This window comes from Micromonospora sp. NPDC000442, assembly GCF_042898635.1.
Lineage (GTDB): Bacteria > Actinomycetota > Actinomycetes > Mycobacteriales > Micromonosporaceae > Micromonospora.
Map to the genome: position 1 here is coordinate 54306 of NZ_JBIAYZ010000009.1, position 226313 is coordinate 280618.

210 protein-coding genes, 6 pseudogenes and 1 riboswitch (2 of these 217 cut by a window edge) are annotated in these 226313 nt (G+C 71.7%); of the genes and pseudogenes, 92 read left to right on the plus strand and 124 right to left on the minus strand.

The genetic code is table 11. From position 1 onward, the window contains the following. Positions 1-192, plus strand: the end of a protein-coding gene (locus ACFY2A_RS16370) for a DMT family transporter (RefSeq protein WP_387172378.1). Its footprint begins 795 nt before the window's first position; 192 of the gene's 987 nt are visible here — the last part of the coding sequence; its start codon lies off the left edge, out of view; it ends in the stop codon at positions 190-192. Between the two features lie 98 nt (positions 193-290). Here ACFY2A_RS16370 and ACFY2A_RS16375 read toward each other — a convergent pair whose 3' ends face one another. Next, positions 291-1241, minus strand: a complete 951-nt coding sequence (locus tag ACFY2A_RS16375) for a cellulose binding domain-containing protein (protein ID WP_387172758.1) — start codon at positions 1239-1241, stop codon at positions 291-293. 63 nt (positions 1242-1304) lie between these two features. Then, positions 1305-2063 (minus strand): annotated as a pseudogene (locus tag ACFY2A_RS16380) (cellulose-binding protein); the annotation flags it as partial. Between the two features lie 234 nt (positions 2064-2297). Here ACFY2A_RS16380 and ACFY2A_RS16385 point away from each other — a divergent pair. Together ACFY2A_RS16385 and ACFY2A_RS16390 are read left to right on the plus strand one after the other, a co-directional pair. Further along, on the plus strand, positions 2298-3308 hold the full coding sequence (locus ACFY2A_RS16385) for an inositol monophosphatase family protein (RefSeq protein WP_387172380.1): 1011 nt from the start codon (positions 2298-2300) through the stop codon (positions 3306-3308). Between the two features lie 116 nt (positions 3309-3424). Further along, on the plus strand, positions 3425-4537 hold the full coding sequence (locus ACFY2A_RS16390; RefSeq protein ID WP_387172382.1) for a hypothetical protein: 1113 nt from the start codon (positions 3425-3427) through the stop codon (positions 4535-4537). Positions 4538-4633: 96 nt separating this feature from the next. On the opposite strand, the gene ACFY2A_RS16395 is transcribed toward ACFY2A_RS16390, so the two are convergent. The 5 genes from ACFY2A_RS16395 to glgX form a co-directional block, all read right to left on the minus strand. Beyond that, positions 4634-5398, minus strand: coding sequence for a DUF6082 family protein (locus ACFY2A_RS16395; protein ID WP_387172384.1), 765 nt, complete (start codon positions 5396-5398; stop codon positions 4634-4636). A gap of 136 nt (positions 5399-5534) precedes the next feature. Then, positions 5535-5738 carry a DUF397 domain-containing protein gene (locus ACFY2A_RS16400; RefSeq protein ID WP_387172387.1) on the minus strand — a complete coding sequence of 68 codons (204 nt, stop codon included), beginning with the start codon at positions 5736-5738 and terminating at the stop codon, positions 5535-5537. 349 nt (positions 5739-6087) lie between these two features. Next, entirely contained in the window at positions 6088-7815 is a 1728-nt protein-coding gene (gene treZ, locus ACFY2A_RS16405) for a malto-oligosyltrehalose trehalohydrolase (protein WP_387172389.1), read from the minus strand. 16 nt (positions 7816-7831) lie between these two features. Next, positions 7832-10117 carry a malto-oligosyltrehalose synthase gene (gene treY / locus ACFY2A_RS16410; protein ID WP_387172391.1) on the minus strand — a complete coding sequence of 762 codons (2286 nt, stop codon included), beginning with the start codon at positions 10115-10117 and terminating at the stop codon, positions 7832-7834. Position 10118: 1 nt separating this feature from the next. Then, positions 10119-12236, minus strand: coding sequence for a glycogen debranching protein GlgX (glgX, locus tag ACFY2A_RS16415; protein WP_387172392.1), 2118 nt, complete (start codon positions 12234-12236; stop codon positions 10119-10121). A 360-nt stretch (positions 12237-12596) separates the two neighbouring features. On the opposite strand from glgX, the gene ACFY2A_RS16420 reads away from it, so the two are divergent. Beyond that, a complete protein-coding gene (locus tag ACFY2A_RS16420; RefSeq protein WP_387172760.1) occupies positions 12597-14000 on the plus strand; it encodes a glycosyltransferase family 4 protein in 1404 nt (467 codons plus the stop codon). A 114-nt stretch (positions 14001-14114) separates the two neighbouring features. Here the strand turns inward: ACFY2A_RS16420 and ACFY2A_RS16425 are convergent, their stop codons facing one another. Further along, on the minus strand, positions 14115-14600 hold the full coding sequence (locus ACFY2A_RS16425; protein WP_363919605.1) for a DinB family protein: 486 nt from the start codon (positions 14598-14600) through the stop codon (positions 14115-14117). A gap of 128 nt (positions 14601-14728) precedes the next feature. After that, complete coding sequence (locus ACFY2A_RS16430; RefSeq protein WP_363919607.1) at positions 14729-15175, minus strand: hypothetical protein; 447 nt, start codon at positions 15173-15175, stop codon at positions 14729-14731. A 99-nt stretch (positions 15176-15274) separates the two neighbouring features. Here ACFY2A_RS16430 and ACFY2A_RS16435 point away from each other — a divergent pair, with 99 nt between their 5' ends. Continuing rightward, a complete protein-coding gene (locus ACFY2A_RS16435) occupies positions 15275-15844 on the plus strand; it encodes a hypothetical protein (protein ID WP_387172762.1) in 570 nt (189 codons plus the stop codon). Between the two features lie 154 nt (positions 15845-15998). Here the strand turns inward: ACFY2A_RS16435 and ACFY2A_RS16440 are convergent, their stop codons facing one another. From ACFY2A_RS16440 to ACFY2A_RS16480, 9 genes are all read right to left on the minus strand, one after another. Then, positions 15999-17282 (minus strand): citrate synthase, encoded by a 1284-nt coding sequence (locus ACFY2A_RS16440; protein WP_363919609.1) that lies wholly within the window; start codon positions 17280-17282, stop codon positions 15999-16001. A 251-nt stretch (positions 17283-17533) separates the two neighbouring features. After that, complete coding sequence (locus tag ACFY2A_RS16445; RefSeq protein ID WP_387172764.1) at positions 17534-19537, minus strand: sulfatase-like hydrolase/transferase; 2004 nt, start codon at positions 19535-19537, stop codon at positions 17534-17536. A gap of 119 nt (positions 19538-19656) precedes the next feature. Beyond that, a complete protein-coding gene (locus ACFY2A_RS16450; protein ID WP_387172395.1) occupies positions 19657-21132 on the minus strand; it encodes a class I SAM-dependent methyltransferase in 1476 nt (491 codons plus the stop codon). Positions 21133-21141: 9 nt separating this feature from the next. Continuing rightward, positions 21142-21291: a hypothetical protein gene (locus ACFY2A_RS16455; RefSeq protein ID WP_363919615.1), complete on the minus strand. Its 150-nt coding sequence runs from the start codon at positions 21289-21291 to the stop codon at positions 21142-21144. Positions 21292-21566: 275 nt separating this feature from the next. Further along, positions 21567-22790 carry a glycosyltransferase gene (locus ACFY2A_RS16460; protein ID WP_387172397.1) on the minus strand — a complete coding sequence of 408 codons (1224 nt, stop codon included), beginning with the start codon at positions 22788-22790 and terminating at the stop codon, positions 21567-21569. Positions 22791-22795: 5 nt separating this feature from the next. Continuing rightward, a complete protein-coding gene (locus ACFY2A_RS16465) occupies positions 22796-24979 on the minus strand; it encodes an ArnT family glycosyltransferase (RefSeq protein WP_387172767.1) in 2184 nt (727 codons plus the stop codon). Between the two features lie 180 nt (positions 24980-25159). Further along, a complete protein-coding gene (locus tag ACFY2A_RS16470; RefSeq protein WP_387172400.1) occupies positions 25160-26617 on the minus strand; it encodes an ATP-binding protein in 1458 nt (485 codons plus the stop codon). After that, the gene (locus tag ACFY2A_RS16475; RefSeq protein WP_363919617.1) at positions 26614-27360 is read right to left on the minus strand and encodes a response regulator transcription factor; all 747 of its coding nucleotides are present in this window, start codon (positions 27358-27360) and stop codon (positions 26614-26616) included. Before ACFY2A_RS16475 ends, ACFY2A_RS16470 begins: the two co-directional genes overlap by 4 nt. A gap of 91 nt (positions 27361-27451) precedes the next feature. Further along, complete coding sequence (locus tag ACFY2A_RS16480) at positions 27452-27676, minus strand: hypothetical protein (RefSeq protein WP_099846198.1); 225 nt, start codon at positions 27674-27676, stop codon at positions 27452-27454. A gap of 164 nt (positions 27677-27840) precedes the next feature. Between ACFY2A_RS16480 and ACFY2A_RS16485 the strand changes: the two genes are divergently transcribed. The 3 genes from ACFY2A_RS16485 to ACFY2A_RS16495 all read left to right on the plus strand — a co-directional run bounded on the left by ACFY2A_RS16485 (position 27841) and on the right by ACFY2A_RS16495 (position 30464). Continuing rightward, on the plus strand, positions 27841-28791 hold the full coding sequence (locus tag ACFY2A_RS16485; RefSeq protein WP_387172402.1) for a serine/threonine-protein kinase: 951 nt from the start codon (positions 27841-27843) through the stop codon (positions 28789-28791). Between the two features lie 60 nt (positions 28792-28851). After that, a complete protein-coding gene (locus tag ACFY2A_RS16490; protein ID WP_387172404.1) occupies positions 28852-29274 on the plus strand; it encodes an OsmC family protein in 423 nt (140 codons plus the stop codon). A 335-nt stretch (positions 29275-29609) separates the two neighbouring features. Beyond that, complete coding sequence (locus ACFY2A_RS16495) at positions 29610-30464, plus strand: hypothetical protein (protein WP_387172406.1); 855 nt, start codon at positions 29610-29612, stop codon at positions 30462-30464. Positions 30465-30507: 43 nt separating this feature from the next. Here ACFY2A_RS16495 and ACFY2A_RS16500 read toward each other — a convergent pair whose 3' ends face one another. The 3 genes from ACFY2A_RS16500 to ACFY2A_RS16510 form a co-directional block, all read right to left on the minus strand. Further along, the gene (locus ACFY2A_RS16500) at positions 30508-30954 is read right to left on the minus strand and encodes a response regulator (RefSeq protein WP_387172408.1); all 447 of its coding nucleotides are present in this window, start codon (positions 30952-30954) and stop codon (positions 30508-30510) included. A 220-nt stretch (positions 30955-31174) separates the two neighbouring features. After that, positions 31175-32221: a B12-binding domain-containing protein gene (locus ACFY2A_RS16505; RefSeq protein WP_387172411.1), complete on the minus strand. Its 1047-nt coding sequence runs from the start codon at positions 32219-32221 to the stop codon at positions 31175-31177. Continuing rightward, positions 32218-33972, minus strand: coding sequence for a PP2C family protein-serine/threonine phosphatase (locus ACFY2A_RS16510; protein WP_387172413.1), 1755 nt, complete (start codon positions 33970-33972; stop codon positions 32218-32220). Before ACFY2A_RS16510 ends, ACFY2A_RS16505 begins: the two co-directional genes overlap by 4 nt. 251 nt (positions 33973-34223) lie before the next feature. On the opposite strand from ACFY2A_RS16510, the gene ACFY2A_RS16515 reads away from it, so the two are divergent. Both ACFY2A_RS16515 and ACFY2A_RS16520 read left to right on the plus strand, forming a co-directional pair. Further along, positions 34224-34550, plus strand: a complete 327-nt coding sequence (locus ACFY2A_RS16515; RefSeq protein WP_387172769.1) for an STAS domain-containing protein — start codon at positions 34224-34226, stop codon at positions 34548-34550. Positions 34551-34614: 64 nt separating this feature from the next. Next, positions 34615-34962, plus strand: coding sequence for an STAS domain-containing protein (locus ACFY2A_RS16520; protein ID WP_363919629.1), 348 nt, complete (start codon positions 34615-34617; stop codon positions 34960-34962). 67 nt (positions 34963-35029) lie between these two features. Here the strand turns inward: ACFY2A_RS16520 and ACFY2A_RS16525 are convergent, their stop codons facing one another. Beyond that, positions 35030-35332 (minus strand): hypothetical protein, encoded by a 303-nt coding sequence (locus ACFY2A_RS16525; protein ID WP_363919631.1) that lies wholly within the window; start codon positions 35330-35332, stop codon positions 35030-35032. Between the two features lie 212 nt (positions 35333-35544). Here ACFY2A_RS16525 and ACFY2A_RS16530 point away from each other — a divergent pair, with 212 nt between their 5' ends. Further along, positions 35545-36525: a DUF2267 domain-containing protein gene (locus ACFY2A_RS16530; protein ID WP_387172416.1), complete on the plus strand. Its 981-nt coding sequence runs from the start codon at positions 35545-35547 to the stop codon at positions 36523-36525. Between the two features lie 73 nt (positions 36526-36598). Here ACFY2A_RS16530 and ACFY2A_RS16535 read toward each other — a convergent pair whose 3' ends face one another. From ACFY2A_RS16535 to ACFY2A_RS16555, 5 genes are all read right to left on the minus strand, one after another. Then, positions 36599-37900, minus strand: coding sequence for an NAD(P)/FAD-dependent oxidoreductase (locus ACFY2A_RS16535; protein WP_387172418.1), 1302 nt, complete (start codon positions 37898-37900; stop codon positions 36599-36601). A 126-nt stretch (positions 37901-38026) separates the two neighbouring features. Further along, the gene (locus ACFY2A_RS16540) at positions 38027-38308 is read right to left on the minus strand and encodes a DUF6510 family protein (RefSeq protein WP_387172420.1); all 282 of its coding nucleotides are present in this window, start codon (positions 38306-38308) and stop codon (positions 38027-38029) included. 13 nt (positions 38309-38321) lie between these two features. Next, positions 38322-39044, minus strand: a complete 723-nt coding sequence (locus ACFY2A_RS16545; RefSeq protein ID WP_387172422.1) for a ferredoxin reductase — start codon at positions 39042-39044, stop codon at positions 38322-38324. An 8-nt stretch (positions 39045-39052) separates the two neighbouring features. Next, positions 39053-39652, minus strand: a complete 600-nt coding sequence (locus tag ACFY2A_RS16550; RefSeq protein ID WP_387172424.1) for a sulfite oxidase-like oxidoreductase — start codon at positions 39650-39652, stop codon at positions 39053-39055. Between the two features lie 79 nt (positions 39653-39731). Continuing rightward, positions 39732-40745, minus strand: a complete 1014-nt coding sequence (locus tag ACFY2A_RS16555; protein WP_363919643.1) for a TerC/Alx family metal homeostasis membrane protein — start codon at positions 40743-40745, stop codon at positions 39732-39734. A 243-nt stretch (positions 40746-40988) separates the two neighbouring features. Here ACFY2A_RS16555 and ACFY2A_RS16560 point away from each other — a divergent pair, with 243 nt between their 5' ends. Further along, on the plus strand, positions 40989-42155 hold the full coding sequence (locus ACFY2A_RS16560; protein ID WP_387172426.1) for a CaiB/BaiF CoA transferase family protein: 1167 nt from the start codon (positions 40989-40991) through the stop codon (positions 42153-42155). A gap of 73 nt (positions 42156-42228) precedes the next feature. Here ACFY2A_RS16560 and ACFY2A_RS16565 read toward each other — a convergent pair whose 3' ends face one another. After that, positions 42229-42639, minus strand: a complete 411-nt coding sequence (locus ACFY2A_RS16565; protein WP_387172428.1) for a DUF2267 domain-containing protein — start codon at positions 42637-42639, stop codon at positions 42229-42231. 145 nt (positions 42640-42784) lie between these two features. Between ACFY2A_RS16565 and ACFY2A_RS16570 the strand changes: the two genes are divergently transcribed. After that, a complete protein-coding gene (locus tag ACFY2A_RS16570; protein WP_363919649.1) occupies positions 42785-43057 on the plus strand; it encodes a DUF2795 domain-containing protein in 273 nt (90 codons plus the stop codon). Between the two features lie 246 nt (positions 43058-43303). On the opposite strand, the gene ACFY2A_RS16575 is transcribed toward ACFY2A_RS16570, so the two are convergent. Next, complete coding sequence (locus tag ACFY2A_RS16575; protein WP_387172431.1) at positions 43304-43966, minus strand: hypothetical protein; 663 nt, start codon at positions 43964-43966, stop codon at positions 43304-43306. Positions 43967-44196: 230 nt separating this feature from the next. Continuing rightward, positions 44197-44739 (minus strand): TetR/AcrR family transcriptional regulator, encoded by a 543-nt coding sequence (locus tag ACFY2A_RS16580; RefSeq protein WP_387172433.1) that lies wholly within the window; start codon positions 44737-44739, stop codon positions 44197-44199. 63 nt (positions 44740-44802) lie between these two features. Here ACFY2A_RS16580 and ACFY2A_RS16585 point away from each other — a divergent pair, with 63 nt between their 5' ends. Beyond that, positions 44803-45921, plus strand: a complete 1119-nt coding sequence (locus ACFY2A_RS16585) for an alpha/beta hydrolase (protein WP_387172435.1) — start codon at positions 44803-44805, stop codon at positions 45919-45921. A 74-nt stretch (positions 45922-45995) separates the two neighbouring features. Here the strand turns inward: ACFY2A_RS16585 and ACFY2A_RS16590 are convergent, their stop codons facing one another. Both ACFY2A_RS16590 and ACFY2A_RS16595 read right to left on the minus strand, forming a co-directional pair. After that, positions 45996-46949 carry a pirin family protein gene (locus ACFY2A_RS16590; protein ID WP_387172771.1) on the minus strand — a complete coding sequence of 318 codons (954 nt, stop codon included), beginning with the start codon at positions 46947-46949 and terminating at the stop codon, positions 45996-45998. An 86-nt stretch (positions 46950-47035) separates the two neighbouring features. Then, positions 47036-47920 (minus strand): hypothetical protein, encoded by an 885-nt coding sequence (locus ACFY2A_RS16595; RefSeq protein ID WP_387172437.1) that lies wholly within the window; start codon positions 47918-47920, stop codon positions 47036-47038. A gap of 262 nt (positions 47921-48182) precedes the next feature. On the opposite strand from ACFY2A_RS16595, the pseudogene gdhA reads away from it, so the two are divergent. Next, positions 48183-49521, plus strand: a pseudogene (gdhA, locus tag ACFY2A_RS16600) (NADP-specific glutamate dehydrogenase). Between the two features lie 87 nt (positions 49522-49608). Here the strand turns inward: gdhA and ACFY2A_RS16605 are convergent. From ACFY2A_RS16605 to ACFY2A_RS16615, 3 genes are all read right to left on the minus strand, one after another. Beyond that, positions 49609-50241, minus strand: a complete 633-nt coding sequence (locus ACFY2A_RS16605; RefSeq protein ID WP_387172439.1) for a hypothetical protein — start codon at positions 50239-50241, stop codon at positions 49609-49611. A gap of 13 nt (positions 50242-50254) precedes the next feature. Continuing rightward, positions 50255-52039 carry a DUF4012 domain-containing protein gene (locus ACFY2A_RS16610; protein ID WP_387172441.1) on the minus strand — a complete coding sequence of 595 codons (1785 nt, stop codon included), beginning with the start codon at positions 52037-52039 and terminating at the stop codon, positions 50255-50257. A gap of 88 nt (positions 52040-52127) precedes the next feature. Beyond that, complete coding sequence (locus tag ACFY2A_RS16615) at positions 52128-53375, minus strand: glycosyltransferase family 4 protein (protein ID WP_387172442.1); 1248 nt, start codon at positions 53373-53375, stop codon at positions 52128-52130. Between the two features lie 162 nt (positions 53376-53537). Between ACFY2A_RS16615 and ACFY2A_RS16620 the strand changes: the two genes are divergently transcribed. Continuing rightward, positions 53538-54092 carry a low molecular weight phosphatase family protein gene (locus ACFY2A_RS16620; RefSeq protein WP_387172444.1) on the plus strand — a complete coding sequence of 185 codons (555 nt, stop codon included), beginning with the start codon at positions 53538-53540 and terminating at the stop codon, positions 54090-54092. Here ACFY2A_RS16620 and ACFY2A_RS16625 read toward each other — a convergent pair. Continuing rightward, positions 54073-55539, minus strand: a complete 1467-nt coding sequence (locus ACFY2A_RS16625; RefSeq protein WP_387172446.1) for a polysaccharide biosynthesis tyrosine autokinase — start codon at positions 55537-55539, stop codon at positions 54073-54075. The genes ACFY2A_RS16620 and ACFY2A_RS16625 overlap by 20 nt on opposite strands. Positions 55540-55907: 368 nt before the next feature. On the opposite strand from ACFY2A_RS16625, the gene nhaA reads away from it, so the two are divergent. After that, complete coding sequence (nhaA, locus tag ACFY2A_RS16630; protein WP_387172448.1) at positions 55908-57239, plus strand: Na+/H+ antiporter NhaA; 1332 nt, start codon at positions 55908-55910, stop codon at positions 57237-57239. 18 nt (positions 57240-57257) lie between these two features. On the opposite strand, the gene ACFY2A_RS16635 is transcribed toward nhaA, so the two are convergent. From ACFY2A_RS16635 to ACFY2A_RS16675, 9 genes are all read right to left on the minus strand, one after another. Next, the gene (locus tag ACFY2A_RS16635; RefSeq protein WP_387172450.1) at positions 57258-57542 is read right to left on the minus strand and encodes a hypothetical protein; all 285 of its coding nucleotides are present in this window, start codon (positions 57540-57542) and stop codon (positions 57258-57260) included. A 2-nt stretch (positions 57543-57544) separates the two neighbouring features. Then, positions 57545-57895 (minus strand): DUF1622 domain-containing protein, encoded by a 351-nt coding sequence (locus ACFY2A_RS16640; RefSeq protein ID WP_387172452.1) that lies wholly within the window; start codon positions 57893-57895, stop codon positions 57545-57547. 95 nt (positions 57896-57990) lie between these two features. After that, the gene (locus ACFY2A_RS16645) at positions 57991-58578 is read right to left on the minus strand and encodes a TMEM165/GDT1 family protein (protein ID WP_387172454.1); all 588 of its coding nucleotides are present in this window, start codon (positions 58576-58578) and stop codon (positions 57991-57993) included. A gap of 267 nt (positions 58579-58845) precedes the next feature. Then, positions 58846-59811 carry an L-histidine N(alpha)-methyltransferase gene (egtD, locus tag ACFY2A_RS16650; RefSeq protein ID WP_387172456.1) on the minus strand — a complete coding sequence of 322 codons (966 nt, stop codon included), beginning with the start codon at positions 59809-59811 and terminating at the stop codon, positions 58846-58848. 75 nt (positions 59812-59886) lie between these two features. Next, positions 59887-60633 (minus strand): ergothioneine biosynthesis protein EgtC, encoded by a 747-nt coding sequence (gene egtC, locus ACFY2A_RS16655; RefSeq protein ID WP_387172458.1) that lies wholly within the window; start codon positions 60631-60633, stop codon positions 59887-59889. 22 nt (positions 60634-60655) lie between these two features. Continuing rightward, positions 60656-61990, minus strand: coding sequence for an ergothioneine biosynthesis protein EgtB (egtB, locus tag ACFY2A_RS16660; protein WP_387172460.1), 1335 nt, complete (start codon positions 61988-61990; stop codon positions 60656-60658). After that, complete coding sequence (gene egtA, locus ACFY2A_RS16665; RefSeq protein WP_387172462.1) at positions 61987-63222, minus strand: ergothioneine biosynthesis glutamate--cysteine ligase EgtA; 1236 nt, start codon at positions 63220-63222, stop codon at positions 61987-61989. The genes egtB and egtA overlap by 4 nt, the downstream gene beginning before the upstream one ends. 289 nt (positions 63223-63511) lie before the next feature. Then, positions 63512-64267 (minus strand): hypothetical protein, encoded by a 756-nt coding sequence (locus ACFY2A_RS16670; protein ID WP_387172464.1) that lies wholly within the window; start codon positions 64265-64267, stop codon positions 63512-63514. 1 nt (position 64268) lies between these two features. Then, a complete protein-coding gene (locus tag ACFY2A_RS16675; RefSeq protein ID WP_363919693.1) occupies positions 64269-64898 on the minus strand; it encodes an RNA polymerase sigma factor in 630 nt (209 codons plus the stop codon). Between the two features lie 505 nt (positions 64899-65403). On the opposite strand from ACFY2A_RS16675, the gene ACFY2A_RS16680 reads away from it, so the two are divergent. Both ACFY2A_RS16680 and ACFY2A_RS16685 read left to right on the plus strand, forming a co-directional pair. Continuing rightward, the gene (locus ACFY2A_RS16680; RefSeq protein WP_387172466.1) at positions 65404-66771 is read left to right on the plus strand and encodes a protein kinase; all 1368 of its coding nucleotides are present in this window, start codon (positions 65404-65406) and stop codon (positions 66769-66771) included. 105 nt (positions 66772-66876) lie between these two features. Beyond that, complete coding sequence (locus tag ACFY2A_RS16685; RefSeq protein ID WP_363919697.1) at positions 66877-68139, plus strand: nucleotide sugar dehydrogenase; 1263 nt, start codon at positions 66877-66879, stop codon at positions 68137-68139. Here ACFY2A_RS16685 and ACFY2A_RS16690 read toward each other — a convergent pair whose 3' ends face one another. The 5 genes from ACFY2A_RS16690 to ACFY2A_RS16710 form a co-directional block, all read right to left on the minus strand. Next, positions 68140-70617 carry an ABC transporter permease gene (locus ACFY2A_RS16690; RefSeq protein WP_387172469.1) on the minus strand — a complete coding sequence of 826 codons (2478 nt, stop codon included), beginning with the start codon at positions 70615-70617 and terminating at the stop codon, positions 68140-68142. Position 70618: 1 nt separating this feature from the next. Next, positions 70619-71395 (minus strand): ABC transporter ATP-binding protein, encoded by a 777-nt coding sequence (locus ACFY2A_RS16695; protein ID WP_387172773.1) that lies wholly within the window; start codon positions 71393-71395, stop codon positions 70619-70621. 136 nt (positions 71396-71531) lie between these two features. Then, complete coding sequence (locus ACFY2A_RS16700) at positions 71532-72215, minus strand: response regulator transcription factor (RefSeq protein WP_363919703.1); 684 nt, start codon at positions 72213-72215, stop codon at positions 71532-71534. Next, entirely contained in the window at positions 72212-73420 is a 1209-nt protein-coding gene (locus tag ACFY2A_RS16705) for a sensor histidine kinase (protein ID WP_387172471.1), read from the minus strand. The genes ACFY2A_RS16700 and ACFY2A_RS16705 overlap by 4 nt, the downstream gene beginning before the upstream one ends. A gap of 71 nt (positions 73421-73491) precedes the next feature. Further along, complete coding sequence (locus ACFY2A_RS16710; RefSeq protein WP_387172473.1) at positions 73492-73743, minus strand: hypothetical protein; 252 nt, start codon at positions 73741-73743, stop codon at positions 73492-73494. Between the two features lie 139 nt (positions 73744-73882). Between ACFY2A_RS16710 and ACFY2A_RS16715 the strand changes: the two genes are divergently transcribed. Both ACFY2A_RS16715 and ACFY2A_RS16720 read left to right on the plus strand, forming a co-directional pair. Next, on the plus strand, positions 73883-75340 hold the full coding sequence (locus tag ACFY2A_RS16715; protein WP_363919709.1) for a hypothetical protein: 1458 nt from the start codon (positions 73883-73885) through the stop codon (positions 75338-75340). A 135-nt stretch (positions 75341-75475) separates the two neighbouring features. Further along, positions 75476-75697 carry a DUF2188 domain-containing protein gene (locus tag ACFY2A_RS16720; RefSeq protein ID WP_363919711.1) on the plus strand — a complete coding sequence of 74 codons (222 nt, stop codon included), beginning with the start codon at positions 75476-75478 and terminating at the stop codon, positions 75695-75697. 176 nt (positions 75698-75873) lie between these two features. Here ACFY2A_RS16720 and ACFY2A_RS16725 read toward each other — a convergent pair whose 3' ends face one another. From ACFY2A_RS16725 to ACFY2A_RS16735, 3 genes are all read right to left on the minus strand, one after another. Further along, a complete protein-coding gene (locus ACFY2A_RS16725; RefSeq protein ID WP_387172476.1) occupies positions 75874-76695 on the minus strand; it encodes a MerR family transcriptional regulator in 822 nt (273 codons plus the stop codon). Positions 76696-76763: 68 nt separating this feature from the next. Next, positions 76764-78374 (minus strand): asparagine synthetase B family protein, encoded by a 1611-nt coding sequence (locus tag ACFY2A_RS16730; protein WP_387172478.1) that lies wholly within the window; start codon positions 78372-78374, stop codon positions 76764-76766. Positions 78375-78376: 2 nt separating this feature from the next. Continuing rightward, positions 78377-79333 (minus strand): DUF5715 family protein, encoded by a 957-nt coding sequence (locus ACFY2A_RS16735; RefSeq protein WP_387172480.1) that lies wholly within the window; start codon positions 79331-79333, stop codon positions 78377-78379. A 232-nt stretch (positions 79334-79565) separates the two neighbouring features. On the opposite strand from ACFY2A_RS16735, the gene ACFY2A_RS16740 reads away from it, so the two are divergent. After that, positions 79566-80420, plus strand: a complete 855-nt coding sequence (locus tag ACFY2A_RS16740) for an alpha/beta fold hydrolase (RefSeq protein WP_387172482.1) — start codon at positions 79566-79568, stop codon at positions 80418-80420. Between the two features lie 41 nt (positions 80421-80461). On the opposite strand, the gene ACFY2A_RS16745 is transcribed toward ACFY2A_RS16740, so the two are convergent. Genes ACFY2A_RS16745 through ACFY2A_RS16755 form a run of 3 tightly spaced genes read right to left on the minus strand, consistent with a single transcriptional unit; the run spans position 80462 to position 82871 of the window. Then, on the minus strand, positions 80462-81055 hold the full coding sequence (locus ACFY2A_RS16745) for a TetR/AcrR family transcriptional regulator (RefSeq protein ID WP_387172484.1): 594 nt from the start codon (positions 81053-81055) through the stop codon (positions 80462-80464). 56 nt (positions 81056-81111) lie between these two features. Then, the gene (locus ACFY2A_RS16750) at positions 81112-81717 is read right to left on the minus strand and encodes a response regulator transcription factor (RefSeq protein WP_363919723.1); all 606 of its coding nucleotides are present in this window, start codon (positions 81715-81717) and stop codon (positions 81112-81114) included. Further along, complete coding sequence (locus ACFY2A_RS16755; RefSeq protein WP_387172487.1) at positions 81714-82871, minus strand: sensor histidine kinase; 1158 nt, start codon at positions 82869-82871, stop codon at positions 81714-81716. Before ACFY2A_RS16755 ends, ACFY2A_RS16750 begins: the two co-directional genes overlap by 4 nt. A gap of 134 nt (positions 82872-83005) precedes the next feature. Here ACFY2A_RS16755 and ACFY2A_RS16760 point away from each other — a divergent pair, with 134 nt between their 5' ends. Then, positions 83006-83902 carry a hypothetical protein gene (locus ACFY2A_RS16760; protein ID WP_387172489.1) on the plus strand — a complete coding sequence of 299 codons (897 nt, stop codon included), beginning with the start codon at positions 83006-83008 and terminating at the stop codon, positions 83900-83902. Between the two features lie 99 nt (positions 83903-84001). Beyond that, a complete protein-coding gene (locus tag ACFY2A_RS16765) occupies positions 84002-85744 on the plus strand; it encodes a DEAD/DEAH box helicase (protein WP_387172491.1) in 1743 nt (580 codons plus the stop codon). An 11-nt stretch (positions 85745-85755) separates the two neighbouring features. Here ACFY2A_RS16765 and lon read toward each other — a convergent pair whose 3' ends face one another. After that, positions 85756-88092 (minus strand): endopeptidase La, encoded by a 2337-nt coding sequence (gene lon, locus ACFY2A_RS16770; protein WP_387172493.1) that lies wholly within the window; start codon positions 88090-88092, stop codon positions 85756-85758. A 276-nt stretch (positions 88093-88368) separates the two neighbouring features. Here lon and ACFY2A_RS16775 point away from each other — a divergent pair, with 276 nt between their 5' ends. Continuing rightward, on the plus strand, positions 88369-88716 hold the full coding sequence (locus ACFY2A_RS16775) for an Lsr2 family protein (RefSeq protein ID WP_363919733.1): 348 nt from the start codon (positions 88369-88371) through the stop codon (positions 88714-88716). Positions 88717-88863: 147 nt separating this feature from the next. Here the strand turns inward: ACFY2A_RS16775 and ACFY2A_RS16780 are convergent, their stop codons facing one another. Together ACFY2A_RS16780 and ACFY2A_RS16785 are read right to left on the minus strand one after the other, a co-directional pair. Next, a complete protein-coding gene (locus ACFY2A_RS16780) occupies positions 88864-89970 on the minus strand; it encodes a hypothetical protein (RefSeq protein WP_387172496.1) in 1107 nt (368 codons plus the stop codon). Between the two features lie 455 nt (positions 89971-90425). Beyond that, a complete protein-coding gene (locus ACFY2A_RS16785; RefSeq protein WP_387172498.1) occupies positions 90426-91298 on the minus strand; it encodes a hypothetical protein in 873 nt (290 codons plus the stop codon). Between the two features lie 203 nt (positions 91299-91501). Here ACFY2A_RS16785 and ACFY2A_RS16790 point away from each other — a divergent pair, with 203 nt between their 5' ends. From ACFY2A_RS16790 to ACFY2A_RS16800, 3 genes are all read left to right on the plus strand, one after another. Then, positions 91502-92227, plus strand: coding sequence for a helical backbone metal receptor (locus tag ACFY2A_RS16790; RefSeq protein ID WP_387172500.1), 726 nt, complete (start codon positions 91502-91504; stop codon positions 92225-92227). Positions 92228-92401: 174 nt separating this feature from the next. After that, a complete protein-coding gene (locus ACFY2A_RS16795; RefSeq protein ID WP_387172775.1) occupies positions 92402-92962 on the plus strand; it encodes a hypothetical protein in 561 nt (186 codons plus the stop codon). 162 nt (positions 92963-93124) lie between these two features. Beyond that, the gene (locus ACFY2A_RS16800; RefSeq protein WP_387172502.1) at positions 93125-93505 is read left to right on the plus strand and encodes an FKBP-type peptidyl-prolyl cis-trans isomerase; all 381 of its coding nucleotides are present in this window, start codon (positions 93125-93127) and stop codon (positions 93503-93505) included. Between the two features lie 102 nt (positions 93506-93607). On the opposite strand, the gene ACFY2A_RS16805 is transcribed toward ACFY2A_RS16800, so the two are convergent. From ACFY2A_RS16805 to pdhA, 5 genes are all read right to left on the minus strand, one after another. Next, positions 93608-93955, minus strand: coding sequence for an anti-sigma factor antagonist (locus ACFY2A_RS16805; protein ID WP_363919745.1), 348 nt, complete (start codon positions 93953-93955; stop codon positions 93608-93610). A gap of 189 nt (positions 93956-94144) precedes the next feature. Then, positions 94145-95404, minus strand: a complete 1260-nt coding sequence (locus tag ACFY2A_RS16810; protein ID WP_387172504.1) for an Ig-like domain-containing protein — start codon at positions 95402-95404, stop codon at positions 94145-94147. Positions 95405-95745: 341 nt separating this feature from the next. Beyond that, positions 95746-97182 carry a dihydrolipoamide acetyltransferase family protein gene (locus ACFY2A_RS16815; protein ID WP_387172506.1) on the minus strand — a complete coding sequence of 479 codons (1437 nt, stop codon included), beginning with the start codon at positions 97180-97182 and terminating at the stop codon, positions 95746-95748. After that, positions 97179-98195, minus strand: a complete 1017-nt coding sequence (locus ACFY2A_RS16820) for an alpha-ketoacid dehydrogenase subunit beta (RefSeq protein ID WP_387172508.1) — start codon at positions 98193-98195, stop codon at positions 97179-97181. Before ACFY2A_RS16820 ends, ACFY2A_RS16815 begins: the two co-directional genes overlap by 4 nt. Then, positions 98195-99361, minus strand: a complete 1167-nt coding sequence (gene pdhA / locus ACFY2A_RS16825) for a pyruvate dehydrogenase (acetyl-transferring) E1 component subunit alpha (protein ID WP_387172510.1) — start codon at positions 99359-99361, stop codon at positions 98195-98197. Before pdhA ends, ACFY2A_RS16820 begins: the two co-directional genes overlap by 1 nt. Before the next feature lie 104 nt (positions 99362-99465). Between pdhA and ACFY2A_RS16830 the strand changes: the two genes are divergently transcribed. Further along, positions 99466-99972 carry an Lrp/AsnC family transcriptional regulator gene (locus ACFY2A_RS16830; RefSeq protein WP_387172513.1) on the plus strand — a complete coding sequence of 169 codons (507 nt, stop codon included), beginning with the start codon at positions 99466-99468 and terminating at the stop codon, positions 99970-99972. A 4-nt stretch (positions 99973-99976) separates the two neighbouring features. Here ACFY2A_RS16830 and ACFY2A_RS16835 read toward each other — a convergent pair whose 3' ends face one another. The 3 genes from ACFY2A_RS16835 to ACFY2A_RS16845 form a co-directional block, all read right to left on the minus strand. Further along, positions 99977-100948, minus strand: a complete 972-nt coding sequence (locus ACFY2A_RS16835; protein WP_363919757.1) for a DNA primase small subunit domain-containing protein — start codon at positions 100946-100948, stop codon at positions 99977-99979. A gap of 128 nt (positions 100949-101076) precedes the next feature. Continuing rightward, a complete protein-coding gene (locus ACFY2A_RS16840; protein WP_363920235.1) occupies positions 101077-101307 on the minus strand; it encodes a hypothetical protein in 231 nt (76 codons plus the stop codon). Positions 101308-101512: 205 nt separating this feature from the next. After that, positions 101513-102382, minus strand: a complete 870-nt coding sequence (locus ACFY2A_RS16845; protein ID WP_387172515.1) for a metallophosphoesterase family protein — start codon at positions 102380-102382, stop codon at positions 101513-101515. 132 nt (positions 102383-102514) lie between these two features. Further along, positions 102515-102605: riboswitch (ZMP/ZTP riboswitch) on the plus strand. 18 nt (positions 102606-102623) lie between these two features. Here ACFY2A_RS16845 and ACFY2A_RS16850 point away from each other — a divergent pair. Beyond that, positions 102624-104060 carry a glycine hydroxymethyltransferase gene (locus ACFY2A_RS16850; RefSeq protein ID WP_363919761.1) on the plus strand — a complete coding sequence of 479 codons (1437 nt, stop codon included), beginning with the start codon at positions 102624-102626 and terminating at the stop codon, positions 104058-104060. Positions 104061-104169: 109 nt separating this feature from the next. Here ACFY2A_RS16850 and ACFY2A_RS16855 read toward each other — a convergent pair whose 3' ends face one another. Then, positions 104170-104430, minus strand: a complete 261-nt coding sequence (locus ACFY2A_RS16855; RefSeq protein WP_091088513.1) for a hypothetical protein — start codon at positions 104428-104430, stop codon at positions 104170-104172. Between the two features lie 84 nt (positions 104431-104514). Next, positions 104515-105612, minus strand: a complete 1098-nt coding sequence (locus tag ACFY2A_RS16860; RefSeq protein ID WP_387172518.1) for an alpha-hydroxy acid oxidase — start codon at positions 105610-105612, stop codon at positions 104515-104517. Between the two features lie 136 nt (positions 105613-105748). Here ACFY2A_RS16860 and ACFY2A_RS16865 point away from each other — a divergent pair, with 136 nt between their 5' ends. Next, positions 105749-106159 carry an MmcQ/YjbR family DNA-binding protein gene (locus ACFY2A_RS16865; RefSeq protein ID WP_363919765.1) on the plus strand — a complete coding sequence of 137 codons (411 nt, stop codon included), beginning with the start codon at positions 105749-105751 and terminating at the stop codon, positions 106157-106159. Here the strand turns inward: ACFY2A_RS16865 and ACFY2A_RS16870 are convergent. Then, entirely contained in the window at positions 106053-107279 is a 1227-nt protein-coding gene (locus tag ACFY2A_RS16870; protein ID WP_387172521.1) for an MFS transporter, read from the minus strand. The two genes, ACFY2A_RS16865 and ACFY2A_RS16870, sit on opposite strands and share 107 nt — an antisense overlap. Before the next feature lie 87 nt (positions 107280-107366). Between ACFY2A_RS16870 and ACFY2A_RS16875 the strand changes: the two genes are divergently transcribed. Both ACFY2A_RS16875 and ACFY2A_RS16880 read left to right on the plus strand, forming a co-directional pair. After that, the gene (locus tag ACFY2A_RS16875; RefSeq protein WP_387172523.1) at positions 107367-107987 is read left to right on the plus strand and encodes a CGNR zinc finger domain-containing protein; all 621 of its coding nucleotides are present in this window, start codon (positions 107367-107369) and stop codon (positions 107985-107987) included. A gap of 126 nt (positions 107988-108113) precedes the next feature. Continuing rightward, complete coding sequence (locus tag ACFY2A_RS16880; protein ID WP_387172525.1) at positions 108114-109043, plus strand: sialidase family protein; 930 nt, start codon at positions 108114-108116, stop codon at positions 109041-109043. Positions 109044-109423: 380 nt separating this feature from the next. On the opposite strand, the gene ACFY2A_RS16885 is transcribed toward ACFY2A_RS16880, so the two are convergent. The 9 genes from ACFY2A_RS16885 to ACFY2A_RS16925 are packed head-to-tail and all read right to left on the minus strand — an operon-like array spanning position 109424 to position 117647. Further along, on the minus strand, positions 109424-109804 hold the full coding sequence (locus ACFY2A_RS16885; protein WP_387172527.1) for an antibiotic biosynthesis monooxygenase family protein: 381 nt from the start codon (positions 109802-109804) through the stop codon (positions 109424-109426). Continuing rightward, positions 109804-111051, minus strand: a complete 1248-nt coding sequence (locus ACFY2A_RS16890) for a beta-ketoacyl synthase N-terminal-like domain-containing protein (RefSeq protein WP_387172529.1) — start codon at positions 111049-111051, stop codon at positions 109804-109806. Before ACFY2A_RS16890 ends, ACFY2A_RS16885 begins: the two co-directional genes overlap by 1 nt. Positions 111052-111088: 37 nt before the next feature. Next, a complete protein-coding gene (locus ACFY2A_RS16895; RefSeq protein WP_387172532.1) occupies positions 111089-112363 on the minus strand; it encodes a beta-ketoacyl-[acyl-carrier-protein] synthase family protein in 1275 nt (424 codons plus the stop codon). Further along, complete coding sequence (locus ACFY2A_RS16900; protein ID WP_164450155.1) at positions 112360-112758, minus strand: cupin domain-containing protein; 399 nt, start codon at positions 112756-112758, stop codon at positions 112360-112362. Before ACFY2A_RS16900 ends, ACFY2A_RS16895 begins: the two co-directional genes overlap by 4 nt. Continuing rightward, the gene (locus ACFY2A_RS16905; protein ID WP_387172535.1) at positions 112751-113542 is read right to left on the minus strand and encodes an SRPBCC family protein; all 792 of its coding nucleotides are present in this window, start codon (positions 113540-113542) and stop codon (positions 112751-112753) included. Before ACFY2A_RS16905 ends, ACFY2A_RS16900 begins: the two co-directional genes overlap by 8 nt. Further along, complete coding sequence (locus ACFY2A_RS16910; protein WP_387172537.1) at positions 113539-114918, minus strand: acetyl/propionyl/methylcrotonyl-CoA carboxylase subunit alpha; 1380 nt, start codon at positions 114916-114918, stop codon at positions 113539-113541. The genes ACFY2A_RS16905 and ACFY2A_RS16910 overlap by 4 nt, the downstream gene beginning before the upstream one ends. 13 nt (positions 114919-114931) lie before the next feature. Then, positions 114932-115633, minus strand: a complete 702-nt coding sequence (gene accB / locus ACFY2A_RS16915) for an acetyl-CoA carboxylase biotin carboxyl carrier protein (RefSeq protein ID WP_387172539.1) — start codon at positions 115631-115633, stop codon at positions 114932-114934. Next, entirely contained in the window at positions 115630-117324 is a 1695-nt protein-coding gene (locus ACFY2A_RS16920) for an acetyl-CoA carboxylase carboxyltransferase subunit alpha (RefSeq protein WP_387172541.1), read from the minus strand. The genes accB and ACFY2A_RS16920 overlap by 4 nt, the downstream gene beginning before the upstream one ends. Then, positions 117321-117647: a TcmI family type II polyketide cyclase gene (locus ACFY2A_RS16925; RefSeq protein WP_387172543.1), complete on the minus strand. Its 327-nt coding sequence runs from the start codon at positions 117645-117647 to the stop codon at positions 117321-117323. Before ACFY2A_RS16925 ends, ACFY2A_RS16920 begins: the two co-directional genes overlap by 4 nt. Positions 117648-118044: 397 nt before the next feature. Between ACFY2A_RS16925 and ACFY2A_RS16930 the strand changes: the two genes are divergently transcribed. From ACFY2A_RS16930 to ACFY2A_RS16960, 7 genes and pseudogenes are all read left to right on the plus strand, one after another. Then, on the plus strand, positions 118045-118893 hold the full coding sequence (locus tag ACFY2A_RS16930) for a BTAD domain-containing putative transcriptional regulator (protein ID WP_387172545.1): 849 nt from the start codon (positions 118045-118047) through the stop codon (positions 118891-118893). Between the two features lie 92 nt (positions 118894-118985). Beyond that, positions 118986-119333, plus strand: coding sequence for a TcmI family type II polyketide cyclase (locus ACFY2A_RS16935; RefSeq protein ID WP_155220223.1), 348 nt, complete (start codon positions 118986-118988; stop codon positions 119331-119333). Between the two features lie 13 nt (positions 119334-119346). Then, entirely contained in the window at positions 119347-120696 is a 1350-nt protein-coding gene (locus ACFY2A_RS16940) for an NAD(P)/FAD-dependent oxidoreductase (protein WP_363919793.1), read from the plus strand. A 223-nt stretch (positions 120697-120919) separates the two neighbouring features. Then, on the plus strand, positions 120920-121621 hold the full coding sequence (locus tag ACFY2A_RS16945; RefSeq protein WP_387172548.1) for a helix-hairpin-helix domain-containing protein: 702 nt from the start codon (positions 120920-120922) through the stop codon (positions 121619-121621). A 208-nt stretch (positions 121622-121829) separates the two neighbouring features. Beyond that, positions 121830-121949, plus strand: a pseudogene (locus ACFY2A_RS16950) (hypothetical protein); the annotation flags it as partial. A gap of 47 nt (positions 121950-121996) precedes the next feature. Further along, positions 121997-122635: a low temperature requirement protein A gene (locus ACFY2A_RS16955; RefSeq protein WP_387172551.1), complete on the plus strand. Its 639-nt coding sequence runs from the start codon at positions 121997-121999 to the stop codon at positions 122633-122635. Positions 122636-122721: 86 nt separating this feature from the next. Next, the gene (locus ACFY2A_RS16960; protein WP_204006432.1) at positions 122722-122928 is read left to right on the plus strand and encodes a hypothetical protein; all 207 of its coding nucleotides are present in this window, start codon (positions 122722-122724) and stop codon (positions 122926-122928) included. An 85-nt stretch (positions 122929-123013) separates the two neighbouring features. On the opposite strand, the gene ACFY2A_RS16965 is transcribed toward ACFY2A_RS16960, so the two are convergent. The 5 genes from ACFY2A_RS16965 to ACFY2A_RS16985 form a co-directional block, all read right to left on the minus strand. After that, positions 123014-124585 carry a hypothetical protein gene (locus ACFY2A_RS16965; protein ID WP_387172553.1) on the minus strand — a complete coding sequence of 524 codons (1572 nt, stop codon included), beginning with the start codon at positions 124583-124585 and terminating at the stop codon, positions 123014-123016. A 181-nt stretch (positions 124586-124766) separates the two neighbouring features. Next, entirely contained in the window at positions 124767-126857 is a 2091-nt protein-coding gene (locus ACFY2A_RS16970; RefSeq protein WP_387172555.1) for an amino acid transporter, read from the minus strand. 68 nt (positions 126858-126925) lie between these two features. Then, the gene (locus tag ACFY2A_RS16975; RefSeq protein WP_387172557.1) at positions 126926-127321 is read right to left on the minus strand and encodes a hypothetical protein; all 396 of its coding nucleotides are present in this window, start codon (positions 127319-127321) and stop codon (positions 126926-126928) included. Positions 127322-127629: 308 nt separating this feature from the next. Then, positions 127630-128418, minus strand: a complete 789-nt coding sequence (locus ACFY2A_RS16980; RefSeq protein WP_363919805.1) for a DUF5995 family protein — start codon at positions 128416-128418, stop codon at positions 127630-127632. A gap of 106 nt (positions 128419-128524) precedes the next feature. Next, entirely contained in the window at positions 128525-131398 is a 2874-nt protein-coding gene (locus tag ACFY2A_RS16985) for a helix-turn-helix transcriptional regulator (protein WP_387172559.1), read from the minus strand. A gap of 193 nt (positions 131399-131591) precedes the next feature. On the opposite strand from ACFY2A_RS16985, the pseudogene ACFY2A_RS16990 reads away from it, so the two are divergent. Continuing rightward, positions 131592-132788: pseudogene (locus ACFY2A_RS16990) on the plus strand (AAA family ATPase); the annotation flags it as partial. 711 nt (positions 132789-133499) lie between these two features. Here the strand turns inward: ACFY2A_RS16990 and ACFY2A_RS16995 are convergent. Next, complete coding sequence (locus ACFY2A_RS16995; RefSeq protein WP_387172777.1) at positions 133500-134066, minus strand: dienelactone hydrolase family protein; 567 nt, start codon at positions 134064-134066, stop codon at positions 133500-133502. Positions 134067-134256: 190 nt separating this feature from the next. Beyond that, positions 134257-134700: pseudogene (gene paaI / locus ACFY2A_RS17000) on the minus strand (hydroxyphenylacetyl-CoA thioesterase PaaI); the annotation flags it as partial. 197 nt (positions 134701-134897) lie between these two features. Between paaI and ACFY2A_RS17005 the strand changes: the two are divergent. Together ACFY2A_RS17005 and ACFY2A_RS17010 are read left to right on the plus strand one after the other, a co-directional pair. After that, a complete protein-coding gene (locus ACFY2A_RS17005; RefSeq protein WP_387172561.1) occupies positions 134898-135656 on the plus strand; it encodes a class I SAM-dependent methyltransferase in 759 nt (252 codons plus the stop codon). An 83-nt stretch (positions 135657-135739) separates the two neighbouring features. Beyond that, positions 135740-136450, plus strand: a complete 711-nt coding sequence (locus ACFY2A_RS17010; protein WP_387172563.1) for an MBL fold metallo-hydrolase — start codon at positions 135740-135742, stop codon at positions 136448-136450. Between the two features lie 18 nt (positions 136451-136468). On the opposite strand, the gene ACFY2A_RS17015 is transcribed toward ACFY2A_RS17010, so the two are convergent. Further along, a complete protein-coding gene (locus ACFY2A_RS17015; RefSeq protein WP_363919813.1) occupies positions 136469-136804 on the minus strand; it encodes a hypothetical protein in 336 nt (111 codons plus the stop codon). A 99-nt stretch (positions 136805-136903) separates the two neighbouring features. On the opposite strand from ACFY2A_RS17015, the gene ACFY2A_RS17020 reads away from it, so the two are divergent. Continuing rightward, on the plus strand, positions 136904-137554 hold the full coding sequence (locus ACFY2A_RS17020) for a hypothetical protein (protein ID WP_387172566.1): 651 nt from the start codon (positions 136904-136906) through the stop codon (positions 137552-137554). On the opposite strand, the gene ACFY2A_RS17025 is transcribed toward ACFY2A_RS17020, so the two are convergent. Continuing rightward, on the minus strand, positions 137534-138799 hold the full coding sequence (locus ACFY2A_RS17025) for an MFS transporter (protein ID WP_387172568.1): 1266 nt from the start codon (positions 138797-138799) through the stop codon (positions 137534-137536). The genes ACFY2A_RS17020 and ACFY2A_RS17025 overlap by 21 nt on opposite strands. Before the next feature lie 154 nt (positions 138800-138953). Between ACFY2A_RS17025 and ACFY2A_RS17030 the strand changes: the two genes are divergently transcribed. Then, a complete protein-coding gene (locus tag ACFY2A_RS17030; RefSeq protein WP_387172570.1) occupies positions 138954-139937 on the plus strand; it encodes a LacI family DNA-binding transcriptional regulator in 984 nt (327 codons plus the stop codon). 4 nt (positions 139938-139941) lie between these two features. Here ACFY2A_RS17030 and ACFY2A_RS17035 read toward each other — a convergent pair whose 3' ends face one another. Then, positions 139942-140583, minus strand: coding sequence for a TetR/AcrR family transcriptional regulator (locus ACFY2A_RS17035; protein ID WP_387172572.1), 642 nt, complete (start codon positions 140581-140583; stop codon positions 139942-139944). Between the two features lie 67 nt (positions 140584-140650). Between ACFY2A_RS17035 and ACFY2A_RS17040 the strand changes: the two genes are divergently transcribed. From ACFY2A_RS17040 to ACFY2A_RS17120, 17 genes are all read left to right on the plus strand, one after another. Continuing rightward, entirely contained in the window at positions 140651-141808 is a 1158-nt protein-coding gene (locus tag ACFY2A_RS17040; protein WP_387172573.1) for an FAD-dependent oxidoreductase, read from the plus strand. A 179-nt stretch (positions 141809-141987) separates the two neighbouring features. Further along, entirely contained in the window at positions 141988-142794 is an 807-nt protein-coding gene (locus tag ACFY2A_RS17045) for an LppM family (lipo)protein (protein ID WP_387172575.1), read from the plus strand. An 82-nt stretch (positions 142795-142876) separates the two neighbouring features. Then, positions 142877-143212, plus strand: a complete 336-nt coding sequence (locus tag ACFY2A_RS17050) for a hypothetical protein (protein ID WP_164450182.1) — start codon at positions 142877-142879, stop codon at positions 143210-143212. 12 nt (positions 143213-143224) lie between these two features. Continuing rightward, on the plus strand, positions 143225-143833 hold the full coding sequence (locus tag ACFY2A_RS17055; RefSeq protein WP_387172577.1) for a glycine zipper family protein: 609 nt from the start codon (positions 143225-143227) through the stop codon (positions 143831-143833). After that, the gene (locus tag ACFY2A_RS17060) at positions 143830-144519 is read left to right on the plus strand and encodes a carboxypeptidase-like regulatory domain-containing protein (RefSeq protein WP_387172579.1); all 690 of its coding nucleotides are present in this window, start codon (positions 143830-143832) and stop codon (positions 144517-144519) included. The genes ACFY2A_RS17055 and ACFY2A_RS17060 overlap by 4 nt, the downstream gene beginning before the upstream one ends. Before the next feature lie 30 nt (positions 144520-144549). Further along, positions 144550-145791: a phage tail sheath family protein gene (locus ACFY2A_RS17065; protein WP_387172581.1), complete on the plus strand. Its 1242-nt coding sequence runs from the start codon at positions 144550-144552 to the stop codon at positions 145789-145791. Between the two features lies 1 nt (position 145792). Continuing rightward, entirely contained in the window at positions 145793-146272 is a 480-nt protein-coding gene (locus ACFY2A_RS17070; protein ID WP_093402636.1) for a phage tail protein, read from the plus strand. Positions 146273-147119: 847 nt separating this feature from the next. Further along, positions 147120-147755, plus strand: a complete 636-nt coding sequence (locus ACFY2A_RS17075; RefSeq protein WP_387172583.1) for a hypothetical protein — start codon at positions 147120-147122, stop codon at positions 147753-147755. Continuing rightward, positions 147755-148516 carry a hypothetical protein gene (locus ACFY2A_RS17080; protein ID WP_387172585.1) on the plus strand — a complete coding sequence of 254 codons (762 nt, stop codon included), beginning with the start codon at positions 147755-147757 and terminating at the stop codon, positions 148514-148516. Before ACFY2A_RS17075 ends, ACFY2A_RS17080 begins: the two co-directional genes overlap by 1 nt. Continuing rightward, positions 148513-150108, plus strand: a complete 1596-nt coding sequence (locus ACFY2A_RS17085; RefSeq protein ID WP_387172587.1) for a phage baseplate assembly protein V — start codon at positions 148513-148515, stop codon at positions 150106-150108. The genes ACFY2A_RS17080 and ACFY2A_RS17085 overlap by 4 nt, the downstream gene beginning before the upstream one ends. Next, entirely contained in the window at positions 150108-150446 is a 339-nt protein-coding gene (locus tag ACFY2A_RS17090; RefSeq protein WP_387172589.1) for a hypothetical protein, read from the plus strand. Before ACFY2A_RS17085 ends, ACFY2A_RS17090 begins: the two co-directional genes overlap by 1 nt. Continuing rightward, positions 150443-150910, plus strand: a complete 468-nt coding sequence (locus tag ACFY2A_RS17095) for a GPW/gp25 family protein (protein ID WP_387172591.1) — start codon at positions 150443-150445, stop codon at positions 150908-150910. The genes ACFY2A_RS17090 and ACFY2A_RS17095 overlap by 4 nt, the downstream gene beginning before the upstream one ends. Continuing rightward, on the plus strand, positions 150907-153504 hold the full coding sequence (locus ACFY2A_RS17100) for a putative baseplate assembly protein (protein ID WP_387172593.1): 2598 nt from the start codon (positions 150907-150909) through the stop codon (positions 153502-153504). Before ACFY2A_RS17095 ends, ACFY2A_RS17100 begins: the two co-directional genes overlap by 4 nt. Beyond that, positions 153485-154090, plus strand: a complete 606-nt coding sequence (locus tag ACFY2A_RS17105) for a phage tail protein (RefSeq protein WP_387172595.1) — start codon at positions 153485-153487, stop codon at positions 154088-154090. Before ACFY2A_RS17100 ends, ACFY2A_RS17105 begins: the two co-directional genes overlap by 20 nt. Beyond that, complete coding sequence (locus tag ACFY2A_RS17110) at positions 154087-155010, plus strand: hypothetical protein (protein WP_387172597.1); 924 nt, start codon at positions 154087-154089, stop codon at positions 155008-155010. The genes ACFY2A_RS17105 and ACFY2A_RS17110 overlap by 4 nt, the downstream gene beginning before the upstream one ends. Positions 155011-155086: 76 nt before the next feature. Continuing rightward, the gene (locus ACFY2A_RS17115) at positions 155087-155542 is read left to right on the plus strand and encodes a hypothetical protein (RefSeq protein ID WP_387172599.1); all 456 of its coding nucleotides are present in this window, start codon (positions 155087-155089) and stop codon (positions 155540-155542) included. 14 nt (positions 155543-155556) lie between these two features. Further along, positions 155557-156327, plus strand: coding sequence for a hypothetical protein (locus ACFY2A_RS17120; RefSeq protein WP_387172601.1), 771 nt, complete (start codon positions 155557-155559; stop codon positions 156325-156327). A 30-nt stretch (positions 156328-156357) separates the two neighbouring features. Here ACFY2A_RS17120 and ACFY2A_RS17125 read toward each other — a convergent pair whose 3' ends face one another. Continuing rightward, positions 156358-156969, minus strand: coding sequence for a TetR/AcrR family transcriptional regulator (locus ACFY2A_RS17125; protein WP_363919852.1), 612 nt, complete (start codon positions 156967-156969; stop codon positions 156358-156360). Between the two features lie 91 nt (positions 156970-157060). On the opposite strand from ACFY2A_RS17125, the gene ACFY2A_RS17130 reads away from it, so the two are divergent. The 3 genes from ACFY2A_RS17130 to yidC all read left to right on the plus strand — a co-directional run bounded on the left by ACFY2A_RS17130 (position 157061) and on the right by yidC (position 159506). Beyond that, on the plus strand, positions 157061-158107 hold the full coding sequence (locus tag ACFY2A_RS17130; protein ID WP_387172603.1) for an aldo/keto reductase: 1047 nt from the start codon (positions 157061-157063) through the stop codon (positions 158105-158107). A 91-nt stretch (positions 158108-158198) separates the two neighbouring features. Then, positions 158199-158483, plus strand: coding sequence for a DUF6412 domain-containing protein (locus ACFY2A_RS17135; protein WP_363919856.1), 285 nt, complete (start codon positions 158199-158201; stop codon positions 158481-158483). A 96-nt stretch (positions 158484-158579) separates the two neighbouring features. After that, positions 158580-159506, plus strand: a complete 927-nt coding sequence (yidC, locus tag ACFY2A_RS17140) for a membrane protein insertase YidC (protein WP_387172605.1) — start codon at positions 158580-158582, stop codon at positions 159504-159506. 93 nt (positions 159507-159599) lie between these two features. Here the strand turns inward: yidC and ACFY2A_RS17145 are convergent, their stop codons facing one another. From ACFY2A_RS17145 to ACFY2A_RS17160, 4 genes are read right to left on the minus strand one after another with little or no spacing between them, the layout of a single operon-like run. Continuing rightward, a complete protein-coding gene (locus ACFY2A_RS17145; protein WP_387172607.1) occupies positions 159600-161936 on the minus strand; it encodes a glycoside hydrolase family 3 N-terminal domain-containing protein in 2337 nt (778 codons plus the stop codon). Between the two features lie 35 nt (positions 161937-161971). After that, on the minus strand, positions 161972-162787 hold the full coding sequence (locus tag ACFY2A_RS17150; protein WP_387172609.1) for a carbohydrate ABC transporter permease: 816 nt from the start codon (positions 162785-162787) through the stop codon (positions 161972-161974). Positions 162788-162834: 47 nt separating this feature from the next. Then, entirely contained in the window at positions 162835-163833 is a 999-nt protein-coding gene (locus tag ACFY2A_RS17155; protein WP_093402620.1) for a carbohydrate ABC transporter permease, read from the minus strand. Then, positions 163830-165098, minus strand: coding sequence for an ABC transporter substrate-binding protein (locus tag ACFY2A_RS17160; RefSeq protein ID WP_387172612.1), 1269 nt, complete (start codon positions 165096-165098; stop codon positions 163830-163832). Before ACFY2A_RS17160 ends, ACFY2A_RS17155 begins: the two co-directional genes overlap by 4 nt. 202 nt (positions 165099-165300) lie before the next feature. Here ACFY2A_RS17160 and ACFY2A_RS17165 point away from each other — a divergent pair, with 202 nt between their 5' ends. After that, positions 165301-166293 carry a LacI family DNA-binding transcriptional regulator gene (locus ACFY2A_RS17165; RefSeq protein ID WP_387172614.1) on the plus strand — a complete coding sequence of 331 codons (993 nt, stop codon included), beginning with the start codon at positions 165301-165303 and terminating at the stop codon, positions 166291-166293. A 284-nt stretch (positions 166294-166577) separates the two neighbouring features. Here the strand turns inward: ACFY2A_RS17165 and ACFY2A_RS17170 are convergent, their stop codons facing one another. The 6 genes from ACFY2A_RS17170 to ACFY2A_RS17195 are packed head-to-tail and all read right to left on the minus strand — an operon-like array spanning position 166578 to position 172466. Continuing rightward, entirely contained in the window at positions 166578-167465 is an 888-nt protein-coding gene (locus ACFY2A_RS17170; protein WP_387172616.1) for a PmoA family protein, read from the minus strand. Beyond that, positions 167462-168094 carry a hypothetical protein gene (locus ACFY2A_RS17175; RefSeq protein WP_387172618.1) on the minus strand — a complete coding sequence of 211 codons (633 nt, stop codon included), beginning with the start codon at positions 168092-168094 and terminating at the stop codon, positions 167462-167464. The genes ACFY2A_RS17170 and ACFY2A_RS17175 overlap by 4 nt, the downstream gene beginning before the upstream one ends. After that, entirely contained in the window at positions 168078-168962 is an 885-nt protein-coding gene (locus ACFY2A_RS17180; RefSeq protein WP_387172620.1) for a carbohydrate ABC transporter permease, read from the minus strand. The genes ACFY2A_RS17175 and ACFY2A_RS17180 overlap by 17 nt, the downstream gene beginning before the upstream one ends. Then, entirely contained in the window at positions 168962-169945 is a 984-nt protein-coding gene (locus ACFY2A_RS17185; RefSeq protein ID WP_387172622.1) for a carbohydrate ABC transporter permease, read from the minus strand. The genes ACFY2A_RS17180 and ACFY2A_RS17185 overlap by 1 nt, the downstream gene beginning before the upstream one ends. Before the next feature lie 30 nt (positions 169946-169975). Further along, entirely contained in the window at positions 169976-171316 is a 1341-nt protein-coding gene (locus tag ACFY2A_RS17190; RefSeq protein ID WP_387172625.1) for an ABC transporter substrate-binding protein, read from the minus strand. A 19-nt stretch (positions 171317-171335) separates the two neighbouring features. Next, on the minus strand, positions 171336-172466 hold the full coding sequence (locus tag ACFY2A_RS17195; protein WP_387172627.1) for a LacI family DNA-binding transcriptional regulator: 1131 nt from the start codon (positions 172464-172466) through the stop codon (positions 171336-171338). A 236-nt stretch (positions 172467-172702) separates the two neighbouring features. On the opposite strand from ACFY2A_RS17195, the gene ACFY2A_RS17200 reads away from it, so the two are divergent. The 8 genes from ACFY2A_RS17200 (at position 172703) to ACFY2A_RS17235 (ending at position 185765) form a co-directional block, all read left to right on the plus strand. Beyond that, positions 172703-174031, plus strand: a complete 1329-nt coding sequence (locus ACFY2A_RS17200; RefSeq protein ID WP_387172629.1) for a Gfo/Idh/MocA family protein — start codon at positions 172703-172705, stop codon at positions 174029-174031. Between the two features lie 23 nt (positions 174032-174054). Then, the gene (gene uxaC, locus ACFY2A_RS17205) at positions 174055-175482 is read left to right on the plus strand and encodes a glucuronate isomerase (protein ID WP_387172631.1); all 1428 of its coding nucleotides are present in this window, start codon (positions 174055-174057) and stop codon (positions 175480-175482) included. Beyond that, on the plus strand, positions 175479-176780 hold the full coding sequence (locus tag ACFY2A_RS17210; protein WP_387172633.1) for an enolase C-terminal domain-like protein: 1302 nt from the start codon (positions 175479-175481) through the stop codon (positions 176778-176780). The genes uxaC and ACFY2A_RS17210 overlap by 4 nt, the downstream gene beginning before the upstream one ends. Further along, on the plus strand, positions 176771-178261 hold the full coding sequence (locus ACFY2A_RS17215) for a mannitol dehydrogenase family protein (protein ID WP_387172635.1): 1491 nt from the start codon (positions 176771-176773) through the stop codon (positions 178259-178261). Before ACFY2A_RS17210 ends, ACFY2A_RS17215 begins: the two co-directional genes overlap by 10 nt. Before the next feature lie 125 nt (positions 178262-178386). Further along, positions 178387-179541 (plus strand): Gfo/Idh/MocA family protein, encoded by a 1155-nt coding sequence (locus tag ACFY2A_RS17220; protein WP_387172779.1) that lies wholly within the window; start codon positions 178387-178389, stop codon positions 179539-179541. Positions 179542-179757: 216 nt separating this feature from the next. Beyond that, on the plus strand, positions 179758-181149 hold the full coding sequence (locus ACFY2A_RS17225) for a polysaccharide lyase family 1 protein (protein ID WP_387172637.1): 1392 nt from the start codon (positions 179758-179760) through the stop codon (positions 181147-181149). Between the two features lie 38 nt (positions 181150-181187). Beyond that, the gene (locus tag ACFY2A_RS17230) at positions 181188-182759 is read left to right on the plus strand and encodes a polysaccharide lyase family 1 protein (protein WP_387172639.1); all 1572 of its coding nucleotides are present in this window, start codon (positions 181188-181190) and stop codon (positions 182757-182759) included. Between the two features lie 189 nt (positions 182760-182948). Then, positions 182949-185765, plus strand: a complete 2817-nt coding sequence (locus ACFY2A_RS17235) for an AAA domain-containing protein (protein ID WP_387172641.1) — start codon at positions 182949-182951, stop codon at positions 185763-185765. Between the two features lie 56 nt (positions 185766-185821). Here the strand turns inward: ACFY2A_RS17235 and ACFY2A_RS17240 are convergent, their stop codons facing one another. Beyond that, complete coding sequence (locus ACFY2A_RS17240; protein ID WP_269740980.1) at positions 185822-186061, minus strand: winged helix-turn-helix domain-containing protein; 240 nt, start codon at positions 186059-186061, stop codon at positions 185822-185824. A gap of 304 nt (positions 186062-186365) precedes the next feature. Between ACFY2A_RS17240 and ACFY2A_RS17245 the strand changes: the two genes are divergently transcribed. Next, positions 186366-186644, plus strand: coding sequence for a DivIVA domain-containing protein (locus tag ACFY2A_RS17245; protein ID WP_387172643.1), 279 nt, complete (start codon positions 186366-186368; stop codon positions 186642-186644). Further along, positions 186641-187027: a hypothetical protein gene (locus ACFY2A_RS17250; RefSeq protein ID WP_387172645.1), complete on the plus strand. Its 387-nt coding sequence runs from the start codon at positions 186641-186643 to the stop codon at positions 187025-187027. The genes ACFY2A_RS17245 and ACFY2A_RS17250 overlap by 4 nt, the downstream gene beginning before the upstream one ends. Before the next feature lie 35 nt (positions 187028-187062). Here ACFY2A_RS17250 and ACFY2A_RS17255 read toward each other — a convergent pair whose 3' ends face one another. Continuing rightward, on the minus strand, positions 187063-188025 hold the full coding sequence (locus ACFY2A_RS17255) for a DUF559 domain-containing protein (protein WP_387172647.1): 963 nt from the start codon (positions 188023-188025) through the stop codon (positions 187063-187065). A gap of 230 nt (positions 188026-188255) precedes the next feature. Between ACFY2A_RS17255 and ACFY2A_RS17260 the strand changes: the two genes are divergently transcribed. Then, positions 188256-189059, plus strand: coding sequence for a phosphohydrolase (locus tag ACFY2A_RS17260; RefSeq protein WP_387172649.1), 804 nt, complete (start codon positions 188256-188258; stop codon positions 189057-189059). Between the two features lie 9 nt (positions 189060-189068). On the opposite strand, the gene ACFY2A_RS17265 is transcribed toward ACFY2A_RS17260, so the two are convergent. Next, entirely contained in the window at positions 189069-189617 is a 549-nt protein-coding gene (locus tag ACFY2A_RS17265) for a hypothetical protein (protein ID WP_363919943.1), read from the minus strand. A 195-nt stretch (positions 189618-189812) separates the two neighbouring features. Between ACFY2A_RS17265 and ACFY2A_RS17270 the strand changes: the two genes are divergently transcribed. Further along, a complete protein-coding gene (locus tag ACFY2A_RS17270; protein WP_387172651.1) occupies positions 189813-191030 on the plus strand; it encodes a MalY/PatB family protein in 1218 nt (405 codons plus the stop codon). On the opposite strand, the gene ACFY2A_RS17275 is transcribed toward ACFY2A_RS17270, so the two are convergent. Beyond that, the gene (locus tag ACFY2A_RS17275) at positions 191027-191833 is read right to left on the minus strand and encodes an NAD(P)H-binding protein (RefSeq protein ID WP_387172653.1); all 807 of its coding nucleotides are present in this window, start codon (positions 191831-191833) and stop codon (positions 191027-191029) included. The genes ACFY2A_RS17270 and ACFY2A_RS17275 overlap by 4 nt on opposite strands. 88 nt (positions 191834-191921) lie before the next feature. Here ACFY2A_RS17275 and ACFY2A_RS17280 point away from each other — a divergent pair, with 88 nt between their 5' ends. Continuing rightward, positions 191922-192344 (plus strand): winged helix-turn-helix transcriptional regulator, encoded by a 423-nt coding sequence (locus tag ACFY2A_RS17280; RefSeq protein ID WP_387172655.1) that lies wholly within the window; start codon positions 191922-191924, stop codon positions 192342-192344. Positions 192345-192407: 63 nt separating this feature from the next. On the opposite strand, the gene ACFY2A_RS17285 is transcribed toward ACFY2A_RS17280, so the two are convergent. Next, on the minus strand, positions 192408-192905 hold the full coding sequence (locus tag ACFY2A_RS17285; RefSeq protein ID WP_387172658.1) for an SRPBCC family protein: 498 nt from the start codon (positions 192903-192905) through the stop codon (positions 192408-192410). A gap of 25 nt (positions 192906-192930) precedes the next feature. Here ACFY2A_RS17285 and ACFY2A_RS17290 point away from each other — a divergent pair, with 25 nt between their 5' ends. After that, positions 192931-193290: an ArsR/SmtB family transcription factor gene (locus ACFY2A_RS17290; RefSeq protein ID WP_387172661.1), complete on the plus strand. Its 360-nt coding sequence runs from the start codon at positions 192931-192933 to the stop codon at positions 193288-193290. 75 nt (positions 193291-193365) lie between these two features. Continuing rightward, positions 193366-193878 (plus strand): hypothetical protein, encoded by a 513-nt coding sequence (locus ACFY2A_RS17295; RefSeq protein ID WP_387172663.1) that lies wholly within the window; start codon positions 193366-193368, stop codon positions 193876-193878. Between the two features lie 26 nt (positions 193879-193904). On the opposite strand, the gene ACFY2A_RS17300 is transcribed toward ACFY2A_RS17295, so the two are convergent. Both ACFY2A_RS17300 and ACFY2A_RS17305 read right to left on the minus strand, forming a co-directional pair. Continuing rightward, positions 193905-195131, minus strand: a complete 1227-nt coding sequence (locus tag ACFY2A_RS17300; protein ID WP_387172665.1) for an MFS transporter — start codon at positions 195129-195131, stop codon at positions 193905-193907. A gap of 143 nt (positions 195132-195274) precedes the next feature. Then, positions 195275-195664: a nuclear transport factor 2 family protein gene (locus ACFY2A_RS17305; protein WP_387172667.1), complete on the minus strand. Its 390-nt coding sequence runs from the start codon at positions 195662-195664 to the stop codon at positions 195275-195277. Between the two features lie 80 nt (positions 195665-195744). Between ACFY2A_RS17305 and ACFY2A_RS17310 the strand changes: the two genes are divergently transcribed. After that, positions 195745-196512, plus strand: coding sequence for a helix-turn-helix domain-containing protein (locus ACFY2A_RS17310; RefSeq protein WP_387172669.1), 768 nt, complete (start codon positions 195745-195747; stop codon positions 196510-196512). 87 nt (positions 196513-196599) lie between these two features. Here the strand turns inward: ACFY2A_RS17310 and ACFY2A_RS17315 are convergent, their stop codons facing one another. Beyond that, positions 196600-197259, minus strand: a complete 660-nt coding sequence (locus tag ACFY2A_RS17315; RefSeq protein ID WP_387172671.1) for a class I SAM-dependent methyltransferase — start codon at positions 197257-197259, stop codon at positions 196600-196602. A 91-nt stretch (positions 197260-197350) separates the two neighbouring features. After that, the gene (locus ACFY2A_RS17320; RefSeq protein WP_363919967.1) at positions 197351-197938 is read right to left on the minus strand and encodes a TetR/AcrR family transcriptional regulator; all 588 of its coding nucleotides are present in this window, start codon (positions 197936-197938) and stop codon (positions 197351-197353) included. Between the two features lie 154 nt (positions 197939-198092). Here ACFY2A_RS17320 and ACFY2A_RS17325 point away from each other — a divergent pair, with 154 nt between their 5' ends. Together ACFY2A_RS17325 and ACFY2A_RS17330 are read left to right on the plus strand one after the other, a co-directional pair. Continuing rightward, entirely contained in the window at positions 198093-199112 is a 1020-nt protein-coding gene (locus tag ACFY2A_RS17325) for an aldo/keto reductase (RefSeq protein WP_363919969.1), read from the plus strand. A 124-nt stretch (positions 199113-199236) separates the two neighbouring features. After that, the gene (locus ACFY2A_RS17330) at positions 199237-200082 is read left to right on the plus strand and encodes an LLM class flavin-dependent oxidoreductase (protein WP_387172674.1); all 846 of its coding nucleotides are present in this window, start codon (positions 199237-199239) and stop codon (positions 200080-200082) included. 29 nt (positions 200083-200111) lie between these two features. Here ACFY2A_RS17330 and ACFY2A_RS17335 read toward each other — a convergent pair whose 3' ends face one another. After that, on the minus strand, positions 200112-201230 hold the full coding sequence (locus ACFY2A_RS17335) for a Gfo/Idh/MocA family protein (RefSeq protein WP_387172676.1): 1119 nt from the start codon (positions 201228-201230) through the stop codon (positions 200112-200114). Then, a complete protein-coding gene (locus ACFY2A_RS17340; protein WP_387172678.1) occupies positions 201200-201910 on the minus strand; it encodes a ThuA domain-containing protein in 711 nt (236 codons plus the stop codon). The genes ACFY2A_RS17335 and ACFY2A_RS17340 overlap by 31 nt, the downstream gene beginning before the upstream one ends. A gap of 252 nt (positions 201911-202162) precedes the next feature. On the opposite strand from ACFY2A_RS17340, the gene ACFY2A_RS17345 reads away from it, so the two are divergent. Further along, a complete protein-coding gene (locus ACFY2A_RS17345; RefSeq protein ID WP_387172680.1) occupies positions 202163-203116 on the plus strand; it encodes a LysR family transcriptional regulator in 954 nt (317 codons plus the stop codon). On the opposite strand, the gene ACFY2A_RS17350 is transcribed toward ACFY2A_RS17345, so the two are convergent. The 11 genes and pseudogenes from ACFY2A_RS17350 to ACFY2A_RS17400 form a co-directional block, all read right to left on the minus strand. Continuing rightward, positions 203082-203564: a hypothetical protein gene (locus tag ACFY2A_RS17350; RefSeq protein ID WP_387172682.1), complete on the minus strand. Its 483-nt coding sequence runs from the start codon at positions 203562-203564 to the stop codon at positions 203082-203084. The genes ACFY2A_RS17345 and ACFY2A_RS17350 overlap by 35 nt on opposite strands. After that, positions 203564-204664, minus strand: coding sequence for a saccharopine dehydrogenase NADP-binding domain-containing protein (locus ACFY2A_RS17355; protein ID WP_387172684.1), 1101 nt, complete (start codon positions 204662-204664; stop codon positions 203564-203566). The genes ACFY2A_RS17350 and ACFY2A_RS17355 overlap by 1 nt, the downstream gene beginning before the upstream one ends. Further along, entirely contained in the window at positions 204661-205089 is a 429-nt protein-coding gene (locus ACFY2A_RS17360) for a class I SAM-dependent methyltransferase (RefSeq protein ID WP_387172686.1), read from the minus strand. Before ACFY2A_RS17360 ends, ACFY2A_RS17355 begins: the two co-directional genes overlap by 4 nt. A gap of 125 nt (positions 205090-205214) precedes the next feature. Further along, complete coding sequence (locus tag ACFY2A_RS17365; RefSeq protein ID WP_387172688.1) at positions 205215-205577, minus strand: LuxR family transcriptional regulator; 363 nt, start codon at positions 205575-205577, stop codon at positions 205215-205217. Between the two features lie 4 nt (positions 205578-205581). Further along, entirely contained in the window at positions 205582-206841 is a 1260-nt protein-coding gene (locus ACFY2A_RS17370) for a nitrate/nitrite transporter (RefSeq protein WP_387172691.1), read from the minus strand. 39 nt (positions 206842-206880) lie between these two features. Continuing rightward, positions 206881-207642, minus strand: coding sequence for a respiratory nitrate reductase subunit gamma (narI, locus tag ACFY2A_RS17375; RefSeq protein ID WP_387172693.1), 762 nt, complete (start codon positions 207640-207642; stop codon positions 206881-206883). Beyond that, entirely contained in the window at positions 207639-208262 is a 624-nt protein-coding gene (narJ, locus tag ACFY2A_RS17380; RefSeq protein WP_387172695.1) for a nitrate reductase molybdenum cofactor assembly chaperone, read from the minus strand. Before narJ ends, narI begins: the two co-directional genes overlap by 4 nt. Continuing rightward, complete coding sequence (gene narH / locus ACFY2A_RS17385; protein WP_387172698.1) at positions 208259-209989, minus strand: nitrate reductase subunit beta; 1731 nt, start codon at positions 209987-209989, stop codon at positions 208259-208261. The genes narJ and narH overlap by 4 nt, the downstream gene beginning before the upstream one ends. After that, complete coding sequence (locus ACFY2A_RS17390; protein ID WP_387172700.1) at positions 209989-213654, minus strand: nitrate reductase subunit alpha; 3666 nt, start codon at positions 213652-213654, stop codon at positions 209989-209991. The genes narH and ACFY2A_RS17390 overlap by 1 nt, the downstream gene beginning before the upstream one ends. 259 nt (positions 213655-213913) lie before the next feature. Beyond that, positions 213914-214338 (minus strand): annotated as a pseudogene (locus ACFY2A_RS17395) (hemerythrin domain-containing protein). A gap of 171 nt (positions 214339-214509) precedes the next feature. Next, the gene (locus tag ACFY2A_RS17400) at positions 214510-215322 is read right to left on the minus strand and encodes a DUF2249 domain-containing protein (RefSeq protein WP_387172702.1); all 813 of its coding nucleotides are present in this window, start codon (positions 215320-215322) and stop codon (positions 214510-214512) included. Between the two features lie 50 nt (positions 215323-215372). Here ACFY2A_RS17400 and ACFY2A_RS17405 point away from each other — a divergent pair, with 50 nt between their 5' ends. The 7 genes from ACFY2A_RS17405 (at position 215373) to ACFY2A_RS17435 (ending at position 225015) form a co-directional block, all read left to right on the plus strand. Continuing rightward, a complete protein-coding gene (locus ACFY2A_RS17405) occupies positions 215373-216074 on the plus strand; it encodes a metalloregulator ArsR/SmtB family transcription factor (protein ID WP_093402556.1) in 702 nt (233 codons plus the stop codon). Between the two features lie 5 nt (positions 216075-216079). Continuing rightward, entirely contained in the window at positions 216080-217216 is a 1137-nt protein-coding gene (locus tag ACFY2A_RS17410; RefSeq protein WP_387172704.1) for a hypothetical protein, read from the plus strand. Then, on the plus strand, positions 217213-218454 hold the full coding sequence (locus ACFY2A_RS17415; RefSeq protein ID WP_387172706.1) for a hypothetical protein: 1242 nt from the start codon (positions 217213-217215) through the stop codon (positions 218452-218454). Before ACFY2A_RS17410 ends, ACFY2A_RS17415 begins: the two co-directional genes overlap by 4 nt. Next, positions 218451-219818 (plus strand): multicopper oxidase domain-containing protein, encoded by a 1368-nt coding sequence (locus ACFY2A_RS17420; RefSeq protein WP_387172708.1) that lies wholly within the window; start codon positions 218451-218453, stop codon positions 219816-219818. The genes ACFY2A_RS17415 and ACFY2A_RS17420 overlap by 4 nt, the downstream gene beginning before the upstream one ends. 8 nt (positions 219819-219826) lie before the next feature. Further along, positions 219827-220588, plus strand: a complete 762-nt coding sequence (locus ACFY2A_RS17425) for a YwiC-like family protein (protein WP_387172781.1) — start codon at positions 219827-219829, stop codon at positions 220586-220588. A gap of 324 nt (positions 220589-220912) precedes the next feature. After that, on the plus strand, positions 220913-221677 hold the full coding sequence (locus ACFY2A_RS17430; protein WP_387172710.1) for a thioesterase II family protein: 765 nt from the start codon (positions 220913-220915) through the stop codon (positions 221675-221677). A gap of 242 nt (positions 221678-221919) precedes the next feature. Further along, positions 221920-225015 carry a BTAD domain-containing putative transcriptional regulator gene (locus tag ACFY2A_RS17435; protein ID WP_387172712.1) on the plus strand — a complete coding sequence of 1032 codons (3096 nt, stop codon included), beginning with the start codon at positions 221920-221922 and terminating at the stop codon, positions 225013-225015. Positions 225016-225048: 33 nt separating this feature from the next. Here the strand turns inward: ACFY2A_RS17435 and ACFY2A_RS17440 are convergent, their stop codons facing one another. Continuing rightward, on the minus strand, positions 225049-225993 hold the full coding sequence (locus ACFY2A_RS17440) for a hypothetical protein (RefSeq protein ID WP_387172714.1): 945 nt from the start codon (positions 225991-225993) through the stop codon (positions 225049-225051). Positions 225994-226177: 184 nt separating this feature from the next. Further along, positions 226178-226313, minus strand: partial view of a hypothetical protein gene (locus ACFY2A_RS17445; RefSeq protein WP_387172716.1) — the final stretch only. The gene runs 731 nt beyond the window's last position; the window shows 136 of its 867 coding nt (coding positions 732-867); its start codon lies off the right edge, out of view; the stop codon is at positions 226178-226180.

Consider the following 226313-nt stretch of genomic DNA (forward strand, 5'->3'; position numbering starts at 1 on the left):
GCGATCGGCTTCCTCACCTGGGGTTACGTGCTGTCCCGCTGGACGGCGGGGCGCACCACCGCCGCCACCTACCTGGTCCCGCCGGTCACCGTCCTGCTGTCCTGGACGCTGCTGGGCGAGGTGCCGGCTCCACTGGCCCTGCTGGGCGGCGCGCTCTGCCTGACCGGCGTGGTGTTCGCCACGCGCCGCTGACGGGGGTAGCGCCTCGCGCCGCTTGAGGGGCAGCCAACGGTCGGGCGGCGCACGCCGGCCAGGGCCGGCGTGCGCCGCTTCCGACCTGAATGAGCCGCTCAGCTACAGGCGGCACCGTTGAGGGTGAAGCCAGTGGGTGGGGCGTCGTTGCCGCCATGACTGGCCTGGAAGCCGATGGTGACGGAGGCTCCTGGCGGTATGGACGGGTTGTAGCTGACGTTCGTCGCAGTCACCTGACCGCTGGTTGGTGAGTACGTGGCACCCCAGCCAGAGGTGATCGTCTGCCCGGGGGCGAGGGTGAATCGCAGCGACCAGCCGTTGACGGCGCTGGTACCGGTGTTGGTGATGGTGATGTTGTCGACCAGGCCGTTGTTCCACGCGTTGACCGCGTTGGTCACCCGACACGCCCCCGTGGGCGGTTCGGTGGTCGGGCTCGGGGTGGGCGTCGGCGTCGGCGTCGGGGTGGGCGTCGGGGTGGGCGTCGGGGTGGGCGAGGCAGACCCTTCGGTCAGGACGATCGTGGAGATGCTCCGGGCGGGAACGCTCACCGTCGCCTGTCCCCCGCTGACGTTCACCGCCTGCGACTGGGCGCCCGAGGTTCGTGAGGTGACGATGTACTCGGCCGACGAGATGTGCTGCGGCACCTGGACGACGGCGTCGTTGACCGCGTTGTTCGACCGGTTGAGCAGCACCAGCACGACCTTGCCACGGCCACGGTAGGCGGTGACCTCCAGCCCGGAAGCCCGCGAACTCTTCGACAGGGCCACTCGACGGTCACCGGGACGGACGTACTTGGCGTACTGGGCGAACGCCTGGCCACGCTTGAGGACGGCGCCCTTGGTGGTCCCCCACTGCGCGTCACCGTCACCGATGAAGGAGTAGAAGCGGCGGCCGTACCACCAGATGTACGCGCTCCAGTTGGCCTCCATCGACCTGTGCACGGTCCGCATGATGTCGTCGAGGGTCTCGTTCCAGACCGCCGTGTTGCCCGGGTCTCCCCAGATGTTCGAACCGCTGCCGTCGGCCGCGTGCAGATTCCACTCGGTCATCCACTGGTTCTTGCCGTGTTGGGCGGCGAGCGGGTAGGGCGAGAGGTTTCCGCTGTTCTCGGCGTCGTACAGGTGGCCGCCGACGTAGCCGATGTTGTTGCGCGCGGTGGCGTCCTGCAAGGTGGGATCGGAATACTGGCGCGCGAACCGCAGGGATTCGCCGACCATCAGCTGGGTGTCCCTGACCCGGGCACCGTGATCGCGGACGAAGTTCCGCATCTCGGTACCGGTCCAGTCCATCGAGTCGTAGTCGGGGTGCCAGTCCGGCTCATTCTGGACCGAAGTCACGTCGATGGTGACACCCCGGCCCTTCATGAACTGCACGTAGCTGTTCAGGTGCTCCGCATAGTCGTCGTAATAGTCCGTCCGGAGTTTGCCGCCGTTGACCCTGCTGTTGTTCGTCTTGAAGTGGGCGGGCGCGGTCCACGGCGAGGCGAGGATCTTGACGTCGGATCCGTAGGACTTCGCCGTTTGCAGGCTGCTGGCGTACAGACCCCATTCGCTCGACACGGGCGACACCACGGTTCGCACGATCGACAGACCGAGCTGTCCCGGCCCCGTACCGACGAGGGTCTGGGTTTCGCCTGTCGTCCACGGGTCACCGGAACCACCGAAGATCGGAGTCGCGGCCCCGAACCCGTCGATCGTCTGGAAACTCGAAGCGGTGTTGACGGTGATGTCGGGTGTCGCGGCCAGCGAGGGTGGCGCGGTCAGGATTCCCGCCACGGTGACTAGCGAGGTCGCCGCCGCGAGCACGGTGATCGCGACGGCTCCGCGCCGCCGGCGTGACGATGGGATGTTGTCAGGATGGGCAAGCCGCATCGAGCTTCCTCTCTAACAGGAACATCTGATCCCGGCCGTTGCCCTCGGCTCAGGTCATCGCTGCCACTCCCACGCGGCGCATCGACGGTCATCTTGCCAGCACGTCCCAACGCACTGCAATCGTTTGCCGCCCGACCGCCACCGCTCCCCCGCCCGCCTCCCAACTCCGCCCGGCCACGCCAGTCGATCAAGAGCTTTGCGTCCTGGCCACACCGTTCCGGTGACGCAACCCTCTTGGTCGACAGGCTGGCGGCCCTCGCCGCCGAAGCACGGACGTCCGCCGCTCGGCTGCCGGGGCACCGAAGTGGAATGATGGGCCTATCGATCGAGGGCGGTGCCGAGCCGGTCGCGAGGAGTGTCGCGTCGATGAACCTTGACCCTTTGTGGGCCGACCTGACAACGGAGTTGTCGGGCGTCCTCGCGTCGTACCGCTCTCGGGTAGCCGAGTTGGACGTGCAGGAGAAAGCCGACCGCACCCTGCTCACCGAGGCCGACCTCGCGGTCGAAGACATGGTGATCAGCAAGATCCGGGCGGTGGACCCCGAGGCTCGCGTGCTGGCAGAGGAGTCGGGCAGCGGCTCCTGGCGGCCCGGTCGCGACGAGGAACCCGAGCGGATCTGGGTGATCGATCCGATCGACGGCACGGCCGAGTTCGTCGATCCGCGCAGCGTCGAGTTCTGTTCCGTGGTCTGCCTGCTGGAGCGGCGGGAGCCGGTTGCCGCGCTCGTCGTCGCGCCTGAACTGGGAGACGGCGGCACCCCGATCGTGGTGCTCGCCAGGCGGGCCGCCCGGACGATCACGGTCAATGGCAGACCGGCGGCGTACAACAGCGAGCCGGTTCGTGTCGCATCCCTGACCCGCAGCGCCCGATCGGAAGCCCCGCCGCACGAGATCGGCATGGCCGAGGCAGGCTACGCCCTGAAGACGCGGACGACGTCACAGACGCTGGACATGCTGCGTACCGCCCTGGACCTCACTGATCTCGCTACGGATACGCCGCGTTTCGACCTTTTCTACCGCCCTCGGCAGAAGGTCTGGGACGGCCTCGCGGGCTTGTGTCTCGGTGAGATCGTCGGTCTAATGTCCACAGACGTGAATGGGAAACGGCATTTGCCGGTGCCCATGGAAACGCTCGCCCAGCCTGAGCCGACTTTCGCCAGCACCGTCATGGGTCGCCCGGAGGCCGTCAAGTGGTTCGTGGAGCTAGCCCGGGACTCCCCCACCGGAACACCGAAGTCCTCGTAGACGTCACGTCGATCATCAGCGCGGAAGATTTCGTCGTTGCACAGAACCGCGCGACTCGGCCTGACGACCCGTTCGCCCGCCAAGCGTTTGTCGAACTGATCCAATCTCTGATTTTCATGGAACGGGTGTGGGTGGCGCATCCGGTACTCGCCCACCCTTCGGCCGTCGACTTCGGTGCCAGGCCGTACCTCCTCCGGGCGTTGGCCGACGCGGGACTGCTGCATCCTTTGCAACTGACCGACGATGAGATCGATCGGGTGCGCGAGGCCGAGGAAGCGGCGCTGCACGAGTTGCAGAGCTGGCGCGGCAACCAGGTCCTCGGCCAGTTCATCGGGCAAGCTGTCACCTGCGACGATGCCCTGCCTGACTCACGGAACTCGCTGTCGAAGCGCATCCACGGCTGGTGCGCCTTCCAGGCTGCCAACGTACGGGTCGCCGGTCATCACACGGATCGAATCACGACCTCCGACGGGGTCGAGGACGACCCTTTCGGGACCTGGGCACGAGCGGCCTCGATCGTGCTACGTGGCCCGCTGCGGCTGATGGCACCGCCTGGCGAGGAGGTCTACGTCGCGGCGACACTGGCGCGTGGGCTGAAGTATCAGGCGCGTGCGGACGCCACCAGCCTGTCCTATCAGGCCCATCCCGTCCGGCGCGACTTCCTGCTGACCTTCGACCTCTCCACCGAAGGTGCGACGGAAACAGTGGTGCTCGACGTCATCAAGGCCATCCGGGGGATCCACGAGTCCCTCGTAACCGCGGCAGACGACAGCGACACGCATCGCGTACAGCTTCTCGAACTCGAACTTCCGCTGTTGGGCGGCCGTCTCTGGCAGGCCGGCGAGACCGGCCGGCTCGGTGAACGCGACTGGATAGACCTGATCGTCGCCCGGATCGCCGATTACCGGGACAAGGCAGCCGACCTGCGGGCCGCCGTCGCCCGCTGCGTCACTGATGAGGATCATCTCCGCCTCGCACGCGACATCAACGGGGCGAAACGACAGCTCCTGGAACGGCTCGGCCTGCGCCGGGTAGTGCTCTCACCGGTCGAACAGGAGTTGGTCAACGGAGTGGCGTCGGTGACCGAGTCGGTGCCCGGCGTACCCAAGGTCGCCGGCATGTGGATCGGCGCACGGGCGCTCGGCAAACAGGTCTCCGCCACCGGCACCCCGGTGCAGCGTTTCCTCTACAAGGAGTTCTACCGCGCCTGGAAACGCGCCGGTCGCTGACCCAACCCCTCCTGCCCCACCCCACCCCCGACCGCCCGCACCCCACCCCCGCTTGTCGATCATGCAGTTGTGGCACCTCGCAATCCCAGCTGGGCCTCACCGGCGAGAACTGGCGAGCCACGCCACCCTGCGCCTGCGTGTCGCAGAGCGCAGCAAGACCCCGATACCGATACCGGCGACCACACCGATCGCGAGAGTACGACTGCGACCCTCAGCCGAAGGCGGGCGATGCGTCGGGATTGGCGCAGGAGCGGGCGCCGTCCCCGGGGAGGACTCCCTGGCCGTCAGCGCTGCCCGGTCGCATTCGTCGGAAAGAATGGCGACGAATTTCTTTCTCCGGCGCGAGCTGTAGTACGACTGACCGTTGACCTTCCACCACTCGCGCGCCACCGCCGACTCGAACAGCCGGCTCGCCACAACGTGCAGCGTCTCCTCCCGCATCTCCGCGAGATCCCACACCATCGCCCAGTGGCCGACGAACAGGTTGGCGTACACCTTGAGCGGGTTGTCCGGATCGGCGAGAGCCGCGGATCCGTCGACGTAGAGGTACGTGGGGTTGTCGAGGGCCAGTTTGACGATGTCGAACTGCCGCTGCCGAATCGAGTGAAGCTGGCTGATCCGATTCAGACTGCTCTGCATCAACAGGGAGGCCGAGACGCCCGCCAGCGCGAGTCCGGAGAGAACCGCTGAAGTGCCCCCGTACGCCTGGCCCATGTCGGAGAGGTGGCTCCACTGCACAGGCAGGTCCGCCATCCAGGTCATGGCCACCGGTGACAGCCCGATCAGCCCCACCGACAGGGCAACCAGAAGAGGAAACATCATTTTGCGAGCCCAGTGCTTCCACGCCGACAAGCTGGACATGCCACTCCCGATGATCTCCAGACCCGGCTCTCCCATACTTCAGGTTGGAGCAGCCGCGCAAGTTCATCGATGAAGCAGGCGTAAAGATATCCACAGTGTTCAAATGACTGCCCGACTGCACGTCGGTGTTACCGGATCACCAGTTCGCGCCGCCGCCAGCGTCGATGCGGAAGCCGAGAACGAAGGTCCGCCAAGCCGGACGGTCGAAGGCGAGCACCGACCCCGCCGTGTTCTTCGAGTCCCGCACGAGAACCTGGGCGCGAGCAAAGGCCACCTCAACACACTCCTGAGTCAGGGTGCTCCGACTGCTCTTGATCCACACGACTCCGGAATCAGCCATTAGCCGAACCTCCATAGATTTTACTTTTCGACTAGACCACCTACCTGCGAACGACATCGGAGGCGGTGGGAATCGCACCGACTGTGCGAGAAGTTCGGCTGTGAGCACCAGAATCCGTGCACGCGGCTGGTCAGTAGGTGAGGCCGACGAGTATGGCCAGACGCGCCACTCCGGCCGATGCCGGCCGCCCCATGAGCCGCTCGGCACGCTCGCCGGTCCTGTCCAGCAGGTGCGCGGCCTGCCGAGCCCCAACCCAGGCCGACGCAGCCAGGGCTACACTGCCACGAAAAGTGATCGATGCTGCCCAGCGACGGTGCGGCCGGAAAGGGTCCTTCGTCCTGCCGCGCCGTCAGAGCGCCACGATGGCGGCTGTTTCGGGTGGTAGTTCGATGCGGTCGCGCATCACTGTGACGCCGTTACCGGTGGCCAGTAGGACCCGTCGGGCCACCCCGGGCAGGGTCACCCGCTGGGGTTTGCCGGCCACGTTGGCCGCGACCAGGCAGCCACCTCGGCGCATCACCAGGAACTGGTCGCCGTGGCGTAGGTCGAGGGTGTGCAGGCGGGGGTCGGAGAGGTCCGGGCGGGACTTGCGGAGCGCGATCAGGCGACGGTAGAAGTCGTACATCTCGCGGTGTTCGGGCTTGTCCAGCTCGGCCCAGTCGAGCCGGGAGCGGAGGAAGGTCTGCGGGTCCTGCGGGTCCGGCACGTCGCCGGGAGGCCAGCCGTGGGCGGCGAACTCCGCACGACGACCGGAGACGACCGCGGCGGCCAGCTCCGGCTCGGGGTGCGACGTGAAGTACTGCCAGGGTGTGGCGGCGGCCCACTCCTCTCCCATGAACAACATCGGCGTGAAGGGTGCCGTCAGCAGCAGCACCGCCCCCACCCGCAGCAGCGCGGGCGAGAGCGAAGCCGAGAGGCGATCACCGACCGCACGGTTGCCGATCTGGTCGTGGTTTTGCAGGTACGCGACGAAGCGGTGGCCGGAGACCCGCTGCCGGTCCACCGGCCGCCCGTGGTGCCGTTGCCGGAACGACGACCAGGTGCCGGTGTGGAAGAAGCCGCCGGTGAGCACCTCCACCAGGCATTCCATGGTGCCGAAGTCGCCGTAGTAGCCCTGTCGTTCGCCGGTGAGCAGGGTGTGCAGGGCGTGGTGGGCGTCGTCGTTCCACTGGGCGTGCAGGCCGTGGCCGCCGGCCTCCCGGGGGGTGATCAGCCGGGAGTCGTTCAGGTCGGATTCGGCGATCAGGGACAGCGGGCGGCCCAGGTGTGTCGAGAGGTTCTCGACCTCGGCGGCGATCTCCTCCAGCAGGTGCACGGCGCGGGTGTCGGGCATGGCGTGCACGGCGTCCAGCCGCAGCCCGTCCACGTGGTAGTCGCGCAACCACATGAGCACGCTGTCGATGATGAACCGGCGTACCCCGTCGGAGTGCGGGCCGTCCAGGTTGACGGCCTGGCCCCAGGGGGTGTGCCGCTCCCCCACGTAGGGCGCGAACTTCGGCGCGTAGGCCCCGGAGGGCCCGAAATGGTTGTAGACGACGTCGAGGATCACCCCCAGACCGCGCGCGTGGGCGGCGTCCACGAACCGTTTCAGGCCGTCCGGGCCGCCGTAGGGTTCGTGCGGGGCGTACCAGCAGACGCCGTCGTAGCCCCAGTTGTGTTCGCCGTTGAACGCGTTCACCGGCAACAGCTCGATCAGGTCGACGCCCAGGTCGACCAGGTGGTCGAGTTTGCCGATGGCGGCGTCGAAGGTGCCTTCCGGGGTGAAGGTGCCGACGTGCAGCTCGTAGAGAATGCTGCCGGGCAGTTGCCGACCGGTCCAGGAGCCGTCGGTCCATTCGAACGCCGCCTGGTCGTAGATCCTGCTGGGACCGTGCACCCCGGAGGGCTGCCACGCCGACCTCGGGTCGGGCAGCGGCTGGTCGTCGTCGTCGAGCAGGAACGCGTAGTCGGTGCCGGCGTCGGGCACCTCGACCCGCCACCAGCCGTCCCGGCCGGCCCGCATCTCGTGGTCGGCGGCATCGGGCAGGTGCAGCCGGACCCGTTTCGCCTCGGGTGCCCAGACGGTGAACTCGGTCATGACGCAGCCTCCCGGGTCAGGTGGTGGGCACCAGCAGCGCGACGGGATAGGTGGTCAACAGCTCGGCCAAGCGGACCTGAGAGCCACTGTAGACCCGACCGGTGAACAGGCACGACATCTCTTTAACGGGTAGTGACAGGGTGCTGTCCCGCCAGCCGCCGGCCGCGGCCAGGCGCAGCGGCAGCCGGGTGGCCACGGCGACCGCGCCGCCCCGGTCGAAGGCCACCGCATGCCGGGCCGCCGGGCCGTGCACGATGAGCGGCTGGTAGTCGCCGAACAGCTCCGGGTGGTCGCGGCGCGCCCGCAGGGTCCGCGACACCACGAGCAGCTTCGCCGCGCCGGTCTCGTCCACCGTCGGCTGCCAGCCGGCGTCGAGCCGGGCCAGCAGTTCCCGGCGTACGCCGAAGTCGACCGGGCGGCGGTTGTCGGGGTCGACCAGGGAGTTGTCCCACAGCTCGGTGCCCTGGTAGGTGTCGGGCACCCCGGGCATGGCCAGTTGCACCAGCTTCTGCCCGAGCGAGTTCGACCAGCCGGGCGGGGTGATCTCGGCGGCGAAGGCGGCGAGCTCCGCCGTGACGGCCGGGTCGTCGTACATGGCGTCGACCAGGGCGTGCATGGCGCGCTCGAAGGCCGGGTCGGGCTCCGTCCAACTGGTCGAGGCCGCCGCCTCCCGGGCGGCTTTCTCCGCGTACGCGTGCAGGCGTTCGCGCTCGACGGGCCAGGCGCCGACGGCGGTCTGCCACAGCAGGTGCGCCAGGGCGGCGTCGGGCAGTGGCACCGCGGCCATCAGGCGGGTGACCAGTTCGGCCCAGCGCTGCGGCAGCTCGGCGAGGACGGCGAGGCGGGCGCGGACGTCCTCGCCCCGTTTCGTGTCGTGGGTCGACAGGGTGGTCATGCTGGCCGGCCAGCGCTCGTGGCGGGCGGCGGCGAAGCGGTGGAACCGGCCGGGCCGGGTGCCGAAGTGGGTGGGGCTGCCGCCGACCTCGTTGAGCGCGATGAACCGGCTCCACCGGTAGTAGGCGGTGTCCTCGACGCCCTTGGCCATCACCGCGCCGGTGAACTGCGGGAAGCGGCGGGCCAGCTCGTCGTCGGGGTCGCGCAGCCGGCGGGTGACCGCGTCCAACGCGCCGGTCAGGTCGGTGCGGCGGCGGCCGGCCTCGGCGCGGGCGTTGGCCAGGTGCCGGGCCCCGTCGGGCGGGTAGCCACGGTAGACGGCGAAGGCGGCGGCGAGTTCGGCCAGGGCGGCGCGGGCCGCCTCGGGTTCCACGTCGGGGGCGAGCGCGGCCAGCCGGGTCAGCTCGGCGGCCAGCAGGCGGGTGGCGGCACCGAGTTTCGTGTCGTGGGTCAGGTCGGCCCACGAGGTGGCCCGGCCGGCGAGCCGGGTGTCCAGGGCGGTGAAGCCGGCCTCGGCGTCGCCGTCGACGAAGAGCCCGCCGACGGCGCCCAGTGCGTCGTAGCCGGTGGTGCCGTCGACCGGCCAGGCCGGCAACTCCTCGCCGTACTCCAGGATCTTCTCCACGATCAGCCAGACGTCACCGGCCGCGGCGCGCAACCGGGACAGGTAGCCGGCGGGGTCGCGCAGCCCGTCGGGGTGGTCGACCCGGATGCCGTCGACCTCGCCGGCCGCCGCCCAGGCCAGGATCAGCTCGTGGGTGGCGGCGAAGACGTCCGGATCCTCCACCCGCAGCCCGGCCAGGCTGGAGACGGCGAAGAACCGGCGGTACGTCAGTTCGGCGTCGCCGCGTCGCCAGGACACCAGCTCGTAGTGCTGCCGGTCGTGCACCTCCCGGGCGCTGCCGTCGCCGGTGCCGTCGGCGATCGGGAAGCGGTGCTCGTGGTAGCGCAGTTCCCCGTCGGCGAGCTTGAGGTCGTCGAGCGCGTCGGGGGTGTCGGCGAGGATCGGCAGCAACAGCCGACCCCGCTGCCAGTCGATGTCGAACCAGCCGGCGTACGCCGAGTCCCGCCCCCGGCGCAGCACGTCCCACCAGGCCGGGTTGGCCGCCGGCACGGCCACCCCCGCGTGGTTGGGGACGATGTCCACGACCAGGCCGAGGCCGGCGTCCCGCAGCGCCCGCAGCAGCCGCTGCCGACCGGCCTCGCCGCCGATCTCCGGGTTGACCTGCCGGTGGTCGACCACGTCGTAGCCGTGTGCGCTGCCCGGGGCGGCGGCCAGCAGCGGCGCGCTGTAGAGGTGGGTGACGCCGAGGTCGGCGAGGTAGCCGGCGAGGCCGGCGACGGCGTCCAGGTCGAAGCCGGGGCGCACCTGCACCCGGTAGGTGGCGACGACAGGCTTCGCGGGCATGTCAGGCCATCCTCTCCAGCACCACCAGGGAACGGTCCGGTACGCAGAGCGTGCCGCCGGCCTCCACCGTGGTGCCCTTGTCCTGGTCCGGTTCGGCGGTGCTGATCACCAGTTCCCAGCGCTGGCCGAACTCGGCCGCCGGGAGGGTGAAGTCCAACGGCGCGTCGTGGGCGTTGAAGCAGAGCCAGAACGAGTCGTCGTGGTGGCGTTGGCCGTACTGGCCGCGTTCGCGGATGCCCTCACCGTTGACGAAGAGCGCCACCGAGCGACCGAAGTCGTTACCCCAGTCCTCGCCGGTCATCTCCCGCCCGTCGGGGGTGTACCAGGCCAGGTCGGGCAGCGGCTCGTCGATTTCGCGGCCGTGCACCGGCAGGCCGCTGAAGAACCGGCGACGCTGGAACACCTGGTGCTGGCGGCGGAACTCGACCACCCGGCGGGTGAAGTCGAGCAACTCGGTGTCGGCGTTTTCCCAGTCGATCCAGGCCAGTTCGCTGTCCTGGCAGTAGGCGTTGTTGTTGCCCCGCTGGGTGCGACCCAACTCGTCGCCGTGGCCGATCATCGGTACGCCCTGTGAGAGCAGCAGGGTGGCGATGAAGTTGCGGCGCTGCCGGGCACGCAGGGCGCGTACGCCGGGGTCGTCGGTGTCGCCCTCGACGCCGCAGTTCCAGGAGCGGTTGTGGCTCTCGCCGTCGCGGTTGTCCTCGCCGTTGGCCTCGTTGTGCTTGTCGTTGTACGACACCAGGTCGTTGAGGGTGAACCCGTCGTGGCAGGTGACGAAGTTGATGCTGTGGAAGGGGCGGCGGCCGTCGTCCTGGTAGAGGTCGGCGGAGCCGGAGATGCGGGAGGCGAACTCGGCGAGGGTGGCCGGCTCACCGCGCCAGAAGTCGCGGACCGTGTCCCGGTACTTGCCGTTCCACTCGGTCCACTGCGGCGGGAAGTTGCCGACCTGGTAGCCGCCGGGGCCGACGTCCCACGGTTCGGCGATCAGCTTCACCCGGCTGACCACCGGGTCCTGCTGCACCACCTCGAAGAAGGTGGAGAGCCGGTCCACCTCGTAGAACTCGCGGGCCAGGGTGGCGGCCAGGTCGAAGCGGAAGCCGTCGACGTGCATCTCGGTCACCCAGTACCGCAACGAATCCATGATCAGCTGCAGGGAGTGGGGACTGCGGACGTTGAGGCTGTTGCCGGTGCCGGTGTAGTCCACGTAGTAGCGTCGGTCATCCTCGGAGAGCCGGTAGTAGCTTGGGTTGTCGACCCCCTTGAAGCTCAGCGTGGGGCCCAGGTGGTTGCCCTCGGCGGTGTGGTTGTAGACCACGTCGAGGATCACCTCGATACCGGCGGCGTGCAGCGCCTTGACCATGCCCCGGAACTCCTGCACCTGCTGGCCGAGGTGCCCCAGGGCCGAGTACGCGTGGTGCGGGGCGAAGAAGCCGATGGTGTTGTAACCCCAGTAGTTGCGCAGCCCCAGGTCGGTCAGGCGGTGATCGTTGACGAACTGGTGCACCGGCATCAGTTCGATGGCGGTGATGCCGAGCCGGGTCAGGTGCTCGATCATCGGGGGCGAGGCGATGCCGGCGTACGTGCCGCGCAGCTCCTCGGGGATGCCGGGCAGCCGCATGGTGAGGCCACGGACGTGGGCCTCGTAGATGACCGAGTGGTGGTAGGGGATGCGCGGCGGCGCGTCGTTGCCCCAGTCGAAGTACGGGTTCACCACCACCGACTTCGGCATGAACGGCGCCGAGTCGTCGGTGTTGATCCGCTCGGGCTCACCGTGGGTGTAGTCGTAGACCGCCGGATCCCACCGCACGTCACCGTCGATGGCCTTGGCGTACGGGTCGATGAGCAGCTTGGCCGGGTTGCAGCGCAGTCCGTTGGCCGGGTCGTACGGGCCGTGCACCCGGTAGCCGTACCGCTGGCCCGGCCCGATGCCCGGGATGTACGCGTGCCAGACGTACGCGTCGACCTCCCGCAGCTCGACCCGGCGCTCGTGGCCCACGTCCCACTCGTCGAAGAGGCAGAGTTCGATCTTCTCCGCCACCTCGGAGAAGACCGCGAAGTTGGTGCCCATCCCGTCGTAGGTGGCGCCGAGGGGATACCGCTCGCCCGGCCAGACCTGCATGTCGCTCCTTCGGCCCACATGTCATGAGCGCGCCCGCACCATGAGCGCACCCGCCGGGGCCGCCCGGTGATGCGCGCGGCGGTAATGCCCCGCACGGTCCACCGCCAATCCATCCGATCGGGTGAATGCCCGGTATCCGCCCGACTGAGCCGAGATGAACCCTGCGGTGTCGTCGGTCACTGAGGCACTCTTCGAGATGCGGGATCGGCCGTCATGACGTTTCCTTGTTCGCGGGCGCGTTGTCCGCGCGCCTACCAGATCCTCGCACCGCCGGCGCGTTCACGCGTGTCCGAAACCCAACCCTGCCCGCTCGCCGCCACCGACGTCGGCGCGTTCCTCCCTGCACGGATGGAGACTGATGTGACCACCCTGCGGGTCGGCGGACGTACCGCCACCGCTCCGGACCGCGTCCACCGCCCCACGCTCACCTCGCGACCCCAGGTCCCGGCGCAGTCCGGCCCCACCGCCGGGTCGCAGGCCCGCCGCATCCTGATGCTGTCGTGGGAGTACCCGCCGGTGCTCGTCGGCGGTCTCGGTCGGCACGTGCACGCGCTGTCGGTGGCCCTGGCCGCCGCCGGACACGAGGTCACGGTCGTCACCCGCCACGCCGACGGCGCCCCGCTGGAGGAGTACGTCGACGGGGTGCGCGTCGTGCGCGCCGCCGAGGACCCGGTGACCTTCCCGCTGGCCACCGGCTCGCTGCTGGCCTGGACGATGGCGTTCAACCACACCCTGACCCGGGCCGCGCTGCGCGCCGCCGCCACTGGCGGCTACGACGTGATCCACGCCCACGACTGGCTCGTCGCGCACACCGCGATGACCCTGCGCGACCACCTCGACCTCCCCCTCGTCACCACCATCCACGCCACCGAGGCCGGCCGACACCAGGGCTGGCTGCCCGAGGAGATGAACCGCACCATCCACGGTGTCGAACACTGGCTGGGCGGCGAGTCGAACCGGGTCATCGTCTGCTCCGGTTACATGCGCGACGAGGTGACCGGCCTGTTCGGCGTGCCGACCGGCCGGGTGGACGTGGTGCCCAACGGGGTCGAGCCGCACCGCTGGCGGGTCTCCGCCGCCGCCGTGGCGAAGGCGCGTGCCCGGTTCGCCGGGGACGGCCCGCTTGTCACCTTCGCCGGCCGGCTGGTGTACGAGAAGGGCGTGCAGCACCTGATCGCCGGGCTGCCCCGGCTGCGGGAGCGGCACCCGGGGCTGCGTGCGGTGATCGTCGGCGACGGGCCGTACCGGGGTGAACTGGAGGCCCACGTGCACCGGCTCGGCCTCGCCGACACGGTCAGCCTGCCTGGTTTCCTCGGCGGCACCGACCTGCCCGCGGTGATGGCCGCCTCGGACTGCTTCGCGGTGCCCAGCATCTACGAGCCGTTCGGCATGGTCGCCCTGGAGGGCGCCGCCGCCGGTGCGCCGCTGGCGGTCGCCGAGACCGGTGGGCTGGCCGAGATCGTCGAGCCGGGCGTCACCGGCGTGACCTTCCGGCCGCACGATCCGGACGCGCTGACCGACGCGGTGCACACCCTGCTCGCCGACGCCGAACGCGCCCGGACGCTGGCCCGCCGGGCCCGGGTCATGGTGCACGAGCAGTACGGCTGGGCGGCCATCGCCAGCCGCACCGCCGCGGCGTACGCCTCGGCGATCGCCCAGGCACCGGCGTTCACCGCCGAACGCGCGGCGCGGCAGATGGCGCACGGGCGGGCGCTCCCGGCGATCCCGGAGGGCAACCTGCTCGCCGCCGCCGGCCTGCGCTGACCGCTGCGTCCGTCGACGCGGTTGCATCGCGCTCGCAGTCGGCCCGACCTGGTCCTCGGCCGGGTCGGGCCGCCGACCCGACCGGGGGTCGAGCGGCGCTGACCGGGGTGGCGGCTATCGGGGCCCGAGGCCGGTCCTGCCGTCGAGCAGCTCGCGCGCCGCATCGAGATGACCCGCGTGTCGTGCGGTCTCCTCGATCATGTGCAGGACGACGCGCCGCAGGTCGGTGACCTCGTCTGCGAGCGGACCGGGGTGCCGCTCGCGTACCGGGGCGGACAGCGGCGTGGCGGCGAGGACGGCGTCGGACCGCTCGCACTGGGCGCGGTAGAACTCCCGCACCACCGACGGCGGTCGCGGCGTGGTCAGCGGCGCGTGGTCGTCGTCGGGCCAGACCAGCGGGACGGCCGAGCCGAACATGATCTCCTGGAACCAGTGCCGCTCGGCGTAGCCGAGGTGCTCCACCAGGCCCAGCGGCGTCCACCCGGAGGGCAGCACGGCGGTGGTCAGGGCCGTCACGTCGAGCCCGTCGATGATCGCGAGGACGCTGGCCCGCTGCGCCTTCAGGAACATCGACAGTGCGCTCTTCTCTTCGTCAACCATGCCGTGCCTCTCCTCTCTTGCCAGCCGGTGGCCCCTGCGGGACGTGTCGCCCAGATCGGCTCCAGCGAATGCCGGACGGTAGCAATCCCGACCGACAGCACTCGCTCACGACCGCCGTCGGCAAACCCCTAGTCGAGCAGCCAGTGGTGCAGTTGCGTGCCGTACGGGGTCAGCGCGAGAACCGCTGTCGCGCACCACAGGGTCGTGCTGACCGCGAGCCAGCGGAAGGTCGACCGATCGCCGACCCGCCAGGTGCGGACGAGGGACACCAGCCCGAGGAGCACGGCCACCGCGGCGAGCGGATGGACGAACATCGCCACCACGCGGCTGAGTTCGAAGACCCAGAGCAGTGGATTCCACGCCGAGTCGGGGCCGACCGGCGGAAGGGAGTCCTTCGGATCGCCCAACCGCTCCACCCCCGGGCTCAGCAGCGCCGGCAGGTCGTCGACGCGCAGCGCGGCCGCGAGCAGCACACCGAGACTGCCGATCAGCGCGGCGGCCAGCATCAGCAGTTGGGCCGTCAGCACCACGCGCCCACCGAGCGAGATCGGTCGGACCCGCACCTGCTGACTCATGGGCGGCACCGTACCGCTCACCCGGTGGGTACGGCTGCCCCGCACCTGACGGGGCCGCCGGCCGGCAGGGCGACTGGCACCATGGTGGACATGACGGGGATGGACGGTGGCGAAGTCGACCAGGCGGTGACCGAGATGGTGCGGACGCTCACGCCGCACGTGTCGCGGGACTGGCGTGAGCACCGGGCGGGCACGCTGGAGTGGAGTTGCTGGACGACGGCGGTCCACGTCGCCCACGACCTGCTGGCGTACGCGGGTCAGGTCGCAGCCCGCCCGACCGACGCGTACCTGCCGTTCGACCTGGTCGTCCGGGACGACGCCGCGCCGCGCGATGTCCTCGCCGTGGTCACCGCCTGCGGGCGGCTGTTGAGCGACGCGGTCGGCGCTGCGGATCCGGCCACCCGTGGCTGGCACTGGGGGGCGACCGACCCGGGTGGCTTCGCCGCACTCGGGGTCAACGAGACGCTCGTGCACACCTGGGACATCGCCCAGGGGCTCGGCATCGACTGGCGGCCACCGGCGGAGCTGTGCGCGGCGGTGCTCGCCCGGCTCTTTCCACAGGCCCCAGCCGGGGATCCGGTCGATGTGCTGCTCTGGTGCACCGGCCGGGCCGAGCTGGCCGGCCATCCCCGGGTGACGTCCTGGGTGCTGAAGGCCGCCGTCGACTGACCCGGGACACCGACGTGGCCCGCGGTCCGGTCGACCTGGTGCTGCTCGACACGACCCTGCCCCGCAGAACCGCGCCCGGCACGACGACGGCCGCCGTACCCGTGATCCGGGTGCGGCGGCCGTCGTCGTGAGGGCTGCGTCGGGTTGCTCGCGGTCAGCGCTGCTCGACGGGGAGGTAGTTCCGCTCGGCGGCACCGGTGTAGACCTGCCGCGGGCGGCCGATCTTGGTCTCCGGGTCGTTGATCATCTCGCGCCACTGGGCGATCCAGCCCGGCAGCCGGCCCAGGGCGAACAGCACGGTGAACATCTTCGTCGGGAAACCCATGGCCTTGTAGATCAGGCCGGTGTAGAAGTCGACGTTCGGGTAGAGCTTGCGCGAGACGAAGAAGTCGTCGGCGAGGGCGATCTCCTCCAGCTGCATCGCGATGTCAAGCAGCGGATCCGGCTTGGCCATCCGGCCGAGCACGTCCTGCGCCGCCTTCTTCACGATCGCGGCCCGCGGGTCGTAGTTCTTGTAGACCCGGTGCCCGAAGCCCATCAGCTTGACGCCGTCCTGGCGGTCCTTCACCTTGCGGACGAACGACTGCACGTCGCCGCCGTCGGCCTGGATCCGCTCCAGCATCTCCAGCACCGCCTGGTTGGCGCCGCCGTGCAGCGGGCCGAACAGGGCGTTGACGCCGGCCGAGACCGAGGCGAACAGGTTGGCGTTGCTGGAGCCCACCAGCCGCACCGTCGAGGTGGAGCAGTTCTGCTCGTGGTCGGCGTGCAGCACGAAGAGCATGTCCAGCACCCGGGCGATCACCGGGTCGACCTCGTACGGTTCCGCCGGCACACCGAACGTCATCCGCAGGAAGTTCTCCACGTAACCCAGGGAGTTCTCCGGGTACAGCAGCGGCTGCCCGATCGCCTTCTTGTACGCGTACGAGGCGATGGTGGGCACCTTCGCCATCAGCCGGACCGTGGACATCTCCACGTGCTCGGCGTCGAACGGGTCGAGGCTGTCCTGGTAGAAGGTGGAGATGGCGCTGACGGCCGAGGAGAGCACCGCCATCGGGTGGGCCTCCCGGGGGAAGCCGTCGAAGAAGCGCCGCATCTCCTCGTGCAGCAACGAGTGCCGGCGGATCCGCTCGGTGAACTCGGTCAGCTCCTGGGTGGTCGGCAGCTCACCGTAGATCAGCAGGTAGGAGACCTCCAGGAAGGAGCTCTTCCCGGCCAGCTGTTCAATGGGGTAGCCACGGTAACGCAGGATGCCCGCATCACCGTCGATGTAGGTGATCGCGGACGAACAGGCGGCGGTGTTGACGAACCCCGGGTCGTACGTCGTCAGCCCGGTTTCCTTCAGCAGCTTGCCCACACCGATCCCGGCGGGGCCCTCGACCGCGGAATGTACCGGCATCGACAGCTGCCCGCCGGGGTGATCGAGCTTGACTTCCGTCATGTGGTTCCTCGCTTCGCCGGCAGATCTACGTTGAATTGCCTTCGCTTCTACCGTAATTGCGGTTGCGGCAACACCGCCGCTCGTGGTTCGGCGGTGAGGCATGCGTCACCCGATTCCCGACCGAAGGGCCGGGAAACCCCGACGACCGGGATGGACAGGTACGAAAGTCATACGTAGCGTGCAACCAGGCGACGCGAGTGAGAGCGCGAGCGAGGACCGGTAGCCGCTGAACCGTCGGCCGGCCCGACCGGTCAGGAGACCGACAGCTGACGCAGGCGGCCGTCGTGTCCGACCAGGTAGAGGTCGAGGCGGTTGGCGCCGGCCCGGAAGAGCCGATCGTCGGCGAGCAACGCCGCGAAGCGCCGGCCGCCCGGATCCGGGGCGACCACCGGGACCACCGCCGCGACGGTGCCGTTGACGGCCACCGCCATTTCGGTGCCGTCGGGGACGTCGTCGTCGACGGTGCCCCAGATCATGCCGGGCAGCACGCCCTCGTCGGGATCGACGGCGCGGAAGGCACCCAGTCCACCGACCCGGGCGCTGCCGGCGGCCGGTACCGCGCCCACGGCGGTACCGACCAGCCGATGCGGTGCTGCCGGTGGCGGCGCGGCCGGCACTCCGCCGCTGATCGGCATCGGTTGGGACGGCCGGTCGTAGAAGACCTTGCCCGCGTTGGTGCGGGGTGCCTGCCGGGCGGAACGGCCGTCGACCCGCCAGGGCAACCGGATGGCGGCCTCGTCGGCGATCGTCGGCAGCAGGTCGACGTGTTGCCAGTTGCGGTCGTCGACCCGCCCGCTGCGCTGGCCGGGTGTCTTGACGAAGAGCGGCACCCAGGCCACCTCGTCGGCGGCGGCCCGGATCGCGTCCTCGCCGCGTCCCTGCACACCCTTGGTGAAACTGACCCCGTGGTCGGCGGTGACCACCACGAGCGCCTCGTCCCACAGTCCGCCGGCGCGCAGCGTACGCATCGTCTCGCCGATCAGCCGGTCGGTGTAGCCGAGCTGGGCGAGGTGCCGGGCACGGGCCAGGTCCACCCAGCCGTCGCCCTCGTTGGGAAAGTCCTCCGGGGCCTCGTACCGCGCCCCGGACGGCAGGAACGCCCAGGGCGAGTGCGGCATCAGCAGGTGCAGGAAGTGCAGTGTCGGTCGGGCCGACGGGGTCAGGCCGTTGAGGAAGCTGGTGAACCGGGCCGGCTGGTTGACGTTGAGGCTGTCCCAGCGGAACTTCGGGTCGGTCGGCACCGGCTCGGCGGCGTCGATACCGGCCTCCTCGGCGGTGCGCTCGCGGTAGGAGTCCTCCGGGTCGATCCGACTGTCGTGCGGCGCGGTCACCTGGCGCAGCAGCTCTCCCGTCTCGCGGACCAGCACGCCGATCCCCTGTTCCGGGGTGACCGGCCGCTCGCAGCGGCTCGGTGGGCAGAGCCGGGTGATGCTCTCCTCGGCGCGGATGTCGTACAGCCCACCGAAGGCGGTGAAGAGGTTGTCCGGGTAGTGCGAGTAGTGCGGGGCGAACGACTCCGCCGGGTAGCGGCCAGTCAGCATCGCCGGCAGCGCGTACGGGGTCCATCCGCTGACCCCGGTCGCGTTGCGGTACCAGGTCGAGGCGGCGGCCAGCTCGGCGAAATGCGGGAACCGGGTCGCGTCGACGCCACCGGCGGCGTCGAGCAGGGAGACCAGCGGAAGCTCATCGAGGATCAGCATGACCACCGGCGGGTGCCGGTTGCCGGTCGCCGTGCCCGCCAACCCGCCGTCGCCGAGCGGCAGCACCACCGGCCCGGTCGGCGAGGCGAACACGAACAGCCCGACGAAGACCAGCGGGCCGACGGCTGCCAGACGCAGCACCCGGCCGAGGGCCGTCCAACGCCGGTGGACGACGGCTGCGGCGGCACCGACGGCCAGAGCCACAAGTAGCAGCGGTACGCCCCGCAGCGGTGTGGTGTGCCGGCCCACCTGCACCGCCAGCGCGGCGACCAGCAGCCCGAGCAGCAGGCTGTGGGTCACCGTCCGCGCCGCGGCTCCGGCCAGGCCGGCGAGCAGGCCCAGCAGCCCGAGCGCCACCGTCGGCAGCACCGCGACCAGGGCCACCAGCAGCAGGATCTCGCCCCGGTCGGCCCGGTGGAACAGGAAGAAGTCCGGGCTGCGGCCCAGGATGTCCAGCAGCGGCTGGGTGATCACCAGCCCGACCAGCGCGGTGACCTCCAGCAGCCGCCGGCCCTCGGCCCGCCAACCGCCCCAACCCCACCACCGGCGACGTATCGTCTCCCCGGTCGTACCGGTGGTGGTGGATCCCTCCGGCACCGGATCGTCGCCGGTCGCGGCACCCGAGCGTGCGGCACCGGGTCCGCGCGCGCCGGCCTCGGTGGTGGAGCGGTCGGTCACGGAAGCGCCAGTCGGTACAGGGTTCGGGTACCCGAGGGCAACTCCAGCCGGTCCTCGACGGTGCCGTGACCGGCGAGCAGGGCCTCGAAGGCGTCCCGCCGGTAGTCGGGGAAGATGCCGTCGGGCTTGTTGGCCAGCAGCCGGGCGGCCATCGGGTCGTCCGGGTGGACGAACTCGACCACGAGCCGGCCGCCGGGTGCGACGACCCCGGCGAGGCAGGCCACCACCTCCGGCAGCGGCACGTTGCGTCCGATCGCCAGGTGGTGCACCAGGGCCAGCGCGAGCACGGTGTCCGCGTTGGCCCGGGCGGCGAACGAGGCCCGCTCGATGCCGCGCCAGCCACCGCCGGGGGACGGGTCGGCCAGATCCATCACCAGCGGCAGCACGTGCCGTTCACCTTCGCCCCGCAGGGTGCGGTACAGCCGGTCGACCACCGCCGGGTCCTGCTCGACGGCGACCACGTAGTCGGCGTGCCGGGCGGCGAGACGGGCGTACCGTCCGTCGTTGGCGCCCAGGTCGAGCACGAGCCGGCGCCGACCGGTGGCGCTCAGCGCGGCGACCACGAAGCGCTCCTTGCCCGCCCGGTCGTCGCGGGAGTAGCCGCAGGTGTGTTGATAGTCGACCCAGTGGGTGGCCGGCGGCTGATGGTCCAGGCGGCGGACGAGCTTCTCCAGCCCCCGCGCGGTGGCCACGGCCAGCTCACGGGTGTACCCGGCGTCACGCAACTGGGCGCGTACGTCGGCGGTGCTGGTGGCGGCGCTGCGGCGTTGCACTGAGCCGTGCAGGTGGACGTGGGTGAGCACCCCGGGCAGCAGCCGGCGGGTGCCCCGGAACAGTGGGCCCATCTGTTCCGGCTCGATGCCGTCGACCTGGGCCCGCAGCCAGGGCTGGAAGGCCAGCCCCAGGTGGGCGTTGAGCATCAGCGGGTAGAGCAGCGTCTGGCAGAACTGCCGGTAGCCGGCCCAGGGTTCCCCGTCGCGCAGCGGAGTGAAGGAGCCGACGTCGATGAAGACCGGCTCGGTGCCCCGCCACTGAAGGTTGTACGCCGAGCCGTCCTTCGTGGTGAAGCCTGCCGGCAGGGCGGCTCGGAGGATCTCCAGGTGCAGCAGCGCGGCGTCGCGCAGCATGGCGAAGGACCATTCGTACGGGTGTGAGACGAACGGGACGCGCTCGTGCCGCAGCACCGTCGCCCAGCCCGACGACGCCGAACCTTTCGGCAGTTTCCGCAACGGCGACTCCGCCGGCAGTTCCTCGGTGCCGCAGACCTTGCCGGCGGCGAGCAGTGGTGGGAAGAAACTGCTGGCGACGAGGGCGCGCCAGTCGGCGGCGGCGGTCCGGTCGAGCGCGCGCAGCACGTCGTCGCCGGCGTGGAACACCCGGTTGGCCGGGTCGCGAAAGGAACCGGGCTCTGGTCGAGGGTCGACGTCGAGCGGGGCCGGTCGCGGCGACCGGCCCACGTCTGGGATCACCATCGGCTCGGGTCAGCTCTGGTCGGTGGGCTGACGGCGGAACCGGTTGACGAGCCTGCGCCAGTAGAGCTTGGCCGCCACCGCGACCCCGGCGATCCCGCCGACCACCGCCTGCACGATCAGGCTGCCGGATCCCGCGTCCAGGTAGGCCAGGTGGTTCACCGACCGCTCCTTCCCTCTGCCGTCACGACACCGACACCAACCGCCATAAGCTCACATTACGGATTCAGACGGCCTGGCCGGACCATGCCACCGTACGCTGCCAATTGCCACCTGTCGGGCACAACAACACACTTCCCACCCCCATTTCCCCAAACCCCCGTGCCCTCCGCACCCCCGCTCCACCCCGACGCTCCGGTTGATCAAGAAGTTTCCGTCTAGTTCGATCTCTATCGGCGACCAGAACTTCTTGATCAACACGGAGTGTCGGGGTGCGGTCAGCGGCGGTGGTGCATGGCTAGGCGGAGGAGGGTGAAGCGCAGGACGGTGGCGGCGAGGTTGGCCGCCACCAGTACGGCCAGTTCCACCGCCCGGTCCGGGGTGGCGGCCGCGTGCAGCGTGGCCAGCGAGCCACTGGTGAGCGCGAGACCGAGGGCGAACGCCAGCAGGCCCTGAAGGTGGTGCCGGGTGACGTGCCGGCGACCCGCGATGCCGAAGGTGAGCCGCCGGTTGGCGGCGGTGTTGGCCACCGCGGTGAGCAGCAGCGCCAGCAGGTTGGCCGGCTGGGCGCCGAGCGCACCCCGGGTCAGCGTGAACAGCAGCAGGTACGCGCAGGTGCTGACCACCCCCACGGCGGCGAACCGGACCAGTTGCCGGGGCAGCCCGGTGGGTGCCGGCTCCGGCGGGGCCGGCAGCGGAGCCCGACCGAGCTGCGCTCTCAGCTCGGCCAGGGGCAGCGCACCGGTCAGCAGCGCCCGGCCGAGGCGACCGATGCCGCGGAGATCGGCCACGGCGGTGGCCACCACGTCCACCCGACTGTCCGGATCGTCGATCCAGTCGACCGGCACCTCGTGGATGCGCAGCCCGGCCCGCTGCGCCAGCACCAGCAGCTCGGTGTCGAAGAACCAACCGGTGTCCTGCACCAGTGGCAGCAGCTCACGGGCCACGTCCGACCGGATGGCCTTGAACCCGCACTGCGCGTCGGAGAACCGGACCGCCAGGGTGCCGCGCAGCAGCAGGTTGTACATCCGGGAGATGATCTCCCGTCGGGCGCCGCGCACCACCCGGGCGGTACGCGCCAGCCGGGTACCGATGGCCACGTCGGAGTGACCCGAGATCAGTGGCGCGACCAGCGGCAGCAGCGCCGCGAGATCGGTGGAGAGATCGACATCCAGGTACGCCAGCACCGGCGCGTCCGACGCCGACCAGGCCGCCCGCAGGGCCCGACCACGGCCCTTGGCGGCCAGGTGCCGTACCCGAACTTCGGGCAGCTCGACGGTGAGGGCCTCGGCGACGGCCAGGGTGCCGTCGACGCTGGCGTTGTCGGCGATGGTGATCCGGAACGGGTACGGAAAGTGGGCACCGAGGTGCGCGTGCAGCCGTCGGACACAGGGCCCGAGGTCGGCCTCCTCGTTGTGGACCGGGACGACCACGTCCAGCACCGGGCCTGACGCACTCGGCCGGGCAGGCACGGCGGCCCGGGACTCGATCGAGGTGATCATCGCGGTCACCCCTGCCTTCCGCTGCTCAGGTCGTAGAGGGTGACCCCGTCGACGGTCTGCGCCGGGAAGTTCTCGGCGACCCAGGCGGCGATCTCCGAGGAGGCGGAACTGCCGGCGTTGGTGCCCCGGAAGCCGCCCCCGCCGAGGAACCAGTGGATCCGGCCGCCGGCCACGTACCGCTGGAACTGTGCCAGGGTGGGCGACGGGTCGCTGCCGTTGAAGCCACCCACCGCCATCACCGGCCGGCCGGTGGCCAACTGGTAGCCGGAGGCGTTGTTGGAGCCGACGGTGGCCGCGATCCAGGTGTAGTCGTCGCCGTCGCGTTCCAGCAGCTCGCGCAGTTGAGCGCTCGGCTCCCGGGAGTCGAGCAGGCCGCCTGGGCCACCACGGTTCGCTCCGGTCCACCCGGCCGCCGCCGGTCCACCCGGGACCTGGCCGACGTCGGCCGAGCCGCGGATCTGACCGCCGTCGGCCGGGCCAGGGACCTGGCCGCCGGCGGCCGGGCCGGTGGCCGGTCGCCCGTCGGTGCGGTCGGTGCGGTCGCCGGCACCGGGCGGGCGAAAGTCGGACCCGTCGCCACCGGGCCGGCCGGTGCCGTCAAAGCGGCCGGCCGCTCGGCCGGCATCGGGACCATCGGCGAAACGTCCGCCCCCGCCCGGCCCGAAACCGCCGCGCGCCTGCGGACCGGCGGTCGGAATGGCACCGGTGTGCGGGGTGGCTGCGGTCTGCAGGGCGTACGCGGCCGGCCCGGCCAGCGCCACCGCCGCGCTGACCAGCAACGCCGGGACGACCGCGCGACGGACCAGCCGGTGGGCCAGCAGCAGCGCCGACACCGCGACCAGCCCGCCGACCAGTACGGCGGTACGGAGCCAGGGATACCAGTCGACGGTACGGCCCAGCAGCGTCGCCGACCACGTCGCGGTGACGGCGACGGTGCCGGCAAGGACCAGGGTGGACGCGATCCGGCGTGCCCTCGACGCGACGGTGCGGGCCTGCCAGAGCAGGGTCGTGCCGATGCCGACCAGCGCACCGACCGCCGGTGCCAGCGCCACCGTGTAGTACTCGTGGAAGATGCCGGACATGTAGCTGAAGATCCCGCCCGTGACGAGCAGCCAGCCGCCCCAGAGCAGCAGCCCGGCCCGCGCCCGATCGGTACGTGCCACCCGGCCCGCCAGCACCAGCCCGGCCACCAGCAGGATCAGTGCGGCCGGCAGCAGCCAGGAGATCTGCCCACCGACCTGCGCGCCGAACATGCGCAGCGAGCCGGCCTGCCCGGAGAACGGGCCGCCACCGCCCGGCCCGCCGCCACCGCCGACGCTGCCCACCTCGTTGCCGGTGATCCGGCCGAGGCCGTTGTAGCCGAGCGTCAGCTCCAGCACGCTGTTGGACTGCGATCCGCCGATGTAAGGGCGGTGCTCGGCGGGCACCAGTTCGACCACCGCCACCCACCAGCCGGCGGCCACCACCACGCCCAGCCCGGCGATCAGCACCTGCCGGAGCCGTCGGCCCGGCGTGGTCGGCGCGGCGACCAGATACACCACCGCGAAGACCGGCAGCACCAGGAACGCCTGAAGCATCTTGGTCAGGAAGCCGAAACCGACCAGGGCGCCGGCCAGCACCAACCACCGGCTGCTCGCCGTCTCCAGGGCACGAACCGTGGCGTACGCGGCGGCAACCAGCAGCAACACCAGCAACGCGTCCGGGTTGTTGAACCGGAACATCAGGGTGGCCACCGGTGTGAAAGCGAGCACCAGGCCGGCGATCAGGCCCGCGACCGGCCCGTACCAACGGCGCACCGCGGCGTACAGCAGGCCGACCGTGGCCACCCCGCAGAGAGCCTGCGGTGCCAGCAGCGCCCAGCTGTTGAGACCGAACAGGCGTACGGAGAGCGCCATCAGCCACAGCGAGGCGGGTGTCTTGTCAAGGGTGATCGAGTTGGCCGCGTCCGACGAACCGTAGAAGAAGGCCGTCCAGTCCTGCGAGCCGGCCTGCGCGGCGGCGGCGTAGTAGGAGTTGGCCCAGCCGGAAGCGCCCAGACCCCACAGGTAGAGCAGCCCGGTGGCCAGCAGCAGCGCGACCAGGGCCGGCCGCACCCAGGCGGGATCCGGCCCCGCCGCACCGGCCGGCGCAGGCACGTCGACGTGTCCGGACGTTCCGTCACCGGCCGATGCGGGCGGACCCGACGCGATTGGCGCGGCCGGACCCGACGCGGCCGGCGGGGGCGGGCCGTGGCGGTCGGCGGGCCTGGCGGTCGAGGGCCCCGAAGGGCCGGGCGAAGCGGTGGGTGCCCCGGGCGGGCGCGACGGGTTGCCTGTGCTGTCCATGCCGGCCAGCCTCGGCCGGTGAGCTGTTTTGTCGCCGTGCGTCGCCTATGCGTCGGCTGTGGAGTTCGGCAGCCGGACGGTGAACACGGTGCGGCCCGGCCGGGAGTCCAGGGCGACGGTGCCGTGGTGGGCCTCCACCACGGCGGCGACGATGGCCAGGCCGAGGCCCGTGCTGCCGTGGGCACGGGACCGGGAGCTGTCGCCGCGGGCGAAGCGTTCGAACACCTCGGGCCGCAGCTCGGGGGGTACGCCAGGACCGTCGTCGGTGACGCTGAGTTCGGCGGCGTCGCCGGCCCGGCGCAGGCTGGTGGTGACGGTGCTGCCGGGTGGGGTGTGCACCCGGGCGTTGGCCAGCAGGTTCGCCAGCACCTGGTGCAGCCGCGCGGGGTCGCCGGGCACCCGGATGACCGTCTCGGGCAGGTCGAGCTGCCAGCGGTGCTCGGGGCCGGCCACGTGCGCGTCGCTGACCGCGTCCACCACAAGTGCGGTGAGGTCGACCGGCTCGACCGCCAGGGGTCGACCGGAGTCCAGCCGGGCCAGCAGCAGCAGGTCGTCGACGAGGCTGGTCATCCGGGTGCTCACCGATTCGACCCGGCGCAGCGCGTGGGCCACGTCGGGCGGCACCTCGTCGCGACCCCGGCGGGCCACCTCGGCGTAGCCCCGGATCGCCGCGAGGGGCGTACGCAGTTCGTGACTGGCGTCGGCGACGAACTGGCGTACCCGGGTCTCGCTGGCCTGCCGGGCGGCGAGTGCGGCGGCGACGTGGCCGAGCATCCGGTTGAGCGCGGAGCCGACCTGCCCGACCTCGGTACGCGGGTCGGTGTCGGCGGCCGGGACCCGTTCGGAGAGCGCCACCTCGCCCCGGTCGAGCGGTAGTTCGCTGACCCGGGCGGCGGTGGCGGCGACCCGGCGCAGCGGACGCAGCGTGACCCGTACGATCAGCGCCCCGGCGGTGCCGGCGACGAGCAGGCCGACGACGGTGACCCCGGCCTGCGCGGCCACCATCGCCCACACGGTCTCCTGCACGCCGGCCAGCGGCACGCCCAGCACCCGCACGGTCCCGGTGGCCGACTGCCGGGCCACCACCCGGTAGCCGCCCCGCTCCCCCAGGCTCAGGCTGTGCGCTCGACCGTCGGTGGGCACGTCGGCCAGCTCGCCCACCTCGTCGACCGGTACCGACTGTTCCTGCCGGCCGACAAGCGTCCACGCCTCGGTGACCCGGCCGTCGACCACCTGCGCGCTGATGGTGCCGGGCGGAAAGCCGCGTGGCACCCGCACGTCGCCCCACGGGCCCGTGCCTGGGCCGGGTTCCCAGGGGGCGCTGGGTCGCCCTCCGGGCACGAAGCGCAACTGCTCGTCCACCCGGGAGATCAGGAACTGTCGTAGCGCCAGGGTGGTGAGGCCGCCGATGGCCAGGCTGACCACGGCGAGCAGTGCCACCAGGGTGATCACCAGTCGGGTCCGCAGCGACCAGCCCGCCAGCCACCGGCGCACCCCGCTCACTCCGCCGGCTTGAGCAGGTACCCGGCCCCGCGCAGCGTATGGATCATCGGCTGGCGGCCGGCGTCGATCTTCTTCCGCAGGTACGAGATGTACAGCTCGACGACGTTGGCCTGGCCGCCGAAGTCGTAGTTCCACACCCGGTCGAGGATCTGCGCCTTGCTCAGCACCCGGCGGGGGTTGCGCATCAGGTATCGCAGCAGCTCGAACTCGGTGGCGGTGAGGGTGATCAGCCGGCCGTCCCGGCGTACCTCGTGGCTGTCCTCGTCGAGGGTGAGGTCACCCACGGTGAGCACCGCGTCGGGGCGGGTGGCCACCGCGAAGCCGGAGCGGCGCAGCAGCGCGCGCAGCCGGGCGATGACCTCCTCCAGGCTGAACGGCTTGGTCACGTAGTCGTCGCCGCCGACGGTCAGCCCGGCGACGCGCTCCTCGACCGCGTCCCGGGCGGTCAGGAACAGCACCGGCACGTTGTCGTTGTCCGCCCGCAACTTGCGCAGCACCTGGAACCCGTCCAGGTCGGGCAGCATCACGTCGAGCACCACCGCGTCGGGTTGGAACTGGCGGGCGGCCCGTACCGCCGCCATGCCGTCGGCTGCCGTGCGCACCTGCCAGCCCTCGTAGCGCAGCGCCATCGACAGCAGGTCGGTCAGGGTCGGCTCGTCGTCGACGACCAGCACCCGGACCGGCTCACCGTCCGGTCGACGCAGTTCCACCCGGCCCGGCGCGGCCTCGCCCTCGATCCTCATGGTTGCCATGGTGGTGCCGCGCACTTGGGTCCGCTTGTGCGGCTGCTGTGTGCCAGCTGTGCGGTCACCACCGGGCGGGGTCGGCCTGGTGTCACTCGGTCACACCGACCGGGTCGGTCCGGACGAAGCGCATGGACCAGGTTCCCGACCCGTCGGGTCGCTGCCGCACGTAGAGATGGTCCGCTGCCGGCGTGGGCGCCTCCTGTGGCCGGCGCAGTACCCACAGCCGCGGCGGGGTGCCGTCCGGCCCTGCCGGCAACGACCGGACCAGGTCGTGGGCCGGACCGCCGACGAAACGTACGGTCACCTCACTCATCACGTTCCGCCTCCAGCCCGCCCGGCGCGTCGGGCGTCCCGGCTCGCACGCTAACGCACCAGCCGCCGTCTGAGGCGGGTTTGCCCTGATCGGAGCCGGGGTACCGTGCCGAGGCCACGGCCGCACGCGCCGCGGCGGAGCAGCATGAGGGCAGGAGGCGGTCGATGCGTACGCTGGACGGGCGCTACCGGCTCGAACAGCGCATCGGCATCGGCGGGATGTCGGAGGTGTGGCGGGCGTACGACACCGTGCTGGACCGGTCGGTCGCGGTGAAACTGGTCTCGCCCGGTCAGCCGGACGGGACGGCGTCGGTGGAGCGGATCCGCGCCGAGGCCCGCTCCGCGGCCCGCCTGGTCCACCCCAACGTGGCAAGCGTGCACGACTTCGGCACCTGCGACACCGGGGTGGGGCACGAGCTGCCGTACATCGTGATGGAGCTGGCCGAGGGGCAGACCCTGGCTGCGCACCTGCGCACCGGCCCGCTGGACTGGCGGATCGCGGTGCGGGTCTGCGCGGAGGTCAGCGCCGCGCTGGCCGCCGCACACGCCCACGGCATCGTGCACCGCGACATCAAGCCGGCCAACGTGATGCTCACCCCGTCCGGGGTGAAGGTGCTGGACTTCGGCATCGCCACTCCGGCCGGCGCAGCCGACACCGCGCCCGACGGCGTCGTGGTCGGTACGCCCGCGTACCTGGCGCCGGAGCAGCTGCGCCGGGCCCCGGCGACCCCGGCGGCCGACATCTACGCCCTCGGGGTCCTTCTCCACTACTGCCTCGCGGGGCGCCTGCCGTACCCGGCGGACAGCGTGAGCCAGTTGCTCGGGCAGGAGCCACGCCGAGCACCTCGACCGCTGCCCGAGCTGCCCGGACTGCCCACCGAGGTGGCCGACCTGGGCCGGCGCTGCCTCGCCGACGACCCGACCCGGCGGCCGAGCAGCCTGGTGGCCGCGCTGCTGCTGGCCGAGGCGGTCGACGCCCGGGTGTACGTGCCGATGCACGAGCCGCTGATGCCACGACGGCAGCGGCGACCGGCGGTGAGCCCGTGGACGGAGCGGGCAGCGGCGGAGGTAACCGAGGCCGCCGCCGTCGCCCGGTGGAGTCGGCATGGCAGTTGATTCCCCGGTTTCACGCGTCCGGCCCCGGGTAGCCGGGCGAGGAGTGACGGGAGGAACGCGATGCCGAGTTCCTGGCTGAACGAGGTTGCCGCCGCGACCGCCGAGGGCGGTCACATCCACACCGACGACGAGGCGCTGTCGACCGCCCTCGCCTCGCCGCTGGCGCCGCACTGCACCGGGCTGACCCCGTCGCAGCTGCTGGCCGCCGCGTTCGCGTCCTGCCTGCACCATGCGGCGGTGGAGGCGGCCGGCGGTATCACCGACGAGGCGCACACCGTGCAGGTACGCGCGGAGGCGAAGCTGGGGCGGGACGACGACGGCCGTTACCGGGCCGACGTGCACGCGTCCATCTCGTCGGTCGGGCTCAGTCGCCAGCAGCTCGCCGAACTGGTCGAGCACGCCGACCGACTGTGGCCGTTCTCCAGCGACGACGGCGGCCGGCACCGGCTCACGGTCAGTCCGGCGGAGAACGGCCGACACTGACCCGCTGGTGAGATGAGCCGGCCGGGTTCCTGCCTGCGCGTACCGACGCCGGAGGGCACCGCATGGTCCGACCGCCCCACGCGACGGCTCGATTGGGTCGAGCCCAGCCTCACCCATTCGGGGGAGGCAGCCAACAGGGCCGATAGACTTCTATAAGATCCCGTTTCCGCCCGGTTTTATATGCTCATTTCTGACATTTACTCCACGACGGATAGGCCCGGCTCGACCGCTATGTAGGCGTAAGCGGAGAATGACCTGGCGGATAGCCGCGAATTGTGACGCATGCCACCAACCGGGCCGATGGCAGGCGGCGATTGGCTTTCTAGCCTCGGCGGGTGCATCCCGACGACGACATCGACCAGAAGCTGACCCCCGGGCAACCGGCGAGCCTTTCGGCCGACGACACATCATCCGAAGGGGTGATGGGGCGACATCGCGCCGTGCCGACACCGCGCCGCGGCATTCGCGCCGTGCTCGCCTCCACCCCGGTCCGGGTGGCCCTGGCCACCGGCGTGACCTGCTGCCTCGGCGCCACCGCCGTCGTGGCCGCCAGGCACGACGACGAGGTACCCCCACCCCCGGTGACCGAGGCACTCACCGACCGCGCGCTCGCCGCCCAGGAGAAAGCGGCCTCCCGATCCCTCGACCGCAGCCCCACGCCCACCCCGGCCAGCCCCACCGCCTCGCCCAGCGCCAAGCCGTCGCCCACCCCCAAGCCGAAGCCGAAGAAGAAGGCCCCCACCAAGCCACCACGCCCCCGGCCCGTCGCCGGGCTCACCCAGGCACAGATGGACAACGCCAAGGCGATCGTGGACGTCGGCGTCGACATGAAGATCCCCCGCCAGGGGCTGGTGATCGCGGTTGCCACCGCGATGCAGGAGAGCACCCTGCTCAACTACGCCAGCGGCGTGCTGCCCGAGTCGCAGAACTACCCGCACCAGGCCATCGGCTGGGACCACGACTCCGTCGGGCTGTTCCAGCAACGCCCCAGCAGCGGTTGGGGCAGCGTCCGGGACCTGATGCGGCCGGCGTACGCGGCCCGTGCGTTCTACGAGGCGCTGCTTCAGGTACCCGGATGGCAGCAGATGAGCCTGACCCTGGCCGCCCAGGCCGTGCAGATCTCCGCCTTCCCCTACGCCTACGCCCAGCACGAGGACCGGGCCGGCACCGTGGTGGCGGCCCTGACCTGAGCCGGACGCGGGTGGTCGGGTCGGGCCCGCCGGAAACGGCGGGTCAGGCCCGCTTGGGCAGCACGACCACTCGACCGAAGAACTCGTCGATCCGGTGCACCACGTCGTTGAAGTCGTCCAGGTCGATCGGCTTGGTGACGTAGGCGTTGGCTTGAAGCGTGTAGCTGCTGATGATGTCGGTGTCCGCGTTCGAGGTGGTCAGCACGACGATCGGGATCGTCCGCAGGTCCTCGTCGCCCTTCACCTCGCCCAGCACCTGACGCCCGTCCATCCTGGGCATGTTGAGGTCGAGCAGGATCACGTCCGGACGTTGGGCGTCGCCGTGCCGGCCCTCGCGGCGGAGAAACTCCATCGCTTCCTGACCGTCACCGACCACGTCGATCACCTTCTCGACGTCCGAGGTGGCCAGGGCCTCCTCGATCATGAGCACGTCGCCCGGGTCGTCGTCCACCACGAGGATGCGAACCGGAGCGAGGGTGCGTGCGCCCATCTCTACCTGCCTCAGGTCGGCCAGGACGGGACCTGCCGGCCCCGCGCTGGCGGAAATCTAGCCCATCGCCGGACGGTCGACGACCACCGGGTCCGCGAAGTCGCGGCCGTGCCTCCAACACCCTGCGGCCTGGCCGGTCACGATCAGCACCGGTTCCGGGACAGACGTTTGCTGCGCGGCAAGTATAGGGGTGCCTGGCGGGCGGCGTGTCACGCCGCGGTCAGGCGGCTCGCCGGTCAGCAGTCGGCAGTACCGCGCGTCCCCGCTGGAGATGGTCCGCCGCCCGGGGAAAGTCGTGCAGCAACCGACCGTAGTGGGCAAGCGACGCGTCCACCGTCGCGGCCGGCACCCCACGACTGTCCAGGATTGTCACCAGCCACTCGATGAACTCGGTGAACAGCGAGGCGTCGTCGACGTAGAGGGCGGCGGCCAGGAAGTCCAGGATGTATCCGAGGTCGCTGACCGTCGAATCCAGCTGGGCCGGAGTGTGGTCGCGGGTGGCCGGGAACCGCTGCGCCAGCTCGGCCAGGGCGCTGTCCACTAGCTCGCCGCGTCGGTTGACCAGGCTGGCGTACTCGTCGTCGGCCAGGTGTGCCAGGTCGACCGGCACCGCCGCGCGCAGGGCCCGTTCGTCGCCGAGCAGGTCAGCGGCGGCGGGCGCGTTGGCTGCCCAGGGCACGCCGAGCCGCCGCGCCCACCGACCGTCCATGCCGAAGCCGCGACCGCCGACCAGCACCGGCACGTCCGAGCGCCGGCACGCCTCGATCATCCGGTGCGCGTGCGGTAGCCGCATCGACAACGCGGAGGCCAGCGCCACCGCGTACGCGTCGTACCGGTGCAGGTACGACACCAGGTGTGCGGCCGGGACGCTGGCCCCCAGGAAGGTGACCTGCCAGCCGCGCAGCCGCAGCACCTCGGCGACCAGTCGCGCCGGCAGCGCGTGCCACTCACCGTCCATGCAGGCCACCACGATCCGGGCGCGGGTCGGGCGCACGTCGGCGTACGCGGCGACCGCCGCCACCACGCGCTCGCTGATGTGGGTCGCCGCGTGCTCCTGGGCCACGCTCCACTCGTTGCGCGCCCACCGCTCCCCCACCTCGGCCTGCGCCGGAGCGACCAGGTCGAGCAGAACGCGATCCGCCGCCACGCCGGCGTCGAGCAGCTCGCGCGCCACCTCGACGGCGGCGTGCTCGTCGGCCTCGGCGAGACAGTGCAGATAGTCCGGGTAGACGGCCTCGAGCGAGGTATCCCGGGTCGCGGCGGTCACCGGACGGTGGCCCCCTCCGGGTCCGGCCCGGTCACGGTCGGCACCGCGTGCAGATGCCGTTGCGGCCGGCCGCCGACACCGGCGGCACGCAGCGCGAGCACCGCGATGTCGTCGTGGTCGCGCTGAGCCAACCAGTCGCAGGTCACCTGCTCGATCCGCTCGGCCAGCGCGGGTGCCGGCATTCGGTGGCACCCGCTGAGCGCCTGCACCAGACGATCGGTGCCGAGCAGTTCCTCGCCCCGCCGACCGCCCCGAGCCTCAGTGACACCGTCGCTGTAGAGCAGGCAGGTTTCACCGGGGGCAAGCCGCGTGGAGACCTGACCGATCCGCGGATCCGGCACCACGCCGATGAGCATGCCGTTCAGCGGCAACTGCTCCACCTCGCCGGAGGAACGCAGCACCAACGGCGGCAGGTGCCCGCCGCCGGCCAGCGTCAGATGCAGGCCACCGTCGCGGTGCGGACGGACCACGCCCAGCACCATGGTGGCGAACCGGCCCTGGCCGTGCGCCAGGGTCGTCTCCAGCAGCGCGTCGTTGAGCAGCCGCAGCAGCCTGGCCGGTTGCTGCTCGACCCGGTGCAGCGCGTGCAGGCACTGACGCAGCTGCCCGGTGAAGACCGCCGCCTCGACCCCCTTACCGGAGACGTCGCCGAGGAAGAACACCGAGCCACCGTCGGGCAGCCGATGCGAACCGTAGAAATCGCCGCCGATGCGCAGGCCGGCCTGGGCTGGACGGTACGCCGTCCCCCACTGCACACCCGGTGCCGGCGTCGGCTCGACAGGCAGCAGGCTGGCCTGCAACATGTCGGCCACCTCCGCCTGTTCGCGATAGAGCAGCGCGGTGGTCAACGCCGCACCGGCCCGGGCGGCGAAGGCCCGAACCAGGTCGAGGTCGTCCTCCCCATACCAGCCGCCGGTCCCCCGCGCAACGAGCAGCACCCCCGCGGGCGTGTCCCGGCCCGGCAACGACACCAGACGGGCAGCCACCTCGGCGGCGGAGACACCGGGCAGCCAGCCGGCGTCGACGACCTGCTCGACCAGCCAGTCCACGGAATGCGGCTGGTTGCCGCGCAGGCTCTCGATGATCGCCGGGGGCAGCTCCGTCGCGCCGATGACGCCGCGGTCGACGGTGGGCGTGTCGTCTCCGGCCTGGCGAGCCCGCCACCAGCGGGCGCGTCCGGAGCGGGGCGCCAGCACCAGCACCGCCGCCTCGGCGAGAGTGGGCACGGCGAGGCGGACCACTGCCGCGGCGGCCCGATCCGGGTGCAGCGGGTTTCCCAGCTTGTCGCCGACCATGGTGAGGAAGGCCGATCTGGACCGCTCGGCGGCCAGTTCCTCGAACCGCTTGTCGCTGTCGCTGACATCCTCGACGTACCAGGAGCTACGCCCGCCGGACAGGGGGACTCGACGCACCCGCAGCCGTCGGCCGTGATGACGCAGGTATGGATCGAGCGAGGCCAACGGCTCGACCGCCGCGAGCGTCCCGCCGACGACCACCTCGGGCAGCAGGCGCTGCGCGATCGGGCTGACGTGCCGTACGGTCCCGTCCGGGCCGCACACCACCACGCCTTCGCGGAGATGTTCGGCGACCTCGGGCCAGTCGAGGGCGAGCTGGTTCTGCGGCGGCTCCAGGGCGGATAGCCCGGCGACCGGCCGGGAGTTGGTCGGACGCCAGGCGGGGACCCGGGCGACACTCGGCGTAGAAGCCCGTCCGTCGCCGGGGTCGAGGTCCCTGACGTCGGCACCTGTCACCAGCTTGAGCCTCGCTCCTTGTCGGGTCCGCAGCCACTTCGAGCGGCATGCATGGTCACGTCCTGACACCCAGCCTACGCGGGTCTGCCGGTGCCGCCACCCGAGCGACAGTCCGCCGGACACCCACGGCCGCCCGACAGGCGGGCCAGCTCAGTGGTTGTTACGATCCGAGCGCCCCTACCCGCCCGCCACCGCGGAAGGCGTGATCGTTGCTGTCCCACGGTCGCAGACCCGAGACGCCGCCGCTGAGCATGTCCGTCGACCGGTCCAATCCTGACGCACCCGTGATCAAGGTCGTCGGTGATCTCGCCTACACCACCGCCGCGCCGCTACGAGCCGAGATCGACCGGTTGATGAGCACCGACCCCACCACTCTGGTGCTCGACTTCGGTGGCCTGCAGTTCATCGACAGCACCGGGCTCAGCGTCATCGTGCACTCCTGGCGCGAGGGGCAGCAGCGGGGCATCCGACTGCGGCTGCGGACGGTCCCCCGGTTCCTCGAGACCATCCTCGACATGACGGGGGTTACCGGCCTGCTGGCCCGCGAGCCGGACGATCAGGCTCCGGTCACCGCGTAGCGGCTGTCCGGAAACCTTCCACCCCGCGACTTGCGCCTGGCCGGCGTACTGGGAGCATGTACCCATGTCGGCACAGCTGTTGGTCATCGAGGTCGACCGGCACGACGCGGGAAAGGCCGAGTTGCGGCTGACCGGCGACCTCGACTTCGACAGTGCGCCGGAGCTCATCGACGTCGTGGCCACCCTGCGGCGCGACGGCTACCAGCAGTTCGTCATCGACCTCAGCGGTGTGGGGATGTGCGACTCCTCCGGGTTGAGCGCGTTCGTGGTGGCCTACCGGGGTGGTTCCGTGCCCCTGCGGCTGACCGGTGTCAACCCCACGCTGCGCCAACTGTTGGACCGCACGGGCCTCGCCGAGTTGCTGGAGCTGTCCCTGGCCGCCGGGAGCGATGACGTGCAGGCCGCCGGCTGACCTGCCCGGGCCACCCGAAGGGGTGGCCCCCGACCCTGGGACCAGGGGTCGGGGGCCGGAGGATGGCTCAGGGGGCCGGAACCGGATACCGGCCCGTGCGCTGGGACTGCGTGGTCGGCTCCGCGTCCTCCGGCGGCCCCGAATCCGGAGTCTTGAACAGATAGCGGACGAACTCCGCACCTGTCCCGTCGTCCTGCTCTCCGGGCCACTGGCCGGCGCAGTCGACGCCGATCACCTCGCGACCGCCGCCGTCGGCCTCCTCCAACAACGCCCACAGGCTCACCGGGTAACAGCGGGTCTGTTCAGGCTCCAGCCGCCACCGGGCGTACCAACCGGGTCGGGCGGGGACGATCTCGACTATCCGCTTCATCACGACCTTCCCTTCCGCCGTGCCTCGGAAGATCTCCGGTCCACCGCGATCGTCGGCCCCGCCCGGGTGACGGGACCTCACCCCGGCCGAATGAAGCCTCGTCGACGTCGGCGACGGCACACTGCCCGCGCCGACCCGATCGTTTCGCCCCGCGGCGGCCGGGAAGGCCATCGACGAAGTCAGGAAACACCAGCGGAAGCGAGGTGCGCACCATGCGTAAGCAGATGGAGGGCGACAACCAGCGCCGCCGGGCGCTGGCCCGCCAGGCCCGGGAACGCGGCATGCGGGCCGCCGACACCGGCGCCAGCCTGAGCGCGTCCAAGCAACTCACCCACCTCGACCAGAACAAGCGGGCCGGCCCCGCGCCGGCCGGTGGCCGCCACAAACCGGACACCACGCGCGGCGGTCCCGCTCCCCCGGCGGCCGGTTCCCCGCAGGCCCCCCGGCCCCGCCCGGAGCCGGGTGCGCAGGCACCGGGGGTCATCACGATGGGCTACCGCGACCTGGTCGAGGACGTCGTTCGCCGCGCCGGGGTCGATTTTCGCACCGCCAAGGTCGGGGTCGAGTCGACGGTGCTCGTGCTGGCCTGGGCCCTGGAGGCCGGCGAACGCCGCCGTCTGCTGGAGGCAGTGCCCGCCTCCCTGCACGATGTGGTCCCGGTGGACGGCATCGAACGGCACCAGGACCTGAGCGGCTTCCTGTCCGAGGTGGGTCGGATCAGCGGTCGAAGCCCGGAACAGGCGCGCTATCAGGCCGAGGCGACCCTCGCCGCGCTCGCCGAGCACGACGGTGACCTGATCGAGTCGCTGCACGTACCGGATGAGCTGCGACAGCTGCTCGACCGGCCGCCGGCCGGCGGCGGCGTGGTCGGCCCGGTCAGCGCGCTGCCGCCGTTGTCGGCGGCCGAGCTACGTACGGCCCTGGCCGACCTGCCCTACTGGTCCGGTGACCGCACCGCGCTGTCCCGGACCCTGGAGTTGCCGCCGGGCAACCTGGACCGGGTGTTGGACCGGCTCGATCTCCTTCGCCAGCAGACCGGCCGCGGACCACGGATCGGCCGCGCCGACCCGGCGACCGCCGTGCTGACCGTGACCTCCGGCAACGCCGGGGCGGTGACCGCGATGGACATCGACCTGGCACACACGGTCGATGACGCCATCGACGAGGCGGGGGCCGGAATGGCCGCCGGCTGAGCCGTCGGAGATCAGCTGTGCGGTCGTGGGTGCACCCACGACCGCACGGCCGTACCAGCCGGTGGGTCTGAGGTCAGCGGACCCGCACCGGCATCTCGGGCGACGAACTCTCCAGCGGTACGGCGGTGGCGGAGATCAGTCCGAGCTGTGCCGCCGACCGGGGCAGCGCGGCGTCGAGGAACCAGTCCGCGCTCACCCTGGCCCGGTTGCCGGGCATCGCGAGCAGGTGGTAGCCACGGGTGACCGCCTTGGCGGGCAGGCCCGACAGTGGCACCTTCAACGGATTCGCCGCGGCCTGCTTGCCGCCCAGGTCGACCACCCAACCGAGATCGTGGTGCTTGTACGGCCGACGGCGTCCCTGTCCGTACGAGGCGGCGATGTTGTGCGCGGCCAGTTTGCCCTGCCGCTGCGCGTGCTGGGCGGTCATCGTGCAGATCTCACCGGGCCGAGTCAGATCGGGCACCGCGGCGGCGTCGCCGCAGGCGTAGACCTCGGGGAACCCGGGGACGTTGAGGTACTCGTCGACGACCAACCGCCCCTTCTCGGTCCGCAGGCCCAGTTCCGCCACGAACGGGTCGGGGCGTACGCCGACGCACCAGACCAGCGAACAGGTGGGCACGTACTCGCCGTCGGTCAGCTTGACCCCGTCGGAGGTGGCGACCGCCACCGAGGTACCCATCCGAACGTCGACCCCGCGTCGTCGCAGGACCTTGTCGGCGGTGACCGACATCCGTCGGTCCAGCTCCGGCAGCACGCGGGGGGCGACGTCCAGCAGCATCCACCGCGGTCGGATCTTGAGCCGGGGGTGCTGGGCGGCCAGTTCGTCGGTGAACAAGATGCCGTGCGCGGCCACCTCGGTACCGGTGTATCCGGCACCCACCACCACGAACGTGGCGCGTGCCTGCTGCTCCGCCGGGTCCTCTGCCTGCTCGGCCAGTTCGATCTGCCGGACCACGTGATCGTGCAGGTAGAGCGCCTCGGGCAGGCCGCGGAAGCCGTGGGCGTACTCGGTCACGCCGGGAATGGGCAGCAGCTTGTTCACGCTGCCGACGGCCAGGACCAACCGGTCGTACGCCAGCCGGTTGCGGTCGCCCTCCGGCTGGGTGAAGCCGACCCACCGGTTCTGCAGGTCGACGCTGTCGGCCTCGCCGATCACCACCCGTACGCCGTCCAGGGTGCCGGACAGCGGCACCGCGATCCGGCCCGGCTCCACCACCCCCGCCGCCACCTCCGGCAGCAGCGGGAGATACAGGAAGTAATCCGTCGAGTTCAGCACGACGATCTCGGCTCGGCCGCGGGCCAACCGGCTCAACGTCTTCGCCGCGTGGTACCCGGCGAACCCGGCCCCCACGATCACCACACGAGGCTTCGTCATTTCGGCCCGGTTCCCGTCATGAGCGCCGGCAAACTTCACCCACCCCGCCGATCGAGCACTTCTCGTCGGGACAGACCGGCACCAAGGGGAGATATTGGCGACCGAAAGTGCACGATCGCGGGGGTTCTAGCGTGGTTGGTCGGGTGGCATCGGGAACTGGAGGAAGGTGGTGCCGCGCAGGTCGAGCCAGGCGCGGTCGGGGGCGCGGACCAGCCGCACCATCACCTCGACGCAGGTGGGGCAGCGGCCCACCAGGCCGGGAGCGTGCGAGTAGACCCGCAGCCCGGCCATCGGACCGGTGGTGCCGCAGTGGGCGCACCGGGCGGTGGCGCTGCTCAGGTCGACCGCGAACACCTCCCCCATCGGACCGTCGAGCATGTTGCCGTCCACGTAGGGCAGCGCGGTCATCCGCGGTCTCCTCTCAACCGGTCGGGCCGAAACGTTCGGTGCGTACCCGCCGCGCCGGGTGGCCCAGCCCGACGAGCAGATCGGAGACGGCCTCCACGAAACCTGTGGGCCCGCAGACGTACACCAGCGGCTCCAGCTCCGGTGGCCAGCCGTGGGTGTTGACGTCGGCGAGGCCGAGCCGGTGCGGTTCGCCGCGCCAGCCGTCGGGCGCCTGCCGGGTGTACACGTAGGCCACGTCGAGGCCGGCGTCGTCGCGTACCCGGCGCCGTAGCTCGTCGGCGTAGAAGCCGTCGTCGGGGGTGCGGACGGAGTAGATCAGCCGGAACGGGGCCCGGCTTCCGGCCGCCCGCCGGGCTCTGATCATGGCCATCAACGGCACCACCCCCGATCCCCCGGCGATGAGGAGCACCGGTTCGGTCTGCTGTGGCCGCCAGACGAACCAGCCGCCGATCGGGCCGCGCACCTCGACCGGGTCACCCTCGCGGTAGGCGTCAACCAGGAACGGCGACACCTCGCCGTCGGACACACGCTGGACGGACACCTCGATCCGGTCACCGTCGGCGGGGGCCGCCAGCGAGTACGACCGGGCGGCCTGGTACCCGTCCGGCGCGGTCAGCCGGATGTCGACATGCTGGCCGGGCAGGTGGGCCGGCCAGCCCGGCACCTCCAGCACCAGGGTCCGCGCGGAGGGCGTCTCGACCCGGTGCTCCACCAACCGGGCCGCCCGCCAGCTCATCCGGCCGCTCAATCGCCCTGGTACCGCTGCTCACGCCACGGGTCGCCGTAGTCGTGGTAGCCGGCGGTCTCCCAGAAACCCGGGGTGTCCTCGACGGTGAGGTGGATGCCCCGCACCCACTTGGCGGACTTCCAGAAGTAGAGATGGGGAACGATCAGCCGCGCCGGCCCGCCGTGCTCGGCCGGCAGGTCGTCGCCGTCGTAGGTGTGCACCAGCCAGGCCTGCCCGTCGCGCAGGTCCTCCAGCGGAAGGTTCGTGGTGTAGCCACCGTAGGAGTGGGCCAGGGCGTAGTCGGCGGCGGTGTCCACGCCGTCGAGCAGGGTGTCCAGCGAGACGCCGCGCCAGCTGGTGCCGAGCTTGGACCACCTGGTGACGCAGTGGATGTCGACGGTCGGCGTCTCCTGCGGCAGCGCCATCATCTCGTCCCAGCTCCACCGGTACTCCGTACCGGTCTCGGTGCTGATCACGAACTCCCACTGGTCCCGCGGCACCCGCGGGGTCGGGCCGGCGGAGAGCACGGGAAAGTCCGGCGTCAGGTACTGGCCGGGAGGCAGATCCGGCGCCTCGGCGCGGGGTCGGCCCTGGAAGCCCGGTGTGACGATGCCCACCGCTCAGTCCTACCACGCCCCGCGCCACGACGGACGCGTTCGCCCGGCCAGGGTTGGTAGTCGCCCGGACCGACGCCGGTCACTTCCGCTCGGTGACGACTTCCTTGGAGCCCGGCACCACGTTACGGGTCGCCCGCAGGCTGGTGAAGGTGACCACGGCCAGCACCACGACAATGACGCCGAGGGAGATCTCGGTGGGAATCACCGGCACGCCCTCCCAGATGCCGTGCGCCCAGTGCAGGCCGAGCTTGACCCCGATGAAGGCCAGGATGATCGCCAGGCCGTAGGTGAGGTGGACCAGGCGGCTCAGCGCCGCGTGCAGCACGAAGTAGAGCGCCCGCAGGCCGAGCAGGGCGAAGGCGTTGGTGGCGAAGACCAGGTACGGGTCCTCGGTGATGCCGTACACGGCCGGCACCGAGTCGACGGCGAAGACCACGTCGGTGGCGAGCACCGCCACCACCACCAGTGCGAGCGGGGTGAGGGCCCGGCGCCCGTCGACCCGCACCGTCATCTTGGTGCCGTGGTACTCGTGGACCACCGGCATGAAGCGGCGTAGCAGACGCACCGAACGCATGGTCCCGATGTCCACCGACTGCTCGTGCCCGGTGAACGCGTCGCGGAGCAGCTTCGCCGCGGTGAACAACAGGATCAGCGCGAAGATCAGGAAAGCGAAGTCCAGGGTCTGCAGGGCGGCGGCGCCGAGGGCGATGAAGATGCCGCGCAGCACCAATGCGCCGGTGATGCCGAACAGCAGCACCCGCTGGGCAAGCACGGTCGGCACCGCGAAGGCCGCCAGCAGCAGCATGAACACGAAGAGGTTGTCCACCGACAGTGACTTCTCGACGAGGTAGCCGGCGAGATAGTCGATGCCCTCCTGCCGTCCGTACTGGGACCAGACCCAGGCGCCGAAGGCCAGTGGCAGGGCTATGTAGAAGGCAGACCAGCCCAGCGCTTCCTTGAGTGACACCTCGTGCGGGCGACGCGTCACCACGAAGTCCAGCACCAGCAGGGCGAGCACGCCAAGTATGGTGATCGCCCACAGCGAGGGCGTACCGATGGTCTGCAGGTCCGCCGCGACAGACAATTCGGACATGGGGCCTCCTCGAACACCGTGTCATGTTCGAGGTCTCCTTCACCCACGTTTCGTGGGCAACCACCCGAGGCGCGCTCCGGGCGCGCCGTACTGACCGGCATGGTTCGTGGGAAGTACTCCCCTCGTGCTGACAAGGTTAGGACAGCCGAATTCCGCCCGCCAGGCGGGGCGTTGTCGGACCCGGTGGCTTCGCTCACGGCCGGCGACCCGGCCGATCCCGAGGTGAGCGCCTATCGTGACCCGGTGACCGCAGACCTGGCGACCGGCCCGCTGGCCGGCGTACGAGTGGTGGAACTGGCCGGGATCGGCCCCGGCCCGTTCGCCGCCATGATGCTGGCCGACCTCGGCGCCGACGTGATCCGGGTCGACCGGGTCACCGAGGTGGACACCACGGCCTTCGGCACCGCGCACCCCGATCTGCTCAACCGGGGACGCCGCTCGATCGCGGTCGACCTGAAGTCCGCCGACGGACGCGAGGTGGTGCTGGCACTGGTCCGCCACGCGAACGCCCTCATCGAGGGGTTCCGGCCCGGCGTCACCGAGCGGCTCGGTGTGGGCCCGGCCGACTGCCACGCGGTCAACCCGGCCCTGGTCTACGGCCGGATGACCGGGTGGGGCCAGGACGGCCCGAACGCCCCGTACGCCGGGCACGACATCGACTACCTCGCGCTGACCGGTGCGTTACACGGCATCGGACGGGCCGGAGAGCCTCCGGTACCACCGATGAACCTGCTCGGCGACTTCGGCGGCGGCGGCATGATGCTCGCCCTGGGTGTCGTCTCCGCGCTGTACGCGGTGCGCGGGGGCGCCACCGGTCAGGTGGTCGACGCGGCCATCGTGGACGGCGTCGCCGTGCTCAGCACCCAGATCCACGCTCTGCACCAGCTCGGCATGTGGCGCAACCCGCGCGGGGTCAACCTGCTCGACGGCGGTGCCCCCTTCTACGACACCTACGAGTGCGCCGACGGTCGATACCTCGCCGTCGGCGCACTGGAACCACGCTTCTACGACGAACTGGTCCGGCTCACCGGCTTCCCGCTCCCGCCGGACGAGCCGATCGACCGGACCGACCCGGCGAACTGGCCGGCGTTGCGGGCCGCCTGGGCGCGCCTGTTCCGCACCCGTACCCGCGACGAGTGGGCGACGCTGCTCACCGCCTCCGATGCCTGCGCCGCGCCGGTACTGGACTGGCAGGAGGCACCGGAGCACCCGCACCTGGCGGCCCGGGAGACGTTCCTGCTTCGCGACGGGGTCGTCCAGCCGGCTCCGGCACCCCGGTTCTCCGCCACCCCGGCCGCGATCCGCCGGCCGCCGCCCTGGCCGGGCGAGCACACCGACGAGATTCTCGGCGAGGCCGGCTTCGACCGGGACCGGATCAGCCGGCTGCGCGCCGACGGAACGATCGGCTGAGTTCGGACTGTGCACGTGGCCGGCGCCCACGACCCAGGTGCGACCGCCGCTGGGCCGGAATGCGGCAGCCCGCTCAGTGGCGCCGCAGCGTCGCGCCGGGCGCCAGGGCGGGCTCGACCATGTCGCGGTAGTCGCGGGGCAGTTGGACCACCAGTTCGTCGAACTCACCGCCGGTAACCGCCTCCCGGAGCGTCGTGAAGACCGCGCGGGCCGCGTCCCGGGCGGCCGGCTCCGCCACCCCGGCGCGGACGGCGACCCGGGCGACGAACTCGGCGGCGCCGAACCGCTCCGCCGCCTCGATGTCCGGTGTCGGGCGCATCGGCAGCCGCAGCGGGGCGGGCAGCTGCATGGCCAGGTCCAGCACCTCGCCACCGGTCAGCCGCTCGGCCAGCGTCTCCAGCGTCGCTCGGATCAGTTCCGCCGCCCGTGACGACGAGGTAGCGGTGCGCTGGGCGACCTGGTCGACGAACGTGTCGTAGTTCATCGCGTACCCCCTCCGGCCGGCGCTTACCCATCCGCCCGGCGCGGAAACGGCGACCGCTTTTCGTCGGACTCGGCGCGTGAGCGGCCCCGGGTCGGGTATCCGCGCCCGGTCGTGGCCGGATCGAAGCCCGGGAGGAGCCGACACCATGGCGAGTTACACCGACGTCCTGCAGTACCTGTCCAGCCTGGATTACCCCGCCGGGAAGGACGAGGTGGTAAGCGAGGCCGAGCGGGAAGGCGCGCCGCCGGACGTGCTGCAGGCCCTGCGCGCCCTGCCTCCGGTGGATTACGCCAACGGCAACCAGGTGGCGCGGTCGGCCGGCATCGACGCGGCTCCCGAGATCACCGACGCGCAGCGCGGCGCGCAGGGACGTGACAAACGGCACCAACGGGTGTCACAGCACCTGCGCAGCATCTAGAGCACCCGGGCTGGCCCGCCGGCAACCGGGCCGGCTGTCTACCCGCCCGTAGACAGGGGGGCGCCCCGGCCGCGAACCGCTGCCGGGGGCGCCCCTGCGTAACCGCCTGCCCTGGCGACGGTGCGCCCGAACCGGGTCGCGGCCACCAGGCGGCCGACAGCCACCCGAACCGGGTGGCTGCGTGTTACTGCGATCAGCTTACCGCACGCCATCAGCCGAACGGACAGTGGGTGCCGACAAAGGGCCTCATCCCGTCAGCTCGGCATATCGCCCCTCCAGGTCGACCCGGGCGAGCGCACCGACCAGCCAGGCGAGCTGCTCCGACTCGCGGCCACCGGCCAACCCGGCGAGATCCTCGGCGGAGCGGCCCAACCCGAGTCGCCGCGCCGCCGTCAGCGCCCGCCGGTCGGCCACCGGCGCAACCTCGCCCCACAGCGCCTGCACCTCGCGCAGGAACAGGTCCGCGACCTGGTCGTCCACCCCCGGAAGGGCGGTGAGCAGTGCCCGCTCACGGGTCGGGTCGCGGCGCGCCGCCGAGCGCAGCCGCCGCAGGTCACCCCGGTACCGTTCGACGACCGTCCGGGCCAGCTCGCCCAGCAGGTCGGCCAACGCGTCGACGTCACCGCGCTGGCCGCTGTCGCGCAGCGCCCTGACCCGGTCGGAGTGTGACGAACCGGACAGCCTGGCAGCGCTGTCCCAGCCCGCGTCGGGCAACGCGTGCGCGCCGTCGAGGGCGCGCCGGAAATCTCCCCGACGGGCGAGCAGCACCGCCAGGCAGAGCACCTGGAACAGGCTGGACGGGTTGTTGGTGACCCGGAAGCCGTACTGCTCGGCGAAACCCCGGCCACTGCCGGCGAGCCGTCGCGCCAACCGCTTCTTGTCCTCGATCGTGGAAACCGTGGTGGGCATGAGCGGCTGTTACCCGCGCCCAGGGTGAGTAGGCCGGGTTTCCGGGCTGCCTGGGCACAGACCTCAGTTGCGGTCCAACGTCAGTACGCGCACCCCTGAGTCCAGAACGGCGGCGTCCACGTGGGTGAACAAGGTGGGCGGGAAGGGACCGGCGAACATCGGGACGGTACCGATCACGGAGGGGTGCTGCTTGGTGTTGATCGTCGGTTGATTCCGGGCCGGCCCCGGGGTCACCGGGTGCCCAGCAGCCGCGCCAGGTCGCCTTCCAGCTCGGCGCGGCTGCGTTGCTGCCCCTCGATCGCGGTGAGTTCGGCGAGGAGCAGGCCGTCGAGGAGGGCGAGTGCGGAGTCGGCAACCTCCCGTGGGCGCGCCACGCCCTGCTCGCTGAGTCGCTGCTCGATGGCACCACGCACCCGGTGGGTGCCGGCCGCCAGGAACGCGCGCAGTTCGGGACGGCGTACGGATTCGAGTACGAGCTCGTATCGGGCGAGGAGCCGGTCCCGGTCGGTGGCGAGCAACTGGTCGGCCACGCGCGCGAGGTCTGCCGCGAGCGTCCCGGCGGCTGCGGGTGCGAGGGCCGCCTCGTCCAGCTCGGCCAGCCGGTCGACGGCCGCCCGGAGCAGGTCCGCCCGGGTGCGGAAGTAGTAGGAGGTCGAGCCGATCGGAAGCCCCGCCTCCTTGTCGACGGCCCGGTGGGTGAGTCCACGTCCACCGGCCCTGGCCAGCGTGGTGATCGCCGCGTCCGCGATCACCGTCCGACGTTCGGTCGCCATGGGCCCCCTCCCTGCTCTACAGGTGTAGAGTAGCATTCCTCGACACCTGTAGAGGAGGAGTCCATGCCGAACGACTACGTGGTGCACGTCCTCGTACTCGGCCTGGCCACCACGGCAGCGTTCAGCCCACCCACGCGACCACGGCGACTGGCGCGGGCCGCCTTCCTGGCCGGGATGGTCGTGAACGAGGTGCCCCACCTGGTGCTGACGCTGCTCGCGGTCTCGACCGCCGCGGCGATCTGGAGCGGGGACCTGCGCCGCGACGTGTTGTCGGGCGTCCTGCTGGCCGGCGCGGCCGCTACCGCGGTGATGCTTGTCGCGTTGACCCGCCGAGCCATCCGTTCGGGATCCGTCGCTGGTGCCGCGCTGCGAGCGGCCGGCATCGACCGCGCGCCGGCGCGGCGAAGCCGGTGGCGCACGGCCCTCACTCCGCTTCCGTTGCGACCACGCTCCGTGCAGCGGCTGCGCAACCTGCGCTACGGCGATCACCGGCGCCAGCGCCTCGACGTGCTGCGGCGCCGGGACCGACCCACGGGTGGCCCGCTGCTGGTCTACTTCCACGGCGGCGGCTACTTCTCGGGCAGCAAGAACTGGGAGGGGCGCGGCCTGCTGCACCACCTCGCCGCGCGCGGATGGGTGTGCGTGAGCGCGACGTACCGGCTCCGCCCCGGGGCCGGCTTCGAGGAGCACCTGGCCGACGCGGACACCGCGGTTGCCTGGGCAAGGACGCACGCCGCGGAGTACGGCGCGGACGCGTCGACGATCGTGCTGGCGGGCAGCTCCGCAGGCGCCCACCTGACCTCCCTGTACGCGCTACGCGCGGCCCCGGCCGAGCGCCCTGCCGCGGCGGTCTGCCTCTACGGCTACTACGGCCGCTACTACGGCCGCAGCGCCCCGGAGACTGTCGCGTCGACCCCGTTCGCACTGCCGGCAGCCGACGCACCGGCCTTCCTGATCGCGCACGGAAGCCTCGACAACTACACCTCCCCCGCCACGGCGCGCGAACTGGCGGACAAGCTGCGGGCCGAGTCGTCGCAACCGGTGGTCCACGTCGAACTGCCCGGCGGCCAGCACGCGTTCGACCTCGTCTCCTCCTGGCGGCTGACCGCTGTCATCGACACCCTGGACGCAATGCTGGCCGACATCGGCGTGGGCGCGGGACGTCAGCTGGAGGCGTCGTGAAGGTGCTGATCGCCGGAGGGCTGCTCGACCCCTTGGTGCGCGACCTGGATCATCCCGCCTGACCTGCCAGCAATTCACTTGTGAAAGCCGCCGGAACGGTCGCGGGCCTTGAGCCGGACGGTGGGCAGGGCCGGTGCGGGCAGCGGCGGATCCGGGTCGTCGGCGACGACCCCGAACCGCCGCCCGGCCATCCAGTCCTCCCGGGCGGCGACGATCTCGTCGTGGTCCCGACCGACGAAGTTCCACCACATCACCAACGGCTCCTCGAACGGTGTGCCACCGAGCAGCATCAACCGGCTACCCGGCTCACCATGCAGGCGCAGCACGTCCCGCCCGGCGCCGAGCCAGAGCAGCGCCCCGGGCGCCAGCGGCTGGCCGTCGACCTCGCCGGCACCGTCGAGGACCAGCAGCGCGTACTCGAAGTCACGCCGCAGCGGCAGCTCGGCCGGTGTCGGTCCGGCCAGTTCCAGTTGCGCGCCGAGCAGCGGGGTGTGCACCCGGGCCGGCGAGCGTTCCCCGGCGAGTTCCCCGACCAGCAGGGTGACGTCGAGGTCCCCGTCCTGCCACCGGGGTAGCTCGGCGTGGTGGGCGAAGTCGGCCGCGCCGGCTCGCGCCTCGTCCGGCAACGCCACCCACAGCTGCACCCCGTGCATCAGGGGCGGATGCTGCGCCGGTGAGCGTTCGGAGTGGGCGATGCCGTGGCCCGAGGTCATCACGTTGAGTTGGCCGGGGCGGATCGGCTGCTGGTTACCGAGGCTGTCGCGGTGCAGGATCTCGCCATCGAGCAGCCAGGACACGGTCTGCAGGCCGGTGTGCGGATGCGGCGGCACCTCCATGCCGGGCCGTCGGGCCACATCGTCGGGGCCGAAATGGTCGACGAAGCACCACGCCCCGACCAACCGGCGGGTGCGCTGCGGCAGCAGCCGGCGCACCGTGGTGTAGCGGCCCAGCGGCACATCGTGGCCGGGCAGCAGCACGCTGCCCGGATCGACCGTCGCCACACCGGGCGGACGGGTCTCGGCTGGCATCGCCTCGGCACGCTCCACGGTTCGACTCTACGCCCGCCCCGGTCGCCCGCCCGCTCGTCAGCGAGCGGGTGCTCCCGCGAGAGGGTTCAGCCGCCGCGTACCGTCACCACGTTGGCACCGGCCACCAGGTCCAGGAAGATCCGATTGGCGGCCCGGTCCCAGCCCGGCGAGCCGAGCACCGTGCCCGGTGCGAGGCCGTCGCGGCGCTCGCCGTACACCTCGACGGCACCGGCACCGGAGCCCGCCCGGACGCGCACCGGCACGCCGTCGGTGACGGTGACGTCGAACTGGTTGACCCCACCGGTTACCCGCACCACGAGCAGCCCGTCGACGCGGGGCAACCGGAGGTCGGTCCGGGTCGCGCCACCCACCAGCTCCAGTCCGGACAGCCGGGCGGCGCTCAGGTCCATCCGTCGCTCGGCAGCCCCACCGGTTAGTCGCAGATCCCAGGACACCCGGGCGTTCAGCAGCACCTCGACCGTGCCCGGCTGCTCGCCGATCCGCTCGATCCGCAGCGACACCCGGTCGCCAACCAGCTCAGGACGTGCGCGCGAGCCGGACGCGGCAGGGCTGACCACGCGGTACAGTTCCTCACCCAGCTCCGTGACCCGCACATCGACGCGGTCCACTCCGTCGACCAGCTCGAAGCTGGCCCGCCGTCGGTCGTTCAACGGCGCGGTCCGCACCTCCTCGGGGCTCTCCTTCGCGGCCCGGGCGGCACCGCCCAGTCCGCTGGCGTCGTCCGGCGCGGCGGTCGCGCTGGCCACCGAGTCCGTTCCGCCGGAGAAGACCCGGCCGAGCCGGTGCGGGTCGGAGAGGATCACCACGACGGCGACCGCCCCGAGGCCCAGCACCAGCACCGCGGCGGCGACCAGCAGCCGGGCAGCCGGGGACCAGATCGGTCGGTCCGGTACTGGTTCCCCGGTGCCGCTGGGCGTCGCCGGTGACACCTCGACCTCGATCAGCGGCACCGGGGCTGACCCGGGTCGTGTTCGATCCTGTCCGTCCTGCACCGATCCGGCCATCGGTCTCCCCTTCCACGGTCCCCTACCGAGGGGTACGCGCCAGAAGGCGGGACGGATCAGTCGACCGGGCGCCGAACCCGTGCCTGAGCTGGTCCCCGACCGTCGATGAACCGGACGGCGGTGACGAACCGTATCCGAGGACGGTCGGCGCGACGCCGCCGAGGTCCGGCAACGGCGCCGGGCCTGAACCGGAAGGGACGTGTCGGTGATGCCGGAGACGGTCGAGTCGGTGTTCGCCAGTGTGGTCGCCCGCAACCCGGGTGAGCCCGAGTTCCACCAGGCCGTACGGGAGGTGTTGGAGAGCATCGGGCCGGCCCTGGCCCGACACCCGGAGTACGCGCAGGCCCGGATCATCGAGCGGATCTGCGAGCCGGAACGGCAGATCATCTTCCGGGTGCCCTGGGAGGACGACCGGGGTCGGATCCGGGTGAACCGGGGCTTCCGGGTCGAGTTCAACAGCGCCCTCGGCCCGTTCAAGGGTGGGCTGCGCTTCCATCCCTCGGTGTACCTGGGCATCGTCAAGTTCCTCGGCTTCGAGCAGGTCTTCAAGAACGCGCTGACCGGGCTGCCGATCGGCGCCGGCAAGGGCGGCGCGGACTTCGATCCCAAGGGGTGCTCGGACCGCGAGGTGATGCGGTTCTGCCAGAGCTTCATGACCGAACTGCACCGGCACATCGGGGCGCAGACGGACGTGCCGGCCGGTGACATCGGGGGTGGGCGGCCGGGAGATCGGTTACCTGTTCGGCCAGTACAAGCGAATCACCAACCGGTACGAGTCGGGTGTGCTGACCGGCAAGGGCCTGTCGTACGGCGGCGCGCAGGCGCATACCGAGGCCACCGGATACGGCGCGGTGTTCTTCGCCGAGGAGATGCTGCGGCAGACCGGGGACGGCCTGGACGGCAAACGGGTGGTGGTCTCCGGCTCCGGCAACGTGGCCATCCACGCCATCGAGAAGGTCCACCAGCTCGGCGGGACGGTGGTCGCCTGCTCCGACTCCACCGGCTACCTGCTCGACGAGAAGGGCGTCGACCTCGACGTGTTGCGGGAGCTGAAGGAGCGGCGGCGCGGCCGGCTGGCGGACTACGTGCTGGACGTGCCGCACGCGGTGAGCGTCGCCGACCGTACCCCCTGGGAGGTGCCGTGCGACCTGGCCCTGCCCTGCGCGACGCAGAACGAGATCGGCGGCGCGGAGGCCGCCCAACTGGTCGCGGGCGGCTGCGCCGTGGTGGTGGAGGGGGCGAACATGCCGACCACACCCGAGGCGGTACGCATCCTCGGTCGGGCCGGCGTGCGGTTCGCGCCCGGCAAGGCGGCCAACGCCGGTGGCGTGGCGGTCAGCGCCCTGGAGATGCAGCAGAACGCCAGCCGGGAGTCGTGGACCTTCGCGGAGTCGGAGCAGCGGTTACGGGAGACCATCCGGGACGTCCACGCCCGGTGCTGGGCGACGGCGGAGGAGTACGGCCTGCCGGGCGACTACGTGGCCGGGGCGAACATCAACGGGTTCCGCCGGGGCGCCGAGGCGATGCTGGCGCACGGTGTGGTCTAGGGCGGGGCAGACAGGTACCGGTGCCCGTCGGAGGGAGCGGCGGGCACCGGGTACCTTCGTTCTCCGGGCCCTGCCCGGAATCGTGGATCAGTTCGCGCCACCCGCACCGAAGCGGTTGCGCCGCCGCCAGGCCACCGTGCCGAGCAGCAGGACGGCCCCGGCGGCGACGAGCCCGCCGCCGACCTTCATCGGCGTGTCCAGGCTGCTGCCGGTGACCGGCAGGTGCGGCTTCTTCTTGTGCAGCACCCGCAGCTGGCTCGAGGCGGTACGCCCGGACTCCCGCCCGGTCGAGGTGAAGGTGAGCAGGCCGGTCACCGACGGCGTGTACCGCCGGGTGAAGACCCCTTCGGAGTTGGTTCGGGCGGTGAAGCTCAACGGCGCGCTGGCTTGGAAGGCCACCGGCGTCATGGCGACGGCGCTGCCGTCGCTGCGCCGTGCCGTACCGGCGGCCGGCGCGGCCAGCGGCGTCACCGAGACGACGATGTCCACCGTCTCGTTCGGCCCGAAGTTGCGGCCGCTCAGGATCACCGTCTCACCGAGGAAGATGGTGGGTCGGTTCACCGTCAGCGACGCCAGCACCGGCGGATAGGGCGGTGGCTGGGGCGAATCGGTGACTGTTGGCGACGGCTGCGGCTGCGGTTGCGCCGCCCCCGCCGCAGCCGGCACGGCCACCACGGCCAGACCGACCGTGAGCGCCATGATGATGCGGGATAGCCGCATGGTTCGTTCCCTCCTACTGAGAACAGCTTGGTGCGGTAACAACATGGGTGGTCCATAGGGTGGCGGTCGGGGTCAGCCACAGCTCGGCCGTACCGCTCTCCGTCTTGCCGGTCAGCATCGCGACCTCCAACGTGCGGGTCCCGCCCGGTCCGATCTCGACGTTCACGGTGGCGACCTGCCGCCGCCGCTCGGTGCCGTTGCCCACCGAGGTCTCGGCACCGTCGATCCGGGTGTCGAGCACCGCCCCGCCGGTCGGGCCGTACACCGACACGAGCGTCCGGACGGTGTACGGGTCGCCGGCCCGGCCGAGGCCGAGAACCGACTCGCTGAGCCCCGAGGCCGGTGCGGTGGACCGGAGCGTCACCCGAAGGCTCAGCTCACGGCGGCCGTCGGCGTGGCAGTCGCCTACCGTCAGGTCGGCGGTCTGCCGCAGGTAGTAGCCGAGCTTCGCGCCGCTGCCGTCGTTGAGGAACACGCCGACCGTCGGCACGGTGTCCTGTTCCGGAAGCGTCCCGGCCATCCGGCTGTCGCCGAATGTCCGCTGTTCCTCCGGTCGGGCACTCCAGAACAGTATCCGACGTTCCTGTATAGAGCGGTTGAATACGGACAACAACCCATTCGGGTGGATGTTCCGTGCAAAAAGCGTGTCGAAGACGGTGGCCGCAGCGCCCGCGAAGAAGTTGTCCTGTTCACTCGGATCCATCCGCTGGTAGGTGTCGCTGAGCAGGGTGCGGACCGCGTTCTCGGCGCTCAACGCCACCCCGCCCGGCACCCGCACCGGCCCGGTGGCCTTCAGCAGGTACGACAGCACCACCGGGTCGACGGCCAGGACGCCGTCCACCTGCTCCCCGCTGTGCCGCCGGTACATCTCCCGGTAGAGCGCGGCCGCGGTCGGAAAGTGCGGGCTGAGGTTGACGTCCGCCGGATAGATGCCGGGCAGCTCCCCCCACAGGGCACGCACCTCGGCGGGGACCTTCACGGGCTGCACGAACCGACCGAGGCTTGAACTGCTGCCCTGGGCACCCATCTTGACCCGGCCCTTGTTCGCCTCGATGACCGCGTACGCGCCGAACATGCCGCCGGTCGCGCGCAGCTCCGCGGAGTTCTGCGAAACCAGCAGGTACCGTCGCGGTCCGTCCACCCCCAGCAACGGCGGCAACAGGCGGCTCGCCCGGTCCGCCGCCGAGGTCATCGCGGCCAACCGGTCGATCTCGCCACGCAGCTCCGCCAGGGCGCGCCGGACCTGCCCGACCAGCCGGTCACCGGAGACCTCGGCCAACTCCGTGCGGGTCCGCTGCACCGTGGCGTGCACCGCGACCAGATCGTCGGTGACGGTACGCAGGCCGTTGAGGTCCAGCCGACCCTCCTGAGGGACCAGCCCGCCGAGGTCCACGCGGAGCAGCGCCGGGAACGCCTGGCGGGCCAGGTCGTCGATGGCGATGGCGATCTGCCGGACCGCGGTGAGGTTCGCCCCGGCAACCGGAGCCTGTCGGCCGAGCCACCATCCGGGGTCCCCGGTGGCCCGCCGCGCCGCGCCGGACTGCTCCTGCAACGCGGCGAGGGTCCGCTGGGCGCGTGCGGTGTCGCCACCGACCAGATGGGCGCTCAGTTCACCGGCCAGGCCGGCGGCGTTGACCAGGTGAGCCCGCGCCTGCCAGCCGCGGAGACCAACCCAGCCGCTGAGACCCAGCACCAACGAACCGACCACCAACGTGGTCAGCAGGATGCGACGCAGTCGGGCGCGCCGACGGCGGCGGGACCGGCTACGCCGCCGTCGAGGGCTCTCGCTCTCCGACACATCACACCTCTTTCCGAAAACGGACAGAAGACCACATTGTTCTTAACACCTAACGACTAATTGAGTGCGTTAATGACGGGATCAGGCGTTACGAGAGGCCCGCTCGGCTTTCGGCATCACGCCTGGTTCCGATGGCCGCCGCCTCGCGCAGCAACTCCTCGATCCGGTCGACGCCCGACGGCAGCGACATCTCCCGGAGGTACGCGTCCCGACCGCGCCGGCCCATTTCGGCCCGCGCCGGCGGCGGGATCTGCGCCGCCAGCCAGAGCCGGTCCGCCAGGCTGGCCCAGTCCTCCGGCGGGCAGGACAGCCCCGCCCGGGCCCGTTCGACCAGGGTCGCGGTGTCGCCGCCGGCCGAGGCGACCACCGGTGCGCCGCAGGACAGGGCCGCCTGGAGCTTGTCCGGCACGCTGCTGCGCAACTCCGGCAGGTCGCGCACCATCACCAACTGGTAGTCGGCGGCGGCGTACAGCTCAGGCATGTCCAACGGGGAGCGCCGGTCCACGAACCGGACGTTGTCGGCCCGCAGGTCGGCGGCGAGGCCCCGCACCCGCCGCTCGTCGGAGCCCGAGCCGACCAGGACCAGGTCAACGGTCTCGCCCAGGGCCGCCGCCGCGCGTACCGCCGTGTCCAGTCCCTGCCGTGCGCCGATGGTGCCGGCGTGCATCACGATGCACCGCTCGTCCCGGCGGACCAGCCGCCGGGCGGCCGGACTGGCCGACACCGGACGGAAGATCCGCTCGTCGGTCCAGTTGAGCACCACCCGGACCCGCGCCTGGTCGATCCCGTCCGCCACCACCGCCCCCCGCAGCGAGGGCGTGGTGACCGCGACCCGGCTGGCGGCGCGGTAGGTCCGGAGCGTGGCCGCCCGCACCCGTGCCGCCCACCGGCCGTCGTCGACGGCTTCGGGGACCTGTTCAGTCCAGACGTCCGGCACGTGCAGCACCAGCGGCACCGGGCCGAGCAGGCGTAGCAGGGCCGCCGAGGCGAACGCGGCGGCCGGCGGCTGATGCACGTACAGCACGTCCACACCGGCCAGGAAGCGGCGACCCACAAGCGCCGCGCTGCCGGCGAAGGAGAGCCAGGAGGCCATCCGGCCGCGTACGGTGGCGTCGCCGGTGCTGTACCGGGGCACCCGACGCACGGTCAGCCCCCGGCTGCGGGTCTCGTGGTGCCAGCGCTGCCGCCAGCCCGGGTACACGTGCCCGCCCGGATAGTCGGGGAAGCCGGTGAGGACCCGCACCTCGTGACCCCGTGCGGCCAACTCCTCGGCGAGGCTGCCGGGGATGAACGCCGGCTCCGGTGGAAAGTGGTACGTCACCATCCCGATTCGCACCGGTACACCCCCGTCCCCACGCACCGGCTCGGCGCGCCGCCCGGGACCGGGAGCGCGACAACTGCGTACGATCTCGACATCCCCTCACCGGGCGGACGCCGCCGGCGACCGCCCATCGTCGCGGCGCCACCGCCCGCGACCGCGTCGTCCAGGGGGTTCCACATGCTCAGCGGGGTGCTGTTCGTCTGCCACGCCAACCTGTGCCGGTCACCGATGGCCGAGTACGCCGCCCGCCGCCTGCTCACCGGGCGGCCGGTGACGGTGGCCAGCGCCGGCACCGACGCAGTCGAGGGCCTGGCCATGCATCCGTACGCGGCGGCGATCGCCGCCGAGACCGGTGACGACCCGGCCTCGTTCCGCAGCCGGCGGCTACTGCCGGGACACCTCACCGGTGCGGTGCTGGTGCTGACCGCCACCCGGCGCCAGCGCTCCATCTGCACCACGCTGGCGCCGGCCGCGCTGCACCGGACGTTCACGCTGCGCCAGTTCGGCCGGCTCGCCGCCGCAGCCGAGCCGCCGCCGGACGAGCAGGACGATCCGGTACGGGCCGCGGTGGCCGCCGCCGCCCTGGCCCGGGGGCGGTTGCAGCCCGCCCCCGGGGACGCCGACGACCTGCGTGACCCCGTGGGGGGCACCCCGGAGGACTTCCGACGCTGCGCGGAGGAGATCGACCGGGCGCTGCGCCCCCTGGCCACGCTCATCGGGACAGCCGGGTGAGTTCCTGCGTGTGGTCGCTCACCTCGCCGGTGTGGGCCCGCTCGGCATGCCGGCCGCCCCGGCTCCGGTCCGTCGGCACCGACTGGCCACCGGTCGCGGCGGCGACCACCCGGTAGGCCTCGTACTGGTACGCCTCGGCCTTTGGCACCCGGGCCATGTTCAGCACGCAGCCGAGCAGCCGCACCGAGACCGAGTGCAGGGCCCGGGCGGCCGCGGCCACCTGGGCCCGCGAGGTACGTCCCTGCTGGGTGACCAGCAGCGCGCCGTCGGCCTGCACGGCCACCACCACACCATCGGTGACCGCGAGCAGCGGCGCGGTGTCGATGATGACGATGTCGGCGGATTCACGGAGGGCAAGCAGCAGGTCCGACATGGCCTTGGAACCGAGCAGTTCGCTCGGGTTGGGCGGCGCCGAGCCGCTGGGCAGCACGAGCAGCGACTTGTCTCCCCAGCGCTGGACCACGTCGCCCACCTGCACGTCGCCGACGAGCACGTCGGTCAGCCCCACCCCCGGGTCGATGCCCAGGTAGTCGCCGACCTTCGGTCGGCGCAGGTCGGCGTCGACAAGCAGGACCCGCCAGCCCGCCTCGGCCAGGGCGATCGCCAGGTTGCACGACAGGGTGGTCTTGCCTTCCCCCTGCAGGGCGCTGGTGACCGCGATGACCCGGGCCGGCTCGTGCACGTCGACGAAGCGCAGGTTCGTCCTCAGCTTGCGGACGGCCTCGGCCCGCGCCGAGGTGGCGGCATCGCCGACGATCAGTGGGGCCGACCGCGCGCTGGCGTCGATCGGGATCTCACCGAGCAGCGGGCTGCCGGTCACCCGCTGCAGCCCGGCCGCGTCGCGCAGCCGGACGTCGGCCATGCCGCGCAGGATCGCCAGACCGACGCCGGCCAGCAGGCCGAGCAGGGCGCCGATCACGGTGTTGCGTACCGGCTGCGGCGACACCGGCGTCGGGGTCACCCGTGGCCCACTGACCACCTCGATCTTGATCGGCCCAGGGCTGCCGTCCGGCCGCGTCTCGACATTCTGCACGAGTTCGACGAACTTCGCCGAGAGCGCCTCGGTCACCCGCAACGCCCGGGTCTGGTCGGTGTCGGTCACCGACGCCCGCAGCAGCACGGTGCCGGTCTCGGTGGAGGTGCTGACCCGACGCTGGATCTCCTCGGCGGTCAGCCCGAGCTGGTTGTCGGCCACCGCGGCCTGCGCCAACCGGTCACTTGTCAGCAGCTCCGCGTAGGACTTCACCCGCTGCTGGAGGAAGAGCCCGCCCTGGTAGGCGTCGGTGACGCCCTGGCTCGGCGTGGTGACGAAGAAGGTGACCGAAGCGACGTAACGAGGCTGGGCCCGCACGGTGACCAGCGCGGTCACGCCCAGGGCCACCATGAGGGTGACCAGGACGATCCACCAGTGCCGGCGCACCAGGCGTAGTTGGCGGTACAGGTCCATCAGGCGGGCCTCCGTACCGGGCCGGTAACGCCAAAGAACTTCACGAAAACCCCCAAGGTCGACTCAATCTCGTGAAACCATTAAAGCGGCTCATGCGGCTTATGTCCGGAGTTAGGTATTTTCTCGATGGCGGATCGTGCCCGCAGTGACCAACCGGAGCGGCGGTCTGTCGGAATCGCTCCGACCCGGAAAAAACGCGATGTCTTCGCCGAGTGCTTTGGGTGCCTCGTCGCCTCCTGTGGGAAGAGTCGCGTTCGCCCCGCTCGCGACGGCCGTCGGCACTGGATAGGGTCTTGCACGGGTGTGCCGGGAAGCCTGGTCGGCGATGGTGCCGTGCTGCCCTTTGACCGACGAGGTGGACCTCACGTATGACCGACCAGAACTCAGGCCCTGAGCGCCGCGGCGTGCGCCGCCTCTTCGCCCGTACCTCCTGGCCGGAGGCGCGTTTCCTGACCGACGTGCTGCGCACGGAGACCGTCGGCGGCGCCCTGCTGCTCCTCGGTGCCGTGATCGCGCTGGTCTGGGCGAACTCGCCATGGGGTGACGCCTACGCGGAACTGGGTCGGTGGGTGCCCTGGTCGGGCGGCAAGGCGCTGCATCTCGACCTCGACCTCGCCACCTGGGCCGCCGACGGCCTGCTGGCCATCTTCTTCTTCGTGGTCGGGCTGGAGCTGAAACGCGAGTTCGTCGCCGGCGAATTGCGCGATCCGCGGCGGGCGGCGCTGCCGGTGGTGGCGGCGGTCGGCGGAATGGTCGTACCGGCGCTGATCTTCCTGGGCGTCAACGTCGTCGGTGGTGGCGACGGACTGCGCGGCTGGGCGATCCCGACCGCCACCGACATCGCGTTCGCGCTGGCGGTGCTGGCCGTGATCGGGGCCTACCTCCCCCAGGGGCTGCGCGCCTTCCTGCTCACCCTGGCCGTGGTCGACGACCTGCTGGCCATCACCATCATCGCGATCTTCTACACCGACGACTTCAGCGTCCTCCCGCTGCTCGGCGCCCTGGTACCGATCGCCCTGTTCGGCCTGCTGGTGCAGCGCCGCCGCACCTGGTGGTGGGCGCTCATCCCGCTCGCCGTGGTCGCCTGGACCCTGGTGCACTCCTCCGGAGTGCACGCCACGGTGGCGGGCGTGCTGCTGGGCTTCACCGTGCCGGTGCTCGCCGGAAAGGGCGGCACCGGTGGTCGCCCGATGCCCGGCCTCGCCGAACATCTGGAACACGTATGGCGGCCGATCTCGGCCGGCTTCGCGGTACCGGTCTTCGCGTTCTTCGCCGCCGGGGTCTCGCTGCGCGGCGCGGACCTCGGCGCGGTGATCACCGACCCGATCGTCCTCGGCATCGTGCTCGGCCTCGTCGTCGGCAAGTGCGTCGGCATCCTCGGCTCCACCTTCCTGCTGGCCCGATTCACCCGGGCCAGCCTGGACGAGGACATCAGCTGGTCAGACCTGCTCGGCGTATCGTTCCTGGCCGGTATCGGCTTCACCGTGTCGCTGCTCATCGGCGAGCTGGCCTTCGGTTCCGACGGCACCGAGGGCGACAACGTCAAGGCGGCGGTGCTGGCCGGCTCGTTGATCTCGGCGCTGCTGGCCACCGTGGTGCTACGGCGGCGCAACAAGGTGTACCGGGCGATCGCCCTCAAGGAACAGGTCGACCAGGACCACGACGGTGTGCCGGACGTCTACCAGAAGCCCGGCGGCTGACCACGGGCCCCCGCTCACTCACCTGGGAAGCGCCCGGCCGACCCGCTCGGCCGGGCGTTTCGCATCTCTCGACCACCGCCGGAAATCCGCGGTCAGCGCGGTACGCACCAGCAGACGCAGTGCCACGATCGCCACCAGTACGACGATCTCCGTCCAGGACTGCTCCCCGGTCAGCCGCAGCAGGCCGGCGGCGAGCAGCATGTCGAGCAGCACCCCCAGGGCGGTCGTGCGCGAACCGGTGGTCAGCAGCGCCACCGCCGCCGCGAGCACACCGAGCGCCGTGATGACGGCGGACAGCAGCATCCTCATCGATTGTCGACCTGCCGCTGCTCGTGTTCGATCTCGCGACCCAGCACGTAGTTCAGCACCGTCCGGATGGCGGCGATGGCGGCCAGCTGGCCGATCTGCGCGAAGGTCGGCGACAGCGCGGTCCGCAGGATGTCCGCCGCGAGCTGGAACTCCAGGCCGAGGGTGAGGAAACGCCCCAGGGACAGCCGGATCCGGGTGAACACGGCGGCGTCGCGGTGGCGCAGCCCGTCGATCACGAACCGCAGCGCGGCCAGAGTCGCACCGACGACGATGACGAACACGCCGACCAGCTCCACCGCGGTCACCAGCAGCTGGTGGCCCCGTTGGAGGATCACCTCGACGTCCACCCCGGCGCCTTACCCGGCCTGTATCCGGGTAGTCGGCGCCGGGTGGCACGACGTCGAGCCGGTCAGCGCGGTCGCCGGGCAGGCGACGACGACGGTCAGCGCAACTGGGTCACCGCATCGACGATCAGCCAGACACCGCTGACGGCGAAGAGCGTTGCGGCGCCGTACCTGATGGTTCGTTCCGGCAGTTTCCGGCCGAGCAGTCGGCCGGCGACGATCGCCAGCGCGTCCGCCGCGACCATGCCGATCGTCGAACCGATCCAGGTGCCGAACCAGCCGTACTGGGTGGCCAGCGTGATGGTCGCGAGCATCGTCTTGTCACCCAGTTCGGCGAGGAAGAAGGCGACGCCGACGGTGATCACGGCGGATCTGCCACCGCGGGCGGCGCGGCGCTCGTCGTCCTCGGTGAGCCGGTCGCCCCGCAGCGTCCACGCGCCGAAGCCGAGAAATGCCAGACCCGCCAGCAGCGAGATCCAGCCGGTGGGCAGGGTCGCGCCGAGGCCGTGGCCGATCGCCACGGACGCGAGGTGCACCACCGTGGTGGCCACGGTGATGCCGATCAGCACCGGCATCGTGCGGTACCTGGTGGCGAAGGCCAGCGCCATGAGCTGAGACTTGTCTCCCAGCTCGGCGACGAAAATGACGCCGAAGCTGACCACCAGCGCGGCGAGGAACCCGTCCATGATGTCCTTCCCGGATCAGGCCGGGAGAAGGTGTGGGGACGCCCTCGACCCGGCCGCAACAGCCTGGGTCGAAGGTCTCGCCCGCCTCGCCGGAACGAGGCCGGGTGGCCGGATGCGTGACGCACCAGTATGTCGACCACGACGTTATGGGCTACTCCCCTTCGCTGCGCCCAGCCTAGCCGATCCTCCTTCCCCGGATCACCGGGGTCCGCCGTGGCGGCGTCGGACCCCGGTGACGACCCGATCAGCTCGGCCGCTGGGCAGCGCTCATTCGGCGCGTGCGAGCGTCACCCCGAACAGGCCGTCCGGGTCGGTCCAGAACCGCTCGGCACGGAAACCCGCGGCAGCCAGTTCGCCCGAGATCCCCTCCGGGCGGAACTTCGCCGACACCTCGGTCCGCAGGTCCTCACCGGCGGCGAAGTCGACGTCCAGGTCGAGCACCGTCACCCGCATGGATCGCTCCGCCCGCAGCCGCATCTCGATCCACTCCTGTTCCGGGTTCCAGAGCGCGACATGGGCGAACCCCGCCGGGTCGAAGTCGGCGTCGAGTTCCCGGTTGAGCACCCGCAACACGTTACGGTTGAACTCCGCGGTCACCCCCGCCGCGTCGTCGTACGCGGGCACGATCACCGCCGGATCCTTGACCAGGTCGGTACCGACCAGCAGCCAGTCGCCCGCCTCCAGCGCGGCCCGCATCCCGGCGACGAACTCCGCCCGTTCGTCCGGCAGCAGGTTGCCGATGGTGCCACCGAGGAAGATGACCAGCCGCCGCCCGCCGGTCGGCAGGTGATCCAGGTGGCGGGTGAAGTCCCCGACGATGCCGCGCACCCGCAGCCCCGGGTAGTCGGCGGCGAGGGCGGCGGTGGACCCGGCCAGCGCGCTGACCGAGACGTCCAGCGGCACGAACGTGCCGAGGCCGCCGCGCTGGGTGAAGGCGTCCAGCAGCAGGCGGGTCTTCTCCGAGGAACCGGAACCCAGCTCGATGAGGGTCTTCGCGCCGGTCAACTCGGCGATCTCCGTCGCCTGCGCCGCCAGGACGGCACGCTCGGCCCGCGTCGGGTAGTACTCGGGCAGGCGGGTGATCTCGTCGAAGAGTTCGCTGCCCCGGGAGTCGTAGAACCACTTCGGCGGCAGCCACTTCTCCGTGGCGGTCAGCCCGATCCGGACATCCCGCCGCAGGCTGCGGCTGATGTCCCGGTCGTCGAGGTGGATCTCGAGCGGCTCAGCGCCCATCTGCGGTTCCCTTCCGTCGTGTCTGACAGGTCCGTGCGGCCCGGTGTCTTCTCGGTGGTCCCCCGCCCGGACGCCTCACCACGCCGCCACCTCCTGCTGGCGCAGATCGGTCGCCGTGGCCTGCACGAGCTGCCCGTCGGGCACCACACGCCAGCCCGGTCCGTCGTCGTGCGGTTCGGAGGCCAGCAGCACCGACGCGGGCGTGACACGCAGTGACAAAGCGTGCCCGGCCGCGCTGGCCACCACCGTGTGCCCGTCGGTGAGCAGCATGTTGAGCCGGGAGCCGGGTGCCGCCGCGGCCACCGAGGTCACCGTCTCGGCGACCGCCCGTGCCGGCGCGACACCGGCGCGCAACCGGTTGCGGACCAGTGCCCACAGCAGTGCCGAGTCGGTCGTCGCGTCGAGGGTGAGCAGTTCCCGCACGGGCAGCTCGGCGGCGAGCGGGACCATCGAGTCGGGCCAGCCCCGCACCACGCCGTTGTGGCTGAACAGCCACCGCCCCTCGGCGAAGGGCGCGGCGGCGGTGTCGACGATCGCCATGCCGACCGTGGCCGAGCGGACGGCGGCCAGCACCGCGCCAGCGGAGGTGACCGCCGCCAGCTCGGCGATGGTCGGGTCGCTCCAGATGGGCTGCGCCCTCCGGTACCGCACCGGCGCTTCGCCGTCCGGATACCACCCGACGCCGAAACCGTCGGCGTTGATGGTCCCGCCGCCACGCATGTCGCGTGGGGCCCAGGACTGGCGTAGCAGCGAGTGCGGTGGGTCGAACAGCAGCTCCCGCAGGGTCACCGGTGGCCCCAGATAGGCCAGGTGTCGGCACATCAGACGACCGGCTTCCCGACCGTCACCGGTGCGCCTCGTCCGGTCGGGCGTCCCGGGCGCAGCGGAAGCCGCTGAAGATCTGTCGACGGATGGGATAGTCCCAGTTGCGGAACGTGCCGCGGCAGGCCGCCTGGTCGGTCCCGAACGAACCGCCCCGCAGGACCTGGTAGTCGTCGCCGAAGAAAACCTCGGAGTACTCCCGATAGGGAAAGGCGGCGAAGCCCGGGTAGCCCCGGAAGGGGGTGGAGGTCCACTCCCACACGTCGCCGATGAGTTGATGCACCCCGAGCGGCGAGACACCTGCCGGGTAGGCGCCCACCGGTGCCGGCGACAGGTGCCGTTGGCCCAGGTTGGCGTGGGCCGCCGTGGGGTCACCGTCGCCCCACGGGTAGCGCCGGGACCGGCCGGTCACCGGATCCCACCGGGCGGCCTTCTCCCACTCCGCCTCGGTGGGTAGCCGCTTACCCGCCCAGGTGGCGTACGCCTGCGCCTCGTGGAAGCAGACGTGCACCACCGGCTCGTCGTCGCGGACCCGGTCCCAACTGCCGAACCGCAGGTAGGCCCAGCCGTTTCCGTCCCGCCGCCAGTGCATCGGCGCGCTGAGCCCGGCCTGCTGGCGGTGCTGCCAGCCCACCTCGGTCCACCAGCGCGGGTCGTCGTACCCCCCGTCGGCGATGAACGCGCGGTACGCACCGTTGGTCACCGGTGCGGCGTCGATGACGTACGCGGGCAGGTCCACCCGGTGGGCGGGGCGCTCGTTGTCCAGAGCCCACGGGTCCGTGTCGGTGCCCATCACGAACGGGCCGGCCGGCACCAGCACCTCGGCGGGCACCCGTACGGTCGGCTCCGGTGGCGGCGGCGCGTGCAGCGCTGCGGGGCCGGAACGCAACTGGTGGGTGGCGAGCATCGTCTCATCGTGCTGCTGCTCGTGCTGCACGATCATGCCGAAGGCGAAGCCGTCGGCGACCAGCCGACCACTGTCGAAGGTGACGCGGTCCAGCAGGTCGTACACCTTCTCCCGGACCGTGGCCACGTACACCCGGGCCTCCGGAGGCGGCAGCAGCGGCAACGACGGGCGGTCCCGACGCGGCTGCTTGAACGCGTCGTACAGGTCGTCGATGTCGCACCGGACCGGTTCCCGCCCGCCGACGTCGCGCACCAGCCAGAGCTCCTCCTGGTTGCCCACGTGCGCGAGGTCCCACACCAGCGGGGACATCAACGGTGAGTGCTGGCGCATCAGGTCGGCGTCGTCCACCGCTTCGGTCAACAGGGCGGTGCGCGCGCGGGTACGCGCCAGTTCCGCCGCGATCCGGCCGCGCAACCCCTCGGCGTCGCGGTCGATGCCGGTGTCGGTCACCGCTGACTCCTCTCCGCGGCGTCACGCCGCCGTCGTAATCCGTGGTCGATCTCCCGATGCAGGGCCGGCGGCAGCTCCAGCCGCGGCAGTGCGGTCCGGGCCAGGTCGAGCAGACCCGCGGCGGCGCGGGCCAGGGTGGCGTCACGCAGGCCGTACCGCGCGGCGCGGTGCCAGCCGTCGGCGGCGGGCGCGGTCACCTCCATCGCCTCGACGATCGTGTCGGGGCCGCTGAGCAGCGCGCTGAGCACCGCCAACGGCAGGATCCAGCCCCGCCCCGGTTGGGCGTCGAGGTAGCGGATCTCCAGGTAGCCGCGTGGACGTACCGGTGGAAAGAGCGTGCTGACGTGGTATTCCAGGTCGTCGACGCGGGGCGGTCGGTGCAGCGCCCCGTCGATCCAGTCGGCGAACGTCATATCCGGCGGAGCTGTCCAGTCCGGACCGTCCCCGCGGACGCAGAGCAGCGGCGCGGCCAGCACGTACGCCGTCCAGGCGGCGACCGGATCCCGGTCGGCCCGGGCGGGCGTCCAGACCGGGGCGGTGCGGGCGGGATCGATGCGCCACCACGCGCCCATCCGGGCCGACGCCCAACCGGTGTCGTGGCCGGCGTGCCGGGCGGCGGTGGCGAAGGCGGCGAGCAGCGGCGGCCCGACCGCGTGTACCAGTTGCCACCGGACCGGCAACTGCTCGGGCTGCCCGGCGTCGAGACAGATCTGGAGGCCGGCGGTGCTGTACATCATCGTCCGCCCGTCGGGCCCGCGACGGTCGAAGACCTGGCGCATGGCGCGGTAGCGGGGGGTGTCGATCACCGGCCGGGGGTGTCGGTGTGGGTCGATGCCGGACCGGCCGAGAGTCAGGCCGGCGGCGTCCAACAGTCTGGTGGCCTGCGCCACGTCGGACTGGGTGGCCTCGATCAGCGCGGCGACGCAGGCTCGCGGTGGGGTGGAGATCTCCAGCTGCCCGCCGGGCTCGACCGTGATCGCGCTGCCCTGGAGCAGGCGCAGGGCCGGGCTGGTCGGGTCCAGCGTGGTGGGGCCGTACGGCCCCAGTGCCGTGCGCAGGCGCGCGGCGTCGACGGGCCGGACCGGATCGACGGCGTCGTGGACCGTCCATTCCAGCTCGACCCCGGTGAGGGTGGGTGGACCGGTCTTGAAGCAGATCCGGGCGAGGTGCCGGGCGGCGGCGGCACGGTCCCGCAGCACCGGGATCCGGTCCACCTCCGGTGACATCACCATGCGGGGCTCCCTTCCCGATCGGATCCGCCGCCACGGTAGCCCACCCCAGTGACATCGAACCCTTGTGAACCTGAACCGCACGGTGCTGGCGCATCGGTTCCACAGCCCCGGCACGTCGCCCTCGACGGCAGGCTGACGAGGCGCTTCACCCGATGTCGGCACGGGCGATTCCGCCACCATCTGTGTAGCAGGGGCCAACCGTGCGTCGAACGGATTTCACGATCCGGTCAAATTCTGCCGGGCGAGCGAGGCCCGATCCGCGCGGGCGGCCCGAGGTGTCCGGGCGGACTCAGCCGGCCGGGCTCCTGCTCGGCTCCGGGTCGGGTTCGGCCCGCAGGCCGTGGCAGTACTCGTCGACGTGTTCGGCGCCGCCGGCGGCGACCACCAGTTCGTTGAAGGCGGGCGTCTTCAGCGCCTTCTCCCGCTGCCGTTCCGACTTGGCCAGGTAGGCCCGACACAGACCAGGACGGTCCGTGGTGTTGTCCGAGTTGCCGGGGCCGACGTGCCCGCCGGCCTCGGGACCCGGCGTCGCCGATGCGCTCGGCGGTCGCACCGACGCGCTCGGTGCCCGCTCGGGTGGGGAGGTCACGCCACCGGTAGGACCGTCGGTCGGGGCTGCCGTGCCCTCGCCGGTGGGGGTGCCGTCGTCGGTGCTGGGTGCCGGCGTGGCCGGGCTGGTGACGACCGGCGGCGAGACCGGACCGGTGTGATTCAGACCGACCGCGGCCAGGGCGACGCCCGCGGTGGCGGTGGCCGCCAGCCCGGCGATCCAGGCCACCGCACCGACGGTGAACCGGTGCCGTCGTCGCCGGGGCGTCGATGCCGCCGCCCCGGGTTGGCGGGCGGCGCGGAACGCCGCGACGGCGGCCTCCTCCCCGGCCAGTTCCCGCTCTCGGGCCGGAGCGGCGGCGGCCCGCAACAGGTCGCCGAGCGGGCCGGCCGGAGCCGGTGCCGGCCGCGTCGGCCGGCCGTCAGGGGCGGCGTCCAACAGCCGCTCGTGGTCGGCGCGCTGCGACCGGCGCAGCATCACTCGCAGTCCGCGCATGTCAGCCGTCCACCGGCTCGGTCTGGGGCGGCAGGCCGGCGCGTTGACGGGGCCGGGTGTCAGCCGCGGTCGGGACATCGTCCGGTGCGGTGGTCGCCGCCCGCTGGTCCAGCAGAACGGCCAGCCGGCGCAGGCCGCGGTGGGCGGCGGTACGCACGGCACCGGCCCGACGGCCGAGCACCCGCCCGGCGGTCTCGGCATCGAGCCCGATCACGGCGCGCAGCAGGACCGCCTCGGCCTCCCGGGGCGGCAGGCTGGCGATCATCGCGAGCGCCGCCTCGGTACCGAGGCTCTCGCCCGCCCGCTCGGCGGTGTCCGCGTCCCCGGCCAACTCGCTGAGTTCCTGCACCGGCACTGACAAGGCGGGACGACGGCGTTGCCGGCGCAGGTGGTCCATGGCCCGGTTCCGGGCGATGGTGACGGCCCAGGCACGAAACTCGCCACCGGTGAAGGTGGGCAGGTCGCGGGCGACCTGCAACCAGGTCTCCGACGCGACGTCCTCGGCGTCCGGTCCGACCAGGGCGGTCAGGTAGCGCAGCAGCCCGGGCTGAAGGTTGCGGTAGAGGTGACGGAAGGCGTCCTCGTCACCGGCCCGGGCAGCAGCCACCAGTTGGTCCAGTTCACCGGCCACGGTCGCACCGCCGACCCACCGGCCGCTGTCGGGAGGCCCACCAAGCAGCCGCACGCGTCGGCTCGGCCCGCTCCGCGCGCCGGACCTCGATCCGCACCCCACCCCCGTTGGCCTGAACCGAACCGGACCCGTGCGGCCCGGTAGCGGATTCTCGCCGACAACGCCGAGGACCACAACCTGACCCGCGCGCCCGTCGAACTCGGTCGGATCGGGCTGGCGTCGGGGCCGCGGACGCCCTCGGACGAGATGTGACGGGCACACCCGCAGTGAGAATTGTCTACCCACCCCACCGCGGTTCGCCGTAACGCGGCGGAGGCCCACGACGCTACGGACAGGCGCGCCGCAGCGACACCGACGCCAATGTGGCACCCCGTGCGGACACGGTCACCGTAGGGCATCCTCGGTCCGCGACCGACGGATCCGTCGATCGAGACACCGGGACGACCATCGGCACGGCCCGACCCGCCGACGCGCCGTTCGGGCCCGCTGTGGGTACGGTGGTGCCGTGTTGTCTTCGGAGGTCGTACTCAGCGGTCGGTACCGCTTGGACGAGCGTGTCGCCACCGGCGGCATGGGCGACGTCTGGCGGGCGACCGACCTGATCCTCGGACGGCAGGTCGCGGTCAAGGTGCTGCTGCCCGCCCTCGTCTCCGACCCCGATTTCATCGCCCGGTTCCGCGCCGAGGCACGGATCATGGCGGCCCTGCGGCACCCGGGCATCGTGCAGGTCTACGACTGCGGTGAGGATGATCTGCCCAACGGTGGCCGGGCCGACTACCTGGTCATGGAGTTCGTCACCGGTCAGCCGCTGTCCAAGCGGATCGAGGCCGAGGGCCGCCTGGACGTGGGCGTGACCATGTCGGTGGTGGCACAGGCGGCCCAGGCGTTGCACGCCGCGCACGTCGGCGGGATCGTGCACCGCGACGTCAAACCGAGCAACCTGCTGATGCAGGAGGACGGCACGGTCGTCCTGGTCGACTTCGGCGTCGCCCGGTCGACGAACGTAACGAGCATCACCAGCACGAACGCCGTTCCGGGCACCGCCCTGTACATGGCTCCCGAGCAGGCCGCCGGCCGACCCGTCTCCGGGGCGACCGACCTGTACGCGCTCGGTGCGGTCGCCTACTGCTGCCTGACCGGCAGTCCACCGTTCACCGGCGACAACCCCCTCCAGGTCGCCGTCCGGCATCTCGACGATCCGCCACCGGAGCTGCCGCACGACATCCCGGAAGCGGTGCGGGTGCTGGTCGACCAGGCCCTGGCCAAGGACCCGGCCGACCGGTTCGGCAGTGGCGCGGCGATGGCGGAAGCGGCACGGGCCGCGGTCTCCGAGGGCTCCCTGCCCACCTCGGTGGTCCCGATGGCCACGGCACTGCGCGATGCCGGGCCGGACACGCGCACCGGACTGCCGGTGGTCGACGCACCGCCACCGGGCCGACGGCGCCGCGGCAAGCTGGTGGGCGCGTTCACCGCCGTGCTGGTCGGGATGACGGCGCTCGGCGCGGCCCTCGGTGCCACGCAGGAGGCCAACACCCCGGCGGTCAAGCTGCCGACCACCGCACCGACGGTCGAGTCCACCGACGAGGAAGCGGCACCAACAAACCCGGAGGAGAGCGCACCGGCGCAGGTGCCGTCGCTGCGTCCGGCCGGTTCGACGACCCGGCCGACCGGGTCACCGTCGCCCGAGCCGTCCTCGCCGCAACCCAGCGAGTCGAGCGAACCCGCGTCGCCGGAGCCGACGACACCCAGCCCCGACCCGGAGCCGACGGGCACGTCCAGCAGCCCGACGCCGTCGACACCCACCACGTCGTCGACATCCACCACACCGCCAGACGATGAGCCGCCGGGCACCGGCGAGGGCGAAGGCGGCTGACCCCACCAGCCGCAACCTCCCCTAAATTCCCGAAACGGACGTACGGCATCACACCTCGCTCTAGGCTCCTCACCAGCAGTTATCTCCTACTGTTCGGGAGTTCGGGTGAGCGTGGAAAAGTTGGTCGTCGTCGGCCAGGGTTATGTCGGTCTGCCGCTGGCCATGCAGGCCGTCGAAGCCGGCCTTGACGTGGTCGGCCTCGACGTCGACGCCGACCGGATCAAGCGACTCGCCTCGGGCGAGTCGTTCGTGTCGGACATTCCCGCCGACCGGCTCGGCCGCGCGCTGGCCACCGGTCGGTACCGCCCGAGCACCGAGTACGCCGATGCCAAGGACTTCGACATCTGCGTCATCACGGTGCCCACCCCGCTACGCGACGGCACCCCCGACCTGAGCTTCGTGGAGCAGGCCGGTACCGGGATCGGACCGTACCTGCGGCCCGGCTGCACGGTGGTCCTGGAGTCCACCACCTATCCCGGCACCACCGAGGAACTGCTCCGACCGCTGTTGGAGGCGGCCAGCGGGTTGCGCAGCCCCGGGGACTTCCACCTCGGGTACAGCCCCGAGCGCATCGACCCGGGCAACCCGACCTGGCGGCTGGCGAACACCCCGAAGGTGGTTTCCGGGGTGGACGCCGCCGCGCTGACCCGGGTCGACTCGTTCTACCGGCGCCTGGTGGAGCGGACGGTGCCGGTGGACTCGACCCGGGTCGCCGAGCTGACCAAGCTCATCGAGAACACCTTCCGGCAGGTCAACATAGCCCTGGTCAACGAGCTGACGATGCTCTCGCACCAGTTGGACATCGACGTGTGGCAGGCCATCGAAGCGGCCGAGACGAAGCCGTTCGGATTCATGCCGTTCCGGCCCGGGCCCGGTGTCGGCGGGCACTGCCTGCCAATCGATCCCTGCTACCTCTCCTGGCAGGTCAAGCGCCGCCTCGGCCGGCAGTTCCGGTTCATCGAACTGGCCAACGACGTCAACCACGAGATGCCCGAGCACGTGGCGCAGCGGGTGATGGCCGGGCTGAACCGCTCCGGGCGGGCGGTCAAGGACGCCCGGCTGCTGCTGCTCGGGCTGGCCTACAAGCGCAACACCGGGGACATGCGCGACTCGCCGGCCGTCGAGGTCGCCCGGCGGCTGCGGGAACTCGGTGCCGAGGTCCGGGCGGTCGAGCCGTACGCCGAGGCGCACCACCTGCCCGCCGGGGTGCTGACGGTGAGCCTGACCGAGCGCGAGCTGCGCGAGGCCGACGGTGTCGTGGTGGTCACCGATCACGACGTTTTCGACTACGACCTTGTGGTCCGGCATGCCCGATACGTCTTCGACACCCGCAACCGCTGCACCGGCCCCACCGTGGAACGCCTCTGATCAGCGGTCCGCGAGTGCCTCGACGACGGGCAGCGCCAGGGCCCGGCGGGCCGGCAGCACCGACGCGACCAGCGCCGCCAGCACCGCGATCCCAAGGATGCCGCCGAGCTGTCCCCACGGCACGACGAGGGTGAACTCGCCGGCGATCCGGGACAGCATGGCCATCGCCGAGGCGGCGACCCCGGTGCCGAGGGCGACGCCGAGCACCGCGCCGACCAGCGCCGTGAACAGCGCCTCGACGGCCAGCATGCCCCGCATCCGCCCACGGGTCAGACCGACCGCCCGCAGCACCGCGTTCTCCCGGGTGCGTTCCACCACCGACAGGCTCAGTGTGTTCGCCACCCCGACCAACGCGATCACCACCGCCAGGCCGAGCAGCGCCACCACGAACGCCAGCAGCATGTCCACGGTGCCGGTGAGCATCCGTTTGTACGCCGCCTGGTCCATCAGGTTGACCGTCGGGTAGTCGACCAGGACCGCCTCGATCGCGGCCCGGGCCGCAGTGGCGGACACCCCCGCCGCCGGGTCGACCTCCGCCAGGTAGCCCCGCTCGTCGGGGAAGAGCCGGGTGAAGTCGACGTCGTCCAGTTCGACGACGTGGCCCTCCGGTGCCCGCCCGGTGTTCGCCTCGGATCCGGTGCCGGCAACCACCGCCGCCACCTCGAACGGGCGTCCGTGCAGGGTCACCGTCTCCCCCGCCGACCAACCGCGCCGCCCGGCCAGGTCCCGATGCACCAGCAGCCGGCCCGGTCCGAACCGGTCGAGCTGCCCGGTGAGCACCCGGTCGATCCGGTGACCGACCAGCTCCGGGGCGGCGGCCCGGAACTCGACGTCGTCGACCACGTGCGTACGCGACTCGTGCACCGTGCCCAGCTCCGGACGGTCGGCCAGCGCGGCGACGACCCCGGCGGGCAGGTCCACCCCGATCCCGGTCACCACGAAGTCCACGCCCACCTCGGCGTCGACGCTGCGCTCGATGGCCGCCTTGGTGCTCTGCGCGCCCACCACGAAGGAGGAGACCAAGCCGATCCCGATCACCAGCGCGGTGGCGGTCGCGGCGAGCCGTCGCGGATTGCGGACCGCGTTGGCCACGGCGAGGGAGCTGGTCTTCCCGAAGATCCTGCGGGCCGGGACGCCGAACAGCCGCACCAACGCCGGCACCAGCACCGGACCGAACAGGACCAGGCCGAGGAAGCTGAGCACCCCACCCAGGGCCACCAGCACGACCTGCCCCGCCGAGGCCGCGCTGACCAGTGCCGCCACCCCGCAGGCGAGGACGATCGCGCCGAACGCCAGGCGTACCCGGCCGGCAGGGCGGGCGACCTGGACGGCGGCGTCGGTCAACGCGGCCACCGGGGCGACCCGGGTGCCCTGCCAGGCCGGTACGAGTGCCGCGCCGACGGTGAGGGCGGTGCCGGCGGCGAGGCAGCCCAGCACGGTGCCGACGGTGAGGGTCGGCTCGCCGTGCAACGGGGTGTCCAGCCGTGCCATTAACAGGTTGAGGCCGGCCGCCAGCCCGGCACCGAGCCCCACGCCGAGGGTCGAGGCGGCGAGCCCAACCGCGACCGACTCCAGCAGCGTGGCCCGGAACACCTGTTCCCGGGTGGCACCGACCAGGCGCAGCAGCGCGGTCCGCCGGGTGCGCTGGGCGAGCACGATTGTGAACGTGTTGGCGATGACGAAGGCGGCGACCACCACGGCCACCCCGGCGAAGGTGAGCAGCACCATGTTGAACTGGCTCAGGTCGCGAACCTCCTCGGCCACGGCGGCGTCGAGGATCTCCGGTCGGGTGCGTACGGTCGTGTCCGCGCCGACCGCCTCGGCGATCCGCTCGGCGAGCAACCGATCGGTCGTTCCCGCCTCGGCCGCCACCATGATCCGGTCGTAGCCGCCGCGGTCGGTCACGGCGAGTGCGTCGGCACCCACCAGTCCGATGTACGGACCACCGACGTCGCGCGGAGTACCGGCCACGTCGACCGTGCCCACCAGGGTGTACGGGCGGGCCGCGCCGCTGGCGCCGCCGACGCGTACCGGCGCGCCGAGGTCGAACCCCTGCGCCGTGACGGTCCGCTGGTCGAGCACCAGCTCGCCGGTGCGGGCGGGCAGTCGGCCGGCCACCACGTCGTACGACTGGAGGGCGGGATCGGTGGGGATCGCGGCGAGGACCCCGTAGCCGAGCACCGGACGGCCGTCGGAGCCGACCAGCCCGCCGGTGCCGATCAGCTCGCCCTCGGCGGCGCGTACCCCGTCGACCGCGCGCACCCGCTCGACCAGGGACGCGTCGATCACCTCGTCCCGGTAGACACCGACGTCGGTGTGTCGGTCGAAGGTGCCGGCCCGGTCGTACGCGCCGGCCCGCATCCCGTCCACGAAGATCAACGTGCCGGCGATGAAGGCCACCCCGAGGACGACGGCGAGGGTGGACAGCAGCATGCGCGCCGCCTCGGCGCGCAACGAGCGCAGGGTCAGCCGGATCATGTCAGCGTCCTCCGACCGGGGCCGCGCCGTCGGTGTCCAGACGGCCGAGCACGTCGAGGACTCGCTCGGCGGTCGGCTCGGCCAGTTCCCGGACGAGCCGGCCGTCGGCGAGGAAGACCACCCGATCGGCGTGAGCGGCGGCGACCGGGTCGTGGGTCACCATCACCACGGTCTGCCCGAGGGAGTCGACCGCCTCGCGCAGCAGCCGCAGCACCTCTGCCCCGGCGCGGGAGTCCAGATTGCCCGTCGGCTCGTCGGCGAAGATCACCCACGGTTTGGTGATCAGTGCCCGGGCCACCGCGACGCGCTGCTGCTGGCCACCGGAGAGCTCGGCCGGACGGTGCCGCAGCCGGTCGGTCAGTCCGACCGCCGCGACCACCTGCCGCAGCCAGGCCGGGTCCGGCCGCCGTCCGGCGATGTCCAGCGGCAGGGTGATGTTCTCCGCCGCGCGCAGCGCCGGCAGCAGGTTGAACTTCTGGAACACGAAGCCGATCCGGTCGCGGCGCAGCAGGGTCAGCCGACGGTCGTCGAGGCGGCCCAGCTCGGCGTCGCCCACGCGTACCGTTCCGGCGGTGGGGCGGTCCAGGCCGGCCAGGCAGTGCATCAGGGTCGACTTGCCGGAGCCGGAGGGGCCCATGATGGCCGTGAAGCGGCCGGCGGCGAAGTCGACGTCGAGGTCGTCGAGGGCGACGACGGCGGCCTGGCCGGTGCCGTACTGCTTGCGCAGGCTCCGGGCGGTGACGGCGACACCGGCGGTGACGTGGACGGGTGGTGCGATCGACACGTGCTGCTCCGTGGGACGGTGGATGTCGGACGTCCCCGACGCTATGGAGACCACCGGCCCGTCGAGATCAACCCGGACGCTCGACCTCGGTACGCCTCAGGTCGTCCCGCACCGGGCACACCCGTACGCCTCAGGTCGTACGCGGGCCCTCGGCGCCCGGGGTGACCAGGCCGCTCTCGTACGCCAGCACCACCGCCTGTACCCGGTCGCGGAGCTGGAGCTTGGCCAGGATCCGGCCGACGTGGGTCTTCACCGTCGCCTCGGCGACGTGTACCCGGGCGGCGATCTCCGCGTTGGCCAGACCCTGCGCGACCAGCAGCAGGATCTCCCGTTCCCGGTCGGTGAGCTGGGCCAGCCGGGGGTCCTCGGTGGGCCCGCTGCCGAGCTGTCCGGCGAACCGGTCGAGCAGCCGGCGGGTGATCGACGGGGCGACCACCGAGTCGCCGCCCGCGACGACCCGGATCGCGGTCAGCAGCTCCTCCGGAGGGACGTTCTTGAGCAGGAAACCGCTGGCTCCCGCGCGCAGCGCGGCGAACGCGTCCGCTTCGGTGTCGAAGGTGGTCAGCACCAGCACTCTCGGTCCGCCGGCCGGCCGGTCGGCGCAGAGCCGCCGGGTGGCCTCCACACCGTCCATGGTCGGCATCCGGATGTCCATCACCACCACGTCCGCCGGAACGCGGTCGAGTACCCGCAACGCGTCCGCGCCGTCGATCGCCTCGCCCACCACCTCAAGATCGGGCTGGGAGTCCAGCACCATCCGGAAGCCGGCTCGCACGAGCGCCTGGTCATCCACGATCACCACCCGGATCGTCATGCCGCGATCACCTCCGAGCCCGGGAACGACGGCATCGGCAGCCACGCCCGTACCTGCCAGCCACCGGCCAGTCGGGCCCCGGCGGTGATGGTGCCGTCGTACACCGAGACCCGTTCGCGCATGCCGACCAGCCCGTGACCACCCGGCGGTGTCGGGGTGAGCGGTCCGTGACCGCGACCGTCGTCGACCACCACGAGCGCGACACCGTCGGCGGTGTGCGCCAGAGTGAGCTCCACGCTCGCTCCCACCCCGGCGTGCTTGAGCACGTTTGTCAACGCCTCCTGTGCCAACCGGTGCACGGTCAGTTCCAGCGCGGGCGGCAGCGGGACGGGTCTGCCGGTGACCGTGTAGCGCACCCGCAACCCGGCCTCCCGGAACCGGTCGAGCAGGGCGGGCAGCTCGGCCACCGAGGGCCGCCGGTGGTCGGGCACGGGTCGTACGGCCGGTGTGGGCACTGGTTCCGGCGGGTTCGCTTCGCGCAGTACGCCCACCAGCCGACGCATGTCCTCAAGTGCCTGCCGGCCGGTGTCCGCAACGATCTTGAGGGCGTCCCGGGAGGTGTCGGGATTCTGGTCGATCATGTACCGGGCCCCGTCCGCCTGGACGATCATGACGGCCATGCTGTGCGCCACGACGTCGTGCAGTTCGCGGGCGATGCGGGTGCGTTCCTCCGCCACCGCCGCCCGCGCCTCGGCCTCCCGCTCCCGTTCGAGGGTGGCCGCCCGCTCCTCCAGGCTGAGCACGTACTGCCGGCGGGTACGGACGTTCAGGGCCACCAGCCAGACCGCTCCGGTGAGCAGGGTGTAGTAGATGGCGGCGTAGTACCAGGCGGCCGGCAACGGATCCCGCACGGCGGCGAAGACCGCTCCGAGCACGGCCACCACTCCGGCGATGGCGCCGTCGCGTAGCCGCTCGGCGTACTTGACCACGCCGTAGAGGGCGATCAGGACCGCCACGTCGTAGAGCATCGGCGCCCAGCCGAGGGCCACCTGGGCGAAGGCCAGCACCGCCACCACGACGGTCACCGCCACCGGGCGGACGCGGCGGAACAGCAGCGCCAGCGCCATCGCGACACCGATGGAGGTGGACCACCAGCCGCCCGGCTGCACCGGCCCGCCGGCCACGCTGACAAGGGCCACCAGGCCGGCAAGGGCCACGTCGAAGGCGACCGCGGGCAACCGCCGGCCGAAGATCATCGCATTCATCGTGCACCCAGCGTACGAGGCATCCCGGCGACGGACGCGAAGGTGCTCCCGGCCTCCCGGAGCGGGACCGGTCAGGACGGCAGCAGGTCGCGCATCCGGGCGATCTCGACGGACTGCTCGCTGGCGACGGAGGTGGCGAACTCCGGCCCCTGGCTGGCCCGGATCCGGTCGGCGAGGGCACGCACCCGCGGCTCGGCGGGACGCTCGACGGCCTCCTCCCCGGGACGGCCGGGCACGATGACCGGCGGCGCGGAGGCGTCCACCGCCAGCGCCACGGAAACCGATGTGACGGCGGCGAGTAGCTGTCCGCGCCGGGCGGTCATGCCACACCCCCTCCGGGTCGAGGTAGCTGCGATCGCATCCATTCACATTGGACGCCAAATGTGACCTGGGTCACATCGATGGATCTCATCTGCGAGTAGGGTACGGCCAACGTCACTACCCTTTCGAAGGGCGTCGCCGATGGTCGGATTGACCCTGCCACGGGGGCGGCAACTGCGTATCGTCAGTGTGGCCGCCACCGGGCTCCTCCTCGCCAGCATCGCCGTTGCCTCACCCGGCAACGCGCAGACCGTCTCCGCCGCGGCCAGCGAGTCCGCCGCAGCCGTCGAGGCACCGCTCGGTGTCGACGAGATCGCCAGCAGCCCCAACCTCAAACTGATCGCCAACCTGCCGAAGCAGGCGCCGTTCAACACCACCGCGGCGCTCGGCACCGACATCGCCTTCCAGGGCAGGTACGCCTTCGTCGGCAACTACGACGGCTTCGTCATCTACGACGTCGCCAAGCCGAGCCAGCCGAAGATCGTCTCGCAGGTGCTCTGCCCGGGCGCGCAGAACGACGTCTCCGTCTACGGTGACCTGCTCTTCCTGTCGACGGACGCGTCCCGCAACGACGACTCGTGCAGCAGCACCTCCCAGTCCGCCACGATCAAGGAGTCGTGGGAGGGCATCAAGATCTTCGACATCAAGCACAAGGCCAGCCCGCGGTACATCAAGGCGGTCGAGACGGCCTGCGGCTCGCACACCCACACGCTGGTACCGGCGAAGGACAAGAAATCGGTCTACCTGTACGTCTCGTCGTACAGCCCGAACGCCGCCTTCCCGGACTGCCAGCCGCCGCACGACTCGATAAGCATCGTCAAGGTGCCGCTGAAGAAGCCGACGGACGCGGCCGTCGTCGCCACGCCGAACCTCTTCCCCGACGGTGGCTACGAGGGTCGTAGCGGTGGCTCGGCGACCTCGGGCTGCCACGACATCACCGCGTACCCGACGAAGGACCTCGCCGCCGGTGCCTGCATGGGTGACGGGGTGCTGCTGGACATCAGCAAGCGGGAGGCGCCGCGGGTGCTGCACACCGTGCGGGACACCACCAACTTCGCGTTCTGGCACTCGGCCACCTTCAACAACCGCGGCACCAAGGTCGTCTTCACCGACGAGCTGGGCGGAGGCGGCGGCGCCACCTGCAACGAGACCGTGGGCCCGGAGCGCGGCGCCAACGCCATCTACGACATCACCGGTCGGGGCGACAAGCGCAAGCTGGAGTTCCGCAGCTACTACAAGATCCCCCGGACCAACGGCGACACCGAGAACTGCGTGGCCCACAACGGCTCGCTCATCCCGGTCCTCGGCAAGGACATCATGGTCCAGGCCTGGTACCAGGGCGGCGTCTCGGTGTGGGACTTCACCAACTCCCGCAAGCCGAAGGAGATCGGCTACTGGGAGCGCGGCCCGCTGTCGGACAGCCAGCTCATCGTGGGCGGCTCCTGGTCGGCCTACTACTACAACGGGCACATCTACTCCTCCGACATCCAGAAGGGGCTCGACGTGCTCGCGCTCAACGACTGGCGGACGTGGACGGCCAAGCTGGCCCACTTCCGCGAGTTGAACGTCCAGACCCAGCCCAGCTACCTGAGCTGGTAGGTCCAACGCACCGGTCGGGCCCGGTCGCCCCCGTACGGGGTGGCCGGGCCCGATCGCGTTGACAGCCGCATCGGTTGTCGCGTTTCCTCCCGCCTGTCCCGGGTACCTCGTCCGTCACGCAGGAAGGGGTGTGAGATGACGCGCAACGAGTACCACGTGGTGCCCGACGGCGCCGGCTGGAAGGTCGAGCAGGGCAACACCGTCGTCGGGACGTACGACACCAAGCAGCGGGCGGTCGAGGCTGGACGCGAGACGGCACACGGCAACGAGCCCAGTCAGCTCGTGGTGCACACGGCCGACGGGAAGATCGAGACCGAGTACACCTACCGGGACGACCCGTACCCGCCCGCCGGCTGAACGGGCCACACCAGCGGCGGCCTGCCGACACCATCCACCCCGGGTGCTGTCGGCAGGCCGCCGTCGTCACGGCTCCACTGTCGCCGGTGGCCGGGCGCGTGCTCGGCACCGTCGCCGCCGTCGGTGCCCTGCTGCTCACCGGCCGGCCCACGGCCAGCCGCCGCCGGCCGTCCAGTTCAGACCCGACGCACCGGTAGCTGCAACTCGGTGACCCCCTTGTCTGCCTCCTCCGGCCAGTACTCCACGTAGAGCTCGCGAGCGTAGCCGTCGGTGCGCCAGTCGTTCTCCTCGATCCACCGAGCCAGCACCTGCAGGCTCCGGTCGGCCGTGGCCATCGGGCCGTGGTGGATCGTCGTCGCCGCCGTGATCGCCGGCAGTTCCACCACGGCGATGCCGCCGGCCGCCGCCCGGCCGCCCTCGACACCCACCCCGGCGTGTACGACGACGCCGTCCCCGTCGGCGGCCTGGTCGTACCAGGCCACCGCCGGGCCGGACGGGTTGACCCCGGCGGCCTCCAGCCGGCGGAACAGCTCCGGGTAGAGCGGCGTCAGCACCGGACCGATGTCCGCGGCCTCGTAGCTGCGGGCAACGGCACTCAGCTCCGCGACCTGGATCGGCGGCACCTGCTTGAGCACGACATCCTGGCTGGTCATCCGACCCTCCGTTTCGATCATGCGGAGCCTCGCTTCGACGCTGGACAGGCGGGCGGTGTCCGCCGCCAACTGAGCCGCCAACTGGGCCCGGCGCAGCCGCAGCATGCCCCGCAGCTCGACCAGATCGACAGCCTCGTCCAGGATCGCCCGCACCTGGGCCAGGGTCAGGCCGAGGTCCTTCAGAGCGATCACCCGGTTGAGCCGACCCAGTTGGGCGGCGGTGTAGTAGCGGTAGCCGCTGTGCGGGTCGACGGCGGCCGGCGGGAGCAACCCGATGCTGTCGTAGTGCCGCAGCATCCGTACCGACACCCGGCCCAGGCTGGCGAAGTCTCCGATGGTTAACATGGCTCCTCCACGGTGGGCGCTGACACCGTGTCAGAGTCAATCCTGGGCCACCGGGGAGCGGCAACGACTCAGCCGGGCAGTGGGGCCTCGTCGCCGCGGTTGCGGCGTGGGGACACCAGCCGGCGCATGATCGGGGTGGCATTCCACTTCGCCGCGCCGACCAGGTCGCGGGCGTGTTCGAGGACCGTGTAGTCGGGTCTCGCCCGGCCCGCGGCGAGCGCGGCGTCCAGGTCGTTGCCACAACGCATAAGCACGCTGTCGAAGTCGCGGCGAACCGGCTCCAGCAGGTGGTAGCCGAACGAGCGGTGCAGGCGGGCGAAGAGCGGCTTGTACAACCGGGCCCGCTCGTGCAGCCCGGAGGAGTACGACATGGGGTTCTTCGGCCGGCGCCGGATGTAGTCGGGCAGCATGTCGGCGAAGGCCCGGCGGACGATCCACTTCTCCTGGCCGTCACGCAGTTTCAACTCGATCGGCAACCGCATCCCCAGATCGACCAGCGCGAGGTCGAGGAAGGGCACCCGGGCCTCGACGCCGAAGGCCATGCTGGTCCGGTCGACCCGCTGCAGCTCGGTCCGGCACAGGTTGCGAATCTTGTGCAGGAAGAGTCTCCGGGACGCCTCCGGACCGACCTCGTGGTACATGGGGTAGCCGCCGAACAGTTCGTCCGAGCCGTCGCCGGTGAGTACCACCTTGACGCCCAACTCCCGCAGCCGCCGGAAGATCGGCACGGAGACGATCGCGTTGATGATGTCCCCGTACTCGGTCAGCTCGGAGATCCGGATCGCCTCCCGTACGTCGGCGAGCCGGATGTCGCGCGGGCGCAGCTCCACCACCTCATGTGCCACGCCGAGGTCCCTGGCCAACCGCCGGGCGTACGCCAGGTCCGGGCTCTCCGGCACCCCGACGGTGATGGCGACACAGTCCGGGTGCAGCTGAGCCGTGTGCAGCAGCGCCAGCGAGCTGTCCAGTCCGCCGGAGAGCACCACGCCCACCGTCAGGTCGGTGTCCAACCGCACCCGGAGGCTGTCGGTGAGGGCGGCACGGACGAGCAGGGCGGCCTCGTCCGGGTCCGCCACCACCGGCCGGCCCGCACCAAGGGCGAGCAGGTCCACGTACGGCCGCAGCTGGGGGCGGCCGTCGACGTCGGCCCAACCGTGGTGCCCCGGCGGCACCTCGGCCACCGGCGCGCCCAACCGGACCAGCGCCTTGACCTCGCTGGCGAGGTGCAGGCATCCCGGCGTCCGCGCCCAGTACAGGGGCTTCACGCCGAGCGGGTCCCGGGCCAGGTACGCGCGCCCGGTGGCCCGCTCCACCACGACGAAAGCGTACTCGCCACGCAACCGGGTCACCACCTGCTCGCCCCAGTGCTCGAACGCGGCGAGCACCACCTCGGTGTCGCTGGCGCTGCGGAACCGGTGGCCGAGGGCGGTCAGCTCGGCCCGCAGTTCGTGGTGGTTGAAGACCTCGCCGTTGTAGCAGAGCAGCCAGCGCTCGTCGGCGGAGACCCAGGGCTGCACCGCGCGCTCGCGGTCCACCACCCGCAGCCGCCGGGTTCCGGCGAGCAGACCGTTCTCGTGCCGGGTCTTGGTCACCTCGCCCCGTGGCGCGAGTGTGCCGAGCATCCGCCGGAAGATCGCCGGGTCCGCCTCCGGGCCGATGCTGAGCATGATCCCGCACATGGTCAGATCCCCATTTCGGCTTCGTACGCCCGGCGCAGCCGCAGCGTCGCGGACGGCGCGAGGCAGATGTGCCACGCCTGACCCTCGTCCACCACGTTGATCTCGCCTGCCCGCTGCCGGCTCAGCAGCAGCCCGGCCAGGGTGTCCCGGACCCCGAAGCGGCGGTACCAGGCCATCTCCACGTCCACCGCCCAGCCCAGGCAGTGGCCGCTGGGCACCATCGCGGCGTACCCGAGGCGCCGCAACCGGTACTGGTGTTCGGCGCTGCGGACCAGGCTGGTCACCCACAGTGGCGGTGTGCCCGCCGGGGTGGCGGCGGCGAACTCGCGACCGATGTCGTTGAGCAGGGCGATCACCTCACGGCGGGCCCGGCGGAACAGCAACCCGGCGGTATGCGGGGTGGCGTCGGGCAGCATCCGGCGGCGCAGCGCGCGTACGCCCCGGCCGACGACCGTGCGGGGCTGCTCGGTGTACTGGAAGCGCAGCAGCCCTCGCCGCCGCAGCCACTCCAGGTCGACCAGTTCGGCGCTGTGGTTGACCTCCGCGTCGGTGAGGAACGTGGCGGCGTCGCGCCACCACATCACGTCGATGCGGGACAGCAGGTAGATGCGCACCAGCGCGGCCAGGTCAGCGGCGGAACTGCGTTCGTTCGGCTGGTACCGGGCCATCTCCAGCAGCAGCGTCTCGCGGGCTCCGATCAGACCCTGGGAGGTGGCGTCGAGTACCTGCATGATGGCCGGTTCCCGTAGCCGCTGGTCGATCAGCACCTGTCGAGCCTTCGCGCTACCCACCCCGGCGAGGGCGCTCACCTCGACCAGCAGTTCGGCCACGGCGTCGCGGTAGGCCGCCAGGTCGGGCGGGGCCGCGGTGAGCGGGCGCACGGTGCCCGGTGGGCGTCGGCGGGCCGGGGTGACGGGGAGACCGGGTCGGTGTCCCGGGCTTCGGCTGGGCACTCGCATGATCGGTCCTCTCTAGCCGCCGCAACGGTCGCCTGTGACAGAACGTAACGACACCGATCCGGATGAGTACGAGTAATACTCCCGTATCCCCCTAAGGCGTGGCAGACCTCGTGGACAGGCGCGCGTCGCCCCGGCGGCACACAGACCGGGCATGGCCGACAGACAAGTGCATGTACCATTCGGTACATGCACCGTGCCGCGGAGGTACGGTCGATGGACGGGAGGGACGTCGATGCCGACCATCAGCCTGACCGCGGGGACGATCGACTACACCGACACCGGCGGTGACGGGCCGGTCCTGGTGCTGCTGCACGGTGTGAACATGGACGCGAGCCTGTGGCGTCGGGTGGTCGCCGAAGTCGGTCCGACGGTGCGCTGTATCTGCCCTACCCTGCCGCTCGGCAGCCACCGGCGACCGATGGATCGGCCGGAACTGATCACCCACCGGGGCGTCGCCGCGCTCGTGGGGGAACTGCTCGACGCACTGGACCTGCGCGAGGTGACCCTGGTCGCCAACGACTGGGGTGGCGTCCAGTTCCTCGTGGCCGACGGTCCGACCGACCGGATCGCCGGTCTGGCGCTGGTCGCCTGCGAGGCGTTCGGCAACTTCCCGCCCGGAAAGCCGGGCAAGGCGGTGGCGATGAGCGCGCGAGTTCCCGGTGTGCTGTGGCTGTCGATGCAACTTCAACGGTTCGGCTGGTTCCGGCGTGCCCCCGGCGCCTGGGGATGGATGAGCAAGTACCCGATCCCCGGCGAGGTGATGGACGCCTGGTTCCGACCGGCGCAGCAGGACCGGGCGATCCGACGGGACCTGCGCACCTTCGCGCTGTCCACCCCGTCAAAGGCGGAACTGCGGGCCCTGCCGAGCCGGCTGGCGTCATTCGACCGCCCGGTCCTCGTGGCCTGGGCCCGCGAGGACAAGCTCATGCCCCCGTCGCACGGGCCCCGGCTGGCGGCGCTGTTTCCCCGGGGCCGGCTGGTCGAGATCGACGACAGCTACACCCTGGTGCCCGAGGACCAGCCCCGGCGGCTCGCGGCGGAGCTCGTCCGGTTCGTCACGACCGAGGTGCGCGGCCCGCGCCCCTGAGCCCCGCCCGCTGGCCCGGACGCACCGCACGCGCCGCCGGGTCACCGCCGTTGCGGAGCGTCACCCGCTCGGCTGGTCGGCCGCGTGGAATCCAGAAAGGCCGCCATGGTGGCGTCGGCTGTCGCCCGGTCGCCGGTGAGCGCCAACTCGAACAGGACGCCCCGGGTCATCGCCATCGCCATCCGCGCCTGGGTCCGTGCCTGCGCTGGCGGGTGCCCCACCCCCTCGAAGAACGAGCCGAGCCGGTCGGTCCAGACGGTGATCCAGGTGCGCAACGCACTGGCCCACGCGTGCCCCTGCATCGCCGCCGCCGACATCTCGAAGAACAGCGGCGCGAACGCCCGGTCGTCGGCGAGCCGGACCCAGAAACGCCAGGCACCGTCGTAGGGGTCGTCAACCGCCTCCCGCAGCAGCGATTCGAGCAACTCCTGCTGGGCCCGCCAGACGGCCTCGACCATCGCGGTGAGCAACCCCTCGCGGGAGCCGAAATGGTAGATCAGCATCCGATGGCTGGTGCCGATCTCCGCCGCGAGCGTACGCAGGCTGGTGTCGCCGACGCCGTTGACGGCGAAGTACGCGATCACCCGCCGCAGGAGATCCTCCTGCGGGCCGCCGGCCGGCACGGTGACTGTCACCACCCGATGCTAGGTCAGGGCCGATCCACTTTCCTGCACCAGTACCGGCGGGCGGATCACAACCAGCCGTTGTCCCGCGCGATCCGCAGCGCCTCCGCCCGACTTCCCGCGTCGAGCTTCTGCACCGCCAGCGCCAGGTAGTTGCGCACCGTCCCCGGCGACAGGTGTGCCCGGCGGGCGATCGCGGCGACCGGTGCGTCGTCGCCGGAGAGCCGCAGCGTCTCCAGTTCACGCGGGGTCAGCGGGCAGGGCGGGATGGTGAGCGCATCGGCAGCGAGGGCCGGGTCCACGTACCGGCCACCCGCGTGCACCCGGCGGATCACGTCGGCGAGCGCGCCGCCCGGCGCACCCTTGGGCAGGTAGCCGCGGGCGCCCGCGCCGAGCGCGCGGGTCAGGTGCGCCGGCCGGCCCTGGCCGGTGAGGATGACCACGGCACATGCCGGTAGCGCCCGGGCGAGCTCGGCGGCGACCTGGAACCCGTCCCGTCGGGGCATGGTCAGATCGATCACCGCCACGTCGGGTCGATGGGCAAGAGCGGCGGTCACCGCCTCCTCGCCGTCGGCCGCCTGGGCGACGACCGACAGATCCTCCTCGAGATCGAGCAGCGCGGCGAGAGCGGTACGGATCAACTCCTCGTCGTCGGCCAGCAGGACGCGGATCATACGACGGTCGGTACGGTCGCCTCGACGGTGAACACACCGTCTGCGCAGCGGGTACGCAACTGCCCACCGGCACCGGCCAGCCGGTCGGCCAGCCCGCGGAGTCCATGGCTGTGCCGGTCGGGCTCCGCCGTGTCGGGCACCCCGTCGTTGGTCACGATCATCCGCGCCACCTGCTCCTCCTGAGTGAACTCGATCCGGCACCAGCCCGCCCGGCTGTGTCTGAGCACATTGGTGCCGGCCTCCCGAAGCACCGCCGCGAGCTGGGTCGCCACCTCCGGCGGCAGCTCACCGTCGGGCGGTGCGACGGTGCACCGCACCCCGGACGAGCGCAGCACCTGCGCCACGGCGGTGAGCTGTTCGGTCAGGTCGATCCGACGGTAACCGTGCACCGTCCTCCGCAGTTCGGTCAGTGCGGTGGCGGCCAACCGTTGCGCCTCGCCCGCCGCCCGGCCCGCGCGCACCGGGTCGTCCGACGCGAGCCGGGCGGCCAGCTCGGACTTGAGGGCGATCACGGTCAGGTGATGTCCGAGCAGGTCGTGCACGTCGGCGGCGAAGCGCAACCGCTCCTGCGCGGCGACCAGCCGGGCCTGCGCAGCCCGTCCCTGTTCGGCCTGCACCAGCAGCCGCCAGAACCACACCTGGAAGCCGTTCACCAGCGCGATGCCGACGCCGACAGATCCGGTGAGCAGCACCGACCGGCCGACGGACATGCCGGTGAGCGCAGCCACCGCCCCGGACACCGCAACGGTGACAAGCGCCGCCGACATCACCGACCGTAACGGTGCGAGCAACGGGAGCCCACCGACGACCGCCGCGCCGAGCCACGCCCACGTGGGCCACGCGGCACCGGCGACCGGCGCGACGAGCGGCACGCTGAGCACCGCCACCGAGGCGTAACCGGCCAGCAACCACCGGCGCAGCCGGGCGGGCGGTGCCGGGGTGACCGCCGCGTACAGCGCCACCGCCAGCACCAGCGCGAACGCGGACAGCCCCACCGTGCCCGCCACCGCCCGCCAGGCGTCCGGTTCCCGGGTCAGCCCGACCGCGGGTAGGAGCAGGGTGGCGGCCATGCCCGAGGTGAGAGACACCAGGGTCGCGGCCCGGGCGCGGGACAGTGTCCGCCCGCTGCCCGCAACCAACGCGTCGGTCACCACGCTCGACAGGGTAGAGCGCGCCGCCGCAGCGGTGGACCCGCCGGTCTGCCCGGGCCGGCCGGGCGTTTCACCCGGCCGACCGGTGACCGCTTGGGGATGGTTTCCCCCGCGCGGCGGCCACCAGGCTCGGTGACATGGCAGAGCTGAGAACCGCAGTGACATCCATCCCTGATCCCACGCCTTCCGGTGCCACGACGGCCAGCCGGCCGGCCGGGCCGGGTCGGGTCGGGCGACTCCGGCCGCTGGCCCGGCACCTGCTGGAGATGGTGCTGGCCATGGTGGCCGGCATGCTGGTGCTCGGTCCGGCGCGAGCCGCCCTGGGTGCGGCGCTCGGGCTGGCCCCGGCCTCGCCGGGCGTCGGTGCGCTGCTCATGGCCACCGACATGAGCATCGGCATGGCCGCCTGGATGGTGTACCGAGGGCACTCCGTCGCGGCAATCGGCGAGATGGTGCTGGCCATGTACGCGCCGGTCCTGCTCCTGCTGGTCGGCTACCGGGCCGGACTGCTCGACGCGGATCTCCTGCTGGTCGGCGCCCACCTGTTGATGGTGCCGGCGATGGCGGCGGCGATGCTACGACGACCCATCGAGTACGTCCGGCACCCGGGCAACCAGCCGGCCGTTCGGCGTCCGCTGGTACGGGCGCTGGCGCATCGCTGGCCGGCTGGGTTGGCGTTGCTGGTGACCGCCGACAGCTGGACCTCGCCAGCCCTGCTGGGCGCGTACACGCTGCTGGTCCTGCCGGTGGGTTACCTGGTGATCGGGACGGTCCGCCGACAGTGGGGCGTACCCGGCAACCTGCGGCTCCAGCTCACCGGCCTGGCCGGCTGGTCCGCCCTGGCCCTGGTCGCCGTGCTGGCGGGCGGCACCGTGGGGCACTGGCTCGTGGCGCTCGGTTGGCTGGCCCATGCGGGGTGGGACCTGCTCCATCACCGCAGCCGACGGGTGGTGCCGCGAGCCTACGCCGAGTGTTGCATCGTCATCGACGCCGTGTTGGGCATCACCATCATGCTGGCGCTGCTCACCGGGTGACGGGACCGGGCGGGTGTGCGGGGTTGCCGTCGGCGACCCCGCGCACATGTTCGGGTGGTCGCCGCAGCGGACCGCTGGGCGTGATGAAAGGCTTGACCCATGAGTTCCACGCCCGTATCGCCCGACCCGTCCACCGAGCCGCCCGCCTTCACGGACCTCGGCCTACGACCCGAACTGCTCGCCGCGCTCGCCGCACTCGGGTACGAGGAGCCCACGCCGATCCAGCGGGAGGCGATCCCGCCGCTGCTGGCCGGCCGGGACCTGCTCGGGCAGGCGGCGACGGGCACGGGCAAGACGGCGGCGTTCGCCCTGCCGCTGTTGCAGCGGATGCCCGACGACCGGACGGGTGACGACCCGCTCGCGCTGGTGCTGGTGCCGACCCGGGAACTCGCGGTGCAGGTCTCCGAGGCGTTCCACCGCTACGGCAAGGACCTCGGTGCGCGGGTGCTGCCGATCTACGGTGGGCAGCCGATCGGTCGGCAGTTGCGGGCACTGGACGCCGGCATCGACGTCGTGGTGGCCACCCCCGGCCGCGCCCTGGACCACATCGCCCGGGGCACGTTGCGGCTGGGCAACCTCGCCAGCGTGGTGCTGGACGAGGCTGACGAGATGCTCGACATGGGCTTCGCCGAGGACATCGAGGCGATCCTGGAACACACCCCGGAGCAGCGACAGACGCTGCTCTTCTCCGCCACCATGCCGGCGCGTATCGACGGGATGGCCCGAGCGCACCTGACCGACCCGGTGCGCATCCTGATCGCCCGCGAGCAGCCGGTGGCCGGCGAGGCACCCCGGGTTCGGCAGAGCGCGTACCTGGTGGCGCGGGCGCACAAGCCAGCGGCGCTGGGGCGCGTGCTGGACGTCGAGTCGCCTACGGCGGCGATCGTGTTCTGCCGCAGTCGGGAGGAGGTCGACCGGCTCACCGAGACGATGAACGGTCGCGGCTACCGGGCCGAGGCGCTGCACGGCGGCATGAGCCAGGAACAGCGGGACCGGGTGATGGGGCGGCTGCGTGCCGGCACCGCGGACCTGCTGGTCGCCACCGACGTGGCGGCCCGTGGGCTGGACGTCGAGCAGCTCAGCCACGTAGTCAACTTCGACGTGCCGTCGGCGCCTGAGTCGTACGTGCACCGCATCGGTCGGGTGGGCCGCGCCGGTCGGGAGGGCGTGGCGATCACCCTGGCCGAGCCCCGGGAACACCGGATGCTCAAGACCATCGAGCGGGTCACCGGGCAGCGGATCACGATCGACAAGATCCCCACGGTCGCCGATCTACGGACCCGTCGGCTGGAGCTGACCCAGGCCGCGTTGCGGGAAAGCCTGCTGGAGGACGATCTCGACCCGTTCCGGGTGATCGTCGAGACGCTCAGCGACGAGTTCGACCTGATGGAGGTGGCGCTCGCCGCGGTGAAGCTGGCCCACGAGGCGACGCTGCCCGGTTCCGACGAGGCCGAGGAGGAGATTCCGCAGGTCGCGGTCCGCCCACCTCGGGAGGGCCGGTCGACGGGGTACGAGGGCCGGGGTGAGCGCCGGCCGGCGCGGCCCCGCACCGCCGGCACCACCCAGGTCTTCATCGGGGTGGGCCGGCGGGCCGGGGTGCGCCCGCAGGATCTGGTGGGCGCGATCACCGGGGAGACCGGGGTCCGGGGCCGAGACATCGGCTCGATCGAGATCGCCGATCGCTTCTCCCTGGTCGAGGTGCCTGTCGCCGTCGCCGACGAGATCATCGCCGGGCTGCGCGGCAGCACCATCAAGGGCCGCAAGGCCACCGTCCGCCGTGACCGCGAAGGACGTCCCGGAGAGGGCCGCTTCGACGGCGGCGACCGCCGCGACCGCCGCTGAGGTGTCACCCCTCAGGCGGCGGTGACCCGCTGACCGCCCAGCGCCGCCGGGTCGATCTCAGCCGGGCGCAGCGCCAGGGCGAGCACGTCGGCGACGTCGGCCAGGGTGTGCACGGTCAGCGCCTCGCGGACCTCAATCGGCAGGTCGTCCAGGTCCGGTTCGTTGCGGGCCGGGATGATCACCTCGGTCAGTCCGGCCCGGTGGGCGGCGAGCAGCTTCTGCTTCACGCCGCCGATGGGCAGCACCCGCCCGGAGAGGGTCACCTCGCCGGTCATCCCGAACTCGGGGCGTACCGGCCGGCCGCTGGCCAGCGACGCCAGGGCGGTGACCATCGTGATGCCGGCGCTGGGCCCGTCCTTGGGCACCGCACCCGCCGGGACGTGCAGGTGGATCCGACGTCCGGCGAGGGCGTTCGGGTCCAGGCCGAGGCGACGGCCGTTGGCGCGCAGGTAGGACAGGGCGATATGCGCCGACTCCTTCATCACGTCGCCGAGCTGGCCGGTGAGGGTCAGCCCAGGCTCGCCGTCCATGCTGGTCGCCTCGATGAACAACACGTCTCCCCCGGCACCGGTGACCGCCAGTCCGGTGGCCACGCCCGGTGTCGCGGTGCGTTCCGCCGATTCCGGCGTGTGCTTCGGCCGGCCGAGGTAGCGGACCAGGTCGTCGGCGCCGACGAGGGCGGGCGTCGGGTCGTCGGCCAGGGTCACGGCCACCTTCCGCATGATCTTCGCCAGGGCACGTTCCAGCTGCCGTACGCCGGCCTCGCGGGTGTACTCCCCGGCGATCCGCGCCAACGCCGCAGCGTCCACGTCGACCTCGTCGGCGGTCAGCCCGGCCCGCTCCCGCTGACGCGGCAGCAGGTGGTCGCGGGCGATGGCCACCTTCTCGTCCTCGGTGTACCCGTCCAGAGTGACCAGTTCCATCCGGTCCAGCAGCGGCCCGGGGATGGCCTCCACCACGTTGGCGGTGGCCAGGAACAGCACATCGGACAGGTCGAGGTCGACCTCCAGGTAGTGGTCCCGGAAGGTGTGGTTCTGAGCCGGGTCGAGCACCTCCAGCAGGGCCGCGGCCGGGTCGCCGGCGTATCCCACGGAGACCTTGTCCACCTCGTCGAGCAGCACCACGGGGTTCATCGAGCCTGCCTCGCGCAGCGCCCGGACGATCCGGCCGGGCAGCGCCCCCACGTAGGTACGGCGGTGTCCCCGGATCTCGGCCTCGTCACGAATGCCGCCGAGGGAGACCCGGACGAACGTCCGGCCGAGGGCCCGGGCGACCGACTCGCCGAGGCTGGTCTTGCCGACGCCGGGCGGGCCCGCGAGGGCCAGTACGGCACCGGAGCCGCGACCGCCGACCACCCCGAGGTCACGTTCGGCGCGCCGGTTGCGCACCGCCAGGTACTCCAGGATGCGGTCCTTGACGTCGGCCAGGCCGGCGTGGTCGGCGTCGAGCACGGCCCGCGCCGCGGCCAGATCCGTGTTGTCCTCGGTGCGCGTGCTCCACGGCATCTCCAGCACCGTGTCCAGCCAGGTCCGGATCCAACCCGCCTCCGGCGAGGCGTCGCTGGCCCGCTCCAGCTTGCCGACCTCCCGCAGCGCCGCCTCGCGTACCTTCTCGGGCAGGTCGGCGGCCTCGACGCGGGCCCGGTAGTCGGCCGAGCCGTCCGGGGCGTCCTCGCCGAGTTCCTTGCGGATCGCGGCGAGTTGCTGGCGCAGCAGGAACTCCCGCTGCGACTTCTCCAGCCCCTCCCGGACGTCGGAGTTGATCTGCTCGGTGACCTCCTGCTCGGCCAGGTGGTCCTTGACCCAGCCGACGAGCAGTTCCAGCCGGGCCGTGACGTCCGGCGCGGCCAGCAGTTCGGTCTTCTGCCCCAGGCTGAGCCAGGGCGCGTAGCCGGCCGAGTCGGCCAGCTCGGAGAGGTCGGTCATCCGTTCCATCGCGTCGATGACCTGCCACGCACTCCGCTGCTGGAGCACGGAGGTCATCAACGCGCGGTACTCGCGGGCGAGTTCACGGGCCCGGCCGGCGGGGTCGGGTTCGTCGATTTCGGTCGCCTCGACCCAGAGCGCGGCGCCGGGGCCGGGTACACCTGAGCCGATGCGGGCACGGGAGAGGCCCCGGATGACGGCGGCAGGCTCGCCGCTGGGCAGCCGCCCCACCTTCTCGATCGTGGCGATCGCGCCGACGGAGCCGTACTCGCCGTCCAAACGGGGCACGGCGAGCAGCTTGCGGTCGCCGGTGGCACGAGCCGCGTCGACCGCGGCCTGGGTGGTCGGGTCGAGGGTCACCGGGATGGCCATGCCGGGCAGTAGTACGGCGTCGGTCAGTGGAAGTACCGGAAGAGTTGCCATCGAACACCTGCTATCGCATTGAGTTGAGCGTGTCTGGCTCAAGTCGCATCGGGTCCCGGTTGTTCCTCCGTGTGACCCAGCACACGGAGCGCCAACCCGCGCGTGACACTTCCACCGTCCATCGGGTCGACCGTGCCCACGTCGAGCAGATCCGAAATCGGGGATTTCGATGCCGCGCAAAACGCGAACCGCCGCATGGCGCGCTTTTGTTGCGCAATTGGCGGACGATCAGTCAAACTTTGAGCACACCCCGTCAGACACAGGGAGTAATCGACGATGGCCAAACAAGTAATCACGGTGCTGACTGACGACCTCGACGGCGGAAAGGCCGACCGTACGGTCGAGTTCAGCCTGGATGGCGTGGCGTACACCATCGACGTTTCCGACGAGAACGCGGGTGTCCTGCGCAAGGCGTTGGATCCGTTTATCGATGCCGGCCGCCGCCTCGGCCGTGGTGCTGCCGACACGGGCCGTAACCCACGTCGTAGCATCGGTTCGGGCACGCCGGGAATGAACCGCGAGCAAAACCGTGCCGTCCGCGAATGGGCGGTCCGGAACGGCTACAAGATTTCCGAGCGGGGTCGCATCCCGGTCGAGGTCGTGGAGGCGTACAAGAACCGCTGAACAGCGGGAATGTCGCTCTGGCGCGGTTGGGCCCTGGGCTTCGGATCACGGCAGGATTGCACCGGCTTTCGACATGCAGCGGGGCCGCCCGGAGGATTCCGGGCGGCCCCGCCGTTCGATCTCAGCCCACGGGCTCAGCCCTCGGCGTCAGTTGACCTGGATGCGCACCGCGTCGAAGGCGGGGGTCTGGTTGGCCCGCTCCGACATCGGGATGCGGTGCGAACCGTCACCGGCCCAGACCGCGCACTGTGCGGTACCGGAATCCGGCAGGCCCGGAACCTGGATGGTGACCTCGTCCGGCTGGGCACCGCCGCCGCCGTCCTCGGTGGCGACGAAGAAGGCCGGCACCGGGTCAGGCGCAGGAGCCTCGTTCGTGTTGTTCAGCATCCGGCAGGCGGTGTGGAAGTGACCACGGGTCAGGCCCTGCCCGTTGAGCAGCGAACTCTCCAGGTAGTAGCCGCCCTGGCCGGCCGGGAGGAACCGGTCCCGGACCAGGTTGCGGGTGCTGACCCGGATCGAGAAGCCCTCGTTGCGGTTGATCTGCTGCGGGAAGTCGGTGATCAGCAGCGACGGGTTGTTGGCCGCGGCACCGACCTCGCCGAAGGCGGTGCTGATGCAGCGGTTGCCGTTCTGGAAACCGTCGTGACGCTGCAGCTGGCTGTTGTCACAGTTGTTCGCCAGCACGTCGAGGCCGTTGTTGTTGCCGCCGTCGTTGTTCCCGCCGTCGTCGTTACCACCGTCGTTGCCGCCGTCGTTGCCGCCGTCGGTGCCACCGTTGTTGTTGTCGACCGGCTGCACCTGGCAGGTGGCGAGGTTGGCGAGACCGCGCGGCCGGGGGCCGAAGCGGTCGATGGCGATCGTGATCCGGCCGAGGGCCGCTCGACGCTTGCTGGCCAGCGGGTTGAGAATGGCGTTACGGATGAACCCCTGGCCGCGGTCGCCCTCTGCGGCGAGCCGCTCGTCCGCCTCGGTGATCTGGGTCTGCAACGCGTTCAGGTTACGGTCCACCTCGGCGCGGGCCCGGTCGGGCACCTGCGGGAGTCGGCTGACCACGTCCGGGCAGGCCACCGCGAGGGCACCGGTGGTCGCGCCGTCGGTGCCGTTGCGAGTCTCCTGACACTCCTCGACGGTCTGCTGCCCGTCGCCCCAGTGGTTGACCACCCAGCGGCCGTTCTGCCAGGTGCGGGTCGTGGTGGCGCCGCGAGCGGCCGGCGCGGTGGCGCCGGGGCTGGGTGCGACACATTCGGCTGCCACCGGTCGCTGCTGCTGGTTTGACCGTCGGTCACCGGCCGACGAGATCTGGGTCACGGCGACGACGCCGCCGAAGACAGCGAGCGTGGCGCCAACGGCCAGAAGTCGCTTGGTCCGCGCGTTACCGGTTGGTCGGCGCGACCGGGTTGACCTGCGCATCGAATTGCTCTCCTTCTCGATCCGGTTCCTGATTCGTGACTCGACGGACCGAACGGAATCTTGGTGGCACGCTCGACGGGGACCGCCTGAACGCACCGGTGGCACGTCGACAAACGACGATGCCCTTTCCGCACCGTCTGCCGCACCGGCCGGTGCGGGTTGGGGAGATCCTGTCCATTCGCGGTGAGGTACGGGCCCGCTCCGACGGCGGTTCAAAGGCCGCCAACTTTTTTTCGATGTTTCTTTCCGCGCCCGGCCGGTCACCGTCCGCCTTCGGCCGACCGACGCTCAGGATGCGGTCACTGCTGGCAGAGATGGTCGTAGGCGAAATCGCCGACGAGTTCGTCGCGACGATCCCGTAGCCGCCGAATGCCGGCCAGCAGATTCCCGAGTGGCACCAGCGGCGGCGCGCCGGACTCGATCGTCCGCAGCCGCTCGCCGATCGCGAGGACGGCCAGGTCCTCGGCGAGCCGGGCGGGTTCGACGCCACAGGAGAGGCCGTACGCCTGCACGGTCACCCGCTCCACCAGCACCTCGCCCGGACGCACCTCGGCCCAACTCCAGCCCTCGGCCGGCCCCTGCGTCCAACGCACGTGCAAGCCACGCAGGATGGGGTCGGTCAACCGACGCGCCACGTACGCCTCCACCGCTTCGGCGCGGGCGAGCGCGCCGAGGTCGTTGACCGCACCCTCACGTCCGTCGGGCAGCCGGCCGACGATGTCCCGGAACCCGACGTCCGCGGCGTCCGAGCCGGCGGCACCGGCGGCGTACCGACGGGCGTCGACGAGGTACGCGACGATCCGCGGCCCGTGTCCGGCGGTACGCAGGGTGTCGGAGACGATCCGCAGCAGCGGCAGCCCGATCGCGGCGGCGACGGCTTCCGTGGTCCGCTCGGCCCGCCTGGCGGTGGCGTCGGTCGGCGGTGACCGGAACTCGACGGCGAACTCGGGCCGTCCGGTCGCCGCCGTGCAGACCACATGGTCGAACAGCGTCCGGCTGGCCGTGTTCCACTGGCTGGCCGTGAGACCAGGTGGCCGGCGCCGGACGATCTCGCCCAGGCGCAGCCCGGCGTGCACCCGCTGCTCCGCCCGGATAAGCACGGCGCCCCGCCCGGCCTCCTCCGGCACCTGCGACAGCCCGCGATCGTGGTCACCGGTCATCGTCGTACCCATGAATCCTCTTCAACCTCTCTTGCCGGCCGGCAGCGGCCGCAAAGGCCGGACAACGGTGCGCGGGCAGCTCGACAAGGCTCTCCTCCCGCCGGCCGACCGAGTCTAGGATGACGATCATGCCGGCGGCGTCCCCGGCGGGCGGTCGGTGACCGGACGGTGGTCGACGGCGGGCCATCCAGCGCCCGGGCCGAGGAGGTGGACGGGTGCGGGTGGTGTCCCTGGTGCCGTCGCTGACCGAGGCGGTGGCGACGACCCTGCCCGGGTTGCTGGTCGGTGCCACCGACTGGTGCACCCACCCGGCGGACCTGGACGTGCCACGGGTGGGCGGCACCAAGTACCCGGACCTGGACCGGATCCGCGATCTCCGTCCCGACCTCGTCCTGCTCAACGTCGAGGAGAACCGACGGGCGGACGCCACCGCCCTGGCCGCGGCGGGCGTACCGATCCGGGTGACCTATCCGCGCACCGTGGACGGTGCGCTGACCGAGCTGGCCGACCTGCTTCGCGACCTGGGATCGGCAGCGGAACCGCACTGGCTCACGGAGGCCCGTCGAGCCTGGGCAGCGCTACCGGGAACGCCGGTCCGCCGACGCGCGGTGGTGCCGGTCTGGCGACGACCGTGGGTGGTGCTCGGCGCCGACACGTTCGCCGGGGATCTGCTGCACCGGCTCGGCATCGCCAACCCGTACGCCGAGCAGCCGGAGCGGTATCCACGACCGAGCCTGCGGCAGCTGCGGGACCAGGCACCGGAACTCATCGTGCTGCCGGACGAACCGTACCGCTTCACCCGGGACGACGGGCCCGAGGCGTTTCCCGGCATTCCCTGCGCCCTGGTGTCCGGTCGGCACCTGACCTGGTACGGCCCGTCGTTGGCCGAGGCTCCCGCACTGCTGGCCGCCCAACTCGCCGACCTGTACGTCGCCCACTGACCGCTGCGGTGGCGGGTCGTCCAGGGCCGGCACCGGTCGCGGGTCCCGGTGAACACGGGTCGAAGGTCCCGGCCGGCAACGGCCCGCCGGCCCTGATCTCCGGGTGCTTCCCGGGCGTCCAATAGAAGTGCCACCGGGACACGCGGTGCGAAGCAGAGAAGGGACGTGGACATGATGACCGCGATGATCGAGCGGAACACCGCCGCCAAGACCCCGGTGGCCGAGACCAACCAGGAGCAGAACCTCCGCACCCGGGCCACCCGCTACCTGCTCGCCGGGCTCCGCCTGGCGCTCGGTTGGGTCTTCCTCTGGGCCTTCCTGGACAAGGTGTTCGGCCTGGGGTTCGCCACCGAGGCGAAGAACGCCTGGATCAACGGGGGCAGCCCGACCAAGGGCTTCCTCAGCTTCGGTGCCGCCGGCCCGTTCCAGGGCTTCTACAACGGAATCGCTGGAGCCGTCTGGGCCGACTGGCTCTTCATGATCGGCTTGGCCGCCATCGGTACCGCACTGCTGCTCGGCATCGGGGTGCGCGTCGCCGCCGCGGCCGGCGGTCTGCTGCTGGTGCTGATGTGGACGGCCGTCCTGCCCCCGGAGAACAACCCCTTCATGGACGACCACCTCGTCTACGCCGGTGTGCTGGCCCTGCTCGCGGTGACCAATGCCGGTGACACCTGGGGCCTCGGCCGCACCTGGGCCCGGCTGCCGATCGTGCAGCGGTTCGGCTGGCTCCGCTGACCTCGATCACCTCCCCCGCGGCGGGCGTCACCTACCGGTGGCGCCCGCCGCACCGCGTCCGCCCGGCTCGGCCACGGGTGGCCCGCATCGGTCCGCGGGGTGCCGGGCCGTAGCATCCGGCAGGATTGTGCTGACCGGAACCGACGCACCAGGAGAATCCGCATGAACCAGGCAGCGAGCAAGCCCGAGATCGGCCCGATCGAGGGCGCCCCGCCGGCCGACCTCGTGATCGAGGACATCACCGTGGGCGACGGCCCCGAGGCCCAGCCCGGGCAGGTGGCCCGGGTGCACTACGTCGGGGTGTCGCACTCCACCGGCGCGGAGTTCGACGCCTCCTGGAACCGGGGCGAGCCGTTCGACTTCCCGCTCGGCGGCGGACGGGTCATCGCCGGCTGGGATCAGGGCGTGGTGGGGATGCGCGTCGGCGGCCGGCGTCGGCTGACCATCCCGCCGCACCTCGGGTACGGCAGCCGAGGCGCCGGTGGCGTCATCAAGCCCAACGAGACCCTGGTCTTCGTGGTCGATCTGCTCGGCATCCGCTGACCGCACGCGTCCGGCGCCGGCCCCGTGCCCGGCGCCGGACGCATCGTCGGGACCCCGCCCCGGGTGCGCCACCCGGGCGGGCCGCATACCGGCGCCGACCGGTCACGCCGCGGCGAGCACCCGCTCCGACGCGGCGACGACCGGGATGACCCGCCCCAGGCCGGTGGCCCGCAGCACCCGCTCCACCAGGGGCGGCGGGTCGACCAGCACCAGGTTGCCGCCCTGGGACCGCACCCAGAGCCGGGCCGCGACCAGTGTGCGGACCCCGGCCGCGGAGAGCAGTCGAACCCCGGAAAGATCCACCCGCAGCTCGGTGCGGGCGGGGGCCGCCCAGAGAGCGGCGCGGAACGCCGCGACCGTGGCGATGTCGATCACACCGACCACGCGAACGCACACCGCGTCATCGGACACGCTGGTCTCGACGTGGAACCGTTCCTCGCGCTCTCGCATACGACGAACCTATCCCCCGCCACCGACACTTCCACCCTGCTGGAAGGCGGTTCCGGGTAAGCCCAGGGCATGACCCGTAGGCCGATCGGGTCCACCCTAGGGACGATCCCCGCCCCTGGGTGACCACCGTCGGGACCGCCTCGGAGCGCCGGGCCGACCCACGGCGGGCGGCCCGGCGCGTACGCCCGGTCAGCCGCCGCTCGCCGACGGCTGCGGTTCGGGCGAACCTCCGGCGACCGCCCCCGGGTCCGGCGCCTGGGTGGGCGTGGGCCGCAGACCGGCCGGCACCGGCAGTGCGCTGCCCTTGGCGAACTGCTCCCAGCTGACGTTCCACGCCGTCCAGCCGTTGCCCTCGTCGAGCTCGACCTCGGTGCCCTTGACGGTGACCAGGTCGCCGACCTGGGTGATGCTCATCAACCAGTCCGCGTTGGCCGCGGACAGGTTGGTGCATCCGTGTGACACGTTGGTGTACCCCTGATCCCCCTCCGACCAGGGTGCGCCGTGGATGAACTCACCACCCCAGGTGAGTCGCTGCGCGTCGGAGACGTCGACCACGTACGGATCGGCCGAGCCCCGCGTGTCGAACGTGGTGAACTCGTGCTTCTCCATGATCACCATCTTGCCGCTGGAGGTGGGCGTGCTCGGCTTGCCGAGGCTGACCGGCAGTTTGCGCAGCAACTTGCCGTCCCGGATCACCGACATCTGCTTGCTCGCATTGTCGATCTCCAACTCGACCTGCCGACCGATCTTCGAGGTGGCCCGCCGGTCGGTGTCACCGACATGCTCCTTGCCGATCGGCAGGCCCTCCAGCGCGGAACGGACCTTGATCGTCGTACCCGGCCGCCAGAAATCGGGCGCTCGGTAATAGACCTGACTGCCGTCGGCCACCCAGGACCAGGTGCCCGGCTGGGGTGGATCCGTTTTCACGAACAAACGGCGCTGCACATCCGCCCGCGCCTCTTTGGGAATTGGCGGGTCGAAGGCGACGGTTACCGGCATGGCCGTTCCGTACGTCCGATCACCGGCAAAATACAATGTGCTGACAATGGCCGGTTTGGATGATTTGGGCTGCGTCGTGAAGGTCGTCCTGCGGGTGACCGTCTTCCCGGAGTTGCCGGTCGCGGTGACCTCCGCGGTGTACGTCCGCTTCGGCTCCAGTGTCCGGCTCGGCACCCACCCGGTGCCGTCCTCACGCGGCTCGGCCGCGACGGTCCCGCCCTTGTCGTCGGTGATCCGCACGGTGGTCACCCGCCCGTGCTTGACCGCCGTGCCGATCTCCCCGGTGACGGGCACGTCCCGGGTCCCCTCGGCCGGCGTCACGGACAGTTCCGGGTTGGCTCGCGCCTCGGTGGGCTGCCCGGCCCGGCGATCGCTGGTGCACGCGCCCAGCGCCAGCGGTGCCGCTGCGACACTCACCGCCAACAGCGTCAGTCGCCGCCTCAACATCATGATGCGTCCCCCCGTTATCGCCGCTTCCTCCGCCACATTCTCCCTAACTCGGCACCGACGTTTTTGCGGTTTCGGCCAAGAGCAGGGACATTGCATGGAGAACCTTTTCCGTAATCGCACTCAGGCGAACGGAAAAGGCCAGCGACGACGATACGGGCGATACTCGGCCGCCTGTGGCGCTATGTCCGGCGCCGTACCACTGAGCCGGCCCGCGCGTCCGCGCGCCGGCGGCCAGCGTCGATCCGATCCGGCCGCCGCTCATGCTTGGCGCGCGGTGGATCGCGCGTTCGCCGTCCCGTCCGAGAGCCGGGACGGCGAACCCGCTCGATCGGTCTGGGCCGTCAGACCGTGGCGATCAGCAGCGCCGGCTGCTCGACACAGTCCGCCACGTGCCGCAGGAACCCGCCGGCCACGCCGCCGTCGCAGACCCGGTGGTCGAAGGTGAGGCTCAGCTGCGTCACCTTCCGGACCGCGAGCTGGCCGTCGACGACCCACGGCTTGTCCACGATGCGGCCGATGCCCAGCAACGCGGCCTCCGGATGATTGATGATCGGGGTCGAGCCGTCGACGCCGAACACCCCGTAGTTGTTCAACGTGAAGGTTCCCCCGGTCAGCCGGGTCGGCGGCAGTTCGCCCGCCCGGGCCGCAGCGGTGGTGGCCGCGAGTTCGGTCGCGAGTTCGGTGGTGGTGAGCCGCTCGGCGTCCCGCAGCACCGGCACCACCAGTCCCCGGTCGGTCTGGGCGGCGATACCCAGGTGCACCCCGGCGGACTGCACGATCCGCTGCCCCTCGGTGTCGACCCGCGCGTTGAGCTGCGGGTAGCGGCGCAGCCCGGACAGACAGATCCGCGCGAGCAGGGCCAGGATGCTCACCGGACGGTCCGGGCGGGCGGAGTTGATCGCGGCCCGGGTCTCCAGCAGGCCGGTGGCGTCGGCGTCGACCCAGATGGTCACCTCGGGGATCTCCCGCCGGCTGCGCGACAGCTTGTCCGCGATGGTTCGGCGAATACCGGTCAACGGAATGACCAGATCCTCGGCACCGACCGGGGCCGGGTCACCCTGCGCCGGGTGTTGCGCCGTCGTCGCCGGCCGGTCCGACACCGCGGTGAGCCGGGCAGTCACGCCGATCGGGCCTCCGGTGACGTCGCGGGCCGCCGCCTCCACGTCGGCCCGCCGGACCACACCGCCGGGGCCGCTGCCGCGCACCGTCGCCAGGTCCACCCCACGCTCGCGGGCCAACCGCCGCACGATCGGCGAGATGACCAGGGGCTGGGCTGCCCGGGACGGGCCGGGCTCCCGGTCGGCCGGCGCCGGTGGCCGACCGGGACCGGACGGTGTCACCGCCGGACCGGGCGGGACCGCCGCGGCGACACTCACGTCCGGTGCGTGGGTGGCCGCGGCGAGCCGAGGCCGCCTGCGGCGGCGGGAACCACCGTGGCCGGTGCCGTACCCGATCAGGACGTTGCCGGAGCCGGCCCGCTCCTCCTCACGGTAGACCGCGTGGCCGGTCGGCTCGTTGCCGTCGGCGCGCCCGCTGACCGGCTCGGCGACGGTGATCAGGGGCTGGCCCACCGGGCGTACCTCACCCTCGACGCCGTGCAGGGCGACGACCCGACCGGCGTACGGGCAGGGCACGTCGACGACCGCCTTGGCGGTCTCGACCTCGACCACGGTCTGGTCCACGCTTACCGTGTCGCCGACCGCGACCCGCCACTGCACGATCTCCGCCTCGGCGAGACCTTCACCGAGGTCGGGCAGGAGGAAAACCTTCTCGGTCATGCCGCACTGCTCTCGGTCAGCCAACGCTGGTCGGGCTGGTCGTCCCACTGCAACCGGGCCACCGCGTCGAGTACCCGGTCGACCGAGGGCAGGTGGGTGTGCTCCAGCATCGGCGCCGGGTACGGGATGTCCAGCCCGGAGACCCGCAGCACCGGGGCGTGCAGCGCGTGGAAGCACCGTTCCTGTACCCGGGCGGCGATCTCCGCACCGACCCCGGCGAAGCCCTGCGCCTCCTGCACCACCACGCATCGCCCGGTGCGCCGCACCGAGGCGGCGATGGTGGCGTCGTCGAACGGCACGATGGTGCGTACGTCGACCACCTCCAGGTCCCACCCCTCGTCACGGGCGGCCTCGGCGGCCTCCAGCGCGACCGGGACCGCCGGTCCGTACGCGACCAGGGTGGCGTCGCGTCCGGGCCGGCGCACGACCGCCCGACCGAACGGCTCGGTCCGCGTCGGCAGCGCGGTCTCGGCGCCGGCGAAGTAGAGCTTCTTCGGCTCCATGAACACCACCGGGTCCGGGTCGTCGATCGCCTCCCGCAGCAGCGAGTACGCGTCGTCGACGGTCGCCGGGGTGACCACCTTCAGGCCCGGGGTGTGTGCGTAGTACGCCTCGGAGGAGTCGCAGTGGTGTTCCACGCCGCCGATCCCACCGGCGTAGGGCACCCGGATCACCATCGGCACGCTCAGTGCGCCCCGGGTGCGGTTGCGCAGCTTCGCCACGTGCGAGGCGATCTGCTCGAACGCCGGGTACGCGAACGCGTCGAACTGCATCTCGACCACCGGCCGCAGCCCGGACATGGCCAGCCCGACGGCGAACCCGACGATGCCGGCCTCCGCGAGGGGGGTGTCGAAGCAGCGCTTGTCGCCGAAGCGGGCCTGTAGTCCGTCGGTGATCCGGAAGACCCCGCCGAGTTGGCCGACGTCCTCGCCGAAGACGAGCACCCGCTCGTCGTCGAGCATCGCGTCGGCGAGCGCGGCGTTGAGCGCCTTCGCCATGGTCATGGTGGCCATCAGGCGTCCTCCTCCGCTGCCGCGGCCAGTTCGGCGCGTACCTGCTCCCGCTGCTCCACCAACTGCGCGGTGGGTTCGGCGTAGACGTGCTCGAAGAGGCTGAGCGGGTCGACCGTGGGTTGGGTGTGCATCCGTTCCCGCAGTTGGGCCGCGTACGTCTCGGCCTGCTCGGCGATCTCGGCGACGGACGCGTCGTCGAGCACGTCCCGGCCACGCAGGTAGGTCTCCAGCCGGACCAGCGGATCGCGGTCGCGCCACGCCTCGACCTCGTCGGCGTCGCGGTAGCGCGAGGCGTCGTCGGCGTTGGTGTGCGGCTCCATCCGGTAGGTGTGCGCCTCGACCAGGTACGGTCCCTTGCCGGCGCGGGCGTGCGCGACCGCGCGGGTGAGCACGGCGAGCACGGCCACCGGGTCGTTGCCGTCGACCTGCTCGCTGGGGACGCCGTAGCCGACGCCCTTGTAGGCCAGCGCCGGGGCGGCGGTCTGCCGGGACAGCGGGACGCTGATGGCATACCGGTTGTTCTGCACGAAGTACACGACCGGGGCCTTGAACACGGCGGCGAAGTTGACTCCCTCGTGGAAGTCGCCCTCGCTTGTGGCACCGTCGCCGATGTAGACCAGGGCCACCGTGTCGCGCCCCTGGTACGACTCGCCGTAGGCCAGTCCGGCGGCGTGCACGCACTGGGTGGCCAGCGGGGTGCACTGCGGCGCGGTGCGGCGCTGCGCCGGGTCGTACCCGCAGTGCCAGTCGCCACGCAGCAGCGTCAGCACCTCGACCGGGTCGATGCCGCGGGCGGTCAACGCCATCGACTCCCGGTAGGTGGGGAAGACCCAGTCGTCGTCGCGTAGTGCCAGGACGCCGCCGACCTGGCAGGCCTCCTGGCCCCGGGAGGACGGGTAGACGGCCAGCCGACCCTGCTTGGTCAGCGCGGTGGCCTGCGCGTCGAAACGCCGGCCGACGACCATCCGCCGGTACATCTCGCGCAGCGCCTCGACGGGCGGTTCGGGGTAGTCCGCGCGGGCCGGCAGCAGGGTGCCGTCCGGGTTGAGCAGCCGGACCGGTTCGGTCCGGGGCAGCAGGCCGGCGGCGGGATCGGGCGCGGTCGGGGTGGCCGGCCGCCGCTTGCGCGGAGATGCCCTGCGGGCCGCCTGGGGGGTGGTGGTCACGGCGGAACCTCCTGGACGTGTGGTGGCCCTATGCTCCTGCTGTCGGATGATTGACTCAAGATGCCCGGTGAACGCGGGATGAATGGCACCCGGAGGAGGCCAAGATGAGCCAGGAGGCCGCCGATGAGGCGGACCGGCGGGGCGGAACGGGACGTTCGGCCGTCGCCCTCGACGAGGTGGACCGGCGCATCCTCGACGAGCTGAGCCGGGACGGTCGGCTCTCCATTCGGACGCTCGCCGAACGGGTGCACGTCTCGCGCACCAACGCGTACGCCCGGGTGGAGCGGCTGTTGCGCGACGGGGTGATCACCGGTTTCTCCGCGCGGGTCGCCCCGGAGGCGGCCGGCCTGGGCACCTCGGCGTACATCGCGCTGACGATCAGGCAGAACACCTGGCGGGAGGTGTCGGCGGAGCTGGCCCGGGTGCGCTATGTCGAACACGTGGCGCTGCTCAGCGGTGAGCACGACGTGCTCGCCCTGGTCCGGGCGCCGGACAACGCCACCCTGCGGGACGTGGTGCTGGACCGGGTGCAGCGCATCGCTGGGGTGCTCGCCACCCGCAGCTGGCTGGTCTTCGAGGAATACGACGGGGTGCGGAGCCCGTGGGGGTGACCGCTCAGCGCTCGGGCGGGGACTCCAGGCCCTCCCGGTCGGCCAACTCCAGCAGCGGCGCCAGGGAGAAGCGGTGCTGGTCCAGGCCCGCGTGCGGGTCGCCCCGATCGGCGAACCGGCCCGGCATGGTGGTCACGTCGAAGTCCTCCGGCCGGGCGTCGTCCAGCTCCGCCCAGTCCAACGGGGCGGAGACCAGCGCGGCCGGCGTCGGCCGGATCGAGTACGCCGAGGTCATGGTGTGGTCCCGGGCCATCTGGTTGTAGTCGACGAAGACCGGCCGGTCCCGCTGCTCCCGCCACCAGGTGGTGGTGACCAGGTCCGGCCGGCGCCGCTGCATCTCCCGCCCGAGGGCCAGCACCGCCCGGCGGCAGTCGCCGAAGCTCCACCGCGGTTCGATCGGGACGTAGACATGCAGACCCCGCCCGCCGGTGGTCTTCGGATAGCCGGTCAGGCCCAGCTCGTCGAGGAAGGCGCGCACCTGCTGCGCCACCGGCACCACCTGGTCGAAGCCGACCCCGGGCAGCGGGTCGAGGTCGATCCGCAGCTGATCCGGCCGCTCCACGTCCGCCCTGGTCACCGGCCACGGATGGAAGCGCAGCGTGCCCAGGTTGACCGCCCAGATCACCACGGCCAACTCCCCCGGGGCGACCTCGTCGGCGGTGCGTCCGCTGGGGAAGGTGATGTGGGCGGTGCCCACCCAGTCGGGCGCGCCGGCCGGCACCCGCTTCTGGTAGAACGCGTCACCCCGGTTGTCCTGCCGGGTGGCGATGGTCGCGCCCTCGAAAACGCCGCGAGGCCACCGTTCCAGCATGGTCGGCCGGTCCCGCAGCGCGCGCAGAATGCCGTCGCCGACGGCGAGGAAATAACGCACCACGTCGAGCTTGGTCAGCCCACGCTCGGGGAAGTACGGCTTGTCCGGGCTGGTGACGCGGACCGTCCGCCGCCCCACCTGGATCTCCTCCGCCGCCGTCGCCACACCTGTGAGGGTACGACGCGGCACCCGGCGCGGCGGGCCACCGCCGGACGCCGGGCCGCGACGAGGCCCAGCCTGCCGAGCCGCGGCGCCGCCGGCCGGACCTGGTGGAACTGCCGTCGTCGCGCCGATCAGCCGTTTTCGCGTTGCAGACGTGCGGCCAGCATCTGCTTGCCCTGCTCGCCCGCCTTGCGGTTGTTCTCCTGGATCTTGCGGAACCAGGTGGCGAGTTCCTCGTCACCTCGGGCGTCCGCGTCGGCGATGTAGATCTCCAGATGCCAGATGTTCTCCAGCGACATCTGCAACGCGTGGATCAGGTCGTAGTTCTTGTCCTTCACCGGACTGTCCGGCCGCTGCACCATGGTGGCCACGACTCACCTCCAGCTCGTTCGGTCCCGGCCGCATACCCCGGCTCGGCAGCGGCACACGCATCAGCCCGAGGCGCAGTTTCCGCCGACCTGCGCCCCGAGGCGCCGCGGAGTCCGACCGCGCCCAAGGCGCTCAAGAAGTCGCTGGACGCGATGCGGGCCTGACGATCCGCGCCCCGTGAGTGGCGGCGGAGCCCGTTCACCAGGCCGTCGGCGGCACCCCGTCCGGCGGCGGCAGGATCTGCCGCAGCCGGCCCGGGGGTACGCCACGGGGCCGCCACTCCCGGGGGTAGCCCACCGACACCTCCTCGAACCGCACCCCGTCGTGCCAGGTGGTACGCGGAATGTGCAGGTGGCCGTAGACCACCGCGGCGGCGTCGAAGCGTACGTGCCAGTCGGCGGTGGCCTCGGTGCCGCACCACTGGGCGAAGATCGGATACCGCAGGACGCGCGTCACCTCCCGGACCAGCGGCCAGTGGTTCATCAGCACGGTCGGCAGCGCCGGATCACGCTCGGCGAGCCGGCGGGCGGTCTCGGCCACCCGGGCCGCACACCACGCCGACCGGCTCTCGTACGGGTCGGGGTGCAGCAGCACCTCGTCGGTGCAGACGATCCCGGTCCGGTACGCCTCGGCCAGCGCCGCCTCGGGCGTGTCGAAGCCGTCCGGCCGCCAGCTGTGGTCGTACAGCAGCATCAGCGGCGCCACCGTCACCGGGCCGCCGGGCCCCTCCCACACCGGGTACGGGTCCTCGGGAGTGACCACGCCGAGTTCACGGCACAGCTCGACCAGGTGGGCGTAGCGCGCCGCACCCCGCAACGTCACCGGGTCGCCGGGAGGCGTCCACAGCTCGTGGTTGCCCGGCGACCAGACGACCCGGGCGAACCGCCCGGCCAGCAGCCGCAGCGCCCAGTCCACCTCGGCGACGGTGTCGCCCACATCACCGGCGACGAGCAGCCAGTCCTGCGGCGTCCGGGGACGCAGCCCCTCGACGACCGGCCGGTTCTCCGGATGCCCGACGTGCAAGTCGCTGATGGCCAGGAGACTGCCACCGTCGTCCGTCCCCGCCATGCGGCGATACTAGTGTGCCCGCCAGGCTCTCGGCTCGGCCGCAGGCGGTGATCCCGTTTCCCGGCTGCGGGTCCACCATGCGCCGCGCGGTCGCCCGCTGCGGCCCGCCGTGCCGGCGTACCCGGTAGGATCCCCTCGGGCCGTGACTGGCGCATTGGAGATGGAGAACCATCGGGGAGCGGCCCCGTCACGAGGACGCATGCCGAGCGCCTGGGCCTTCCGTACGTCACCTGGAGGTCGCATGTCGCGCAACGCCGAATCCACCGCCTTCCGCAGCGCTCTTGAGGTGATCCGTGGTGTCGAGCCGCGGGTCGCCGACGCGATCGGGGCGGAACTGGCCGACCAGCGCGAATCGCTCAAGCTGATCGCCAGCGAGAACTACGCCTCCCCGGCGACGTTGCTGGCCATGGGCAACTGGTTCAGCGACAAGTACGCCGAGGGCACCATCGGGCGCCGGTTCTACGCCGGCTGCCAGAACGTGGACACCGTCGAGGCGCTCGCCGCCGAGCACGCCCGGGAGTTGTTCGGCGCGTCGCACGCGTACGTGCAGCCACACTCGGGCATCGACGCCAACCTGGTGGCGTTCTGGGCGATCCTGGCCGACCGCGTCGAGTCCCCCGCGCTGAGGAAGGCGCAGGCCCGCCACGTCAACGACCTCACCGAGGCGGACTGGTTCGCGCTGCGGCGCGAGCTGGGCGACCAGCGGATGCTCGGCATGTCGCTCGATGCCGGCGGGCACCTCACCCACGGTTTCCGGCCGAACATCTCCGGCAAGATGTTCGACCAGCGCAGCTACGGCACCGACCCGGCCACCGGCCTGGTCGACTACGACAGGGTCGCCGAGGCGGCTCGCGAGTTCCGCCCGCTGGTGCTTGTCGCCGGCTACTCGGCGTACCCGCGGAAGATCAATTTCCGGATCATGCGGGAGATCGCCGACTCGGTCGGCGCCACCTTCATGGTGGACATGGCGCATTTCGCGGGCCTGGTCGCCGGCAGGGTCTTCACCGGCGACTTCGACCCGGTGCCGCACGCGCACATCGTCACCAGCACCACGCACAAGTCGCTGCGTGGTCCGCGCGGCGGCCTGGTGCTGTGCGGCCCGGAGCTGGCCGACCAGGTCGACCGGGGCTGCCCGATGGTGCTCGGCGGCCCACTGCCGCACGTGATGGCCGCCAAGGCGGTGGCCCTGGCCGAGGCCCGCCGGCCCGACTTCGCCGGCTACGCCCGCCAGATCGTCGACAACGCGCAGGCACTGGCCGAGGGCCTGCTGCGCCGGGGGGCCAAGCTGGTCACCGGCGGTACCGACAACCACCTGGTGCTGATCGACGTGACCGGCTACGGGCTGACCGGCCGGCAGGCCGAGCAGGCGCTGCTGGACTCGGGCATCGTCACCAACCGCAACGCGGTGCCGCAGGACCCCAACGGCGCCTGGTACACCTCGGGCATCCGGGTGGGTACGCCGGCGCTGACCACCCGCGGGCTCGGCACGGCGGAGATGGACACCACCGCCGAGCTGATCCACACCGTGCTCAGCCAGACCAGCGCCGGGGTGGGCCCGGACGGCACGGCCTCCAAGGCGAAGTACGTCCTGGACCCGGCCCTCGCGGACAAGGTCGGCCGCCAGGCCAGCGAGCTGCTCGCCGGTTTCCCGCTCTACCCGGACGTCGAGCTGGGCTGACGATGGTCGCGCCGGGCCGGGACGTAGCGGCCCGGCGCGATCCCGGCCCGCTCCGGAGTGGTCGAACGTCCGGCGGAGCCCTTGTTGGCGCGGCGGGGGTGGAACCGCCTCAGGCGAGCGGACGCTTGAGGTGGTAGCGGTGGACCTCGGTGCTGCCCTGCACGTTGTTCACGTCCTCGGCGGCGGAGACGAGTTCCCAACCGTCCCGCCCGGCGCGGTTCAGATGCGCGATGGCGGTGTCGCCGTACGCCGTGATGTCCTTGCGGGACCCGTCGGGGCCGTACCAGACGAACGAGACATGAAAATTGCGGCCCTGTCCCTGGTAACGGCGGACCAGCAGGGCGTACTCCCAGGCAACCATGTCGCCCATTATGACCGTCCACGGAGGACGACGGCAGGACAGCGGTCACAGGTTGCGAACCGGTGAACGCGATGAGTCGCCGCACCCTACCGGTCAGCTCACCGGCACGGTGCGCAGCCCGCGGGCGGTCGCCGGATCCGCGCAACCGGCCAGGGCCAGCGCGTCCCGCAACTCGTCGGCGAGCAGGGCCAGTGCGGTGCTGGCCGCCGGTTGCCCACCGACCGCCAGAGCCCAGAGCATCGGCCGACCGACCAGGACACCGTCGGCACCCATCGCCAACGCGCGCAGCACGTCGACGCCGCCCCGGATCCCGCTGTCCAGCAGCACCTCGCACCGGTCACCGACCGCCGCCACCACCTCGGGCAGCATGGTGGCGCTGGCCGGGACCCCATCGAGCTGCCGGCCGCCGTGGTTGGACACGACCACCGCCTGCGCCCCCACCTCGACGGCCCGCACGGCGTCGGCTGGATCGAGGATGCCCTTGACAACCAGCGGCAGGTCGCACCTCTCCCCCAGCCACCGCAGGTCCGCCCAGCTCAGTGCCGGAGCGAACGCCGCGTCGTGCTGGGCGGACATCGGGGTGACGCCCGGCGTACCGCCGTGGGCCAGATCGTCGCGACCACCGGGCAGATTCGCCGGGACCAGCTCCGGCGGGAGCCGGAAGGTGTTGCGCAGATCCCGGAGACGTCGACCGAGCACCGGCACGTCCACCGTGACCACCAACGCCCGGCAGCCGGCGGCGCGGACCCGGGCCAGCAGGTCAGCCACCAGCGACCGGTCACGCAGCCAGTACAGCTGGAACCAGACCTCGGCGCCGGTGGCGGTGACCTGCTCGATCGGGGTGCTGCCGAGAATGCTGGCCAGGTACGGCACGTCGGCGGCACGGGCCGCGGCGGCCAGTGCCGGTTCGCCGTCGGGATGCACCAGCCGCTGGTACGCCATCGGCGCCACCCCCACCGGCATCGCGTACTCCCGGCCGAGCAACCGGGTCCGCAGTCTCGGGGTGGTCACCCCGGTCAACACCCTCGGCAACACGCCGACCCGGTCCAGCGCGCTGCGGTTCGCACCGAGGGTCACCTCGGCACCACTGCCGCCGTCCAGGTAGTCCCAGACGTGCGGCGGCAGCACCGTCCGGGCCAGGGCGGCAAAGTCGGCCAGGCAGACCGGGGCCGGGCCGGGCGTGATCTCCATGCGGTCCACCATCGCCGACCCGGCTCCCGCCACGCCAGCGCGGTGCCGGAGGAGCGGCGGTGTCGCGGCGAGGTGGCCGGGCGGAGTCGGGCGTCCCGGGACCCACCGGGCGCGCCACCTGGCGTACCGTCGGGAGGTGGCCAGTTGGGACGACGTACGCCGGATCGCGCTGGGCCTGCCGGAGACCAGCGAGCGGCCCTCCTACGACGGGGTGGCCGCCTGGCGGGTGAAGGACAAGCCGTTCGTCTGGGAACGCCCGCTACGCGGCAAGGAACTCCAGGATCTCGGTTCGGCCGCGCCGGACGGTCCCATCCTCGGGGTGCGAGTGGCGGACCTGGGCGTCAAGGAGGCGTTGCTCGCCGACGACCCGGACCTCTTCTTCACCACACCGCACTTCGACGGCTACCCGTCGGTCCTGGTCCGGCTGGACCGGATCGACGTCACCGAACTGACCGAGCTGATCGTCGAAGCCTGGTACGCCCGCGCCCCGAAACGGTTGGCCGCGTTGCACCAGGCGGAGACGGCACCACCCGAAGCGGAACGGTAAGCGCCAGCACCAGGGCCACGGCGCTGAGCAGGGCACCGATCAGCGCCGTGCGGTGCACGCCGTGGCTCGGCAGCGTGAGCCCGCCGATGAAGGCGCCACCGGTGATGCCGACGTTGACGGCGGCGGACACGGTGGCGGCGGCGATATCCGATCGCCCCGGCGCCACCTGCAGGACGAGGCCGCCGAGGGTCGCGGTGAACGCGGCGAACGCCAACCCGGCCAGGGCGATCAGGCCGACGGCCGCAGCGGGCCGATGACCCAGTGTGTACAGCCCGCCCAGGGCCAGCGACTGTAGTGCGACCGTCGCGACCAGGGCGAGCCAGGGGCTGCGATCCACCAGTACGCCGATGGCGAGGATGCCGAGCACACTGGCGATGCCGCGGACGAGCAGGACGGCACCGACCGAGGTGGCGGCCATCGCGCTGTGCTCGGTGACGAACAGGGCGACGTAGGTGTAGGCGGCGATCGCGCCGGCGGTGGCCAGAACGGCCACGGTGACCAGCAGCCAGAAGCGACGTACGTCCGGGGTCGCGCCCCGGGTGGCGTGTCCCTGGTCGGGCCGGGTCGAGGGCAGCAGCGAGGCGACCACCGCGAACACCACCGCACCGAGCCCGGCCACCGCCAGGAACGAGGCCCGCCAGCCGGCCCGCTCGCCCAGCCAGATGCCCGCCGGGACGCCGAGGGCCAGGGCGACGTTGCCACCGGCGAACACGATCGCGACCACCCGGCCACGGAGCCCCGGCCGGAACAGTTCCGCGGCGGCCGGCACCACCACGGCCCAGAACAACGCGTGGGTCGCCGCGGTCGCCATCCGAGCTGCCATCAGCACCGCGAAGCTGCTCGCGAGCACCGTCACCGCGTTGCTGACGACGAAGCCGGCCAGCAACGCCGACAGTAGTCGCCGGCGAGGCACGCGACGGACCAGCGCGGTCAACGGCACCGAGGCGACCATCACCACCGCGCCGTACGCGGTGACGAGCATGCCCACGTCCGCGGGTGACACGGCCAGGTCCAGCGCCATCGGCAGCAGCAGCCCGATGGGCAGCGCCTCCGCGGTGGTGTAGAGGAAGGTGCCGCCCGACAGTCCGATCAGGACCACTGTTGCCCGCCCGCGTTCCATGCACCCTCCAGTGTTACCGCCTATATCGCTTATGGCGGTAACATTAGGGAGCGCCCAACCCTGGGTCAACTGGTAAAGTCGATTTTGATGGAAACATTCGAGGGTGTCCGGAGGCTGCGCCTGGTGGGCGGCAACCTCGCGCTGGACTTCGTCAACACCCGTACCGGTCCACCCGTGGGGCCGCCCGACGACGACGTGCTCACCGGCTATCCCGCGCTGGTCGCCTGGGCCGGCTACGCAGGCGTCCTCACCGACGCGGAGGCGACCAGGTCGCACCGTCTCCGCCACGACGACCCGGACGCTGCGCAGGCCGCCTTCGAACGGTCACTGCGTACCCGCGACCGGCTCGACGAGGTGTTCCGGGCCCTGGCGAACGGCCGGAACCCGAGCAGGTCCACCCTGGCCCAGCTGCGCGACGACGAAGCTGACGCGCTCGGTCACGCGCAGCTCGACCGGGCCGGCAGCTTCGTCTGGAGCTGGCGGGACGACCACACCGCCGTCCGACCACTACGGCCCGTGGTGCACGCGGCGATCCAGTTGCTCACCACCGGCCCGCTGGACCGGATCAAGGGATGCGGCGGCTGCCGCTTCGTCTTCACCGACGAGAGCAAGAACCGAAGTCGACGCTGGTGCAGCATGGACGACTGCGGGACCGCCGAGAAGGCCCGACGCTACGTCGCCGCGCGCCGCACCCGGGCGGCCCGGTGAGCACCGGCGCCAGGCAGCGCCACCGGCCGCGTCGCCACCGGCAGACCACCGCCGGGGCGTCGCGTTCGTCCGCTGTTCGTCCCACCGCCACACCGGTGTCGCCCGCTCCGCGTACCGTCGACGCACGTGATCATCCGTTCGGCGACCACCGAGGTGCGCGCGTTACGCCGTATCGGTGACACCGCCCCGCACAGCGCCTTCACCGACCTGGTCCGGTACGCGGGAACCTGGTTCTGCGCGTTCCGCCAGGGCCGGTCGCACCTGTCCGACGACGGCGTCCTGCGGGTGTTGACCTCCTCGGACGGTCGGTCCTGGCAGACCGCGGCCGTCCTCGCACAGGCCGGTGTCGACCTGCGCGACCCGCGTTTCGTCCTGCGCCCCGACGGACGGTTGCAGCTGCTCGCCGCCGCCGCGACCGGCACGCCGAAGCGGTTCCGGACCGTCGCCGCGGTCAGCGACGACGGTCACCGGTGGGACGAACCACGGCCGATCGGCGAACCGGACATCTGGGTCTGGCAGGCCGCCTGGCGCGGCGACACGATGTACGGCATCGGCTACGCCACCCGGGAGCCACGGTCCGTCCGGCTCTACCGCAGCGAGGACGGCTTCGACCTGCGACCGGTGGTACGGACGCTGTTCTCCGGCGGCTATCCGAACGAGTCCGGGCTGGTCTTCGACCCCGACGGCACCGCCACCTGCCTGCTGCGGCGCGACGGCGGCACGGCCACCGCCCAGCTCGGCCGTGCCCGCCCGCCGTATCGGGAGTGGACCTGGACGGACCTCGGGGTACGCGTGGGAGGGCCGGCGCTGTGCCGGCTGCCCGACGGCACCCTCGTGGCCGGCGTACGCCTGCACGACGGCGCGGTGCGGACCGCCATCTGCGCCGTCGACGTGGCCCGGGGCCGGCTGCGGGAGCTGGTCACGCTGCCCTCCGGCGGCGACTCCAGCTATCCCGGCCTGGCCTGGCACGACGAGCGGCTGTACGTCAGCTACTACTCCTCCCACGAGGGGCGCAGCTGCGTCTACCTGGCCGAGGTCGACCTCGGGTCGCGCTGAGGGCCCGCCGGCCACGTCCGTAGCCGGGACGCAGCCCGGCTCGGCAGGTCGGCGGAGGACTGCTGGTCGGCGCCGGACGACAGATCGGCGGGGATCGGCAGGTCGGCGAGGGGTGGCCGATCGGCCTCGCTGGGCGAGAACAGCGGTCCGGTCATGACATCCCCACCTCCACCATCGACGTCGCTACGGCGCGAACCGGCCGCAGGTCGCCCTGCTCGGAGCACTGCCGGAACCCTACGGCAGGCACGATGGACATTGCTTCATGCAAATGGACGCCCGAGAAGGGCGACTGGCCGGATTGTCGCCGGGTCACCCGGCGAGGATGATCGATTCCGTGTGTCAGCCATCGGTGATGGAATCAACACCGAGCGTTCATCCTCTCACCGGGGTGTTCCAGCCGGCACCGGGGTCTGCGCGTGGATGTGGAACCGCAGGGACCGGGCGTCGGTGAAGCAATCCCGCATCGGCCGGACCAGTTCGCGATGCTCCGGGCTGCGCTCCCACGCCTCGAAGTCGGCCAGGCTGGCCCACTCGCTGGTGATGAGCCACTGCTCCGGGTCGGTCGACGAACGGCACACCTGGTCGACCAGGTGGCCCGGCACACCGTCGGCGACCAGGTGCCGGACCGCCTCGTAGGCCCGCAGGAAGTCCTCGGTCCGCTCGTCGGGCACCCGGACCAGGAAGACCACCCGGGCGCGGTGCCCCGACCCGTCGGGACCGCGGTGCCCGCCAGCTCGCTCCTCGCGCTCCCATTCATTCATCACGGTTCCTCTCCGGCCGGCGGCGCACCGCGCAGCACCAGCGCACTGTTGAATCCGTCGAAACCCCGGGCACAGATCAGCGCCAACCGGGTACGCGGGCGGCGGGCGGCCCGCAGAAAATCCAGCTCGCAGCCCTCGGCGACCACCTCCGGGCCGGCCGAGGCGGGCAGGGTGTCGTGCGCGAAGGCGAGCAGGGCGGTAGCCACGTCAAGTGCCGACCCACCCTGATGCGCCCGCCCGGTCAACTCCTTATGGGTACTGACCGGCGGCATGCGGGCGCCGAAGACGGCACGCAGGGCGCTCGCCTCGGCCCGGTCGTAGCGGGGCACCCCGAGAGCGTCGGGAACCACCACGTCCACCTCGTCCGGCTCGACGCCGGCCCGGCCCAGGGCCAGCCGCATCGCGCGGGCGTACTGGTGCGGGTCACCGGCGCTGTCCGGCGTGGTGTGCGCCGCGTCGTGGGTGGCCCCCCAACCGGTCACCTCGCCGTAGACGCGTGCCCCCCGGGCACGGGCGTGGTCCAGTTCCTCCACCACGAACACCGCGCCGCCCTCGGCGGGCAGGTAGCCGCTGGCGGTGGCGTCGAACGGCCGGTAGGCATGTTCCGGATCGGACACCTCGCTGAGCAGGCCGGAACGCAGCTGACAGGCCAGCGCATACGGGCTCAACGGGCACTCGGTGGCCCCGGCGAGCACCACCGAGGCGCCGCGCCGCACGGTCCGTACCGCGTGCGCCAGACTGTCCAGGCCGCCGGCCGACTCCGCCACCAGCACCCCGCATGGCCCCTTCGCCTGATGGCGGATGGAGAGCTGTCCGACGCTGGCCGCGTAGAACCAGGCGATCGACTGGTACGCGCCGACCGTGCGCGACGGCGACGACCAGAGGCGTTGCAGCTCCCGCTGGCCGAACAGGTTGCCGCCGGAGGCGCTGGCCAGGGTCACCGCCCAGCCGTACGGGTCGGTGGCCCGCTCCGGCAGGCCGGCGTCGGCCAGCGCCAGCGCGGTGGCGGCGAACCCGAGGTGCGTCCACCGGTCGGTCTGCACCAGAGCGCGGTTGTCGGCGTACCGGGACGGGTCGAAGTCCGCCACCTCACCGCCGAGCCGGCTCGGGTACCCGGCGGCGTCGAACAGGGTGATCGGCCCGGTACGGCGGCGGCCGGACAGGACCGTACGCCAGTGCGCGTCCGCGCCGACGCCGCTGGGTGCCACCACCCCGACGCCGGTGACCACGGCCCGCCCGCCGGTCATGCCGTCACCTCGAGGGCCGTCCGGACCCGACGCGTGCTCACGGTGTCACGTCCCGGGCCAACCGGCGGAACAGCATGGCCGACTGGAAGCCGCCGAAGCCGCTGCCCACTGAGAGCGCCACGTCCACCGGCACCTCCCGGGCCTCGTTGGGCACGTAGTCCAGGTCGCATTCCGGATCCCGGGTGGCCCAGTTGGCCGTCGGCGGCACCACCCCGAACTCGATGGCCAACGCGCACGCGGCCATCTCGATGGCGCCGATGGCACCCAGTGAGTGCCCGACCATCGACTTGATCGAGCTGATCGGCACCCGGTAGGCCGCCGCGCCGAGCGACCGTTTGAACGCGGCCGTCTCGTGCCGGTCGTTCTGCCGGGTACCGGAGCCGTGGGCGCTGATGTAGGAGACGTCCTCGGGCGCCAGTCGGGCCTGCCGCAGTGCGTCGGTGATGGCCAGCCCCATCTCCAGGCCGTCGGGTCGCAGCCCGGTCATGTGGTAGCCGTTGCTGCGACTGGCGTAGCCGGCCACCTCGCAGTAGACGTGCGCGCCGCGCCGCGCGGCGTGCCCGGCCTCCTCCAGCACCAGCACCGCCGCCCCCTCGGCCAGCACGAAACCGTGCCGGTCGGCGTCGAAGGGGCGGGAGGCGTGCGCCGGGTCGTCGTTGTCCGGGCTGGTGGCCTTGATGGCGTCGAACGAGGCCACGGTGACCGGCGAGATGGGTGAGTCGGCGGCACCGGCGAGCACGATGTCGGCCTCGCCGTCGACGACGAGCTGGTGGGCGTACCCGATGGCGTCGATGCCGGAGGTGCAGCCGGTGGAGACCACCTGGGCCGGACCGTGCAGGCCGTGTCGGCAGGCCACGTCGGCGGCCAGGCTACTGGGCATCAGCGCCGGGTAGAGGTACGGGCCGCCGAGTGCCGCGTCGACCAACCAGCGCCGGCCGCTGTCGCTTACCGTCACGTACTCCTGCTCCAACGCCATGGTGCCGCCGACGGCGGTGCCGAGCACCACACCGGCCCGGTCCCGTTCGGCGTCGGTGAGTTCCAGTCCGCTGTCGGCGACCGCCTCGGCGGCACAGGCCAGCGCGAACTGCACGTACCGGTCGGCGCGCTGCCGCTGGGCGGGGGTCAGTCCGGCGGCGTCCGGGTCGAAGTCGCACTCGGCGGCGATCTGCGACCGGAACGGCGACGGGTCGAAGAAGCTGATCCGCCGGGTCGCCGTACGGCCCTCGGTGATGCCCTTCCAGAACCGGTCCCGGGTCACCCCACCGGGGGCCACCACCCCGACGCCGGTGACCACGGTGCGCCGGCTGGTCACGACCGGTCCCGCTGTTCGACCAGCTCGGTGTCGACGTGGCCGAGTTCCGGGCGCGGGGCCAACGGCCCGAGATGGAAGACCACCTCGGCGGGTACGTGACCGGTGTTGCGCAGCCGGTGCCGGACGTTGCGGGCCACGAACAGCGCTTCACCGGCCGCCAGCGGCACCGGCTCGTCGTCCAGGTCGACGGTGATGGCGCCCCGGGCGACGTAGAGGAACTCCTCGCTGTACGGGTGGTAGTGCTCGGCGATCCGCTCCCCCGGCGCCATCGTGGCCACGCCCATGAAACCCGAGGTGCTGCCGACGGTACGCGGACCGAGCAGGACGCGCAGTTCGCCACCGCGACGGCGGTCGGCGGGCACGTCCCGGGCGGCCACCAGGGCGAGGTCACTCATCGTCTGCTCCTGTCGCGCCGGTACCGGTCGACAAGACCGCCGACGCCGTACCCGTCGGGGTGACCCTCGTCGGCGGCGTGGTCGTCAGTTCGAGGGCGAGCCGCTCGACGTGTTCCTTGATCACGGCCAACTGCACCGCGCTGTTGGTGTTGATCCGTTCGGTCATCCCGGCGTTGTCCACCGGCGCGGTCGGCTTCATGGCGAAGTCCTGCACCCAGGTCATCCGGACACCGTCGGGTTCCTCGGTGTAGGTCCAGCGGATCCGCATGTACTCGAACGGTCCGGTCTCCACCCGGCGGGCCTGCACCTGACGGGTGACCGGGTCCGCGGTCCGTTCGCTCACCCAACTCCAGGAGACACCGTTCTCGTCGGGATGCATGGTGAGCCGGAACCGGACCGTGTCTGCGTCGCGGTCGAGGATCTCGGCCCGCGCGTACTCGGTGAACAGGTCCGGCCAGCTCGCCACGTCGTTGGTCACCGACCAGACCAGCTCCATCGGCGCGGCGATGACGATGCTGTTCTCGGTGTGCCCGGGCGGATCGGTCCGCCGGGCGACCAGGTCAGCCACGGCCGGGATGCTCAACTGCGCGGCCTGCTCCGGGATGCTCACCTGCCACCGGTCGGCGACCACGGCCGAGAGTTCGAGCAGGGCGAGCGAGTCCATGCCCAGTTCCTCCAGCGAGGCGGCCGGCGCGTGGGCGGCGGCATCCGGGTCGAGTCCGCAGTTGGTGACCAGGATGTCGGTTATCTCCGCGGTTAGCGAACCGCCGTCGGTGACGGTCATCGTTTCCTCCTCGGGTGTGCGGGTTTCGGTGCGGCGATCAGGCGGTCCACCAGCCCGGTGGAGTGACGCCCCTTGCGGAACTCGGCGTCGTCGAGCACCCGCCGGACGAACGGGATGGTGGTCCGCATTCCCGGCCCGGAGACCTCGAACTCGCCGAGCGCCCGGTCCAGCCGGCTCAACGCCAGGTCGCGGTCCGGGGCCCAGACCGCGACCTTCGCCAGCAGCGAGTCGTAGTGCGGACCCACCAGGTAACCGGCGTGGCCGTGGGTGTCGACCCGGGTGAACGGGCCGCCGGGTGGCACGAACCGGTCCAGCCGGCCGGGCGTGGGCGCGAAATCCCGATCCGGATCCTCCACGTTGACCCGGCACTCGATGCCCACCCCGGTGAACCGGACGTCCTCCTGACGCCAGCGCAGCGGGGTGCCGGCCGCGACATGGAACTGCTCGTGCACCAGGTCGATTCCAGTGATCATCTCGGTCACCGGATGTTCCACCTGGATGCGACAGTTGATTTCCAGGAAGTGGAACCGCTCCTCGGCGTCCACCAGGAACTCCACCGTCCCGGCACCGGTGAACCCGACGTCGAGCGCGCCGCGCAGGGCGATGCTGGCGATGGCGTCCAGCGTCGCCGGGGACAGCGCCGGCGCGGGCGCCTCCTCGACCAGCTTCTGATGCCGACGCTGCACCGAGCAGTCCCGGGTACCCAGGTGCACGCCGTTGCCGTGCGAGTCGCAGAGCAGCTGGACCTCGACATGCCGGGCGTCGGTCAGGTAGCGCTCGACGTACACCCGGTCGTCGCCGAAGGCGGCCTGGGCGGCGGCCCGGGTGCGCGCGTACGCCCGGGGCAGGTCCGCCGGGGCGCGGACCACGGCCATCCCGCGGCCCCCTCCCCCGGCCGCGGCCTTGATGATGACCGGATAGCCCACCTCGGCGGCGACGGCCGCGGCCTCGGCGGCCGTCGGTACCGGCTGCACGGCACCCGGCGCCAGCGGCAGCCCGGACCGGCTCATCAACGCCCGGGCGGAGGACTTGTCGGCCAGCACCGACATCACGTGCGGAGGCGGGCCAACGAAGGTCAGCCCGTTGTCCGCGCAGATCTCCGCGAAATCGGCGTCCTCGGAGAGGAATCCGTAGCCCGGATGCACCGCCTGGGCGCCGACCTTACGGGCGGCCTCCACCACCGCCGCGGCGTTGAGGTAGCTGCGCCGGCTGGCGGAGGGGCCGATCCGGACGGCCTCGTCGGCCAGCCGCACGGCCATCGAGTCGGCGTCCGCGGTGGAGTAGACCACGGCGGTACGGATGCCCAGTTCCCGGCACGCGCGCAGGATGCGCAGCGCGATCTCGCCCCGGTTGGCGATCAGCACCTTGGAGAACATCAGCGCACCACCCTCATGCCGGATCCAGGGCGACAAGTGGCTGGTCGTACTCCACCGGCTGTCCGTCGGGGACCAGGACCTCGAGAACCCGGCCGGGCTGGTCCGCGACGATCTCGTTCATCAGCTTCATCGCCTCGACGATGCCGACGACCTGCCCGGGTCGGACCAGGTCGCCGACGGCCACGAAGGGCGCGGCGCCCGGCTGCGGCGACCGGTAGAAGGTGCCGACCATCGGCGAGCGGACGCTGGTGCGGGTCGCGGGGGTCGCCGGCGGCGGGGCCGCGGCCGGTCCGACCGGAGGGCGGGGGGCGGGGGCGGCGACGCCGGAACCCGTGGTGCCTGAGGGTACGACCGGGTCCGGGCCGACCGACCGATCCCACTCCACCTCCAGCTCGGCGTCGCCGAGGCGCAGCCGCAACCGGCGCACCGGGTCGGTCAGTTCGGCGATGAACTGCTGGGCGTGTCGGCGCAGTTCGGCCAGGGCGGCGTCGGCCGTCGGGTGCCGGCCGAGTTCCGGACCGGCGACGCCGTCGGTCCGGTGCCCGGTCTCGTCGTCGGCCCGGGTCGTCGGTGCGGTGCGGGCGAGGGGTGTGCCGTCGGCGCCGGCCCGCCCGGCCGTCGCCTCGTCCGCTCCGGGCGAGGGCGCGGCGGACGACGGCGGGGAGACCGCCACGTCGACCGCCGGGGCACCGGCGACCGTGGGCACGGCGCTCATCGGGCCTCCGCTCGGGCACCGGCACGCGCGGCGCCGAAGCGGCGGAAGCGCCGTCGCCGTCGTTGGACGAGGGTCACCGCCGGGACCTCCAGAAGCGGCAGCAGGTTCGCCAGCAGCGCCCGGCGGACGGCTCGTGCCGTCGCCTCGGGGTCGTCGGCGGCGGAGCCGTCCGGTTCGGGAACGACCTCGTCGACGACCCCGAGCCGGCACAGGTCCGGCGCGGTCAACCGCAGGGCCCGAGCCGCCTGCGGCGCGGCGGTGCGACCGGGCCAGAGGATCGCGGCGCAGCCCTCCGGACTGATCACCGAGTAGACCGCGTGCTGGAGCATCAGCACCCGGTCGGCCACCGCCAGGGCGAGGGCACCGCCGCTGCCACCCTCCCCGGTCACCACGGTCACCACAGGTGTGGGCAGCACGCTGAGGGTCAGGATGTTCTCCGCGATGGCCGCCGCCTGGCCGTGCTCCTCCGCCTCGATGCCCGGATCGGCTCCCGGGGTGTCGACCAGGGTCACCACGGGCAGCCCGAGTCGGGCCGCCAGTCGCATCAGCCGCAACGCCTTGCGATGGCCCGCCGGGGTGGCCATGCCGAAGTTGCGGGCGGCCAGCTCGGCGGTGGTGTGTCCCTTCTGGTGGCCGATCACCATCAGGTGCCGGCCGTCGAGCCGCGCCAACCCACCGACAACCGCCGGACAGTCGCCGCCCAGCCGGTCGCCGTGCAGCTCCGTGAAGCCGTCGAAGGTGGTCTCCAGGTAGTCCAGGGTGGTGGGACGGCCGGGGTGCCGGGCCAGGCGTACCGTCTCCCAGGCGTCGCGGTCCGATGCCCGGGACGGGTGGACCGGGCGGGTCGCCTCGGGTGGTGGAGCGGTTACGCCGAGCCGCTTCGGGGCCCGGCGGCCGGTGGCGGCGAGCAGGGCCGCCAGTCGGGCGCGCAGCGCGTGCCGGGGCACCACCATGTCGACCTGGCCGTGCCGCAGCAGGAACTCGGCGGTCTGGAATCCCTCCGGGAGGTGGCGTCCGGTGACCTGGCGGATCACCCGGGGGCCGGCGAAGCCCATCCGGGCGCCGCTCTCGGCGAGTACCAGGTCGGCGCTGGTGGCGAAGGAGGCCGCCACCCCGCCGTAGGTCGGATCGGTAAGCACGCTGACGGTGAGCAGCCCGGCCTCGCGCAGCCCGGCCATCGCCTGGCTGACCGTGGCCATCTGCATCAACGACAGCGCGCCCTCCTGCATCCGGGCTCCGCCGGAGGCGGTGACCAGAACCAGCGGGACACCAGCCTCCAGCGCCTGCTCGGCGGCACAGGTGATCAGCTCGCCGACGGCGCAGCCCAGACTGCCGCCGAGAAACCGGAAGTCCATCACCGCGAGCGCACAACGCGACCCGCCGATTGCGGCGGTGCCGCAGAGCACCGCCTCCGGCAGGCCGGTGTCGGCGCGGGCGGCGGCGAGCCGGTGCAGGTACGGCAGGGCGTCGACGAAACCGATCGGGTCCACCTCGACCGCGCGGTCCAGCAGCGGCCGGAACGACCCGGGGTCGACCAGTTGGCTGACCCGCTCGGGTGCGGCGAGTCGGGTGTGCAGGCCGCACTCCGGGCAGACGTCGAGGTTGCGGCGCAGCCGCTTGCGGTAGAGCAGGGCGGCGCAGCCCCCGCACCGGGACCACAGGGTCTCGCCCGAGGGCGCGGTGGCGGTCACGGCCGGTGCCCGTCGAAACTGTAGAAGCAGCGCGCCATGGCGTCCCGGGGCGAACGCCAGTCCGGCAGGTACGGCGAGATGTACGAACTCAGCCGGCTGCTTACCCGGACGAACTCCGGGTGCTCCCGAACCGCCTCCACGGCACCGTCACCGGCCGACTCGGTCTCGATGAGATGCACGTACAGGTCATTCAGTCGGTACAGCGAGCGATGCCGGACCCCCACCAGGCGGGGCAGTTCGGTCGTGTCGGACTCGGCGAAGATCTCGGCGACCGCCGACTCGGCGGTCGGTACCACCTTCGCGACGATCAGCGTTCGGTCCATGCTGGTCCTCCCCCATGGGCCGGTGGACGCCACCGGAGGTGCCCGGACGGCTGCCGCCACGATGCGGAGCACCGCGTCACCCGGGCGTCACCGACACGCCCGGAAAGAACGAGGGTCGGTGACGCTGAGTTGACGGAAGCTGTGGTTCAGCTGAGCGGCCACGGAGACCATGATCGGCGAGATTGACCAGTTCAGAGGCGGTCTCACAGAACCAGAAGCGTTACATTGCCGACAACATCGTTGACTCAGAGTAACTGCTATTGATAATCTTCACGGCGGTCAGACCCGGCAGCGCACCCCGCGTGCGACGGCCCAGCGAGTCGACAGTGGCGTCACGGCGGCCACGCCGGGACCCGGCCGAGACCCGCAACCGACGCGTTCCGCAGGGGGTGCCGCCGTGGCCGCCGTTCCGCCCACGCCCACACCCACCACCGGCCAGCCCCACGACGTCGACATCCGGCTGCATCTGCTCGGCGGCTTCCGCCTGACCCACGGCGACACCCCGGTGGCGGTGCCCCGCGGCCTGCAACGGATCATCGCGCTGATCGGGCTGCGACCCGGCGCCACCCGCACCCACCTCGCCGGCCTGCTCTGGCCGGAGGCCACCGAGGAACGGGCGCTGTCGTCACTGCGGACCGCATTGTGGCGACTGCGTCAGGATCCCTACTGCCCGCTGACCACCGCCGCCGACACCGTCCGCCTCGACCCGCTGGTCCGGGTCGATGTCGACCTGCTCGTCGATACGGCCGGCCGGGTTCGCGACGGCCACGCCCCGGGCGACGCCCCGGAGGCCCTCGCCGCCGGCCGGCACGACCTGCTGCCCGGCTGGTACGACGACTGGGTGCTGGCCGACCGCGAGCGGCTGCGCCAGCTCCGACTGCACATGCTCGAACAGGTCGCCGGCCAGCATCTGGCCGCCGGGCGGCACGGCGAGGCGTTGGAGGCGGCGCTGGAGGCGATGGCCGCCGAACCGCTGCGCGAGACACCGCACCGGCTGGTCGTGCGCATCCACCTCGCCGAGGGAAACGCCTTCGAGGCGGTGCACGCCTATTACGTCTACCGGGATCTGCTGCTGCGGGAACTGCGACTGGAGCCGTCGCCGGCGATGAGCGCGCTGCTCGCGGAAACCCTCGATCCCATCCGACGAGCCAGCCGTCCGACAAGCGAACCCCGCCGGCACATGGTCACCCGCGCCGCCTCCTCCGGCCCGATGACGATGCGTCACCGCACCGATCCCGGACGTTGACGGGCAGGTGACTACGCGGACGACAGGGTGGGGGCCACAGCGGCCCGGCACCCGGTGTCCGTCCGGGCCGAACCACCGGTGAGAGGGATCCGATGAGCCGTCTAGTGATCGTCAGCAGAATCATCCCGGGCGCGGAGGGTCGCGTGGCGCAGATCTTCGCCGAGTCCGACGAGACCGAACTGCCCAGCCTGACCGGGGTCCGCCACCGGTCCCTGTACTGCCTGCACGATTTGTGCGTACACCTCATGGAGACCGACGACGTCGGCGCCGACGCCCTCGCGGCGGCCCGCAACCATCCGTTGTTCCAGCAGGTCAACGAACGGCTGTCCGCGCACACCTCGCCGTATCTGCCCACCTGGCGCTCGCCGCGCGACGCGATCGCCAACTGCTTCTACCGCTGGGACGGCGCGGACGTTCCGGCGCCGCGTGTGGCCGGCTGACCGGGCGGGAAACATGACGACCCGAGCACCGCACGTCCTGGTCATCGGTGCCGGCACCGGCGGCCTCTGCCTGGCCCACGGGCTGCGCCGGGCCGGAATCGGCGTCGAGGTCTACGAACGACACCGGGCCAGGGGCGAGGGACTGCTCGGCTACCGGGTGGGCATCGGTCCCACCGGCAGTCGGGCCCTGCGTGACTGCCTACCGCCCGAGCTGTTCGAGATCTACCTGGCCACCTGCGCCCGCTCGCCCCGCTATTTCAACGTGCTCAGCGAGAAGATGCGCCACACCGCGTCCTTCGCGCTGCGACCGGACACCCACCCGGTCGACACGGAACGGTCCGTGGCCCGGATGACGCTGCGCCAGGTGCTGCTGACCGGGCTGGAGGACGTGGTGCACTTCGACCGGACCTTCACCCGGTACGAACAGCACGACGACGGCACGGTCACCGCCCACTTCGCCGACGGCGGCACCGCCACCGGTGACCTGCTCGTGGCGGCGGACGGTACGCACTCGGCGGTCCGTCGCCAGTACCTGCCGCACGCCGTCATCCGGGACGCCGGCACGGTCAACATCGCCACCCGGGTACCACTCACCGCGCACACCCGGTCCCTGCTGCCGGAGAGCGTGCAGCGGGGCATCTCGCTGATCTTCGGCACCGGCGGGGTGATGGGCGTACTGCATGTGATGGAGTTCAAGTGGGACCGCGACGGCCGCCTCAAACCGGAAACCAGCTCGGCGGACGCGAAACTGCTCACCGACTGGCCGGGACTGCGGCACGACCCGACCCGCGACAACATCAACCTGGTGGTGTGGAGTACGGCCCGCCGGTTCCCGTCGGACGTGATGCGGCGTCGGGGCACGGAGTTGATCGAAGTGGCCCGGGAGCTTACCGCGAACTGGCACCCCCACCTGCGTGAACTGCTCAGCCTGGCGGACCCGGACAGCGCCTTGCCGATCCGGGTGTCCACCTCGGAGCCGGTGCCACCTTGGAAGAGCAGCACCGTCACCCTCCTCGGCGACGCGATCCACACCATGACGCCGGGGCGCGGCGTGGGAGCCAACACCGCACTGCGCGACGCGAATCTGCTGCGGCGGCAGTTGATCCTCGCCGCCGCCGGCGAGAAGAACCTGGTGCAGGCGGTGGCCGACTACGAGGCGGCGATGGTGCCGTACGGCTTCGCCCGGGTCGCCGACTCGCTGGGGCGTAGCGGCACCAACGGTGACGATCGCATGTACCAGCCGGTGTTCGGACGGCTCGCGTTGCTCGGCGCCCGGGGATACTTCCGGGTCACCAGCCGGGTTCCCCGGTTGCGGCGCAAGTTCGTCGACGACTTCTACACCTACCGAGGTGAGCAGGACTGATCCTCATCGTGACCTCGGCACCGACCTGGTGCCGGGGTCGCGGCCTGTCAACACCCGCACGGCGACCACCACACCGTCCGTCCCGTACCGGACACCTGCCGTAGCCTCCGCCCGTCCGGTACGGACTGTTACCTGGCCTGCCTGTCGTCCCGGCCGCGCGTGTGCGAAGCTGCGGCGAGTTTTTCTCGCGACGATCCGGACGTGAACCTCAGGGAGGGTTACCGTGGGCGAGTCCTTCGGGAGCTGGTTGATACTGCTCGTGGCGCTGCTGGCAGGGCTGGCGGTGGGCTGGGTGCTGCTGCGCGGTCGGCGGGCGGAACCGCCCGCGCCGACGGGCAGTGAAGCCACCGCTCCGGCACCGGCCGAGGCCGAACCGGCCCCGGCCGCCGCCGAGGCGACCGCCAGCACCACCGAGGAGCCGGTGGCCGGTGAGCCCGCCGAGGAGCCGGTGGCCGGTGAATCCGCCGAGGCGACGCGGGCCAGCGAACCGCTCGCGAGCGACGCCGACCCGACCTCCGTCCAAGAGGGATCGACGGCGGACGCGACCGCGGAACCGCGACCGACGGTTGCCACTCCGCCGGTCCGGCCGACGGCCGCCGCCGAGCCCTCGGCGGTACCCACCGCAGCCGACCCGGTGGCGACCGAGCCGGTCGCGGCAACCGACCCGCTCACCACGGAGCCGGTCGCCGCAGCCGAGCCGGTCGCTGCCCCGGCCGACGACTTCCGGCGCATCCAGGGGGTCGGGCCGAAGATGGCGGCGGCGCTGCACGGCGCGGGCATCCGGACCTACCGGCAGCTGGCCGAACTGGACGAGGCCGCGCTGCGGGAGACCGTCAAGAGTGCCGGGCTGCGCGCCACCGCCAGCCTGGCCACCTGGCCTCAGCAGGCGAAGGTGCTGGCCGCCCAGGCCGACAGCGCGTCCTGACAGCCCCGGGGCCGCCGGTCGCGGAACGCCCTCGCGGGCCCCGCAACCGGCGGCTCCGGCGTACGCCATTTCGGTGACCGACCCCGGTCAGGTCACGATCGGGCCGGGGCGTGGTTACGGTCGGTACGCCGGCTGCGCGGCCATCGCACTGCCTCCCATCGTGGAGAGGCCGGCCCGTCGAAGTGTCGCCGGCTGCCGGGAGTCGTCCGTGCCGTTCGTCCAGGAAGAGCCCGGACACCCACGGCGGCCCCCCACCCGCGGCCCGGCCACGCCCCGCCGGGTCACCCTCCTGGAGCTGTTCTTCGATCTGGTCTACGTCGTCGCGTTGGCGCTCATCTCGCGCGACCTGGCCCACGAGATCACCTGGTACCGACCGTGCGCGGCGACCCGAGGATCCAGCGACGGGCAGCGCGGGTCTTCTGTTGGTTCGCCCTTTCGGCGGTGCCGTGGATCCTCGGCGCGTTCGTCTCCGAGGACGCCCGGATGGCGCTGTGGCTGCTCGCCCTCGGCATCGACTATCTCGGGCTGCGGCTGGCCTATCCGGTGCCCGGGATCGGCACCGTGCCCGCGGCCCAACTGCGGGTGACCGCCGAGCACCTCGCCGAGCGGTACCAGCAGTTCTACACCATCGCCCTGAAGGTTCCCAACCGGTTCGTCAGGACCGCGCCGTACAGCCATCTGGTGATGGTCGCCGGGGTGGTCACCACGGCGGCCGGCTTCGAACTGGTGCTGCACGCCCTGCCCGCGCGTACCCCGCCCGCCTGGGCGGCGGTCATCCTGGGCGGTCCGGCCCTGTTCCTGACCGGCCGTGCCTTCTTCGAGCGCGAGGTGTTCAACCGGATCTCGCCGTCGCGGCCGGGCGGCGTGCTGGCCCTGGTGACCGTGGCACCGGCGGTGCTGTTCCTGCCCCCGCTGACCGCGTCACTCGCCGCCATGCTGGTGCTCACCGGGGTGGCGCTGGCCGACCTCCGCCACAGCCGCAGCCGTCCGCCCGAGGCGCCCACGCCGCCGTAGGTCACGCCGGCCTCCGTTAGCCGCTCGGCTCGTCTGGGTACAAGGCCCACACCTTGCAACCCACCCCCGAATCCGTGGAGGAAGCCATGCGTGGCACGTCGATATTCGGAGTCCTCGTGGTGATCTGGCTCGTCATCGGCGCCATCGCCGCCGGCCAGCGCGGCTACTACAGCGACGAGGAAGCCAACTGCGCCGAGGTCGGCACGATCCTGGTGACCATCGCCGCCGGGCCGCTGAACTACGTCGGCGCCAACCCGAAGGTCGACTGCGACCTGCCCCAGCCCTCTCAGTGAGCCCGGTGACGCACGAACAAGGCCCGTGCCGGCTTCCGGCACGGGCCTTGTTCGTCCGCGGGTTGCGGCTGCCGAAGGTCGGCGCTCAGCGGAAGCAGTGCGCCACCGGCACCTTGCTTCCCGCACAGTTGGTCGGATTGTTCTCGATGACGACGCTGTCGTCATCGATCTTGACCTGGGCCCGCTCTGCCTGGATCCCGCCGGCCTTGACGGTGGACTGGTTGCCGATCACGCGGCTGCGGTAGAGCGAGGTCGAGCCCGCCGTCACGAACAGGCCCGCCCCCTGCGACCGCTTGCCGACCGCGGTGTTGCCCTTGACGTCGCTGCCCCGCACGAGCAGGTTCGACTTCTCGGCGTGGATGCCGCCGCCGTTGCCGCGCGTCGTGTTCCCGCTGACCACGCTGTCGTCCACCGGCAGCAGGCCCTGGAAGGTGGAGATGCCGCCACCGGAAACGGTGGCGACGTTGTCCCGGACCGTCAGCTGCCGCAGCACCAGCACCGCGTCGGAGTTGGCCAGGCCGCCGCCGGTCTCGGCGCTGTTCTGCGCCACCAGCGTGTCGAAGACCTTGGTACGGGCGGAGAAGCTGGCCAGACCACCGCCCTGTCCGGCGTTGTTCTGCACGAAGGTGGAGGAGTAGACGTCACCCGCGGCCCGGAAGTTGGCCAGGCCACCGCCGTAGCTGACCGCGCTGTTGTGCCGGAACTCGGTGCCGTGCATGGTCATGACACCACCGTTGAGCAGGCCCCCGCCCTTGCCCTGGGTGCCGGCGGCCCGGTTGCCGATCAGCTTGCTGTCACGGATGAGCAGGTTGCCGTCGTTGAAGATGGCACCACCGCCGCCCTCCGCCGACAGCGAGGTGCTGCCGACGACGGTGACCCCTTCGACGACCGCCGTGGCACCGTGCACGATGTGGATGCTGCCGCCTTCCGCCGCCGAACGGCCGTTGCGCAGGGTCACGTCCCGGAGGGTCAGTTCGCCGCCGTCGCGGACGGTGAAGAAGCGGAAGTCAGGGGTGTTGACCCCCCGGGCGATGGTCGCGCCGGAACCTTCGATGGTGATCCCGTGGTAGATCACCGGCAGGCCGGCCTTGTCGTCGGCCGGGTTGCGCGGTGGCGCCTCGGCGTCGCCGGGGTTCTCGGCCGCATCGGCGGCCTCCCGCGCGTCACGGATGCCGCCGTCGTACTCGTCGGGCTGCTGGAACGCGTGGGTCAACGTGTAGGTGCACTTCTCCGCCAGTCGCAGCGTGGCACCGCCCTCGGCGTTCGCCCGCACCAGCGCCGCGATGAGCCGGGCGGAGTCGCAGGGCACCGGCACCACCTTGCCGTCGGGCGCGCGCCCGTGGTGACCGGTCGACCCGCCGGTCGCCCTCCCCGGGCCGTCCGGGGTAGCGCCGGAGTCGTGCCGCCACTCCGGCCGTTGCCGGTCCGGCCCCCGGCGTGGCGGTGTCTCGTCGACTCCGGGTACGTCATCCTGAAACATCGCGGCGGGCCGGCCCGGGTTCGGTGCCGCCGGGTCACGGTCGGCGGCCGAGGCGGTGACGGCGGTCAGGCCCGCCGCCCCGGCCACCAGGCTGCCCGCCACCAGGCCACCGGCCAGCAACCACCGGGACCGCCGACCGGGTCGGGTGGACCCACGGCTCCCTTGGTACGTGGACATCAGCGCTCCTGCCTCTCGTGCATGCGGAAACACGGCCGCACCGAATCGGGCGCGGGGTGGCTGACATCGCCTCAGCCCACCAGAGGCCACCGTACGGCGACACATGGCACAAATCAGGCATAGGTGAATGAGTAAGCCATTCGGCTTCACATCTACTTGGAGCCGGCATCGACGGCGCCGCTCAACCTCCGACGTGAATGCCGGGACGGCGTGCCGGATCAGGCTCGGACTTGCGCAGGATCTCGCGCACCACCGGCGGGGTGTCCCCCCGACCGAGGATGAGATAGCGCAGCAGGTGGGCGATCGGGTTCCCCTCCGACCACTCGAAGTGGGCGTGCGGGCGTACCCCGGTGGCGTCCCGCAGCGCCAGCAGGATCGCCGCGATGGCGTTTGGTGCCGCCGGGCTGCTGGCCCGCAGCACCCGGTAGCCACCCACCTCGACGCCGCACACCCGCAGCACGTGGCGGAACCCGGAAGGGTCCACCACGTCGATCTCCAGGAAGAGCACGTCGGTCGCTCCCGGGACCGGGTTCAGGCCCCGCTGCGCGCGCTCCTTGATGGTGTACTCCTTGACCGCCCCGCTGCGCCGCTTGTGGGCGATGACGTGCAGCCGCCCGTCGTGCGCCACCGACTCGGCGACGAACCGCCGCGCCGTCTCGTCGAACTCGACCCGCTCCGCCCGGAGCTCCGTGGTGCGGGTCACCCGGGACACCAGCGACACGGCGATGATGCCGAGGATGAACAGTCCGGAGATGGCGATCCCGTCCGGTTTCTCGATCACGTTCTCGACCAGCGCGTACAGCAGCACCAGGGTGAGCACCGTGAAGCCGGCGGCGACGCCGCGTTGCCGGCGGCCGGCGGCGGCGATGGCCACCGCGACGGCCGCCGAGACCATCATCGCCAGGATCCCGGTGGCGTACGCCCCCGCCTGTGCGTCGACGTCGGCACGGAACACGACGGTCAGCACGATGCAGACAAGCGTGTAGACGATCACCACCGGGCGCACCGCGCGCGCCCACTCCGGCGCCATGCCGTACGAGGGCAGGTAGCGCGGCACGATGTTGATCAGCCCGGCCATCGCCGAGGCACCGGCGAACCAGAGGATCAGCACGCTGCTCACGTCGTAGGCGGTACCGAATGCCTCACCCACCTGCTCGTGGGCGAGATACGCCAGCGCTCGCCCGTTGGCGGCACCGCCCGGGGCGAACGCCTCGGGCGGGATCAGCACCGCGGTGACGAAGGTGGTGGAGAGCAGGTAGACCGACATGATCAGCGCGGCGGCGGTGAGCAGCCGCCGGGTGTTGCGGATCCGGGCGGCCAACCGGGCCGGTGCGTCGGGCCCCTCCCCCGCCACCAGCGGCATCATGCTGACCCCGGTCTCGAACCCGGACAGGCCCAGCACCAGCAGCGGGAACGCCAACGCCGCGGTCAGCGCCACCTGGCCCGGACCGCCGCCCGCGGTCAGCGCCGCCGTCCAGTCCGCCAGCGGACGAGGATCACCGGCCAGTTCGACAAGTGACACCCCCACGATCACCGCGTTCAGCCCGAGGAAGGCGGCCACCAGCGGTACGGCCACCGCCACGGCTTCCCGGAAGCCGAGCAGGAACACCGCGCCGAGAATCAGCAGCAGGACCACGGTCACCCCGACGGCGACGCCGGTACCGCCGAACCACTCCGGCAGGTACGGATTCTGCAGCACGTGCACGGTGGCGTCGGCCGAGGAGAGCGTGATCGTGACGATCCACGAGGTGGCGACGAAACCGAGCAGCACCAGCACGAATATCTTGCCGCGCCAGAACGGCAGCAGGCGTTCCAGCATCGCCACCGAGCCCTGGCCGTGCGGACTGTCCCGGGCTACCCGGCGGTACATCGGCAACATGCCGAACAGGGTCAGTGCGACGATCAGCAGGGTCGCCACGGGAGACAGTGCACCGGCGGCCAGGGCGGCGATGCCGGGCAGGTAGGACAGGGTGGAAAAGTAGTCGACACCGGTCAGGCACATCACCCGCCACCAGGCGTGCGACCGGGTCTGTCCCTCGGCGGTCTCCGGTCCGACCGGCTGCACCCGGTGGACGAACAACCACCGACGCAGCCGGCTCTCCGGTGCCACCGGGCCGGTCGGGACGGCCACCCGCTCGGGCACGGTGACCCGCCGCCCCGCCCGTTCCCCCTTACGCGTCGGATCCCGCGCGGCACGCAACCCCGGTTCCGGCGCACCGGTCGCCGGGCGGCGGCGTTCCCGGCCCCGTCGCGCTCTCGTCCCGTCCCCCATGCCCCCGCCTCACCGTTGTCGAACAGACCGTAGGTGGTGGTTCGGTCGGTCAACCGGTCCGCTCCCGGTCAGCCGCCAGCCGGAGCGGTCAGCGCCCGGGCCAGGTCGGCGGGGTCGGCCACGGTGACCGTCATCCCGGGATGGCGGGGCCACCGGCCGGGCAGCAGAGCAGGCACCGGTCGCACGAAACGGACACAGAGCCCGGCGGCCGTGGTGGTGCCGAAGGTGACGCCGGTGTCGGCGCCGGACAGGTGCGGGCCGATCACCCGCCACCAGCGGTACGGGCCGCCGCTCTCCACGCCCGCGACGTTCTCCCGCTCGGTGCGTAGCTGCCAGGGGCCGAACCGGACCAGCAGTTGAGCGGAGTCGACCCGCACCCAGGCGGTGCCGGGCCGGACGCCGATCAGCGCCAGCAGCCAACGGAACCGCGAGTCGAAACGGAACTCGAAAACCTGAGCGGTCATCTCCGGGCTCCGCGGCCGGCACGGTCTCCCGGCCGCGCGGGGCGGGGTGGGGCGGCGGGGCGCGGTCGCGGCCGGGCGGCAGGACGGCGCCGGGACACAGCGGTCATGGTCGCGGCGTACCCCGCAGGGACCGGCCGACACCCCCCGGGCCGGCCGGCCCCTGTTTCCCCGTGGTCCCCCCGTGGTCCCCCGTGTCCCCCATCTCCCCCGTGCCCCCCGTGGCCGCCTCCGGACGTTGCCGTCCGGGGCTCGGGTCGGATGCCCCCGCGCCCCTCGGGTGGACGGAGCGCGGGGACCCCCCGTCCCGGTTACTGCAGGAACGCCCCGAGGGGCGACAGCAGCAACCGACCGAGCGCGGCGGCCGTGTCGTCTAGCCGCCTGCGCTCGCGCTCATGCTGGTGCGGGTCGTGCCGGCACCGCCAGATCCGCTGCGCGTTGCGCCAGGCGACATCGCGCGTGTAGTGGATCAGTTCGCCCTGATACCAGTCGTCGATCTCGCCGTTGAGCATGTCGATGAGCAGTTGCCACTGCTCGAGGTAGCCCCGACGCAGGCCGGGGATCTTGTCGGCGAAGATCTTGTTGATCTCCAGGTAGTCCCGGTGCTGGTCGCTGCCGTCGACCGGCTCGGACTCCAGGTGGTCGAACGTGGTGACCAGCGCGAACGGAAGGTCGAAGTTGATGTGCGCGTTGACGCCGGCCGCCGCCGATGGCAACGGTCGGGCGTCCGGCCCACGCATCCGCTCGAACAGGCACGACCAGGCCCGGGGCGTGCTCGGGCTGGCGTCACTCCACATCCGTAACGCGTCGAAGTAGCGGGCCGCGAACTCGACGTCCAGCCGGGACAGGAAGACCGGGTCGACGAACCGGTCGGCGTACAGCCCGTCCAGCACGCTGGAGGTGATGGTGAGATACAGCTTGTTGAAATCCGCCAGTGGGCAGCTGTCCAGCAGCGGAGGCAGCCGGACCAGCATGTCCTGAAGCTTCGTCAGGTGGTCGACGACGGCGGGCACGTCGGTCGGATGATCGGCCAGCAGGTCGACGATGTCCCGGTGCACCGGCCCCCACGCCGGCTCACCACACCCACCGCGCTCGCTCATGTCCCCTCCAGGCTGCTCCCCGGCGTCGTCGTGCCCGTTGCGACGCCGGGCCCCAGCCTTTCAGGCGTCCGCTGCGCGGACATCAGTAGAACGACGTATCCGACACCTACGCCCGACTACGCAGGAAGATGGCGCTGGCCTGGACCCGGGTACGTACCTGAAGCTTGTCGAAGATGTGTGACATGTGGACGCCGATGGTCCGCTCGCTGATGAACAGCCGCTGACCGATCTCCTTGTTGGTCAGCCCTTCGGCCACCGCGGCCAGCACCTCACGCTCCCGCGCGGTCAGGGCGGCCAGTTCCTCACCGCCCGATCCGTCGGGCGTCGCGGCCCCGACCGCGCCGCGTTCCTCCAACGCGACCCGGGCCCGCCCGGCGAGCGTACGGATCTCGTCGGTCAGCGGCACCGCCCCCAGCGCCTGCGCCGACTGGTACGCCTGGCGCAGCAGCTTACCGGCGGTGGCGGCCTTGCGGCGGCTGGCCAGCAACGCCTCGGCCTGACGCAGGCGCGAGTACGCCGCCGGGTACGGGTGGTTGCGGTGGTCCCACTCGGCCGCCGCCCGCGCCCACAGCTCCGGATCGGCGCCGTCGAGCCGGCTCACCTCAGCGGCGCACAACGCCAGGTAACCGTCGATCACGTAGCGCACCGGCCGGGCCGCCCGCTCGCTGCGTGCCGCCACCCTTTCGGCGATCCCACGCAGCCGGCGCACCACGTTGTCGTCGACGGCGACCGTACGGCTGGCGTGCGCCTCCGCCTCGGCGCGCAGCCCGTGCCAGACGAGCACCGCGAGGATGACCAGGTCGTCGGAGCGGGTCTCGGTCAGACCCCGCTGCACCGCGTGTCGGGCCACATCGTGCCGCCCCTGCCACATGGCCAGCCCGGCCCGCAAGGTGAGCAGCGGGATGACGTGCCGGGCGCCGCCGCCGGCCAGGATTGTCGCCACGGCGTCCAGATCCCGGTCGGCCGCCTCGACGTCGCCGTAGCCGACCGACAGCCGGCAGCGGGCCAGCAGCAACTCGACGGCATCCGCGCCGGAGGGACGGTGCCGCAGGGCCGAGGCGACCACCTTCTCCGCCTCGGCCCACTGTCCTACCCGGAACAGCCCATTGGTGGCGATGGCCAGCAGCCGGGTCTCGTAGGACCGACCCAACCCCAGCTCGGCGACCCGCTCGGCACCCCGGCGGGCGACCACCACACCCTCCTCGAGGATGTTCAGCGGCCCGGTCAGCAGCTCGGCCAGGTGCAGATAGGCCAACGCGACATCCTCCGGACGACCCGCCCGCTCGGCGGTGGCCAGTGCCCGTCGCAACACCGCCAGGCCCGCGTCCGGATCCTGGCGGTACGCCTCGGAGAAGCCCAACGCGGCGCTGGCCAGCACCACCTCGGTGGTCGCCCCGTCCACCTGCTCGGCCAGGGCAAGCGCCTCCCGCGCCCGCTCGCCTGCCTCGGCGTACCGGCCGAGTTGCAGCAGCAGCTCCGCCAGTCGGGCGGCGGCGGTGGCCCGCTGCCCTGGTGTGCAGTCGGCGGCGGCGAGCGCCTGCTCGTACTCCGCCTCGGCCAACGCGGAACGGCCGGCGGCGGCGAGGTAACGGGCCCGCCGGATGTGCAGCTCGCAGGCCGGAAGGTCGGTGTCGGCACCGGCCAGCTCCTCGAGCAGGGCCAACGCGCGGGCGTACTCACCACAGTGGTGGGCCGCCTCGGCCGCCCGCCCGAGCAGCGTGGGCCGGTCGACGCCGGGCAACCCCTCGGCCGACTGCAGCGCCACCGACCAGTGTCGGTGCGCCTCGGCGTAGCCGTAAAGCCGCTCCGCCTCCTCGGCGGCGGCCATCGCCGCCGGCAGCGCCCGCTCCGGCTCACCGGCCAGCCGCCAGTGATGGGCCAAGCGGGCCTGATGCAACTCGGCCGGTGCCGAGGTCAGCGCCTCGGCGTAGCGCCGGTGCAGCAGCGCCCGCTCGGCGGGGAGCAGCTCATCCTCCAGCACCTCGGCGACGAGCCGGTGGCGTAGCCGGTAGCCGTCGGCCGAGCCGACCAGCAGCCGATGGGACACCGCTGCCCGGACCGCGTCGAGCAGCTCGTGCTCCGGCAGCCCGACCACCCGGGCGAGCAGCCAGTGCTCCACCGGTTCGACGCCGGCGGCGACGGCGTGCACGGCGCGGTGCGCCGGTCGGGGCAGCGCGTCCACCCGGGCGAGGAAGACCTCGCGGAGGGTGTCGGAGAGCCCGTCGCGACCATCGCGCAGTTCCCGGGAGAGCTCCTCGACGACGAAGGGGTTGCCGCCGCTGCGTTGCCACAGTTGCTCGGCCGCCTCCGGCGCCAGGTGCCGACGCATCACGGTGGTGGCCAACTCCTCGGTGCCGGCCCGATCCAGCGGGGCCAGGTCGAGCACCCGCACCGAACGCAGTCGGCGCAGCTCGGTGAGCACCCGACGCAGCGGATGCGCCCCCTGCAACGACTCCGACCGCACCGCCGCCAGCACCGACAGTTGCAGGTCACCGAGGCCGGCGAGCAGGTAGAGCAGAAGTTGGCGGGTCGTCCGGTCGACCCACTGGAGGTCGTCGAGTACCAGCACCAGCGGGCGGCCACCGGCGATCACATTCAGCCCGCGGGACACCCGCTCCAGCAAGGCACCCGCGCCGTCCGGGCCGGCCCGGTCCTCGGCGAAGACCCCGAGCAGCGCGCGGACGGACGCTGCGGCCGGCGGGGCGAGGTCGGCGTCGAGGCGGCGCAGCGCCTGTCGCAGGGGATGCAGCGGCGAGGCGTCGCCGATGTCCAGACAGGACCCGGTGAGCACCAGGGCACCCCCGTGGCCCAACTGCTCGCCGATCTCGTGCAGCAGGCGGGTCTTACCCACGCCACTCTCACCGGTCAGGAACACCGCCGCCGTTTGCCCCGGCGTGACGTCGTCGAGCAGCGCGGATCGTACCGTCGCCATCAGGTCGTCCCGACCCACGAGCGGTGTGGTGTCCACGTCGCTGGCCATGGCTCGCAGCCTAGTCACAGGTTCCGTCCCCGTTCTACAGGTGCCTCCCGTCAGTCCTACTCATCGCGTCGACATTGCGACCAAAGGTTGCGTTCGGCCGACATACGTCGTTCTGCCGATCCGCCGTCAGACCAGCGGTGACAGGCTCCGGACATCGTCAGCGCGTACGGGGGGAGAGGCAGGTGCGATCTCCATGCCCAGTTCTGTTGTCGCTGGTCAGGTAGCCGTCGAGCGAGTGTGTTGGCCCGTGACGGAGGAGCGGCGGACCGTCACGGTCCTCTTCGTCGACATCGTCGGGTCGACCCGGTTGGTCGACCGGCTCGACCCGGAGGACGTCCGCGCCCTGCAACGGGCCTACTTCGGCACCGTCGCCCGGGTGCTGCGGCGGTGGAACGGCGCGGTGGAGAAGTACGTCGGCGACGCGGTGATGGCTCTGTTCGGTGCGCGCCGTGCTGACGGGTGGGACGCGTACCGGGCGGTGCGCGCCGGGCTGGAGATCCAGCGGGCGCTGGACGGCCGCCCGCTGGCCTCGGCACCGGGCCTGCGGGTCCGGGTCGGCGTCGCCACCGGTGAGGCCGTGGTCGACCTGGCCGTCAGCCACGACGGCGGCCACGGCGTGGCCAGCGGTGCAGTCATTACCCTCGCCGCCCGGCTACAGGAGCACGCCCCGCCCGGCGGGGTGGCGCTCTGCCCGGCCACGCATCGGGCCGTCGTCGGGCTGATCGCACAGCGCCCGGTCCCGGCGGTGACCGTCACCGGCAAGGCACTGCCGGTCGACGTCTGGCACGCCACCGGCACGGAGCGTCCCCGACCGCTGCGGCACGACCTCCCACTGCTCGGCCGGCGACGGGAGTTGGCCGTCGCCCGGGAGTACCTCGCCGAGGCGGTGCGCGGGCGCGGCGACCGCCGGGTGCTGCTGCTCGGTCCGCCCGGTAGCGGGCGCAGTCGCCTGTTGCGGGAACTGGCGCGGACCACCCGCACGCTGGGCGGTGTCCCGGTGCGTTGGTCTTCGACGACCTGCCCGCCCTACCCGGAGGGGCCGCTGGCGCCCGTCGCGGACCTGGTCCGTGGGCTGGCCCGAGCCGGCGTCAGCGACGACCCCGAGACGGTACGCCGCCGACTCGTCGCCGCTCTGACGGGTCTGGTGCCGGCCGACCTGCTGACGCCCGCCCTGAACACAGTGGACGCCCTGCTCAGGGTGGCCGCCGATCCGGCGCAGAGTCCGCCGGGACATCCGTCGGCGAGCGAGCCGCAGCCGCAGAGCGGTTCCCCGACAGCCGCTCAGGCCCGCGCGGTGAGCTATTGGCGCGAGGTGCTGCTGAGCCTGGCGCGGCGGCAACCGGTCGTGGTCGCCGTCGACGATCTCGACCGTGCCGCACCGGCGCTGCGCCGCCAACTGGCCACGCTCGTGGAGTTGGCCGACGAGCGCGACGTGCCGCTGGTGCTGGTCGCGACCGGCACCCAGGAGCTGGGCGCTGCCGGTCCGCCGGCGGCCAAGGTGCGCCTGTCCCCGCTCGACACCATCACCACCGGCCGGCTCCTGCGCCGACTGCTGCGCCGGTCCGGTCAACCGGCCGGATTGGCGGCCCGGCTGATCCCGGTGACGGGTGGCAACCCCGGGCGGGCGGTGGCCTACGTCCGTACGCTCACCGGGGGCGAGCCCGGGGAGTTGCCCGTACCGGAATGTGTCCGTCGGGTCGTCGAGGCCCGGCTGGATCGTCTCGACGGCGGTGCGCGTGCGGTCCTGACGGCCGCCGCGCTCGCGCCGGGCCGCACCGTCGCGGAGCTTGCCGACGTCCTCGACTGGCCGCCGACCCGGGTGGCGGCGGAGCTGACCACCCTGACCGGCGACGGCCTGCTGGTACCCCTGCCGACCGGCGGTTACGACGTCACCGATCCGGTGCTGCGGCAGGTCGCCGGCGCCCGGCTGCCCCGGGCGGTGCGCGCCGTCCTCGACCGGCGGATCGGCCAGATCGCCTCGGTGACCGCGACGCCCCCGAGCCGGGTCGTTCCGCCCGGCCGCGTCACCTCGACGGCCGGGACGATCGCGAGCCGGCTGGTGCGGCGGGCCTGCACCGTGGTCCCCCGGTCGACGGCCGGGTCAACGGCGCTGCAGGAAAGCCAGCACCCGATCCCAGGTCAGCTCGGCAGCGACCGGGTCGTGGTCGGCAACGGTCGGGTCGGTGAAGAGATGCCCCGCCCCGGGATAACGGTGCACCACGAGATCCGCTCCGGCCGCGATCATCTCCCGCTGCCACTGGTCTACCTCGTCGGGCGGGTCGTAGGCGTCCGGGTCGGCCAGGTGCAGGTGCACCCGGAGGCCGGGACGAACCACCGCCGGGGAGCCTCCGGTGCCGTGCAACAACAGCAGGCCGGCGGTGTCGGGTCGTTCGGCCAGCAGCGCGCCAGCCACCCCGGCACCCATCGAGAACCCGGCGAGCACGGTGTCGGGCGGCAGCCCGTCGAGCGCCGCGCGGGCCCGGTCGAGAACGGTCTGCTGGCCGATCCGCTCCAGCAGGGCGAAACCCTCCGCCACGGAGTCGACGGCGGGTACGCCGTACAGGTCGGGCGAGTGCACCCGATGGCCGGCGGCCCGCAGCCGGTCGGCGGCCTCCCGCACCGCCGGCCGCAGCCCGTACACGGAATGGAAGAGCACGACGTGTCCCATCGGGACATCGTGCCCGACGCCCGCGACCACCACGGAGCGGCGCGCACGGGATCCGTCCCGGGTGGGCCGTCGACACGGGCCGGCTGGAGCAGCGGTGCCGGGTCCCGGGTCAGCGCCCCTGGCCGGCTGTTGGTGCGCGATCCCGCTCCTCCGGTTCCGGCGCGCCACCGTCGGGGGCGGGTATCGCGCGCAGTGTCCGGCTCTGTCCACGGAACTCCGCGACCACCTCCCCGCCCTCCCGACTCACGGTGACGTCGTAGATGCCGCTGCGGCCGTACCGGGTGCGCTCGCTGGCCCGAGCGACCAGCACGTCCCCCTGCCGGGCCGGGCGGACGAAGGTGATGTCGGCTCCGGCCGCGACGGTGGCCGGACCGTGGCTGTTGCAGGCCAGTGCGAACGCGGTGTCGGCCAGCAGGAACACGAAACCGCCGTGCGCGATGCGGTGTCCGTTGACCATGCCGTCGGTGATCCGCATCCGGGCCACCGCGCTGCCGTCGGCGGCGCTGATCAGCTCGATGCCGAGCCGGTTGGAGGCCACGTCGGCGTCGAACATCTCGTGCGCGGCGGTGCGCTGCGGGTCCACCTTGCTTCCAGTCCGTTCCGGCCGGGCACTCGCCCTCGCCACGAACATCATGGCACCGCCGGTCGCCGGGCGTTCGCGGAGGCTGGCCACGGACGAGCGGACGTGGGTGCCCGCGCAGACACGATCGGGCCGGGCCGGGTCATCCCGGTCCGGCCCGATCCGATCATCGCTCCGCCATTCTTTCGTAGTTGCAAAAGCTTGGCAACAAGCCTGGACACGCGAGCCACTTAGTAACTAGCGTGCACGTCATGAGTCCTTACATCAGCAACGTCGCCGCCTGGCAGGAAAGTTGGGACCGTCAGCAGGAGGCGTATCTACCGGACCGCGAGCACCGGTTCGCCGCCATGCTCGACGCGGTCGACGCCGTCCGCGAGGCCACCCCGCCCCGGCTGCTCGACCTGGCCGGCGGCACCGGCACCATCTCACTGCGTGCCCTGCGTCGGTTCCCCGACGCCGAGGTCACCCTGGTCGATCTCGACCCGGCGCTGCTCGCCCTCGCCACCGCCTCCCTCGGCGACCGGGCCACCATCGTTCCCGCCGATCTCAGCCGGCCGGACTGGGTCGCGGCGCTGCCGCACCGGCGTTACGACGCCGTGCTCACCGCCACCGCGCTGCACTGGCTGCCCGCCGACCGGTTGAGCATCCTCTACACGGAGATCCGCGACCTGCTCCGGCCGGGTGCTCTGTTCGTAAACGCCGACCACATGCCCGACGACGACCTGCCCGAGTTGACCAAACGGTTGCTCGCCCGCGCCGGGGAACACCGGGCGGCCCGGTACGCCGCCGGTGCCGTGCTGTCGTGGTCGCAGTGGTGGCAACAGGCCGAGCAGGACCCGACCCTGGCTCCGCTCGTGCGGCAACGCCACGCCATCTACCCCTCCGGGCACAGCCCGGAGTGGACGCCCCCGGCCTCCTGGCACCTCACCGCCCTCAGAAACGCCGGATTCACCGAGGTCGGCACCCTCTGGCGCGGTGCCGCCGACGCCGCCGTGGTCGCCGTCCGCTGATCCCCAGCCCGCGCGATCCTGCAGTTGTGGTCATTGCATGATCGCCGAGACCGGGGCGGGGAGCAGGGCGCTAGGGTGCGGTGATGGTGATGGCGTTCGAGCATCTTGCTGGGCGGGTCTGGCTCTGTGCGGGTGACCCCGATCCGGAGTTGGTGCAGGCCGGTGTCGCGGTGATCGCCGACGAGCGGGGCAGCGTGCTGGTGGACGCCGGGCACAGCCCGTCGCATGCGCGCGAGATCCAGGCCGCGTTGCTCGCCGCCGGTCTGCCGGCACCCCGCTGGCTGGTCTACACCCACCACCACTGGGACCACGTCTGGGGCGCCTGCGCCTGGCCGGACGTGGAGATCGTCGGGCATGTCAGCGGCGCGGAACTGCTGCGCGCCGAGGCGACCCGGCCGTGGAGCGTCCGCTACCTACGCGAGGAGGTGCTACGCAACCGCCGGCTCGGGCCGAGCTTCCGGGCCCGCGCCCTCGCCGTCGACTCCTGGGACGAGCTGCGGGTGCTGCCGCCCACCCGCGTCTTCACCGACGAGGTGGAGCTGCCCACCGGTGTGCTGGTACGCCACGTCGGCGGCCGGCACGCCCCGGACTCCACCATCGTGGTGGTACCCGACTCGGGGGTCATGCTGCTCGGGGACAGCTGGTATCCACCACCGGCGCACCTGCGGACGCCGGCGGACGAACCGGACCTCGCGCTTGTCGGCCGACTGCTCGACGACGACATCGGCTGGTACGTCTCCAGCCACAGCCCACCGTTGACCCTCGGCGAGGCCCGGGCGGCGATCACCGGCTGAGTCGGCAACCCGGTCGGCTCAGCGGGCGCGACGCTCCGGATGGGCCCGGTTCCAGGCGCGCATCCGGTCCGGGTATCCGACCTTGTTGGCCTCGTAGAGCGGGATGGCGTGTTTGCGGGCCAGGGCTCCGGCCGCGCGCGGCGTGCCGGTGCGGCGGCGGATCCACTCGCCGTCGTGGGCGATGGCCATCACGGTGGTGTCGGTGGCGGTGGTCTCCGGCTCCAGGTAGAACTCCACCCCCTGCCGGCTGGTGGCGAACTGCTCCAGCGCGGCGAGGTCCTCGGGGGTGGCCTCGCGGTCGAGTTTCGTCGGGGTGCCCTGCGCGGCTCGTGACCGCCGGCTGAACCAGCCCATGCCCGGCTCCTCTCCTCGGCGTGACTCCCAGTGCAGCACCGTCACCTGGCAGATGCCTGTGAGCCGGGTGAGAATCCCCCGTCGCGGTAGGCTGCCTCGATGATCCACTTCGCGGTGCGGGAGAACGCCACCTGGTGTGACCTGGTCTGCGCTACTCACGGCCGGCCCGGCTCACTGGACACCGATGCCTGGTCGGTGTCGCGCCGTTCGCCGCCGCTCTACCCGGACGCGGTGACCCTGCGGCCCGGCCTCGACGCGGACCTGCTGCGGCGGATCGACGCCGGACCAGGGGCGTCGGTCAAGGACAGCTACGCCGACCTGGACCTCGCCGGGCACGGCTTCGACGTGCTGTTCGAGGCGCAGTGGCTGCACCGGCCACCCGGCAGTCCGGTGGGACACGAGGCCCTGCTGCCGGTCACCACGGCCGGTGACCTGATGGCGTGGGCGCACGCGCACGGTGGCGGGTCGGTCTTCCGTCCCGACCTGCTGACCGACCCCCGGGTACGGATCCTCGGCCTGGCGGACGGCCACGGCGGCTGGTCCGGCGGAGCGGTGTTGCACGACGCCGGTGAGGTGGTCGGCGTCAGCAACGTCTTCGCCCGCGACGCCGCGCCGGAGCAGGTGTGGGCCGGAGTGTGCGCGGCCGGCGCGGGTCGGCACCTCGTCGGCTACGAACAGGATGCCGACCTGGCGCCGGCACGACGTCACGGCTTCCGGACCATCGGCCCGCTACGCGTCTGGCTGCGCTGAGCCCGCCCGCGCCGGCGCCCCCGTGCCGCCGGCTGCGGGCGGGCGGGCCGCCGGGACCAGCAGGAGGGTCGGCAGCAACAGCAGCGGTACGACCAGCAGCGCCCGCAGCGTGCCCACCTGGTCACCGAGCAGGCCCAACAGCGGCGGCCCGGCCAGGAACGCCGTGTAGCCGATCACCGCGACCACGCTGACCCGTACGTGCGCGTGCTCCTCCTCGTCGGCGGCGGCGCTCATCCCCACCGGGAAGCCGAGCGAGGCACCGATCCCCCACAACGCGACGCCGACCACCGCGACCGGACCGGAACCGGCGAGCACCGCCAGACCGGCGCCGACGACAGCCAGCAGGATGGTCGTGGTCAGCACCGGCCCCCGCCCCCAGCGGTCCAGCGCCACCGTGCCGACGGTGCGGCCCAGCGTCATGCCGACCACGAAGACGCCGAAGACCGCCGCGCCCGCGGCCTCACTGAAGCCGTAGCCGTCGATGAAGGCGACCGCGAGCCAGTCGTTGGCGCTGCCCTCGGCGAACGCCGCCGCCAGCACCAACAGGCCGATGAGCAGGGTACGCGGCTCCCGCCAGGCGGCCAGCAGTCGACTGCGACGCCCGGCCGGGGTGCCGGCCGGCTCCGGCTCGGCCGGCAGGAACGCGCGCGCCCCGAGCAGGGTGCCGCCGAGCACCACCGCGGCCAGCACACCGAGGTGCACGGCGAGCGGGACGCCCAGGCGGGCGGCCCCCGCGCCGACGCCCGCGCCGGCCACCGAGCCGAGGCTCCAGGCGGCGTGGAAGCGCGGCATCACGGTCCAGCCGAGCCGCCGTTCGACCGCCGCACCCTCGATGTTCATCGCGACGTCGCAACTGCCCGAGCCGTAGCCGAGCGCGAACAGGCCCACCGCCACCCCGGGCAGCCACCCGGCGACGCCGGCCGAGATTCCGGCGATGGTCAGCCCGAGCGCGACGAGCAGGGTGGATGCCGCCACCGCCCGGGCGGCACCGAGGCGCTGGGTGACCAGGCCGGCGGTGGGCATGGCGAGGATCGCCCCGACCGACATGGCGAGCAGCAGCAGGCCGAGCCGGCCCGGGCTGAGGCCGAGTCCGTCGCGGATCGCCGGCACCCGGGCGAACCAGGTGGCGACGGCCAGTCCGTTGAGCGCGAACACGACCGCCACACCGTTACGGGCGGCCAGCACGGCGCGGGACGGGCCGGGGCTGGTCGGCGGGGTGGCAGGGGTGGTGACGACGGGGTCCACGTACGTTCCGGTCCTCTCCTCGGACAGTACGACGATCACACACCTGGGAGCGCTACCAGCACAATCCATCTCCGGTCCTTACCAGTGGCCGTCGGGCACGGCATGATGCTGGTGGACGCCCAGGCGGGCGGGAACAACAACGGGGAGAAAGCTCATGACGACGGCAGCGCGCCGCCCGGCCACCCTCGACGACGTGGCCCGGGCCGCCGGGGTGTCCCGTTCCACCGCGTCCCGGGTCCTCGCCGGCAACGGCTTCGCGTCACCGACCGCCCGCGAGCGGGTACGTACCGCCGTGAACCTGCTCGGCTACGTGCCGAATCCGGCGGCCCGGGCCCTGGTGCACGGTTCCGGCGTACGGCTGCTGATCGCGGTGGCGGGCACCGGCCCGGCCGTGCTCGACGACCCCTACGTCGACCAGGCGGTCGCCGCGGTGGCCCGGGCCTGCACGCCGCACGGTCTTGGCGTGGCGGTGCAGTGGGTGCCGTTGGGGGCGCCGGAGCGGCTGACCCAGTTGACCGACGACCGGGGCGTGGCCGGCCTGGTCCTGCTCAACACGACCCCGGCACTGCTGGATCTGGTGCCGCGCCGGCTGCGCGGCCGGTCCGTGTCGATCGGGATCGGTTCGGCCACGGTGCCGTCGGTGGACATCGACAACGGCGGCGGCACCGCGGCGATCGTCCGTCACCTGTACGACGCCGGCCGCCGACGGATCGCCATGGTCACCGGTCCCCGCTGGCTGGCCTGCGCCAACCGCTCCGTGCGGGCGTACCGGAGGCTGCTGTACGACGCCGGTCTGCCGGCCCGGGAGGTGGTCGGTGACTTCAGTGCGGCCCGGGGGTACGCAGCCGCTCGGGAGGTGCTGCGACGCTGGCCGGACACCGACGCGATCGTCGGGATCAGCGACGCGACCGCGCTCGGGGTGATCGGTCGGCTGCGGGCCGACGGCATCCGGGTGCCCGAGGACGTCGCGGTGACCGGATTCGACGACATCCCGCTGGCCGCGACGGTGGCGTTGACCACCGCCAGTCACCCGGTACGGCAGATCATCACCGCAGCGGCGACCATGGTGCTGGAGCAGCGCGCGGCGCCGGAGACGACCGTCTTCCCGTCGGCGTTGGTGCTACGCGCCAGCGCCTGAGCCGTCAGCCGGTCTCCTCCCGGTCGACCAGGGCGCGCAGCAGGCCACGTACCGCGTCGGCGAGATCGGCGCGGCTGGCCGGGGTGCCGGGTGGCGGCGCGCTGAGCACTCCGGCACCGACGAGTCGATCGAACAGCAGGCCGTCGACGAAGGCGACGAACCGGTGTCCCCGGCGGCGGGGGTCCGGTGCGCCGGCGCGGGCGAACAGGTCCTCGGCCTGGGCCCGCAGCACGGCGCCGTGTTCCAGGATTCCCCGAAGCTGCGGCCGATGCACCGCTTCCAGCAGGCAGGCGTACCGGGCCAGGGTGCGCGCCCGGGCGGCGGTCAGCCAGTGGTCGAGCACCCCGGCGATACCGGCAGCGAGCCGGTCGAGGTCGGCCGGGGACAGCGACGGCCCCGCCGGCACCGACGGCGTCCCGGTGGGTAGTTCGTGACCGGCGAGGTCGGCGCGGTCCAGGTCGGCGAGACGCTGCACCACCGCCTCGATCAGCGCCTGCCGGGTACGCAGGTACGCCGAAGTGGTTCCCGCGGGCATCCCGGCCCGAGCGTCCACCGCGCGATGGGTCAGCCCTCGCATGCCGCTCTCGGCGATCAGCGCGATGGCGGCGTCGGCCAGTACCGCCACCCGCTTCGCCCGCCCACTCAACCTGCTCCCCCATCTCTGCTTCTACGGATGTAGTATGCACTTCTACAGGCGTAGAAGGGCGGTCGCCGTGACGGAGAGACATGCGGTCGTGGCCGGGGCGGGAATCGGCGGGCTGGCCGCCGCCCTCGCCCTGCATCGGCGGGGTTGGCGGGTCACCGTGTTGGAGCGCGCCCCCGAGCCGCGTGAGGTCGGCGCGGGCATCACCCTGATGGCGAACGCGGTACGCGGGCTGGACGCACTCGGCCTCGGCACCGAGGTACGCCGGCTGGGGCGCGACGGTGCCACCGGCGGGCTACGCACCTGGGACGGGCGCTGGCTGTCCCGGGTGGACGCCGCCGAACTGGAACGGGTGCTCGGCACCACTGCGCTCGGCGTACACCGGGGCGCGCTGCACCGGGCGCTGCGCGAGGCGCTGCCGGCCGAGGCACTGCGGACCGGCTGCACGGTGCGGGACGCCGACCCGGCCAGCGGCACGGTTCGCTACCAGCGTGACGGTGAGCCGGCCGAGGTGTCCGCCGACCTGGTTGTCGGCGCCGACGGGTTGCGCAGCACGCTGCGTACCCGGCTCTGGCCGGAGAGCCCGCCACCGGCGTACGCCGGCTCCACCGCCTGGCGTGCGGCGATCACCTTCGACGAGCCGGTCCCCGCAGCGGTCAGCTGGGGACCGGGCAGCGAGTTCGGCACCGTCCCGCTCGGCGACGGGCAGGTCTACTGGTACGCGGCGACCACCGCCCCGCCCGGCGGACACGCCGCCGACGAGCTGGCCGAGGTGCGGGAACGCTTCGGTCACTGGCACGACCCGGTACCGGCTCTGCTCGCCGCCACCCGACCCGACGACGTGCTGCGCAACGACCTGTACCACGTGGCCACGCCGCTACCCCGGTACGTGCGCGGCCGGGTGGCCCTACTCGGCGACGCGGCGCACGCCATGACCCCGCATCTGGGGCAGGGCGCCTGCCAGGCGATCGAGGACGCGGTCACCCTGGGCGCGCTCGCCGGTCCGGCGGTCGACGTTCCGGCGGCGCTGCACGCGTACGACCGGCTGCGCCGACCCCGCAGCCAGGCCATCGCCCGCGCGGCCTCCCGCACCGCCCGGTTCGGACAGGAACTGCGACATCCGGCGGCCATCACGGTACGCAACGCGATGCTGCGCCTGACGCCGAGCCGGACGGCGCTGCGCGGCATGGCCCGCCACGCCGACTGGCATCCACCACGGCCCGCCTGACAGCGGAGCCGACGCGATCCGACCGGCGCCGAGTGCCTCATTGCGGCCAACCCTTCAGAATATCGATTTTCCGGGTTCGCGACCTCGGCCGAATGTGACGGGGTCCCGGTAAGATCGGCGACTTGCATGTGACTGATCGCTGACTGATGACTCGGACGGCGAGAGCACACACTGAGCCCATGAATTCGGGGCTCAGGCGCTTCAGGGCACTCCGCGGCGCGGTGTGTCTCGTGCTGGTGGCGGCCCTTTCCGGCTGTATGCAACTCAATGCCGGGCTGACCGTCAACGCCGACGACACGGTCAGCGGCCAACTTCTGCTCACGGCCGAGCGGAACGTCCTGACCTTGAACAACAGGCCGGTCGAGGCGGGCTTCGCCGAGTTGCGGCAGAACATACCGGCGCTACCCGCCGGCCCGGAGACCCGATACGAGGACGCCACCCACTTCGGATCTCTGATCAACTACCGAAACGTGCCGCTGCACCAATTCGACAGCGAAAGTCTGAGCATCGTCCGCACCGAAGACCGGTACGTGTTCACCCTTCCGTTGGACCCGAAGAAGTACGGCGGAAAAGTGGCCGAGCAGGACCCCAAGAATCAAGAACGATTCATGTTGTTGATGTCGTTCGAGATCGCCGTGACCTTTCCCGGCCGCGTCCTGGACGCCAGCACCGGCGGTCAGGTCAACGACCGGACGGTCACCTGGCGGGTCAAGCCCAACGAGCAGAAGCCCGCCGAACTGCGCGCCGTCGCCGAGGCACCGCCGCGACCGTCTCCGGCGGCCGGCGCGGACTCCAGCGGCGGGTTCCCATGGCTGCTGATCGTCGCCGGCGCCGTGGTACTGCTGCTCGTCGCGGTGCTGGTCGCGTTCCTGCTCCGCCGCTCCCGCACCGGCGGTTCGCCGCCCGAGAGCGACACACCCCCGGTCGGCGGATCCACACCGGTGACGCCGGCCACCACGAATCCCGGCCCGCCGGACGCCGGCTGACGACCGGCATGCCGCCGCCCACCGAGGACGGCGGCTCACCCACACCCCACCCGCAGTACGCAACACCGAAGGGGGATCGGCAATGAACGATCTCTTCACCTGGGCGGCTCTGGGCAGCCTCACCGGCGCCAGTGCCGCGACGCTGCTCACCACAAACGTCATCGGCGGACTCATCGGCCCGAGCGCCGACAAGGCCCGCAAGTGGATCGCGCTGGGCATCGCGCTCGCGCTGTCGTACCTCACCGCGGCCTTCGCCACCGACGCGGGCGCCGAGAAGTGGATCATCGCTTTCTTCAACGGCCTGGTCATCTTCTCCGCCGCGCTCGGCATCAACCAGCTGCCCCCCGGCAACCGGCAGGCGACGCCGATCCAACTGGCACAGGGCAACGAGCCCCGGTTCATCCGCTCCTGGGCCTGAGGGGAGCCGGACATGGTCTTCGGAATCCTCAGCGCCGCCGTTCACGTCGCGGCGGGCGCCGTACTCGGGCAACTCGTCGGCGGTGGCGTGGGGCTGCTCATCGGCGCGGGCATCGGCCTGCTCGTCGGCGCGGTCTTCGGCTGGGCGGTCGCCGCGGCCGAGGTCTACTCGGCCAGCCCGCGCGGTGTGTTCCTCTTCGTCGTCGACCACACCTGGAGCCTGCTGAACACCCTCGTCGGTGCGATGTACCTGGCCCTGCACCTGGTGTTCGGTCACTCGCTGGACCGCGTCACCTCCCGGCACAGCTGCCGGGTCAACGTGGTCGAGGGGGTCTCCCCCCGCTACGCCACCACGCTCGGCACGGTCTGCGCCGGCTCCGGTCCCGGCATCCAGCGACACGAGGACGTGCACATCTTCCAGGCCCGACTGCTCGGCCCGCTGTACATCCCGCTGGTCCTGGCCAACTACGTGCTGTTCACCATCGCGCCGATCTGGCTGCTGTACCACGACCACACGGGCGCACCGATCAACCGCTTCACCCGGTACTTCGAGATCGGCGTCTACCCGCACGTGTGGAACGAGGCCATCGCGTACCGGATCCAGGGGACGCCGCCGCGATGACCGACGACGGTCCGATCTGCACGGCCACCGCGGAGTTGGTGGCGTGGCTGGCCGGGGCGGTGGGTGACACCGTCCCGGTCGGCCCGCCCCGACCCGACGCCGACCCGAGCCGGTTGACGCTGTGGCCGCTGGAAATCCGGCCCGCCCGACAGACCCGGGGCAGCGGCGGCCCTGAACCGTACCGGTTCACGGTCCGCTACCTGCTGGCCGCCGGCGGCCCGGAGGCCCTGGCCGTGCTGGACCGGGCGCTCGTGGCGGCCACCGGCACGGACGGGCGCACGCTGGTGCTGGAGGCCGGCGATCCGGCCCTTTGGGCTGCCTTCGGGGCGCCGCCCCGGCCGGCGTTGCTCATCGACGTCCCGGTTCAGGTCACCCATCCGACCCGGCCGGCCGCACCGGTCCTGCGACCGCTGCGGCTGCGGCAGCTGGAGATGTTGACCTTCGATGGGCGCGTCGTCGGCCCGGCCGACCAGCCCCTCGCGGCGATGCGGGTCGAGGTCGTCGGCCAGCCGTACGCGACGCGAACCGACCCGGCGGGCCGCTTCCGGGTCGTCGGCGTGCCCCACGACCCGGACCGTCCGGCACCGGTCCGACTCCGGCTCACCGGCCGGGGGCAGGTGCTCACCGCCGAGGTCGACCCGACCGAACCCGACATCGTCATCGTCTGCGCGCCGCCGACTTCCTGATCCGCCGACCCGACCTGCACGGGAGGACCGATGCCCACCTACTTCTCGCCCGGCATCTACGTCGAGGAGGTGCCAAGTGGTGCCCGGCCGATCGGACCGGTCGGCACCAGCACGGCGGCCTTCGTCGGCGTCGCACCGGACCGCACCGCCCATCTCGGCGAAGCCCTCGCGGTGAACAACTGGACGGATTTCCTCCGCCTGTTCGCCGACGGCGACCAGTTGGAGAGCACGCCGCTGGCCCGGGCCGTGTTCGGTTTCCTGGACAACGGTGGCACCCGCTGCTGGGTGGTAAACGTCGGCGAGGGCGGCGCCATCTCCGGCACCGGCCGCAAACGCGCCGGCCTGGACCTGCTGGAGGCGGTCGACGAGGTCTCCATCCTGGCCGCGCCCGGCTTCCACGACCCGGTCTCCCACGAGGCGCTGCTGAGCATGGCCGAACGCACCCGCACCATGGTCGCCATCTGCGACCCGGCACCCGACATCGACGACATCTCCACCCTCACCCGGGTCGCCACGCCCGGTTCAGGCCGCCCGGCGAAGCCGAGCGACACCAGCGACCCGGACGCCCCCGCCGGATCGGGCAGCGGTGGAGGGGGTGGGCCGGTGGCGCACCGCCCCCGGCAGTCCGACTTCGGCGCCCTCTACTACCCGTGGCTGCGGGTCCGCGACCCGCTCAGCGGCGAACTGGTGCTCACCCCGCCGAGCGGGCACGTCGCGGGCATCTGGGCCCGCACCGACGCTTTGCGCGGGGTGCACAAGGCACCGGCCAACGAGCCGGTCCGGGGCGCGGTCGACCTGGGCCACCTGGTCACCCGGGCCGAGCACGACGTGCTCAACCCCCGGGGCGTCAACGTAATCCGGTACTTCCCCGGCGAAGGCATCCGGGTCTGGGGCGCCCGTACCCTCGCCGCCGAGGCCAGCGAGTGGCGTTACCTCAACGTCCGGCGGCTCTCCATCGCCATCGAGCAGGCCATCGCCAACGGCACCCGCTGGATGGTGTTCGAGCCGAACGACTACACGCTGTGGCGGTCCATCCGTCGGGACATCGGTGCCTTCCTCACCCGGGTGTGGCGTGACGGGGCGCTGCTGGGACGCACTCCCGAGGAGGCGTTCTTCGTCAAGTGCGACGAGGAGACCAACCCGGCCGACGTCCGCGACGCGGGGATGGTGGTCGCCCACATCGGCATCGCCGTGGTCAAGCCCGCGGAGTTCGTGGTGTTCAGGCTGAGCCAGTGGGCCGGCGGCACCGAGACCGAGACGATTGGAGGCTGACATGCCGACCACGGCCACTCCGCAGCCGGGCACCCCGGTCGACCCGTACCGGGCCTACAACTTCAAGCTGCTGGTCAACGGGGTGACCAACGGCCATTTCACCGAGGTCAGCGGGCTGGAGGTGAACATACCGGCGGTGCCGTACCGGGAGCAGGGCAACGACCGGATCCGGATGGTCCCGGGCCAGGTGGAGTACGGGCCGGTCACCCTGCACTTCGGCCTCACCGCGTCGCGGGAGCTGTGGGACTGGGTGCACGCGGTGGCCCGGGGCACGGTCAGCCGTCGCAACGTCTCGGTGGTGCTGCTCGATGCCGCCGGCACGGCGGAGGTGCTGCGCTGGAACCTGATCAACGCGTGGCCGACCAACTGGCGGGGTGCGCACCTGAACACGCTCGGTCAGGAGATCGCCATCGCGGCCCTGACGCTGCGCTACGAGAGCCTGGAACTGGAGGCCGGTGGTGCCGCGCCGACGCCCGCGTAGCTGGCTGGCCGATCGCCTCCGGTCGGCGGCGGCTGCCGTGGACCGCCTCGCCGGTGTGGTCGACTCCCCCGCCCCGACGCTGCCGGCCGGCCCGCCCGCGAGGTCGGGCGGAGCGTCGGGCACGGTCGATCGTGCCGTCGCAGCCACCCTCGACGAGCGCGACGGTCGACCCCGACGACCGGGGCAGCCACCCGAGCACTGGCTGCGGGTGGTCACCGCGCACGCCCCCGGCCTGCTCCGGGACCTGGCCCCCGACCCGCCTCCGGACGCCGCGTCCGCGCCGGCCGGGCGGTACCATCACGGGCCGGACCCTTACGAACCGGACGGCGACGGCCGGACGGACGCCCGTACCACCGGCCCGGCGGGCCGGGGTGGTGCGGACGGCGCGGGGCATCGACCCGTGACGGCGGTCGACGCAGCCGTTCGGTACGCCCACCGACCCGGCGCGACGGCAGGTCGGGGACCGGCCGCCGACGCGGACCCGCGGCCGGCGGAGCACTCCCCGACGGCCGGGCCGGCACCGGCCACCCACTCCCTCACGTCCTTTGCTCTGCTTCACCCCACGCACCACTCGGCGTCCGATATCCGGACATCGGCCGGTGCGCCGGTTGAAGCAGAGCAAAGGGACCGCAGTGGAAGATTCCGGCCCGCTCCGGCCACGGCCGCGCAGGGCGGGCCGGGCAGGGCCGACGGACCAGGCGGATCGGATGGATCGGGCGGATCGGGCCGGCCGGGTGGTGTCCGCCGGTGGTGGAGCCGAAGGGCGGTCCGGGCAGTCGGGGCGGCGGGAGCGGACGCTCACGACGGGGCCGCAGCCCAGACACCGATTCACCAGCCGGCGGAGCCGGTGTGGAGGGACCAGGGCACGACCCACGCCCGGTTCCACATCGGTGCGGAGCGGCCCCGCGCCGCTCCGGCAGCGGCGGGGTCGCCGCTGCCAGACGCCCCGACCCCCCGGCACACCGGTCCAGCGAACCCGGACATCGCTTCGGCGAGCCCGCCCACCGACGCGGCGGGCCGGCTCACCGGCTCGGCAGGCCGCCAGCCCACCGACGTGGCCGGCCCGCAACCGGCCGGGCAGCCGCCGAGCAACTCCGAGGCGCGCGCGGCCGGAGCCGTCCCGGGGCACCGCGCGGTGCTCCGGCTGGTTTCCGGGCACCAGCGGACGGCCGACCCCCGCCTGCCAGGCGGGGACGGCTGGGCAGGACGCCCGGTCCGGCCCAGCGACGGACGCTGGTTCCCCGACGGAGCCGCCACCGGCGACGGACGCTGGCCCGGCAGTGGGCTTCCCACCGGCGACGGACGCTGGCCGGTGGGCGCGGACGTCCGCTGGCCGGAGCTGGAGTCGTCGCGCGGTGGGCGTACCGGGCCCGACCCGTGGCCGCCCCTTCCCGACGACCGGGCACTGTGGTCGGCGCCCAGACCGGCCGACGGCAGCGAGCACCGGACGCGTCGGCTCGACGGGGAACAGGCAGGTGGCTGATGCAACGGGTGGCCTTCCTCATCGACACCGGCGAACGGATCGACTGTCTGCTCAACCCGGAGACCGTGCAGGTGACCCGCCTCGCCGGGGTGCGTCAGCGGGGTGGCTCCGACGGCCAGCTCACCGGCGCCGGGCTGGCCGACGACCCGTTGCTCTTCACCGGCGGTGGCCGCACCGAACTCGTGCTGGACCTGCTCTTCGACATCGACTTCGCCGAGGGGCAGGTCCGTCCCACCGACGTGCGGGCGCTCACCCGACCACTCTGGATGCTGGCCGAGAACTCGGCGGTGGAACACGGCTGGCTGCGGCCGCCGCTGGTGCGGATGGTCTGGGGCAAGACCTGGAACGTGCCCGGTGTGATCGTCGCAGTGGCGGAACGCTTCGACGCGTTCACCGCCACCGGCTCCCCGCGCCGCTCCTGGCTGCGACTCAAGCTGGTCCGGGTGGCGGAGGACGCCCGCCGCGCCGAGGAGGGCTTCGCCGAGGAACTGTCCGCCGCACAGACCCCCACCGTCGCCCCGGGCACGGCCGTGGTGGCTGCCGGCGACGGCACCGCCGACGCCGACACCTCGGGCGTACGCTTCGATCTGCTCGCCCACGACGCGCTGGGCTCGCCCCTGCGTTGGCGGCTGCTGGCCGAGCACAACCGGATCACCGACCCGCTGGCCGTGCCCGCCGGCACCGCTCTCGCCGTACCGCCGCTGCCCGGCACCGGACCGGCAACGGCAGCATCGGCCACCTCTCCCGGGACCGGGTCGTGACCGCCACCGCGCCCCGGGCGCTCACCGTGCTGCTCGACGGCAGATCGCTGCCCGACACGGTGGCCGGCCGGGTCATCTCGGTACGGGTGGCCGCCCGCCTGAACCGGCCCACCCAGTGCGAGGTGGCGCTGCGTACCGGCCCCGGCACCGCCGCACTGACCGGGCCGGTGCACGTCGGCGCGAGCCTGGACGTCCGCCTCGACGGGCACCCGGAGGCGCTGTTCACCGGAGAGGTCACCGCCGTCGAGGTCGAGTACGCCGCCGACGGCACGGCCACGCTGCGGGTGCGCGGGTACGACCTGCTGCACCGGCTGCGCAAGCGGCAACGGATCCGGGTCTTCGAGTCGGTCACCGCCGCCGCGCTGGCCACGGAACTCTGCGCCGACCTCGGCCTGCGCGTCGAGGCGGAGGTCGACGGCCCCCACCTGGACCGGCTGCCGCACCACCGGCCCAGCGACCTGGACCTGCTCGTCGAGGTGGCCGGACGGGCCGGGCTGCACCTGATCCTCGACGGTGACGTGCTGCGACTGGTCACCCTGGACGGCCACGGCGAAACGATCCCCTTGGAGCTGGGCGACGACGTGCACGGCCTACGGTTGTCGGTAAACGCCGACAGCGCCGCCGGGGAGAGCGCGGTGCTGGGCTGGCATCCGCAGCGGGCCGAACCGATCGCCCAGAGCGTCGACACCGCCCGCTGCGGGCGTCGCACCCCGGCGGACCCCGATCCGGCCGATGTCGGCGCGGACGGCACCCGTACCGCCCTGGACCAGCCGGGGCGCAGCGACGACGAGATCGCCGCGCTGGCCCAGGCCCGGCTCGACACCAGGGCCGCCGCCCTGGTCACCGCCGACGGAACGGCCAACGGTGACCCCGCGCTGCGGCCCGGCCGTCGGATCCGGCTGACCGGGGTGGCCGAGCCGGTGGCCGGCACGTACGTGTTGACGGAGGTGGTGCACACCGTCGACGCGAACGGTCACCTGAGCCGTTTCTCCACCCTGCCGCCACCGGCGCCGCGCACCGGATCGCCGGCACCGGCGGTGGTCACCCTCGGCATCGTCACCGACGTGACCGACCCGGACGGTCTGGGCCGGGTACGGGTGGAGCTGCCCGCGTACGGCGGGACGGACGCCGGCTGGCTGGCGGTGCTGTGTCCGGGAGCGGGCCGGGGCAAGGGGCTTGTCGCGTTGCCCGATCCGCAGGACAGCGTGCTGGTGGCGCTGCCCGGTGGTGAGCCGGCCTCCGGCGTGGTGCTCGGCTCGCTGTTCGGCACCGTCGAGCCGTACGACACCGGGATCGACGACGGACGGGCCCGGCGCTGGTCGCTGCGTACCGCCGGTGGCCAGCAGGTGGTGGTCGACGACGTGGCGCGCAGCCTGCGACTGAGCACCGACGCCGGCAGTTGGCTGGAACTGACGCCGCAGCTGGCCACCCTGCACGCCGCGACCGATCTGGTGCTGTCCGCGCCGGGTCGGGCGATGGTCGTCCGGGCCCGCAGCGTCGACTTCCTGCACGCCGAGACCGTCGAGGACCCGGAGACGGCGGCCGAGCGGGCCCGGGTGCTCGCCCGCGCCCACCACGAAGGAGGCAGCTGATGCGCTGGATCCACCGCGACTCGGTGATCAGGTGCAGCCACGACGGCCGGGTCCGCAACCGGGCGTCCCAGGGATGGGTCACGGTGGCCGGCGTCCCGGTGCTGGTGGCCGACGATCCGAAGGGCCGGGAGGTCGTCGCCTGCCCGAACTACGGTGCCACGGTCAAGCCGTGCACCGGCACCGAGGCGGTGCGGGCCGGCTACAGCGACTGGATACGCGTCGACGACCGACGGATCGTGCTGTCGCACCTGTCCGGGTTCACCAACGGCAGTCCACCCGGCCAGTTCACCTACCGGGTACGCGATCCCCGGCAGCGTTTCGTGGGGGCCGACCGGTGAGGGCGATCCGGTTCGTCGGTGCCGGCTTCGACCCCGGTCAGGGCGGTGGGCTCGGGTTGACTGCGGCCGGCGGCCTGGCGATGACCGACGGCGACGAGACGGTACGCCAGGCGCTGTTCCTGCTGCTGTCCACCACACCGGGCGAGCGGCTGATGCGACCCGGGTACGGCTCACGCCTGCACCGGCTGGTCTTCGCGCCGAACGATGACACCACCGCCGGGTTGGCCATCCACTACGTCCGCGCGGCCATCGCACGCTGGGAGCGCCGGGTCGACGTGCTCGACGTCGACGCCGGACCGGATCCCGACGACCCGTGGCGTCTGGTGATCCGGCTGGACTACCGGATCCGGGCCAGCCTCACCCCCGGCCAGCTGGTCTTCTCGGTCGATCTGCTGCCCGCCGACAACGACCCGCCCGCCGGGCCGACCACCGGTTCCGACGCCGACATCGAGGAGGCACGATGACGCTGCCCGTGCCGCACCTGGACGATCGGACCTTCCTCGAACTGGTCACCGAGGCCCGGGACCGGATCCGGCAGTCCTGTCCGGAGTGGACCGACCTGTCCGCGCACGACCCCGGTGTCGCGCTGCTGGAGGCGTTCGCGCATCTCACCGAGGTGATGATCTACCGGCTGAACCAGTTGCCGGAGAAGGCGTACGTCTCCTTCCTCAACCTGCTCGGGGTGACCCGCCACCCACCAACGGCGGCCTGGGCGGATGTCCGGTTCACCCGTACCGGCCCGGACAAGGCCCCGCTGCGGATCCCCGCCGGCACCCGGGTGGCCGCCGCCCGGGGTGCCGACCCACGGCCGGTGGTCTTCGTCACCTGCGAGCCGGCGCTGCTCGCCGCCGGGCAGCGCGAGGTGACCGTCCGGATGCACCACTGCGAGCCGGTGGAGGCGGAGTTGCTCGGTGTCGGCACCGGGCAGCCGGGGCAGGTGCTGTGCGCCGGACGCGCGCCCCTGGCGCGGACCGCCGAACCGCTGGACCTGCTGCTCGGTGTCGAGGTGCCGGCCGGCTCGGTGGAGCTGGGCGCCGCGGCTCGGGAACACGACGGGCGCACCTTCGAGATCTGGCGGGCGGTGGACAGCTTCGCCGGCCTCGGCCCGCAGGACAAGGCGTACCTGGTGGACCGGTGCTCGGGCACGGTGACCTTCGCCCCGGCGCTGGACCTGCGGGCCGTCGACGGCGGGACGCTGACCTTCGGCGACGGCGCGATCGCGGCGGTGCCACCGGCCGGGCGGCAGGTTCGGCTCTGGTACCGCGCTGGCGGCGGACCGGCCGGCAACGTGGCCGCCGGCACCCTGACCAGCCTGCGTGACCCGCTGCCGGGGGTGAAGGTGGTCAATCCCCTGCCGGCGGCCGGTGGCCGGGAACTGGAGGCCATGGAGTCGGTGCTGCTGCGCGGGCCGTACGCCTTCTTCGCCCAGCAACGTGCGGTCACCGCCCGGGACTTCGAGGTGCTGGCCACCGCCGCCGGCGGGGTGAGCCGGGCCCGCGCCTTCACCCGGGCCGCCGTGTACAGCTTCGCGCGCCCCGGTGAGGTGGAGGTGGTGCTGGTGCCGTACGTGCCGGACGAGGCGCGGCCCGGCGGTCGACTGCCGGTGGCGGTGCTCCGCGACCACGAGGTGGAGGAGGTCCGGTTGCGGGTCGAAGCGGACCTGGAGCGCCGCCGTTCGCTGGGTACCACCTGCCGGGCCACCTGGGCGCGGTACAAGGCGGTGTCGATCCGGGCCCGGGTGGTGGTCCGCCGGGAGGAGGACGTCGACGCGGTACGCCGGCGCATCCACGACCGCCTGCACCAGACGCTCAGCCCGCTGCCGACGACGCTCAACCCGACCGGCTGGGCGTTCGGCGAACCGCTGCGGGCGTCCAACGTGTACCGCCTGCTGGAGCACGCCGAGCCGGGGGTGCGCTACGTCGAGTCGGTGCGGTTCGAGGTCGACGAGGCACCGGACAGCCAGGTGCGCACCCTGGCGGCCGACCAGTACCAGCCCCGCACCTGGTACGCCGGTAGCGGGGCGGTGCTGTTCCGCTCCACAAACGCGGGGGCCGGTTGGGAGCCGGCGGGACGCTTCGACGGGGAGACCGTGCAGCGGGTGGTGCCGGCGCCCGCGCCGGTGCGACCCGGCATCGTGCCCCGGGCCGGTTCGGTGGCGGTGGCGACCGTACGCACCGGCGGCGGGTCCCGGGTACACCTGAGCACCGATCTGGGTGAGACCTGGTCGCTGCTGGCCGACCTGGACTCGCGGGTCGGCGACCTGGCCTGGATCGACCGGGACGGTGCGGGAGCACTGCTGGTCGCCACCGACACCGGCCTGTACGAGGTTTCCCTGCTGCCGGGTGCGGTGCCGTTGCAGATCCTGGTCGATCCGGCCGACGCGGACCGGGGCTTCTACGCGGTGCGGGCGTTCGTCTCCGAGCGCGGCGCGGCCGGGGTGGCGGTGGCCGCCCAGGCCGGTTTCGGGGTGTACCTGTCCAACAACGCCGGCCGACCCGGCAGCTTCAGCCACATCGGTCTGGCCAACGTCGACAACCGGGTCCTCGCCGTGCAGTACGACGGTCCGGCCACCCTGCTGTGGAGCGGTACCGGTGAACCGGATCCGAAGAAACCCGGCCAGGGCTGCTTCCGCGCCCGACTGTTCGAATCCGACGTGAAATGGCAGGCGCTGTCGGCGGGCTGGATCGGGGGCACCTGCCGGGACCTCACCTTCAGCGGTTCCCTCGCGCTGGCCGCGACGCAGAGTGGCGGGGTGCTCCGGCTGGACACCCTCGCCGCGCAGCCGCAGTGGACGGCGGTGTCGGTGAACTGCGGGCTGCCGTTGCGCGACCGGACCCGGTTCATGCCGGTGGACGCGGTCGCCGCCACCGGCGCGGCGGAACGCCTGGTGCTGGCCGGCGGGGAACGCGGCGTGCACCGCAGCGATGACGCGGTGGAATGGTCGGCCAGTGCCAACCAGTCCACCGCCGACGTGGTGACCGTCCCGGACACCTGGCTGCTCTGCTCCGGCGAGCACGACATCGAGGTGGTGCGGCAGGATGCGACGAGCGGCCATTGAGCGGCTGCTGCCCGCGGCCTACCAGCGGGCGGCCGTGCCGGGCAGCGTGCTGTGGGCGCTGCTCGACGTGATGGAGGCGTTGCACGCCCCGGACGAGGCGGTGCTGGCCGAGGTCGACGCGCTCTTCGCGCCGTACCGGGCACCGGCCCCGATGGTGGCGTACCTGGCCCGGTGGGTGGCGATGGACCACCTGGTCACCGCGCCCCGGCGGGACGTTCCCCTGCCGCTGCCACTGAATCGGCTGCGCGATCTGGTGGCGCACGGCGCCCCGCTGGCCGCCTGGCGGGGCACCCCGGAGGGTCTGCGTACCGCCCTGGAACTGGCCACCGGGGTCACCGGGTTCGTCCTCGACGAGCCGGCCGAACGACCGTTTCATCTGGTCGTCCGGGTGCCCCCGGACGCCGCCGACCAGCTGGCCCTGATCGACCGGATCGTGGCGGCCGAGAAGCCGGCCGCCGTCACCGCCGAGATCACGGTCGAGGATGTGCCGTCCGAACGGGCGGTCGGCCGGGCCAGCGTGCCGTCGCCCACTGTCGCTCCGCCCGCTCCCGCCTCCCCCGTTTCCGCTCCCGAGGAGCCGTCATGACCACCGAATGGACAGTCGTCGCCGCCGCCGAGCAGTTCACCCTGGACGCCCGCAACGCCGGTGAGCTGACCTTCACCGTCTCCAACCCGGGCGTCGCACCGGACACCGTGGTGTTCGACGTGGCACCCGGCGAGGGCACCCAACGATCGTGGTTCACCGTCACCGAGCCCCAACGGGTGGTACCGGGCCAGGGTTCGGTGTCGTTCCTGGTCCGCCTGGCCGTGCCGGCGGGCACGCCGCCGCGACGCTACGACATGACCGGGTTCGCGTACTCGGCGAACACGGCACCTGAGGAGAGTTCCCGCTCCAGCGGCCGGGTCACCTACGAGGTACGCGCGGTGGCGCCGCCGAATCGTACGCCCTGGCCCTGGATCGCCGCGGCGGCGGCGTTGGTGCTGGTGGTCTCGGCGGTGGTGGTGTTCCTGGTGGCCCGCGACGACGAGCCGCCACCGCAGGCGCAGGTGGTGACCGTCGAGGCGGAGACCCTGGTGACCGGGGCCCGGGTCGATTCACCGTCGGGTTCCGGGGCCACCGTTCAGGTGCAGCAGAACTGTTGCGAGGTGACCTGGTCGCAGGATGCTCAGCTGTTCTTCCTCGGCCGCGCGGTAAACGACCGGGTGACCGTGACGGTGGAGCTGCCCGCCGAGGCGACCTGGCAGTTCTCCGCCGTGCTGACCACCTCGTTCGACTATGCCAACACGGTCTTCCTGATCGACGGCCGGCAGGTCGGCGACCCGTTCATCGCGTTCACCCCGAAGGTGCAGGTCACCGACTGGGTCGACGTGGGTCGGGTACGGCTCGGCCCCGGGACGCATGAGATCACCCTGGTCGCGATCGGCAAGACGCAGAGCACGAACCGCTACTTCGCCGGCATCGACCTGCTCCGGTTCACCGAGGTCGCGCCGGAGGACCGGCGATGAGCGAGCGGCAGCGAGCGAATCATCAACTCAGCGCGGCGGTGCCTCATGACGGCACGCAGCGAAGCGAAGTGCCGACATGAGCGGGCAGCAGAAGGCGCTGCTGGCGGCGCTGGGCGTACTGCTTGTGGTGCTGTTCGCGGTGGCGGTGGGCGCGGGCAGCGACGACCGGGGCGACCCGGCGGCCCGGCACCCGCTGGTCGACCTGCTGGGTCGGGCCGGCGGTGGGCGAAGCGCCGTCGATCCGGCCAGCGTGGACGCGGACTGTGCCGAGGCCACCGGCCAGTTGGTGATCAACGGCCGCTGTGAGCTGCGCATCGCCGACCCGAGCGGGCTGCGCACCCTGATCCTGCGCAGCCCGCAGGCGTTCGGCGTGCGGGCCACGGCCCCGGGCGACGCCGACTTCACGGTCACCGACGAGGTGGATCCCGCCGCCGACGGCAGCGGCGCCGTGGCCCGCGTCGCCGTCGACCGGGCCACCACGGTGCTGGTGAGTTGTCCGGCCGGGTGCCTCGTCACGATCGCGCAGGACTGAGGCGGGAGGTCGGCATGGGTGCGCTGCGCAAGCCGTTCCTGCTGCTGGCGATGCTGGCGCTGGTGCTGGCGGTCGGCGTGGAGGTGGGCGCCGGGCTGCTGCTGGGCGGCGGTGACGCCGGCGCGGAGTTGGCCGGCAGCGCCACCGACCTCGGTGTGGAGGTCGGCGACGTACGGGAGGTCAGCGAACCGTCCGGCCGTGGTACGGGCTATCTGGCGCTGATCGACGCGGCGGCGCTCTGGACGACCGGGCTGTTCTGCCTGGGCCTGGTGCTGCCGGACCGGCTGCACGGCCGGATCCAGGGCCTCGCCACGCTGATCTTCTCCATCGTCCTGATCATCGTGGCCCTGCTGGCGCTGGTGCTCGCGTTCGTCGAGCTGACGATCATGGTGTCGTTGTTCCTGGCCCCACCGTTCGGCACGCTGGCCTACCTGGCGTTGTGGGGGTTCTTCCCGGTCGGTGAAGCTGCGGTGCTGCTCGGGCTGGTGCTGCTGCTCAAGCTCGCCTGGGCGGGGCTGCTGATCCTGGCCCAACCGAAGTTCCTGCAGAACAAGGGCCTGGTCCTGCTGATCCTGACCAGCCTGCTCTGCACGGTGCTGCTGGAGTTCCTGCACCACCTGGTGCCGGTGATCCTGGTGAGCATCCTCGACTCCGTGGGCGCCCTCGTCTTCGCGATCATCGCTGTCGTCTGGGCGCTGGTGCTGCTGATCGGCGCGATCCCGGCGATCGTCAAGGCGGTGCGGGCCACGGCCGCGCTTCGCGCCGAACCGGACCCGCACGGCTGAGAGACTGGCCTGACGGGATGAGCTGTGTCGTCAGTTGGAACCGCTGGTGGGCGTGTAGACGCCGGCGTGGGCCGCTGCCGCTGCCGCTGCGGCGGCCCGGTCCGCCGTGGCCTCGTCGACGGGTTCTCCGGTGACGAGCAAGCGGTAGTAGAGCGGTGCCGAGACGGCGCGGATGACCTCGGCCGCGTCCGTGCCCTGAGGCAGTTCCGCCCGCCGCACGGCCTGCTCCACGCAGGGGGTCCACTCGGCGATACGGACGGCGTAGAAGCGGTGCAGCGCCTCGGCGGCACGGGGGTCGCAGGTCGCGGCGACGATGACCGCCCGGAACAGCGCACCCTGACGCGGGTCGACCAGGGTGCGCTGCACGAGCCGGGCATTGGCACGCAGGTCCTCGATCAGGGATCCGGTGTCGGCGCGCGGTAGCGACTGCTCCGCCATGTCCGTCAGCAGGTCGGCGACGAGGCCGGCGACCGTGCCCCAGCGGCGGTAGACCGTTGTCTTGCCCACCTCGGCGCGGCGCGCCACGTCGGCGAGGTCGAGACGATCGAAGCCGTGCTCGACGAGCGCGTCACCGGCAGCTCGGAGCACGGCCGCGCGGACCCGGGCGGTCCGCCCTCCGGGTCGAGTCGCGCCGACGGCCATAACGGGTCTCCAGTTCCCTTAACTGCGGTTGGCTGCTAGCGTAGCCGACGCACTAACGAAACCGCAGTTCCCTTAGTGGAAGGCTTTCATCGTGGAGTACCGACGACTCGGGGCATCCGGACTCACCGTGCCCGCCCTCAGCTTCGGCACCGGCACCTTCGGCGGGTCCGGCCCACTCTTCGGCGCCTGGGGCAACACGGACGCCCGGGAGGCGAGACGCCTCGTGGACATCTGCATCGAGGCCGGGATAACCATGTTCGACACTGCGGACGTGTACTCCGACGGCGCGTCCGAGGAGGTGCTGGGGCAGGCGATCAAAGATCGACGCGACGCCGTCCTGATCTCGACCAAGAGCGGCCTGCCGACCGGTAACGGGCCGAACGACGCGGGAACCTCACGGGCCCGGCTCATCCGATCGGTCGACCTGGCGCTACGCCGACTCGGCACCGACTACATCGACCTGTTCCAGCTACATGCCTTCGACGCCGCGACGCCCGTCGAAGAAGTCTTGGCGACCCTTGACGACCTGGTACGGGACGGCAAGATCCGTTACCTCGGCGTCTCCAACTTCGCCGGCTGGCAGCTCATGAAATCCCTTGCCGCAGCCGACCGGGACCATCGCCACCGCTACGTGGCACATCAGGTCTACTACTCACTCGTCGGTCGGGACTACGAGTGGGAACTGCTGCCCCTGGGCCTCGACCAAGGCGTCGGAGCCGTGGTGTGGAGCCCGCTCGGCTGGGGACGACTCACCGGCAAGATCCGCCGCGACACACCGCCACCGGCCACGAGCCGGCTCCACGCGACCGCCGCCTTCGGCCCACCGGTCGACGACGAGCACCTGTTCCGCGTCGTGGACGTCCTCGACGAACTGTCCCGCGAGACCGGCCGGGCAGTGCCGCAGATCGCGATCAACTGGCTACTACGACGGCCCACGGTAGCCAGCGTCATCATCGGCGCCCGCAACGAGGCGCAACTGCGGCAGACCATCGACGCTGCCGGTTGGTCACTCACGCCGGAACAGACAGCCCGGCTCGACACCGCCAGCAGCCGCACCGCGCCCTACCCGTACTTCCCGTATCACCGCCAAGAAGCCTTCGCCAGGCTCAACCCTTCGCCGATCCCGACCACCCCCTGAACGAAGGCCCCGGCCTCCGTCTCGCCGACCGGAAGCGGCGGCACGACCGGCTGGACACCCGCGTTTGCTTACGCCAGATATGGTTGCCCTTGTGATCGGGCTCGGCGTGCTCTGGCACCTCGTCGGTGTGTTGGCCGACGTCGGTGCGTCCAGCATGCTCTCCGGCACGGCGGCGGTGACCGGGGTGCTGCTGACCGCCCTGCTCGCCGCCGCGGTGCTGCTCACCGGGGCGACGGCCGACTCCGACCAGCGGATCACCCGTCGGATGCTGCGTGAACGCTCCGGTCGTACGGGCGTACCCCGCCACCGCGATCCGGACGCCGCCGGCCGGGCCCGCCCCAGAGCTCCCACCGTCGCGACCCTCGCGGTCGCCTGAGCCTGCTCACGTCACTCATCTCTGCCGCTCGTCGGCGACCGCTGGTGATCGTTCCTGTGCACATCAGTCGTAGTCGCTTTGTCGAGGGGTGTTCCCATGTCCATGATCTACCACGCCATCTCCGAGATCCTGTTGTTCTGGCACAGCACCTGGCAGCGGCTGCTCGGCGACGCGTCCGCGTTGGGCACCGACTGGTCCTGGGTGCTGGGCATCGTTTTCCTGGTGCTCACCGTCCGGATCATCCTGTTCCCGGTCTTCGTCAAGCAGATCCGGTCGCAGCGGGCGACGCAGGCGTTGCAGCCGAGGATCGCCGAACTGCGGGCCCGGCACCGCGACGACCGGGAGACCTTGCAGAAGGAACTCGTCGAGCTGTACCGGGTGGAGAAGGCCAATCCGCTGATGGGCTGTCTGCCGATGGTGGTACAGATCCCGGTGTTCCTCGGCCTGCTGCACGTGCTGCGTCATCTCAAGCCCACGATGCCCGAACATCTGAAGACCTTGTACGGCTGGTCGGTCACCCAGTTCGACAGCGCCTCGTCGGCCACGCTGTTCGGCGCACCGATCGCGGGTACCTTCGGCTCCACCGGGCAGGACCTGGCCCTGCTCGGCGCCGACGCCGCCACGGTCCGGATCGTGGCCGCCGTGCTGATCGCGACGATGGTCGCCACGACCTACCTGTCCAGCCGGCAACTGATCCTGCGCAGCGGCTGGGCCGCGGACCCGCAGCAGCGGCTGGTGCAGCGGCTGATGCTCTACGGCATCCCCGCCTCGCTGCTCGTCTCCGGACTGATCTTCCCGATCGGCGTGATCATCTACTGGGTGACCACGAACCTCTTCTCACTCGGCCAGCAGACCTGGATGCTGCGCCGATACCCGCCGCCGGCCAGTGGTGCCACCGGCCCGGACGCACCTACCGGCACACCGAAGGCCGTCCCGAACCGCACCGGCGTCGAGCCTGGGCGGGCAACCACACCGAAGGTCGGGGCTAAGCCGACCAACCGCCGCCGGAGGCGCACCACCTGAGCCGCGCCGCCGGGGTGCGATCCAGGGCAGTTCCCGATGACGGGGACTGCCCTGGATCGCCCGCCCGGCCACCGTCGCGGCGGTGGCCGGGAATCAGCTGATCTCGGCGGTCGTCCAGCGGGCGGAGGCGTTGGTGACCGGTGCCACGTCGCCGACCAGTGTGGTCGACGCCTCGACGTCGCGGCGCGCGCTGGTGCCGACCCAGAGGTCGACGTCACCGGGCTCCACCACGCGGGTGAGCGTCCGGTCGGAGAACGCCAGCCGGGTGGTGGGCACCGTCAACGCGACCGTGACCGACTGGCCCGGCGCCAGGTGGACCCGCTGGTAGCCGAGCAACTGCGCCACCGGTCGGGTCACCGACGCCACCAGGTCACGGCCGTAGAGCTGCACCACGTCGTCGCCGGCCACCGCACCGGTGTTGGTGACGCGCACGCTCACCGTCAGCGCTCCGTCGGTCGGCACCGTGGCCGGCACCGTCAGGTCCGTGTACTCGAACGTCGTGTAGGACAGCCCGTGGCCGAACGGCGCCGCGGGCGTCGCCAGCAGGTTGGTCACCTCGTTGCCGTCGCCGAGCGTGGGATGCAGGTACGAGTACGGCTGCGCCCCCGCAGACCGGGGCAGGCTGACCGGCAGCCGGCCCGACGGGTTGACCCGCCCGGAGAGCACGCTGGCGATCGCGCCGGCACCCTCCTCGCCGGGGAAGAACGTCTGCACCACCGCCGCGCAGCGGTTCAACGCCCAGTCGATGGCGTACGGGCGGCCGGTGAGCAGCACCAGCACGACGGGCCGGCCCGTCGCCAGCACCGCCTCGATCAGGTCCCGCTGCACACCCGGCAGCTCCAGATCGTCCCGGTCGCAACCCTCGCCGACCGTGCCGCGCCCGAACAGACCCGCGTGGTCACCCACGACAAGTACGGCGACATCCGCTGCGGTCGCCGCGGCGACCGCAGCGTCGAAGCCGGAGCGGTCGTCGTCGTCCACCTCGCAGCCGCGGGCCGAGGTGATCACTTCGGTGCCGAACTCGGCGCGTAGCGCGTCGAGCACGGTCGGCACCTCGATACCGGTCTCCACGTCGGGATGCTGCACGAGCACGTGGTTGAGGAAGGAGTAGCAGCCGAAGAGGGCACCCTGCCGGTCGGCGTTCGGCCCGATCACCGCGATCCGTCGGCCCGCCGGCAGCGGCAACGCGCCCTGGTTGGCGACCAGGACGATCGACTTCTCCGCGAGGCTGCGGGCGATCGCCCGGTGCTCGGGCGAGTCGAGGTCAACCACCTGGGCGGGCTCGTCGGTGAAGGTGGCGTCCAGCAGCCCGAGTTCCAGTTTCTGCCGCAACACCCGCAGCACCGCCTGGTCGATCACCGACTCCTCGATCCGGCCGGCACGCACCGAATCCGCCAGGGTCAGGTACGCGTCGCCGGTGGGCAGCTCGATGTCGACACCGGCCGTCAACGCCTGCACGGCCGCGTCCGCGTGGTCACCGGCGACCTGGTGCAGCAGGTTCAGGAACGCCACACCGTAGTAGTCGGCCACCACCGTGCCATCGAAGCCCCACCGGTCCCGCAGCAACCCGGTAAGCATCGTCGGGTCGGCGGCCACGGGCACTCCGTCGATCTCGGCGTAGGAGTGCATCACGGAACGCGCGTCGCCGTCGAGGATCGCCATCTCGAACGGTACGAGCAGCACGTCGGCCAGTTCGCGCGGACCGGCGTGCACCGGCGCGAAGTTGCGCCCGGCGCGGGAGGCGGAGTAGCCGACGAAATGCTTGAGCGTGGCGTGCACGCCCTGCGACTGAAGGCCACGCACGTACGAGGTGCCGACGGTGCCGACCAGATACGGGTCCTCGGCGATGCACTCGTCGACCCGTCCCCAGCGGGGATCACGGATCACGTCGAGCACCGGGGAGAGCCCCTGGTGGATGCCGAGCGCGCGCATCGACGCCCCGATCGCCGCAGCCATCTCGGCGACCAGGTCGGGGTCGAAGGCGGCCCCCCACGCCAGCGGGGTGGGGAAGGTGGCCGCCTTCCACGCCGAAAGCCCGGTCAGGCACTCCTCGTGCACGATCGCCGGGATGCCGAGCCTGGTCCCCGTCACCAGGTCGGACTGGAATTTCCACAGCCATGACGCCCGCGATACGGCCTCGACGGGCCGGGTGCCGTAGGCGCGGGTGAGGTGACCGAGCCCGTGCCGGGAAAAGTCTTCGAGCCTGCCGATGTCGCCGAACTCGCCCTGCAACGGCGCGACGGCCTCGCCCTCCACCTTCTCCCAGAAGCCGACGAGCTGCGCGATCTTCTCCTCGATCGTCATCCGACCCAGCAGTTCACGGACGCGCGTCTCGCCATCGGACCCGTACCGGTCGGGCCGGTCGTGGCCCGATCCTGTCTGGGCCGGCACCGGTGCCGGCCCGCCCACGACCTCGCGGACCTCAGTCATGCTGTGTTACCCCTTTGTGTTCGTGCCGCTGCCGCTCAGCCCTTGACCGCACCCTGGAGGCCACCGACGATCTGCTTCTCGGCGAACGTGAAGAAAATAAGTGCCGGCAGCATCGCCAGCGAGGTGAAGGCGAGGATGCCCGCCGTGTCGGAGGTGTACTGGCTGGAGAAGTTCTGCACGCCCAGCGGCAGGGTGTGCAGGCTCGCGTCACCGAGCACGAGCAGCGGCAGCAGGAACGCGTTCCAGCTGGTCACGAATGCGAGAATACCGACGGTGACCAGCGCGGGCCGCGACAGGGGCAGCAGGATGCGCCAGAGGAACCCGAGCCGACCGGTGCCGTCGATGGCCGCCGCGTCCTCCAGCTCGCGGGGGATGGCGGTGAGGAACGGTCGCAGGATCACGATCGTCAGTGGCAGCGCGAAGGCGACCTGCGGCAGGATCACCGCGTAGTACGAGTTGATCAGGTTGAGGTCACGCAGCATGAGGTAGAGCGGCAGGATCGCCGCTCCGGCCGGGAACAGCAGACCGAGGGTGAAGAAGGTGTAGAGCACCTCACGGCCCCGGAAGGTGTAGCGGGCCAGCACGAACGCGGCACAGACCCCCAGCACCACGACGCCGATCGTGGTGCCCAGGGACACCACGGCGCTGTTGAACACCTGCCGCCAGAAGTCACTCTGGGTCAGCACCCGGGTGTAGTTGTCCCAGACCCACGGGTCGGGCAGTCCGGCCGGATCCGCGACGATCTGCGGCGTGGTGCGGAAGCCGCCGATGATCACGTACACCACCGGAGTGATGGACACGGCGGCGACCGCGAGCGCCAGCGCGTAGGTGAGCGGGTTCCCCCACGACACCGGGCGACGCTTGGCGACTGGAGACAGGACGGCGTTCGCGGCCACGATCAGTTTGCCCTTCTGGTGATGGCGCCCTCGATGTCACGACGCAGGAGGAAGCGCTGGAACAGCACCGCCGCGACGAACGAGATGGCGAACAGGATGACCGCCACCGCGTTGCCGTAGCCCCACAGGCGGGCGAAGAATCCGTTGTCCACCATGTACGTCGCCATGGTGGCCGACGCACCCAGCGACCGGACCGCGGGCACGGAGGTCACCCAGATCACGTCGAAGACCTGCAACGAGCCGATCATGGACAGGAACATCCAGATCCGGATCGTGGGCCCCAGCAGCGGCAGCGTCACGTGACGCTGGATCTGCCACCAGCTCGCACCGTCGATGGCGGCGGCCTCGTTCAGCTCCTGCGGCACGTTCGACAGACCGGCGAGCAGGAGGATGATGGCGAAACCGACGTACTTCCAGGTGAGGACGGCCAGCATCGTCCAGATAACGATATCGAGGTCGGCGAGCCACGCCTGCACGAGGCTGCCCAGCCCCAGCGATTCCAGCATCGCGTTGACCGTGCCGGCGTCGGACAGCAGCAGCTTCCACATGATGCCGACGGTGACCTCGGCGAGCACGTACGGCACGAACGCCAGCAGGCGGAACAGCGTACGGCCGCGGAAGTTGCGGTTGAGCAGCAGGGCCACGCCCAGGGCGATGGGCCCCTGGATCAACAGTGACCCGAACACGATGATCGCGTTGTTGCGCAACGCGTCGATGAAGATCGGATCCTGGAACGCCAGGACGTAGTTGTCGAAGCCGACGTAGTCGGTCGGCGGTCCGACGCCACGCCAACGGAACAAGCTGTAGTAGAAGGCAAAGCCCATCGGGACCAGCACGAACATCACGTAGACGATCACGGCTGGCGTCGTGAGCCCGATGATCTCGTACCACTTGCGTCGGGTCTCGGCGGCCCGAGCTGACGAGCGTCGGGCAGGCCGGGGTCCCGCCGGCGGCGCGGATGCGCCGCCGGCGAGGTCCAGGGTCGGGTTGGTCGAGGTCACTTGCGCGCGGCCGCCTTCATGGCCTCGACAACCTGCTCGGGGGTGCCGTTGCCGGCGAAGATGGCGACGATCGCGTCGTTCATCGCGTTACCGACGGTGCTGCCGAACGCCGTGTCCAGCCAGAGCTGCACGTAGGTGGCGCTGGTGGTGGCCTCCAGGATGGACTTCAGAGCCGGGTCCTTGACGCCGTCCTCGGCGCCCTTGGCGACCGGCAGGCCGGTGCCGGTCTCGGCGTAGCCCTTCTGCACCTCGGGGCTGACGATGTACTTGAGGAACTCGACGCACTCGGCCGGGGCGTTCTTGGCGCAGGCGAAGCCGTCGCCGCCGCCCAGAGCCGCCTTCGGGTCACCGGCGGAACCGGCGATGGCCGGAACCGGGAACCAGCCGATGAACTTGTTCAGCGCCTCCTGGTCCTCGGTGACGGTGTCCAGGGTGCCCTTGTTCCAGTCACCCATCAGCTCCATCGCGGCCTTGCCGTTGGCCAGCATGCCGTTGGCGCTGGTCGGGTCGTTCTGACCCGGCGTGGCGATGAAGTTGGGCTGGAACGGCTCGGTGTCGATGAAGGCCTTCAGGTCCTGACCGGCCTTGACGAAGCACTGGTCGTCGAAGACGTTCTCGAGGGAGGCCTTCCGCAGGGTGTCGACCGAGCAGGCGCGCAGCGCGAAGTTGTACCACCAGTGCGCGGCCGGCCACTTGTCACCGGCACCGACGGCGATCGGAATGACGTTGATCGCCTTGAGCTTCGTGACGGCGTCGTTCAGCTCGTCGAAGGTGGTCGGCGGAGCGGCGATGCCAGCCTGCTGGAACAGATCCTTGTTGTACCAGATGCCCTCGATGCCCATCCGGTACGGCAGGCCGTACTGCTTGCCGTCCACCTGCCAGATCTCGACCGCGCTGCCGATGTTGGCAGCCTCGTCCTTGACCTGCTCGGTGATGTCCTTGAGGTAGTCGGCCTCCACCTGCTCGCGGATCTCGCCGCCGCCCCACGCCTGGAAGATGTCCGGCGGGTCGTTGCTCAGCAGCGCGGCGGGGAGCCGGGTGCGCTGAAGCTGGTTGGTCTCGATGCCCTCGATCTCGATAGTGACCGTGGGGTGCAACGCGTTGAAGTCCTTGGCGACCTTTTCCCAGTAGGTCTTTCCGGGACCGTCCTGGGAGGCGTTGTGCCACCAGGTAAGCGTCACCGGGTTCTTGTACAGCTCGCTCTCGGCAGGTGCCTCGTCCTCACCGCCGCCACCGCAGCCGGCGACGAGTAGTGCGGTTGTCATGGACAGCGCTAGAAAGGTGGTTGCACGGCGCTTTATAGCCATCGATGTCTCCTCGACCAGTCAGTCGGGTGCTCGGCCTGAGCGAGTTTTTCAGTCGGGTAACCCAGTGTCAATCGGTGTCGATAACGTTTTCGACTCGTCTCCGTAACCGGCCCGACGGCCCTCTATCATCATCGACGTGGCGTTTCCCCAGCGTGTCAAGATGTCGGACGTAGCCCGCACCGCCGGCGTCTCCGTGGCGACCGTATCCAAGGTTGTGAATGGCCGTTACGGAGTGGCACAGGCGACCGTGGAACGGGTTCAGCAGGTCATCCGTCAACTCGGCTACGAGGCGAGCCTAGGGGCACAGAGCTTGCGCAGCCATCGCACAAACGTCCTGGGCATCCTGGTCGCCGAGTTCGAGCCGTTCTCGACCGAGCTGCTCAAGGGTGCCAGCGTGGAGGTCGCCGGCACCGGCTACCAACTGCTGGCGTACTCCGGCGGCGACGGTGCCGGGACGGCTGTCGGTTGGGAACGCCGCTCGCTGGCCCGGTTGTCGGGCACGCTCATCGACGGCGCCGTGATCGTCACGCCGACCGTGGTGGAGACCAAGCAGGGCTTCCACGTCGTGGCCGTCGACCCGCACACCGGCCCGTCGGGGTTACCGACCGTCGATTCCGACAACTTCGCCGGTGCCGTCCTGGCGACCAACTACCTACTGTCCCTCGGCCACCGCCGCATCGGGCACATCAGTGGCCGCCCCGACCTCGAATCGTCCCGCCTGCGCGAGGCGGGCTTCCGGCAGGCCATGGCCGACGCGGGCGTGACCGTGGACGAACGGCTGGTCCGGGTCGGCGGGTTCCGGATCGAGAGCGCCGCCGAAACCGCCGCTGAATTGCTCTCGTTGCCCGACCGCCCGACCGCCGTCTTCGCCGGTAACGACCTCTCCGCGATCTCCACGATCGACGTCGCCCGGAGCCTGGGCCTGTCGGTCCCCGACGACCTGTCCGTGATCGGCTTCGACAACATCCCGGAATCAGCGCTGGTCAACCCACCGCTGACGACGATAATGCAGCCGTTGCAGCGGATGGGCGCCGAGGCGTTGCGCCTGCTGGTCGACCTGATCGCCGGCGTCGAACGGGACACCCACATCCGGCTGCCCACCGAACTGGTCGTCCGCTCCTCCTGCCGCCCCCACGACCCCACCGACACCTAGCCACCCCGCCGCTCGACACCCGGCGGCCGGCGCCCGACGCTCGCCGCCCGACGCCCGACGCTCGACGCTCGACGCCCGGCACCCGACGCCCGGCGCCCGACGCTCGGCGGCCGACGCCCGGCGCTCGTGAGATGCGGCATCTCGCGGTATCACCGGCGCCGGAGACCCCGACATGCCGCATCTCACGAGCCGGCCCCAGAGGCCGAGCCCAAGGGCCGAGCCAGGCCCAGAGGCCGAGCCAGGCCCAGAGGCCGAACCAGGGACTCGACGCGCTGAGGCGGTGGTCAGTGGCCCGCGAGGGCGGCGGCGAGGTCCCGGTCGAGTTGGCCGTCGGCGACGACCACCCGGTAGTGACCGTGTCGACTGGTGCCGGCCGGGATGGTTAGGGTCTGTTCGAAGGCGAAGGCCACGCAGACCCCCGGATACATGGCGGTCCGGACGAACCAGCGGTCGCTGTCGCCGAGACCACCGAAGACCAGGGTGTACGCGCCGCCCTCCGGTGCCCGCGCCCGCATCGCCACCCACGGTTCGGCGCACCCGTTTACCTGCTCCTCGCCGGACAGCCGGGCGGTGAAGACCTCGGGCGGTTCGGCCGCCACGGCACGCCAGAAGAACCCGCCGTAGCCCGCTCCGCCGGGGCGGCCGTTGGTGGCCGGGCTGCCCAGCACGATGTCCCGGTCGGCGGGAGCGGTGAGGGTGCTGCTCACCTCCAGCCGCCACGCACCGCCGTGACCGGGCACCGCCGAAGCGGTGAGCACCCGCCGCTCGGCGAGCAGCACCCGACCCGTCGGATCGCACCAGTGCAGCTGGTGGTCGAGCCGGTCCGCGGCCCGGTGCGCCCAGCCGGTGTGCACGATCCGGCCGTGGTCGTTGCGCCAGGTGTAACCGGTGCCGCGCACGTACGTCCGCCCACCCCACAGGTTGGTGCCGGCCACGTCCTGCACGGCCAGCGACGCACCGAGGTGCCACACGTGATCGGCGGGCAGCACGTCGGTGACCGGGGTGCCGGCCAGGGTGCGCACCGGATGCAGGTACGGCCGGGGCCCGTGTCGGACGTCCAGGTCGGGATCGAGCACGTACCGGGCGACCGGCGTGCCCGCGACGAGCAGTTCCTCGTCGGTGACCGGCCCGCGGGCAGCAGCCGGGACGGCAGGATCGGTCTCGGCGGTCACGACAGCTCCGCGCGGGTGACCGGCCGGCGCCGGGCGACGGCGTGCAGGGCGGCCAGCGCGTACCCGGCGAGGATCGGCACCGCCACCGGGGTGACCAGCACGCCCAACAGGACCACGACGACCGTGGTGCCGGCGAGTGCGGCCCAGTTCGCGGGGTGGTCGAGGCAGGCGCGGGCGGCCCGGGTGACCGCCGACCGCCACCCGGTGCCGCCGACGCGCCCCACCTCGACCACGATCGCGGCGGCGTAGCCGAGCAGCGCCGCCGCGACGACGATTGTGAGAACCAGCGCCACCGTACCGCCCGGGACACGGCCGGTGGCCAACGCGGCCAGGTCCGCGACGAGCAACCCGGCGGCGACCAACCCGATCAGGACCGCCGGTACGCCCGGCAGCAGGGCACGGCCGAAGCGCGACAGCGTACGCCGTGCCGGCGGCCAACTGCCGGTGGTGAGCCAGTCGTGCACGGCCGCGCTGGCGGTGCCGACCGCGGCACCGGCGGTCAGCACCGGTGCCGCGGCGAGCACGGCCAGGATGCCCAGCAGCGCGAGGTCGGCGGCGTCGCTGACGGTGTCCCGCCAGTCCCGCCCCGACCCGCGCCGCTCGGCGCGAGCGTCAGCCCTTGAGTCCACTGGTGTTGATCCCCTCGACGAGCATCCGCTGGAAGGCCACGAAGAATCCGAAGACCGGCAGCAGGGACAGCACCGCCATGGCGAACATCGGCCCGACGGCACTCTGACTGGTGGAGTCGATGAACAGCGTCAGCGCCACCGGGACCGTGTAGTCGCTCAGGTCGGACAGGAAGACCAGTTGCCGGAAGAAGTCGTTCCAGGTCCAGATGAACGAGAAGATCGCGGTGGTAACCAGAGCCGGACGGCTCAGCGGCAGGATCACGTGCCGGAAGATGCCGAACGCGTTCGCGCCGTCGATCCGCGCCGCCTCGTCCAGCTCGCGGGGGATGCCGCGCATGAACTGCACCATCAGGAAGACGAAGAACGCCTCGGTGGCCAGGAACTGCGGGATCAGCAGCGGCAGGTACGGCCATTCCCCACCGACCAGGCCGAGGGTGCGGAAGAGGATGTACTGCGGCACGATCAGCACGTGTCCCGGTAGCAGCAGGGTGCCGATCATGACGGCGAACCACAGTCCGCGCAGCCGGAACTTCAGCCGGGCGAAGGCGTACGCGGCCAGCAGGCAGCTCACCGCGTTGCCGATCACGGTGAGCAGGCTGACCATCGCGCTGTTGAGGAAGAAGCGGGCGAAGCTGACGTCGAAGTGGGTCCACCCGTCGGTGTAGTTGCCCGGGGTGAAGTTCCGGGGCAGCAGACCGATGTTGTTGACGATCTCCTCCTGCGACTTCACGGAGGTGCCGATCATCCAGAACAGCGGGTAGAGCACGACCGCGACGATGGCCAGCAGCACGATAAGCCGCAGCCAGGAACGGCTGCGTGGGCGTTGTGGGCGGGTCGCCACGGGTGGGGCGACGGTATCGGCCACCATCAGCGGTCCTCCCCGTCGGAGTAGTGCACCCAGAACCGGCCGGTGCTGAAGAAGACCACCGTGATGATCGCGATGGCGATCAGGAACACCCAGGCCATCGCGGAGGCGTAGCCCATCTCCAGGTCGGTGAAGCCGGTGATGTAGAGATTGAGCGTGTACATCAGGGTCGAGTCGACCGGCCCGCCGGTGCCGTTGCTGAGCACGAACGCGGCGGTGAAGCCCTGGAAGCCGTTGATGGTCTCCAGCACCAGGTTGAAGAAGATCACCGGGGAGAGCATCGGCAGGGTCACGTTGACGAACTGCCGGAACTTGCCGGCCCCGTCGACGGCGGCGGCCTCGTACAGCTCGGTCGGCACCTGCTTGAGCCCGGCCAGGAAGATCACCATCGGTGCGCCGAACTGCCAGATGGCGAGCACCATCAGCGTCTCCAGCGCCCAGTCCGGGTCGTTGACCCAGGGCTTGCCCTGGATGCCGAAGAGGGCGAGGAACGAGTTGAACGCGCCGTCCCGGTTGAACATGTTGACCCAGACGATGGCCAGAGCCACGCTGCCGCCGAGCAGCGACGGCAGATAGAACAGGCCACGGAACAGCCCGACTCCGCGCCAGGCCCGGTTGAGCAGCAGCGCGACCCCGAGTGCCGCGGCCAGTTTCAGCGGTACGGCGATCAGGGCGAAGCTGAGTGTCACCCGTACCGAGTGCCACCACGAGGGATCGCTTGTGAACATCCGTTCGTAGTTGGCCAGCCCGACCCACTCCACCTCGGAGAGCGGGGTGAGGATGTCGTAGTTGGTGAAGCTGAGGTAGAGCGACAACAGCATGGGTATCGCCGTGATGCCCATCAGACCGATGAGCCAGGGCGACAGGAAGACGTAACCGGCCAGACCTTCCCCGTGCCGGATCCGTCCGGTCCCGCGCCGGTTGGCGTCGGGCCGGACGGATCCGGTGCCGCGTCGGGTCGGGTCGGGCGCCGTGGTCAAGGCCACGAACTGCTCCTCTCCGGGTGGTGCGGCGGTTCAGGAGGCGATTGCCGCCTTGCATGCCTCGATGTACTGGGCGGCGGCCTCGGCGGGGGTGACCCGGCCGTACTGCGCGTTCTCGGCGGCCTTGATCAGCTCGGCGCGTACCTTGCTGTGGCCCTTGATCGGCACCTGGGGCGATTCGCCGAACGTCTTGGCCAGCTCGGTCTCCACCGCGATGGACTGCTTCATCGCCGCGTCGGTGGTGTCGTCGCTTACCACCCGGCGCAGGTCCAGGTTGGACGGCAGACCACGGTCGGTGCCGAGGAGTTTGATCGCGTCGGGGTCGTTCGCCAAGAAGTTGATCACGTCGACCGCGATGTCGGCGTTCTTGCTGCCCCGGAAGACCGACCAGTACATCGAAGCACGGGCCCACTGGCCGCTGGGGTCACCCGGGTAGGCGATGACGCCGAGTTCGTCGGAGGTGTTCTTTTTCAGCTCCGGCATCTGGTTGACCCAGACCCAGGAGGTCGCCGACTTGCCGGTCACCACGAGCTGCTTGGTGATGTCGGTGGCGTTGCCCTCGTGGATGACGTCGGGGGTCGGCGTGGCACCCCGGTCCCGGGCACCCTTCCACAGCTCGAACCACCTGGTCACGTCCTCGGCGGTGAAGCCGAGGTCGTTGCCGGAGTAGAGGTCCTTGCCCTGCTGGCGCAGCCAGACCCAGAACGCCTTGTAGTCGGCGCTGGGGTCCTGGGTGCCAGGTACGCCGGTTTTCTCGCTGACCTGCTCGGCCCAGGCGATGTGCTCCTCCCAGCTCATCCCGGTGGTCGGCTCGGGCAGGCCGTTCTTCTCCAGCAGCGTCTTGTTGTACACCAGACCCTGGGTGTTCTCGCCGGAGGCGACGCCGGCGAGCTTGCCGTCGACCACGCCGTATTCGAGCAGGCTGGGCGGGAACTTCGTGGTGTCGAGGTCACCGGAGTCCTGGTACGGCTTGAGGTCCAGGGTGGTGTTGCGGGCCGCGTACTCGGCGAGGAAGTTGTCGTCGATCTGGAAGATGTCCGGCGGGTTGCCGCCGGCGGTGAGGGTGGCCAGCTTGTCGAAGTAGCCCTGGTTGGCCTGCCAGGTCTTCTCGAACACCACGTCGGGGTTCTTCTGCGTGTAGAGGTCCAGCGCCTGCTCGGTCAGCTGGGCCCGGGCGTCGCCACCCCACCAGAAGACCGAGATCTTGGTCTTTCCGTCGGACGCGGCCTCGTCGCCGCAGGCCGCGGCCGCGCCGACCATCGGCAGGGCCACGGCGGCGGCGAGCAGGCCGCGCAGCAACCGGCGGCGCAGCAGGGGGGTACGGTAGGTGCGCCCGTCGGGCGCGCTGGCGGTGGGGTGTGTTGCGGGGTGCATGTGCGCTCACTCCTTGGCGTTAGGAGGCGACCACGTCACCGGCGGCCACGACCGGGTTGCCCGGGTCCGCACGGCGATGCGGGCCCGGGCCAGCGGTAGCGGTTCCGGGACGCTCCCGGCCGGCGTAGGGGCCCGGCCCGGTGGAGTCGCGGATGACCAACTCGGTCTGGAGCATTACCTGTGCGGTGGTGCGACGGACGCCGACTGCCACGGTGGCACCGCCGCCCCGCGCGGTACGCGGGAGATCGGTGTCCTGTTGCAGCAACATGTCGACGGCCGTCCGGCCGGCGGCCGCGGTTGGCGTGGCCACCGTCGTCAGCTTGGGGCGGGTGAGTCGGCTCAGGGAGATGTCGTCGACGCCGACGACACTGACCTCCTGTGGTACCCGGACCCCGAGTGCGTCGAGCCCTTCCAGGAGGCCGATCGCCATCAGGTCGTTGTAGGCGAGCACGGCGGTGACGCCGGCCCGGCGGACCTGCTCCGCCTGGGCCAGACCACCGGTCTCGGTGGGCGGGTTGGGGCCGAGCACCGTCAGGTCCGCCCCGGCGGCCCGGGCGGCGGCGCTTGCCGCTCGCCGGATCTCCCGGCTGGTCCAGGACCCGCGTGGCCCGCCGAGCAGCGCCATCTCCCGGTGGCCCAGCCCGGCGAGGTGTTCGATGGCCGACCGGGCGCCCTGCCCGACGTCCATCAGTACGCACGGCAGCCCGGCCAACTGTCGGTTCACCACCACCAGTGGCACCTCCCGGCTGAGCTGCTCGATCAGGCTGTTGCTCATCCGAGGGCTGCACAGCAGCACCCCGTCGACCTGCTTGGCCAACGCGTGGACCAGTTCCTCCTCGGCGGCGGCGTCCTCGTTGGTGTCGGCCACGAAGACGTGGTAGTCGCGGTGGCGGGCCTGGCTCTCCGCCGCCTTGATCAGTGGCGGGAAGAAGGGGTTGGCGATGTCGGCGATGATCAGCCCGATGTTGTGGGTACGGCCGGTGATGAGTGCGCGGGCGGCGCGGTTGGGCCGGTAACCCAGATCCTCGGCACACGCGAGCACCCGTACCCGGGTCTCCGGATTGACCAGGTGGGGTGCCGAGAAGGTGCGGGAGACGGTGGAGATGTGCACTCCGGAGGCCCGGGCGACGTCCCTGATGGTGACTGGCATCCAGGCCCCCTTCGTCGATGTGTCGGCGGTCACGGTGCCGCCAATTAATGCAAACGGTTGCTCCAGTGTCAACGGTGGATGGTTACAGCTGTGTTTCGGCGGCCCACGCACCATGTGCAGTTAAGCCTACGAAACGGGGCAAAGGCCGCCGATTTTCAGGCCCTCGTTGACGTGAGCCGATCGACCGTGGTTACTTCAATGCAAAGGTTTGCAGGGAGATCGAGGAGGATCGGTAGGTGTCACCGCAACCTGGCAGACGCTCCCGGTACGCCGTGGTCGGCACCGGCGCACGCGCCGAGATGTTCGTTCGGGCGCTGGTGCGCGACCACGCCGACACCGCCGAGCTGGTGGCCTTCGCCGACGTCAACCAGGCTCGGATGGACGCCCACAACCGGTGGCTCGGTGAGCTGGGCCACCGGCCAGTGCCGACGTACCACGCGGGCGACTTCGCCGCGATGCTGGTCAAGGAGCACGTCGACGTGGTGCTGGTGACCTCCGTGGACGTCACCCACGACGAGTACGTGGTGGCCGCGTTGGAGGCCGGCTGCGACGTGGTCACCGAGAAACCGATGACCACCGACGCGCCGCGCTGCCAGCGCATCCTCGACGCGGTACGCCGCACCGGCCGGCGGGTGACAGTGGCCTTCAACTACCGCTACAACCCGCTGCACGAGCAGCTGCGGCGGCTGCTGGCCGACGGCGCGGTCGGCGAGATCGGTTCGGTGCACTTCGAGTGGCTGCTCGACGTGCGCCACGGCGCCGACTACTTCCGTCGCTGGCACCGCGACAAGGCCAGCTCCGGCGGCCTGATGGTGCACAAGGCCAGCCACCACTTCGACCTGGTCAACTGGTGGCTGGACGCCACACCCGTGCAGGTGTACGCCGCCGGTCGGCTGTTCTTCTACGGTGACACCGGCCGCCGCCACGGCTACGCCCGCGACTACGACCGGGCGCACGCCTCGCCGGCCGCCGCCGACGATCCGTTCGCGTTGCGGCTGGCCGAACACCCCCGGCTGCGCGAGCTGTACCTCGACGCCGAGGCCGAGGACGGCTACCACCGGGACCAGAACGTCTTCGGCCCTGGGGTCAGCATCGAGGACGACATGGCGGTGCTGGCCACCTACTCCACCGGCGCGACCATGACCTACCACCTCACCGCGTACGCGCCCTGGGAGGGATACCGGGTGATGGTCAACGGCAGCCGGGGCCGCCTCGAACTGGAGGTCACCGAGAGCGAGTTCGTCAGCCCGGCCGCCGCCGGCGCGCTCAAGGGCGCCGCGCTGCACGGCGACCAGGCCGCCGACGAGGGTGGCACCGCCACGCTGACCCTGCGACCCTTCTGGTCACCGCCGCAACGCATCGAGGTCGACGGCTACACCCGGCACGGGCACGGCGGGGCGGACGCCCGGATGACCCAGGTGCTGTTCGGCGGCGTACCCGATCCGCTGCACCGCGCGGCCACCGCCCGCGACGGGGCGCTGGCCCTGCTCACCGGCCTGGCCGCCAACCGGTCCTTCGACACCGGCGCCCCCGTGCGGGTCGCCGACCTGCTCACCCTCGCCTGACTCGACCACAGGAGCCGCTCCCCGTGCCCACCTCGACCAGACCCGACCTGCTCCTCCCCGCCGAGCCGGGCCAACGCGCGCTGGCCCGGGAGCTGTACGCGCTGGTGGCGCAGTTGCCCATCATCTCCCCGCACGGGCACGTCGATCCGGCGCTGCTGGCCGAGGACCAGCCGTTCCCCGATCCGTCCCAACTGCTCATCGTGCCCGACCACTATGTGACCCGGATGCTGCTCAGCCAGGGCGTCTCGCCCGGCGAGCTGGGCGTGCCCAGCCGCGACGGCAGCCCGGTGGAGACCGACGGGCGGCGGATCTGGCGTCGCTTCGCCGACCACTGGCACCTGTTCCGGGGTACCCCGTCGCGGCTGTGGCTGGAGCAGACCTTCACCGAGGTCTTCGACGTCGACATCCGGCTCACCCCGGGCACCGCCGACAAGGTGTACGACGCCCTCGCGGCCCGGCTCGCCGAGCCCGGCTTCCGACCCCGGGCGCTGTTCGAGCGGTTCAACATCGAGGTGCTCGCCACCACCGAGTCACCGCTGGACGACCTGGGTCGGCACGCCAAGCTCGCCGCCGACGGCTGGGGCGGCCCGGGCGGGCGGGTGGTCACCACCTTCCGTCCCGACAACGTGGTCGACCTGGACTTCGAGGGCTGGTCGGGCAACGTCGACCAGCTCGGCGAGATCACCGGCGAGGACACCGGCGCGTACGCCGGTTATCTGGCCGCCCTGCGGGCCCGCCGGGCCGCCTTCATCGCCGCCGGTGCCACTTCCTCCGACCACGGCCATCCCACCGCCCGTACCCTCGATCTCGGTGCCGACGCGGCGACGCTGTTCGACCGGGCGCGGCGGGGCGCGGCGGAGCCGGGCGACGCGGAGGCGTTCCGGGCGCACATGCTGCTGGAGTTCGCCCGGATGTCGCTCGACGACGGCCTGGTCATGCAGTTGCACCCGGGGGCGGTGCGCAACCACAACCGGTGGCTGCACGCCCGACACGGCCGCGACGTGGGTGGCGACATCCCACAGGTCACCGAGTACGTGCACGCCCTCGCGCCGCTGCTGGACGCGTACGGCAACGACCCCCGGCTGCGGGTGGTGCTGTACACCCTCGACGAGGACACCTTCACCCGGGAACTGGCCCCCCTCGCGGGCGGGTACGCCGCCCTGCTGCTCGGTGCCCCCTGGTGGTTCCTGGACTCCCCCGAGGTGCTGCGTCGCTTCCGCGAGTCGGTGACCGAGACCGCCGGCTTCTACAACACCGCCGGGTTTGTCGACGACACCCGGGCGTTCTGTTCCATCCCGGTCCGCCACGACGTGGCGCGCCGCGTCGACGCCGGCTTCCTGGCCCGGCTGGTCGCCGAGCACCGGCTGCCCATGGACGAGGCCGCCGAGACCATCGTCGACCTGGCGTACCGGCTGCCGAAGCGGGTCTTCAAGTTCGGGGAGAGGGCATGACCAGCATCACCGAGGTGACCGTGCACGACGTGCGGTTCCCCACCGCCGCCAGCGGCGACGGCTCCGACGCGATCAACCGCGGCGACTACTCGGCCACCTATGTGGAGCTGAGCACCGACGGCGGGCCGACCGGTGCCGGGTTCACCTTCACCAACGGCCGCGGCAACGAGATCACCTGCGCGGCGGTACGCGCCCTGCGACACCACGTGGTGGGCCGTACGGTCGAGGAGATCACCGCCGAGCCGGTGGCGTTCTGGCGCTCACTCGTCGCCGACGTGCAGCTGCGCTGGCTCGGCCCGGAGAAGGGGGTCATCCACATGGCCACCGGCGCGCTTGTCAACGCGGTGTGGGACCTGCGGGCCAAGCTGGCCGGCAAGCCGCTGTGGCGTCACCTGGCCGAGCTGCCCACCGACGAGCTGGTGGCGAACGTCGACTTCAGGCACATCACCGACGCGCTCACCGCCGACGAGGCCGCCGCGATCCTGGACAAGGGACGCGACGGTCTCACCGACCGGCTGGCCCGGCTGGAACGCGACGGCTTTCCGTCGTACACCACCTCGGTGGGCTGGCTCGGCTACCCCGACGACAAGGTCCGGGCGCTGAGCCGAAAGGCGTACGCGCAGGGGTGGCGGGCGATGAAGATGAAGGTCGGCGGCCCGCCCGCCGACGACCTGCGGCGGGCCCGGATCATCCGGTCGGAGATCGGCCCGGACGCGCTGTTGATGATGGACGCCAACCAGGTCTGGGACGTCGACGAGGCGATCACCAACATGACGGCGCTGGTCGAGGTCGACCCGTACTGGATCGAGGAGCCGACGCACGCCGACGACATCCTCGGCCACGCCCGGATCGCCCGCGCGATGGACGAGCTGACCGGCGGGCGGTGCCGGGTCGCCACCGGCGAGGTGGCCGCCAACAAGGTCATCTTCAAGCAGCTGTTGCAGGCCGAGGCGATCGGCGTGATGCAGATCGACGCCTGCCGGGTCGGCGGGGTCAACGAGGTCCTCGCCGAGATGCTGATGGCGGCGAAGTTCGGGGTGCCGATCTGCCCGCACGCCGGTGGGGTCGGTCTCTGCGAGTACGTGCAGCACCTGGCGATCTTCGACTACCTGCGGGTGGGCACGAGTCTGGAGGGACGGATGGTGGAGTACGTCGACCATCTGCACGAGCATTTCGTCGACCCGGTACGCACCCGCGACGGGCGCTACCTATTATCGACCGCACCCGGCTACAGCGCCACCATGCACCCCGAGTCGATCGCCACCTTCCGCTTCCCGGACGGCCCGGCATGGCGGTGACCGTGGGCGCGTCCCGACTCGGGCTGGGCGCGGTACGCCGGTTGCCGGCCGAGGCCCGGCCGCTGGTCCGCCCGGGCACCGTGCCGGCCGGTGTGGTGCACCTCGGGCTCGGCGCCTTCCACCGCGCCCATCAGGCGGTCTACACCGAGCAGGCGATCGGCCTGGCCGGCGGCGACTGGGGCATCATCGGGGTGGCCCCCCGCAACGCGGCGGTCGTGGCGACCCTGGCCGCCCAGGACAACCTCTTCAGCGTCAGCACGCTCTCCGCCGCCGACAAGCGCACCCGCGTGGTCGGGGCACTGGCCGGGGTGCGGCTGGCCGCCGCCGACCCGCAGGCGGTGGTGGCCCTGCTGGCCGATCCGGCGATCCGGGTGGTCACCCTGACCGTGACCGAGAAGGCGTACCAACTCGACCCGGCCGCCGGCACGCTGCGCCCCGACCCCGACCTGGTCGCCGACCTGACCATCGACCGACCGCCGACCACCGTGCCGGGGCTGCTGGTGCGCGGCCTGCTGGCCCGCGCCGCCGCCGACGCCGGGCCGATCGCCCTGGTCAGTTGCGACAACCTGCCCGCCAACGGCCGCCGGCTGCGCGGCCTGGTGACCCAGTCCCTGGCGTACGCCGGCACGCCGCGACGGGTGCTCGACTGGGTCGAGGCGCAGGTCGGTTTCCCGGGCACCATGGTGGACCGGATCGTCCCGGCCAGCACCCCGGAGACCCTCGCCGCGGCTCGACAGGCGCTCGGCGTCGAGGATCTCGCGGCGGTGGCGGCCGAGCCGTACACCCAGTGGGTCATCGAGGACGACTTCCCGGGCGGTCGTCCCGCGTGGGACCGCGCCGGTGCGGTCCTCTGCGCGGACGCGGGGCCGTGGGAGCGGCTGAAGTTGCGTGCCCTCAACGGCGTGCACTCGGCTACCGCGTACCTCGGCGCGCTGGCCGGCTGCGAGACGATCGCGGACGCCCTCGCGCTGTCACACCTCGACACCGTGCTCCGCCGGCTGATCGCCGAGGACGTGGCCGCCAGCTTCGCCCCACCCGACGGAGTGGACGTGGTCGGCTACGGAGAACAGGTGCTGGAGCGCTTCGGCAACCCGGCGATCCGGCACCGCACCCTCCAGGTGGCGATGGACGGGTCGCAGAAGCTGCCGCAGCGCATCCTGCACACGGTCGCCGACCTGCGCGCGGCCGGACGGCCGGCCCGTTGGGCGGCTCTCGTCGTCGCCGCCTGGATCCGGTTCGCCCAGGGCACCGCCGACGACGGTCGGTCGCTGCCCCTGGACGACCCACTGGCGGAGCGGATCCGCGCGGCGCTGGCCGCCGCGCCGCAGACCCCGGCGGGGGCGGTGGACGCCGTGCTCGGCCTCGACGAGGTCGTTCCGCCCGAGGTGGCCGCCGACGGGCAGGTCCGCGCCGACGTGCTGGCCTGGCTCACCGACCTGCACCACCACGGTGTACGCGCCACCCTGGCCGGTGCGGTGTGACGTCCGTCGACGGGGTGCCGGTGGGGTCGACCCGCGACGGTCCGCACGTCGAGCCCGCTCGCGCCGAAGCGGGACCGGCTCGGCCAACGGCGGCCCGGTGGTCGCGCGGCGCACCGGCGCCCCGGGTGGCGCTGGTCGGGGCGAGCGGGCACGGGCGCTGGCATCGCCGGGTGATCGGGCCACTGCACGACACCGGCCAGGCACGGCTGGTCGCCCTGGTCGACACCCGGCCGATCGAGCCGGAACCGGCGGCACCGGTGCCGGCTGGCGTGCCGGTGTTCACCGACCACCGGGCGATGCTCGCCGATGTCGCGCCGGACGTGGTGGTCATCTGCACCCCACCGCACACCCATCTGCGGATCGCCCGGGACGCGGTGACCGCCGGTGCGGACGTGCTGCTGGAGAAGCCGCCGGTGCTGTCCACCACCGAGCACGAGGAACTGTCCGGGGCGTTGGCCACCACGGGTCGGGTCGTGCAGGTCGGGTTCCAGGCGCTCGGTTCGGCGGCACTTACCGCGTTGACGGATGCGGTGTCGGCCGGTCGGTTGGGCGCCGTGCACGGCATCGCCACGGTGGCCGCCTGGCAACGCCCGGACGCCTACTACGCCCGCGCACCCTGGGCCGGGCGCCGGCTGCTCGACGGGCGGCCGGTGCTCGACGGTGCGCTGGCCAATCCGCTCGCGCACGCGGTGATGCAGTGTCTGGCGGTCGCCGAGGTGGTCGGCGGCGGACCGGTGGAGCCGGTCAGCATCGAGGTGGAGCGCTACCGGGTGCGGCCGATCGAGGTGGACGACACCGCCGCGCTGCGGGTGCGGCCGCGGCACGGGCCGCCGATCGTGGCCGCGGTGACCCTGGCCGGCGAGGACTTCGTCGCCGGTGAGGTGATCGTCACCGGCGACGCCGGGCGGGCGGTGCTGGAGTACCCGACCGACCGACTGCTGCTGCCCGGTGAGACCACCGCCGGTGCGGTGCCCGGCCGGTGCGGGCTGCTGGAGAATCTGCTGGCCCATCGGGCCGATCCACGGGTACCGCTGATCGCGCCGCTGGCCCGGACCGCGCCGTTCACCGCCGTACTGACCGCCCTCCAGGCGGCACCCGAGCCGGCGCTGCTCGATGGCGCGCTGGTGGAGGCCGTCGGTGCCGGCGCGCAACGGGTGTTGCGGGTGCGCGGCGTCAACGAGGTGCTACGTCGGGTAGCCGACGAGGGCCGACTACCGTCGGAACTCGGCGTGCCGTGGGCGATAACGCCTTGGCGAACCGAACCCGTCGGGCAAGAATAGGAGGCATCGCCGCAACAAACTGCAAATCCCCGGTCCACACAGGATCAGGTGCAATGGGCTGAACAGCGGTTACCCGACCAGGACACGTCGGGACGATGCCACTCGACAGCATTAACTGCAACAAATCTGCACATCATTAATATTGACCCTCATAAAAACACGACCGTAACCTTCGTCATTAATAAGAAACACCGACGAAGGAAACGGAACGAGCCGATGCGCAGACTTGCCGCCGCCGCGGCATCGACCATTATCGCCCTGACCGCCGCACCCACCGCCGCCATGGCGCAGCCGTCGAACGACGCGGGTGCGCCCGCCGGCAGCCACCGCGAGCGGGACGCGAGGACATCACTCACCCCGTTGGCCCGGCAGCTCGGCCGCCAGGCCCTCCCGGCCGGTGACGGCTGGGCCGCCGCCGGGCCCGGCACCACCGGAGGCTCCGCCGCCTCGGCCGATCAGATCCACCTGGTGAGCAGCCGCGCCGACCTGGTCGCCGCGCTCGGCGGGGACAACGCCACCAACGCCACGAACGCCACCGCCAAGATCGTGTATGTCAGGGGCAGCGTCGACGGCTTCGAAGACGCCGACGGCCGGTTGCTCGACTGCACCGACCTGGCCGATCCCGGGTACTCGCTGGAGGGATACCTGGCCGCGTACGACCCGGCGGTGTGGGGCCGGGTGACGCCGAGCGGGCCGTTGGAGGAGGCGCGGCGACGGTCGGTGACCAACCAGACCCGACAGACCCAGATCAACGTCGGCCCGAACACCACGATCATCGGGCTGCGGGGGGCACGGCTGACCGGCCTCACCCTGATGATCGACCGAGCGTCGAACGTGATCGTCCGCAACATCACCTTCGACGACGCCCGGGACTGCTTCCCCGCCTGGTCCCCCACCGACGGCGAGGCCGGCAACTGGAACTCGCAGTACGACCAGGTCTCGGTGCGCCGTAGCGAGAACGTCTGGATCGACCACAACACGTTCACCGACGGCGACAACCCGGACAGCACCCAGCCCGTCTACTTCGGACGGCCCTACCAGGTGCACGACGGCGCGCTGGACATCACCCACACCGCCAGCCTGGTCACCGCCTCCTGGAACCGGTTCTCAGGACGCGACAAGCTGATGCTTATCGGCTCGTCCAACACGGTCGGCCCGGACGTCGGCCGGCTCAACGTGACCCTGCACCACAACCTCTTCGACGGTGCGCTCCAGCGGTTGCCGCGGGTCCGCTTCGGCCAGGTGGACGTCTACAACAACGCCTACCGGCTCGGCGGCGACGGCTTCCAGTACGCCATCGGCGTCGGTGTCCAGTCCGCCGTCCACGCCGAGGACAACCATTTCACCCTCGATGCCGGTGTCGACGCCGCCGACCTGCTCTACGACTGGGGCGGCACCGCGATCACCACCCGGGGCAACTGGGTCAAGTCGCCCGGTGCGCCGTCCCGCCCGGTCGACCTGGTGGCCGCGTACAACGCCGCACACGACCCGGACCTGAGCCCCGACGCCGGCTGGACGCCGACGCTGCGGCACGGCCCGGTGCTACCGGCACCGCTGGTGCCGCTGGTGGTCGGCCCACTCGCCGGCGCCGACCGCCTACCGCTGTAACCCCCTACTCCACCACCAACAAGGAAGGTGAGACGAGGATGAGACGACCAGTCGCACTTCGACTCCTCGCAGGGCTGGCCGCCACCGCCACGGGAGCCGTGGTCTGCGTGGCCCTGACGACGCCACAGGCGTCGGCCGCGGTCGGCAGCGCCACCGGCTTCGCGACCGGCAACGGTGGCACCACCGGCGGCGCGGGCGGACAGACCGTACGCGCCACCAGCGGCACCCAGATCCACGCGGCCCTGTGCAACCGGGCCAGCAGCAGCACCCCGATCACCATCCAGGTCGAGGGGACCATCAACCACGGCAACACCACAAAGGTGTCCGGTTCGAGCTGCAACACCGCCGCCGACGTGATCGAGCTCAAGCAGATCAGCAACGTCACGATCCTCGGCGTGGGCAACGGAGCCGTCTTCGACCAGATCGGCATCCACATCCGCGAGGCCAGCAACATCATCATCCAGAACGTCACCGTCCGGAACGTCAAGAAGTCGGGCTCGCCCACCTCCAACGGCGGCGACGCCATCGGCATGGAGTCCGACGTCCGCAACGTCTGGGTCGACCACGTCACCCTGGAGGCCTCCGGCGGCGAGTCGGAGGGCTTCGACGGGCTGTTCGACATGAAGAACAACACCCAGTACGTGACGCTGTCCTACAGCATCCTGCGCAACTCCGGTCGGGGCGGCCTGATCGGGTCCAGCGAGAGCGACCGCTCCAACGGGTACGTCACGTTCCATCACAACCTGTACGAGAACATCGACTCCCGTACGCCGCTGCTGCGCGGTGGCATCGCCCACATCTACAACAACCACTACGTACGCCTCAACGAGTCCGGCATCAACTCCCGGGCCGGGGCACGCGCCAAGGTGGACAACAACTACTTCCAGAACTCCAAGGACGTGCTGGGCACCTTCTACACCGACGAGGCCGGCTACTGGCAGGTCAGCGGCAACATCTTCGACAACGTGACCTGGTCCTCGCGTAGTGGTGACACCAACCCGGCCGGCCCCAACCCGACCTCCAACACCACCGTCAGCATCCCGTACTCGTACCGCCTCGACTCGGCCAGTTGCGTGCCGAGCATCGTCAGCCAGACCGCCGGCGCGAACAAGGGCATCCGTACCTCCAACGGCAACTGCACGCCGCAGAGCCCGACCGCCGGGCCGACCAGCCCGACGCCCGGCCCGACCACCACCACCCCGCCCCCGACCAGCAACCCGACGCCGACGCCCAGCCAGCCCAGCGGCACCAACCTCAGCATCGGCGCCGGCTCCGACGGCTCCAGCAAGGCCAGCGGCACCAGCTACGGCGACGTGCGCGACGGCAACATGAACACCGCCTGGTCACCGAACGGCGCGACCGGTCAGATCTCGATCAAGTGGGGTTCCGCCACCACGGTGTCGAAGATCAACATCCGGGAGGCGTCCGGCTCCGTCGGCAACATCCGCAACTGGCGGGTCCTCAACCACGACACCGGCGCGGTGCTGGCCTCCGGCACCGGCGCGGGCGTCATCAGCTTCGGTTCGACGTCCCTACGCAAGATCACCTTCGACATCACCAGCTCGACCGGCACGCCGAGGGTCGCCGAGTTCGAGACGTACGCCAGCTAGCACCTGCACCGACACGGTGGGAGCCGTCGGCTGTCGACGGCTCCCACCACTGTTCTCCCCACACCAGTAACTCCGGCGCGGCGCATGACCTGGCCAGAGGCCGCCGCGCGACGGCCTCGGGCGCCGGTGCCCGGCCGCGGCCACCGACCGGAGCACGACCGTGATCGGGTACGGCAGAATCTGCGGGCGATGCACGTGGCGACCATCCTCACCGCGCTCGCCGACCTGGCCCCGGCCGGTGCCGAGCGGATCCTCGACGTGGCCGGAACCGGCCGGCCGTTGGTCTGGCTGCCGGAACCGCACCGGGGCCCACGCGGCGCACGGCTGGACCGGCTCGCCGCGCTGGACGCCCTGCACCGCGACGAACGGATCCTCCGCCTCGGGCTGGCCTTCCTCGTCGGCACGGCCGACCTGGACGGCGCGCGGCGACGGATCCGACTGCCACTGCTGGCCCAGCCGATCCGCCTGCAACGTGGCCGGCGCAGCTACCGGGTCGTGCCGGCCGGTGACCTCGAACTGACTCCACTCATCGAGGACCGGGAACTCGCCGCCCGACTGGAGGCCGCACCCGGGCTGGCCGGGCCCGGCTGGTTGACGGCCCCCGGCAGCACCGCCTGGATCACCGCGGCGGCCGAGGCCGCAGGCGTCAAGGTGGCCACGGTCCAGGCGCGACCGCCGCGCGGCGTCGACGACGACGTCACCGGGGTCGCCGCGGCGGCGGTCTTCGTGACCCGCGACGTGTTCGCCGGTCGCCTCCGCGACACCCTGTTGAGTTGGGCGGGCCGCCCCGGGCTGGCGGACACCGCCCTGAGCCGGCTCTACCTCGGCACCGACGACGACGCGCCGGATCAAGTCGGAGACGATCCCAGCGACGACGGTGAGGTGCTGTCACCCCTGCCGCTGAACGCCGCGCAGCGGGACGTGATCCGGCGGACCAGGACGGCACCCGTGGTGGTGGTCTCCGGTGCGCCGGGCAACGGCAAGAGTCACGCCCTGGTCGCCGCCGCGCTGGACACCGTGGCCCGCGGTGGGTCGGTACTGGTGGCGACGCAGTCGACCCACGCCGCCGAGGTGCTGGGGGAACTGCTGCGCCGGCATCCGGGCCCACCACCGGTGCTCTTCGGCGACGCCGAGCGGCGCGGGGCCATCGCCACCGAACTCGCCGGTGGCGTGGCCGTCGGCGTGGACGACACGCAGCTGCGCCACGACACCGCCGCCGTGTCGGCCGCCCGCGACCGGGTCACCGGGGTCCGGGCCGGCATCGTCGCCGCGCTGGAGCAGGAACGCCTCGCCGCCACACTGCCCGACTGGCAACCGCTGCTGCCCGCCCTGAGTCACGACGCCCCGGCGGTGTTCGAGCCGGAAACCGACCTCGCCGCGATCCGCACCGCCCTGCACGACGCGAGCCGGGGCGGCGACGGTTGGTGGTCACGGTGGCGCCGGTCCCGCGCCGCCCGCCGGCTCCACCGCCTCGCCGGTGCCGGCGTACCCGTGGCCCGGCTACGGGCGGCGGTGGATGCCGCGCACGCCGTACGGGCGGCCGCCCGGCTGTCCTCGCACGGCGGCACGGACCTGACCGCCGCCTGGCGGGCGCTGGCCGAGGCGGACGGCGCGCTCGCCGAGGCGGTCGGCACGGCGCTGCGGAACCAGACCGCCAGCGCGCGACGGTGGACCGGGGAGGCCCGGCGCGCCGCCAGCGGCCTGGGCACCGCCCTGCGGGCGGGACGCAACCGCCGCCGGGAACTGCTCGCCACGCTGGACGCCGAGGCGCTGGTACGGGCACTGCCCCTGTGGGTGGGCACGGTGGCAGATGTCGAGGATCTGCTGCCACCGGCGACCGGCATGTTCGACCTGGTGGTGCTCGACGAGGCGGCGCACATCGATCAACTGCGGGCCGCTCCGGTGCTGGCCCGGGCCCGCCGGGCGCTGGTGGCCGGCGATCCACGGCAGCTACGTTTCGTGTCGTTCGTCGCGGACGCCGAGGTGACCGCGACACTGCATCGGCACGGCCTGGACCGCTACGCCGACCGACTCGACGTACGCCGGGCCAGCGCCTTCGACGTGGCGGCCGGTGCCGCACCCGTGACCTGGCTCGGTGAACACCACCGCTGCGCACCGCACCTGATCGGCTTCTCCGCCCGCCGGTTCTACGACGACCGGCTGGAACTGGTCACCCGGCACCCCGGCAACGAACGGGCCGACGCCATCGACGTGGTGACGGTCGCCGATGCCACCGTCGTCGACGGCGTCAACCAGGCCGAGGTGGCGACCGTGCTCGACCTGGTCGCCGCCCTCGCGGCCCGACCCCCGCAGGGCGGCGTCGCGGTGATCAGCCCGTTCCGGGTGCAGGCCGACGCGGTGGAGGCGGCGCTACTGTCGGCGTACGACGTCGACGAGATCGAACGGTTGGGCCTGCGCACCGGCACGGTGCACGCGTTCCAGGGCAGTGAGGCGGACGTGGTGATCGCCACGCTCGGACTGGTCGACGACGACCCGCCGGCCCGGCACCGGTTCGTCGCCGAACCGAACCTGTTCAACGTCCTGGTCACCCGGGCCAGGAAGCAACTCACGGTGGTCACGTCCCTCCAGTCCCCGGAGGGCATCGTCGGCGACTACCTCCGGTACGCCGGACAACCGCTGGCCGGAACCCACGCCGTACCACTGGACACGACCGGGACAGGCTCCGCCCAGCCGGACCCCTGGCCCCGGGCGCTCGCCGTCGAGCTGACCCGGGTCGGCCTGGCCGTGCGACCCGACTACCCCGTCGGCCGCTGGCGAGTCGACCTGTGTGTCGGCGACGACGGCCCGGTCGGCCTGCTGTGCGGGGTGCACCCGGACGGCGTGGCCGCGCACGTGGAGCGGCAGCGCACCCTCACCCGGGCCGGCTGGCGCCTGTACGACGCGTTCGCCAGTCACTGGGCCGACGACCCGATCCGCGCCGCCCTCGACCTCGCCACCCGAATCCACGACGACGCCCACCGAAAGCCGACGCCGGCCGGCTCCTGAGCAGCCGCGCTTGACGTACCCGCTACCCCGGACGGTCGGGTTCGCGGACGTTGAGGTCAGGGCTCCCGCATCCAGGTCTTCGGATCGGTCACGAAGACGCCTTTCCCCTGCTGCCGCCGAATCACCCGCAACGCTTCGAGCCTTGCGTAGGCCATCTGCACGGTCCCGTGACTGACGTCGTAGGTCGCACGCAACTCGGCAATCGAGGGCAGCCTGTCCCCCGGCTTCAACTTCTTGGACTTGACGTCGGCGATCACATCGTCGGCGATGCGCCAGTAGTCCGGTACTTCTCGCATGGCACTCCTCGCGTGGCAATCCGATTCGATCACACCGCGACGCGCCTAACAAGCAGCGTTGACTCATCTAGCATGTCTAGATATGTTGTTCCCGAGCCGGTCCTCGCGTGGCAACGAGTTCGGCTCATCCCCCTGGTCGGGGCGGGTGCGCGTGCCCGTCCCGACCCACAAAGCTGCTCTGTCGTCGTACCGCCGATTGGGGCTGCGGCGGCGGAGCGGGCGGACCGTGCGGACGCCGGCCACGCACGGCCCGCCCTTCCACGCACCACACCTTCGCGTTTCCGACTACCCGAAGAGGACCTACGTGGCCCAGGTGTATCGAGGTGGCCGGCCCTTCGGGACCGGCCACCCGACCCGGTTGACCCCGCACGAGGTGCGGATCCGTGCGTTCGACCCGCGTCGTCGTGGGGTCGACCCTGATCAGGTACGCGAGTTCCAGGCCACCGTCGCCGACGAGCTGGCCGACCTGCACCGGCAGATCCGCAGCCTCGCCCAGGAGAACGACCGGCTCAAGCGGACGCTGCGCGACTGGCAGTCGATGCACGCCCGGCACTGCCGACCACCGAACCAGGGCCCCTGGTGACGGTACGCCCCGAGCCCGGCGACCTGCTCCGGATCGACATCCGGGCGTCGGTGCAGTTCGCCGGCAGGCGGGCGCTGACCCTGCGGGTCGTCTCGGTCAGCGACCGCCAGGCGTACGACGGGTGGATCTGGCTGACCGGGTACGTCATCGACCGGCGCGGCAACGCCACCGCCAAACGCGAGGTCTATGTCCAACTCGCTGGCCTCCGCGCCGCCCCGGACTCCGCGCCAGCCGCTCGGGCGGTAGGCGCCACGGCACGGCAACGGCCCCGGCGGGGGTCGATGATCGCCCCGCAGTCGCCCACTGGACAGGTGTCGTCGCCTCCGCCAGCCGCCGGGCGTGCCCCTCCGCGCCAGCCGGCGACGAGTGGTCGTGCCAGGTGAGGCAGCGACTTCGTGCGTTCGTTGGCAGTGCCCGGTCAGCCGCGGCGGGCTCCTGTGGGTCGGCGGGTCGCGAGGATGGCCAGGGTTTCCCGGCGTACGACGTCAGGCTCGTGGATCAGGCGGCGATGGGCGAAGCGGACCACCAGGATGCCGACGGTGGCCAGCAGCGCGTCCCGGCGCAGGTCGATCTCGCGCTGGCGGGGGTCGCCGTGGGTCGTCGCCCCGTCGAGTTCGATGTTGACCTGTTCCCGCTCGGCGAAGAGGTCGAGGTACATGGTGCGGCGCCCGAGCGTGACCCGCACCTGCCGTTGGAACGTCGGCATTTCCGGGCCGACGAAGACGTGTTCGTGCCCCCATATCTCAAGCGGGCTGCGGCAGCCCTCGGCCAGTCGGGTCAGCAACGTACGCAGCGCCCCCCGGTCCGGCAGCTTCGAGGCACCGCGCAGCGCCGAGACCAACCGCTTCGGTGTGGTGAGCCGATTGTTGACCGCTTTGATGATCGGTGCGCGCTGCTCGGCGGGCGACAACATCCGCCAGGAATCGACGAGGGCCCGCTCGACGTGGGTCACCGGACGTCCCTGGCGTACCAGCACCTGCGGCGGTTCGACAGTGAAGTCCCGCCGTCGGTGCACTCGTGCACCGGGCTGCCCACGCAGGCCGCTGTCGATCGTGGTGCTCAGGTGCAGCGGCTCACCCTGCGCCTGCCGGCGTAGGCCCCACAGGTCGAGCGCGGTGAGGTGGCTGAACGCCGCCCGACCCCGCGCCCACGCGCACACCGCACGGCGGGCCACGGACGGGTCGAGTCGGTGGAGCGCGAGAGGCTGCTGCGGCCGGTGATCCAGCAGGTGCGTCGCCACGAACACCCCCGGCAGCACCCGCACCAGCTCACCGGCCCCACACGCCTGCTGGAGAATCCACCGCGGCACCACCTGCTCGACGGTCGTCCGGGTCACCAGACCGTCGCCCCGCGCCACCAGTTCCCGAAGCACCCCGTTCACGCCGCCGACCGTGCCTCCCACCCGCCGACTCCGCCACCCCACCCAACCCCACCTGTGGACACCCACCCCCTGTGGAAAACCCCCACCGCACCACCCGATCTGCTAAGGACCGTCTGGATGTGTGGCAGTAAGGGTGGCCCGTGATCGGCGTGTCGAGCACCAAAGCTGCCACAGATCGGAGACGACATCTGGTCCGTCGGGGGGTGGGGGTGATCCGATATAAGGGACGGATGGAGTTGCCGCCGTATCTGGCCACGATGCCGATGCACGCGATCACCGAGATGCACGGCGAGGCCGGGCTGCGGGAGCGGTTCCGGCTGGAGATCGAGGAGTTCGGCGACGAGGAGCGTGGCCGGCTCGACGAGGCGCTTGAGCTGGCCGGGTGGCTGCATCGCGACGATCGGCGGTCCCGGGAGCCGTACGTCAATCATCTGCTCCGGGTGGCGATCCGGATGATGCACCACTACCAGGTACGCGACGTCGACGTGATCGTCGCCGGGCTGCTGCACGACGCCGTCGAGGACCATCCTGCCGAGCTGGTCAGCGGCGGGGAGCTGAGCAGTGGTGCGGGGCCGAGCAGCGGTGGGCAGCGGAACAGCGATGGGCAGCCGAACAGCGGCGGGGAGCTGGCCGAGGACCTGACCGACGCGGCGTTGGTGGTGCTCGCCGAGCGGTTTGGGGTACGGGTGGCGCGGCTGGTCGCGGCGGTCACCAACCCGCCGTGGGATCCGGGGCGCGACCGGTACGAGCAGTACCGGGAGCATGTGGCGGCAAGTCTCGAACGGGAGCCCTGGGCGCGGGTCATCAAGGTTTCCGACTTCACCGACAACGGCGTCGGGGTGATCCATTCCGTCGGTCCGAAGGTCGAGTCGTCGGCCCGCAAGTACCGCCCGTTGGTGCCGGTGTACCGCGACCTCGTCACCCGTGCCGACACTCCCCTGTCCGAGCCGGTGAAGCGGCACATCCTGGATCAACTCGACCTGGCCGAGCAACGCTTCAGCGCCATCCTCGACCAGCCCGCCCACCCCGCCTGAGCCGGTCGGTCACCGTTCGGCTGGGGCTCCGGTCGGTGCGTCGGGTTGGAGCTTGAGCCTGCTCACCAGCAGTTCGGCCTGGGCCACCGATCCGCCGCCGACCCCGAGTCCACCGCGGGCGGCACGGTAGAACCCGTCGCGGGCCTCGTTGGCCCGGTGCAGCAACGTGGGTCGGTCGGCATCGGCCTGCCCGTCCCGCGCCAGCCGCTCGACCTCCCAGACACTGTCCCGCCACGCCCGCGCCGCCGTCACCGTCGGCGCGTCGCCGAGCAGCAGCACGTTCTCCCAGGCCAGCGTGTGCCGGAAGTCGGCCTCCGCGAGCGCGGCGAGTGCGGCGTCCCGTTCCAGGTAGCCGCCGATCAGCCGGCTGGCGATGGTGTGTGTCTCCTTCAGCGCGCGGGCGAACTCGACGTACGCGTCGAGCCGGCGCTCGTCCCAGCGTACGGTCTGGTTGCGTCGCCACCGTGACCGGTCGGCCAGCGACGTGGCGACGATCGTCCCGATCGTGCCGATCAGCACGCCGAGTAGTGCGGGTAGCTGCGCAGCGATTCCGTCCATGGCTGGACAGCCTGGCAGCAGCCGGCAACCACCGACCATACGTCGAGAGTGGATCTGCTGTGGGTACGATGCGGTGATCTAGGCCCTTTCAGACGACCCCTCCGATAGGAGCCCGGCATGGCCAGCCCGGATCCCGACGTCATCGCGAAGCTTGAGCCCGACGTACCGCACGCCGCCCGCAAGCCCTGATCGGCCGTGACGACGGTGAATCCACTGACCCAGCTGTCCCTGGCCGAACTGCAACGACGCACCAGCGTCAAGTGGCGGCTGTACGCCGAGGACGTGCTGCCTCTGTGGGTGGCCGAGATGGACGTGCCGTTGGCCGCGCCCGTCGCCGAGGCGCTGCACGACGCGGTCGGGCGCGGCGACACCGGATACGCCTACGCAGCGGGGTACGCCGAGGCGCTCGGCGACTTCGCGGCCCGGCGGTGGGGGTGGTCCGACCTGCCGGTCGACCGCACGACCCTGGTCCCGGACGTGATGCTCGGCATCGTCGAGGTGCTGCGGCTGCTCACCGCTCCCGGCGACGCGGTCGTGGTCTGCGCACCGGTCTACCCGCCGTTCTACGCCTTCGTCAGCCACGCCGACCGGCGGGTGATCGAGGCACCGCTCGGTGCGGACCAGCGGATGGACCTGGCGGCGCTGGACGAGGCGTTCCGCCGGGCCCGCGCGGACGGCCGCCGGGCGGTGTTTCTGCTGTGCAACCCGCACAACCCGACCGGTGTCGTGCATCGACGTGACGAACTCGAAGCGGTCGCCGACCTTGCCGGCCGGTACGGGGTGCGGGTGGTCTCGGACGAGATCCACGCCCCGCTGGTGCTGCCCGGGGCGCGGTTCACTCCGTACCTCACGGTGCCCGGCGCCGAGGACGCCTTGGCCGTGCTGTCCGCCTCCAAGGCGTGGAACCTGGCCGGGCTGAAGTCGGCACTGGTGGTGGCGGGCCCACACGCGGTCGCCGACCTGTGGCGGATCCCGGAGGAGGTCAGCCATGGGCCGAGCCATCTCGGCGTCATCGCGCACACCGCCGCCTTCCGCGACGGCGGCGAATGGCTGGACCGCCTGCTGGCCGGTCTCGACGACAACCGTGAGCTGCTGGGGGTGTTGCTGGCCCGGCACGCGCCGACCATCCGGTACCACCGTCCCGAGGGCACCTACCTCGCCTGGTTGGACTGCACCGCACTCGGCATCGACAGCGGCCCGGTCGGCGACGAGCCGGGTGTGGTGACCGACGTCGCCGGGCCGGCGAGGTTGTTCCTCGACCGTGGGCGGGTCGCCCTCAGCTCCGGGCATGTCTTCGGCACCGGCGGTGCGGGCTTCGTACGGCTCAACTTCGCCACCTCCCCGGACATCCTGACCGAGGCGGTGACCCGGATGGGCCGCGCCGTCGCCGAGCACCACGCGACGGCTGGTTAGGGCTGCGTCGCGGCGGCGGCCTTCGCGGCGACGGCGAGCGGGGCGGTGAGCGGTCGATCGAGTAGCTGACCGAGGTCGGGGCTGGTGTTGTCGAGGAAGCCGTGCCGCACGCTGGTGGCGATCGAGGCGAGCATCGGCGGCTGGAACGGCAGGAGTGTGTCATCGGCGAGTAGCTGTGCGCGGTACTCGTCCAGCCCGATGGTGCGGTGCGCGACGCCGAGATGCTCAGCGATCTCAGCGGCGGTGATCTGGTCGCCGACCAGGTCGTAGATCCGGCCGGCGTGCGCGGTCGCGTCGGTTGCGACGATTGCCGCAGCGGCGGCCAGATCCGCTCGCGCCACCGCGGAGAGCGCGCCGTCGCCGAACGCCGATTCCAGTCCGTCGGGCACCCAGGTCAGCAGCGCACCGAAGAGTTCAGCGTAGAGCCCGTTGCGCAGGACGGTCCAGCCGAGCCCGCTCGCTCTGATCATCCGCTCGGTGGCGCGGTGGGCGAGCGCGAAACCGAGGTGGTCCCCGACACCGGTCAGGCTGGTGTAGACCACGTGGCTCACGCCGTCGCGGATCGCGGCGTCGAGAACAGCCCGGTGACGAACGATGACCCGGTCGTCCTCGGCGTACCCGGCCGAGACGAGGACCAGCGTCGAGACACCGGTGAGCTCGAGGCTCGCGGGTTCGTCGAAGTCGAGGTGACGCTGTGCGGCCGAGGGGGTGCGGCTGGCCCCCAGGGCGGGCACGTCCCGCTCGGCCAGTTCCCGCAGCGTGAGCGAGGCCAGTTGTCCGTTCGCGCCCGTAACCATGATCATTTCGGTTCAGTCTCCCACTGTGGTTCTTTTCAGTAACTACAGTGGGAATCCTGAATCGGCCTGGTTCGGCCCACAAGGAGGCAGTTTCGTGTCACCGACGCACACGGAGGTAACCCACCGCGCCGCCGAACTCGAACCCTGCGGGCAGGCGGATCACCCCGACTGCGGGATCCGCGACGTCCTCGACCGGATCGGGGACAAGTGGTCGGTTCTCGTGATCGTCGAACTCGCGGGCGGACCGCGGCGTTTCCGGGAACTCCAGCGCGCCATCGACGGGATCTCCCAGCGGATGCTGACCCTCACGGTGCGCCGGTTGGAGCGAGACGGCCTCGTGCGTCGTACCGTCTATCCCACCGTGCCCGCCTGGGTCGACTATCGCCTCACCGAGACCGGCGCGAGCCTCACCCACCTCGTCAAGGCACTCACCGACTGGTCCCTCCAGCACCGCGACACCATCGCCCAGGCCCGACAGGACTACGACAGCGAACACCCCGGCCACGAGATCCGATGACCCCGCAGCGTCGTCGACGCGCCGACCCGGCCCGTGCCGGCGTGGCCGACCGGCGCGGCACGGTCAGGCGAAGAACCCGTCGCGCAGGTTGATGCCGTGTTCCAGCCACGCCTTCAGGCAGCAGAGCATCTGGGTCCAGCCCTGGCAGTTGCCGTACGAGGCCTCCTGGCCCTCCGGAGTGGGTCGCCACCCCTGCTCGGCGATGGTGACCAGGGTCCGATCGGCACCGAGTGACTCGAACTCCATGGTGACGGTGGTGAAGTAGGACGCGCTGGCGACCGGTTCGTCGTTTGTGGACTGGGCACCGTCGGCCGCCTCCCAGCGCAGCACGATCCGCCGGTCCTGCTCCACCTCGACCACCTCGACCGGGAAGGCTCCGGGGAAGTCGGCGAAATCCCAGGTGACGGTGGCACCGGTGACCAGTCGGCCCTTCGCGCCACCGGTGGTGAAGTACCGGGAGAGCTGGTCGGGATCGACCACCGCCTCGAACACCTCGTGCACCGGACGGCTGATCCGTCCCGCGATCTTGAATCGCAGGTCCATGACGGTCCCCTCTCGCATCGTCGACATGTTGTATCTTTATAACATGTCGAGTCGTGGTGGAGAACGCGCCAACCCGGAAGCGGTCGACGAGGACCGCGTTTTCAAGGCGCTGGCATCGTCGACCCGGCGGCAGCTCCTCGATTCGCTCAAGGACCAGGCCCGGACCACCGGCGATCTCTGCGAACGGTTCCCGCACCTGGACCGCTGCACGGTGATGCAGCACCTGCGGGTGCTGGAGGCGGCCGGGCTGGTCATCGCCCAGCGCAAGGGCCGCGAGCGGTGGAACCATCTCGACCCACTACCGATCAAGCACATCCACGACCGGTGGATCGGTGACTACGCCAGCGCCGCGGTGGGCATGCTGGCCGCCCTCAAGAGCGACCTCGAAAGCGGTACGCCGTAGTCGCGGCAGCCGCTTCGATCACCGCTGGCCGGTTCCCACTGGGCAATTCGGCGACTTGCGGCAAAGATGGGTGCGGTGACTGTCGTACGTGGCCTTGATTTCGACGTGTCCCGGGCCCTCGGTGCCGTCGCGGCGCTCCTGACCGGACCGATACCGTCCGCAGGCAGCCCCACCTCGGTGGAATCCGACCCGCATGCCGGCGAATGGTTGGCCATCCGCGCGGCCGGCTTCGTCCTCGTGCCGCTGTGGGAGGGCCCGGACCTCAATGGCCTGCGTGACCCGGAGTGGACCGAGCAACTGGAAGCCGGTGACCGGCACCTGGACACCCTGGCCCGGACGTTGGACGGGCAATGGGGCCCACACCGCGTCCTCACCGTCGACTACCTCATCCGGAACCCACAGGCGGACCGCCCGCCGGTCTACGAGGCACTACTTCGTCAGGATCTCTACGGCGACCTGCACGTCTGGACGCCCGACCAGGCGCCGGACCGACGCCTGGCCCTCGTACTCGGGCACAGCGACGGCGACCAACCGCTCACGCTCGCCGCGCTGGTCACCGCCGGCCCTCTCCCCGAACTGCCCGCCTGAACAGCATCGGCAGGAGTGCTGGCCGGTCATTTCCCGACCAGTTTGTCGACCTCGTCGGCGTCTGCCGTCATCGGCGGGTGTGCGGCACCGCTCTGCGGGCCGGCGCTGGCGATCAGCGGTTCGGCCAGCAGTACGACAAGCGCCGCGACGGCCAGCAGACCGCCAGCGAGGGCCGTGCTGCGCACGCCGAACTCGGGCAGGATGACGGCCCCGAGCAGGGATCCCCCGGCGATACCGACGTTGAAGGCGGCGGCGTTGCCCGCCGCCGCCAGGTCGGAACGTCCCGGAGCCACTTCGAGTACCCGGTTCTGCATGGCCGGCATCAGCGCACCCATGGCGAACCCGGTCCCGGCCAGCAGCACCCCGGTCGCCAGCGCCGAATCGGCCAGGAAGAACATCGCAATCAGGGTGATCGCGAGCAGTACAACCGGTGTCAGCATCGCCACGCGCTGGTTGCGGTCGCTCGCGATTCCACCAACGGTGATGCCGGCGAAGTCCGCGAGCCCCCGGATGAGTAGAAGAAGACCGATGGCCGCTGGGGCGAAGCCGGTGACGTCGGTCAGGAACACCGCCGTGTAGGTGAAGGCCGTGAACAGCCCGCCCACCGACAACGCGGTGGCGATCACGACGGTGGCGTACCGGCGGGCGTCCGGACTGGTCCCGGTGAACGCGTGGGTGGCCGTCATCGGCGTCGATGGCATCAACGCCACGATCGCCACGAACGCGGCCAGGGCCATACCGGCCAGGGCGAGGAACGCCGCACGCCAACCAAGTTGCTGTCCGAGCCAGGTACCGGCCGGTACGCCGAGCATCGGGCCGAGGGAGGCCCCGGCGAACACGACCGCGGTGACCTTCCCGCGCACCCGCAGCGGGAACATGCCCGCGGCGGCGGGCGCCACCACAGACCAGAACAGCGCCTGGGTGAGCGCGACGACCACTCGCGTCCCAAGCAGCACCTGGTAGTTGCGGGCGGCGGCCGAGACCACCGTGGCGATGACCAGCACGCCCAGCAGGACGCTCAGCAGGCGACGACGCGGTACCCGCTGGGTGACATACGTCAGCGGAACGGAGACGATCGCGACGGTGCCCGCGTAGCCGGTGACGAGCAGGCCGGTGTGCGACACCGAAACGTTCAGGTCGGTGGCAATGAGCGACAGGATCCCGATCGGCAGCGTCTCGATGGCGACGTAGCAGAACGCCGAGACGGACAACGCGATCAGCGCCCCGATCGCTCGCGGCGAAGCGGATGTCACCGGCTCCGGTGGCCTCTCACGACCGCCCATCGTGCGCCCGCCCTCCGTCCCTTGACCACCATCGATCGTCTCAGCACAACAGCCGCCTGATCGTCAGAGTCGAGCGGGCCGCACGAACCGGCACCCGCCAGTAGGGCCGACGGTCAGCGCTGGGCCGGTGCCCACCACACCAGGTTGGCGGCGACCTGGGCGACTGGCTCGATGATCTCCCAACCCTCGGCGATCAGCCCATCGTCGATCCGCCAGATGTCGACGACCGCAATCTCCGGCCCGGTGTCCGCAAGCCAGCGCCGCGAGTACACCATGACGTGATCACCGTCGGCCAGCACCTGATGAATCTCGATCCGCATACCGGCGAGCGGCACCAGCGCGGCGCGGACGGCGGCGAGCCACTCCCCTTTGCTCGATGTGATCGAACCCGGCCGATGGTGAACGAAGTCGTCACTCAGCGACCGCGCGAGCGCGTCGACGTCACCTGTCTCGATCAACCCCGCCAGCGCCCGTTGGACGATGTTCTTGTTCTCCGTGGTCATGGACGCAGTGTTTCCGCATCCGCGACGCCTGTCGATGACATCGGATTTCATGGCGCTCGGCCCACCGATGGGTACGATCCATGATCGTGCACACGGTCGGGGAACTCCTACGACAGTGGCGACAACGCCGGGGACTCAGCCAACTCGATCTCGCTATCGCCGCGGACGTCTCCGCCCGTCACGTCAGCCTGGTCGAAACGGGCAAGTCCAAACCGAGCGCCGACATGATCCTCCGGCTCGCGGATCAGCTCCACGTGCCGCTACGCGATCGCAACCAGCTCCTGCTCGCCGGCGGCTTCGCACCCCGCTACACCGAGCGTCCACTCGACGACGATGCGCTGTCGGCCGCACAGGACGCGATCCGCAGGGTGCTCCGCGCACACGAGCCGTACCCGGCGGTGGTCTTCGACCGCCGCTGGAACATCCTGATGACCAACCGCGCCGTCGACCCGTTCTTCGCACAGGTGGCTCCCGACCTGCTGCGGCCACCGGTCAACCTGGTGCGGCTGGGACTGCACCCGCGCGGCCTCGCCCGCCTGGTCGTCAACCTGGCCGACGTACGCGCGGTGTTCCGCACCCGGATCTCACGCCAACTCGCCACAGCTCCCGACCCTGACCTCACCACGCTCTACGAGGAACTCCTGACGCCCGGGCCGGACGAGGCGTCAGACCAACGGATCGACGGCGACGTCGTGATCCCGATGATCCTCAACGTCGACGGACGGGAACTGCGACTGTTCTCGACCATCACCACGTTCGGCACCCCGATGGACGTCACCATCGACGAGATCGCGATCGAGTCCTACTACCCGGCGGACGCGGAGAGCGCCGCCTACTTCGCCGAGTAGCGTGCCTCCGGTCCGGCCACGTGCCCGCAGCGGTCCGGTCAAGGAACTGAGCCGGCACGCGGTCCCGTGCTGTTGCAGGGAGTACGGCTACGCGATGGCCGAGTCGGTCTTGCGGACCAGCATGTAGCCGTACGGTGGCTCGTCTTTCTCGGGTGGGGTGCTGCCCTGAAAAACCAGGGCGAGCCCGGCGGCGGCGAAGCGGTCCGTCATCTCCCGGGCCGAAAGCCAGTAGCGGTCGAAGTCGATGCCGAAGCCGGCGACGCGGCTGCCGGGAGCATTACGGTGCACGGTGCCGTCGCCGTCCTTGAAGGCCGCCACCAGGTAGCCGCCCGGCTGCACGACCCGGGCGAGTTCGGCGAACGCGTGAGCCCGGACCTCGGGCGGAAGATAGATCAACGAGAACCAGCACACCACTCCGGCCAGCGACGCATCTTCGAACGGCAGCTCGCGAAGGTCGGCGACCTCGTACGCGAAGCCCGGGTTGTCCCGCCGCGCCACCTCGACCATTCCCGGCGAGAGGTCCACCCCGCGCGGCGACAGACCCCGGCCGGCGAGGTACGGCAGAAGTCGCCCGGTGCCGCAACCCACATCCGCGACCTCCGGCCCCACCGCCAGGGTCAGCTCGGCGAACAGGTCGAGCATCGCCCGCTCGATCGGCATCCGTTCAAGCGCCTCGGCCACGTTCTTCGCGTACCACTCCGACAGCACGTCGTGCGCGTGTCGCAGCTCCTCGGTCCTGTCGTCCATTCCCGGTTGCCCTTCCGTCGACCGCCGTCGTGGCGGCGAATCTACCGCCGGCCCAGGACCGGCACGGAAGGCGGAGATCGCGGCCGACTGCCTAGCGGAGGCGCAGTCCTTCGGTGAGGAGTCCGACCATGCGACGCGCGTCGTAGCGGGGGTTGTGGTCCGCGCCGATGCAGAGATTGCCGACGCCACGCAGCAGTTCGTAGGCATCCATGTCGGGGCGGATCTCGCCCGCTGTGGCAGCAGCGTCGAGCAGCCGGGCACACACGGGGACGAGGCGGTCGATGAAATAGGCGTGCAGGGTCTCGAAGGCGGCGTCGTCGGACTGCAACGCCTCGGCAAGGCCGTGCTTGGTCACCAGGAAGTCGACGAAGAGGTCGATCCAACGCACCAGGGCGGCGTGCGGTGTACTGCTGTTCGCCAGCAGTGTCGGACCAGCCTCAGCGCATGCCTCGACCTGGTGCTGGTAGACCGCGACGATGAGATCGGCTCGCGTCGGGAAGTGGCGGTAGATCGTGCCGATGCCGACGCCGGCCCTGGCGGCGATGTCGCGCACGGGCACATCGACGCCGGAAGTGACGAAAGCCGCGGCGGCCGCGTCCAGCAGTGTCTCCTCGTTACGCCGGGCGTCCGCACGCTTCCGCTTGGCTGACGACCCTGATCCGCTGTCGGTGCCGACCACTGCGCGTTACCTCCGCCACTCTACTTGCCATGCGGAACCGTGTTCCGTATGTTGGCTAACGGAACAAGGTTCCGCTCAATCAGCATACTGAACAGGCGAGCCAGGACCCAAGCCGAGCCTCGCAAACCACTTCACCTCCCAAGGGGGACAAGTCATGCAGTACCGCACTTTGGGCCGCACCGGTGTGCAGGTCAGCACCCTCGTGCTCGGCGCGATGAACTTTGGGAAGATCGGCAACACCACGCAGGAGGAAGCAACCGCCATCGTCGATGCGGCCCTCGATGCGGGGATCAACCTCATCGACACCGCCGACGTGTACAGCGGCGGCCAGTCCGAGGAGATGATCGGCAAGGCCATCGCCGGTCGCCGCGACGACGTCGTGCTGGCTACGAAGGCGAGCTTGCCGATGGGCGACGAGCGCAACCATCGGGGCGGTTCGCGCCGCTGGTTGGTCACCGCGTTGGACAACAGCCTGCGCCGGCTCGGCGCCGACCACGTGGATCTTTACCAGATCCACCGGTGGGACCCGAGCACGAGCGACGAGGAGACGCTGTCAGCGCTGACCGACCTACAGCGGGCGGGAAAGATTCGGTACTTCGGCTCGTCGACCTTCCCCGCCTATCGCATCGTGCAGGCGCAGTGGGCCGCCCGGGAGAACCATCTGGGCCGGTATGTCACCGAACAGCCCAACTATTCGATCCTGCAGCGTGGGGTCGAGACCCACGTGCTGCCGGTGACCGAGGAGTACGGCATGGGCGTGCTCGCCTGGAGCCCACTGGCGTCGGGATGGCTGTCTGGCGCGATCCGTGCCGGCCAGGAAATCAGCACCAACCGCTCGGGCTTCATGCAGCAGCGCTACGACATCAGCATCCCCGCCAACCGCGCCAAGCTCGACGCCGTCGAGCAGCTCGCCACAGTAGCCGACGAGGCCGGCCTCAGTATGATCCAGCTCGCGCTCGGATTCGTCACCGCGCACCCCGCCGTGACCAGCGCGATCATCGGCCCTCGCACGATGGACCACCTGCACGCTCAGCTCGCCGCCGCGGACACCGTGCTCTCCGCCGACGTGCTCGACGCGATCGACGCGATCGTCGATCCCGGTGTCGATCTCGCCGCACACGAGAAGAACGACACGCCGCCCGCCCTGCTCGACTCGGCGCGGCGACGTCGCTGATCGCTCGTCACGTCAGGCACGCGCCGGCAGGCAGGCGTACCCCCTGCTTGGTGCGTCGCAGGCTGGCCCTTAAGAAAGGACGAACGGACCCATGCCGCGAACACCCCTGCCTCGATTCGGAATCATGACCGCCCCGTCACAGGTCGACTACCACGACGTCCTGCGGGTCTGGCGCGAGGCAGACACCATCCCGGAGATCAAGCACGCGTGGCTGTTCGATCACCTCATGCCGATCGGCGGCGACCCGAACGGGCCGACCTACGAAGGCTGGACCCTGCTCTCGGCCCTCGCCGCACAGACCCGACGACTGCGCCTCGGCCTGCTCGTGACCAGCAACCGCATCCGCCCGCCCGCGATGCTGGCCAAGATCGCCGCGACGGTGGACATCGTCTCCGACGGACGGCTCGACTTCGGTATCGGCGCGGGTTCACGACCCAGCCACCCGCTGGCCCGGCGCGAGTATGAAGCACACGGCCTGCCCTTCCACGACGCGGCACACGCGGTGGGAAGCCTCGCCGAGGCGTGCACCGTCATTCGGCGGCTGTGGACCGAGGCCGAGCCGTTCGACTTCGACGGGACCTACCACCGTCTCACCGGAGCATTCTGCAACCCCAAACCCGTCCAGCGCCCCCATCCGCCGATCCTCGTGGGCGGACGCTCGGCAGCCGTGCTGCGCGTGGCGGCCGAGCACGCCGACCTGTGGAACATCCCCGGCGGCGACATCGACGACGCCGTCCGTCGCAGCGCACTGCTGGACCGCTACTGCACCGAGATCGGGCGCGACCCCGCCTCGATCACCCGATCCATCGTCCTGCCGGTCTCCTACGAGCAGCCCGGCATCAACCAGGAGGCAATCGGCAGAGCGATCGACGCCGGCTTCCAGCACATCGTCCTCGGCCTGCCCGCGCCCTACCCCGCCGACGTCGCCCAGTGGGTCACCGACGAACTCATCACCACGCCCGCCCAGTAACCCAGCCGCAGCGCGAAGCTCCGCATCGCTCAGCCCTCGGGCGCGAGGGCGGACAGCCAGTCCTCGGTCGGGGTGAGCGGGACGGGTGCGGGACGTTCGACGGCCGTCGTCAGCTCGATCCGCCGGCCCTCGGCGGCCGACCGGAGCAGGGTGGTCATGATGTCGAGTACGTGCAGCGCCACCTCGCCGCTGGCGCGTGGCGGACGCCGTTCGTCGGCCCGGACCAGGTCGATCAGGCCGACCCCCCGAGAGGCGGCGACGTAGCCGGCCCGCGGTTCCAGGGTGCGCCACCCGGGGCCGTCGAGCGCGAGGTGGCGGACCTCGCCGTCGAAGTTGTTCGGATCGGGTACGGCGAGGGTGCCCTCCTCCCCCTGCACCTCGATCGGCGCGGCCGTCGTCGCGACACCGTCGAAGGTGGTCGTGAGAGTGCTCAGGGCACCACCCGCGTGTTCCAGCACACCGCTCACGTGGGTCGGCACCTCGACCGGTATCCGCTGCCCGAGGCGGGGGCCCGAGCCGATGACCCGGGTGTCACGCAGCCGGCTGGCCGCCCCGATCACCGCCCGAACCGGCCCGAGCAGGTGGACCAACGCGGAGATGTAGTACGGCCCCATGTCCAGCAGCGGGCCGCCACCTGGGACGTAGTAGAAGTCGGGGTTGGGGTGCCAGCGCTCGTGTCCCGGGGTGACCATCACGGCCGATGCGGAGAACGGGCGGCCGATCAGTCCACCATCGATCGCCGCTCGGGCGGTCTGCGTACCGGTGCCCAGGACGGTGTCCGGCGCGCATCCGACGCGTACGCCGGCAGATGCCGCCCGGTCGATGAGCGGCCGGGCCTCCGGGAACGTGGCGGTGAGCGGCTTCTCGACGTAGACGTTCCGGCCGGCGTCGATCGCCGCGCCCGAGATCTCGGCGTGCGCCGCCGGGATGGTGAGGTTGAGCACCGTCGCCACATCGGGGTGGTGGAGCAGTCGCTCGACACTCACCGCCTCGGCGCCGGGAATCGTGGCGGCGGCCGCGTCGGCCCGGGCCGGGTCCAGGTCGGCCACCGCGACAACGCGCACGGTGGGATGGTTGGCGAGCGTGTTCAGGTACGCGCGGGAGATGAACCCGAGACCTACGACGCCGATGCCGTGCGGGTCGCCCACACCATTCCCCTCTCGATGACGGTACGGACGCTCGGGTGCTCCAGCACGTCGAGGCTGTGTCCCGGAGTCGCCACCACGATCCGCCCGGCGCCCCAGTGTCGGGTCCAGATCGCGGGCGAAGTGACCGGCCGGTGCCACGGGTGCCACTCCCGGGTCGGGTGGGTGGTGGTGGCCAGCACGTCGATCAGGTCGTCGTGCAGCACCCAGTACTGCTCGGTGACCAGGTCGAAGTCCTCGATCCCGGCGGTGATCGGATGCTCCCGGCCGAGGTCGGTGATCGCGATCGTGTGTGGCAGGAAGTTGTCCTCCTCCCGACCGACACGGTCGCACGGCTGGACGCCCGGATGGGTGGCGAACTGGCCACCCACCAGATGCAGGTAGTCCGAGGAACTGCGGAACGAGTCGGCGATGCCGCCGTGCCAGCCGGTGAAACCCGTCCCGGCGACCACCGCCGCGGCCAGACCCGCCACCTGCTCCGTGGTGATCTGCGACATCGTCATGCACTGCACGATGAGGTCGGTGTCGGCCAGTTCGGCGGCGTCGGCGTAGATTTCCGTCGACCCCTCCACCCGTACCGCGTATCCGCTGCGCTCAAGGAACGGGATGAACAGCTCCGTCGCCTCGACCGGCCGGTGTCCCTCCCATCCGCCTCGGACCACAAGGGCCTTTCGCCGCGTCACACCCGCTCCTCCCCCGGTCCGTCGCCCCGGGCCGCCGTGCCACCCGGGCCGACGCCCCGCACGTCCGACACAGGGCCTAACCGTACCCGGGCCGTCCCGCTGACTCGGTCCCCCGACCGAGACACCGCGATCCGGACCGACCTACCAATGCATCGGAGTAATGGCCCGCGGTGCGCCTGGGTTCGCGTTTTCCGATCACTCACAACCGTTTGCGGGCGGGCTGAGCAGATATCGCAGCTATAAGCTTCGCGCATGATTGACTCATGGACCCTGCGGGTTCTCCTGGAGGTCGCCGGCCGGGGTTCGTTCTCCGCCGCGGCCGAGGCCCTGTCCATGACGCAACCAGCCGTCTCGCGGCAGATCAGCGGTTTGGAACGGCGCGTCGGCGTGCCGCTGTTCCGTCGGCTTCCGCGCGGTGTACGGCTCACCCAGGCCGGGCAGACCGCCGTCGAACTCGCCCGCGACATCCTGGTGCGGACCGACGCCCTGGAGGCCCGGTTGCGCGCCTTCACCAGCCTGACCGGCGGGCAGCTGAACGTGTCGGCCTTTCCGAGCGCCAACGCCCGACTCACTCCGGAAGCCATTCGTCGTTTCGCCGAGTCCCACCCGGGCGTCTCGGTGGACCTGGTCCGACCGGATGAGTCGGGTCCGCTGGCGGCCGTCCGGGACGGCCGGATCGACGTGGCCCTGCTGACCTCGTGGCAGTTGTTCGCCGACCCGACCAACGCCAAGCACGACCTGTCAGCGTCTCGACTCACCGACGAGGCACTTGACGGTCTTGACCTGGTGCCGCTCTGCGACGAACGGCTGCACGTCGCACTTCCGGCCGATCACCCGTTGGCGCGGCGCCAGCGGGTGCCGCTGCGGAAACTGAAGGACGAGCGGTGGATCGAGGGCGCCTATCCGGACTGTCTCGGTCCGATCCCGCCGCTCGCCGAGGCGTTGGGTGGCCCTCCGCAGATCGCGTTCTTCTGCGACGACTGGAACGGCAAGCAGGCGCTGGTCGCCGCGCGGGCCGGTGTCATGCTCGTACCGACGCTGACCCAGGCCGCGCTACGGCCCGACATCGTCCTGCGGCCCACCGTTCCGGTCCTGCCGACCCGCCGGTTGTATGCCGCGGCGGCCGCCCCGCCGTTCCGGTCGCCAGCGGCGACCGCGATGATCGGGATCCTCACGGCGATCTGCCGGCAGCCGGTCGAGGGATGACGACCGTCCGCCGGGACCATGCGGGTGCCACCGCCAGCAGCACCGCGGCGACCAGGGTGAGGACACCGGTGCCCTGGAACAACACGTCGGCTGAGATGCGCGCATCGCCGTCGACGGGATAGAGATCGTTGATGAGGGCCTGCGCGTCCAGCAGCCGCAGCACGGCGAACAGCGCGTGATTGAACCCGCCTTCGAAAAGGCCGACCGACGCGACCCAGAAGGCGTAGACCAGGAACCAGAAGATCGCGCGAGCCCACCGCATCCTCGATCCGAGCCGGTAGGTCAGATACGTGACGGCGAACGCGCCGCTGAAGACGAGAGCCAGGACGGTCCGCTGTGGGCTGTCGAACCGGAGACCCCCGTACAGGTGGTGGGCGAACGTCACGAGATAGAGCACAGTGGTCCAGGTGATGGCGGCTCGGAGCCGGCTGGCTGACATCCGTGGCATCACTGCTCACCTCCCTCGGAAGCAGTCGGCATCCGGCCCGCCGACGGCTCGGCCGGGAACGGCGGCGGGTGCTCGTGCACGGCCAGGTCGTGTCGCTGCATCGTCTTGAGGAACCCGCCCACGTCGACGATCTGGTCGATGTGATGCACCCCGGGTGGGTAGCGGCGCCCCAGCACGCCGAAGGCGATCTCCGCAGCGACCACACCTGTCGCGTGGCACTCTTGACGGCCCGTCACCGCCGACCACACGTGCCTTCCCCCTCCGTCGGTGGCCGAAGCGTGCACCACGAACCGGTCTCCGCCGAGCCGCAGTCGGCTCGACGCGCCGGTCAGCAGGCGAGCCCCACCCAGCCGGTCCGCCAGCCGGAATGCGCCGACGGCACGCAGCCGGAACAACGCCGCCGTGACGGCACCGGAGTCGAAACAGAGGCGGGTGGTCACCGGGACGCCGAGCGTACGGGTCAAGGTGTACTGGTCCGAGAAGGGAAACGGGTACGCGGTACGCACGCCGAATCCCGGCAGGTCCACCCGAGCCCGTCCCGGCCGCTGGGTCCGGTCGAGCGGGGCCATCAGTCCCGTCACCGTCCACCGGACCGAGTCCGGCCCGTGGTCACCGGCCGCGCCCAACAGGATCGTCACGTCGACGGAGGTCGCGGATGGCAGGCGCCCGGTGCAGCGGCGGGCCAGCACGTTTGTCAGTCCGGGTGCCAGCCCGACGCTGAGCACGGCGGTCGTTCCGGTCCGCTTCGCGGCGGCGTCGAGCCGTTCGATGCCGGCCAGCACGTCGGCCGACGCGCTGATGTCGACATAGGAGACGCCACGGTCCAGGCACGCGCGGGCCACCGCCTCGTTGCGATGCTCCACACACATGACCACCACCGCGGCGTCGGCCAGCAGCCCGTCGAGACCCCGCAGGTCGTCAAGGTCCAACCGGTGCGGGGTCAGCCGGCCCGGGTCGGTCCGGGCCAGGGCCTCAGCACGCGCCAGATCACGACCAGCGACGACGACCTCGTTCGCCGCATCCCGGGCCAGCGTGGTGGCCACCACCCGACCCACGGCGCCGTAACCGCCGATCACGACGGCCACTCCACGGTCGGTCATTGCCACCTCGCCGCGACCACCCAGAGCCTACCGCTCAGGCGGACACCGGCCCCGAGGCCGTACCTGCTGATCACCACGTCGTGCCGACCGCGGGGAAATGGGTACACCGGCGCATCGCCCTGGTGGAACCGGGCGTTCGTCAGCCCCTCCCGGACCGCTTCGGCCCGGGCCCGGTCGAGCATCGGCGCTGACAGGTCGATTCCGGCTGCCCAACCCCGGGCACATTGTCGTGCCGCTCTCCGGGTGGTGCGCCCCGTGCCGCACCCGATGTCGAGCACCACGTCGGTGGGGCCGGTTTCGGCCATCCGGAACGGGCGGTCGAGCAGCGCATCGTCGAGGTCACCCCGCCGATCGTGGTGCTCGGCCCAGTGGGCCCCCTCCGGACCATTCCAGCCCATCACCTGGTGAGCGTTCGCCACCCGCATCTGATCACCTCTTCGGACGCTGTCCACGGAAGTGAGTGTGTCCGGGCCCAGCTATGAGCACCACTGCGACTTGGTTGGGTAATCCATAACATCAGTGCATGGCACGGCTCTGCCCCCGTGCCGTGTCACATTCTCTTGGCGACGGTCAGCAGCACCACGGAGTCCTGCAACGCCTCGAGACTGTGCCGGGCGTCGGGGACCAGCAGCAGCTCGCCGCCGCTGCCGTCGCAGCTGGCCGTGTCGGTGGCGAGCCGGACGAGGCCGTGCAGCACGTGCACGGTCGCCTCTCCCGGGTTCTCGTGTTCGTCCAGCCGTTGACCGGCGACGAGGGCGATGACGGTTTGCCGCAACGTCTTGGTGTGGCCGCCGTGCACGGTCTGGGCGCTACGCCCGCTGGACGCGCCCCGCGCCGCGGTGAGCAGCTGGTCGGTCAGGTCGGTCAGCGACGACTTCTGCATGATCTCCCTCTTCTGGTCGACATCTGTCATCAGATCAGGCTTGGATGCTCCGGCGGGGCGCTGTGTCCGCTACGAGGTTGGATTTCTTGTCGACCCGGCTCATCTTGACGGCGGTGTAGACGGCGGCGGCGAGGGCGACGTCGGACAGCAGCATCAAACCGATGGCGTACGAGCCTTCGATGCCGTACACCCAGCCCATGATCAGCGGCGGGACGAACCCGCCCAGGCCGCCCGCCGCCCCGACCACGCCGGTCACCGTGCCGACCTTGTCGGCCGGGGCGACCCTGCCGACGAGGGCGAAGACGGCACCGCTGGCGGCACCCAACAGAGCCGCCATGGCGAGGAGAGCGATCGTGGCGACCGGCATCAGGGGCGGCTGGAACGCCTGAACGACGGCGAACACGGCCGTGCCGGCGAAGCACCAGACGAGTACCGGCACCGGGTGGAGACGGTCGGAAAGCCAGCCGCCGGCCGGGCGGGCGGCCACGGCCAGGACGACGAAGCCGGCGGTCCGCAGCGCCGCGTCGTTGGCGCTCAACTCGTAGGCGGTGCGCAGGTACGCGGGCAGGTAGACGCTGAAGGCGACGAACCCGCCGAAGCCGACCGCGTACAGGAAGCACAGCTGCCAGGTGACGGACAGCCGGCTGACCTCGGCGGTGCGGGCCAGCGCGGACCCAGCCGGGGCGGTACGGCCGGGTGGGTCGCGCAGCAGCAGGAACGCCAGCACGGCGTAGCCGGCGAGGATGGCCGCCACCAGCAGGAAGGGCGTGTTTTCGCCGTAGGCGTCGGCGAGCCGCACGGTGGTGAAGTTGGCGATGGCGGTACCACCGGTGCCGATGCCGAAGACGCCGAGCGCGAACCCTTTACGGGCGGGTGGGTACCAGCCGGAGATCAGCGGTACGCCGATGGCGAAGGTCGTACCGCCCAGGCCGAGGAAGAACCCCGTGGCGATCAGCGCCGGGTAGCTGTCCACGACGGTCAGGGTCAGCACCGGCACGACGGTGGCGAGGCTGAGCAGAGGGAACATGATGCGCGCGCCGTACCGGTCGGTGAGCGCGCCGACCGGAACACGGCCCAGCGAGCCGACGATCACCGGCACCGCGACCAGCAGCGACTGGGCGGCGAAGCTGAGCCCGAGGCGCTCCTTGACGCCGGGGCCGAGCGGGCCGAGCAGCGCCCAGGCCCAGAAGTTGACGGTAAAGCCGATGGTGGCGACCACCAGGTTGCGCGTGGCGCCGGGACGTGGCGCGGCACCGGCCGCGTTCGGCCTCGGCGCTTTGCCGGTTGTGGTCATCTCGTACCTCATAGTGGGTTGGCCGGCGGCGGTGGGCGCTCAGCGGCGGGTGCGGCGGGGTTTGTGCTGCGCGCTCGGTGCCGTGGGCGGCCCTTCCCATCCGGGGCGCGACGGCCGGAGGCCGGGCCGGGTGTCGCGGCTGCGGTAGGGCACGTAGGGGCGGGTGAGGTAACCGACCGGGGCGCTGAAGGCGTGTACGAGCCGGGTGAACGGCCAGAACGCGAACAGCGCGAACGCCGCGACGATGTGGATCTGAAAACCGACCGGGACGCCGGCCATGATCTCCGGATCCGGGCTGAGGTAGAACAGCGACCGGAACCAGGGCGAGATGGTCTCGCGGTAGTCGTAGCCGTCACCGAGCACGTTGGCCCGGAGCGTGCTCCACAGACCGACGATGATGACGGCGGCGAGCACGGCGTACATCGCCTTGTCGTTCTTGGTGGTGGCGGCGAAGACCGGCCCGGTGAGGCGGCGGCGGGCGATGAGGATCGCCATGCCGATCAGCGTGCAGAAGCCGGCGACGGTGCCGATGAACACGGCCATCAGGTGATAGGTGTGCTCGGTGATGCCCACGGCCTCGGTCCACGACTTGGGCACCAGCAGCCCGCCGATATGCCCGATCAGGACCATCAAGATGCCGAAGTGGAACATCGGGCTGCCCCAGCGCAGCACCGCCGACTCGTACAGCTGCGACGAGCGGGTCGTCCAGCCGAACTTGTCGTATCGGTAACGCCAGATCAACCCACCCACCATGATCGCGATGGCGAGGTAGGGGTAGACCACCCACAGCAGGACGTTCACCGGCGACCTCCGGTGGTGTCGACGAGCCCGAACGGTTCGAGGCCCACCTGTTCGGTGGGCGGGCCCGTGCGGGCGAGCTGGGCGGCGGCTCTCACCTCCGCAGGTCCGGCGGCGGGCAGCACCGCGCGCACCGCATCCACCGCATGCCGGTAGACCGACTTCTCCCTGGCCAGCGACTCGGTGAGCAGGTCCAGGCCGACCCGGTTGTCACGCAGCAGCCGCCACCCTGCGCCGTCGACGGCGGCCAGATCGAGCACCGCGGGCAGGTAGTCGGGCAGTTCGCCGTCGATCACCTCCACGCCCGCAGCCTTGTAGGCGGCGGTGAATCCCACCAGGGCCTCACCGCGCTTGCGGGTGTCGCCGCAGGTGTAGTAGGTCAGGTGCAGCGCGCACCGGCGGCGGAAGTCGAACAGTTCCACATACTCCGCGGCGAGCCGGGTGGGGTCACCGTCGCGGCGGTGCACGGCTACCGGACGCAGGTGCCGGGCCACGGTGTCGGGCAGTTCGTCGAGGGCCGCGAGCAGCGTCGGCAGCACGTCGAGGGTGTCGGTGTCGGGATAGCGCAACAGCAGCGAGGCGGCCCGGGCCGCGGCGGCACGCCAGAGGGGCGTGGTGGTCATCGTGCGCTCCCGTCGGTGTCGATCACACCGGGCTCGTCGATGCCCGCGCCACCGGTCGACGTGTCCCGGCGGGGCGGGAAGAGACCGGCGGGCCGGCCCTTGCCGTCCCAGTTGAGCAGGTTGACCCGGCGCGGTTCGTCGCCCGGGTCGGTGAAGCTGTCCGAGGTCTGGCGTTCCCGCAGCATGTGGAAGGTCTCGACCTGGATCGGCGCGGGGGTGCCGGACGACTCACCGAAGGGGCCTTGCCCGTACGGGCCACCGCCACCCATCCCGGGCCCACCCTCGTAGTCGAGGCTGCACTCGGTGCCAAGCTGTTCCAGACGGTGCGCGTCCTCGGCGTGGGCGGCCGGAATGACGTAACGCTCGTCGTACTTGGCGATGGCCAGCAGACGGTACATGTCGTCCATCTGCGCACCGGTCATGCCGACGGCGGCGGCGAGGGACTCGTCGCGGGGCTCCCCGAGGTTGATCCGGCGCTGGTAGGCGCGCATGGCGGCGAGGCGGTTGAGCACCGCCCGCACCGGGGCGGTGTCGCCGGCGGTGAACAGCCCGGCCAGGTACTCCAGCGGGATGCGCAACGCGTCGACGGCGCCGAACAGGTTACCCATGTCCTCGCCGTCGTGGCCGGTGTCGCGCAGCACGTCGACGACCGGGGACAGCGGCGGGATGTACCAGACCATCGGCATGGTCCGGTACTCCGGGTGCAGCGGCAGGGCCACCTCGTAGCGCATGATCAGATCCCAGATCGGGGATCGTTGCGCCGCCTCGATCCAGTCGTCGGGGATGTCCGCCTGCCGGGCGGCGGCCACGACGGCGGGGTCGTGCGGGTCGAGGAAGACCGAGCGTTGGGCGGCGTACAGGTCGTGTTCGTCCTTGACCGCTGCGGCGGCCGCCACGGCATCGGCGTCGTAGAGCATCAGGCCGAGGTAGCGCAGCCGCCCGACGCACGTCTCGGAGCAGATGGTGGGCTGGCCGATCTCGATACGCGGGAAGCAGAACGTGCACTTCTCCGCCTTGCCGGTGCGGTGGTTGAAGTACACCTTCTTGTAGGGGCAGCCGGTGACGCACATCCGCCAGCCCCGGCACCGGTCCTGGTCGACCAGGACGATGCCGTCCTCGCTGCGTTTGTAGATTGCCCCGGACGGGCAGGACGCGGCGCAGGACGGGTTGAGGCAGTGCTCGCAGATGCGCGGCAGGAAGAACAGGAAGGCGTTCTCGTACTCTTCGCGTACCCGGTCGGACACCTGCCGCAGCACCGGGTCACCTGCGGCGATCTCGTTGCCGCCCGCGAGTGAGTCGTCCCAGTTCGCACTCCACCTGATCTTCGTGTCCTCGCCGGTCAACAGCGACTTCGGTCGGGCCACCGGGATGTCGTCGCCGGCCGGCGCGGTCAGCAGGTGCTCGTAGTCGTACGTCCAGGGCTCGTAGTAGTCCTGCATCGACGGCAGCTTCGGGTTGGCGAAGATGCTGAACAGCTTCTTCACCCGTCCGCCGGATCGGGGCTTGAGCCGCCCGGAGCGGGTCCGCACCCACCCGCCCTGCCACTGCTGCTGATCCTCGTAGGTGCGCGGATAGCCCTGGCCGGGCCGGGACTCGACGTTGTTGAACCAGACGTACTCCACCCCCGACCGGTTCGTCCACGCCTGCTTGCACGTCACCGAGCAGGTGTGGCAGCCGATGCACTTGTCGAGGTTCATCACCATCGCCATCTGCGCCATCACCCGCATCAGTACTGCACCTCCTGGGAACGGCGGCGGATCACGGTGACCTCGTCGCGCTGGTTGCCGGTGGGACCGAGGTAGTTGAACGCGAACGACAGCTGGGCGTACCCGCCGATCAGGTGGGTGGGTTTGACAAGCAGTCGGGTCAGCGAGTTGTGGATGCCCCCGCGGCGACCGGTCCGCTCGGTCTTCGGCACGTCGATGACCCGCTCCTGGGCGTGGTACATGTACACCGTGCCCTCGGGCATCTTGTGCGTCACCACGGCGCGGCAGACGACCACACCGTTGCGGTTGACCGCCTCGATCCAGTCGTTGTCGCGTACGCCGATCTTCGCCGCGTCGGCCTCGCTCATCCACATCGTCGGACCGCCCCGCGACAGCGTCAGCATGAGCAGGTTGTCCTGGTACTCGGAGTGGATGGACCACTTCGAGTGCGGGGTCAGGTACCGCAGGGTGATCTCCAGCTCGCCGTGCGGGCCGAGCCGCGGCTCGCCGAACAGCCGGTGCATGTCCAGCGGCGGCCGGAAGATCGGCAGGGACTCCCCGGCCTCGTGCATCCAGTCGTGGTCGAGGAAGAAGTGCTGCCGGCCGGTGAGCGTGTGCCACGGCTTGCGCCGCTCGGTGTTGATGGTGAACGGCGAGTACCGCCGGCCGCCGTGCTCACTGCCGGACCACTCCGGGCTGGTGATCACCGGCACCGGCCGCGACTGGGTGTCGGCGAAGGTGATCTGCTTGCCCTCGTGCTCGGCGGCCAGGTCGGCCAGCACCACGCCGGTACGCTTCTCCACGTCGTGGAATCCGGCCGTGGCCACCCTGCCGTTGGTGGTGCCGGACAACGCGAGGATCGTCTCGCACGCATGCACGTCCCGGGCCAGCGACGGACGGCCGTCGGCGACGCCGCCGCGCACCGTGCCGTTCTTGCGACGCAGGTACTCGATCTCGGGGGTCACGTCGGTGTGCACGCCCTTGCCGGTGGTGCCGAGCGTGTCCAGCAGCGGACCCAGGGCGGCGAGCTTGTCGGCGACGGCGGCGTAGTCGCGTTCGACGATCACGAGCTTCGGCATGGTGCGGCCGGGCACCGGCATCTCACCGGTACGGGCCCAGTCCCGCACCACCCCGTGCGGGGTGGCCATGGCGTCCGGGGTGTCGTGCAGCAGCGGCGCCGCCACGATGTCCTTGCGTACGCCCAGGTGGGGACCGGCCATGGCGGAGAAGGCGCGGGCGATGCCGTGGAAGGCGTCGAAGTCGGTGCGGGTCTGCCAGGGCGGGTTGATCGCCGGGGTGAACGCGTGCACGAACGGGTGCATGTCGGTGCTGTTGAGGTCGTGCTTCTCGTACCAGGTCGCCGCCGGCAGGACCACGTCGGAGAAGAGCGTCGTGGACGTCATCCGGAAGTCCAGGCTCAGCAGCAGGTCCAGCTTCCCCTCCGGCGCCTCGTCCGGCCAGACCACGTCCTGCGGCCGCAGGCCCGGCTCGGCCTCGGTGGCACGCAGGTTGGAGTCGGTGCCGAGCAGGTGGCGCAGGAAGTACTCGTTGCCCTTCGCCGAGGAGCCGAGCAGGTTCGCCCGCCACACCGTCAGCACCCGCGGCCAGTTCTGCGGCGCGTCCGGATCGGTGCAGGCGAACCTGAGCCGCCCCTCGTGCAGGGACCTCGCGACGTACCCGGCCGGGTCGTCGGGTTGCGCGGCCAACGCCTCGTCGGCCAGGTCGAGCGGGCTGCGGTCGAACGTCGGCATCGACGGCATCCAACCCAGCCGCGCCGACTGGGCCAACAGGTCCATCGTGTGCTTGCCGTCGAACAGGCCGGTGCCGGTCGGCGAGGACACCGTGTCGGCGGAGTACGTGTCGTAACGCCACTGGTCGGTGTGGACGTACCAGAAGGCGGTACCGATCATCTGCCGCGGCGGGCGCACCCAGTCCAGCCCGAACGCCAGGTTGGCCCAGCCGGTCACCGGGCGGCACTTCTCCTGCCCCACGTAGTGCGCCCAGCCACCACCGTTCACCCCCTGGCAGCCGGTGAGCGTCACCAGCGCGAGGATCGCCCGGTAGGTGGTGTCCGAGTGGAACCAGTGGTTCGTGCCCGCACCGAGCAGGATCATCGACCGGCCGCCGGAACGCTCGGCGTTGTCGGCGAACTCCCGCGCCACCCGGGCCACCTGCGCCGCCGGCACACCGGTGATCGGCTCCTGCCACGCCGGGGTGTACGGCACTTCGGCGTCGTCGTAGCCGGCCGGCCACTGCCCCGGCAGACCGTCACGGGCCACCCCGTACTGCGCCAGCAGGAGGTCGTAGACGCTTGTGACGAGCTTGCCCGCCACCGTGCGGGTGGGCACGCCGCGACGCAGCACCTGTGGCGTGTCGGTGTCGAAGCGCGGCAGCGCCACCTCCACCGCGTCGCCCGCCCCCAGGCAGGTCAACGCCGGTTGCAGGTCACCCAGGTCGAGATTCCACTGGCCGGCCTGCTCCTGCCAGCGGTGCCCCAGCGAGCCGCGCGGCACCGCGACCTCGTCGGTCACCGAGTCCCACAGCACCGGCTTGAACGCGTCCTCCGTGCCCTGCCCGCCGAGGTCGGCCGCGGTAAGGAACTTCCCCGGCCGGTACGACCCGTCGGCGGCCTGTTCGAGCGTGATGAGGAACGGCAGGTCGGTGAAGGTGCGGACGTAGTCGACGAAGCGGGGGGTGCGCCGGTCGACGAAGAACTCCTTGAGCATCACGTGGCCCATCGCCATGGCCAGCGCGCCGTCGGTGCCCGGCTGGGCGGGCATCCACTCGTCGGCGAACTTGACGTTGTCGGCGAAGTCCGGGCTGACCACGATCACCTTTTGGCCGCGGTAGCGGGCCTCGGCCATCCAGTGGGCGTCCGGCGTACGGGTGACCGGGACGTTGGAGCCCCACATGACGAAGTAGGAGGCGTCCCACCAGTCGCCGGACTCGGGCACGTCGGTCTGGTCGCCGAACACCTGCGGCGAGGCGACCGGCAGGTCGGCGTACCAGTCGTAGAACGACAGCATGGAACCGCCGAGCAGCGACAGAAACCGCGCGCCCGTCGCGTGGGACACCATCGACATGGCCGGGATCGGCGAGAAACCGGCGACCCGGTCCGGGCCGTACCGCTTGATCGTGTGCACGTGCGCGGCGGCGATCATCTCCTGGGCCTCGTCCCAGCTGACCCGCACCAGACCGCCCTTGCCGCGGGCCCGCTGGTACCGGCGGCGCCGCTCGGGGTCACCCTGGATGTCGGCCCACGCCGCGACCGGGTCACCGAGCCGCTGCTTGGCCTCGCGGTACATCTCCACCAGCACACCGCGCGCGTACGGATAACGCACCCGGGTCGGCGAGTACGTGTACCAGGAGAACGCGGCGCCGCGCGGGCAGCCACGCGGCTCGTACTCCGGCCTGTCCGGCCCCACGCTGGGATAGTCGACCTGCTGTTGCTCCCAGGTGATGATGCCGTCCTTGACGTACACCTTCCACGAGCACGAGCCGGTGCAGTTGACGCCGTGGGTGGAGCGCACCACCTTGTCGTACGACCAGCGGTCGCGGTAGAACGCGTCCGCCTCACGACCGCCGATCTGATACAGGGCCCGGCCGTCCGGCGACACCTCCGCCCGGCGGACCAGCCCTCCGACCGCCAACAGTGCCCGACTCGCGTGCTCCCCAGTGCCCGCCATGCGCCTCATTCCCTCGGTCGTGACCTTGATCCCACGTTCGTATCTCTGCCATCTCGCCACAACCCCCGAACCTGGGACCGCGGACCATCACATCGTGATGTCGGCGCCCGCCGCCCGGGCCAAAGGTCCCGATGCGGCAAGGTCGACCGGATTCGCCGCACCGGCGCCCGGTGAGCGGCGCAGACCGTCCACGTTCGATGGCCGCGGCTTGGTGGTGGGTGGCGTCGCCAACCCCGACCAGGTCGTGTTCCACCGTTGGCTACCTGCCGGTGAGGCGGTCCCAGGCCGGAATCGGCAGGGCGATGACCGCGGCCGGGAACAGGCCGTGCTCCTCGTTGTCGATGTGTCGGCGCAATCGGTCCAAGGCGGCCAGCACCGTCGGCCAGTCCGGCGCCGCGCGGTCGAAGGTACCGAGGACGCCGTGGATGTCGTCGTGCTCGTCGCACAACCGGTCCACGGCTTCGGTGAGGCTGCCCTCGGCGCGCAGCTCGACGAACAGGCCACGTTCCTCGGTGTCGGTGTGCGGCATCAGCAGCGCGAGCAGCTCGTCGAGGAGGGCGACGGCGTCAGCCCCGCCGGAGGTGATCGCCGTCCGGAGCCGCCCCGCGGCGTTCGCGATCGCCTCGTGCTCGACGCTCAGTTGACCGATCAACGGAACTCCCGGCAACCGCAGTAGTTGCACATGATCGATCTCCTGACGGTGATGTGGTGATACATCCAGCTTGCCCCGGTAGAAACTCGGGCGAGTAGGGCCGTTGGGCCCGTGCCGCGGCAGGGGCCGCCGGCCGCGACGTCGATCAATGCCGCGGCGCCGGGGCGGTTGTGTGCCCACCCCGGCGTCGGCCATCGACACGCTCAGGCCGCGACGGACAGCCGGTGCAGGCGGATCTGCCAGACGTCCGGACCGTCCTGCAACCACTCGGCGGTCACCTGCCCGACGAAATGGGAATCGATCTCGGCCAGCAGGGGCCGGGGCGCATGCGGGGCGACCAGAACCAGCGCGGCGTCGGCGGGCAGGGCGTCGATGGCGGCGAGAACTCGGGCGTGACGCTCCCCGTGGGGCAGATCCCGCACGTCGAGCCGGGGATCGATGCTCAGCAGCGGAGCATCCACCTCCACGCTGGCGGCATCGCCGCCGCAGCCGCAGCCACCGCCACCGCCACCGCAGCCACCCGTAGACGAGCCGGTCTCGGCACCGATGAGTTCGTGCATGCCGTCGAGCAGCCCGGCCAGGGACAACGATTCGTCGGCGACCAGCAGGGGCACCACAAGGTCGTTCTCCTTGGCCAGGTGGGTGGCGAACACCGCCTGCAACGCGCGGGCCGTCGCCGCCGCCGTCGTCGGAGAGGCGGTCGCCGTCAGCTCGGTGACCAGCGCCGTGATGGCGCGATGCTCGCCGAGCATTCCCTGCACCAGCAGCTCGCCCGCCGGCAGACCGGCAGCGGCCGGATACAGGCCCGCCTCCTCGGCGTACGCGTGTGGCAGCAGCTCGCCGTGCAACCAGGCCACCAACTCGTCGCGGCGCAACCACACCTGCTCGGTGACACCGGCATCGACGGCATCGACCAGGCGCGTCACGTGGTTGGTCAGCGCTGCGGACAGCTCGCTGTGGTGACGGACCACCGCACGCGCGGCCCGCTCGTCGGCGACACGATCCAGCTGTGACATGAGACCCTCCGAGGGTTTCTACGTCGTTTGACGTTGTAACGTTATGCATCGTGGAAACTCCGCGTAAAGGCCCCAGCGGGGAGACGATCGACACTCCTCGTCACCGTGCTCTGGGTTCGACCAGCCGGGTGTCGATCCTGCGGCTGGTACGGGCCGCCGAGGGCGGCGTCACCGCCGCCGAGGTGGCCGCCCGCACCGGGCAGCACTTGTCCACCACCCGCGCCCACCTGGACCGGCTCACCAAGGCCGGGCTTCTGGTCAAGGCCCGCGCCAGCGGCGGCCTGCCGGGTCGTCCGGCGTGGCGGTACCGGGCGGCGGCGGCCGATCCCGCCCCGGCCACCTACCGTGACCTGGCGGCTGCCCTGCTGGGACACCTGTCCCGCAGCGGCGGCGACGTCAAGGCCACCGCAGCCCAGGTGGGCCAGGACTGGGGTCGGCAGTTGGCCGCCGCGGCACCGCCTGGCGACGACCCGGTGGACACCGTCCTGGCGGTCCTGAACGGCCTGGGTTTCAGCCCGCGACGCCAGCCCACCACCGACGACGGTGCCGGAACGGAAGTACACCTGCTGACCTGCCCGTTCCTGGAGCTGGTGGGCCAGAACCCCGACGCGATGTGCGGCCTGCACCTCGGCGTCGTCCGGGGAGCCCTGCGGCACGACGACGCGCCGGACACACCGGTGGTGCTGGAACCCTTCGGCGCCCCCGCGGCATGCGTCGTGAGACTGCCCACGACGAGGCGAACGGCCGGGTAACGGTCGTGAGCCTCCCCGCCTCGATGCCCGTCCGGTGGCGGCTACCCGCCTTCGCCACCGCCGCCGTCGCGCTGCTGTCCGGCCTGTACGCGGGCCTGCTGCTGCTCGGCACGCCGGTTCCCACCCCGCCGGTCGCGGTGGACCAGGTGCACGGACCGCTTATGGTCCTCGGTTTCGTCGGCACGCTGATCGCGCTGGAACGCGCGGTCGCACTCGGCGCCCGCTGGGCGCTGCTCGCCCCCACCTGTTCCGGGCTCGGCGGTCTCGCGATGGTCGCCACCGGACCGAGCCTGGCCGGCAAGGCGCTGCTCATGTCCGCGTCGGTGGTCCTGATCGGGATCTACCGGGCGCTGTGGCGCCGCCAGCCCAGCGCCGCTCTGCTCGCCCAGGCCACCGGCGCGTTCGCCTGGTACGCGGCCACACTGCTGTGGCTGGCCGGCTACCCGGTCGCCGAGACCGTGCCGTGGCTGGCCACCTTCGTCGTGGCCACCATCGCCGGCGAACGCCTTGAGCTGGCGCACGTCGCACTGCACCACCCGTACGCCGAGCGGTGGTTCCTCACCGCGCTGGCCGCCCTGCTGGCCGGAGCCACGGCGACCACGCTGTGGCCGATGACCGGCCCCCATCTGCTGGGTGCGGGCGTCCTCGCCGTCACGGCCTGGCTCGCCGTCTTCGACGTCGCCCGCCACACCGTCCGGGCGCGGGCCCTCCCCCGCTACGTCGCCGTGGGTCTGCTGTCCGGTTACGGGTGGCTGGCCCTGGCCGGCGTGCTGTGGGCCGGTGCCGGACCGGCGACCGACGGCCCCCGGTACGACGCCACGCTGCACGCGGTCTTTCTCGGCTTCGTCATGTCCATGATCTTCGTACACGCGCCGGTGATCCTGCCCGCGGTGCTGCGCCGGCCCCTGCCGTACCACCGGATGCTCTATCCGCCCCTCGCCGTGCTGCACGCCTCGCTGCTGGTACGCGTCGGCCTCGGCGACGCCGCCGGCATGGCGCAGGTGTGGCGCTGGGCCGGAGTCGCCAACGTGGCCGCCGTGCTCGGCTTCGCCGGCTGCGCCGTCACCCTGTCACTACGACACGGAAGGTTGTCGCCGACGCCGACGCCGGTCCGGCACCGCATCCCGGCGGGTGTGTCGTGAGCACCATCGTGGCCGGCGATCAGGCTCCGGCCAGCGGCAGCGGCCCCACCGGCCGCGCGATCTGGCACCGCCGCGTCGGCATGCTGCCCCTGGCGTACCTGGTCGCACTCGTCGCCGTCGCGCTCACCCACCCGGTCCTGCCGGCCTGGCGGTGGCTCGGCATGCACCTGCTGCTGCTCGGTGTCGCCACCAACGCCATCGTGATCTGGAGCGCCCACTTCACCAGCGCCGTGCTGCGCTGCCCACCACCGGCCAGCCGCCACGGCGACGGCATCCGGCTCACCGTGCTCAACCTCGGCGTGGCCGGAGTGCTCGCCAGCGGTGTCGTCGACCAGCCGTGGATCGGCGTCGTCGGCGCCGGCCTGGTGTTCGCCGCGGTCGCGGCACACCTGGTGTGGCTGGTCGCGCGGCTGCGCGCGGCGCTGCCCGCCCGCTTCGCCGTAGCGGTGCACCACTACCTGGCCGCCACCGGCGCCCTGCTGGTCGGGATCCCGGTCGGCGCCTGGATGCTCGTCGTCGACGACGACAGCCGGCCACGACTGCTGCTGTTCCACGCGCACGTCAACCTGCTGGGCTGGGTGACGTTGACCGTGCTGGGCACCCTGCTCACCCTGTGGCCCACAGTGCTGCGTACCCGCATGGCCGACGGTGCCGCCACCGCGGCCCGGCGAGGGTTGCCGGTCGCGGTCGCCGGACTCACGGCTGTCAGCACCGGCGTGTTGGCCTGGTGGCCGCTGCTGGCCGTCGGTGGGCTGGCGCTGATCGCCACGGCCGTCCTGCTCACCGCGGTGCCGGCCGCACAGGCCGCCCGGCGCAAGACCCCGGCCTCATTCCCGAGTTGGTCCATCACGGCCGCCGCCGGTTGGCTGGTCGTCGCGCTCGGCGTCGACGCCTGGACACTGCTGTCCGCGTCCGACCCGGCCGTGGCAGCGGACCGCTTTTCCGCCGTGCTCGTGCCGTTCCTCATCGGCTTCGTCGGCCAGGTTCTCCTCGGTGCCCTGGCGTACCTGCTGCCCGTGGCGCTCGGTGGCGGACCGGCCCTGGTACGCGAGCGCACCGAACGGCTCGACCGTCACTGGCCGCAGCGCGTCGCCACGACCAACGCCGCCCTGGCCGTCTTCGTCCTGGCGGTACCCCCCTACGTACGGATCACCACCTCGCTGCTCCTGCTCGCCGCCCTGCTGCAGTTCCTCGTGCCCGCTGTGCACGTCCTGCTCGCCTCCCGGAGACAACCGTGACACCACCTGTCGCCACACCCCCACCGGCGCGCCCGCTCGGCGGCGTGGCGGTCGGGCTCGCCCTGGTCCTGCTGGCCGTCCTGGTCGGCGTGGCCGCCGAACGCGCCACCGCACCAGCCACCAACACCGCTGCGGCGGCCGACGTGACCCCCACCGGGCGGACCACCACCGTCGCCGTCACCGCCGACGGCATGCGTTTCCAACCCGACCGCATCACCGTTCCCGCCGGGGACCGGCTGGTCATCGAACTGACCAACAACGACCAACGCCGCCACGATCTCGTCCTGGCGACCGGCGCCAAGACCGCCATCCTCGCCCGCAACGGCACCACCCGCCTGGATGCCGGCATCATCGGCGCCACCGTGGAGGGATGGTGCTCGCTGCCCGGGCACCGCCGGGCCGGCATGACCCTGACCATCACCACCACGGCGACACCGACCGGGACCGACAGCCACACCGGGCACGCCGCACCGACCACGGAGCCGGCTCCCGCACCGGTCATCGACGCGATGGCGGAGCCCACGGCCGGCTTCACCGCCCACGACGCCACCGCCCCGCCCGTCCCGACCGGCCGGGTCCACCACGTCGAACTGCGCGTGCGGGAGGTCGTGCGGGAGGTCGCACCCGGCGTCCGGCAGCAACTGTGGACGTTCAACGGAACGTCGCCCGGGCCGGTGCTGCGCGGTCGCGTCGGCGACACCTTCGACGTCACCCTCATCAACGACGGCACCATCGACCACGGCGTCGACTTCCACGCCGGTGCCCTCGCCCCCGACCGACCCATGCGGCCGATCGACCCCGGCGAGCGGCTCACCTACCGGTTCACCGCCACCAAGGCCGGCATCTGGATGTACCACTGCTCGACGATGCCGATGCTGCACCACATCGGCAACGGCATGTACGGCGCGGTTATCATCGACCCACCCGACCTGCCCGCCGTCGACCACGAATACGTGCTCGTGCAGTCCGAGTTCCATCTCGGCCCCGACAGCGAACCCGGCGACCTGGCCAAGATGCAGGCCGAACGACCGGACGCGGTGGTCTTCAACGGCTACGTCTCCCAGTACGCGCACCGGCCGTTGACCGCCGGGGCCGGCGACCGGGTCCGCATCTGGCTGCTCAACGCCGGCCCGAACCGCTCCAGCGCCTTCCACGTCGTCGGCGCCCAGTTCGACACCATCTACGCCGAGGGCGGCTGGCGACTGCGGCCGGACGACCCCGGGGCGGCCCAGGTGCTGGACCTCGCGCCCGCCGCCGGCGGCTTCGTCGAGACCGTCCTGCCCGAACCGGGACGGTTTCCCTTCGTCACCCATGCCATGGTCGACGCCGAACGCGGCGCCCGCGGCGTGATCGAGGTGCGGTGACCAGGCCCATGACCACTCCCGTACGCCGCACCGCCAGGTCCACCGCCGTCCGGCCGCGGCCTCGCAGGCTCCGACAGTTCGTTCCGCCTCAGCACGGTGCCTGGGCGATGCTGCTCGTACCGTGGCTCGCCGCGGTCCTCACCGTCGGACTTCACTGGCCGCACCTGCCCCTGCTCGGTGCCTGGCTCACCGGCTACCTGCTCAGCTACTACCTGCTGCAAGCCGTCAAGACGCGCCGGCCCGGCCGGGTACGCGCCCAGCTGTGGACCTACGGCATCCCGACCGCACTGCTGGGCGGCCTCGTCCTGCTGCTCCGCCCGGAACTGCTCTGGTACGCCCCCGCCTACACCGCCCTGCTGGCCGTCAACGTCGTGCACGCGCGACGGCGGGCCGAACGTGCCCTCGGCAACGACATCGCCTCCGTCGCGCAGAGCTGCCTCATGGTCTTCGTCGTCGCCACCGCCGCCGGTCAGCCTCTCGACACGGTCGTCACCGCGTTCCTCGCCGTCGCCGCCTACTTCACCGGCACCGTGCTGTACGTCAAGACGATGATCCGCGAACGCGGCAACACCACCTACCACCGAGCCTCGGTCGGCTATCACATCGGCGCGGTCGTCCTGGCCGCCTGGCTGAGTCTCCCCCTGCTCGGCGTGTTCCTGCTTCTCCTCGTCCGCGCCGCCGTCCTACCCCGACGCCGGCTCACCCCGAAACACGTCGGCCTCATCGAGATCCTCGCCAGCATCCTCGTGCTGATCGCCAGCACGAGCTGAACCGACGATCATGCCGGCATCCGGCGGTGACTTCCCGCCCGACCGCCGTACCGCCGGCAACCCCGCACACCCGGCGTGACACAGTCGATGCGGAGAGACAGATCCACACCGGATCGCCTACACTGCCGATGCACTGCGAATCGTCGATCGTTGCCAGCGGGTGTGCCGAAAGACATCCCAGGAGCTTGAATGCCAAGCAGCAGTCTTCAGGGACTGACCGGGCCAGGCGGACACCCCGGCCGACGACCGGCTCTCTCCTCGACCAACGGTGAAAGAATCTTGCGACCACACCTCGGCCGGCCCGCGTCACCGTGGCTGGTCAAGATGACACCCGCTGCCGCGGACCCCCGGGCGAGCCTGGTCATCTGCCCGCACGCGGGCGGATCGGCCGCCGCCTACCTCAAGCTCGTCCGGGCGTACCCGTCGTGGCTGGCGACGATGGTCGTCCAGTATCCGGGGCGGGCGCACCGGATCCAGGAGCCTTACGCCCGCTCGATCGGCGAGCTTGCGGCGAACACGGCGGCGGCGATCCTGACCTGCGTCGACGGTCCGGTCGTGCTTCTCGGTCACAGCCTGGGTTCCCTCGTCGCCCTGGAGACCGCCCGCATCCTGGCGGCGGAAGGGCGAGAACCTGTGGCGCTCTACCTGTCGGGGCGGGGTGACCCGTCGGCGCCGCCCAAGGGCGGACAGCACCTGCTGGACGACACACAGTTGATCGAGCACATCTGCGCCCTCGGTGGCACGGACCGCCGGATCTTCGACGACGCGGCGATGCGCGCGCTCGCGTTAGAGGTGATCCGGGCCGACTACCGTGTCCTGTCCGCGTACCGGTACCACCGGGGCCGGCTGCTCCACTGCCCGGTGACCGTGCTCAACGGCGCGGAGGATCCGGCGGTGCCGGTAGGCTCGGCCAACGCATGGGCCGAGGTCACCCGTGGCGCCTTCGCGCAACACGTGTTCCCAGGTGGACACTTCTTCATCCTGGACCACGTCGAGGCAGTCGCGGATCTGATGTCCTCCGGTCTGCTGTCGCAGCTACCGCCGGACCCAGCCGGCCGGGTCGCTCCGGTCAACGGAACGGCACTGTGACCTCGCGATCGAAGCGGTGCGTCGGAACCTCCTGCCACGGCCACAGTGCGCCGAGCGAAACGGGTCTGCGGCGCCGACGCGAGTGGTGCGTTCGTACGTCGCGCGCACCGAGGAGGACGCCACCGACGATCCCCCGGGGCATGTCGATGACACCGCGACGGCGTGGGCCCTTTGGACGGTGTTGCTGTCGGGATTGCGGGAATCGCCTTGCCCGGACGCGCCCGGCGGGACACGCTGCCGCCATGCTGGAACAGCAGCGCGGCAAGCTGTGGCTGGTGGTGGCGGCCGCCGGCTACGGCAAGACCACCGCGCTGCGCCGGCTGTTCCCCGGCCCCACCGTCCGGTGGCAGCGGGAGTGCGACGTCGACGCGTTGCTCGGCGGCGAGCTGGCGGAACTGGCCGCCGGCACCGCGCAGCTCGTTCTCGATGGGCTGCCGGCCATGCCGGAACGGACCGAGCAGGCGTTGCTGCACGCGATCGCCGGCCTGCCGGACGGCGTACGTCTGGCGCTGTCGTCGCGCTGGCCGGTGGGCTGTGCCGCGTCGTCGTGGTTGACCCGGATGGCGCCCGCGCAGCTCCGCCCGGCCGAGCTCAGCCTGACCACCGACCAGGTCGTTGAGTTATTGCACACCGAGTACGGGCTGACCGTAGCCACCCTGGCGCAGCGCGTGCACGAGATCACGGCGGGGTGGCCCGCGCTGGTCCGGCTGGTCGCCGAGACCCTGGTCGCCGAGGGCGTACCCGCCGGGCCGCTCCTGCCCGCAGTGACCGAGCCCGGAGGTCTGGTGACGGGCTACGTGACCGAGGAGGTGCTCGGCCCGCTGCCGGAGGACGTCCGGCGGTTGCTGCACGAGGTGGCCGATCTCGCGCCGGTGACGGCGGGCGTCTGCGTGGTCGCCGGCCACCCGGCGGCCGGACCACAGCTCGGCGGGCTGGTGCGTACCGGGCTACTGACCAGGGTGGGCACCGATCCCGACACCGGGCCCCGGGTGGTACCGGTGATTGCCGCGGTCGCCGGCCACGACCGGCCCCCGGTAGCGCGCCGGACGCTGCTGCGGGCGGCGACCTGGTACCGCGAGCACGGCCCGGCGTGCGCCGCCGCGTACACCTTCCGGCTCGGTGGCGACGACGCGGCGCTGGCGGCGGTGCTCGATGAGCACGGCGACCGGATGATCGCGGCCGGCCGGCCCGGCGCGACAGCCGAGTTGGTCGCCGCTCTCCCGGCCCCGCTGCGCACCCGCCGGCTGCGGCTGCTCGCCGGCGACGCGCTGCGTACCGCCGGCGACGTCGCCGCGGCGGCACGCGTGTACCAGGAGGTGGCGGCGACCGAGCCGGCGTGGGAGCCGGGCATCGCCTGGCGGATGGGCTTGATCCACTACCTGCGCGGCGACCAGCCCCGGGCCCTGGCTGACTTCGCCCGGGGCGACGAGGCTCCAGGTTGCCCCACCGATCAGGCGATGCTGCTGGCGTGGACGGCGGCGGCGACCGCCCGCAGTGGTGACGCGACGACCGGGGTGGCACACGCCTGGCGGGCCTATCGGCTCGCGGCCGAGACCGGCCGGGACAGTGCGCTGGCCACCGCACACGTCAGCCTTGCGCTCTGCCTCGGGCTCACCGGTGACCAGGTCGGCGGCGAGGAACACTACCGACTGGCGCTGGGAATCGCCGAACGCACCGGCGACCTGGTGCTGCTGGCCCGGATCCTGGTCAACCAGAGCTATCACCTCGTCGAGCAGGCCCGCTATCCGGCGGCGCTGGCGGCCGCGCAACGGGCCGCCGGGCACGCCGAGGCGGCCGGGCACGCCAACCTTTACGCGATGGCCGCCGGCACCGAGGCCGACATGCTGGCGATGCTCGGCCGGTACGACGAGGCGGCGGCGCGGTACGCCCAGGTGCTCGCCCGCCATCAGCGGATGGGTTCGCGCCGCTGCGCGGACACGTACCTGGGGCTGGCCGAGCTGCATCTCATGCGGGGCTGGCGGGAACAGTCCCGGGCCGCGTTCGTCGAAGCGGTCCGGCTGGCCGATGACAGTGACAGCCGGAAGTTGGCGGTGCGGGCGCACGCCGGGTTGGCCCGGGTGCTGCTGCCCGACGACGCGACGGCGGCTGCCCGGCACGCCGCCGAGGCGACCCGGCTGGCCACTGACGACCTCCGGGTCCCGGCGCTGCTCGCCCAGGGCTGGGTGGCGCTGGCCGGCGGCCACGCCGCACACACCGCGCGGCTCGCCGACGAGGCGCTCGACCTGGCTCGGTCCGGTGGGCTGCGGGCCGGCCTGGCCCGGGCGCTGGAGTTGCGCGCCGCCGCGGAGATCGACCCGAACCGGGCCCGCACCGCCCTGCGCGAGGCCCACGCCATCTGGGCCGACGCGTCGGCCGTGGGCGACGCGGCCCGGGCCGCACTGGCGCTGAGCCGGCTGCCCGGTGCCACCGCCGACGACCGGTTCGCCGCGCTCCTGGCCGCCGAACGCCTCGCCGCCGGCGGCGTCTCGATCGACCAGGAGGAGACGCCGCCGGACCAACCAGCCGGCCAACCTTCCACCGGCGTAGGCCGCGTCGGCGTCCTGGTCCGCACACTCGGCCGATTCGAGGTACGGGTGGCCGGCGCCGCGGTGCCGCCGTCGGCCTGGCAGTCGCGGCGGGCCCGGGACCTGCTGCGGATCCTGGTGGTGCGCCGGGGGCGACCGGTCCCCCGCAGCGAGCTGTGCGAGTTGCTCTGGCCCGACGACGATCCGAGCAGGACCGGGCACCGGCTCTCCGTGTTGCTGTCGATCGTGCGCGGGGTGCTCGACCCGGACCGGGTCTTCGCCTCGGACCATTACCTGGTGACCGACGCGGCCAGCGTCGCGCTGGACGTCACCCACCTGCGGGTCGACGTGATGGAGTTCCTCGGTGCCGTGACCCATGGCCGTCGGCTGCTCGATCGGGGTGCCCGGGCGGAAGCACGCACCATCATCGCGGCGGCCGTCCGGGACTACCGGGCGGACGTGTTCTCCGACGAGCCGTACGCCGACTGGGCCTCCGCGCTGCGAGAACAGGCGCGAGCCGCGTACGTCGCGGCGCTGCGGATGCTGGCCGACGCGCACCGGTCGGCGGGAAACGGCGGCGCCGCCGTGGACTGCCTGCTCCGCCTGCTGGAGCAGGACCCGTACGACGAGCCGGCGCACCGGATGCTGGTACGCACCCTGGTGGCGGGCGGGCAGCACGGCGAGGCGCGGCGGGCGTTCGCCCGCTACCGCACCGCGATGCGCGCCATCGGAGTACGGCCGCCGGACGAGATCATCCTGACGCCACGGGTCGGGGTACGGCCGCCTGCGACGGTCGTACCCCGGCCAGGGTGAGAGCTCAGGCGGTACCCGGCCCCACCCGATGGCTCAGTAGATGTCGTGGTCGGTGCTGTACCCGGTGACCATCCACATCTTGTCGTCGTCCGTCGAAACCCCACCGGGGGCGCGCCCCTGGGCGGACCGGCCCGCCTCGGTTCCGGCCCGCTGGACCGCCACGACGGTCGCGCGGGTCCCGTCGTCGTTGGGCATCATCGCGTCGATGAAGATGTCGGATGCGGGGGTCGGGAACGGGTCTGAGGGGTCGGGCAGCACGGTGATCTCACCGCCGACGCCGGACAGTGACGGGAATTCCCACTCCCACTCGCGCTGCACGGTCACGGTCCTCGGCGAGGACGTACCAGCCGGGCTGGTCGTGGCGAACCGTTTGTAGCGAAACACTCCGCTGTCCTCCCACGAGGCACGGCTGCCTTCCACACAGACCGCGTAGGCGACCGGGCTGGCGCCGATCAGGTGGAAGGCCGTGCGGACAGTCACGCTTGCGCCGTCGGCGTCGGGGACCAGTCCGGCCAGCGGCACCCCCGCGGGCAGGTCGAACCCGGTGCCGCTGAGCACCAGGTCGGCCGGGCAGCTCGCGGTCCGCGACCCGGCCGGGGAGACCTGGACGACCCGCGTCGTGCCGTCGTCCGACTCGCAGATGGCGGCGGCGATCACCGACCAGGGTTCCACGTGGTCCGGATACGCCTCGCCGCGTACCACGACCGAGGTCGCGCCCGGCACGATCGCGGCCAGGCGGACTCCCCCGTTGCCGTTCCTGATCCGGCCACCGGCGCCGATCAGCACCTCGTCGGACCCGCACGTCGCGGTCACGCTCTTGGGCGACGTAGTGTCGTAGGTGCTCTCGGCTCGATGCCGGTACGCGGCGTGCGCCGCCCCGGGTAGGACGAGGGTCGCGGCGACCGCGACGACCGCTGCGGCCGCCGCGACAGCGCACCGCGACCGGATGCTGGTGCCGAATGTGGTGCCCCTGCTCATGACGACTGTCCTTTCCCGCTGACGCCGCCGCGAACGGTTCGCGCGGCGCTGCCCGCAATCCTCGGCGCGCGCGTCACGGTGGCGTCATGGTGCCGCCCGCCACGCCCCGAACAGCCCCCCGATGCCTGGTCCCGCCGGTCGGCGGGACCAGGCGCTGCGCCTGAACGGGGCGGGCCGCAAACCGTTACGGGCCCCAGCAGATGACGTGGCTCTCCAGGTCCCACGGGGGCAGGTAGACCCCGTCCTCGACGGCGATCGCCTGGGCGTTGTTCTGGGCGCCGGTCGCCGTGACCCGGGTGAGCAGGACGTTGCCGGTGGCG

Coding starts and splice junctions, on each gene's coding strand:
- ACFY2A_RS16940 (WP_363919793.1), top strand. CDS start 119,347: ATGACGACCCGAGCACCGCACGTCCTGGTCATCGGTGCCGGCACCGGC.
- yidC (WP_387172605.1), top strand. CDS start 158,580: ATGTCCATGATCTACCACGCCATCTCCGAGATCCTGTTGTTCTGGCAC.
- ACFY2A_RS16750 (WP_363919723.1), bottom strand. CDS start 81,717: ATGATCCGCGTCCTGCTGGCCGACGACGAGGAGTTGATCCGTACCGCT.
- ACFY2A_RS16765 (WP_387172491.1), top strand. CDS start 84,002: ATGAGTTCCACGCCCGTATCGCCCGACCCGTCCACCGAGCCGCCCGCC.
- ACFY2A_RS16725 (WP_387172476.1), bottom strand. CDS start 76,695: ATGTTAACCATCGGAGACTTCGCCAGCCTGGGCCGGGTGTCGGTACGG.
- ACFY2A_RS17285 (WP_387172658.1), bottom strand. CDS start 192,905: ATGCGAGAGGGGACCGTCATGGACCTGCGATTCAAGATCGCGGGACGG.
- ACFY2A_RS17330 (WP_387172674.1), top strand. CDS start 199,237: ATGACCGCCCCGTCACAGGTCGACTACCACGACGTCCTGCGGGTCTGG.
- ACFY2A_RS16980 (WP_363919805.1), bottom strand. CDS start 128,418: ATGAGCGAGCGCGGTGGGTGTGGTGAGCCGGCGTGGGGGCCGGTGCAC.
- ACFY2A_RS16435 (WP_387172762.1), top strand. CDS start 15,275: ATGGACGGTGGCGAAGTCGACCAGGCGGTGACCGAGATGGTGCGGACG.
- ACFY2A_RS16525 (WP_363919631.1), bottom strand. CDS start 35,332: ATGAAGCGGATAGTCGAGATCGTCCCCGCCCGACCCGGTTGGTACGCC.
- ACFY2A_RS17305 (WP_387172667.1), bottom strand. CDS start 195,664: ATGACCACGGAGAACAAGAACATCGTCCAACGGGCGCTGGCGGGGTTG.
- ACFY2A_RS17360 (WP_387172686.1), bottom strand. CDS start 205,089: ATGCGGGTGGCGAACGCTCACCAGGTGATGGGCTGGAATGGTCCGGAG.
- ACFY2A_RS16760 (WP_387172489.1), top strand. CDS start 83,006: ATGGCAGAGCTGAGAACCGCAGTGACATCCATCCCTGATCCCACGCCT.
- ACFY2A_RS16850 (WP_363919761.1), top strand. CDS start 102,624: ATGTCGCGCAACGCCGAATCCACCGCCTTCCGCAGCGCTCTTGAGGTG.
- ACFY2A_RS16460 (WP_387172397.1), bottom strand. CDS start 22,790: ATGATCACCTCGATCGAGTCCCGGGCCGCCGTGCCTGCCCGGCCGAGT.
- narH (WP_387172698.1), bottom strand. CDS start 209,989: ATGCGGGTGATGGCGCAGATGGCGATGGTGATGAACCTCGACAAGTGC.
- ACFY2A_RS17260 (WP_387172649.1), top strand. CDS start 188,256: ATGGAGTTGCCGCCGTATCTGGCCACGATGCCGATGCACGCGATCACC.
- treZ (WP_387172389.1), bottom strand. CDS start 7,815: ATGACCGAGTTCACCGTCTGGGCACCCGAGGCGAAACGGGTCCGGCTG.
- ACFY2A_RS16400 (WP_387172387.1), bottom strand. CDS start 5,738: ATGGCTGATTCCGGAGTCGTGTGGATCAAGAGCAGTCGGAGCACCCTG.
- ACFY2A_RS17390 (WP_387172700.1), bottom strand. CDS start 213,654: ATGGCGGGCACTGGGGAGCACGCGAGTCGGGCACTGTTGGCGGTCGGA.
- ACFY2A_RS17400 (WP_387172702.1), bottom strand. CDS start 215,322: ATGTCACAGCTGGATCGTGTCGCCGACGAGCGGGCCGCGCGTGCGGTG.
- ACFY2A_RS16720 (WP_363919711.1), top strand. CDS start 75,476: ATGACGCGCAACGAGTACCACGTGGTGCCCGACGGCGCCGGCTGGAAG.
- ACFY2A_RS16580 (WP_387172433.1), bottom strand. CDS start 44,739: ATGGCGACCGAACGTCGGACGGTGATCGCGGACGCGGCGATCACCACG.
- ACFY2A_RS16620 (WP_387172444.1), top strand. CDS start 53,538: ATGCTCAGCGGGGTGCTGTTCGTCTGCCACGCCAACCTGTGCCGGTCA.
- ACFY2A_RS17230 (WP_387172639.1), top strand. CDS start 181,188: ATGAGACGACCAGTCGCACTTCGACTCCTCGCAGGGCTGGCCGCCACC.
- ACFY2A_RS17430 (WP_387172710.1), top strand. CDS start 220,913: ATGACACCCGCTGCCGCGGACCCCCGGGCGAGCCTGGTCATCTGCCCG.
- accB (WP_387172539.1), bottom strand. CDS start 115,633: ATGAGCGCCGTGCCCACGGTCGCCGGTGCCCCGGCGGTCGACGTGGCG.
- ACFY2A_RS17365 (WP_387172688.1), bottom strand. CDS start 205,577: ATGACAGATGTCGACCAGAAGAGGGAGATCATGCAGAAGTCGTCGCTG.
- ACFY2A_RS16870 (WP_387172521.1), bottom strand. CDS start 107,279: ATGGAACGCGGGCGGGCAACAGTGGTCCTGATCGGACTGTCGGGCGGC.
- ACFY2A_RS16795 (WP_387172775.1), top strand. CDS start 92,402: ATGACCGCGATGATCGAGCGGAACACCGCCGCCAAGACCCCGGTGGCC.
- ACFY2A_RS16740 (WP_387172482.1), top strand. CDS start 79,566: ATGCCGACCATCAGCCTGACCGCGGGGACGATCGACTACACCGACACC.
- ACFY2A_RS17435 (WP_387172712.1), top strand. CDS start 221,920: ATGCTGGAACAGCAGCGCGGCAAGCTGTGGCTGGTGGTGGCGGCCGCC.
- ACFY2A_RS17235 (WP_387172641.1), top strand. CDS start 182,949: ATGCACGTGGCGACCATCCTCACCGCGCTCGCCGACCTGGCCCCGGCC.
- ACFY2A_RS17120 (WP_387172601.1), top strand. CDS start 155,557: ATGGGTGCGCTGCGCAAGCCGTTCCTGCTGCTGGCGATGCTGGCGCTG.
- ACFY2A_RS16715 (WP_363919709.1), top strand. CDS start 73,883: ATGGTCGGATTGACCCTGCCACGGGGGCGGCAACTGCGTATCGTCAGT.
- ACFY2A_RS16670 (WP_387172464.1), bottom strand. CDS start 64,267: ATGCGCGGACTGCGAGTGATGCTGCGCCGGTCGCAGCGCGCCGACCAC.
- ACFY2A_RS17090 (WP_387172589.1), top strand. CDS start 150,108: ATGCGCTGGATCCACCGCGACTCGGTGATCAGGTGCAGCCACGACGGC.
- ACFY2A_RS17265 (WP_363919943.1), bottom strand. CDS start 189,617: ATGGACGGAATCGCTGCGCAGCTACCCGCACTACTCGGCGTGCTGATC.
- ACFY2A_RS16690 (WP_387172469.1), bottom strand. CDS start 70,617: ATGATCCGGCTGACCCTGCGCTCGTTGCGCGCCGAGGCGGCGCGCATG.
- ACFY2A_RS16515 (WP_387172769.1), top strand. CDS start 34,224: ATGTCCGTCGACCGGTCCAATCCTGACGCACCCGTGATCAAGGTCGTC.
- ACFY2A_RS16585 (WP_387172435.1), top strand. CDS start 44,803: ATGCCGAACGACTACGTGGTGCACGTCCTCGTACTCGGCCTGGCCACC.
- ACFY2A_RS16590 (WP_387172771.1), bottom strand. CDS start 46,949: ATGCCAGCCGAGACCCGTCCGCCCGGTGTGGCGACGGTCGATCCGGGC.
- ACFY2A_RS16645 (WP_387172454.1), bottom strand. CDS start 58,578: ATGGACGGGTTCCTCGCCGCGCTGGTGGTCAGCTTCGGCGTCATTTTC.
- ACFY2A_RS16875 (WP_387172523.1), top strand. CDS start 107,367: ATGGAAACATTCGAGGGTGTCCGGAGGCTGCGCCTGGTGGGCGGCAAC.
- ACFY2A_RS16800 (WP_387172502.1), top strand. CDS start 93,125: ATGAACCAGGCAGCGAGCAAGCCCGAGATCGGCCCGATCGAGGGCGCC.
- ACFY2A_RS16830 (WP_387172513.1), top strand. CDS start 99,466: ATGAGCCAGGAGGCCGCCGATGAGGCGGACCGGCGGGGCGGAACGGGA.
- ACFY2A_RS17100 (WP_387172593.1), top strand. CDS start 150,907: ATGACGCTGCCCGTGCCGCACCTGGACGATCGGACCTTCCTCGAACTG.
- ACFY2A_RS17425 (WP_387172781.1), top strand. CDS start 219,827: ATGACCACTCCCGTACGCCGCACCGCCAGGTCCACCGCCGTCCGGCCG.
- ACFY2A_RS16960 (WP_204006432.1), top strand. CDS start 122,722: ATGCGTGGCACGTCGATATTCGGAGTCCTCGTGGTGATCTGGCTCGTC.
- ACFY2A_RS16860 (WP_387172518.1), bottom strand. CDS start 105,612: ATGGAGATCACGCCCGGCCCGGCCCCGGTCTGCCTGGCCGACTTTGCC.
- ACFY2A_RS16965 (WP_387172553.1), bottom strand. CDS start 124,585: ATGTCCACGTACCAAGGGAGCCGTGGGTCCACCCGACCCGGTCGGCGG.
- ACFY2A_RS16845 (WP_387172515.1), bottom strand. CDS start 102,382: ATGGCGGGGACGGACGACGGTGGCAGTCTCCTGGCCATCAGCGACTTG.
- ACFY2A_RS17145 (WP_387172607.1), bottom strand. CDS start 161,936: ATGACTGAGGTCCGCGAGGTCGTGGGCGGGCCGGCACCGGTGCCGGCC.
- ACFY2A_RS17010 (WP_387172563.1), top strand. CDS start 135,740: ATGGTGATGGCGTTCGAGCATCTTGCTGGGCGGGTCTGGCTCTGTGCG.
- ACFY2A_RS17195 (WP_387172627.1), bottom strand. CDS start 172,466: ATGCCAGTCACCATCAGGGACGTCGCCCGGGCCTCCGGAGTGCACATC.
- ACFY2A_RS17045 (WP_387172575.1), top strand. CDS start 141,988: ATGAATTCGGGGCTCAGGCGCTTCAGGGCACTCCGCGGCGCGGTGTGT.
- ACFY2A_RS16805 (WP_363919745.1), bottom strand. CDS start 93,955: ATGCGAGAGCGCGAGGAACGGTTCCACGTCGAGACCAGCGTGTCCGAT.
- ACFY2A_RS17110 (WP_387172597.1), top strand. CDS start 154,087: ATGACCACCGAATGGACAGTCGTCGCCGCCGCCGAGCAGTTCACCCTG.
- ACFY2A_RS16570 (WP_363919649.1), top strand. CDS start 42,785: ATGGCGAGTTACACCGACGTCCTGCAGTACCTGTCCAGCCTGGATTAC.
- nhaA (WP_387172448.1), top strand. CDS start 55,908: ATGACCGACCAGAACTCAGGCCCTGAGCGCCGCGGCGTGCGCCGCCTC.
- ACFY2A_RS17440 (WP_387172714.1), bottom strand. CDS start 225,993: ATGAGCAGGGGCACCACATTCGGCACCAGCATCCGGTCGCGGTGCGCT.
- egtD (WP_387172456.1), bottom strand. CDS start 59,811: ATGGGCGCTGAGCCGCTCGAGATCCACCTCGACGACCGGGACATCAGC.
- ACFY2A_RS16710 (WP_387172473.1), bottom strand. CDS start 73,743: ATGACCGCCCGGCGCGGACAGCTACTCGCCGCCGTCACATCGGTTTCC.
- ACFY2A_RS16540 (WP_387172420.1), bottom strand. CDS start 38,308: ATGACCGCGCTGCCCTACGTGGACGGCAACATGCTCGACGGTCCGATG.
- ACFY2A_RS16530 (WP_387172416.1), top strand. CDS start 35,545: ATGCGTAAGCAGATGGAGGGCGACAACCAGCGCCGCCGGGCGCTGGCC.
- ACFY2A_RS16840 (WP_363920235.1), bottom strand. CDS start 101,307: ATGGTGCAGCGGCCGGACAGTCCGGTGAAGGACAAGAACTACGACCTG.
- glgX (WP_387172392.1), bottom strand. CDS start 12,236: ATGCAGGTCTGGCCGGGCGAGCGGTATCCCCTCGGCGCCACCTACGAC.
- ACFY2A_RS17165 (WP_387172614.1), top strand. CDS start 165,301: ATGTCGGACGTAGCCCGCACCGCCGGCGTCTCCGTGGCGACCGTATCC.
- ACFY2A_RS16820 (WP_387172508.1), bottom strand. CDS start 98,195: ATGGCCACCATGACCATGGCGAAGGCGCTCAACGCCGCGCTCGCCGAC.
- ACFY2A_RS17065 (WP_387172581.1), top strand. CDS start 144,550: ATGCCCACCTACTTCTCGCCCGGCATCTACGTCGAGGAGGTGCCAAGT.
- ACFY2A_RS16375 (WP_387172758.1), bottom strand. CDS start 1,241: ATGACCGAGTGGAATCTGCACGCGGCCGACGGCAGCGGTTCGAACATC.
- ACFY2A_RS17310 (WP_387172669.1), top strand. CDS start 195,745: ATGATCGTGCACACGGTCGGGGAACTCCTACGACAGTGGCGACAACGC.
- ACFY2A_RS17060 (WP_387172579.1), top strand. CDS start 143,830: ATGACCGACGACGGTCCGATCTGCACGGCCACCGCGGAGTTGGTGGCG.
- ACFY2A_RS16635 (WP_387172450.1), bottom strand. CDS start 57,542: ATGCTGCTGTCCGCCGTCATCACGGCGCTCGGTGTGCTCGCGGCGGCG.
- ACFY2A_RS17325 (WP_363919969.1), top strand. CDS start 198,093: ATGCAGTACCGCACTTTGGGCCGCACCGGTGTGCAGGTCAGCACCCTC.
- ACFY2A_RS16925 (WP_387172543.1), bottom strand. CDS start 117,647: ATGGACCGAACGCTGATCGTCGCGAAGGTGGTACCGACCGCCGAGTCG.
- ACFY2A_RS17350 (WP_387172682.1), bottom strand. CDS start 203,564: ATGCCACGGATGTCAGCCAGCCGGCTCCGAGCCGCCATCACCTGGACC.
- ACFY2A_RS17125 (WP_363919852.1), bottom strand. CDS start 156,969: ATGGCCGTCGGCGCGACTCGACCCGGAGGGCGGACCGCCCGGGTCCGC.
- ACFY2A_RS16705 (WP_387172471.1), bottom strand. CDS start 73,420: ATGAATGCGATGATCTTCGGCCGGCGGTTGCCCGCGGTCGCCTTCGAC.
- ACFY2A_RS16625 (WP_387172446.1), bottom strand. CDS start 55,539: ATGGACCTGTACCGCCAACTACGCCTGGTGCGCCGGCACTGGTGGATC.
- ACFY2A_RS17315 (WP_387172671.1), bottom strand. CDS start 197,259: ATGGACGACAGGACCGAGGAGCTGCGACACGCGCACGACGTGCTGTCG.
- ACFY2A_RS16565 (WP_387172428.1), bottom strand. CDS start 42,639: ATGAACTACGACACGTTCGTCGACCAGGTCGCCCAGCGCACCGCTACC.
- ACFY2A_RS17190 (WP_387172625.1), bottom strand. CDS start 171,316: ATGCACCCCGCAACACACCCCACCGCCAGCGCGCCCGACGGGCGCACC.
- narJ (WP_387172695.1), bottom strand. CDS start 208,262: ATGACCACCACGCCCCTCTGGCGTGCCGCCGCGGCCCGGGCCGCCTCG.
- ACFY2A_RS17290 (WP_387172661.1), top strand. CDS start 192,931: ATGTCGAGTCGTGGTGGAGAACGCGCCAACCCGGAAGCGGTCGACGAG.
- ACFY2A_RS17180 (WP_387172620.1), bottom strand. CDS start 168,962: ATGGTGGCCGATACCGTCGCCCCACCCGTGGCGACCCGCCCACAACGC.
- ACFY2A_RS17070 (WP_093402636.1), top strand. CDS start 145,793: ATGCCGACCACGGCCACTCCGCAGCCGGGCACCCCGGTCGACCCGTAC.
- ACFY2A_RS16985 (WP_387172559.1), bottom strand. CDS start 131,398: ATGGCCAGCGACGTGGACACCACACCGCTCGTGGGTCGGGACGACCTG.
- ACFY2A_RS16545 (WP_387172422.1), bottom strand. CDS start 39,044: ATGAGCTGGCGGGCGGCCCGGTTGGTGGAGCACCGGGTCGAGACGCCC.
- ACFY2A_RS16890 (WP_387172529.1), bottom strand. CDS start 111,051: ATGACCGGCGGGCGGGCCGTGGTCACCGGCGTCGGGGTGGTGGCACCC.
- ACFY2A_RS16935 (WP_155220223.1), top strand. CDS start 118,986: ATGAGCCGTCTAGTGATCGTCAGCAGAATCATCCCGGGCGCGGAGGGT.
- ACFY2A_RS16885 (WP_387172527.1), bottom strand. CDS start 109,804: ATGAATGAATGGGAGCGCGAGGAGCGAGCTGGCGGGCACCGCGGTCCC.
- ACFY2A_RS17355 (WP_387172684.1), bottom strand. CDS start 204,664: ATGACCGACCGTGGAGTGGCCGTCGTGATCGGCGGTTACGGCGCCGTG.
- ACFY2A_RS16815 (WP_387172506.1), bottom strand. CDS start 97,182: ATGACCGAGAAGGTTTTCCTCCTGCCCGACCTCGGTGAAGGTCTCGCC.
- ACFY2A_RS16440 (WP_363919609.1), bottom strand. CDS start 17,282: ATGACGGAAGTCAAGCTCGATCACCCCGGCGGGCAGCTGTCGATGCCG.
- ACFY2A_RS16520 (WP_363919629.1), top strand. CDS start 34,615: ATGTCGGCACAGCTGTTGGTCATCGAGGTCGACCGGCACGACGCGGGA.
- ACFY2A_RS16975 (WP_387172557.1), bottom strand. CDS start 127,321: ATGACCGCTCAGGTTTTCGAGTTCCGTTTCGACTCGCGGTTCCGTTGG.
- treY (WP_387172391.1), bottom strand. CDS start 10,117: ATGCCCGCGAAGCCTGTCGTCGCCACCTACCGGGTGCAGGTGCGCCCC.
- ACFY2A_RS16995 (WP_387172777.1), bottom strand. CDS start 134,066: ATGGGACACGTCGTGCTCTTCCATTCCGTGTACGGGCTGCGGCCGGCG.
- ACFY2A_RS16810 (WP_387172504.1), bottom strand. CDS start 95,404: ATGATGTTGAGGCGGCGACTGACGCTGTTGGCGGTGAGTGTCGCAGCG.
- ACFY2A_RS17215 (WP_387172635.1), top strand. CDS start 176,771: ATGGCGGTGACCGTGGGCGCGTCCCGACTCGGGCTGGGCGCGGTACGC.
- ACFY2A_RS16430 (WP_363919607.1), bottom strand. CDS start 15,175: ATGAGTCAGCAGGTGCGGGTCCGACCGATCTCGCTCGGTGGGCGCGTG.
- ACFY2A_RS17050 (WP_164450182.1), top strand. CDS start 142,877: ATGAACGATCTCTTCACCTGGGCGGCTCTGGGCAGCCTCACCGGCGCC.
- ACFY2A_RS17015 (WP_363919813.1), bottom strand. CDS start 136,804: ATGGGCTGGTTCAGCCGGCGGTCACGAGCCGCGCAGGGCACCCCGACG.
- ACFY2A_RS16450 (WP_387172395.1), bottom strand. CDS start 21,132: ATGGTGATCCCAGACGTGGGCCGGTCGCCGCGACCGGCCCCGCTCGAC.
- ACFY2A_RS17275 (WP_387172653.1), bottom strand. CDS start 191,833: ATGATCATGGTTACGGGCGCGAACGGACAACTGGCCTCGCTCACGCTG.
- ACFY2A_RS16535 (WP_387172418.1), bottom strand. CDS start 37,900: ATGACGAAGCCTCGTGTGGTGATCGTGGGGGCCGGGTTCGCCGGGTAC.
- ACFY2A_RS17030 (WP_387172570.1), top strand. CDS start 138,954: ATGACGACGGCAGCGCGCCGCCCGGCCACCCTCGACGACGTGGCCCGG.
- ACFY2A_RS16905 (WP_387172535.1), bottom strand. CDS start 113,542: ATGACCGTCACCGACGGCGGTTCGCTAACCGCGGAGATAACCGACATC.
- ACFY2A_RS16555 (WP_363919643.1), bottom strand. CDS start 40,745: ATGTCCGAATTGTCTGTCGCGGCGGACCTGCAGACCATCGGTACGCCC.
- egtA (WP_387172462.1), bottom strand. CDS start 63,222: ATGGTGATGTCACCGGAGGTGGACCGGATCCCGGTGCTGCGGGACCGT.
- egtC (WP_387172458.1), bottom strand. CDS start 60,633: ATGTGCCGACACCTGGCCTATCTGGGGCCACCGGTGACCCTGCGGGAG.
- ACFY2A_RS16730 (WP_387172478.1), bottom strand. CDS start 78,374: ATGTGCGGGATCATGCTCAGCATCGGCCCGGAGGCGGACCCGGCGATC.
- ACFY2A_RS16490 (WP_387172404.1), top strand. CDS start 28,852: ATGCCGAGTTCCTGGCTGAACGAGGTTGCCGCCGCGACCGCCGAGGGC.
- ACFY2A_RS16910 (WP_387172537.1), bottom strand. CDS start 114,918: ATGTTCTCCAAGGTGCTGATCGCCAACCGGGGCGAGATCGCGCTGCGC.
- ACFY2A_RS17240 (WP_269740980.1), bottom strand. CDS start 186,061: ATGCGAGAAGTACCGGACTACTGGCGCATCGCCGACGATGTGATCGCC.
- ACFY2A_RS17370 (WP_387172691.1), bottom strand. CDS start 206,841: ATGACCACAACCGGCAAAGCGCCGAGGCCGAACGCGGCCGGTGCCGCG.
- ACFY2A_RS17210 (WP_387172633.1), top strand. CDS start 175,479: ATGACCAGCATCACCGAGGTGACCGTGCACGACGTGCGGTTCCCCACC.
- ACFY2A_RS16500 (WP_387172408.1), bottom strand. CDS start 30,954: ATGGGCGCACGCACCCTCGCTCCGGTTCGCATCCTCGTGGTGGACGAC.
- ACFY2A_RS16395 (WP_387172384.1), bottom strand. CDS start 5,398: ATGTCCAGCTTGTCGGCGTGGAAGCACTGGGCTCGCAAAATGATGTTT.
- ACFY2A_RS17105 (WP_387172595.1), top strand. CDS start 153,485: ATGCGACGAGCGGCCATTGAGCGGCTGCTGCCCGCGGCCTACCAGCGG.
- ACFY2A_RS16605 (WP_387172439.1), bottom strand. CDS start 50,241: ATGCGGCTATCCCGCATCATCATGGCGCTCACGGTCGGTCTGGCCGTG.
- ACFY2A_RS16480 (WP_099846198.1), bottom strand. CDS start 27,676: ATGAGTGAGGTGACCGTACGTTTCGTCGGCGGTCCGGCCCACGACCTG.
- ACFY2A_RS16775 (WP_363919733.1), top strand. CDS start 88,369: ATGGCCAAACAAGTAATCACGGTGCTGACTGACGACCTCGACGGCGGA.
- lon (WP_387172493.1), bottom strand. CDS start 88,092: ATGGCAACTCTTCCGGTACTTCCACTGACCGACGCCGTACTACTGCCC.
- ACFY2A_RS17080 (WP_387172585.1), top strand. CDS start 147,755: ATGCAACGGGTGGCCTTCCTCATCGACACCGGCGAACGGATCGACTGT.
- ACFY2A_RS16390 (WP_387172382.1), top strand. CDS start 3,425: ATGGAACGGGTGTGGGTGGCGCATCCGGTACTCGCCCACCCTTCGGCC.
- ACFY2A_RS17345 (WP_387172680.1), top strand. CDS start 202,163: ATGATTGACTCATGGACCCTGCGGGTTCTCCTGGAGGTCGCCGGCCGG.
- ACFY2A_RS16785 (WP_387172498.1), bottom strand. CDS start 91,298: ATGGGTACGACGATGACCGGTGACCACGATCGCGGGCTGTCGCAGGTG.
- ACFY2A_RS16425 (WP_363919605.1), bottom strand. CDS start 14,600: ATGGTTGACGAAGAGAAGAGCGCACTGTCGATGTTCCTGAAGGCGCAG.
- ACFY2A_RS16855 (WP_091088513.1), bottom strand. CDS start 104,430: ATGGGCGACATGGTTGCCTGGGAGTACGCCCTGCTGGTCCGCCGTTAC.
- ACFY2A_RS16700 (WP_363919703.1), bottom strand. CDS start 72,215: ATGACGATCCGGGTGGTGATCGTGGATGACCAGGCGCTCGTGCGAGCC.
- ACFY2A_RS17055 (WP_387172577.1), top strand. CDS start 143,225: ATGGTCTTCGGAATCCTCAGCGCCGCCGTTCACGTCGCGGCGGGCGCC.
- ACFY2A_RS17020 (WP_387172566.1), top strand. CDS start 136,904: ATGATCCACTTCGCGGTGCGGGAGAACGCCACCTGGTGTGACCTGGTC.
- ACFY2A_RS17225 (WP_387172637.1), top strand. CDS start 179,758: ATGCGCAGACTTGCCGCCGCCGCGGCATCGACCATTATCGCCCTGACC.
- ACFY2A_RS16475 (WP_363919617.1), bottom strand. CDS start 27,360: ATGAGGATCGAGGGCGAGGCCGCGCCGGGCCGGGTGGAACTGCGTCGA.
- ACFY2A_RS16900 (WP_164450155.1), bottom strand. CDS start 112,758: ATGAGTGACCTCGCCCTGGTGGCCGCCCGGGACGTGCCCGCCGACCGC.
- ACFY2A_RS17115 (WP_387172599.1), top strand. CDS start 155,087: ATGAGCGGGCAGCAGAAGGCGCTGCTGGCGGCGCTGGGCGTACTGCTT.
- ACFY2A_RS17160 (WP_387172612.1), bottom strand. CDS start 165,098: ATGACAACCGCACTACTCGTCGCCGGCTGCGGTGGCGGCGGTGAGGAC.
- ACFY2A_RS16970 (WP_387172555.1), bottom strand. CDS start 126,857: ATGGGGGACGGGACGAGAGCGCGACGGGGCCGGGAACGCCGCCGCCCG.
- ACFY2A_RS16575 (WP_387172431.1), bottom strand. CDS start 43,966: ATGCCCACCACGGTTTCCACGATCGAGGACAAGAAGCGGTTGGCGCGA.
- ACFY2A_RS16485 (WP_387172402.1), top strand. CDS start 27,841: ATGCGTACGCTGGACGGGCGCTACCGGCTCGAACAGCGCATCGGCATC.
- ACFY2A_RS16735 (WP_387172480.1), bottom strand. CDS start 79,333: ATGCGAGTGCCCAGCCGAAGCCCGGGACACCGACCCGGTCTCCCCGTC.
- ACFY2A_RS17005 (WP_387172561.1), top strand. CDS start 134,898: ATGAGTCCTTACATCAGCAACGTCGCCGCCTGGCAGGAAAGTTGGGAC.